The organism is Clostridium magnum DSM 2767, assembly GCF_001623875.1.
Lineage (GTDB): Bacteria > Bacillota > Clostridia > Clostridiales > Clostridiaceae > Clostridium_AM > Clostridium_AM magnum.
Window position 1 is genome coordinate 1,266,206 of sequence record NZ_LWAE01000001.1, and the last position, 230,686, is coordinate 1,496,891.

General features: G+C 31.6%; 251 protein-coding genes, 5 pseudogenes, 1 riboswitch and 1 other annotated feature (1 of these 258 only partly in view). Of the genes and pseudogenes, 229 read left to right on the forward strand and 27 right to left on the reverse strand.

The features are described from left to right. The 37 genes and pseudogenes from CLMAG_RS06045 to scpB all read left to right on the forward strand — a co-directional run. A protein-coding gene (locus tag CLMAG_RS06045) for a hypothetical protein (protein WP_082831812.1) crosses the window boundary here: on the forward strand, nt 1-166 show its 3' portion. The gene continues 188 nt to the left of window position 1, outside the view; only the last 166 of its 354 coding nucleotides appear in the window; its start codon lies beyond the left edge, outside the window; it ends in the stop codon at nt 164-166. Then, nucleotides 163-918 carry a hypothetical protein gene (locus tag CLMAG_RS06050; RefSeq protein WP_082831813.1) on the forward strand — a complete coding sequence of 252 codons (756 nt, stop codon included), beginning with the start codon at nt 163-165 and terminating at the stop codon, nt 916-918. Before CLMAG_RS06045 ends, CLMAG_RS06050 begins: the two co-directional genes overlap by 4 nt. A gap of 35 nt (nt 919-953) precedes the next feature. Further along, nucleotides 954-1,415 (forward strand): hypothetical protein, encoded by a 462-nt coding sequence (locus CLMAG_RS06055; protein WP_073393110.1) that lies wholly within the window; start codon nt 954-956, stop codon nt 1,413-1,415. 12 nt (nt 1,416-1,427) lie between these two features. Then, nucleotides 1,428-1,847: a hypothetical protein gene (locus tag CLMAG_RS06060; RefSeq protein ID WP_066619387.1), complete on the forward strand. Its 420-nt coding sequence runs from the start codon at nt 1,428-1,430 to the stop codon at nt 1,845-1,847. A gap of 202 nt (nt 1,848-2,049) precedes the next feature. Then, nucleotides 2,050-3,126 carry a M24 family metallopeptidase gene (locus CLMAG_RS06065; RefSeq protein ID WP_066619390.1) on the forward strand — a complete coding sequence of 359 codons (1,077 nt, stop codon included), beginning with the start codon at nt 2,050-2,052 and terminating at the stop codon, nt 3,124-3,126. A 65-nt stretch (nt 3,127-3,191) separates the two neighbouring features. Continuing rightward, nucleotides 3,192-3,749, forward strand: coding sequence for an elongation factor P (efp, locus tag CLMAG_RS06070; protein ID WP_066619392.1), 558 nt, complete (start codon nt 3,192-3,194; stop codon nt 3,747-3,749). Nucleotides 3,750-3,788: 39 nt separating this feature from the next. Then, nucleotides 3,789-4,187, forward strand: coding sequence for a CD1247 N-terminal domain-containing protein (locus tag CLMAG_RS06075; RefSeq protein WP_066619394.1), 399 nt, complete (start codon nt 3,789-3,791; stop codon nt 4,185-4,187). A gap of 352 nt (nt 4,188-4,539) precedes the next feature. Then, nucleotides 4,540-5,457 (forward strand): stage III sporulation protein AA, encoded by a 918-nt coding sequence (gene spoIIIAA, locus CLMAG_RS06080; protein WP_175562173.1) that lies wholly within the window; start codon nt 4,540-4,542, stop codon nt 5,455-5,457. Between the two features lies 1 nt (nt 5,458). Then, nucleotides 5,459-5,977: a stage III sporulation protein SpoIIIAB gene (gene spoIIIAB, locus CLMAG_RS06085; protein ID WP_066619399.1), complete on the forward strand. Its 519-nt coding sequence runs from the start codon at nt 5,459-5,461 to the stop codon at nt 5,975-5,977. 34 nt (nt 5,978-6,011) lie between these two features. After that, the gene (gene spoIIIAC / locus CLMAG_RS06090; protein ID WP_066619401.1) at nt 6,012-6,209 is read left to right on the forward strand and encodes a stage III sporulation protein AC; all 198 of its coding nucleotides are present in this window, start codon (nt 6,012-6,014) and stop codon (nt 6,207-6,209) included. A 9-nt stretch (nt 6,210-6,218) separates the two neighbouring features. Continuing rightward, nucleotides 6,219-6,602 (forward strand): stage III sporulation protein AD, encoded by a 384-nt coding sequence (gene spoIIIAD, locus CLMAG_RS06095; protein WP_066619405.1) that lies wholly within the window; start codon nt 6,219-6,221, stop codon nt 6,600-6,602. An 8-nt stretch (nt 6,603-6,610) separates the two neighbouring features. Beyond that, nucleotides 6,611-7,774, forward strand: coding sequence for a stage III sporulation protein AE (gene spoIIIAE, locus CLMAG_RS06100; RefSeq protein ID WP_066619409.1), 1,164 nt, complete (start codon nt 6,611-6,613; stop codon nt 7,772-7,774). A gap of 31 nt (nt 7,775-7,805) precedes the next feature. Next, nucleotides 7,806-8,393 (forward strand): stage III sporulation protein AF, encoded by a 588-nt coding sequence (spoIIIAF, locus tag CLMAG_RS06105; RefSeq protein ID WP_066619411.1) that lies wholly within the window; start codon nt 7,806-7,808, stop codon nt 8,391-8,393. 83 nt (nt 8,394-8,476) lie between these two features. Continuing rightward, nucleotides 8,477-9,124 carry a stage III sporulation protein AG gene (spoIIIAG, locus tag CLMAG_RS06110; RefSeq protein ID WP_066619413.1) on the forward strand — a complete coding sequence of 216 codons (648 nt, stop codon included), beginning with the start codon at nt 8,477-8,479 and terminating at the stop codon, nt 9,122-9,124. Nucleotides 9,125-9,183: 59 nt separating this feature from the next. Then, complete coding sequence (locus CLMAG_RS06115; RefSeq protein ID WP_066619415.1) at nt 9,184-9,693, forward strand: SpoIIIAH-like family protein; 510 nt, start codon at nt 9,184-9,186, stop codon at nt 9,691-9,693. A gap of 216 nt (nt 9,694-9,909) precedes the next feature. Further along, entirely contained in the window at nt 9,910-10,302 is a 393-nt protein-coding gene (locus tag CLMAG_RS06120) for an Asp23/Gls24 family envelope stress response protein (protein ID WP_066619417.1), read from the forward strand. Between the two features lie 152 nt (nt 10,303-10,454). Continuing rightward, complete coding sequence (gene nusB, locus CLMAG_RS06125) at nt 10,455-10,928, forward strand: transcription antitermination factor NusB (RefSeq protein WP_066619419.1); 474 nt, start codon at nt 10,455-10,457, stop codon at nt 10,926-10,928. 65 nt (nt 10,929-10,993) lie between these two features. Next, nucleotides 10,994-12,193 carry an exodeoxyribonuclease VII large subunit gene (gene xseA / locus CLMAG_RS06130; protein WP_066619421.1) on the forward strand — a complete coding sequence of 400 codons (1,200 nt, stop codon included), beginning with the start codon at nt 10,994-10,996 and terminating at the stop codon, nt 12,191-12,193. A gap of 57 nt (nt 12,194-12,250) precedes the next feature. After that, the gene (locus tag CLMAG_RS06135) at nt 12,251-12,469 is read left to right on the forward strand and encodes an exodeoxyribonuclease VII small subunit (RefSeq protein ID WP_066619424.1); all 219 of its coding nucleotides are present in this window, start codon (nt 12,251-12,253) and stop codon (nt 12,467-12,469) included. 63 nt (nt 12,470-12,532) lie between these two features. Then, a complete protein-coding gene (locus CLMAG_RS06140) occupies nt 12,533-13,420 on the forward strand; it encodes a polyprenyl synthetase family protein (RefSeq protein WP_066619426.1) in 888 nt (295 codons plus the stop codon). Nucleotides 13,421-13,609: 189 nt separating this feature from the next. Beyond that, a complete protein-coding gene (dxs, locus tag CLMAG_RS06145) occupies nt 13,610-15,472 on the forward strand; it encodes a 1-deoxy-D-xylulose-5-phosphate synthase (protein ID WP_066619428.1) in 1,863 nt (620 codons plus the stop codon). 2 nt (nt 15,473-15,474) lie between these two features. Further along, a complete protein-coding gene (locus CLMAG_RS06150) occupies nt 15,475-16,314 on the forward strand; it encodes a TlyA family RNA methyltransferase (RefSeq protein ID WP_423231059.1) in 840 nt (279 codons plus the stop codon). Continuing rightward, a pseudogene (locus tag CLMAG_RS31505) lies at nt 16,311-17,182 on the forward strand (NAD(+)/NADH kinase). The gene CLMAG_RS06150 and the pseudogene CLMAG_RS31505 overlap by 4 nt, the downstream one beginning before the upstream one ends. After that, nucleotides 17,160-17,609, forward strand: coding sequence for an arginine repressor (locus tag CLMAG_RS31510; RefSeq protein WP_066619432.1), 450 nt, complete (start codon nt 17,160-17,162; stop codon nt 17,607-17,609). The pseudogene CLMAG_RS31505 and the gene CLMAG_RS31510 overlap by 23 nt, the downstream one beginning before the upstream one ends. 17 nt (nt 17,610-17,626) lie before the next feature. Further along, nucleotides 17,627-19,320: pseudogene (gene recN / locus CLMAG_RS06165) on the forward strand (DNA repair protein RecN). A gap of 250 nt (nt 19,321-19,570) precedes the next feature. Then, nucleotides 19,571-20,788 carry a SpoIVB peptidase gene (gene spoIVB, locus CLMAG_RS06170; protein WP_066619434.1) on the forward strand — a complete coding sequence of 406 codons (1,218 nt, stop codon included), beginning with the start codon at nt 19,571-19,573 and terminating at the stop codon, nt 20,786-20,788. A 244-nt stretch (nt 20,789-21,032) separates the two neighbouring features. Further along, nucleotides 21,033-21,848: a sporulation transcription factor Spo0A gene (gene spo0A / locus CLMAG_RS06175; RefSeq protein WP_066619436.1), complete on the forward strand. Its 816-nt coding sequence runs from the start codon at nt 21,033-21,035 to the stop codon at nt 21,846-21,848. Between the two features lie 51 nt (nt 21,849-21,899). Further along, nucleotides 21,900-22,136, forward strand: coding sequence for a hypothetical protein (locus CLMAG_RS06180; RefSeq protein ID WP_242872937.1), 237 nt, complete (start codon nt 21,900-21,902; stop codon nt 22,134-22,136). Nucleotides 22,137-22,423: 287 nt separating this feature from the next. Next, complete coding sequence (locus tag CLMAG_RS06185; RefSeq protein WP_066619441.1) at nt 22,424-22,945, forward strand: NUDIX hydrolase; 522 nt, start codon at nt 22,424-22,426, stop codon at nt 22,943-22,945. Nucleotides 22,946-23,014: 69 nt separating this feature from the next. Then, nucleotides 23,015-23,665, forward strand: a complete 651-nt coding sequence (gene spoIIM / locus CLMAG_RS06190; protein ID WP_066619443.1) for a stage II sporulation protein M — start codon at nt 23,015-23,017, stop codon at nt 23,663-23,665. Then, nucleotides 23,662-23,883 (forward strand): endonuclease III, encoded by a 222-nt coding sequence (locus CLMAG_RS06195; protein WP_066619445.1) that lies wholly within the window; start codon nt 23,662-23,664, stop codon nt 23,881-23,883. The genes spoIIM and CLMAG_RS06195 overlap by 4 nt, the downstream gene beginning before the upstream one ends. Nucleotides 23,884-23,990: 107 nt before the next feature. Then, nucleotides 23,991-24,869, forward strand: coding sequence for a site-specific tyrosine recombinase XerD (gene xerD, locus CLMAG_RS06200; protein ID WP_066619448.1), 879 nt, complete (start codon nt 23,991-23,993; stop codon nt 24,867-24,869). A 32-nt stretch (nt 24,870-24,901) separates the two neighbouring features. After that, nucleotides 24,902-26,089: a phosphopentomutase gene (locus tag CLMAG_RS06205; RefSeq protein WP_066619451.1), complete on the forward strand. Its 1,188-nt coding sequence runs from the start codon at nt 24,902-24,904 to the stop codon at nt 26,087-26,089. Nucleotides 26,090-26,139: 50 nt separating this feature from the next. Next, nucleotides 26,140-27,444 (forward strand): pyrimidine-nucleoside phosphorylase, encoded by a 1,305-nt coding sequence (locus CLMAG_RS06210; protein ID WP_066619454.1) that lies wholly within the window; start codon nt 26,140-26,142, stop codon nt 27,442-27,444. A 157-nt stretch (nt 27,445-27,601) separates the two neighbouring features. Continuing rightward, nucleotides 27,602-28,804: a D-alanyl-D-alanine carboxypeptidase family protein gene (locus CLMAG_RS06215; RefSeq protein ID WP_066619456.1), complete on the forward strand. Its 1,203-nt coding sequence runs from the start codon at nt 27,602-27,604 to the stop codon at nt 28,802-28,804. Nucleotides 28,805-29,019: 215 nt separating this feature from the next. Continuing rightward, nucleotides 29,020-29,778: a segregation/condensation protein A gene (locus CLMAG_RS06220; protein WP_066619458.1), complete on the forward strand. Its 759-nt coding sequence runs from the start codon at nt 29,020-29,022 to the stop codon at nt 29,776-29,778. After that, a complete protein-coding gene (scpB, locus tag CLMAG_RS06225) occupies nt 29,768-30,355 on the forward strand; it encodes an SMC-Scp complex subunit ScpB (RefSeq protein WP_066619460.1) in 588 nt (195 codons plus the stop codon). The genes CLMAG_RS06220 and scpB overlap by 11 nt, the downstream gene beginning before the upstream one ends. Nucleotides 30,356-30,416: 61 nt before the next feature. On the opposite strand, the gene ytfJ is transcribed toward scpB, so the two are convergent. Together ytfJ and CLMAG_RS06235 are read right to left on the reverse strand one after the other, a co-directional pair. Continuing rightward, on the reverse strand, nt 30,417-30,899 hold the full coding sequence (gene ytfJ / locus CLMAG_RS06230) for a GerW family sporulation protein (RefSeq protein WP_066619461.1): 483 nt from the start codon (nt 30,897-30,899) through the stop codon (nt 30,417-30,419). 20 nt (nt 30,900-30,919) lie between these two features. After that, nucleotides 30,920-31,372: a DUF2953 domain-containing protein gene (locus CLMAG_RS06235; RefSeq protein WP_161486937.1), complete on the reverse strand. Its 453-nt coding sequence runs from the start codon at nt 31,370-31,372 to the stop codon at nt 30,920-30,922. Nucleotides 31,373-31,619: 247 nt separating this feature from the next. Between CLMAG_RS06235 and CLMAG_RS06240 the strand changes: the two genes are divergently transcribed. After that, nucleotides 31,620-32,756 (forward strand): D-alanyl-D-alanine carboxypeptidase family protein, encoded by a 1,137-nt coding sequence (locus CLMAG_RS06240; protein WP_066619465.1) that lies wholly within the window; start codon nt 31,620-31,622, stop codon nt 32,754-32,756. Between the two features lie 276 nt (nt 32,757-33,032). Here CLMAG_RS06240 and CLMAG_RS06245 read toward each other — a convergent pair whose 3' ends face one another. After that, complete coding sequence (locus CLMAG_RS06245; RefSeq protein WP_066619469.1) at nt 33,033-35,174, reverse strand: sodium-translocating pyrophosphatase; 2,142 nt, start codon at nt 35,172-35,174, stop codon at nt 33,033-33,035. 1,193 nt (nt 35,175-36,367) lie between these two features. On the opposite strand from CLMAG_RS06245, the gene CLMAG_RS06250 reads away from it, so the two are divergent. From CLMAG_RS06250 to CLMAG_RS06285, 8 genes are all read left to right on the forward strand, one after another. Next, nucleotides 36,368-36,781, forward strand: coding sequence for a SoxR reducing system RseC family protein (locus CLMAG_RS06250; protein WP_066619471.1), 414 nt, complete (start codon nt 36,368-36,370; stop codon nt 36,779-36,781). A gap of 23 nt (nt 36,782-36,804) precedes the next feature. Beyond that, the gene (rsxC, locus tag CLMAG_RS06255) at nt 36,805-38,124 is read left to right on the forward strand and encodes an electron transport complex subunit RsxC (protein ID WP_066619478.1); all 1,320 of its coding nucleotides are present in this window, start codon (nt 36,805-36,807) and stop codon (nt 38,122-38,124) included. Nucleotides 38,125-38,138: 14 nt separating this feature from the next. Next, a complete protein-coding gene (locus CLMAG_RS06260) occupies nt 38,139-39,146 on the forward strand; it encodes an RnfABCDGE type electron transport complex subunit D (RefSeq protein ID WP_066619480.1) in 1,008 nt (335 codons plus the stop codon). A 6-nt stretch (nt 39,147-39,152) separates the two neighbouring features. After that, a complete protein-coding gene (locus CLMAG_RS06265; RefSeq protein WP_066619484.1) occupies nt 39,153-39,716 on the forward strand; it encodes an RnfABCDGE type electron transport complex subunit G in 564 nt (187 codons plus the stop codon). Between the two features lies 1 nt (nt 39,717). Further along, entirely contained in the window at nt 39,718-40,341 is a 624-nt protein-coding gene (rsxE, locus tag CLMAG_RS06270; RefSeq protein ID WP_066619486.1) for an electron transport complex subunit RsxE, read from the forward strand. Then, nucleotides 40,341-40,922: an electron transport complex protein RnfA gene (locus tag CLMAG_RS06275; protein WP_066619488.1), complete on the forward strand. Its 582-nt coding sequence runs from the start codon at nt 40,341-40,343 to the stop codon at nt 40,920-40,922. Before rsxE ends, CLMAG_RS06275 begins: the two co-directional genes overlap by 1 nt. 15 nt (nt 40,923-40,937) lie before the next feature. Further along, nucleotides 40,938-41,798, forward strand: a complete 861-nt coding sequence (rnfB, locus tag CLMAG_RS06280) for an RnfABCDGE type electron transport complex subunit B (protein ID WP_066619490.1) — start codon at nt 40,938-40,940, stop codon at nt 41,796-41,798. A 390-nt stretch (nt 41,799-42,188) separates the two neighbouring features. Beyond that, nucleotides 42,189-42,530, forward strand: coding sequence for a zinc ribbon domain-containing protein YjdM (locus tag CLMAG_RS06285; RefSeq protein WP_066619493.1), 342 nt, complete (start codon nt 42,189-42,191; stop codon nt 42,528-42,530). Between the two features lie 193 nt (nt 42,531-42,723). Here CLMAG_RS06285 and CLMAG_RS06290 read toward each other — a convergent pair whose 3' ends face one another. The 3 genes from CLMAG_RS06290 to CLMAG_RS06300 form a co-directional block, all read right to left on the reverse strand. Further along, nucleotides 42,724-43,248: a Gx transporter family protein gene (locus CLMAG_RS06290; RefSeq protein WP_066619496.1), complete on the reverse strand. Its 525-nt coding sequence runs from the start codon at nt 43,246-43,248 to the stop codon at nt 42,724-42,726. 50 nt (nt 43,249-43,298) lie between these two features. Then, on the reverse strand, nt 43,299-43,682 hold the full coding sequence (locus CLMAG_RS06295) for a NusG domain II-containing protein (RefSeq protein WP_066619498.1): 384 nt from the start codon (nt 43,680-43,682) through the stop codon (nt 43,299-43,301). Between the two features lie 140 nt (nt 43,683-43,822). Next, nucleotides 43,823-44,611, reverse strand: coding sequence for a class I SAM-dependent methyltransferase (locus CLMAG_RS06300; protein WP_066619500.1), 789 nt, complete (start codon nt 44,609-44,611; stop codon nt 43,823-43,825). A gap of 117 nt (nt 44,612-44,728) precedes the next feature. Between CLMAG_RS06300 and cax the strand changes: the two genes are divergently transcribed. The 3 genes from cax to CLMAG_RS06315 all read left to right on the forward strand — a co-directional run bounded on the left by cax (nt 44,729) and on the right by CLMAG_RS06315 (nt 47,236). Further along, nucleotides 44,729-45,769 carry a calcium/proton exchanger gene (gene cax / locus CLMAG_RS06305; RefSeq protein WP_066619503.1) on the forward strand — a complete coding sequence of 347 codons (1,041 nt, stop codon included), beginning with the start codon at nt 44,729-44,731 and terminating at the stop codon, nt 45,767-45,769. 369 nt (nt 45,770-46,138) lie between these two features. Then, the gene (locus CLMAG_RS06310; RefSeq protein WP_066619506.1) at nt 46,139-46,342 is read left to right on the forward strand and encodes a cold-shock protein; all 204 of its coding nucleotides are present in this window, start codon (nt 46,139-46,141) and stop codon (nt 46,340-46,342) included. Nucleotides 46,343-46,594: 252 nt separating this feature from the next. After that, entirely contained in the window at nt 46,595-47,236 is a 642-nt protein-coding gene (locus tag CLMAG_RS06315) for a lactate utilization protein (protein ID WP_066619508.1), read from the forward strand. A 71-nt stretch (nt 47,237-47,307) separates the two neighbouring features. On the opposite strand, the gene CLMAG_RS06320 is transcribed toward CLMAG_RS06315, so the two are convergent. Further along, the gene (locus tag CLMAG_RS06320) at nt 47,308-47,970 is read right to left on the reverse strand and encodes a DUF4397 domain-containing protein (protein ID WP_242872938.1); all 663 of its coding nucleotides are present in this window, start codon (nt 47,968-47,970) and stop codon (nt 47,308-47,310) included. A 144-nt stretch (nt 47,971-48,114) separates the two neighbouring features. Beyond that, nucleotides 48,115-48,594 (reverse strand): DUF4883 family protein, encoded by a 480-nt coding sequence (locus CLMAG_RS06325; RefSeq protein ID WP_242872939.1) that lies wholly within the window; start codon nt 48,592-48,594, stop codon nt 48,115-48,117. 100 nt (nt 48,595-48,694) lie between these two features. On the opposite strand from CLMAG_RS06325, the gene CLMAG_RS34195 reads away from it, so the two are divergent. From CLMAG_RS34195 to CLMAG_RS06335, 3 genes are read left to right on the forward strand one after another with little or no spacing between them, the layout of a single operon-like run. Further along, the gene (locus CLMAG_RS34195) at nt 48,695-49,171 is read left to right on the forward strand and encodes an HAD family hydrolase (RefSeq protein ID WP_278329818.1); all 477 of its coding nucleotides are present in this window, start codon (nt 48,695-48,697) and stop codon (nt 49,169-49,171) included. Nucleotides 49,172-49,197: 26 nt separating this feature from the next. After that, entirely contained in the window at nt 49,198-49,527 is a 330-nt protein-coding gene (locus tag CLMAG_RS34200) for an HAD-IIB family hydrolase (protein WP_278329819.1), read from the forward strand. A 53-nt stretch (nt 49,528-49,580) separates the two neighbouring features. Beyond that, nucleotides 49,581-49,856 (forward strand): metal-sensitive transcriptional regulator, encoded by a 276-nt coding sequence (locus tag CLMAG_RS06335; protein ID WP_066619520.1) that lies wholly within the window; start codon nt 49,581-49,583, stop codon nt 49,854-49,856. 10 nt (nt 49,857-49,866) lie between these two features. Here CLMAG_RS06335 and CLMAG_RS06340 read toward each other — a convergent pair whose 3' ends face one another. Together CLMAG_RS06340 and CLMAG_RS06345 are read right to left on the reverse strand one after the other, a co-directional pair. Then, nucleotides 49,867-50,355, reverse strand: coding sequence for a threonine/serine exporter family protein (locus CLMAG_RS06340; protein ID WP_066619522.1), 489 nt, complete (start codon nt 50,353-50,355; stop codon nt 49,867-49,869). Nucleotides 50,356-50,358: 3 nt separating this feature from the next. Continuing rightward, nucleotides 50,359-51,123, reverse strand: coding sequence for a threonine/serine exporter family protein (locus CLMAG_RS06345; protein ID WP_066619524.1), 765 nt, complete (start codon nt 51,121-51,123; stop codon nt 50,359-50,361). A gap of 204 nt (nt 51,124-51,327) precedes the next feature. On the opposite strand from CLMAG_RS06345, the gene CLMAG_RS06350 reads away from it, so the two are divergent. From CLMAG_RS06350 to CLMAG_RS06400, 11 genes are all read left to right on the forward strand, one after another. After that, entirely contained in the window at nt 51,328-51,564 is a 237-nt protein-coding gene (locus CLMAG_RS06350; RefSeq protein ID WP_066619526.1) for a hypothetical protein, read from the forward strand. Between the two features lie 397 nt (nt 51,565-51,961). After that, complete coding sequence (locus CLMAG_RS06355; RefSeq protein ID WP_066619532.1) at nt 51,962-55,723, forward strand: phosphoribosylformylglycinamidine synthase; 3,762 nt, start codon at nt 51,962-51,964, stop codon at nt 55,721-55,723. Nucleotides 55,724-56,071: 348 nt separating this feature from the next. Beyond that, nucleotides 56,072-57,994 (forward strand): PrkA family serine protein kinase, encoded by a 1,923-nt coding sequence (locus tag CLMAG_RS06360; RefSeq protein ID WP_066619533.1) that lies wholly within the window; start codon nt 56,072-56,074, stop codon nt 57,992-57,994. A gap of 4 nt (nt 57,995-57,998) precedes the next feature. Continuing rightward, nucleotides 57,999-59,219: a sporulation protein YhbH gene (yhbH, locus tag CLMAG_RS06365; RefSeq protein ID WP_066619534.1), complete on the forward strand. Its 1,221-nt coding sequence runs from the start codon at nt 57,999-58,001 to the stop codon at nt 59,217-59,219. A gap of 16 nt (nt 59,220-59,235) precedes the next feature. After that, nucleotides 59,236-60,603: a SpoVR family protein gene (locus CLMAG_RS06370; protein ID WP_066619535.1), complete on the forward strand. Its 1,368-nt coding sequence runs from the start codon at nt 59,236-59,238 to the stop codon at nt 60,601-60,603. Nucleotides 60,604-60,825: 222 nt separating this feature from the next. After that, a complete protein-coding gene (locus tag CLMAG_RS06375) occupies nt 60,826-62,751 on the forward strand; it encodes a sigma-54-dependent Fis family transcriptional regulator (protein WP_139264150.1) in 1,926 nt (641 codons plus the stop codon). A 240-nt stretch (nt 62,752-62,991) separates the two neighbouring features. Further along, nucleotides 62,992-64,158 carry an iron-containing alcohol dehydrogenase gene (locus CLMAG_RS06380; RefSeq protein WP_066619536.1) on the forward strand — a complete coding sequence of 389 codons (1,167 nt, stop codon included), beginning with the start codon at nt 62,992-62,994 and terminating at the stop codon, nt 64,156-64,158. Nucleotides 64,159-64,359: 201 nt separating this feature from the next. Beyond that, the gene (locus tag CLMAG_RS06385; protein ID WP_066619538.1) at nt 64,360-65,241 is read left to right on the forward strand and encodes a sulfide/dihydroorotate dehydrogenase-like FAD/NAD-binding protein; all 882 of its coding nucleotides are present in this window, start codon (nt 64,360-64,362) and stop codon (nt 65,239-65,241) included. A gap of 8 nt (nt 65,242-65,249) precedes the next feature. Then, complete coding sequence (gene gltA, locus CLMAG_RS06390; protein ID WP_066620421.1) at nt 65,250-66,638, forward strand: NADPH-dependent glutamate synthase; 1,389 nt, start codon at nt 65,250-65,252, stop codon at nt 66,636-66,638. A 287-nt stretch (nt 66,639-66,925) separates the two neighbouring features. Next, entirely contained in the window at nt 66,926-67,615 is a 690-nt protein-coding gene (locus CLMAG_RS06395; protein WP_066619539.1) for a SanA/YdcF family protein, read from the forward strand. 16 nt (nt 67,616-67,631) lie between these two features. Then, entirely contained in the window at nt 67,632-68,750 is a 1,119-nt protein-coding gene (locus tag CLMAG_RS06400) for a glycoside hydrolase family 113 (protein WP_066620423.1), read from the forward strand. A gap of 102 nt (nt 68,751-68,852) precedes the next feature. Here the strand turns inward: CLMAG_RS06400 and CLMAG_RS06405 are convergent, their stop codons facing one another. The 3 genes from CLMAG_RS06405 to CLMAG_RS06415 all read right to left on the reverse strand — a co-directional run bounded on the left by CLMAG_RS06405 (nt 68,853) and on the right by CLMAG_RS06415 (nt 72,827). Then, on the reverse strand, nt 68,853-70,931 hold the full coding sequence (locus tag CLMAG_RS06405) for an EAL domain-containing protein (RefSeq protein WP_082831815.1): 2,079 nt from the start codon (nt 70,929-70,931) through the stop codon (nt 68,853-68,855). A 238-nt stretch (nt 70,932-71,169) separates the two neighbouring features. After that, entirely contained in the window at nt 71,170-72,387 is a 1,218-nt protein-coding gene (locus tag CLMAG_RS06410) for an alanyl-tRNA editing protein (RefSeq protein WP_082831816.1), read from the reverse strand. Between the two features lie 113 nt (nt 72,388-72,500). Continuing rightward, complete coding sequence (locus CLMAG_RS06415) at nt 72,501-72,827, reverse strand: hypothetical protein (protein ID WP_066619542.1); 327 nt, start codon at nt 72,825-72,827, stop codon at nt 72,501-72,503. 502 nt (nt 72,828-73,329) lie between these two features. Further along, nucleotides 73,330-73,507, forward strand: a riboswitch (Lysine riboswitch). Between the two features lie 130 nt (nt 73,508-73,637). Here CLMAG_RS06415 and CLMAG_RS06420 point away from each other — a divergent pair. After that, a pseudogene (locus tag CLMAG_RS06420) lies at nt 73,638-75,090 on the forward strand (amino acid permease). A gap of 137 nt (nt 75,091-75,227) precedes the next feature. On the opposite strand, the gene CLMAG_RS06425 reads toward CLMAG_RS06420, so the two are convergent. Then, nucleotides 75,228-75,686: a ferritin-like domain-containing protein gene (locus tag CLMAG_RS06425; protein ID WP_066619545.1), complete on the reverse strand. Its 459-nt coding sequence runs from the start codon at nt 75,684-75,686 to the stop codon at nt 75,228-75,230. A gap of 235 nt (nt 75,687-75,921) precedes the next feature. Between CLMAG_RS06425 and CLMAG_RS06430 the strand changes: the two genes are divergently transcribed. From CLMAG_RS06430 to hisE, 10 genes are all read left to right on the forward strand, one after another. After that, on the forward strand, nt 75,922-77,106 hold the full coding sequence (locus CLMAG_RS06430; RefSeq protein ID WP_066619547.1) for an ATP phosphoribosyltransferase regulatory subunit: 1,185 nt from the start codon (nt 75,922-75,924) through the stop codon (nt 77,104-77,106). Nucleotides 77,107-77,170: 64 nt separating this feature from the next. Further along, nucleotides 77,171-77,833: an ATP phosphoribosyltransferase gene (gene hisG, locus CLMAG_RS06435; RefSeq protein WP_066619549.1), complete on the forward strand. Its 663-nt coding sequence runs from the start codon at nt 77,171-77,173 to the stop codon at nt 77,831-77,833. 49 nt (nt 77,834-77,882) lie between these two features. Further along, complete coding sequence (gene hisD / locus CLMAG_RS06440) at nt 77,883-79,187, forward strand: histidinol dehydrogenase (protein ID WP_066619551.1); 1,305 nt, start codon at nt 77,883-77,885, stop codon at nt 79,185-79,187. An 18-nt stretch (nt 79,188-79,205) separates the two neighbouring features. Next, the gene (gene hisB / locus CLMAG_RS06445) at nt 79,206-79,799 is read left to right on the forward strand and encodes an imidazoleglycerol-phosphate dehydratase HisB (RefSeq protein WP_066619562.1); all 594 of its coding nucleotides are present in this window, start codon (nt 79,206-79,208) and stop codon (nt 79,797-79,799) included. A gap of 12 nt (nt 79,800-79,811) precedes the next feature. Beyond that, on the forward strand, nt 79,812-80,420 hold the full coding sequence (gene hisH, locus CLMAG_RS06450) for an imidazole glycerol phosphate synthase subunit HisH (RefSeq protein ID WP_066619565.1): 609 nt from the start codon (nt 79,812-79,814) through the stop codon (nt 80,418-80,420). A gap of 13 nt (nt 80,421-80,433) precedes the next feature. Then, a complete protein-coding gene (hisA, locus tag CLMAG_RS06455) occupies nt 80,434-81,147 on the forward strand; it encodes a 1-(5-phosphoribosyl)-5-[(5-phosphoribosylamino)methylideneamino]imidazole-4-carboxamide isomerase (RefSeq protein WP_066619568.1) in 714 nt (237 codons plus the stop codon). Nucleotides 81,148-81,172: 25 nt separating this feature from the next. Continuing rightward, nucleotides 81,173-82,231: a histidinol-phosphate transaminase gene (gene hisC / locus CLMAG_RS06460; protein ID WP_066619576.1), complete on the forward strand. Its 1,059-nt coding sequence runs from the start codon at nt 81,173-81,175 to the stop codon at nt 82,229-82,231. 62 nt (nt 82,232-82,293) lie between these two features. Beyond that, complete coding sequence (hisF, locus tag CLMAG_RS06465) at nt 82,294-83,055, forward strand: imidazole glycerol phosphate synthase subunit HisF (RefSeq protein WP_066619585.1); 762 nt, start codon at nt 82,294-82,296, stop codon at nt 83,053-83,055. A 43-nt stretch (nt 83,056-83,098) separates the two neighbouring features. Continuing rightward, nucleotides 83,099-83,452, forward strand: a complete 354-nt coding sequence (hisI, locus tag CLMAG_RS06470) for a phosphoribosyl-AMP cyclohydrolase (protein WP_066619598.1) — start codon at nt 83,099-83,101, stop codon at nt 83,450-83,452. A gap of 11 nt (nt 83,453-83,463) precedes the next feature. Then, the gene (hisE, locus tag CLMAG_RS06475) at nt 83,464-83,796 is read left to right on the forward strand and encodes a phosphoribosyl-ATP diphosphatase (protein WP_066619601.1); all 333 of its coding nucleotides are present in this window, start codon (nt 83,464-83,466) and stop codon (nt 83,794-83,796) included. 36 nt (nt 83,797-83,832) lie between these two features. Here hisE and CLMAG_RS06480 read toward each other — a convergent pair whose 3' ends face one another. Beyond that, complete coding sequence (locus tag CLMAG_RS06480; RefSeq protein ID WP_066619605.1) at nt 83,833-85,041, reverse strand: nucleotidyl transferase AbiEii/AbiGii toxin family protein; 1,209 nt, start codon at nt 85,039-85,041, stop codon at nt 83,833-83,835. Nucleotides 85,042-85,289: 248 nt separating this feature from the next. On the opposite strand from CLMAG_RS06480, the gene CLMAG_RS06485 reads away from it, so the two are divergent. The 27 genes and pseudogenes from CLMAG_RS06485 to CLMAG_RS06615 form a co-directional block, all read left to right on the forward strand. Next, complete coding sequence (locus CLMAG_RS06485) at nt 85,290-85,898, forward strand: hypothetical protein (protein ID WP_066619608.1); 609 nt, start codon at nt 85,290-85,292, stop codon at nt 85,896-85,898. 304 nt (nt 85,899-86,202) lie between these two features. Beyond that, a complete protein-coding gene (locus CLMAG_RS06490; protein ID WP_066619611.1) occupies nt 86,203-88,200 on the forward strand; it encodes a methyl-accepting chemotaxis protein in 1,998 nt (665 codons plus the stop codon). 106 nt (nt 88,201-88,306) lie between these two features. Next, nucleotides 88,307-89,077 carry a histidinol phosphate phosphatase gene (locus CLMAG_RS06495; RefSeq protein ID WP_066619614.1) on the forward strand — a complete coding sequence of 257 codons (771 nt, stop codon included), beginning with the start codon at nt 88,307-88,309 and terminating at the stop codon, nt 89,075-89,077. Nucleotides 89,078-89,492: 415 nt separating this feature from the next. Then, nucleotides 89,493-89,993: a flavin reductase family protein gene (locus CLMAG_RS06500; protein WP_066619616.1), complete on the forward strand. Its 501-nt coding sequence runs from the start codon at nt 89,493-89,495 to the stop codon at nt 89,991-89,993. A 126-nt stretch (nt 89,994-90,119) separates the two neighbouring features. Continuing rightward, a complete protein-coding gene (locus CLMAG_RS06505) occupies nt 90,120-90,911 on the forward strand; it encodes a hypothetical protein (protein WP_066619619.1) in 792 nt (263 codons plus the stop codon). 81 nt (nt 90,912-90,992) lie between these two features. Next, a complete protein-coding gene (locus CLMAG_RS06510) occupies nt 90,993-92,264 on the forward strand; it encodes a replication-associated recombination protein A (protein WP_066619621.1) in 1,272 nt (423 codons plus the stop codon). 13 nt (nt 92,265-92,277) lie between these two features. Further along, nucleotides 92,278-93,069 carry a hypothetical protein gene (locus tag CLMAG_RS06515; RefSeq protein ID WP_066619623.1) on the forward strand — a complete coding sequence of 264 codons (792 nt, stop codon included), beginning with the start codon at nt 92,278-92,280 and terminating at the stop codon, nt 93,067-93,069. A gap of 36 nt (nt 93,070-93,105) precedes the next feature. Continuing rightward, complete coding sequence (locus tag CLMAG_RS06520) at nt 93,106-94,257, forward strand: AAA family ATPase (RefSeq protein ID WP_066619625.1); 1,152 nt, start codon at nt 93,106-93,108, stop codon at nt 94,255-94,257. Nucleotides 94,258-94,272: 15 nt separating this feature from the next. Further along, the gene (locus CLMAG_RS06525) at nt 94,273-95,652 is read left to right on the forward strand and encodes a vWA domain-containing protein (RefSeq protein ID WP_066619627.1); all 1,380 of its coding nucleotides are present in this window, start codon (nt 94,273-94,275) and stop codon (nt 95,650-95,652) included. A 109-nt stretch (nt 95,653-95,761) separates the two neighbouring features. After that, the gene (locus CLMAG_RS06530; RefSeq protein WP_066619629.1) at nt 95,762-96,217 is read left to right on the forward strand and encodes an RrF2 family transcriptional regulator; all 456 of its coding nucleotides are present in this window, start codon (nt 95,762-95,764) and stop codon (nt 96,215-96,217) included. Next, nucleotides 96,210-97,412: a cysteine desulfurase NifS gene (gene nifS / locus CLMAG_RS06535; protein ID WP_066619632.1), complete on the forward strand. Its 1,203-nt coding sequence runs from the start codon at nt 96,210-96,212 to the stop codon at nt 97,410-97,412. The genes CLMAG_RS06530 and nifS overlap by 8 nt, the downstream gene beginning before the upstream one ends. A 2-nt stretch (nt 97,413-97,414) precedes the next feature. Further along, nucleotides 97,415-97,846 carry a Fe-S cluster assembly scaffold protein NifU gene (gene nifU, locus CLMAG_RS06540; RefSeq protein ID WP_066619636.1) on the forward strand — a complete coding sequence of 144 codons (432 nt, stop codon included), beginning with the start codon at nt 97,415-97,417 and terminating at the stop codon, nt 97,844-97,846. Nucleotides 97,847-97,957: 111 nt separating this feature from the next. Then, a complete protein-coding gene (locus CLMAG_RS06545) occupies nt 97,958-98,482 on the forward strand; it encodes a PRC-barrel domain-containing protein (protein WP_066619639.1) in 525 nt (174 codons plus the stop codon). Then, nucleotides 98,451-99,479 carry an AI-2E family transporter gene (locus CLMAG_RS06550; RefSeq protein ID WP_066619642.1) on the forward strand — a complete coding sequence of 343 codons (1,029 nt, stop codon included), beginning with the start codon at nt 98,451-98,453 and terminating at the stop codon, nt 99,477-99,479. Before CLMAG_RS06545 ends, CLMAG_RS06550 begins: the two co-directional genes overlap by 32 nt. 247 nt (nt 99,480-99,726) lie before the next feature. After that, nucleotides 99,727-99,904, forward strand: a binding site (T-box leader). 57 nt (nt 99,905-99,961) lie between these two features. Continuing rightward, nucleotides 99,962-102,601 (forward strand): alanine--tRNA ligase, encoded by a 2,640-nt coding sequence (alaS, locus tag CLMAG_RS06555; protein ID WP_066619645.1) that lies wholly within the window; start codon nt 99,962-99,964, stop codon nt 102,599-102,601. A gap of 62 nt (nt 102,602-102,663) precedes the next feature. Next, complete coding sequence (locus CLMAG_RS06560; RefSeq protein ID WP_066619647.1) at nt 102,664-102,915, forward strand: IreB family regulatory phosphoprotein; 252 nt, start codon at nt 102,664-102,666, stop codon at nt 102,913-102,915. Nucleotides 102,916-102,976: 61 nt separating this feature from the next. Further along, nucleotides 102,977-103,393, forward strand: coding sequence for a Holliday junction resolvase RuvX (gene ruvX / locus CLMAG_RS06565; protein WP_066619655.1), 417 nt, complete (start codon nt 102,977-102,979; stop codon nt 103,391-103,393). 275 nt (nt 103,394-103,668) lie between these two features. Further along, nucleotides 103,669-103,938 (forward strand): DUF1292 domain-containing protein, encoded by a 270-nt coding sequence (locus CLMAG_RS06570; protein WP_066619658.1) that lies wholly within the window; start codon nt 103,669-103,671, stop codon nt 103,936-103,938. A gap of 133 nt (nt 103,939-104,071) precedes the next feature. Further along, nucleotides 104,072-104,533: a Fur family transcriptional regulator gene (locus CLMAG_RS06575; protein ID WP_066619661.1), complete on the forward strand. Its 462-nt coding sequence runs from the start codon at nt 104,072-104,074 to the stop codon at nt 104,531-104,533. Nucleotides 104,534-104,571: 38 nt separating this feature from the next. Then, the gene (locus tag CLMAG_RS06580; RefSeq protein WP_066619664.1) at nt 104,572-106,239 is read left to right on the forward strand and encodes a ribonuclease J; all 1,668 of its coding nucleotides are present in this window, start codon (nt 104,572-104,574) and stop codon (nt 106,237-106,239) included. A gap of 105 nt (nt 106,240-106,344) precedes the next feature. Next, nucleotides 106,345-106,695: a YlbF/YmcA family competence regulator gene (locus CLMAG_RS06585; RefSeq protein WP_066619667.1), complete on the forward strand. Its 351-nt coding sequence runs from the start codon at nt 106,345-106,347 to the stop codon at nt 106,693-106,695. Between the two features lie 162 nt (nt 106,696-106,857). Further along, on the forward strand, nt 106,858-108,681 hold the full coding sequence (gene typA, locus CLMAG_RS06590) for a translational GTPase TypA (protein ID WP_066619670.1): 1,824 nt from the start codon (nt 106,858-106,860) through the stop codon (nt 108,679-108,681). A gap of 12 nt (nt 108,682-108,693) precedes the next feature. Continuing rightward, nucleotides 108,694-109,719 carry an endolytic transglycosylase MltG gene (mltG, locus tag CLMAG_RS06595; protein ID WP_066619672.1) on the forward strand — a complete coding sequence of 342 codons (1,026 nt, stop codon included), beginning with the start codon at nt 108,694-108,696 and terminating at the stop codon, nt 109,717-109,719. A 183-nt stretch (nt 109,720-109,902) separates the two neighbouring features. After that, a complete protein-coding gene (locus tag CLMAG_RS06600) occupies nt 109,903-110,550 on the forward strand; it encodes an O-methyltransferase (RefSeq protein WP_066619673.1) in 648 nt (215 codons plus the stop codon). 1 nt (nt 110,551) lies between these two features. Continuing rightward, on the forward strand, nt 110,552-111,784 hold the full coding sequence (locus tag CLMAG_RS06605; RefSeq protein ID WP_066619680.1) for a peptidase U32 family protein: 1,233 nt from the start codon (nt 110,552-110,554) through the stop codon (nt 111,782-111,784). A gap of 174 nt (nt 111,785-111,958) precedes the next feature. Beyond that, nucleotides 111,959-113,629: a peptidoglycan D,D-transpeptidase FtsI family protein gene (locus CLMAG_RS06610; RefSeq protein ID WP_066619682.1), complete on the forward strand. Its 1,671-nt coding sequence runs from the start codon at nt 111,959-111,961 to the stop codon at nt 113,627-113,629. 124 nt (nt 113,630-113,753) lie between these two features. After that, nucleotides 113,754-114,182: pseudogene (locus tag CLMAG_RS06615) on the forward strand (sigma-70 family RNA polymerase sigma factor); the annotation flags it as partial. A 19-nt stretch (nt 114,183-114,201) separates the two neighbouring features. On the opposite strand, the gene CLMAG_RS06620 reads toward CLMAG_RS06615, so the two are convergent. From CLMAG_RS06620 to CLMAG_RS06630, 3 genes are read right to left on the reverse strand one after another with little or no spacing between them, the layout of a single operon-like run. Next, nucleotides 114,202-115,713, reverse strand: a complete 1,512-nt coding sequence (locus tag CLMAG_RS06620) for a recombinase family protein (RefSeq protein ID WP_066619685.1) — start codon at nt 115,711-115,713, stop codon at nt 114,202-114,204. Nucleotides 115,714-115,759: 46 nt separating this feature from the next. Next, nucleotides 115,760-116,179, reverse strand: coding sequence for an ImmA/IrrE family metallo-endopeptidase (locus CLMAG_RS06625; RefSeq protein WP_066619687.1), 420 nt, complete (start codon nt 116,177-116,179; stop codon nt 115,760-115,762). A 55-nt stretch (nt 116,180-116,234) separates the two neighbouring features. Beyond that, entirely contained in the window at nt 116,235-116,672 is a 438-nt protein-coding gene (locus CLMAG_RS06630) for a helix-turn-helix domain-containing protein (RefSeq protein WP_066619689.1), read from the reverse strand. A 277-nt stretch (nt 116,673-116,949) separates the two neighbouring features. Between CLMAG_RS06630 and CLMAG_RS06635 the strand changes: the two genes are divergently transcribed. From CLMAG_RS06635 to CLMAG_RS06890, 55 genes are all read left to right on the forward strand, one after another. Next, a complete protein-coding gene (locus tag CLMAG_RS06635; RefSeq protein WP_066619690.1) occupies nt 116,950-117,141 on the forward strand; it encodes a helix-turn-helix domain-containing protein in 192 nt (63 codons plus the stop codon). Between the two features lie 492 nt (nt 117,142-117,633). Continuing rightward, nucleotides 117,634-117,786 carry a DUF6906 family protein gene (locus CLMAG_RS32285; protein ID WP_161486938.1) on the forward strand — a complete coding sequence of 51 codons (153 nt, stop codon included), beginning with the start codon at nt 117,634-117,636 and terminating at the stop codon, nt 117,784-117,786. 6 nt (nt 117,787-117,792) lie between these two features. Continuing rightward, complete coding sequence (locus CLMAG_RS06640) at nt 117,793-117,984, forward strand: hypothetical protein (protein WP_066619692.1); 192 nt, start codon at nt 117,793-117,795, stop codon at nt 117,982-117,984. Nucleotides 117,985-117,987: 3 nt separating this feature from the next. Continuing rightward, entirely contained in the window at nt 117,988-118,173 is a 186-nt protein-coding gene (locus tag CLMAG_RS06645) for a hypothetical protein (RefSeq protein WP_066619694.1), read from the forward strand. Between the two features lie 14 nt (nt 118,174-118,187). Next, the gene (locus CLMAG_RS06650) at nt 118,188-118,370 is read left to right on the forward strand and encodes a hypothetical protein (RefSeq protein WP_066619697.1); all 183 of its coding nucleotides are present in this window, start codon (nt 118,188-118,190) and stop codon (nt 118,368-118,370) included. Between the two features lie 260 nt (nt 118,371-118,630). Further along, nucleotides 118,631-119,131 carry a hypothetical protein gene (locus tag CLMAG_RS06655; RefSeq protein ID WP_066619702.1) on the forward strand — a complete coding sequence of 167 codons (501 nt, stop codon included), beginning with the start codon at nt 118,631-118,633 and terminating at the stop codon, nt 119,129-119,131. A 10-nt stretch (nt 119,132-119,141) separates the two neighbouring features. Continuing rightward, the gene (locus tag CLMAG_RS06660; RefSeq protein ID WP_139264326.1) at nt 119,142-119,393 is read left to right on the forward strand and encodes a hypothetical protein; all 252 of its coding nucleotides are present in this window, start codon (nt 119,142-119,144) and stop codon (nt 119,391-119,393) included. Continuing rightward, a complete protein-coding gene (locus CLMAG_RS06665; RefSeq protein ID WP_066619709.1) occupies nt 119,393-119,626 on the forward strand; it encodes a hypothetical protein in 234 nt (77 codons plus the stop codon). Before CLMAG_RS06660 ends, CLMAG_RS06665 begins: the two co-directional genes overlap by 1 nt. A gap of 14 nt (nt 119,627-119,640) precedes the next feature. After that, nucleotides 119,641-120,189, forward strand: a complete 549-nt coding sequence (locus tag CLMAG_RS06670) for a hypothetical protein (protein WP_066619712.1) — start codon at nt 119,641-119,643, stop codon at nt 120,187-120,189. Further along, a complete protein-coding gene (locus CLMAG_RS06675; protein WP_066619715.1) occupies nt 120,189-121,334 on the forward strand; it encodes a DUF2800 domain-containing protein in 1,146 nt (381 codons plus the stop codon). The genes CLMAG_RS06670 and CLMAG_RS06675 overlap by 1 nt, the downstream gene beginning before the upstream one ends. Before the next feature lie 15 nt (nt 121,335-121,349). Further along, the gene (locus CLMAG_RS32290; protein WP_161486939.1) at nt 121,350-121,520 is read left to right on the forward strand and encodes a hypothetical protein; all 171 of its coding nucleotides are present in this window, start codon (nt 121,350-121,352) and stop codon (nt 121,518-121,520) included. Nucleotides 121,521-121,557: 37 nt separating this feature from the next. Continuing rightward, on the forward strand, nt 121,558-122,118 hold the full coding sequence (locus CLMAG_RS06680) for a DUF2815 family protein (RefSeq protein ID WP_066619725.1): 561 nt from the start codon (nt 121,558-121,560) through the stop codon (nt 122,116-122,118). Between the two features lie 5 nt (nt 122,119-122,123). Next, entirely contained in the window at nt 122,124-124,085 is a 1,962-nt protein-coding gene (locus tag CLMAG_RS06685; RefSeq protein ID WP_066619727.1) for a DNA polymerase, read from the forward strand. A gap of 18 nt (nt 124,086-124,103) precedes the next feature. Continuing rightward, entirely contained in the window at nt 124,104-124,421 is a 318-nt protein-coding gene (locus CLMAG_RS06690) for a hypothetical protein (RefSeq protein WP_066619733.1), read from the forward strand. A 64-nt stretch (nt 124,422-124,485) separates the two neighbouring features. Beyond that, nucleotides 124,486-124,983 carry a hypothetical protein gene (locus CLMAG_RS06695; protein WP_066619743.1) on the forward strand — a complete coding sequence of 166 codons (498 nt, stop codon included), beginning with the start codon at nt 124,486-124,488 and terminating at the stop codon, nt 124,981-124,983. 57 nt (nt 124,984-125,040) lie between these two features. Further along, the gene (locus CLMAG_RS06700; protein WP_066619746.1) at nt 125,041-126,300 is read left to right on the forward strand and encodes a DNA cytosine methyltransferase; all 1,260 of its coding nucleotides are present in this window, start codon (nt 125,041-125,043) and stop codon (nt 126,298-126,300) included. 17 nt (nt 126,301-126,317) lie between these two features. Then, nucleotides 126,318-126,464 (forward strand): hypothetical protein, encoded by a 147-nt coding sequence (locus CLMAG_RS32940; RefSeq protein ID WP_169809793.1) that lies wholly within the window; start codon nt 126,318-126,320, stop codon nt 126,462-126,464. After that, the gene (locus CLMAG_RS06705; protein WP_066619749.1) at nt 126,464-126,760 is read left to right on the forward strand and encodes a hypothetical protein; all 297 of its coding nucleotides are present in this window, start codon (nt 126,464-126,466) and stop codon (nt 126,758-126,760) included. Before CLMAG_RS32940 ends, CLMAG_RS06705 begins: the two co-directional genes overlap by 1 nt. A gap of 78 nt (nt 126,761-126,838) precedes the next feature. Further along, a complete protein-coding gene (locus CLMAG_RS06710) occupies nt 126,839-127,066 on the forward strand; it encodes a hypothetical protein (RefSeq protein ID WP_066619755.1) in 228 nt (75 codons plus the stop codon). A gap of 49 nt (nt 127,067-127,115) precedes the next feature. Further along, entirely contained in the window at nt 127,116-127,313 is a 198-nt protein-coding gene (locus CLMAG_RS06715) for a hypothetical protein (protein ID WP_066619758.1), read from the forward strand. A gap of 21 nt (nt 127,314-127,334) precedes the next feature. Next, nucleotides 127,335-127,643, forward strand: coding sequence for a helix-turn-helix domain-containing protein (locus tag CLMAG_RS06720; RefSeq protein WP_242872961.1), 309 nt, complete (start codon nt 127,335-127,337; stop codon nt 127,641-127,643). 4 nt (nt 127,644-127,647) lie between these two features. Next, a complete protein-coding gene (locus CLMAG_RS06725; protein WP_066619763.1) occupies nt 127,648-127,953 on the forward strand; it encodes a MazG nucleotide pyrophosphohydrolase domain-containing protein in 306 nt (101 codons plus the stop codon). A gap of 26 nt (nt 127,954-127,979) precedes the next feature. Continuing rightward, nucleotides 127,980-129,137: a DUF4317 family protein gene (locus tag CLMAG_RS06730; RefSeq protein ID WP_066619765.1), complete on the forward strand. Its 1,158-nt coding sequence runs from the start codon at nt 127,980-127,982 to the stop codon at nt 129,135-129,137. A 123-nt stretch (nt 129,138-129,260) separates the two neighbouring features. Then, a complete protein-coding gene (xerA, locus tag CLMAG_RS06735) occupies nt 129,261-130,256 on the forward strand; it encodes a site-specific tyrosine recombinase/integron integrase (protein WP_066619767.1) in 996 nt (331 codons plus the stop codon). Nucleotides 130,257-130,297: 41 nt separating this feature from the next. After that, nucleotides 130,298-132,727, forward strand: coding sequence for a virulence-associated E family protein (locus CLMAG_RS06740; RefSeq protein WP_082831818.1), 2,430 nt, complete (start codon nt 130,298-130,300; stop codon nt 132,725-132,727). A gap of 272 nt (nt 132,728-132,999) precedes the next feature. After that, nucleotides 133,000-133,317, forward strand: coding sequence for a hypothetical protein (locus CLMAG_RS06745; RefSeq protein ID WP_066619770.1), 318 nt, complete (start codon nt 133,000-133,002; stop codon nt 133,315-133,317). Nucleotides 133,318-133,322: 5 nt separating this feature from the next. Further along, nucleotides 133,323-133,610, forward strand: coding sequence for a VRR-NUC domain-containing protein (locus CLMAG_RS06750; RefSeq protein ID WP_066619773.1), 288 nt, complete (start codon nt 133,323-133,325; stop codon nt 133,608-133,610). Further along, on the forward strand, nt 133,600-134,976 hold the full coding sequence (locus tag CLMAG_RS06755) for an SNF2-related protein (RefSeq protein WP_066619776.1): 1,377 nt from the start codon (nt 133,600-133,602) through the stop codon (nt 134,974-134,976). Before CLMAG_RS06750 ends, CLMAG_RS06755 begins: the two co-directional genes overlap by 11 nt. Nucleotides 134,977-135,001: 25 nt before the next feature. Continuing rightward, nucleotides 135,002-135,562 carry a hypothetical protein gene (locus CLMAG_RS06760; RefSeq protein WP_066619783.1) on the forward strand — a complete coding sequence of 187 codons (561 nt, stop codon included), beginning with the start codon at nt 135,002-135,004 and terminating at the stop codon, nt 135,560-135,562. Between the two features lie 145 nt (nt 135,563-135,707). Continuing rightward, a complete protein-coding gene (locus tag CLMAG_RS06765; RefSeq protein WP_066619785.1) occupies nt 135,708-135,899 on the forward strand; it encodes a hypothetical protein in 192 nt (63 codons plus the stop codon). Between the two features lie 7 nt (nt 135,900-135,906). Next, on the forward strand, nt 135,907-136,197 hold the full coding sequence (locus tag CLMAG_RS06770; protein WP_066619787.1) for an HNH endonuclease: 291 nt from the start codon (nt 135,907-135,909) through the stop codon (nt 136,195-136,197). A 129-nt stretch (nt 136,198-136,326) separates the two neighbouring features. After that, nucleotides 136,327-136,701, forward strand: a complete 375-nt coding sequence (locus tag CLMAG_RS06775; protein ID WP_066620454.1) for a hypothetical protein — start codon at nt 136,327-136,329, stop codon at nt 136,699-136,701. A gap of 11 nt (nt 136,702-136,712) precedes the next feature. After that, nucleotides 136,713-138,401 carry a terminase large subunit gene (locus CLMAG_RS06780; protein WP_242872940.1) on the forward strand — a complete coding sequence of 563 codons (1,689 nt, stop codon included), beginning with the start codon at nt 136,713-136,715 and terminating at the stop codon, nt 138,399-138,401. A gap of 15 nt (nt 138,402-138,416) precedes the next feature. Then, nucleotides 138,417-139,670 (forward strand): phage portal protein, encoded by a 1,254-nt coding sequence (locus tag CLMAG_RS06785; RefSeq protein ID WP_082831819.1) that lies wholly within the window; start codon nt 138,417-138,419, stop codon nt 139,668-139,670. Next, nucleotides 139,645-140,229: an HK97 family phage prohead protease gene (locus CLMAG_RS06790; protein ID WP_242872941.1), complete on the forward strand. Its 585-nt coding sequence runs from the start codon at nt 139,645-139,647 to the stop codon at nt 140,227-140,229. The genes CLMAG_RS06785 and CLMAG_RS06790 overlap by 26 nt, the downstream gene beginning before the upstream one ends. Before the next feature lie 59 nt (nt 140,230-140,288). Then, the gene (locus CLMAG_RS06795; protein ID WP_066619796.1) at nt 140,289-141,473 is read left to right on the forward strand and encodes a phage major capsid protein; all 1,185 of its coding nucleotides are present in this window, start codon (nt 140,289-140,291) and stop codon (nt 141,471-141,473) included. 50 nt (nt 141,474-141,523) lie between these two features. Next, nucleotides 141,524-141,811: a head-tail connector protein gene (locus CLMAG_RS06800; protein ID WP_066619799.1), complete on the forward strand. Its 288-nt coding sequence runs from the start codon at nt 141,524-141,526 to the stop codon at nt 141,809-141,811. Next, complete coding sequence (locus tag CLMAG_RS06805; protein WP_066619802.1) at nt 141,808-142,137, forward strand: phage head closure protein; 330 nt, start codon at nt 141,808-141,810, stop codon at nt 142,135-142,137. Before CLMAG_RS06800 ends, CLMAG_RS06805 begins: the two co-directional genes overlap by 4 nt. Beyond that, a complete protein-coding gene (locus CLMAG_RS06810) occupies nt 142,130-142,543 on the forward strand; it encodes an HK97 gp10 family phage protein (RefSeq protein ID WP_066619806.1) in 414 nt (137 codons plus the stop codon). Before CLMAG_RS06805 ends, CLMAG_RS06810 begins: the two co-directional genes overlap by 8 nt. Further along, nucleotides 142,544-142,981 (forward strand): phage tail terminator family protein, encoded by a 438-nt coding sequence (locus CLMAG_RS06815; protein WP_066619809.1) that lies wholly within the window; start codon nt 142,544-142,546, stop codon nt 142,979-142,981. A 13-nt stretch (nt 142,982-142,994) separates the two neighbouring features. Then, nucleotides 142,995-144,068 carry a phage tail sheath subtilisin-like domain-containing protein gene (locus CLMAG_RS06820; RefSeq protein WP_066619812.1) on the forward strand — a complete coding sequence of 358 codons (1,074 nt, stop codon included), beginning with the start codon at nt 142,995-142,997 and terminating at the stop codon, nt 144,066-144,068. 15 nt (nt 144,069-144,083) lie between these two features. Beyond that, nucleotides 144,084-144,515, forward strand: coding sequence for a phage tail tube protein (locus CLMAG_RS06825; RefSeq protein ID WP_066619814.1), 432 nt, complete (start codon nt 144,084-144,086; stop codon nt 144,513-144,515). Between the two features lie 16 nt (nt 144,516-144,531). Further along, a complete protein-coding gene (locus CLMAG_RS06830) occupies nt 144,532-144,936 on the forward strand; it encodes a phage tail assembly chaperone (RefSeq protein WP_066619816.1) in 405 nt (134 codons plus the stop codon). Between the two features lie 159 nt (nt 144,937-145,095). Then, nucleotides 145,096-147,867, forward strand: a complete 2,772-nt coding sequence (locus tag CLMAG_RS06835; RefSeq protein ID WP_066619819.1) for a phage tail tape measure protein — start codon at nt 145,096-145,098, stop codon at nt 147,865-147,867. Between the two features lie 10 nt (nt 147,868-147,877). Continuing rightward, nucleotides 147,878-148,114: a hypothetical protein gene (locus tag CLMAG_RS06840; RefSeq protein ID WP_066619822.1), complete on the forward strand. Its 237-nt coding sequence runs from the start codon at nt 147,878-147,880 to the stop codon at nt 148,112-148,114. 7 nt (nt 148,115-148,121) lie between these two features. Continuing rightward, the gene (locus tag CLMAG_RS06845) at nt 148,122-148,523 is read left to right on the forward strand and encodes a hypothetical protein (RefSeq protein WP_066619825.1); all 402 of its coding nucleotides are present in this window, start codon (nt 148,122-148,124) and stop codon (nt 148,521-148,523) included. Then, entirely contained in the window at nt 148,520-149,524 is a 1,005-nt protein-coding gene (locus CLMAG_RS06850) for an XkdQ/YqbQ family protein (RefSeq protein ID WP_066619828.1), read from the forward strand. The genes CLMAG_RS06845 and CLMAG_RS06850 overlap by 4 nt, the downstream gene beginning before the upstream one ends. Then, nucleotides 149,524-149,895: a DUF2577 domain-containing protein gene (locus CLMAG_RS06855; RefSeq protein ID WP_066619831.1), complete on the forward strand. Its 372-nt coding sequence runs from the start codon at nt 149,524-149,526 to the stop codon at nt 149,893-149,895. The genes CLMAG_RS06850 and CLMAG_RS06855 overlap by 1 nt, the downstream gene beginning before the upstream one ends. Beyond that, a complete protein-coding gene (locus CLMAG_RS06860; protein ID WP_066619833.1) occupies nt 149,892-150,329 on the forward strand; it encodes a DUF2634 domain-containing protein in 438 nt (145 codons plus the stop codon). The genes CLMAG_RS06855 and CLMAG_RS06860 overlap by 4 nt, the downstream gene beginning before the upstream one ends. Further along, nucleotides 150,316-151,365, forward strand: a complete 1,050-nt coding sequence (locus tag CLMAG_RS06865) for a baseplate J/gp47 family protein (protein ID WP_082831820.1) — start codon at nt 150,316-150,318, stop codon at nt 151,363-151,365. The genes CLMAG_RS06860 and CLMAG_RS06865 overlap by 14 nt, the downstream gene beginning before the upstream one ends. Nucleotides 151,366-151,377: 12 nt before the next feature. Further along, complete coding sequence (locus CLMAG_RS06870) at nt 151,378-151,989, forward strand: putative phage tail protein (RefSeq protein WP_066619834.1); 612 nt, start codon at nt 151,378-151,380, stop codon at nt 151,987-151,989. Nucleotides 151,990-151,993: 4 nt separating this feature from the next. Continuing rightward, the gene (locus CLMAG_RS06875) at nt 151,994-155,665 is read left to right on the forward strand and encodes a phage tail-collar fiber domain-containing protein (protein WP_066619836.1); all 3,672 of its coding nucleotides are present in this window, start codon (nt 151,994-151,996) and stop codon (nt 155,663-155,665) included. 114 nt (nt 155,666-155,779) lie between these two features. After that, a complete protein-coding gene (locus CLMAG_RS06880; RefSeq protein ID WP_066619838.1) occupies nt 155,780-156,028 on the forward strand; it encodes a hemolysin XhlA family protein in 249 nt (82 codons plus the stop codon). Between the two features lie 14 nt (nt 156,029-156,042). Further along, a complete protein-coding gene (locus CLMAG_RS33515) occupies nt 156,043-156,966 on the forward strand; it encodes a GH25 family lysozyme (RefSeq protein ID WP_242872942.1) in 924 nt (307 codons plus the stop codon). A gap of 11 nt (nt 156,967-156,977) precedes the next feature. Then, on the forward strand, nt 156,978-157,217 hold the full coding sequence (locus tag CLMAG_RS06890) for a hypothetical protein (RefSeq protein WP_066619843.1): 240 nt from the start codon (nt 156,978-156,980) through the stop codon (nt 157,215-157,217). A gap of 35 nt (nt 157,218-157,252) precedes the next feature. Here the strand turns inward: CLMAG_RS06890 and CLMAG_RS06895 are convergent, their stop codons facing one another. Both CLMAG_RS06895 and CLMAG_RS32300 read right to left on the reverse strand, forming a co-directional pair. Continuing rightward, nucleotides 157,253-157,711: a hypothetical protein gene (locus CLMAG_RS06895; RefSeq protein WP_066619845.1), complete on the reverse strand. Its 459-nt coding sequence runs from the start codon at nt 157,709-157,711 to the stop codon at nt 157,253-157,255. Between the two features lie 116 nt (nt 157,712-157,827). Continuing rightward, a complete protein-coding gene (locus CLMAG_RS32300) occupies nt 157,828-157,986 on the reverse strand; it encodes a hypothetical protein (protein WP_161486940.1) in 159 nt (52 codons plus the stop codon). A 171-nt stretch (nt 157,987-158,157) separates the two neighbouring features. Between CLMAG_RS32300 and CLMAG_RS06900 the strand changes: the two genes are divergently transcribed. The 6 genes from CLMAG_RS06900 (at nt 158,158) to CLMAG_RS06920 (ending at nt 160,179) form a co-directional block, all read left to right on the forward strand. Next, nucleotides 158,158-158,781, forward strand: coding sequence for an Rv1352/Rv1906c domain-containing protein (locus CLMAG_RS06900; protein ID WP_066619847.1), 624 nt, complete (start codon nt 158,158-158,160; stop codon nt 158,779-158,781). A 111-nt stretch (nt 158,782-158,892) separates the two neighbouring features. After that, nucleotides 158,893-159,096, forward strand: coding sequence for a helix-turn-helix transcriptional regulator (locus tag CLMAG_RS06905; RefSeq protein ID WP_423231060.1), 204 nt, complete (start codon nt 158,893-158,895; stop codon nt 159,094-159,096). A 138-nt stretch (nt 159,097-159,234) separates the two neighbouring features. Further along, complete coding sequence (locus CLMAG_RS06910; protein ID WP_066619850.1) at nt 159,235-159,453, forward strand: hypothetical protein; 219 nt, start codon at nt 159,235-159,237, stop codon at nt 159,451-159,453. Nucleotides 159,454-159,555: 102 nt separating this feature from the next. After that, a complete protein-coding gene (locus CLMAG_RS32305) occupies nt 159,556-159,729 on the forward strand; it encodes a hypothetical protein (protein ID WP_161486941.1) in 174 nt (57 codons plus the stop codon). Then, nucleotides 159,722-159,940: a hypothetical protein gene (locus CLMAG_RS06915; RefSeq protein ID WP_066619852.1), complete on the forward strand. Its 219-nt coding sequence runs from the start codon at nt 159,722-159,724 to the stop codon at nt 159,938-159,940. Before CLMAG_RS32305 ends, CLMAG_RS06915 begins: the two co-directional genes overlap by 8 nt. Next, nucleotides 159,940-160,179 (forward strand): hypothetical protein, encoded by a 240-nt coding sequence (locus CLMAG_RS06920; protein WP_066619855.1) that lies wholly within the window; start codon nt 159,940-159,942, stop codon nt 160,177-160,179. Before CLMAG_RS06915 ends, CLMAG_RS06920 begins: the two co-directional genes overlap by 1 nt. Nucleotides 160,180-160,186: 7 nt before the next feature. Here the strand turns inward: CLMAG_RS06920 and CLMAG_RS34205 are convergent, their stop codons facing one another. Continuing rightward, nucleotides 160,187-160,318, reverse strand: a complete 132-nt coding sequence (locus CLMAG_RS34205) for a hypothetical protein (protein WP_278329881.1) — start codon at nt 160,316-160,318, stop codon at nt 160,187-160,189. 184 nt (nt 160,319-160,502) lie between these two features. On the opposite strand from CLMAG_RS34205, the gene CLMAG_RS06925 reads away from it, so the two are divergent. The 4 genes from CLMAG_RS06925 (at nt 160,503) to CLMAG_RS32310 (ending at nt 163,939) form a co-directional block, all read left to right on the forward strand. Next, nucleotides 160,503-160,931 (forward strand): hypothetical protein, encoded by a 429-nt coding sequence (locus CLMAG_RS06925; protein ID WP_066619857.1) that lies wholly within the window; start codon nt 160,503-160,505, stop codon nt 160,929-160,931. 12 nt (nt 160,932-160,943) lie between these two features. Continuing rightward, nucleotides 160,944-161,324, forward strand: coding sequence for a hypothetical protein (locus CLMAG_RS06930; RefSeq protein ID WP_242872943.1), 381 nt, complete (start codon nt 160,944-160,946; stop codon nt 161,322-161,324). 61 nt (nt 161,325-161,385) lie between these two features. After that, nucleotides 161,386-163,773 carry a type IV secretory system conjugative DNA transfer family protein gene (locus CLMAG_RS06935; RefSeq protein WP_242872944.1) on the forward strand — a complete coding sequence of 796 codons (2,388 nt, stop codon included), beginning with the start codon at nt 161,386-161,388 and terminating at the stop codon, nt 163,771-163,773. A gap of 4 nt (nt 163,774-163,777) precedes the next feature. Further along, the gene (locus CLMAG_RS32310; RefSeq protein ID WP_161486942.1) at nt 163,778-163,939 is read left to right on the forward strand and encodes a hypothetical protein; all 162 of its coding nucleotides are present in this window, start codon (nt 163,778-163,780) and stop codon (nt 163,937-163,939) included. 41 nt (nt 163,940-163,980) lie between these two features. Here CLMAG_RS32310 and CLMAG_RS06940 read toward each other — a convergent pair whose 3' ends face one another. After that, complete coding sequence (locus CLMAG_RS06940; protein WP_066619860.1) at nt 163,981-164,193, reverse strand: helix-turn-helix domain-containing protein; 213 nt, start codon at nt 164,191-164,193, stop codon at nt 163,981-163,983. A 59-nt stretch (nt 164,194-164,252) separates the two neighbouring features. Then, on the reverse strand, nt 164,253-164,522 hold the full coding sequence (locus CLMAG_RS34875) for a helix-turn-helix transcriptional regulator (protein ID WP_066619863.1): 270 nt from the start codon (nt 164,520-164,522) through the stop codon (nt 164,253-164,255). A gap of 321 nt (nt 164,523-164,843) precedes the next feature. On the opposite strand from CLMAG_RS34875, the gene CLMAG_RS06950 reads away from it, so the two are divergent. The 3 genes and pseudogenes from CLMAG_RS06950 (at nt 164,844) to CLMAG_RS06960 (ending at nt 166,678) form a co-directional block, all read left to right on the forward strand. Further along, the gene (locus CLMAG_RS06950; protein WP_066619866.1) at nt 164,844-165,041 is read left to right on the forward strand and encodes a hypothetical protein; all 198 of its coding nucleotides are present in this window, start codon (nt 164,844-164,846) and stop codon (nt 165,039-165,041) included. 93 nt (nt 165,042-165,134) lie between these two features. Beyond that, a pseudogene (locus tag CLMAG_RS06955) lies at nt 165,135-165,416 on the forward strand (sigma-70 family RNA polymerase sigma factor); the annotation flags it as partial. Nucleotides 165,417-165,622: 206 nt separating this feature from the next. Further along, nucleotides 165,623-166,678, forward strand: a complete 1,056-nt coding sequence (locus tag CLMAG_RS06960; protein ID WP_066619868.1) for a type IV pilus twitching motility protein PilT — start codon at nt 165,623-165,625, stop codon at nt 166,676-166,678. A 62-nt stretch (nt 166,679-166,740) separates the two neighbouring features. On the opposite strand, the gene CLMAG_RS34210 is transcribed toward CLMAG_RS06960, so the two are convergent. Further along, nucleotides 166,741-166,875, reverse strand: a complete 135-nt coding sequence (locus CLMAG_RS34210; RefSeq protein ID WP_278329886.1) for a hypothetical protein — start codon at nt 166,873-166,875, stop codon at nt 166,741-166,743. 421 nt (nt 166,876-167,296) lie between these two features. Between CLMAG_RS34210 and CLMAG_RS06965 the strand changes: the two genes are divergently transcribed. The 39 genes from CLMAG_RS06965 (at nt 167,297) to CLMAG_RS32945 (ending at nt 206,451) form a co-directional block, all read left to right on the forward strand. Then, nucleotides 167,297-168,571: a glycosyltransferase family 2 protein gene (locus CLMAG_RS06965; RefSeq protein ID WP_066619869.1), complete on the forward strand. Its 1,275-nt coding sequence runs from the start codon at nt 167,297-167,299 to the stop codon at nt 168,569-168,571. A 175-nt stretch (nt 168,572-168,746) separates the two neighbouring features. Continuing rightward, nucleotides 168,747-170,021 (forward strand): cell division protein FtsA, encoded by a 1,275-nt coding sequence (ftsA, locus tag CLMAG_RS06970; RefSeq protein WP_066619870.1) that lies wholly within the window; start codon nt 168,747-168,749, stop codon nt 170,019-170,021. A gap of 15 nt (nt 170,022-170,036) precedes the next feature. Next, a complete protein-coding gene (ftsZ, locus tag CLMAG_RS06975) occupies nt 170,037-171,158 on the forward strand; it encodes a cell division protein FtsZ (protein WP_066619872.1) in 1,122 nt (373 codons plus the stop codon). Nucleotides 171,159-171,413: 255 nt separating this feature from the next. After that, nucleotides 171,414-172,211 (forward strand): sigma-E processing peptidase SpoIIGA, encoded by a 798-nt coding sequence (gene spoIIGA, locus CLMAG_RS06980; protein ID WP_066619876.1) that lies wholly within the window; start codon nt 171,414-171,416, stop codon nt 172,209-172,211. 28 nt (nt 172,212-172,239) lie between these two features. Next, the gene (gene sigE / locus CLMAG_RS06985) at nt 172,240-172,947 is read left to right on the forward strand and encodes an RNA polymerase sporulation sigma factor SigE (RefSeq protein ID WP_066619880.1); all 708 of its coding nucleotides are present in this window, start codon (nt 172,240-172,242) and stop codon (nt 172,945-172,947) included. Between the two features lie 76 nt (nt 172,948-173,023). Continuing rightward, nucleotides 173,024-173,797: an RNA polymerase sporulation sigma factor SigG gene (gene sigG / locus CLMAG_RS06990; RefSeq protein WP_066619882.1), complete on the forward strand. Its 774-nt coding sequence runs from the start codon at nt 173,024-173,026 to the stop codon at nt 173,795-173,797. Between the two features lie 207 nt (nt 173,798-174,004). Continuing rightward, nucleotides 174,005-174,268, forward strand: coding sequence for a YlmC/YmxH family sporulation protein (locus tag CLMAG_RS06995; RefSeq protein WP_066619885.1), 264 nt, complete (start codon nt 174,005-174,007; stop codon nt 174,266-174,268). A gap of 101 nt (nt 174,269-174,369) precedes the next feature. Then, nucleotides 174,370-174,825: a transcriptional regulator NrdR gene (gene nrdR, locus CLMAG_RS07000; protein WP_066619888.1), complete on the forward strand. Its 456-nt coding sequence runs from the start codon at nt 174,370-174,372 to the stop codon at nt 174,823-174,825. 312 nt (nt 174,826-175,137) lie between these two features. Then, nucleotides 175,138-175,848: a peptidoglycan editing factor PgeF gene (gene pgeF, locus CLMAG_RS07005; RefSeq protein ID WP_066619891.1), complete on the forward strand. Its 711-nt coding sequence runs from the start codon at nt 175,138-175,140 to the stop codon at nt 175,846-175,848. A gap of 84 nt (nt 175,849-175,932) precedes the next feature. Then, nucleotides 175,933-176,628: a response regulator transcription factor gene (locus CLMAG_RS07010; protein WP_066619894.1), complete on the forward strand. Its 696-nt coding sequence runs from the start codon at nt 175,933-175,935 to the stop codon at nt 176,626-176,628. A 12-nt stretch (nt 176,629-176,640) separates the two neighbouring features. Next, on the forward strand, nt 176,641-178,356 hold the full coding sequence (gene pnpS, locus CLMAG_RS07015; RefSeq protein WP_066620476.1) for a two-component system histidine kinase PnpS: 1,716 nt from the start codon (nt 176,641-176,643) through the stop codon (nt 178,354-178,356). A gap of 238 nt (nt 178,357-178,594) precedes the next feature. After that, nucleotides 178,595-179,488: a phosphate ABC transporter substrate-binding protein gene (locus CLMAG_RS07020; protein ID WP_066619896.1), complete on the forward strand. Its 894-nt coding sequence runs from the start codon at nt 178,595-178,597 to the stop codon at nt 179,486-179,488. A 247-nt stretch (nt 179,489-179,735) separates the two neighbouring features. Next, nucleotides 179,736-180,629, forward strand: coding sequence for a phosphate ABC transporter permease subunit PstC (pstC, locus tag CLMAG_RS07025; protein ID WP_066619898.1), 894 nt, complete (start codon nt 179,736-179,738; stop codon nt 180,627-180,629). Next, nucleotides 180,629-181,516 (forward strand): phosphate ABC transporter permease PstA, encoded by an 888-nt coding sequence (gene pstA / locus CLMAG_RS07030; protein WP_066619901.1) that lies wholly within the window; start codon nt 180,629-180,631, stop codon nt 181,514-181,516. Before pstC ends, pstA begins: the two co-directional genes overlap by 1 nt. 12 nt (nt 181,517-181,528) lie before the next feature. Further along, entirely contained in the window at nt 181,529-182,278 is a 750-nt protein-coding gene (pstB, locus tag CLMAG_RS07035; protein ID WP_066619903.1) for a phosphate ABC transporter ATP-binding protein PstB, read from the forward strand. Between the two features lie 226 nt (nt 182,279-182,504). Then, nucleotides 182,505-183,161, forward strand: a complete 657-nt coding sequence (gene phoU, locus CLMAG_RS07040) for a phosphate signaling complex protein PhoU (RefSeq protein ID WP_066619905.1) — start codon at nt 182,505-182,507, stop codon at nt 183,159-183,161. A 315-nt stretch (nt 183,162-183,476) separates the two neighbouring features. After that, the gene (locus tag CLMAG_RS07045; RefSeq protein ID WP_066619908.1) at nt 183,477-184,100 is read left to right on the forward strand and encodes a DUF47 domain-containing protein; all 624 of its coding nucleotides are present in this window, start codon (nt 183,477-183,479) and stop codon (nt 184,098-184,100) included. Then, nucleotides 184,093-185,088, forward strand: coding sequence for an inorganic phosphate transporter (locus tag CLMAG_RS07050; protein ID WP_066619911.1), 996 nt, complete (start codon nt 184,093-184,095; stop codon nt 185,086-185,088). The genes CLMAG_RS07045 and CLMAG_RS07050 overlap by 8 nt, the downstream gene beginning before the upstream one ends. A gap of 196 nt (nt 185,089-185,284) precedes the next feature. Then, entirely contained in the window at nt 185,285-186,619 is a 1,335-nt protein-coding gene (locus CLMAG_RS07055; protein WP_066619914.1) for a DUF512 domain-containing protein, read from the forward strand. 3 nt (nt 186,620-186,622) lie between these two features. After that, complete coding sequence (der, locus tag CLMAG_RS07060; RefSeq protein WP_066619916.1) at nt 186,623-187,939, forward strand: ribosome biogenesis GTPase Der; 1,317 nt, start codon at nt 186,623-186,625, stop codon at nt 187,937-187,939. Nucleotides 187,940-187,941: 2 nt separating this feature from the next. Beyond that, nucleotides 187,942-188,940, forward strand: a complete 999-nt coding sequence (locus tag CLMAG_RS07065; protein WP_066619918.1) for an NAD(P)H-dependent glycerol-3-phosphate dehydrogenase — start codon at nt 187,942-187,944, stop codon at nt 188,938-188,940. A 124-nt stretch (nt 188,941-189,064) separates the two neighbouring features. Further along, nucleotides 189,065-190,543, forward strand: coding sequence for a stage IV sporulation protein A (spoIVA, locus tag CLMAG_RS07070; RefSeq protein WP_066619921.1), 1,479 nt, complete (start codon nt 189,065-189,067; stop codon nt 190,541-190,543). A gap of 418 nt (nt 190,544-190,961) precedes the next feature. Then, nucleotides 190,962-191,840 (forward strand): YicC/YloC family endoribonuclease, encoded by an 879-nt coding sequence (locus CLMAG_RS07075; RefSeq protein WP_066619923.1) that lies wholly within the window; start codon nt 190,962-190,964, stop codon nt 191,838-191,840. 17 nt (nt 191,841-191,857) lie between these two features. Next, nucleotides 191,858-192,136: an extracellular matrix/biofilm regulator RemA gene (gene remA, locus CLMAG_RS07080; RefSeq protein WP_066619924.1), complete on the forward strand. Its 279-nt coding sequence runs from the start codon at nt 191,858-191,860 to the stop codon at nt 192,134-192,136. Further along, on the forward strand, nt 192,136-192,765 hold the full coding sequence (gmk, locus tag CLMAG_RS07085; RefSeq protein WP_066619927.1) for a guanylate kinase: 630 nt from the start codon (nt 192,136-192,138) through the stop codon (nt 192,763-192,765). The genes remA and gmk overlap by 1 nt, the downstream gene beginning before the upstream one ends. Next, nucleotides 192,746-192,964, forward strand: coding sequence for a DNA-directed RNA polymerase subunit omega (gene rpoZ, locus CLMAG_RS07090; RefSeq protein WP_066619933.1), 219 nt, complete (start codon nt 192,746-192,748; stop codon nt 192,962-192,964). The genes gmk and rpoZ overlap by 20 nt, the downstream gene beginning before the upstream one ends. Next, nucleotides 192,964-194,148, forward strand: a complete 1,185-nt coding sequence (gene coaBC, locus CLMAG_RS07095; RefSeq protein WP_066619935.1) for a bifunctional phosphopantothenoylcysteine decarboxylase/phosphopantothenate--cysteine ligase CoaBC — start codon at nt 192,964-192,966, stop codon at nt 194,146-194,148. The genes rpoZ and coaBC overlap by 1 nt, the downstream gene beginning before the upstream one ends. Nucleotides 194,149-194,356: 208 nt before the next feature. Continuing rightward, nucleotides 194,357-196,558, forward strand: a complete 2,202-nt coding sequence (gene priA, locus CLMAG_RS07100) for a primosomal protein N' (protein ID WP_066619937.1) — start codon at nt 194,357-194,359, stop codon at nt 196,556-196,558. Between the two features lie 44 nt (nt 196,559-196,602). Next, entirely contained in the window at nt 196,603-197,058 is a 456-nt protein-coding gene (def, locus tag CLMAG_RS07105; RefSeq protein ID WP_066619939.1) for a peptide deformylase, read from the forward strand. A 3-nt stretch (nt 197,059-197,061) separates the two neighbouring features. Next, entirely contained in the window at nt 197,062-197,994 is a 933-nt protein-coding gene (gene fmt / locus CLMAG_RS07110; protein WP_066619941.1) for a methionyl-tRNA formyltransferase, read from the forward strand. A gap of 44 nt (nt 197,995-198,038) precedes the next feature. Then, nucleotides 198,039-198,716, forward strand: a complete 678-nt coding sequence (locus tag CLMAG_RS07115; protein ID WP_066619943.1) for a zinc metallopeptidase — start codon at nt 198,039-198,041, stop codon at nt 198,714-198,716. A 29-nt stretch (nt 198,717-198,745) separates the two neighbouring features. Continuing rightward, complete coding sequence (gene rsmB, locus CLMAG_RS07120) at nt 198,746-200,077, forward strand: 16S rRNA (cytosine(967)-C(5))-methyltransferase RsmB (protein ID WP_066619944.1); 1,332 nt, start codon at nt 198,746-198,748, stop codon at nt 200,075-200,077. A 9-nt stretch (nt 200,078-200,086) separates the two neighbouring features. Next, the gene (gene rlmN, locus CLMAG_RS07125; RefSeq protein ID WP_066619947.1) at nt 200,087-201,136 is read left to right on the forward strand and encodes a dual-specificity RNA methyltransferase RlmN; all 1,050 of its coding nucleotides are present in this window, start codon (nt 200,087-200,089) and stop codon (nt 201,134-201,136) included. Between the two features lie 3 nt (nt 201,137-201,139). Further along, nucleotides 201,140-201,883 (forward strand): Stp1/IreP family PP2C-type Ser/Thr phosphatase, encoded by a 744-nt coding sequence (locus tag CLMAG_RS07130; protein WP_066619950.1) that lies wholly within the window; start codon nt 201,140-201,142, stop codon nt 201,881-201,883. Next, the gene (gene pknB / locus CLMAG_RS07135) at nt 201,858-203,768 is read left to right on the forward strand and encodes a Stk1 family PASTA domain-containing Ser/Thr kinase (RefSeq protein WP_066619953.1); all 1,911 of its coding nucleotides are present in this window, start codon (nt 201,858-201,860) and stop codon (nt 203,766-203,768) included. Before CLMAG_RS07130 ends, pknB begins: the two co-directional genes overlap by 26 nt. Before the next feature lie 214 nt (nt 203,769-203,982). Then, nucleotides 203,983-204,846, forward strand: a complete 864-nt coding sequence (gene rsgA / locus CLMAG_RS07140; RefSeq protein ID WP_066619956.1) for a ribosome small subunit-dependent GTPase A — start codon at nt 203,983-203,985, stop codon at nt 204,844-204,846. A 76-nt stretch (nt 204,847-204,922) separates the two neighbouring features. Then, the gene (gene rpe / locus CLMAG_RS07145; protein WP_066619959.1) at nt 204,923-205,573 is read left to right on the forward strand and encodes a ribulose-phosphate 3-epimerase; all 651 of its coding nucleotides are present in this window, start codon (nt 204,923-204,925) and stop codon (nt 205,571-205,573) included. Between the two features lies 1 nt (nt 205,574). Next, nucleotides 205,575-206,213, forward strand: a complete 639-nt coding sequence (locus CLMAG_RS07150) for a thiamine diphosphokinase (protein ID WP_066619962.1) — start codon at nt 205,575-205,577, stop codon at nt 206,211-206,213. Nucleotides 206,214-206,283: 70 nt separating this feature from the next. After that, nucleotides 206,284-206,451, forward strand: a complete 168-nt coding sequence (locus tag CLMAG_RS32945) for a hypothetical protein (RefSeq protein WP_175562194.1) — start codon at nt 206,284-206,286, stop codon at nt 206,449-206,451. Between the two features lie 199 nt (nt 206,452-206,650). Here CLMAG_RS32945 and rpmB read toward each other — a convergent pair whose 3' ends face one another. After that, a complete protein-coding gene (gene rpmB, locus CLMAG_RS07160) occupies nt 206,651-206,842 on the reverse strand; it encodes a 50S ribosomal protein L28 (RefSeq protein WP_066619969.1) in 192 nt (63 codons plus the stop codon). 203 nt (nt 206,843-207,045) lie between these two features. Between rpmB and CLMAG_RS07165 the strand changes: the two genes are divergently transcribed. The 6 genes from CLMAG_RS07165 to CLMAG_RS07190 all read left to right on the forward strand — a co-directional run bounded on the left by CLMAG_RS07165 (nt 207,046) and on the right by CLMAG_RS07190 (nt 213,045). After that, the gene (locus CLMAG_RS07165) at nt 207,046-207,396 is read left to right on the forward strand and encodes an Asp23/Gls24 family envelope stress response protein (protein WP_066619972.1); all 351 of its coding nucleotides are present in this window, start codon (nt 207,046-207,048) and stop codon (nt 207,394-207,396) included. A 17-nt stretch (nt 207,397-207,413) separates the two neighbouring features. Then, nucleotides 207,414-209,078: a DAK2 domain-containing protein gene (locus CLMAG_RS07170; protein ID WP_066619974.1), complete on the forward strand. Its 1,665-nt coding sequence runs from the start codon at nt 207,414-207,416 to the stop codon at nt 209,076-209,078. Nucleotides 209,079-209,222: 144 nt separating this feature from the next. Further along, nucleotides 209,223-211,265 carry an ATP-dependent DNA helicase RecG gene (gene recG / locus CLMAG_RS07175; RefSeq protein ID WP_066619977.1) on the forward strand — a complete coding sequence of 681 codons (2,043 nt, stop codon included), beginning with the start codon at nt 209,223-209,225 and terminating at the stop codon, nt 211,263-211,265. A gap of 197 nt (nt 211,266-211,462) precedes the next feature. Next, entirely contained in the window at nt 211,463-212,023 is a 561-nt protein-coding gene (rsmD, locus tag CLMAG_RS07180; RefSeq protein ID WP_066619979.1) for a 16S rRNA (guanine(966)-N(2))-methyltransferase RsmD, read from the forward strand. A gap of 3 nt (nt 212,024-212,026) precedes the next feature. Beyond that, on the forward strand, nt 212,027-212,509 hold the full coding sequence (gene coaD, locus CLMAG_RS07185; RefSeq protein ID WP_066619980.1) for a pantetheine-phosphate adenylyltransferase: 483 nt from the start codon (nt 212,027-212,029) through the stop codon (nt 212,507-212,509). 11 nt (nt 212,510-212,520) lie between these two features. Then, on the forward strand, nt 212,521-213,045 hold the full coding sequence (locus tag CLMAG_RS07190; protein ID WP_066619984.1) for an ATPase: 525 nt from the start codon (nt 212,521-212,523) through the stop codon (nt 213,043-213,045). Here CLMAG_RS07190 and ylbJ read toward each other — a convergent pair. Together ylbJ and CLMAG_RS07200 are read right to left on the reverse strand one after the other, a co-directional pair. Continuing rightward, nucleotides 213,028-214,194, reverse strand: coding sequence for a sporulation integral membrane protein YlbJ (ylbJ, locus tag CLMAG_RS07195; protein ID WP_066619987.1), 1,167 nt, complete (start codon nt 214,192-214,194; stop codon nt 213,028-213,030). The genes CLMAG_RS07190 and ylbJ overlap by 18 nt on opposite strands. A gap of 103 nt (nt 214,195-214,297) precedes the next feature. Further along, complete coding sequence (locus tag CLMAG_RS07200; RefSeq protein WP_066619996.1) at nt 214,298-215,536, reverse strand: nucleotidyltransferase; 1,239 nt, start codon at nt 215,534-215,536, stop codon at nt 214,298-214,300. A gap of 528 nt (nt 215,537-216,064) precedes the next feature. Here CLMAG_RS07200 and pta point away from each other — a divergent pair. From pta to CLMAG_RS07275, 15 genes are all read left to right on the forward strand, one after another. After that, entirely contained in the window at nt 216,065-217,069 is a 1,005-nt protein-coding gene (gene pta / locus CLMAG_RS07205; protein ID WP_066619999.1) for a phosphate acetyltransferase, read from the forward strand. 172 nt (nt 217,070-217,241) lie between these two features. Further along, the gene (locus CLMAG_RS07210; protein WP_066620002.1) at nt 217,242-218,441 is read left to right on the forward strand and encodes an acetate/propionate family kinase; all 1,200 of its coding nucleotides are present in this window, start codon (nt 217,242-217,244) and stop codon (nt 218,439-218,441) included. A gap of 70 nt (nt 218,442-218,511) precedes the next feature. Continuing rightward, nucleotides 218,512-219,015 (forward strand): YceD family protein, encoded by a 504-nt coding sequence (locus CLMAG_RS07215; protein ID WP_066620006.1) that lies wholly within the window; start codon nt 218,512-218,514, stop codon nt 219,013-219,015. A 14-nt stretch (nt 219,016-219,029) separates the two neighbouring features. Beyond that, nucleotides 219,030-219,212: a 50S ribosomal protein L32 gene (gene rpmF, locus CLMAG_RS07220; RefSeq protein ID WP_066620009.1), complete on the forward strand. Its 183-nt coding sequence runs from the start codon at nt 219,030-219,032 to the stop codon at nt 219,210-219,212. Between the two features lie 81 nt (nt 219,213-219,293). Further along, nucleotides 219,294-220,301 (forward strand): phosphate acyltransferase PlsX, encoded by a 1,008-nt coding sequence (plsX, locus tag CLMAG_RS07225; RefSeq protein ID WP_066620012.1) that lies wholly within the window; start codon nt 219,294-219,296, stop codon nt 220,299-220,301. A 242-nt stretch (nt 220,302-220,543) separates the two neighbouring features. Then, on the forward strand, nt 220,544-220,777 hold the full coding sequence (acpP, locus tag CLMAG_RS07230) for an acyl carrier protein (RefSeq protein WP_066620014.1): 234 nt from the start codon (nt 220,544-220,546) through the stop codon (nt 220,775-220,777). A 116-nt stretch (nt 220,778-220,893) separates the two neighbouring features. Beyond that, nucleotides 220,894-221,601, forward strand: a complete 708-nt coding sequence (rnc, locus tag CLMAG_RS07235) for a ribonuclease III (RefSeq protein WP_066620015.1) — start codon at nt 220,894-220,896, stop codon at nt 221,599-221,601. Next, nucleotides 221,594-222,682 carry an elongator complex protein 3 gene (locus CLMAG_RS07240; RefSeq protein ID WP_066620017.1) on the forward strand — a complete coding sequence of 363 codons (1,089 nt, stop codon included), beginning with the start codon at nt 221,594-221,596 and terminating at the stop codon, nt 222,680-222,682. The genes rnc and CLMAG_RS07240 overlap by 8 nt, the downstream gene beginning before the upstream one ends. A 46-nt stretch (nt 222,683-222,728) precedes the next feature. Further along, nucleotides 222,729-222,989 carry a stage V sporulation protein S gene (locus CLMAG_RS07245; protein ID WP_066620020.1) on the forward strand — a complete coding sequence of 87 codons (261 nt, stop codon included), beginning with the start codon at nt 222,729-222,731 and terminating at the stop codon, nt 222,987-222,989. A 369-nt stretch (nt 222,990-223,358) separates the two neighbouring features. Next, complete coding sequence (gene smc, locus CLMAG_RS07250) at nt 223,359-226,934, forward strand: chromosome segregation protein SMC (protein WP_066620022.1); 3,576 nt, start codon at nt 223,359-223,361, stop codon at nt 226,932-226,934. 71 nt (nt 226,935-227,005) lie between these two features. Further along, entirely contained in the window at nt 227,006-227,917 is a 912-nt protein-coding gene (gene ftsY, locus CLMAG_RS07255; RefSeq protein ID WP_066620024.1) for a signal recognition particle-docking protein FtsY, read from the forward strand. 355 nt (nt 227,918-228,272) lie between these two features. After that, nucleotides 228,273-228,614 (forward strand): putative DNA-binding protein, encoded by a 342-nt coding sequence (locus CLMAG_RS07260; protein ID WP_066620027.1) that lies wholly within the window; start codon nt 228,273-228,275, stop codon nt 228,612-228,614. Between the two features lie 10 nt (nt 228,615-228,624). Beyond that, on the forward strand, nt 228,625-229,986 hold the full coding sequence (gene ffh / locus CLMAG_RS07265; RefSeq protein WP_066620030.1) for a signal recognition particle protein: 1,362 nt from the start codon (nt 228,625-228,627) through the stop codon (nt 229,984-229,986). 72 nt (nt 229,987-230,058) lie between these two features. After that, nucleotides 230,059-230,316, forward strand: a complete 258-nt coding sequence (gene rpsP / locus CLMAG_RS07270; protein ID WP_066620039.1) for a 30S ribosomal protein S16 — start codon at nt 230,059-230,061, stop codon at nt 230,314-230,316. A gap of 18 nt (nt 230,317-230,334) precedes the next feature. Continuing rightward, a complete protein-coding gene (locus CLMAG_RS07275) occupies nt 230,335-230,562 on the forward strand; it encodes a KH domain-containing protein (RefSeq protein WP_066620042.1) in 228 nt (75 codons plus the stop codon). Nucleotides 230,563-230,686: the final 124 nt, after the last annotated feature.

A 230,686-nucleotide genomic window follows, 5' to 3' on the forward strand; every position in this document is an offset into this window, starting at 1 on the left:
TGATCAGTGCTGTATAAAATATGTTAAAGATAAAAATTATTTTTTAGTTCAATATTATATTAATAATAAATTTTATAAAGAAGAATTCTATCAATATAAAGTTAACGATAGTTCTATAATTTATGGATGTATAGATTATTCCTATACAAAAGGAGTGTTAAAGTGATAAAGAGAACTGGAATATTAGAAATTAGCGACCAGTGGTTATTATATAAAAGCTTACTCAAAAAAGGATTCATGGAAAAGATAAAGCATAACAAGTTAGATAATTCTGAGATTAGAGTAAAAGATATTAAAGATATTAAAGTAGATTTAAAAAATAAAAGCCTTTTCTTTATTGTTCATGGTGAAGAGATATATGTAAAATATATGATTTTGCCAAAAGTAAAAAAGAAAAATCTGTATTCTCTTATTAAAAATGAATTAGAATACAGATTTAAAAAAATTGATAATATAATGTTCAATTATGAAGTTTTTAAGGATAACGGAATGAATCTAGAAGTAATAGTGTTTTGTTTAAACTGGAGTAAAGTAGATTTACTTGAGGAATGTGTGAAAAATGGTGGAGAAATAAAGGGAATATATCCAGTACAATTTCATGTGTTGAATAATTACAGGAAAAGAATTAAAGAGAAAAATTACATTTTTATATTTTTTATGGAAAAGAATTTGTATTTTTTAGGTTGTCAAGATAGCAAAATAATCGGAAATAGTTTATGTAAAATCTATCGTAGAGAAAGATTTATAGAAGAGTTAGAAAAGTTCAAAATAAAGTGTTGTGCTATGAGTAATTTTGGAGACTTCTCCAGTATATTTTTTCTAGGTTTCCAGGATAAGGAGTTGATAGAAAGTTTGTCTAAAGAGTATAACTGTACGGACTTAGGAAATATTGATAAAAAGGATTTAGAGAGATTTTAATATTGTTTAAAGTAAAATTTTGGAGTGGATTTGTTATGGAAAGAATAAGCTTCTTGCCTCAGTGGTATTTAGAAAATAAAATAAATAAAAAACGAAAGATTATGAAACTTTGTATAGGAATGCTGATTATTATAGATTTAATTTTTTTAGATATTCTAATATTAAGATTAAATGAGGCTAAACTTTTAGATGATAATATTAAGAAAAAAATCTCGGCAGAAAAGAGCGTATATTTAAATAAAAAGAAAGAGAACTATGGAAGTGATAAAACTTTAAGTACTTTCTTTATTTTTATTAAGAGCATGCCAATAGATATTAATTTTAAGAATATCTCTGTTGAAAATAGGAATGTAAACATCGAAATCAATCCTGAAGTTTTTGATTATATAAGTTTTGTTAATGAACTAGAACATAAGAACGAATTTATTGTAAAAAGTTTAGAACCTGCTAATGAACAGGAAAATAAAAATTTCAAAGCTAATTTAGAGATGAAATAAAAGGATGTAAGTATGTATAATAATAAAAAGTATATTTTAACAATTTCTATCTGTATATTTGCTTTAGTATTTTTGATATTTAAAAATTATATAGTTTTAAAAACAATAAACGAAAGACAAAAGAAAATTATACAAGTGAAAGTAAATGAAGAAGATAACTATAAATCCATTAGGGAATTTGGCTATAGTGATATTATTAGTGTTTTTGAAAAGCAGCAAGGAATAAAAATAGTAAAATTTATTCAGCAAAAAGAGAGTGATATCGCTTCTGTAGAAGTTGAAATATTAGGGGATATATCAACAGTTGAAAAAGTACTAAAAAACATAGAAAGTAAAGATAATTTTCACAATGTACAAAATATTAAAATAGAAAGGTGTGAAGATAATAATATAATTGCGAGACTTAATGTGAATTTTATTAAGAATAAGTAATATAAATATTTGCAAATAATCACAAGTTTTGATAAAATAACATTGTTCATCTAGAATTGTAGCAATATAGTGTAGTTTTAGAGTTAAAGTATAATGATTTTCATTTAAATTTAGCTTTAAAAGAATAAAGAATAATTCTATGAAAAAGCGTGAAAAATAGCTTTGATACTATTGTTTGTATGAACAGTGGAGGGAATTGAGAATGTTTAAAAGAAGAATAACAAAATTAAGAGAGCTGATGAACAAAAGGGCAATAGATGGAGTACTTTTAGTTGGAGATGCCAATAGAAACTATTTAAGCGGATTTACTGGAGATGAGAGTTTTTCAGTGATAACCTCGGATAAAGCATTTTTCATTACAGATTCAAGATTTACAGAACAAGCTAAACAGCAGGTTAAAGATTATGAAGTAGTGGAATACAGCAAAAATGGTACCTTTGTAGATTTTTTATCAGATTTAGTAGATAAAAATGCCATAAAAAAACTTGGTTTTGAAGAAGATATACTTTCATTTAGAAATTATAGTTTATACAAAAATAAAATAAGCTGCGAATTAGTTCCTATGGAAGGAATGGTTGAGGAAATAAGAATAATAAAGGATGAAAGTGAATTAGTAGTTTTAAGAAAGGCTGCTGAAATTGCTGATAAAGCTTTTGATCATATTATTAAGTTTATAAAACCAGGAATGACAGAAAGAGAAATAGGGCTAGAACTTGAGTTTTTTATGAAAAAGTTAGGAGCTACAGCATTATCTTTTCCATCTATAGTTGCGTCTGGAGTTAGATCAAGTTTACCTCACGGTATAGCTACTGATAAGGTAGTAAATAGAGGAGAATTTTTAACTCTTGATTATGGATGTGTTTACGAAGGTTACTGTTCTGATATGACAAGAACTCTTGTTATAGGAGAACCCACTGGAAAAATGAGCGAGATTTATAATGTTGTACTAGAGGCACAGGAAAGAGCATTAAAAGCTTTCAAACCAGGTATACCGGCTAGTGAAGTTGATAAAGTTGCAAGAGATTTTATTACTGAAAAAGGGTATGGAAGCTATTTTGGGCACAGTCTTGGCCATGGGGTAGGAAGGCAAATCCATGAAGCACCAGTTGTTGGCTATAGAAATACTAAAGAACTACAAGCAGGCATGTTAGTTACAGATGAACCAGGAATTTATATACCGGATTTTGGTGGAGTAAGAATAGAAGATCTACTTTTAATAAAAGAAGATGGTATAGAAATTTTATCAAAATCCTTAAAGCAATTGATATGTATCAATTAAGAGTATATGATTACCTGTAAGGGTTATAATATAAATGAATAATAGATATTTGGAGGGATACATAAATGATATCAGCAGGAGAAATAAGAAAAGGAACTACTTTTGAAGATAATGGACAAGTGTATACTGTAATAGAGTTTCTTCATGTTAAACCAGGTAAAGGAGCTGCTTTCGTTAGAACAAAGCTTAGAAATGTTATAACAGGAGGAGTTACAGATACAACATTTAACCCAACAGCAAAACTTCAAGAGGCTGTTATAGAAAGAAAAGAAATGCAGTATTTATATTCAGATGGTGAATTATATTACTTCATGGATCAAGAAACTTTTGAACAAATTCCTTTAAATTACGAAAAAGTAGAAGGCGCTATAAAATTCTTAAAGGAAAATATGTTTGCTGTAATAAAATTCTTTAAGGGAGAGGCATTCTCAGTAGAAGCTCCAAACTTTGTAGAATTAATGATAACTCAAACAGATCCAGGCGTTAAAGGAAATACTGCAACAAACGTTTTAAAACCAGCTACACTTGAAACAGGAGCAGTTGTAGGAGTTCCAATATTCGTAAATGAAGGTGAAGTTATAAGAGTAGATACAAGAACTGGAGAATATATGGAAAGAGTTTAAGGAATACTAATGGCAAAATAAGTTTAAGGATGTGGTTTAATGAATTCTATTATCTCAAAAGTTTCCTATCTTAGTGGTTTAGTAGATGGATTAGAAATCAATAAAGATACTAAGGAAGGGAAGGTCTTAATAGAAGTTGTCAATGTACTTAAAGATATGGCACAGGAAATTTCCCACATATCCGATTCTCAAAAAGATATGGAAGAATATATTGATGCTATAGATGAAGATTTATCAGAATTACAAGGTGGCATATATGATGATGAGTATGAACCTTACGAAGATGTAGGAGATAACTTCATTCAGTTAAAGTGCCCTAATTGTAGCGATGATGTATATGTTGATAAGGATTTATTAGGACAGAGAGAAGAAATAACATGTCCAAATTGCCATAATAAAATGCCGCTTGAGAACTGTAATTGCGAATGCGGCAAATAATAGTTAAATCTGAAGTGAAACTTGAATTAGATGGGGTTCCAAACCACTCTAATTCTTAGTTGAACTAATCCAGGGCCGTAGCCGCTCTTTATTCTCTCTTTGATGAGAGGGAATAAAGAGCGGGTAGCCATCGGATAAATCAAAATACCATGCTAATGGATAAAACCATTAGCATGGTATTTTTTATTTGTTTTTATAATCAATGATCAAAGTAGAATGAAGAAAAAGTTGAAGCAGATGAAATAAGGTTTTCTATTTAATAATAAAAAAAATTTACCATAATTTCTATTTAGTTGGAATAATTTTTTAAAAATGAAAATAGAAATTAATATAAAGAAAGGAGATGAGAAAAATAGATACAAAAGAAATTTTAAATATTTTGCCACAGAATATTAAATCTGATCTTGAAAATGTAATAGATTCAAAAGAACTTCAAGAAATAAGAATAAGAGTAGATAAACCACTAATTTATCAGGTTGGTAATAAAGAACTTATAAATCAGTATATCCCTCGAGCAGAAGATATTAAAACTATTATTCAAAGAATGAGTAATTATTCTATCTATGCCTTCGAAGAAGAGATAAAGCAAGGATATATAACAATAAAAGGAGGGCATAGAGTAGGAATATGTGGGAGATGTATTATAGAGAAAAATGAAGTGAAAACAATAAAAAATATAGGATCAATTAATATTAGAATCTGTAGAGAGGTTTTATCTTGTTCTGATTCTATAATGAAATTTATTGTAAGCAATAATGAAGTAATAAACACAATAATAATTTCCCCTCCTAAGTGTGGAAAAACAACCTTAATTAGAGATATAACAAGGAATATTTCTGAGGGTATGGCTAGAGTGAATTTTAATGGTAAAAAAGTCTGTGTTATTGATGAAAGAAGCGAAATAGGAGCTTGCTATAACGGGGTGCCTCAACTTCAAGTTGGAATTAGGACGGATATTTTGGATGGGTGTCCTAAGAGTGAAGGAATAATGATGGCAATTAGAAGTATGTCTCCAGATGTTGTTTTGTGTGATGAAATAGGAACAAATAAGGACATGAATAGCATCTTGACAGCTTTAAACTCAGGAGTAAATTTAATTACCACAATACATGGATACGGCATAGAAGACCTATACAGTAGACCTGTTTTTAAGGAGATTATTGAAAATAAAGTTTTTAAGAGAGCTATTGTATTAAGCAGTAGAAAAGGTGCGGGGACTGTAGAATATATATATGATCTTACGAATAAATCCATTGTTTGGAGGGGATAAAATGCTGAAGATTTTAGGGTGCATTATGATTTTATGTGCCTCCACAGGAATGGGATTCACTTACGGAGAAAGGTTTAAAAAAAGAACTAAGCAACTAAATGAGATTCAAAGATGTATCCATCAGCTTCAAAATGAAATTGTATATACACATACTCCACTTCCTGAAGCAATTTTAGATGTTTCAAAAAAGAGTATTAATCCTATTAAAAACATACTTGAACAAGTATCCTCTCTTCTATTTTTTAATGAGGTGGACAATGTCTATCAAGCTTTTAAAAAGGTGATAGAAGAGCAAAAAGATAACTTAAATCTAAAAAAAGAAGATATAAACATAATATTTGATCTTTCTAAAACACTTGGAGAATCAGATATAGATGGTCAACAAAGAATGTTTTCTCTGACCTTGGAAAACTTAAAGAAACAGTTAAAGAGTTCCGAGGATTTGATGAAGCATAATGTTAAGATGTACAGATATCTTGGATTTTCATTAGGAGCGATGTTGGTTATAATCTTAGTTTAAAATACGTATAATGTTAAAAAAGGGGGGGCTTAGAATGTTGGATATAAGTTTAATATTTAAAATTGCAGGGGTAGGGATTATTGTAATACTTATAAACAAGGTTTTAGAAGCTAGTGGTAAGGCAGACTATGCTGTAGTAACAAATTTAGCAGGTATTTTAATAGTATTGATGATGGTAATAAATTTGGTAAATAAGTTATTTACAACAGTGAGAACAATGTTTCAACTTTAGGAGGAAGCTATGGAAATAATAAAAATAGTCGCTTTTGCCTTTATGGCACTATTTATTGTTTTAGTTTTTAAAGGTCGAAGAGATGATCTAGCAGTTTATATAAGTATAGCAGTAGGCATAGTTATATTTTTATTTATGATAACTAAAATTACAGTGGTACTACAATTTATCCAGCAGTTGGCTGCAAAGGCCAATATAGATTTTATTTATTTGACTACTGTTTTTAAAATACTTGCAATTGCTTATTTAGCTTCCTTTTGTAGTGAAATATGCAAAGATGCGGGACAAGGTTCTTTAGGAGCTAAGGTTGAATTTGCAGGTAAAATTCTTATATTAGGACTGGCTATTCCTATACTCATGGCTGTGTTGCAGTCAATTCTAAAGATTATGTAGGTGTTAATATGAAAAAGATTATATTTGTTTTGTTCATGATTCTTATAACATCTTTTAATGTACAAGCTAAGGAAAATAGTAATGTTACCAATATTATTGAAAATAAAGCAGCAAGTGAACAAATAGAGAGCTTTTATGATTATGTGTCAAACACTAAATCAAAATATGAACTGCTTAAGGATATAGATATCAAAACTTATGTTAAGGATTTTATGAAAACGGGAGATGGAAAAATATCAACTAAAAAGTTAATAAATGCTGTAGGCATATATGCAGTTAAAGAACTAGCAGCCTCAATAAAATTACTAGCACTTTTAGTTATAATTGCGCTTATATGCTCATTGCTTACTAATTTGCAGAAGGCATTTAGTAATGAAAGCTTGTCTAACATAGCGTACTTTGCTTGCTACTCTCTTTTAATAATAATAATGGCTAAAAGTTTTTATATCGGGGTAGATATAGCTAGATCTACTATAAAGGAAATGACTGATTTTATGACAGCTTTAGTACCTATTTTGATAATGCTTATAGCCAGTGTAGGTGGATTTGTAGAGGCAGCAGTTATGGATCCTATAGTTATAGGAGCTATAACTATAAGTGCCAAGATATTTATGGATGTAATAATTCCAATAATATGTATGGCTTTTGTACTTCAATTTGTAAATAATATGTCATCGGAATATAAAATAAATAAACTCACAAAACTTTTAAATCAGATAGCGCTGTGGATGCAGGGAATAATAATGACAGTGTTTATAGGTATTATTACTATAAGAGGAATTACTGCCAAGACAATTGATCAAGTCACTGCAAAAACTGCTAAATTTGCAGTAGATAACTTTGTACCAATAGTAGGAAAAAGCCTATCAGATGCTATATCAGCAGTGGCTGGGTATTCAATATTATTGAAAAATGCTTTGAGCAGCTTTGGACTTATAGCAATTATAGTCATAATGCTATTTCCTATAATTAAGCTTTTTATTATGTCATTTTTGTATAAGCTTACTGCAGCTTTAATAGAGCCTATAAGTGATGGACGACTAGTTAACTGTATAAATTCTGCAGGAGAATCAATTGTACTTGTGGCATCTTGCTTAATATGTGTTTCTGTTATGTTTTTCTTAATGATAGCTATTATTGCTTCTGCAGGAAAAGCAATGATAGGGGGATGATCTAAAAACAGATGAAGGAGGGTGATAAACATTGCTACAAGCACTTAGAGAATGGCTTATAACTATTTGCACAGCGATATTTTTTATCACAGCAGTAGAAATAGTACTTCCAGATAACAGTACGAAAAAATATGCTAAATTCGTATTAGGGTTAATTCTAATTACAGTTTTCATCAATCCAATAATAAAATTATTTGATAGAAATTTCGATATAAATACCTATACAACTGATGTGATTCAAAATTTTGATAAAGGGAAAACTGAAAATGAATTTAGGCAGTATCAGGAAAAAAATTTAAGTTCCACTCTAGAGGTATTTAAATTAAATCTACAAACTAGCTGCGAAAAAAAGTTAAAAGAAAAGTATCCAGATAGTAATTATAAAGTTGAAGCAGATGCATCTTACGATAGTGAAAATGACAAAATTGTCATAAAAGATATTAGAGTTGGAGTTAAAGAAGGAGGCATTGAAAAGATTAAAAAGATTCAAATTGGCGGCGATGCTAAATCCGTTAACAGTAGTGACAATATGGATAATGAGAAAAGCATGGAGATTAAAAAGTATTTAAGTAATGAACTAAATGTTTCTAAAGATGTAATTCAGATATATAAACTTTAGGAACTATATTGCGTAAACTTTGGTTTTACAATTTTAACATCACATGTGAAGTTAGAAAAAAAGATAAAAAGGAGAGAAAAATAATGGATTTTAAAAAGTGGTTAGAAAAGCTTAAAAAGAGTGATGAAGACAAAGATGCTTTAGGGAAAAAGGTTATGCCTAACTTGTTGATTCTACTTTTAGCTGGAGTCTTAATGGTTATGATGGTGAGTTCTTATAAGTCTACAAGCTTGCCGAGTGTTCAAGCTTTAAACTCTAATGGAGACAGTAATAAAGGAGACAGCAAAGCAGATGGAAATGCAGCTACAACTACATCTGCAGATAAAGTATCTCAAGATTATGAAACTGCAGTACAAGATAAATTAAAACAAACTTTAGAAAAAATTGATGGTGTCGGTAAAGTTGATGTTATGATAAGTTTTGAAAGTGGAGAAGAGCAGGTACCAGCTGTTAATATTAATGACTCTACTAGTACTACAGAGGAGAAGGATACTGAAGGAGGAACAAGAAATACTACACAGAAGAATAATGGCAGTACTGTAGTTATTACAAACGAAGGGGATAAATCTGAACCTCTTATAGTTAAAAAATATAAGCCAAGAGTTACAGGAGTTTGTGTTGTAGCAGAAGGTGCTGAAGAAAAGGTTACAGAGCTTAGAATATCAAAGGCAGTGGTAAACCTATTCAGTATTCCTGAAAATAAAGTTAATGTTTATCCTATGAAAAAGTAGTATATAAATTATTTCTTGAGCATATAATTTTTTTAGAAAGGTAGATAGGGGGAATAAAAATGAATAAAAAACAAGCTGTAATAATTGGGACTCTTTTAGTTCTTATCGTTTGTGCGGGGGTGCTTGCAACAAAGTTAAATAGTCCACTATATGTAAATGGGGTAGATAGTGGGAAGACAAACAGTGCAGTATCATTTAATAATAGTGACAAGAAAAATAATCAATCTCAATTCTTTGATGAAACTAAGTTAACTCGTGATCAGAAAAATGCCACCACATTACAAACCTTAAAGACTTTGATTGATGACAAAAATGTATCTAAAGAAAATAGGGACGAGGCCGCTAAACAGTATACTCAATTAGCCATGAACACTAACTATGAATCTAAAATAGAAACTACTTTAAAGGCAAAAGGTTATGAAGATGTAATTTGTTCCATAGAAGATAACAAGGCAAGAATAATAGTCAAAGGTAAAGACAAACTAACTGATAAGGATACAAGGGAAATTAAAAATGTAGTTTTGGGAATAGCAAAGATACAAGAAGTAGAAATTACAACTAAGCAGTAAATAAATTGAATAAGTTTTTGAACATATACATTAAGTCTTTCGTAGTTTAAGATAGAATATCTATTTTAAAATGTGAAAGACTTAATACTTCTTTACAAATAAATTGTTATATAAAACCTAAATGACACATTCTTTGTTTGTAAAAGAAAAATCTATTTGGTATAATGTACATAAGGTTACCTTATGAATGATGTCAAAAACCTAGGGGGTACAAGAATGGAAGAAAATATAAACAATGAAATTGACTTAGGTATTGTAAAAATATCTGACGAAGTTGTTGGCGTAATAGCAGGTCTAGCTACTACCGAGGTAAAAGGAATAGTTGGTATGAGTGCTAGTCTTGTAGGTGGCATAACTCAGATATTGGCAGGTAAGAAAAACCTATCAAAGGGTGTTAAAGTAAGTGTTGGAGAAAATAGTGCAGCTATTGATTTGTATGTAGTAGTAGAGTATGGCGTAAAAATACCAGATATAGCTGTGGAAGTTCAGGAAAATGTAAAGAAAGCAGTTGAGTCAATGACAGGACTTAATGTTTCTGCAGTAAACATACATGTGCAGAATGTCATGATTCCTAAAACTGAAGATGCTATTGAAGAGATGGAAGAGTAATTTGATCACCCTCTGTATTCAGAGGGTGTTTCCATGTGTAAAAAAATAACCTATATAGTGTACTTGAACTAGTACAATAGTTTAAGTATAATTATATCTAAAATGACAATAATTAATTGTAGAAGAATACTTAGCCAAATTAGGAGGAAAAAATGAATAGAAGAAAATCAAGAGAGTTAGTAATGAAATTATTATTTCAGATGACTATAAATAAGGAAGACTTTAAGGACGTTATAGCAAACTTAAAGGAAAATATAGAAGTAGATAATATTGAGATTATTAATGAAGAAACAGGGTTGCCTGCAAAAAAAGAACTAACTTCGGAAGATATTGATTTAAAAGATATAGATATGGAATATGTTATTAGGGTGCTTAAAGGTGTTCAGGAAAATAAAGATGCACTAGATGTAGAAATTGAAAAGTATCTTAAAAACTGGAAGTTGAATAGACTTTCAAAAATAGATATAACTATATTAAGAGTATGTACATATGAATTTTTATATGAAAATGAAATTCCAAACAATGTTTCTATAAATGAAGCAGTTGAGCTTGCTAAAAGATATTCTGCTGACAAATCAGCATCATTTATAAATGGAGTTCTTGGAAGTATGATAAAGGATAAATAGGTTTTTTAAGCTAACTGTGTTTTTCTTTAGGGAAAAATAATATATTAAGAGAAGGTAGAAATAGTATGTATATTAAAACCTTGACAGTGTCTGCATTAAACAACTACATAAAAAAGGTATTAGATAGTGACTTTATATTATCTAATTCTAATATAACAGGTGAACTTTCTAACTTTAAAATTCATAGCAGTGGACATATATATTTTTCTTTAAAGGATCAGCACAGTAAAATAAATTGTATTATGTTTAGAAGTGCGGCGAAAGAGTTAAAGTTTATGCCTGAAAATGGTATGAAAGTAGTAGTTAAGGGAAGAGTTTCTGTTTATGAGAAGGATGGAGCTTATCAGCTTTACTGTGATGAAATGAAGCCTGAAGGTATGGGTGAACTTTATATAGCCTTTGAAAAGCTAAAAAGTAAGCTTCAAAACCAAGGGCTATTTAATGAGGAACATAAAAGACCTATACCACTATACGCAAATAAAATTGGGGTTATAACATCACCAACAGGAGCGGCCATTAAGGACATTATAAATGTAACGAAAAGAAGAAATAGAAATGTTGAAATTATAATATATCCAGCATTAGTGCAGGGGATTAATGCTAGTAGAGATATAATAAAGGGAATAGAGACACTAAATGGAATAGATGATATAGATATTATAATACTAGCTAGAGGTGGAGGATCTATTGAAGAGCTTTGGTGTTTTAATGATGAATCCCTAGCCTTAGCTGTTTATAATTCAAAGAAACCTATAATAACTGGTGTAGGACATGAAATTGATTATACAATAGTGGATTTTGTAGGTGACAGAAGAGCTCCAACACCTTCTGCAGCAGCAGAAATTGCTGTGTTTAATTTAGAGGAATTTAAGAATAAAATTTTATCATATAAAAATACTATGAGCGTAATTGTAAATATGATTTTAATGGAGAAGAGAAGTAAATTAGATTTAATGAAGAAAAATTTAAGTGCCAACAGCCCTAGGGTACTTATAGTAAATGAATACAATAATATAGATAGATTAAGAGAAATAATTACTATAAAAATAAAAAGAAGAATAGAAAAAGATAAAGAAAGATTAGTTAAAGCTAATGCCTTACTTTCAGCTCATAACCCCTTAAATGTATTAAATAAAGGCTATGCTATAATTGAAGATGAGAATAGAAATATAATAAGCAAGGTAGCTGTTTTAAAAGAAGCAAGTAGTGTAAAGGTAACATTGAAAGATGGAAGTACGGAAATAAAGTTAATTAATGAAAACTAAGATGAGTTTTTAGTTTTTTTTCAATTCTTAGTATCTTAGCTTAAGAGGAGTGAGATTATGCCTAGAAAAAGTGAATCCTATGAAAATATGATGGAAAAGCTTGAAGAGATAGTAAATATTATGGATAATAGGGAACTTTCGCTGGAAGAAAGCATGAAGAAATATGAAGAGGGCATAAAACTGTGCAACAAATTATATAAGACCTTAAATGAAGCAGAAGGAAAAATAAAGTTGCTTACAGATGATGGAGAAAAGGATTTTCATGCTGAGCTTTAAATCATAATTGCTTTAAGTTACTTCTTTTTATTTTGGTATTAATTATGAATGGAGAAATGTGATATGAATAAGAAAAATGAAATCACAGTAGAGGGGTTAAGGACAGAAATTGATAATTGGCTTGACGAGTATTTTAAAAACAAAGGATCATATAATAAAAAAGTTTATGAAGCTATGTCCTATAGTTTAAATGCTGGTGGAAAAAGAATAAGGCCATTACTTTTTATACTTACTTATATGCTTTATAAAGAAGACTATAAGGAAGTTTTGCCAGTAGCAGCAGCATTAGAAATGATCCATACCTATTCTTTAATACATGATGATTTACCATGTATGGATAATGATGATTTAAGAAGAGGAAAACCTACAAATCATAAAGTATTTGGTGAGGCCATTGCAGTATTAGCAGGAGATGGACTTTTAAATGAAGCCATGAATATAATGTTTAAATATTGTATGGAGAAGGATAGAAGTGCAATTAAGGCCTGTAGAATGATTGCAGAAAGTTCAGGAGTAGAGGGAATGATAGGAGGGCAGACTGTTGATATATTAAGTGAAAATACTAAAATACCAATAGATCAGCTCTACTATATGCATAGTAAAAAAACAGGTGCATTAATAAAAGCTGCAATACTTGCAGGGGCAATATCCGCTCAAGCACCAGAAATAGAAATAAAAAATTTAGATTATTACGGACAAAAGCTTGGATTAGCTTTTCAAATAAAAGATGATATTTTAGACATAGTTGGAGATACAGAGGTACTGGGTAAAAAAGCAAAAAGTGATTTAGATAATAATAAGACTACTTTTATTACAACTTATGGACTAAATAAGTGTATAGAAATGTGTAACTCATTAATTGGGGAATGTCTAGAAGTTTTAGATACTTTAAAAGGTGATAATTCTAAATTAAAGGATATCACATTATTTCTACTAAACAGAGAAAAATAATATTATAATGAAAATATTATGACTTTATAAGCAAGTCTAAATGGAATAATAAAAAGAGTAATACTGAACAGTAAATTATTATTTTATCAATAGTAATTTGCTGAAGTATTTCTCTTTTATCTGATATGCTACTAAAGAAAGTCAATGTATTAGTAGCTTTTATTATATTTTTTAAAAGGATAGATGAGAATGTCTAATTTGTTGGATAATTATAAAAATATCAATGATATAAAGAATATGTCAATTAAAGAAAAAGAACAGTTAGCAAAAGAAATAAGATTGTTTTTAATAGATAAGGTTTCTAAAACAGGAGGACATCTTGCGTCTAATTTGGGAGTAGTAGAACTTACATTAAGCCTATTTGATGTGCTTGATTTAAATAAAGATAAGCTCATTTGGGATGTAGGACATCAAGCATATATTCATAAAATACTTACAGGAAGAAAAGATAAGTTTGAGACTCTTAGGCAATTTGGAGGTTTAAGCGGATTTCCAAAGAGATCTGAAAGTATATATGATTTCTTTGAAACCGGTCACAGCAGTACGTCCATATCAGCAGCCCTTGGTATGGCAAGAGCTAGAGATTTAAGAAATGAAAATTCAGAAGTAGTAGCTGTAATAGGTGATGGAGCTTTAACTGGAGGAATGGCATTAGAAGCATTAAATGATGTTGGTTATAGAAAAACTAAACTTATTATAATATTAAATGACAATCAGATGTCTATTGGAAGAAATGTAGGTGGGTTATCTACATATTTAAGTAAATTAAGAATAGATCCTAAATACAATAAATTTAAAGAGGAAATAGAAAGTACTATAAAAAGGATTCCTAATATAGGGAAAGGTATGGCAAAATATCTTGAAAGAATAAAGAATGGTATAAAACAAATGTTAGTACCAGGAATGTTTTTTGAGGATATGGGCATAAAGTACCTAGGACCTATTGATGGGCATAATATAAAAGAAGTAACAGAAGTACTAGATAGAGCAAAAAATATTAAAGGGCCAGTTATATTACATGTAATAACTAAAAAAGGAAAAGGGTATGAATTCGCAGAAAAAAATCCAGGGAAATTTCATGGAATAGGACCTTTCCATTGTGATAGTGGTGAATTGTGTGTCACTTCCTGTGATACTTATTCAAAAGCCTTTGGAGATGAGATTATAGAGCTTGCTGAAGAGAATAATAGTATAGTAGGCATAACAGCTGCTATGAGAGATGGAACAGGTTTTAATAAATTTGCTGAAAGGTTTCCTGATAGGTTTTTCGATGTTGGAATTGCAGAACAGCATGCTGTAACACTAGCCGCTGGTATGTCTAAAGAAGGGTTAAAACCTATTTTTGCAGTGTACTCTACTTTCCTTCAAAGGGCTTATGATCAAATTCTACATGATATTTGCATACAGAAGCTTCCTGTTATATTTGCCATAGATAGAGCTGGTATAGTTGGCGATGATGGAGAAACCCATCAGGGTGTCTTTGATTTATCATATTTAACCCATATGCCAAATATGACAGTTATGTCACCTAAGTGTATACCGGAACTTAAATATATGTTTAAGTGGGCAGTTAACCAAAATTGTCCTATAGCTATAAGATATCCAAGGGGTGGAGATAATGCTGGCCTACAATTAGAGCCTATAAAAAACTTCAAGCCTGGAAGTTGGGAAGTATTACATGGAGAAGGTAAAATAGCTCTAATTGCACAGGGGAAAATGGTTCAACATGCACTATTAGTAAAAGAAAAGTTAAAAAAGAGTGGAATCAATGTTAGAGTTATAAATGCCTGTTTTATAAAACCACTAGATAAAAAGTTGCTGGAAGATTTAGTTGAGGAAGAAGTTAATTTAGTAACTATAGAGGATAATGTACTACGTGGAGGTTTAGGTTCTTATATACTTGAGTACGTAAATTCTTTAGATAAGAAAGTAAAAATATTAAATCTTGGATTTAAAGATGAATTTATACCACATGGAAAAACCGATATTTTATATAAATTATATGGTTTAGATCCAGAGGGAATTATAAAAAGCATATTGAAAATAGTTTAAGTGTGAAGGAGTTTACTATGTCAGAAACAAAAGATAGGTTAGACATTCTATTAGTTAAAAAGGGTATTTTTACTTCTAGAGAGAGAGCTAGAGCAAGTATAATGGCAGGACAAATATTTATAGATGGTCAAAGATTTGATAAGTGTGGGGAAAAGGTTAAAGAAAGTTCCAATATTGAGTTTAAAGGTGAGGAATTACCATTTGTAAGTCGAGGAGGATTAAAGCTTCAGAAAGCTGTCAAAAATTTTAATATAGACTTGAAGGATAAAGTATGTTTTGACATAGGTGCCTCTACTGGAGGTTTTACAGATTGTATGCTTCAAAATGGAGCAAAAAAGGTTTTTTCTATAGATGTTGGATATGGCCAGTTTGCATGGAAGCTTAGAATTGATCCAAGAGTAGTGTGCATGGAAAGAACAAATGTAAGATATGTTACTCCAGAGGATATAGGTGAATATGGAGATTTTGCTAGCATAGATGTATCTTTCATATCTCTAAAAAAAGTAGTACCTACTGTTTTAAATCTACTCAATGAAAAAGGAAGAGTAATGGCTTTGATAAAACCACAATTTGAGGCAGGAAGAGAGAAAGTAGGGAAAAAGGGTGTAGTCAGAGAGAAATCAGTACATAAAGAGGTTATATGCGGAATTATAGATTTTTTAACAGAATCCAATGTTAAGATTATTGATCTGGATTATTCACCTATAAAAGGCCCGGAGGGTAATATGGAATATTTGGTTTATTTTACTAAGGAGAAAGATTTTGGTGAAAGTTTTAAACGAGAGGATATTGATAACAAGGTTAACTTAGCGCATCATGAGCTAAATGGGGAGGCACTATGAAAAACATAGGTATTAATGTGAATACGACAAAAGATCCAAATAAAAAAATGGTGGATATTGTAATTGAAACAATTAGAAAGAAAAATACTGATATTAATATTAGAGTTTATGAAGATTGTATGGGGTTAAACGAAATAGAGAGTTCTAAGCTAGATGTAATAATAGTATTAGGCGGCGATGGTACTATATTAAATACTTTAAGACATATGCACAAGCACAGTGTACCTATTCTAGGTATAAATATGGGACATTTAGGATTCTTGGCACAGGTAGATAATACCAATATCGATGTTGCAATTGAAAATCTTTTTGATGGAAAATACAGCATTGAAGAAAGAACAATGGTTGAATGTAGTTATCATGAGGGAGGAGAAACAAGAAATTACTGTGGCTTAAATGATGTAGTAATATATAAGGCACTTTCCTCAAGAATACAGAAGTATGAAGTGTTTATTAATGATAAGTTTTATAATACCTTTGATGCAGACGGCATTATGGTATGTACCTCAACTGGATCTACTGCTTATAATTTAGCTGCAGGAGGACCTATAATACATCCCGAACTTGATACATTGGCGTTAACACCAATGTATTCACAGTCTCCTGCATCAAGAACTATAGTATTAGACGGGAAAAGTAAGATAGCTGTAAAAGTTAGAAGAGATAATGAAATTGTTTTTCTATCAGCGGATGGTCAAGAATGGATAGAAACGGATAGTGCTAATGTGATAAATATTTTTAGATCAAAATACAAATGTAAATTGATAAAGTTCGCTGAAAATGACTATTTTACCACGTTAAGAAAAAAATTACGTATAGGGCAAAGGAATGTGAAGGTGAAGTATATGAAGGTAACAAGACATGCTAAAATACTTGAAATTATAAACTCTAAGGATATAGAAACACAGGAAGAACTTGCAGATGAACTTAGAAAAAGTGGCATGAATATTACACAAGCTACAGTTTCTAGGGATATAAAAGAACTAAAGCTTATAAAGGTTTTGTCAGAAAATGGTAAATATAAATATGCAACTATAATGCATACTGAAAACTTTCTATCAAACAAGCTTGTTAATATTTTTTCTCAAACTGTAATTGGTGTTGAAAATGTGGATAAGTTCGTAATTTTAAAAACCATATCTGGTTCAGCTTCAGCTGCAGCAGAAGCTATTGATTCGCTGAATTTTGATGGGATAGCAGGAACTATAGCAGGAGATAACACTATATTTGTATTAGCAAGAGATAATGAAAAAGCTCAAACTATAACTAGAAAAATGAAAAAAATGATTTCATAGTGGGAGGCTTTTAATATATGCTTCTTCAGTTAAATATAAAAAACTTTGCATTAATAGAGAACTTGACTATATCTTTTCATAAAGGTTTTAATGTACTTTCAGGTGAAACAGGAGCAGGTAAATCAATACTTATAGATGCTATAAACTTCGTGCTTGGAAGTAAATTTAATAAGGACTTGATAAGGACAGGAGAAGATAAAACTTTTGTAGAGGCTATTTTTACCGTTGAAAACCCTAAGACAATAGAAATTCTTAGAGAATTAGACGTAGAATTAGAAGATTTAATTATAATAAGTAGAGAAACCTTTCAAACTGGTAAAAGTATTGCAAAAGTTAATGGAAAATCAATATTATTATCCACTCTAAAATTGATAAGCAGCACTTTGCTAGACATTCATGGACAGCATGAAAATCAAAATTTACTTATGGCTGAAAATCATATTTTATATGTTGATTATTATGGCGAAGATAACATAAAAAAAATACTAAATAACTATAAAGAAAAGTATGATAAGTTAAATATAGTAAAAAATAAGATAGATGAATTATTGGGAAAAAATGGAGATAAAGAAAAACTTTCGGATTTTTTAAAATACCAGATTGATGAAATTAATACTGCTAATTTAAAAGAAAGTGAAGAAGAAGAATTAGAAGAAAAGTATAAAATGCTTTCTAATGCAGAAAAAATAAATAAAACCCTAACAGGGTGCTATATGAATCTGTATAGTGGAGATGAAGATACAGCCTCTATTTACGATAGTCTAGGTATTGTCATAAAAGAACTTGCATTAGTACAGAGTAATTTACCAAAGGTAAAGGAAATATGCAATTCTCTTCAAGAGGCCTATTATAATATAGAAGGAAATATAGAGCAAATAAGAAATATTAAAGATAATATTTATTATGATGAAAAAGAATTAGAGTTTATAAACAGCAGAATCTATCAAATAAATGGATTTAAAAAGAAATATGGTAAAACTATTAAGGAAATTATTCAGTATAAAGATAAAATTAAAGCTCAATATGAAGAATTAGTAAATAGTAGTGAAATAGTAGAAAAATTAAAAAAGAAAAAGGTAAACTAAAAGAAGAATTAAAAATTGAGGGTGAAAAATTACATATTGAGAGATGTAAAATAGCAGAAAAATTAGAGATAAAAATAAAAAATGAACTAGACTTTGTTGGACTTGAAAAAAGTTTATTTAAGATAAATGTAGACTTAGAAGATAAATTTACTCATAATGGTATGAATAAAGTACAATTTGTTATATCTACAAATCCTGGAGAACCACTAAAACCGTTGGAAAAGGTTGTATCAGGAGGAGAACTTTCAAGAATAATGTTAGCTTTAAAGACCGTATTTGTAGATAAAGATCAAATACCTACAGTTATATTCGATGAAATAGATACTGGAATTAGTGGTAGAATAGCTCAGGCTGTAGCTGAAAAAATGTATTCCATATCAAACAAGCATCAAGTATTTTGTGTTACTCATCTTCCGCAAATTGCTTGTATATCTGATGTACATTATTGGGTATCGAAGGAGATTAAGGACGAAAAAACCTACACTAGAGTTAGAGAAATGAATAGAGAAGAAAAAGAATATGAAATAGCTAGAATGATAGGTGGCTCTGAAGTTACAAGACTTACACTTGAACATGCAAAAGAGTTGATTAATATGGCCGATTCTAAAAAGGTAAATAAAGTATGAAATTAAAAAAGACTGTGATTTTCCAGTCTTTTGTTTTTTTGTGGTAAATTTTAAAAAATTATTTTTAAAATTGTAATTAATTTCTTAGAAATGATGCAAACTATGTGTATTACTAAAAGTTTATGATTAACATAAATTTAGTTTTTAAATCAAAGTATTAACTTTAATTGAAAGTATATATTAGCATAATAAAAGTTTTTGAAGGGCAACTTAAATATATGAAAATGCAATAAAGACAGGAGGTTAAAGCATGGGAAAAAGAATAAAAAGTATGATGTGCTGGATAATAATTCCTATCCTGTTGATTACATTAGTTGCCTATTATAAAGTGCAAAATATACCAACAACTATATTTATAAGAGAAGGTCAAAATATAAAATCAGATACCTTGGTTAAGGTTTGTGAGCAAAGACAAAATAAAAATCTAATAAATAAAGTTGAAAAGGATAGAAAAGCAAGTGTAAATGTATTAGGCGTTTTTCCTATAAAATCTGTGTCTATAAAATCAGTAAGTAATGATGTAGTTTTATATCCAGGAGGTCAACCAATTGGAGTAAAATTAAGTACAAAAGGAGTCTTGGTAGTAGCTTTATCGGATATAAAAACAGATGGTGGTAAAATAACTAGTCCTGCTGCTATAGCGGGTATACAAATAGGTGATAATATTATAAAAATAAATGGGTTAACAATGAAAAATTCAGAGCAAACCCAAAATGAAATTAATAACTGTGAAGGTAAGAATTTAAAGGTATTAATCGAGAGAAAAGGCGAACAAATAGAGACAGTAATAAAACCTGTAAAGAGTTCAGATGATAATAAATACAAAGTAGGGTTATGGATAAGGGATTCTACAGCTGGGGTTGGAACATTGACTTTTTATGATGAAAGAAGTGGTATTTTTGCAGCTTTAGGTCATCCTATTACAGATGTGGATACAGGTACTATTTTGAATATAAATTCAGGTGAAATAATATCGTCATCTATTATATCAGTTAAAAAGGGCTTAAGAGGAAGTCCAGGAGAATTAAAAGGTATATTTGTTAACGAAGAAGATACATTAGGTCAAATACAAAAAAATACGGAATGTGGTATATTTGGGAAAACTGAAACTAAATTGACTAATAAATCTAGTAAGCCTATGAAAGTGGCACTGAGAAATGAAATAAAAGAAGGACCTGCCAAAATTTTAACTACAATAGATGGAGAAGAGCCTAAGTTTTATGATATACAAATAGAAAAACTCTTGGCGCAAGATAATCCAGGGCCTAAAAGTATGGTTATAAGAGTAACTGATCAAAAACTTTTGGAAAAAACTGGAGGAATTGTTCAAGGGATGAGTGGTAGTCCTATAATACAGGATAACAAAATAGTCGGAGCAGTAACACATGTATTAATAAATAAGCCTGATGTAGGTTATGGAATATATATAGAGTGGATGTTAAAGGATGCAAACATTTTATCAAAATAGCTTATTAGTAAAGACTTATTATCATAAAATGGAAAAATGTCATAAAAAATTAAAATAAATACAAAAACTATGGTAAATTAAAGGTAAATCATTGTATAATATAAAGATAGCATAAAATATGCTATCTTTTAAATTTGAAAATATATCAAAAAAAATTTTCTCATAAGAAGGAATTAAACTTCTTTTGTCGAATTTATTATTTGTTAAGATATGGGAATTAATAAGATAAAGGGGAGTAATAAATATGGAAGAATCAAAAATAAGTGTAATTATTGCAGATGATAACAAAGAGTTTTGTAATATTCTAAATGATTACCTTTTAAATCAGAGAGATATCGTGGTTACAGGAATTGCAAAAGATGGAATAGAAGCTTTAAAGCTTATAGAAGAAAAGAAGCCGGATTTAGTAGTATTAGATATTATAATGCCGCATCTTGATGGTCTTGGAGTTTTAGAGAGATTAAATAGTATGAATATAAGTCCTATGCCAAGAATAATAGTTCTTTCTGCAGTTGGTCAGGATAAAATTACCCAAAGAGCTATTACACTGGGAGCAGATTACTATGTAGTGAAGCCTTTTGATATGGATGTGTTTACCAAAAGGATAAGACAAATGTTTAATAACACTATAAGCAGTGGAGATGAGACAAGGAAAACTGTAGCAATAATTGATACAACAGAAATAAAATTTACTAAGACTGAACCTACAAATTTAGAGCAAGAAATAACAAATATTATTCATGAAATAGGAGTTCCTGCACATATTAAAGGATATATGTATTTAAGAGAAGCAATAACTATGGTTGTTAATAATATGGAACTTTTATCTGCAGTTACAAAAGAATTATATCCTTCAATAGCTAAGCAATATAATACTACAGCAAGTAGAGTGGAAAGAGCGATAAGACATGCGATTGAAGTGGCTTGGTCAAGAGGCCAAGTTGAAACAATAAATAAGATATTTGGCTATACAATACATAATGATAAAGGTAAGCCAACAAACTCAGAATTTATTGCAATGGTAGCGGATAAGTTAAGACTCAAAAATAAAGTAAGTTAGTACATCGAATTGAAGTCTTCTTATTCGTTAAATATGAATAAGAAGACTTTTTTGAATACTAGAATAACGTTTAATGACATACTATTAAACAAGGAAGGTGATAACATGATAATAGATTTAGAAATAGAAGAAATCAAAAACATAGAAAACTTAATAATAAGTAGAATTAATGATCTTAGAGATAAACTTACAGATGATACTGATAAAGAAGAGGAGCTAAAAGAGATTATAAGAGATTATAAGAGAATTGTACAAAAAATAGATGAACAATTATCGATAAATAAATAATATATGTTAAACAATTTAATATAGCCCCCCTAGGTCTTATATACTAGGGGGATTTATAAATTATTATATAAATATCTATATTGTAAAATTGTTCGTATTTTATAATATAGATATTTTTCTATTTGTAATTAACGCAAAGAAAAATAGTTTAGAATTTTATGAAAAATACTAAGATGAAAAAGGTTCCTTTAATTGACAACTAAAGGTTGAAAGTATAAAATTATTATTAAATTAAAAAGTAGATTAATATTATCGCTTAAACCAATAATATCTGGAGGTATAACATAATGGATTTTACTGAAAAAACTGTAGAGACTAAAAATATATTTAAAGGAAAAATTATTGATGTAAATTTACATACTGTTGAATTACCTAATGGAAGAAGAGCAAGTAGAGAAGTTGTAAATCATCCTGGTGGGGTAGCTATATTAGCCTATAAGGATGAGAATACTGTTATATTAGTAGAACAGTTTAGAAAACCTATAGAAAAAATTCTTTTGGAATTACCAGCAGGTAAGCTTGAAAAAGGTGAAGATATAGAGCTATGCGGTATAAGAGAATTGGAAGAAGAAACAGGTTATAAAGCTAAAGAATTTAAATATTTAGGTAAGATTGTTTCAAGTCCAGGATTCTGTGATGAATATATATACATATATATGGCTAAGGGATTGTATAAAGGTCAAGATGGCTTAGGTGATGAAGATGAATTTATAAATATAAGAGAAATAAAAATAGATAAGATAAAAGAAATGATAAAAAACGGGGAAATAATAGATTCTAAAACCATAAGTGCTTTTATGATGATATAAGTCAGTCATATAACTCTTTTGTTAGTCATAAATATTTAAAAGGTGGGTAAACAAAAGGGGGATGAAATTATGTCAGAAAACAAAATATTAGCTCTTATGAATAAGCATGTAGAAAATAACTTTTGGCTTTACGTAGTAAGTCTTTTGTGTGTTTGTACCGGAATAGTAATGGGAATATACAGTGTTAGATACATGGGTGGTTTTGAAAAGAGTGATCTTTTAAGTTATCTTAAAAATTTCAGTACTACTATTAACTCTGGTGGTATAAATTATAAATCTATTCTTATTGAAACAATTAAAAGTAATATACCTATTCTATTAGTTGTATGGTTTCTTGGACTTACTATGATAGGAATTCCAGTTATATTAATAATAGATATAATAAAGGGATTTACTATAGGTTTTAGTATAAGTTTTATAATAAACGGCATGGGTATTAAAGGTATGTGGTTTTCACTTCTAGGTGTATTACCTCAAAATATTATATATATTCCCTGCATAATATTTGCATCTGTGCTTGCTATGGAATTTTCTTTGACAATACTTAGAGACAGGGCTAATAGACAATGGACATCAAATATATGGGTCAGGATTACTTCCTATTCTTTTTCATTTATGATAGTAGTGATCCTTATGTTTATTGGATTTTTCATGGAAGCTTATATTACTCCTAATATGATCAAATTTATAGTAGCAAGTATTGGATGTGGTATATTATGAGTATAGATAAAGAATTTGGTGATTTTATAATAGTACTATTAAAGTGTTTTTTGATTCTTATATTTTTTGGATTGTTATTACCAAAAGTTCTAGACTATATTTTATATTACTTTATAAGTAAACCTAATGTTTACGATAATAGTATACTTGTTAATAATATTGTTAATAAGAATTTAGATATTATTTATAAATATATAACTGTTTTTAATGATTTTTAAGACTATAATAATACTATAAAGTGAAGTTTATTATAAATGATAAAAAAATAAGCAATTGACTATTGGATTAGATCTGAATAAAATGCTTAAAAGGGTAGGAGAAAACTATGAGTAACCTTTTATTAAAGTATATTGAAGAGTTGGAAAAGAAGCACGTAAGTAAAAATACATTAGATGCGTATGTAAGAGATATTAGTAGGTTTAATAATTTTATAAAACAAAGAAAAGAGAAAATAACAGAAATTGAAATAGTTTCAGTTATGGCCTATGTTCAATATTTGCAAAAGGAAGGAAAGGCTGCATCATCTATTGTGAGAAATATAGTTTCCTTAAGAAATTTTTATAAATATCTTATGAAAAAAGGTATTATTAATGAAAATCCTGTTGTAGATTATGAAATACCTAAAATTAAACATAATATACCGAAGATTTTGACGATTGAAGAGGTAGACAAGTTGCTTTCTGCACCAAGTTTAAGCATAAATAAAGGTATAAGAGATAAAGCTATGCTTGAGGTTGTGTATGCCACAGGAATGAAAGTAACAGAACTTTTGAATTTAACAATATATGATATAAATTTAAAATTATCTTATATTAAGTGTAAGGGTTCAAAAAATCAGGAAAGGATAATACCTATAGGGTCTTTTGCGGTAAAATGTCTTGAAGAATATTTAAGAATAAGGCCAAAGATAAATATTTATAATTTGGATTTACTTTTCTTAAATTTAAAGGGTGTTCAAATGACTAGACAGGGATTTTGGAAAATAATTAAGTATTATGCAGACGAAGCCCATATAGATACAAATATCAATGCCTTTACACTTAGACATTCTTTTGCGGTACATCTTTTACAGAATGGAGCAGATATAAAATCAGTTCAAGAACTTTTAGGACATAAAGATATGTCTGCCACACAGATATACTCTAGCATTTCCAGAAAGAATAAAATTGCAGAGGTGTATAAGAAATCTCATCCCAGGGCATAAGAATCTTAGTAACATATGAAGGGAAGGTAAGTATGAAGAGAAGGATTATATTAATCGTACTTGATAGTGTAGGTATAGGGGAACTTCCAGATGCGAAGGATTATGGTGATGTGGGGAGTGATACTTTAGGAAATATATCAAGGGCTGTTGGTGGAATAAGGTTGCCTAATATGGAGAATATAGGTCTCGGTAATATAACAGGTATAAAAAATATTGTTGATGTCGAACAGCCAACAGGTGCCTTTGGAAAATGTGCAGAACTATCTATTGGTAAAGACACGGTAACAGGTCACTGGGAAATTGCAGGCTCAGTATTAAGAAAGCCTCTTAACACTTATCCAAATGGATTTCCAGAAGATATTATTAAAGAGTTTGAAAATAAAATAGGTAGAAAAATAATTGGTAATAAGGTAGCTTCCGGGACAGAGATAATAAAGGAATTAGGAGAAGAGCATATAAAAACTGGATATCCAATAGTATATACCTCTGCCGATAGTGTTTTTCAAATAGCTGCTCATGAAGAGATAATTCCGTTGGAAAAACTATATAAAATGTGTTCGATAGCAAGAGAAATGTTTATAGGGGAGAAGGCAATAGGTAGAATAATTGCTAGGCCTTTTATTGGCAAAGTTGGCGAATTTACAAGAACACCTAATAGAAAAGATTTTGCGCTAGATCCCTTTGATAAAACTATGTTGGATTATATGAAAGAAAAAGGTTTGGATGTTATTGCTGTAGGTAAAATTGAAGATATATATAATAAAAGAGGTATAACAGAGGCAGTTCATATAAAAAACAATATGGATGGTGTGGATAAAACCTTAGAATTCATGAAGAAAGATAACAGGGGTATTATTTTTACAAATTTGGTTGAATTTGACATGCTTTATGGTCATAGAAATGATGTTCAGGGGTATGCTCAAGCGTTGATGGATTTTGACAATAGAATGCCTGAGATCATATCTTTTATGAGGGATGAAGATATACTAATATTAACTGCAGATCATGGCTGTGATCCTACAACGGTTAGTACAGATCACTCTAGAGAATATATACCAGTACTTATATATGGTAAAAGAATAAAAAGCGGTATAAATATTGGCATAAGAAAAAGCTATTCAGATATTGGAAAAACTATTTTGCATTTACTAAATGTGGAGAATGATTTATACGGGGAGAGTTTTGCAAATAAAATATGGAATGGTATAGACTATCTTTAATATAGAAAGAGGGGTGAGTTTACTTTATATAATTTATAAAGTAGTTAGCTATGAGAATGTATGATTTAATTCTTAAAAAGAGAAACGGTGAAGAACTTAGTAGGGAAGAGATAGATTATTTTATCGAAAATTATACAAAGGGAACTATTCCGGATTACCAAGCATCAGCCTTCATAATGGCTGTATTTTTTCAAGGGATGAATAGAAGGGAGACTGCAGATTTAACCGTGGCTATGGTTAAATCTGGGGATGTCTTAGACCTTTCTAAGATTGAAGGTATAAAGGTAGATAAGCACAGTACTGGTGGTGTTGGAGATACAACTACATTAGTACTTGCTCCTATGGTTGCATCTTTAGGTATACCTGTAGCAAAAATGTCAGGAAGAGGACTGGGACATACAGGTGGTACTATTGATAAATTAGAATCATTTAAGGGTTTTTCGGTAGATATGCCTGAAGAAAAGTTTATAGATAATGTAAATAAAATAAAGATGGCCTTAGTTAGTCAAACTGGAGAGCTGGCACCTGCAGATAAAAAATTATATTCATTAAGGGATGTTACAGCAACAGTTGACAATGTGTCTTTAATAGCATCTAGTGTAATGAGTAAAAAGATAGCGGCTGGTGCTGATGCTATTGTTCTTGATGTTAAAGTAGGGGATGGAGCATTTATGAAGACTTCTGAAGCTGCTTTAGAGTTAGCGAATGAGATGGTTGGCATAGGTAAGAGTGTGGGAAGGAATACTGTAGCAGTAATATCAGATATGGATCAACCCTTAGGATTTGCTATAGGCAATGCCTTGGAAGTAGAGGAGGCTATAAATACTTTGAAAGGAACAGGGCCTAAAGATTTATTAGAGTTGTGTCTTGTATTAGGAAGCAATATGGTAGTTCTTGCAGAAAAGGCTAAAACTTTAGAGGAAGCTCGAGCTATGCTTGCTGAAGTTATAGAATCTGGTAAAGCACTAAATAAATTAAAAGAATTTGTTGCGGCACAAGGTGGAGATGCATCTTGTATTGATGATTCTGGAAAGCTTCCAAAAGCTAAATATGTTATACCGGTAGTAGTTGATAAAGACGGTTATGTAAGGAAAATCAATGCTCAGAGAATAGGGCTTATTGCTATGGAACTTGGGGCAGGCAGAGCTACAAAAGAAAGTGTTATAGATTTATCAGTAGGTATAGTCTTAAATAAAAAAAGAGGAGATGAGGTTAAAAAAGGTGACATTATAGCATATGTACATAGCAGCAGTGAAGAAAAAGGAAAAAAAGCATCAGAAGATATATTAAATAATTATGTTATAGAGTCAAAATATGAAAATAATATTCCGCTTATCTACAATATAGTCAGATAACAAATATATTGTTCAAGTTTAAAGGTTAAGAAAAAACACAACATTAATTCCGATGAATTAGTGTTGTGTTTTTCTTAGCATTAGGTGTATTAAATATTTCTGTGATAATATTATTAAATTCGGGAGAAAATACACTTAAAGGAAGGAGGAAAAAAACATGAAAAAGAGAAAAAGACTTTTAATAAGCTTGGTGTTAATCTTAATTTTTACTATAGGTATTTTTGTTAGACCAGTTAAAGCAAATCCAACTCAGGGAGCTAAGCAAGATACCAAAGCTGAGGAAAGTGGCTTAAATGTAGATGCCAGATCTGCTTTGCTTATGGAACCGATAAGTGGAAAAATAATTTATGAAAAGGGCTCTCATGAAAAATTACCGCCAGCCTCTGTTACGAAGATTATGACTATGCTTTTAACAATGGAAGCTGTAGATTCTGGTAAAATAAAAATGTCTGATAAGGTTACAATAAGTGAAAACTCAAAAAAAATGGGCGGAAGTTCTATGCTTCTAGATACAGGAGAAGTTAGAACAGTAGAAGAACTAATTAAAGGTATAGGTATTGCTTCTGGTAATGATGCAGCAGTAGCAATGGCAGAATATTTAGCAGGTAGTGAAGAGGCATTCGTAAAACTTATGAATGAAAGAGCTGAGCAGCTTGAAATGAAGGATACATCCTTTAAAAATTGCACTGGATTAAGTGCACCAGGTCATGTAACTACAGCTTACGACATATCCTTAATGTCTAGAGAGTTATTAAAACATCCTACAATATTAAAATACACCGGAACATATATGGAAACTATTTCTGAAGGAAGAAAGAGTCCAATAGGACTAGTAAATCATAATAAACTAGTTAGGTTTTTTAAGGGTTGCGATGGTTTAAAAACAGGATTTACAGATGAAGCAAAGTACTGTATATCAGCGACTGCTACAAGAGATGGAGTCAGAATGCTTACAGTAATAATGGGTTCGCCGAGCTTTAAGGTAAGAAATAAAGATGCTAGTATGCTCATGAATTATGGTTTTTCAAAGTATGATTCTAAAAAAGTCTTGACTAAAGGAATGGATGTTGAGAAAGTTCTATTAAATAGTAAGGGTGATAGATTCTTCATGGCTAAGGCTGAAGAAGACCTAAATGTAATTATGGAAGAAGGTAGAGATAGTAAAATAACTAAAAAATGTATTATAGATAAAGACAAAAAAGAATTTAAAGCACATGAAGTAGTTGGTTATTGTGAAGTATACGTAAATGGAGAACTAGCTGGAAAAGCTAAACTTTATAGTGATAGAGATATAAAGAAAGCAGGTATTTTAGGCAACCTGAAGGATAACCTTGGTAGAATCTTAGATAATGGTATTTAGGGTAAGTATAAATAAATTGAATAATGATGATATTAAAGAAATGGTTCATGAAGAAATATTCTTGCATGAACCATCTGTTTTTTCTGTAAAATAGTTGACTTAATTACTAATGCTGTGGATAATTAAGAGTTGTAAGGACTGAAGTGTAAACTTGAATTCAGATGGCACTATTTGTATAATGAAAAATATTTGTAGTTTAATTTAGGAGAGAATATATGTCTTTAAATATAAAAATAGAGAATTTTGAAGGACCTTTTGATCTACTCCTTCACTTAATTAAAAAAAATAAGATGGATATATCCGATATAAAGATATATGAGATTACCAATCAGTACCTAGAGTATATACATACTATGGAGGAGATGGACCTTGAAATAACTTCTGAATTTATAGTTATTGCAGCAACCTTAATTGAGATAAAGTCAAAACTACTTCTTCCAAAATCAAAAGATGATGAAAGTGCTGCGGATTTAGATGAAAAAGACTCGGAAAAAGAATTGATAGAGAAACTAATACAATACAAGAAGTTTAAGAATGCAGCATTATTTCTGAAGGAAAGAGAACAAGGCGCAGGAAGGATATTTAGTAAAAAGCCTGAAATAATAGAAGAAAAGAAGAAAAATGTAAACCCAAAGGATTTTCTTGAAGGGGTTAGTATACTGAAGTTGTACGAGCTTTATAGTAATTTAATAACAACATATAGAAATAAGATAAATAGTTCTAATGTTATAAATAAAGAAATTCCTATAGATAAATTTAAAATTGAAGATAAAATGGAGTATTTAAAAGAAAATATACAAATCGGTAAAAAAGTACTATTTTCAGATATTATAAATGAATGTACATCAAAAATAGAGGCGGTTGTAACCTTTCTTGCATTACTAGAGCTTATGAAATTGAGGTATATAATAGTAGTTCAGGAACAGAATTTTACAGAGATTTATGTGGAAAGGACAAATGGAGATGAAGAATGAGGATATAAACCAGATTGAGATAGAGGACGCTTCTCCAAGAAGTATTTATTTTTCGATAATAGAATCTTTATTATTTGTGTCTGGAGAACCATTAGAAATTAAGCAAATAGCATCCATATTAGAATGTAGTGTAGGTTTTACCAAGGATTTACTTAGTGAAATGATGAAACTATATAATGTGAAAAATAGAGGGATAAAAATAATAAACGTTAATAACAGCTATAGTCTTGTCACTAAATCTGAAAATAGTGATTATATTGAAAAGCTATTGGGTAATAATTCAAGACAGTCATTATCACAAGCAGCTTTAGAAACTTTGGCAATTGTTTCATATAAGCAGCCTATAACAAGAATTGATATAGACGAAATAAGAGGGGTAAAAAGCGATAGAGCTGTTTCAAATCTAGTAGAAAAAGGACTGATTAAAGAATGTGGAAGATTAGAAGTTCCAGGAAGACCTATATTATATGGTACTACTGATGAGTTCTTAAAGTATTTTGGCCTTGAGAATATTGAACAAATGCCTGTTCTTGATGAGATTGTTGGACTAATAGATTCAAAAGAAACTAATGATTAAATACAATATTTAAAAAAACTCAGAATGGAAACTTAAACCTTCCATTCTGAATTTTTAATAGTTATCTAGCATCTGTTGTCATAGTATGATCATTTTCTAAATTTTCAACAGGACAGCCTTCTTTGATATCATCTTTTTTTTGTTCACAATCCTTATCGGGTTTCTTGTCTTTACATGCTACCATTCCTTTAATATAATCCATTAACTGAGGAACAGAATCAACTATTTTATCATAAGTATTCTGATGGTCTAAGGATAAAAGTCTTATGGAATCCCCTTTAGTAACTAAGAATGCAACTGGTTTTACTGTTATTCCGGCACCTGAACCACCTCCAAAAGGATATTTGGATTCAATTTTTTCTCCAGTTCCATTATTGAACTCACTTCCACCGGAAATAAATCCGAATGAAACCTTAGATATTGGAATTATTAAAGAGCCATCCTTTGACTCAACAGCATCTCCAACTATGGTATTGACATCTATCATGTCTTTAAGATTTTCCATGGTACTTTTTAATAGATTTTCTATAGGATGATTATCCATTATGAAATTCCTCCTTGTAACTATGTATTAGCCAGATTTTCCTTGTTACTCTCTTTAAGGTGTCTATAAGTAATAAGGGACATATAAATAACTTTCGCCAAATTAATAAAAATTATACTATCAATTTCTAACTTTAGAATAAATTTGTTAAACTCCGGTTGTGCTTCAATATTATTTTCACTGATTTTAAAAAACAAACTTAGGAATTGGACTAACATTGGGTAAAATGAGGTAATTATTCCATGAAGTAAAGCGGTATAAGCTGCATTGTCAAGACCGTATATCAGATCCAATTTGAGTTTGAGTACAGGTTTGAATTTAAGCTTTTTTCTTAAAGTAGAGAAGGTTTTTATACTGTTACCAAAGTTATGTACTCGATCTGGTTTATCTTCAACTATATGTTTAGTTTTTCTTTTAATATGACGGAGTATATTATTTAAGTTTATATTATAAAGATAAAAATCTAACTTCATATCAATATATTTCACCTTAATTTTAATGGGTATTGGTATTATAAATAAAAGAATTAAAATACATAAAATCCAAATAAATAGCATTGTGAATCCTCCTGATTGCTCTCCATTACTATTTTAACCATATACCACATTAATATAACTTTAATGGAAAAAATTTAAAGACTAATTTAGTGGTTTTAAGAAAAAATATACTATAGGAATTATTAAGTTATTCAAATTAACGTTCAGAGGAGGATAATGAGCGATGAGAAAAAGAGTTAGAGACATATGTGCTTTTATTTTATTTATATTTTTAGTAGCTTTATGTGATCCATGTAAAACTAAAGCTTTAACAGTAAATAATAAAGTTTTAATTAAAACTATAAGTAATAGCTTGAATGTAGATGCAAGATCTGCAATCGCATTGGATAGTAAATCCCAGGTAGTATTATATGAAAAAAATGCATATGAATTAGTACCAATGGCAAGTACTACAAAGATTATGACAACATTGGTAGCATTAAAATATGGTGATTTAGAAAAACAAATAGAGATATCTTCAAAATCAGCAGGTATCCGGGGATCAACTGTTGGATATAAGAAGGAAGAAAAGATAAAATTAAAAGAGCTATTATTCGGATTGATGCTTAGATCAGGTAATGATGCAGCAATAGCTATTGCAGAAGGCATTAGTGGAAGTGTAGAAGAATTTGCAAAGCTTATGAATGAATATGCTAGCGAAATTGGTGTTATTAATACTCATTTTCAATCTCCTCATGGTCTTGATAGTGATGAGCACTATACTACAGCTTATGATTTAGCGGTTGTTACAGCAAAGGCACAAGAAAATAAGCTTTTTAATGAAATTGTAAGTGCTAAGGATATAGATGGGAAAGCTTATGGATTTACAAGAAGCTATCATAATATAAATAAAATACTATGGGAAGTTCCTGAGGCTGATGGTGTAAAAACAGGCTATACAGGTAAGGCAGGAAAGTGTTTGGTTAGCTCAGCTAAAGTACAAGGAAGTAATGTTATAGTAGTAGTTTTAAATTGTACCCCTAGATGGAAAGAAACTAAAAAAATTTATGATTATGTAGGTAAGAATTACGAATTTAAAAAAATGTTTTCAAAAGGTGATAATGCAGGAGAAGTAAGCTTAGATAAAGGTACTTTAACCTTGCAATGTGCAGAGGATATAATCATACCAACAAAACATGGAGTTGAATATACTGTTAAGGTTCTCAAACCAGAAAAGATAAATCATACTATTAATAAAGGAGATAAAGTAGGAACTTTATGTATATTGGCAGATGATCAGAAGATATATAGTAATTACTTAGAAGCAGCAAACACACTTAAAATAAAGAAGTTCCCTAAATTTTTTTTCTTTGGAAGGTAAATGACTTAGAAAGTTAACTTGAGCAAGGTATTCCTGTGGATATCTCTTCTGCACTGTTAACAATTTAAAGCTATCTCTAAGGCTCGCACCAAAGAAAATTAATAAAATTAAATAAACTCGCTGTCGCTCAGACAATATTTAATTTTATAAATTTTCTAAGGTGTTTCGCTAAGAGCTAGATTTAAATTGTTAAATGTGCTCTCAGAGATCCCAACAGAAATACCTAATATTAAGTTAGCTTTCTAAGTTTGATATCATGAACTTTTGTTAGATTTCCTAGCTAAATAGAGCAACTAAAACTAAAGTTAAGGTACTAATAAGTTTTATAAGAACATGTAGAGATGGTCCTGCAGTGTCTTTAAATGGATCTCCTACGGTGTCACCAACAACGGCGCCTTTGTGAGTTTCTGATTTTTTGCCACCTAAATTTCCTAATTCAATATATTTTTTAGCGTTGTCCCAAGCTCCACCACCATTATTTAAGAACAGAGCCATAACTACGCCGGTTATAGTACAGACTAGTAAGAAAGCAGCAGCGGCCTCTTTACCAAGAATTACACCTACTATTATTGGTGCACTGATAGGTATGATTCCAGGCAGTATCATTTCTTTTAGAGCACCTTTAGTAACTATGTCAACACAATTTGCATAATCCGGTTTAGATTTACCCTCTAAAATTCCAGGTAATTCTTTAAGTTGTCTTCTAACCTCTAAGATAACATATTGAGCAGCTTTTCCTACAGCTCGAATGGCAGTAGAAGTAAAAATAAATACTACCATAGCACCTAAAAAAGCGCCTATGAATACATCTGTTTTGCCAATATCTACAGCAAACCAAGAATCTAACGGTTTTCCTAAGATTTTTTTTACTTGCTCTAAATAAGCAAAGAATAATAGAAGAGTTGCAAGTGCTGCGGACCCTATAGCATAGCCTTTTGTTAAAGCTTTTGTGGTATTGCCGCAAGCATCTAGTTTATCAGTTATAAGTCTTATCTCCTCTGGTGCTCCAGACATTTCGACTATACCACCGGCATTATCTGTAATAGGACCAAAAGTATCCATGGCAAGAATATATGCACAAGTAGAGAGCATTCCTATAGTGGCTATGGCAATACCGTAAAGGCCACTGTTAGATACACCTACAAGTGCTAATTCGCCAAATTTATAGGATGCAAAAATAGCTATTGAAACACTTAGCACAGGAAGAACTGTGGATTCCATACCTACAGATATACCTGTAATTATATTGGTTGCTGCACCAGTTTGGGATGAATCTGCTATAGATTTTACAGGCCTATATTTATATGAAGTATAATAATCTGTTATTACAACAAATATATAGCTTAGAGCTATACCTATAAATGCACAGAAGTATAAATATAAATAGTTTATTTCACCACCGTTAGGAAGTTTTCCTGAAAACATGGACTTAGTAAGGAAAAATAAGAATATAAGATTTAATACTGTTGTTATTAAGTAACCTTTATATAATGCGGACATAGGATTATCTGTATTATCATCAGCTTTTACAAAAAATAAACCAATTATAGAAGATATAATTCCTAAAGCACCTGTAACAAGAGGAAATAAAATACCCTTCCAACCGAAAATAGGATAGAGTGCAACTCCCAGAATCATAGCAGCTATATTCTCAGCAGCTGTAGATTCAAATAGATCGGCACCTCTTCCGGCGCAATCACCTACATTGTCCCCAACTAAATCAGCTATAACAGCAGGATTTCTAGGGTCATCCTCTGGAATTCCTGCCTCAACTTTTCCCACTAGGTCAGCACCTACATCAGCAGCTTTAGTATAAATTCCCCCACCAAGTTGAGCAAAAAGGGCAACAAAAGATGCGCCAAAACCAAAACCGACTAACAGAGAAGGCGCTTCCTTTATCAAGGAATCACTGCCGGATAACCCGCCGTATATTAAAAATAATGTAGTTACACCTAAAAGTGAAAGTGATGTTACAGCAAGACCGGTTACAGCGCCACCTCTAAGAGCAATGGTTAAGGCAGAATTTAACCCTTTTTTGGCACCAGCAGCAGCTCTTATGTTAGAATTTACTGCCATATACATTCCTATATATCCAGATATACCTGAACATAGAGCGCCGGTAACAAAGGCAACCCCAATGTGCCATGCATATCGAATAGCTATATCGGAACCTTTAGATAAATTTCCGTAGAAATTTGATATGACTATTAATACTGCAGTTATTAGAGCTAAAGAAAAGATTGTTTTATACTGTCTTTTCATAAATGCCATAGCACCTTCACGAATGGCATTCGAGATGTTCTGCATTTGATCAGTGCCTTTGTCCTGAGAAAAGATAAATTTAATTAGAAAGACTATAAACAAAGAAGCAATAATAATAGAAGCAAAGATAATAAAAAGGTAAAGACTCAATTCCATCAACCCCTTTTAAATATGATAATAATTATAAAATTAATAAAAAAGAAAGTGATTTGTAAAAAGTACGTAGTATAAGCTATATGTTACTATAAGTAAAAATATGCCTAATTATTAGATATGAGTATCAAATTAGTATTAATTTAAATATAGACACATATGTTGTAAAATATATTAACAAATTATTATGATATAAGTATAAAAAAAATATAACAACAAGGTGTATAGTACTATAATAAGCATAATTTTATATGGCAACTGTTATGAAAAAATGCAAAAAAAAACTATAACACTTTTATAAAATCTGCATTAATATTATTTATTTGTACAATTTCACACTTTATTGGCACAAAAAATGAATTATAAAAAAATAAAAATTGCAAATTTGAATTTATTGTTAAAATTTACACATAATCCATTAAAGAAATTTTTAGTAATAATTATTTTACAAAATGTGATAAAAAAATAACAAGAGTATTGCTAGTTAATTTTTTATCTAACAATACTTTTGTTCAGTGAATTTTAAAGAAAAATAATGAAAAGAAATATATTAGGATACAAACAATCAGTATTCTGAAAATTATAAAGATTTATCATTCAAAAAAACTAAAAATTTCATATTTTCAAAGTATAGTATGAAATTTTAAAATATTTATGTTCATTATTTAGAAAATTCACAAAATTATATTGCTAGATTTTACAAGGATTTTCACCTTTATTATTTGCCGAAATATTAACTGAAATTAGCAATGTTCAAAAAAATAGAAACATATTTTTTTGGCAAACGTTTACTAAAACGTATTGTAATTAAATTTTTAACATGTATAATTAAAAATAAAGGTTATGTATTTTGAATCTCAACTTCGATTTATGTCTTTATTGTAAATCACAATGAAAGAATAAGCTGAAAAGTTTGCAAAAAAAAATATTGGTAAAATTAGTTTGTAAATATAATACATTTAACTTGTTTTCAAATAATATTAGTACAAATATTATTTGAAAATATTGATACAGATTGCATATTAAGAATAATACAGTAAAAAAATAAGGTAAAATATTCTATTTTATGACAATACTTATAAATTTGGATTTCTTTGTGTTATAATAACAGTAGATTAAGGAAAAAATTTACATTTATATTGAATTCAATTAATAAATAGTTTAAAAAATGAATAATTTTTAAAGAGGAGATAAGCATGAAAAAAGAAGTTCAAGGTGTTGTTATTGAGACAAATGGAAACATAGCTAAAGTTAAATCAAACAGACATGGTGATTGTAAAAATTGTGGAGCATGTCCTGGTGATAATGCCACTGTTTTAGAAGTTCAAAATCCAGTTGGAGCTAAACCTGGTCAGCGTGTAGTTTTTGAACTTAAAGAAGAAAATATGTTAAAAGCAGCATTTGTTGTTTATATATTACCTATTATTGCAATTTTCTTAGGGTCTATTTGTGGCACATGGGTAGCTGCTAAATTTGGACAATCAGAGAAAATGTTTCAAATAGGTGGTGCTATAATAGCTTTTATTTTATCAGTTTTATATGTAAAAGTTTTTGATAGAGCTACTAATAAAAACAATAAAGCAAAGCCTATCATAACGCGCATTCTATAATTAATAAGAGAGGTGTTGAAAAAATGTCAAAAAGTTTTCGTGGCGGAGTTCATCCAAACGATCGCAAAAGTTATACATCTAGTAAACCGATCGATATAGCCCCGTTGCCAAGTAAAGTTGTTATTCCTGTTAGACAGCATATTGGTGCACCTTGTTCACCGATAGTAAAAAAAGGTGATGAGGTAAAAAAAGGACAGGTAATTGCTAGCAGTGATGCATTTGTTTCATGTAATATTCATGCATCTATTTCAGGGAAAGTAGTAGATGTGGCTGAATATCCTCATGCTGGATTTGGAAAATGTTTAGCGATAGTAATTGAAAACGATGGAAAAGATGAATGGCTAGAAGGACTACCAATTCAACGTGATTGGCAGACATTAAATGCAGATGAATTACGCTCTATTATTCGTGATGCAGGTATAGTTGGAATGGGAGGAGCAACTTTCCCAGTTCATGTTAAACTCGCACCACCAAAGGATAAAAAAATAGATACCTTTATCCTAAATGCAGCTGAATGTGAACCTTACTTAACAGCTGACCATAGATCTATGCTTGAATACTCAGACAAAATTGTAACAGGCGTTAAAATAGTAATGAAACTTTTAGGTGTAGAGATAGGTTATGTAGGAATTGAAGAGAATAAGCCAGACGCAATAAGTGTTATGACAAAAGCTTTTTCAGGAACTAACGTTAAAGTTATTGGCCTACCAACTAAGTATCCACAGGGTGCTGAAAAAATGCTTATTAAAGTTTTAGCTGGTCGTGAAGTCCCATCTGGTGGATTACCTATGGAGGTTGGAGTAGTTGTTCAAAATGTAGGTACAGTTATGGCTATTAGTGATGCAGTAGTAAATGGTATTCCTTTAATACAAAGAGTAACTACTGTTAGTGGTGGAGCCGTTAAAGAACCTAAAAATCTTCTCGTGAGAGTTGGAACAACTTTTGAGGATGCTATTGAATATTGTGGCGGTATTGCAAAAACACCAGAGAAGATTATTTCTGGAGGCCCTATGATGGGATTTGCTCAATCTAACATAAATATTCCTATTATTAAAGGAAGTTCTGGAATATTAGTACTAAGTAAAGAAGATGTTAACTCAGGTAAAGAATCGGCTTGTATCCGTTGTGGTCGCTGTGTTGATGCATGTCCTATGGGACTTAACCCAAGTATGCTAAGTATTCTTGGTGAGCGTGGTTTATATCAGGAAGCTAAAGAAGATTTTAACTTACTAGATTGTGTAGAATGTGGAAGTTGTGTTTACGGATGTCCAGCTAAACGTAATATCGTTCAATATGTTAGGTACTGTAAAGCACAAAATGCAGCACAGGCTGCAAAAAAATAGGAGGTGGTTTGTAAATGGCTGAAACAAAATTTAATAATGACCTTTTGACAGTCTCCACATCACCGCATATTAGATGTGAAGAGTCTGTTTCAAAGATTATGTGGAATGTTAACATAGCATTAGCTCCAGCTGCTCTTTTTGCAGTATATTATTTTGGAATACCGGCGTTAACAACGATTATTGCCAGTGTTCTTGCGGCTATGGCAAGTGAATACTTTGTACAAAAAGTAAGAGGTAAGGATATAACTATTAATGATGGAAGTGCATTTTTAACAGGTTTACTATTAGCAATGTGTTTACCACCATCAGTTCCTATTTATTTGCCAATAGTTGGTTCATTTATAGCAATCGCTATTTCAAAGCATACTATGGGTGGACTTGGCCAAAATATTTTTAATCCAGCTCACGTTGGAAGAGCTGCTCTAATGGCTTCATGGCCAGTTGCTATGACTACTTGGTCACAGATAACTACTAGTGTGGATGTTGTGACTTCAGCAACACCGTTAAATATCGCAAAACAACAAGGTTATGGAAAGTTAATAGAGACATTTGGAAGTGCTCCAGATTTATATAAGGCATTATTTTTAGGAACTCGTAATGGATCTCTTGGAGAAACATCTACAATTTTACTTGTACTTGGTGGATGTTACTTAATTTACAAACGTTATATTAATTGGCAAGTGCCTGTGTTTATGATTGGTACAGTAGGAATTTTAACTTGGGCCTTTGGCGGACTTGTTGGACCAAATCCAACTGGATTGTTTACAGGTGATCCTATATTCCATATGATGGCTGGAGGATTAATAATAGGTGCATTCTTTATGGCTACAGATATGGTAACTATTCCAATTACACGTAAAGGTCAGATTATTTTTGCAATAGGTGCTGGAGCCATTACCGCATTAATAAGATTAAAAGGTGGTTATCCAGAAGGTGTTTGTTATTCAATTCTTTTAATGAACGCGCTTACACCTTTAATCGACCGTGTGTGCACTCCAGTTAAATTTGGGACAAGGAGGTAATTGGGAATGTCAGCAGAACATGTAGAGAAAAAATATAGTATTTTTCAAATAGCCATGAATTTGACAGCTGCCTGTTTCGTATCTGGTGCAATTATTGCAGGAACTTATTATGTAACAGCTCCAGTTGCAGCACAGAAGGCTATTGAGTTAAAAAATGATTCGATGAAGTCATTAGTAAAAGATGCAGAAGGATTTAAGCCTGTTGATGGCAAAAAAGATTGGTATGTAGCTGAGAAAGGTGGCCAACCAATTGCTTATGTAATACCATCAGAAAGCAAAGGTTATGGTGGAGCCATTAAAATGCTTGTGGCAGTTACAAAGGACGGAAAGGTTATTGACTATAGTATAACAGCTCATAACGAAACTCCAGGACTTGGAGACAATGCAGCTAAACCAAAGTTCAGAGATCAGTTTAATGGTAAAACAGCAGAAAAATTAGAAGTTACTAAAAATCCTTCAGAGACTGATAAAATTCAAGCAATGACTGGAGCTACAATTTCCTCAAGAGCGGTAACTAAAGGTGTTAAGGAAGCTGTAGAGCAGTATAATGAATTTGCAGGAGGTAAGTAGAATGAAAGAGTTATGGAATATATATAAGAAAGGAATAATTGCAGAGAACCCAATTTTCGTTCTCGCACTTAGTCTTTGCCCTGCATTAGCAGTTACCTCTAGTGCAATAAATGCTTTGACTATGGGACTATCAGTTATGTTTGTTATAACTATGAATAACTGTGTAGTATCAATAACTAGAAAAGTTGTAAATCCTAAGGTTCGTGTACCAGTTTACATTACCTCTATTGCAACTATCGTTACATTAGTACAATTGCTATTACAAGCATATGCTCCTCTTCTTTATAAAGCATTAGGTATTTATTTAGCACTAATAGTTGTTTTTGCTATAATTCTAGCCCGTGCAGAAGTATTTGCTGCAAAAAATCCTGTAGTACCATCTTTCTTTGATGGACTAGGAATGGGATCAGGCTTTGCAATTGCAATGGTATTAGTAGGGATAATACGTGAACTTTTAGGAGTTGGATCTATATTTGGAGTTCAAATATTAGGATCATGGTACAACCCTGCTTTAATAATGATTTTACCTCCAGGTGGTTTTATAACAATTGGCTTGATGGTTGCTGGTTGGAAAATGGTAGTAGATAATATGGCGAAGCGCCAAGCTGAGAGGGGTGAAGCTTAATGGAACAGTATTTTACTATTTTTATAAGTGCTGTTGTCGTAAATAACTTTGTTTTAACAAGATTCCTAGGATTGTGTATTTTCTTCGGAGTTTCCAAGAATCTAAATGCTTCTATTGGTATGGGTATGGCGGTTACATCAGTAATGACTTTAAGTTCAGCGCTGGCATGGTTAGTACATCATTTTGTGCTTGTAAGATTCCATTTAGAATTCTTAACTACAGCTGTTTTTGTACTTTTAATCGCAAGCTTTGTTCAGCTGTTAGAAATGATTATAAAAAAGCAAGCCCCAGCATTATATAATATGTGGGGAATTTACTTACTATTAATCGCTACAAACTGTGTTGTTTTGGGAGTTCCAGTTATAAATGCTGATTCAGGTTACTCATTTTCGTTGAGTGTTGTGCATGCCATTGGTTCAGGTTTGGGATTTGCATTAGCAATAGTTTTAATGGCAAGCTTAAGAGAAAAATTGAGATTAGCAGATGTACCTAAACCACTACAGGGATTAGGAATTGCATTTATCTTAGCGGGTATGCTAGCATTAGCTTTCCTTGGTTTTTCCGGCATGATTGCAGTGTAGAAAGGAGCTGAGAATATGAATATTCCAATTATGGTTTTAATTGTAATGACCCTTGTAGGTTTAGTATTTGGTTTGGTTTTGGCTTATGCTAATAAACAATTCGCTGTTGAAGTAAATCCACTTATTCATATTGTTGAAGATATATTACCAAAAGGACAATGTGGTGCCTGTGGATATGCAGGTTGTCAGGCTTATGCTGAAGCGGTAGTAATTAATCCAGATGTACCACCTAATCTTTGTATTCCAGGTAAAAAACCAATAGCTGATCAGGTTGCTACATTAACTGGTAAAGCTGCTCCAGAGATGGAACCAAGAATTGCACACGTAAGGTGTTCTGGTGGACATAGTAAAGCAGTTAAAGTTTATAATTATAAAGGCGTAGAGGACTGTCTTGCGGCAAGTTTATTACAAGGAGGACCAAAAGGATGTCAAAATGGATGTCTTGGTTTTGGAACTTGTGTTAAAAACTGTCCATTTGAAGCAATGACAATGAGTGAAGAAGGATTACCGATAATTGATGCTAAGAAGTGTACAGGATGCGGTAAATGTGAAACTGTATGTCCTAAACATGTTATGCAAATGGTACCAATTGGTGCGCCAGTAACTGTAAATTGTAATTCAAAGGATAAAGGTGCAGTGGCAAAGAAGCTTTGTTCTGTTTCCTGTATAGGTTGCGGAATTTGTGCTAAAAATTGTCCGCACGGTGCTGTGAAAGTTGATAATAATTTAGCATCAGTAGATTCACATATTTGTCTTGAAAAATGTACAGAGCCTACTTGTGTAGCTAAATGTCCAACTGGAGCTATAGTTCCAGCAATTGGGGTAGCATCTATAAGTGAAAGTAAAAAAGAGATTGCTGCAAATGCTTCTAAGTGAAGTAAAACTTGAATCAGATGGAGTTTCAAACTCCACCTGATTCTTAGTTGAACGAATCCAGGGGCGTAGCCGCTCTTTACTTCTTTGAGAAGAGGGAGTATTAGAGCGGCTAGCCATCGGATAAAAAAGCTGTAAACCCCTATTAAGATAATATATATGGATATGGTAAAAAAACCTCCTTGTTTGGAGGTTTTTTTCATACCATTATTTAACTAACGACTATTGGCATTAATAAAAAACTATGATAGTATATATGAGCATGTACGAAACACACTATTTGTCTTTTGTAAATTATATCTATATAATGGTCATTGTATAGAGCTGTAAAAAAGAAAATAAAATGATTGTTACATAGTAGAACTAAGAATAATGAATGGAGGAAATGAAATAATGGTTGATTTGCCAAATTGTCCAAAATGTAATTCAGAATATACTTATGAGGATAGAGGCTTTTATGTTTGTCCGGAATGTGCTCATGAATGGAAGTTAGAATCAGAAGCGGAAAGTAATGAAGATGAAAAAGTTATTAAGGATGCAAACGGAAATGTATTAAATGATGGTGATTCTGTAACGGTAATCAAAGACCTGAAAGTAAAAGGAAGTTCATCAGTTATAAAAATAGGGACAAAAGTAAAGAATATACGTTTAGTTGATGGAGATCATAATATTGATTGTAAAATTGAAGGATTCGGAGCCATGCAATTAAAATCTGAATTTGTTAAAAAGGTATAGATAATCAAGTTCCGAAATTAACTTAGCACTGGTATTTCTATGGATATCTATAGGATAATTCTTTTGCACAACTTATAGATTAAGCTAGGCATTAATCCTAGCTTTTTTACGTTAGCACGAATTTATAGTGTATCATGTTTCATATAATTTATAAATATATCTATAAATACCTTCATTAGATAAAGTTCTTGTATTAAGAATGCTTACTTGTGACTTCTTTGAGTATGGGCACTTTATCCAAGTGGGTAGTTAAAAACTTAGTACATAACCCTATAAAGTATCCGGTAAGTACCGCTGATATTAAAAGGATAGGTAGATATATGTATATTCTTAAGTCCTGCACTACAAAGGATGCTACCAAGAGTTGGCCAATATTATGAAATATAGCACCGCATATGCTTACTGTCCATAGGCTCATTGAATTTTTAAAATTTTTATAAAGAATAATCATAACTATATTACTTAAAAGTCCGCCGGCTATGCTGAACATAAATGCAGACATACTCCCCCCAAAGATGGAACCTAAAAGGGTTCTAAGAAGCATGATTAAAAGAGCATCTTTCCAGCCAAGTAATATTAGGGCTGCTAAAGATATAATATTGGCAAGGCCTAATTTTATGCCGGGAAATAAAACAGGTATTTGCGATTCAACAATATATATAACCAGTGCAATGCTCACTAAAAAACTCAAAAATACCATTCTCTTTGTTTTGTTCATTACTTCACCCCGTTGAAAATTTAAAATTATATTTTAGCTATAGATGGCTATTAGCTTGAAATTTGATCATATGATGAGTCTTTACCATTTATCTTAATCATAAGTTTATGGGGAAGACATACAGCTGTTTGGCCAGGTTCAGATAACCAACCGGTTTTAATACAAACTTTATCAGGACAATCAGCGTCTATAAAACGAATTCTCCCAGGCTCAACCTCTATAGTGTTGAAATCTTCATCTTTATATGGAATTCTAATTTGTGATTTTTCCGTTACTTCGTTTAAGTCAATAGTTTTAATGATTTCTCCATCTTGTTTTATTACTGCTATATGGTGAGAATCTTTACTGTATTGCTTATATACAAAGACTCCAATAGCACTAATTATGATTAACCCTATTATTATCATAGCGGCAATTTTATCTCCTTTTTTCATAAATATACTCCTTAAGTTTGCACTTCATAGTTTTGCTAGGCACCAAGTCTTGTAGTTGATTGAATTTGTTACAAGTGAGGTGCTCAAGCTGAATATCTACATATAATTATATCATTTTTAAAGCTCGATAGTATAATCTGTTATAACTTTTCAGATGAAATAATAAATAGTTTAGGAATACCTTTATCTTCAGGTTTTGGACTCTCAAGTTCATCAAATACTTTTATGTAAAATCCATTATTAGCAACAGCAGTTATTATTTCACCTATAGTCCATTTTCTTAGGTGAGCTTTCTGAAATCCCTTTTTTTCTTCCTCTGTTAGATACTCCATGCCTGGAACAAATTTCATATAAGCTACATCTGTTTCTTCAATTTCAGTACTAAAATAATCCCCTGTAACCTTATGTTTTTTGCCTTTTGTAGTAATAAGCTTTGTAGATATGGGATGGAAGTCTTCTATTAAGAAAGTCCCTCCTTTACGCAAAAGCTTAGCTGCCACTTCGAAAAAACGATTTAAGTCTGTAAAGTAATGAAGGATTCCAAGTTCACAGAAGACAATGTCATAGTCTCCTGTTATTTCCTCCTCAGGCATTTTTAATACATCAGATACTATATAATTAATTTTTACATTAGATTCTCTAGCCAAATCCAATGCATATCTTGAATTTTCAAAAGAAAAATCCACTACAGAGACAGTAGCTCCCATTAGTGCTAATGACACAGCCTTAGTACCATTTGAACCTAGAAGATTAGCTATTTTTTTATTGTTAACATCCTTCAAGTACTTACTCAATGTACCAAGTCTTGAAGATGGATCAGACATAACTTTCTTGGAAGCTTCCTTTGGATTACCAAAACGATAGACCCATGCTTCATAAGCCATTTGATTCCATGCGATTTCATTTGCTTTAGTATGTTCCTCTTGCATTTTAAGACCCTCCTGCGTTATTTATAATATAAAAAATACTTATTTTTTGCTAAATAAAATGATAAAATACTTTTGTAGTTATATGCAAATAATAGCATATATGAAAGGGGTAAATAAATGGGTTTTTTAAAATATTTTTTAATTTTTATACCTATAAGTATTGTAGCTGATTTAATGAAAGTTAGCCCTATGTGGCTTTTCTTATTGTCATCTTTAGCCATAATACCATTAGCAGGGGTTATGGGGGAAGCTACAGAAGAAATATCATTTTATTCAGGGCCTCGAATTGGAGGTTTTTTAAATGCTACCTTTGGAAATGCTACTGAACTTATAATATCATTTTTTGCATTAAAGGCAGGATTATTTGATGTTGTTAAAGCGTCTATAGCCGGTTCTGTTATAGGAAACATATTACTTGTACTTGGAGCTAGTATGCTTGTTGGGGGAATTAGATATAAAGTTCAAAAGTTTAATAAAAAGGTGGTAGAAGTCTCTGCTAGTATGCTTCTTTTTGCAGTTATTGGTCTAACTATACCTGCAATATTTACTCACACAATAAAAACTGAAGCACTTACAGCAAGGTATGAATGGCTGAGTATAGGAATAGCTATAGCTATGTTTATAATTTACTTGCTGGGATTGTATTTTTCTTTTTATACCCATAAAGATTTATATGGATCTGAACATCAGGAAAGTGGAGAGGCAAAATGGAGCTTAAAAAAATCAATAACTGTTCTAATATTAGCTACTATAGCGGTTGCACTAGAGAGTGAATTTTTAGTAAGCTCCGTTGAGCCCATGACCCACACACTAGGATTAAGTGAATTTTTTGTTGGTATAATTATTATTCCTATTATAGGTAATGCTGCAGAGCATAGTACAGCGGTTCTTATGGCAGCTAAAAATAAGATGGATGTTGCAGTAGAGATAGCGATAGGATCAAGCTTGCAGATAATCTTATTTGTAGCACCTATACTTATTTTTATAAGCTTATTATTTAAACCAATGAGTATAATATTTAATGAGTTTGAATTAGTTGCAATGATAGTTTCTGTTTTAATAGTAAATAGGGTAGCTAGTGATGGAGAATCTAACTGGCTTGAGGGAGTCCAATTAATAGCAGTTTATATTATAATAGCAATTTCATTCTTAATATAAATCAAATGTATTAATAATGAAATTTTGTAAATAATAAAGCTGTAGTATCATTTATTGGAGATTAATTTAATATGATTCCTATGACTATAAAGAGAAACTTGAGTTACAGGGAGTCTTTGGAAAGAGTTATCGGATGAAGTGTAAACTTGAATCAGATGGGGTTTCAAAAACCACCTGATTCTTAGTTGAACGAATCCAGGGACATAGCCGCTCGCAACGTACAATTTGAAGAAAAGCAGCGAACCAAAATCTCTGATTTTGTGTGAGTCGCTTTCACAGAGTGCGTATGGGAGTATTAGAGCGGATAGTCATCGGATAAATTAATCTTTTAAATAAATGGGGAAATAAATTATTTGGAGGTTTTTACTAATGTTAACAGGTGTAGTAAAATGGTTTAATGATGAAAAAGGATATGGATTTATATCTGGAGAAGATGGAACAGATGTGTTTGTTCATTATTCCGCCATTAAAGAAGAAGGAAAAAGAAAGAATTTAAATGAAGGAGAAAGCGTTAAGTACGATGTAGTTGATGGATCAAAAGGTTTACAAGCATCTAATGTTCAAAAATTATAGTTAAGGTTTGATAGCCTGGTAGAGCTAAAGGTGTATAATCTTATACTTATATTATAAATTTAGAAAATGAAACTTGAATCATATAAGAGTGTGATCAGGTATTCATATAATGAAGGTACTTATGGTTGAATATACTGTAAGTATCTTTATTTTTTTATCCTCAACATGTTAAAGAAATAAAAATAGAGTGCTGATATTATTACTATGTTATAATTATAAATAATTATATTATAAAAGGTAGGGGGAAATGAAATGGATAATAACATTAAGTGGGTTGAAGAACAAAAAATAAAAAGAACTATGGAAAACTTGGAGAAAAACAATATTGAAGCATATTTTGTAGAAGATAACAGTGAACTAATAGAGAAGATAAGTGAATTAGTAAAAGAAGGGGATACTGTATCAGTAGGAGGATCGATGACTCTCTTTGAAACAGGAGTTATTGAATTTTTGAGAAAAGGTGATTTTAATTATCTTGATAGATATGCAGAAGGGTTAAAGGGTGATGACCTTAAAGATATTTATAGAAAAACTTTTTCTGCAGATGCATATTTTGTAAGTAGCAATGCTGTAACTGAAAAAGGTGAATTATATAATGTAGATGGTAATGGTAATAGGGTAGCTGCAATGATTTATGGTCCTGACAATGTGATTGTAATTGTGGGCGTTAATAAAATCGTTAGAGATGTTCAGGAAGCTATTGCAAGAAATAGAGAATATGCAGCACCAGCTAATGCAAAGCGTCTAAATAGAGAAACACCTTGTGCAAAGATTGGATATTGCATGGACTGTAACAGTAAAGAAAGAATTTGTAATGATTATGTACTTATAAGAAGACAGGGACAAAAGGGAAGAATTAAAGTTATTATAGTTGGAAAAGAATTAGGTTATTAATTTAGATATCCACAGCCGAAAGTTGACTTATCCCTCCGAATAAGTCAACTTTCTATTTTGGGTATCTAAAATTAATACTGAGAAGGTCTATACAGCTGTAAATAGCTATTACCATCTAGGGGAATTAGAGCCTGTAAACCAGGAGTCTTTGAAGCATATCCAACAGCATAGATAGTATAGAATTTATTAGGTTGTACTCTAATATTAGGTACAGTTAAAACTACATTAGTAGTACCTGTAGGTCTTGCTTGAATAGTATATGTGCCACCAGCAACAGGAATGTATTGAGTAATTCCTTTATAACCAATGTTACTAAATAATTTGTTTCCGTTTGGTAAGGTAATATCCACATTTGGCGCATCAGGAGATAAATGAACAAATCTTACAGAAGCTTTACCAGGTGATATTGGTCTAAGTGGAGAATCTTCTACAGTTAGTAGACTAATATTCGAAGGTTCCCCTATAGCAGCGACAGTATAAATAGTACCTTCACGTATAAATAAGTTTTGGTCTATAATAGGGTTAACTGTAGTACCTGCAGGAAAAACTTTTATATTATATAGGCCACCACCTTCCAATGGAATATACTGAGAAAATTTTCTGTAGGAAATGTTTCTAAAGGTTGGATCGTTATTCACATATATATCTACAGCTGGTGCATTTGGACTGGCATGAAGGACTCTTACGTAGGATATAAGCTCTGGATTTCTATAAAATAAATTAGATCTTGACATATAAGGGCAAACAAACATCTGTATGTCACCTTTCATAATATTAATAACAATAATAATATATGCTGATAGCGGCGTAATGACACAATAATAATAAAAAACTACAGAATATAGCAGTGTATTTCCGCTGTATTCTGTAGTTTTCCTTTAATTGAATATATATTTAGCAAGACTGTACAGATTTTGAGAGGCAGGTATTCCTGTCATATCTATGTAATCCACTGGAAAACTTCCATCCCAAGGGTAGATAGATAGATATTTTTCATTATAGATATTAATTACAAACTTGTCTTTATCAAAAGTGAGAAATATCTTATAACTTGGTTTTTCAGCAAGGTCTGTAGGCTTGGATATAAAGTTATTTTTATTAAGAGATTTTAACATAGCTTTAATTGTTTCTGCATTTTCTTTGGATAATTCTTTTTCATTATAAAAATTTGTATTTAGGATTATACATTTGTAAGAGGATTCTAAGGTTAAATCTTTTGCTAATATATTTGTATAATAAAAGTTATTTGGTTTTGTTTTTTCAAATTTAATACTGCTGAAATTATAATTGCACCCCACAAATAAAATAGTTATAATTAATAAAGTGTTTAGAAAAAATAGGATTTTTTTCAATTGCATCACCCTAACATAGATTATTCTAAATTACAATATGTTTTAATTTACATTTTTATTACTAAGTGATGCAATTTAATATAAAACAAATTAGGAGGGTTTGAAATTGAAATACAAAGTTATAGCAGTAGACATGGATGGAACATTATTAGATGATGATAAGCATATATCAGATTATAATCTAACAATGATAAGCAAGGCGGTTGACTTAGGGATAAAGTTTGTAATAGCTTCGGGTAGAATACCAGCAGGTTTAAAGTTTTATGAAGCTACAGTTTCTAAAAATCAACCTATGATTTGTTGTAACGGAGCTATAATATTAGATGAAAATAAAAATAATATATATACAAATAGTATTGAAAAAAATAGTGCATTAAAAGTTATAGATGTTTTAAGAGAACAAAAAGATACCTATTATCATTTTTATAGCGAAGGAACAGTTTATGGTGAACAATTTGGATTTGCAATAGAATCAGTCTATAATTTTAACAGAAAATCTGATAGAGATTTAAGAATGGAAATAAGGTTAATAGGTGATGCAAAGGAATATATAAAAATATTGATAAAGATATCAATAAAATAGTAGTTCAAGATAAAGATTTACAATATTTGAATGAATTGAGAAAAAGATTAGATAGCATTCCAGGGGTTGAAACTACAAAATCCAATATTGATAACATTGAAATATGCGGAAAAAATGTAAATAAGGGAAATGGACTTAAGATATTAGCAGCTCATTATGATATTTCTTTGGATGAATGCATAGCTATAGGTAATGATGAAAATGACATAAGTATGATAAAATGTGCTGGATTAGGTGTTGCAGTTAAGAATTCTAGAGACTATATAAAGGAATTTGCAGACTATGTTACTGAAAGAGACAATAATAATGGAGCTATTGGAGAAGTCATTGAAAGATTTCTGTTAAACATCGGATAAATATATATTAATTAGATATAAGATGGTTCAAAAGAATTTAGGAGTGAGAACATATGGAAGAAAAGAAGGTTGTAACAAAAAAGGATATTCAAACTAGGCTTAGAAGGATAGAAGGCCAAATTAAAGGCATTGAAAAAATGGTTGAAAGCGAGGCTTGCTGTAAGGATATTTTGATTCAAGTTGCAGCAGTAAGGGCAGCAATGAATAAAGTGGGGGGGCTCGTTTTAGAAAACTATGCTAAAACTTGTTTGATTTGTGATGACAGCAATAGATCTGAAGAAGAAAAAATAGAGGAATTAGTATCCACTCTTACCATGTTTCTAAAGTAAAAATGAAGTTTCAGGTTAAATATTTGCCTGAAACTTCATTTGTTTTTAGTTCTTTATACTTTATATCCAACATTCTTTTAAAATGAAATAAAGTCTTTGATAGTGATGAAACTAAAAATACTCCTATAGCTATTGTTCCGGCAATAGCAAGAGTCTGAATTCCTAAATTTAGGGACATGGTAACATTTCCTTGTACAGATTGAGACATAGTATAATACATCCCGCTGCCAGGAACAAGGGGGATTACGGAGGATATTACGAAGGTAGTTACAGGAGCTTTAAGTATTCGTGCCATTGTTTCAGAATATATTGCAGCGAAAATAGAAGCAATAAAATAGCAGAGTATACTTGAAGTGTGTATATAATTACTACTAACAAGGTAAATAAACCATGTAAATCCGCCGCCTAAGGAAGCGAATACTAAATTTTTACCTCTTATATTTGCAAGAATACTAAAAGAGAAGGTAGCAATAAGGGTATATAGAGTATTAAGTAGCATATATTAAGCACCTCCTAAAAGAAACCATAATTTCATTGCAACTCCAGTGCCTAAGGCAATAGCAGCAGCTACCAAGAAAGCTTCAATAGAACGGGTAATACCAGAGAGTAATTCGCCGGCTATAGTATCCCTTATAGCATTAGTTATAGAGAGACCTGGAACTAAAAGCATAATTGAGCCTATTATAATCTTATCAGCATGACTACCTATATTTAAATGAACACTTAATAAAGCGATTAGTGCAGCTAAAGCACCACATGTAATATTTATAAAAAACTCATTTGTTTCCACAAAATTTAAAAATATAGAGAGAGTTTTAATCAAAGCTCCTATAAAGAAAGATACAACAAAATCTCTTAAATTGCCACCGAAAACCAAAGCAAAGAAACCAGTTGTTGCTGCTCCACATAGTATATTTATCCTAGTGCTATAAGCTTTTTCTGAATCAATTTTAGATAATTCATTTTCAATAAGTTCTAAGGTGAACCCCTTACACTTTATATTTCTAGAAATATCATTTACTTTTGAGATTTTTTCTAAATTTAAGCTTCTTCTTTTTATTCTCATTACAACAGATATTGTTTGGCCATACTCATTAGAAGCTGAAACTATTATTACAGTAGGAGTTGCGAAAGGCTGGGCATTATTTATATTGTAAGCACTGCATATTCTTACAATAGTTTCTTCAACTCTATAAATCTCCCCACCGCTTTCTAGTATTATTTTGCCAGCACAGGCTGCTATGTTCATTATTCTATTGATATCCATATTCTATTCTCCTCAATAATATGGTGAAATGTATTTATTAAGTTGTTACAAAGCCTATTATATCATATTAATCCAGTGTATTCACAGCATCTTTAAATGAGTATTTCCTTTCAGATGCCTAATATTTTAGAAATAATTAGCATATATATAATTATAAACTATTGTGATTAATAAAATTTGCTAAAGAGGATGGTGGAGTTTTAAATGATAAATAAAGGAAGTTGGATTGAATTAGAGGAATTGATGGATTGTTATGGAGATATGACCGTTAGAATTTATATTAGAGGAAATTGCCTGGATAATTGTGAAGTAGGAGAGGAAACAATGGTGAAAACAATTACGGGGCACATAGTACAGGGAACTGTTTCTAAAAATAGACCTCTCTATAATAAGCCATGCAAATTAGGCAAAGATGCAAAAGAGATACTAATAGTAAGGTGACTAAATAATTAATATAAGAAAAATTAAAAACAATATTAAATGTTAAAGATATGTGAAGTGGAAACTTGAATCAGATGGGGTTTCGTCTACGACCCGGGGCCTTGCCCGTTAAATGCCATTTAGGCATTTAACCCCCACCTGATTCTTAGTTGAACGAATCCAGGGACGTAGCTGCTCGCAACGTACTCTTTGAGAAGAGGGAGTATTAGAGCGGCTAGTCATCGGATAAAGTATTAACTTAAAAAGTCTTTAATATTTAATATTTTTTTTTGAAATATTTTTAATTTGTACTTTTAAAATAGGTATATTGTGATATAATAGTTACGAATGATAGTTACGAATGATGCTTGTACATTAGGCAAAAATGTTCGTGAAATTATGGAGAGGGGCAAAGAAAATGATAGTTAGAAGATTATTTATAGAAAAAAAAGAAGGCATTAATATGGAAACTCAAAATATCTTTTTAGATTTAAGAGATAATCTGGATATAAAGAATATTAAAGGTGTAAGAGTAATTAATAGATACGATATATTTGGAATAAGTGACGAAGAATATGAAAAGTCTAAGAACACTATTTTTTCAGAGAAAACAGTTGATAATGTTTATGAAGAAGAACTAAATATAGATGAGGATGATAATATTTTTGCTGTGGAATACCTTCCAGGTCAATACGATCAAAGGTCTGATTCTGCCTCTCAATGTATTCAAATATTAACACAAAATGAAAAGCCTGAAATCTTATCTGCAAAGATATATGTAATAAAAGGCAATATATCAAAAGAAGAATTTAGCAAAATAAAAGATTATTGTATAAATAAAGTAGATTCAAGGGAAGCTTCTTTGGAAAAGCCAAAAAGTGCGGATATGGAATTAGAAATACCAGATTCAGTTGAAATTTTAGATAATTTTATTAATATGAATAACGATGAACTTAAAGCCTTTTTAGAAAGCAGACAGCTTGCAATGACACTTGAAGATTTAAAGTTCTGTCAGCAGTATTTTAGAGATATTGAGAAAAGAAATCCAACTATTACAGAGATTAAGGTAATTGATACTTATTGGTCAGATCATTGTAGACATACTACTTTCATGACAGAGTTAACTAATATAGAAATAAAGGAAGGAAACTTATCTACTCCAATAAGAGAAGCATACGAACAATATTTAGAATCTAGAAAAAGCCTATATGTAGATGTAGAGAAGCCAGTAACTTTAATGGATATGGCAGTTATAGGCATGAAAGAACTTAGAAAAAATGGATTACTAGATGATCTAGATCAATCAGAAGAAATAAATGCCTGCAGTATAGTAGTAGATGCAGATATAGATGGCAAACTAGAAAAATGGCTAGTGATGTTTAAAAATGAAACTCACAATCATCCAACTGAGATTGAACCTTTTGGAGGGGCAGCAACTTGCCTTGGAGGAGCTATAAGAGATCCACTTTCAGGAAGATCATATGTATACCAAGCTATGAGAGTAACTGGAAGTGGTAATCCTAAAACTAGAATAGAGGATACGTTAAGTGGTAAACTTCCACAGAAGAAAATTACTACTTCAGCAGCACATGGATATAGTTCCTATGGAAATCAGATAGGACTTGCAACAGGTCAGGTTGCAGAAATATATGATGAAGGTTATGTAGCTAAGAGAATGGAAATTGGTGCAGTAATTGGTGCAGCTCCAATGAAAAATGTTATAAGAAAAGAGCCAACAGAAGGGGATGTAGTAATACTTGTTGGAGGAAGAACAGGAAGAGATGGTTGTGGTGGAGCTACTGGTTCCTCTAAAAAACACACAGAAAATTCAATATTAAGCTGTGGTTCAGAAGTACAAAAGGGAAATCCTGTAGTTGAAAGAAAAATACAAAGATTATTTAGAAAAGAAAAAGTAAGCAGTTTAATTAAGAGATGTAATGACTTTGGTGCAGGTGGGGTATCTGTAGCTATTGGTGAGCTTACAGATGGCTTAAATATAAATCTTGATTTAGTGCCTAAAAAATATGATGGTTTAGATGGTACTGAGCTTGCCATATCAGAATCTCAAGAAAGAATGGCTGTAGTAGTAGCTAAAAAAGATGAAGAAAAGTTTATGGAGTATGCAGCTGAAGAAAATCTTGAAGCTACAACTGTTGCAGTGGTAACAAGTGATAAGCGATTAAAGATGAACTGGAATGGAAAGGCAATTCTGGATTTAAGCAGAGACTTCTTAAATACAAATGGTGTAAGAGGAATTGCAGATGTAACAGTTGAAGTTCCAGAAGAAGATAAAAATTATTTTAAAGCTGAGACATATATAAAAGATATTAAAGAACAATGGATTAACATTTTAAGTGACTTAAATGTATGTAGTCAAAAAGGCCTTGTAGAAAGCTTTGATAGCACAATAGGATCAGGTACAGTAATTATGCCTTTCGGAGGTAAATATCAGTTAACACCAGCAGAAGGTATGGTGGCTAAGTTACCTGTTTTAAATGGAGAAACTAAAACAGGTACTATAATGACTTATGGCTACAACCCTAATATATCAAAATGGAGTCCATTCCATGGAGCAGTTTATGCAGTTGTAGAATCAGTGGCTAAAATTGTAGCTTGCGGTGGTGATGCAAGTAAAATAAGATTGACATTCCAAGAATATTTTGAAAAACTAGGGAAAGATCCTATAAGATGGGGAAAACCATTCGCTGCTTTACTAGGAGCATTACTTGCACAAAAGGAATTGGGAATTGCAGCTATTGGTGGAAAAGATAGTATGAGTGGAACTTTTAAAGATATGGATGTTCCTCCAACTTTAGTATCTTTTGCAGTCAATGTAGTAAATGTAGATAAAGTTATTTCACCAGAATTTAAAAAGGAAGACAGCAAAGTTGTAATTATTCCTATGACTAGGGATGAATATGATCTTCCAAACTTCGATGTGCTCAAAAAGAATTTAGCAGCAGTTACTTCTATGATTATTAATGGTGATATTTTAGCATCTAGCACTGTAAAAAGAGGCGGAATTTGTGAAGCTGTAAGTAAAATGAGCTTTGGAAATAAAATAGGAATGAAGTTTGCTGAAGTAGTATGCAATGAAGAATTATTTGCACCTCAATATGGTTCAATTATTATAGAAGTAAGTAATGATATAGATTTAGAAAAATCATTAAGTGGAGTTGAATACAAAGTATTAGGAACAACTCAAGGCAAGGCTTCAATAGATATAAATAACGTTGAAATAAATATTGATGATATGCTTAAAGCTTGGGAAAATACTCTAGAAAGCATATTCCCTACTAATGCTGAAGTAATAAATGATAAAATACAAAGTGTAGAGTTTAATAATAGTAAAATTGCTAAAGCGCCAGCTATTAAGGTAGCAAAACCTAAAGTATTTATACCAGTCTTCCCAGGAACAAATTGCGAATATGATTCGGAAAGAGCTTTTGCAAAAGCTGGGGCTGATGTAGAGACTATGATATTTAAGAACTTAACAGGAAAAGATATAGAGAAATCTATAGATGATATGGTTAAGGCAATAAATAATTCTCAAATAGTAATGCTTCCAGGAGGATTTAGTGCAGGAGATGAACCAGATGGTTCTGGTAAGTTCATAGCTACAATATTTAGAAATCCAAAAATAAAGGAAGCTGTAATGGAACTTTTGAAAAACAGAGATGGATTAATGCTTGGTATATGTAATGGCTTCCAGGCACTTATCAAGTTAGGCTTAGTTCCTTTTGGAGAAATAAGAGATATAGATGAGGAATGTCCAACTCTTACTTACAATAAAATAGCCCGTCACGTATCATCCGTGTCAAATACGAAAATTGTTTCAAATCTTTCACCTTGGCTTAGCAATGTTAATGTTGGTGATATACACAGTGTGCCTGTATCTCATGGTGAGGGAAGATTTGTTGCTAATGATGACGTGTTAAAGAATCTTATAAGTAAGGGTCAAGTAGCTACTCAATATGTAGACTTTGAAGGCAATCCAACTTATGATATAAGATTTAACCCTAATGGTTCTGTTTATGCTATTGAAGGTATAACAAGTCCAGATGGAAGAGTATTTGGTAAAATGGCACATTCTGAGAGAATTGGCGATAACGTGCTAAAGAATATATCTGGGAATAAGGATCAAAAAATATTTGAAGCTGGAGTACAGTATTTTAAATAGGCTTTGATAGTTGTCATGTTAAGTGAAACTTGAATTAGATGAGGTCTCAAGCCTTATCTGATTCTTAGTTGAACCAGCGGGTAGTCATCGGAAAAAATATAAAATTATGTATACTATAATTTTTATGGGTAATAATATAAATGTAACTTTTTTACTCATATTATATTACTTAGAACTAGTGATTTTAATTAAGCTAGTTCTTTGTTTTTTGTAATAAAATCCAATAAGAATTATATCTGTTCTAAAACCTGTAAAAAATTAATATAAATACTACAAAGATATATCCTTTAAGATATATTCTTTTATGTATTCTTTGCATAGTTATCACTTTTAAATGGAGGTTGAGGAATGGATTTTAAAGCATTAATAGAGCAGGATAGAGATAATAGAAAAAAGGATAATTTTGAGGGAACCTTTCTAGATTACCTTCAAATAGTAAAGGAAAATCCAGGGATAGCACAACTTGCGCATAAAAGAATGTACAATATATTAACTAAGCCAGGTATGGAAATTTTAAAACCTGAGGAAAACTTAAGAGTAAGAAAAATATATGGTAATGAGACTATTAAAAGCTATAACTTTTTCAAAAATGACTTTTTTGGAATTGAGAAAACGTTGATGAAATTAGTAAGTTATTTCTACTCAGCAGCTATGCTTGGTGAAGAATCAAGACAAGTACTCTATTTAGTAGGGCCTGTAGGTTCAGGAAAATCTTCAATAGTTGAGTCCCTTAAAAAAGCTATGGAAGCAGCTGAACCAGTATATGCATTAAAAGGTTGTCCTATGAGAGAGGAGCCACTTCATTTGGTTCCAAAGCATCTGAGAAAACAATTTGAAGAGACTCTAGGAGTAAAAATAGAAGGTGACTTATGTCCTGTATGTAGGCATAAATTAAAAGAAGAATTCAAAGGGCAATATGAAAAGTTTCCAGTAGTTAAAACAGGTTTCTCTATTAGATCAAGAAAAGGAATAGGAGTAGTTCCTCCTGTTGATCCTAATAATCAGGATACATCAGTTCTTGTAGGATCGGTGGACATATCTAAAATGGATTTATATCCAGAAGACGATCCTCGTATATTCTCATTAAATGGGGCTTTTGATGTGGGAAATAGAGGATTAGTTGAGTTTATAGAAGTATTTAAGAATGATGTAGAATATCTTCATACAATTATTACGGCAACTCAAGAAAAATCAATACCATCTCCAGGAAAAGGTTCGATGATATACTTTGATGGTGTTATTGTTGCACACTCTAATGAAGCAGAATGGAATAAGTTCAAATCAGATCATACCAATGAAGCAATACTGGACAGAATTGTTAAGGTTGAAGTTCCTTATTGTATGGAATTAAATGAAGAGATAAAGATATACGAAAAAATCTTAAAAAAGAGTAATTTTAAAGCTCACATAGCACCTCATACTATTGAAGCAGCAGCTATGTTTGCAGTACTCACTAGATTAATGCCATCTAATAAAGTAGATACTTTAACAAAGCTTAAGATATATAACGGAGAAGAAATAGTAGAAAAAGGAACCACTAAGAGAATAGATATCACAGAGCTTAGAGAAGAAGCTGGTCTTCGAGAAGGTATGGATGGTATATCCACAAGATTTATAATTAAGGCTATTGATAATGCTCTTTCTGATTCTGAATACAATTGTATTAACCCATTAAGTGTAATGGAAAGTCTAATAAAATCAATAAAAGATTTAGATACTGCTGATGATATAAGAAGAAAGTATCTTGCATTTATACAGGATACAGTTAGAAAAGAATACAATAAGATTCTTGAGAAAGAAATAACAAAGGCATTTATACAAAGCTTCAAAGAACAGGCAGATAGTCTATTCAACAATTATTTAGATCATGCTGAAGCATATGTAAATAAATCAAAAATTAAAGACAGATCAACAGGTGAACAACTTGAACCAGATGAAAAGTTTATGCGCTCTATTGAAGAACAAATTGGTATATCAGAAGGTTCAGCTAAAGGTTTTAGATCTGATGTAACTTCCTATATGTTCTACTTAATCAGAAAAGGTGGAAGTATAGATTACACATCCTATGAACCTTTAAAAGAAGCTATTGAAAAGAAGATAACTTCCTCAGTAAGAGAGATGTCTCGCATAGTTACTAAATCTAAGGTTAGGGATAAGGAACAGGATAAGAAGTATAGTTCAATGGTAGAAGAAATGAAGAGGAATGGATATTGTGATCATTGCTGTAATGTAATACTTAAATATGCAGCTAATAACCTATGGAAGGATTGATAGTATGGCTGTATTCAGAGAATTCAATCCGATTGGACATGATAGAGCCGCAGAAGATAAAAGGAGACATAGAGAATTAGTTGAAGATTCTATAAAGAAAAATTTGGTGGATATTTTATCAGAAGAAAGTATAATGGGACAGACAAAAAATAAGAAGATTAAAATTCCAATAAGAGGTTTAAAGGAATACCAATTTGTATATGGAAAAAATTCTCCTGGTGTAGGCAGTGGTGATGGAACTGAAAAAAGAGGAGATGTTATTGGAACAGAAAAAGACGGTAAAGGAAAAGGTAATAAGGGTGCAGGTAATGAAGAGGGAGAAGATATATACGAAACAGAAATAACTATTGATGATATCATGGAGTATGTATTTCAAGATTTGAATTTACCGAATCTAACAAAAAAGAGATTTTCAGAAATAATATCTGATGGTGCCAAAAAAAAATGTGGTTATCAAAAAGGTGGTATTCCTCCAAGGCTTGCCAAAAAAAGGACAGTGCAAGAAAAGCTTAAAAGAAAGCAGGGGATGAAAAGAGCTCTTAGAGAGGGAGTTAAAGATACTGGATTAAATGAAGAGATAATTAATCAATATACACTTGAAGATGACAATTTAGTAGGGAGATTTCCTTTTAAGGAAGATGATCTTAGATATTATAGAGTAAAACCTACAAAAAAAAGAGAATATAATGCAGTAGTTATGTGCATTATGGATACATCAGCATCTATGGATCAAAATAAAAAATATTTAGCAAGATCCTTCTTCTTTATGCTATATCAATTTGTTAAGATGAAATATTCTAATGTAGAAGTAGTATTTATAGCACATTCAACTTCTGCCAAGGTTGTTACGGAACAGGAATTTTTTCATAAGGTTGAATCTGGTGGGACATATATATCCAGTGGTTATGATAAAGCTCTAGAAATAATAAATGAAAAATTTAATCCAGCAATATGGAATATATATTCCTTCCACGTAAGTGACGGAGACAACTGGAGTGAAGATAATGATCGAGCGGTAAAATCAGCAAATAAGCTTTGTGATGTATCAAATTTATTTGGATATGCGGAAATAATGGCTTATGGATATACTAGTGCCATAAAGAAAAGATATGCTAATGAAGTTAAAAGAAATAATTTTGTATCTGTTGCAATGAAGAAAAAAGAAGACATGTGGGATGCACTCAGAGAAATGCTCACTGTCGACATAAAAAATGAACAGGGTTAGCTCGGGGGGTGAAGCTTTGGAGTATACTGTAAGCGATCTAGAGCAGTGGAACGATATTATAGAAGAGAAAGTTAAGGAAATAGGGCTGGATTACTATCCACAAGAATTTGAGATTATAAACTACAATGATATGCTTGCTTATGAAGTTTATGTTGGTATGCCATCTATGTATCCACATTGGAGTTTTGGTAAGGCGTATGAAAAACTTAGAACTTTGTATAACTATAACCTTACAGGATTACCTTATGAAATGGTAATAAATTCTGACCCATGTATAGCATATCTTATGAAAGATAATACTTTATTGTTACAAATATTGACTATAGCCCATGTATATGGACACAATGATTTTTTTAAAAACAATAGATTATTTAAGACTGCTACAGATGCAAAATATACCGTAGAAATGTTTAAGAATCATGGTGATATGATAAGATCATATATAAATGATCCTAGCATAGGCTACGAAGAAGTAGAAAAAATGTTAAATGCTGCCCACGCTCTAAAATTCCAAACCAATAGAGCTATTGGGGTAAAAGATTTAACGGATGAGGAAATAAGAAGAAGGAAAATGGAGGATTATAGAAACACTGATTGTTATGATAGCCCAATAATTCCTAAAGTAAAGCCTAAACCACCAGAAGTAGAAAAAATACCACAGGAACCAGTAGAAGATATATTGGGTTTTATAGCTAAATATGGGGATCTTGTGGAGTGGCAGAAGAATGTTTTAGAAATAGTTAGAGATGAGACAAAATATTTTATTCCTCAAATAGAAACTAAGATTATGAATGAAGGTTGGGCTAGTTATTGGCATTATAACATTTTGAAGAGATTAGATTTGCCACAAAAACTTCATTTGGAATTTATAAAGAGGCATAACGATGTTATTGTTCCACTACAAGGAAGTATCAACCCATATTTCTTAGGTTTTGAAATTTATAAGGACTTAGTTCAAAAGTATGGAGAGGAAAAAATATTTGAAGCAAGACTTCTTGAGAGAGATGAGTCTTTCCTAAGACGATTCCTTACTAAAGAGCTTTGTGTTAAATTAAACTTGTTCCAATATGTTAAGAAAGACAAAAATTATGTTATTGATGAAATATCTGATGATGAAGGTTGGAAGGAAATAAGAGATACTTTAAGTAGCAGTTGTGGTATGGGGTCTATCCCTAATATAAGAGTTGTAGATATGTCAATGCTCGATAAAACATTAACTTTAGAACATGTTTTTGACGGCAGAGAACTTCAGATACAGTACGCTGTTGAAACTATTAAGTATATTGTAGACTTATGGAGACATAAGGTAGTTCTATATACTAACTTGGAGGGAAAGATTAGTAAGATTGTCTGTGATGAGAATAAGAAAATAACCTATGAATAGAAACTTAAAATTAATAGTTTTTTATTACTATACAGAGAACATAAGGTGTATTATTAAGTTGAACTTAATAATACACCTTATATGTTTTTATGAGCCATTTGTTGTAGAAGTAGTAGGAACAAATAAGATAAAATAAGTATCGGTTGTTATATTAGGCCGTTTGCTGTAAAATTATATATAGGATAAAATAAGTAACAGTCTATTAAATATAGAGGTGATTTTGTGCTAAAAAATATACAAAATACAAAAAAGTATTGGTTTGACTTTGTAAAAAATAATATATTACATCAAGGGTTAGAGCCGATACTAAAAGAATCCTGGTTAAGAAGTAAAGAATATAATATACACTTTTATAAATCAGATATAAAAAGAGCCTCAAAAATAGAATTAAGTAAAAAACTTAAAGAAAATGAAGAACTTATAAATATAGCTCGTCCTATAATGGAGAATTTATACAACATAGTGACTGGTTCAGGATTTATAATAATACTTACTGATAGAGAAGGATGTATTATTGATATAGTAGGCAACAAAGAGATGATGAAAATAGAGGATTTAAACTTTGAACTAGGTACTTACTGGTCTGAAGACTCCATTGGGGCAAATGCAATAGGAACTGCCCTTTATCTAGATAAACCTATACAGATGATAGGTCCGGAGCATTATTATTTAAAAAACCATGGTCTTACTTGTTCTACCGCTACTATACATGACTCAAAAGGGCAGATTATAGGTTGTATAAATATGTCTGGCTATTATTCAAAGGCTCATTCACATACTACAGGAATAGTAGTTTCAGGAGCCTATTCTATAGAAAAACAATTCTCCTTACTAGAATCTAATAGACTTCTAAATGTGATTTTTGATTCTATGTCAGAGGGAATGCTTCTGCTTGATGATGAGTTAAATATTATAAGAACAAATAAGATGGCTTCTAAAATACTTGGTATTGGTGAAGAGGAAATATTAGATTCAAATATTAAGTCATTACTTAGAGATATAGAATTCATAAATAAGACGCTAAAGGTAGAAAAAACTTATCACAATTTAGATTGCAGTTTTTATGTGAGAAATAAAAGAGTTAAATGTAGTATAAATGCATTTCCCCTTATCATAAATGGAGGAATTCAGGGAAATGTAATAACCTTTAAAGATGAAGGATATATGCATAAAGTAGCTAACACTATTGCAGGTTTTTCTGCTTCTTATAAGTTTGAGAATATTGTAACTGAAAATGATAAAATGCGCAAATCTATTGAGTTTGCCAAAAAAGCAGCTCTTACTAGTTGTAATATCCTAATAGAAGGACCTAGTGGCACTGGTAAAGAATTATTTGCCCAGTCTATACATAATTACAGCCATAGAGGTAGTGGACCTTTTGTGGCAGTAAACTGTGCTTCGCTTCCTAAAGAGCTTATGGAAAGTGAGCTTTTTGGATATGAAAAAGGGGCATTTACAGGGGCAACTAAAGAGGGACATCCAGGCAAATTCGAGTTAGCTAATGGAGGCACTATATTCTTGGATGAAATTGGTGAACTTCCATTAGATATGCAGTCAAAGCTTTTAAGAGTTTTAGATAACAATAAAATAACTAGGCTTGGAGGTACTTATGAAAAAACATTAAATGTTAGGGTAGTAGCAGCTACAAATAGAAATTTGGTGGATGAAATAAAGAATAAAAACTTTAGGGAGGATTTATACTACAGATTGAATGTGATGAGTATAAAAACCATACCACTAAAGGAAAGAGTTGAAGATATAGAGACTTTAGCTAATTACTTCGTAAATAGACTAAATATTAAAAATCTTAATAAGTTTAAGGTGTTAAGTAAAAATTATATTGATATTATTAAGAATTATAGTTGGCCTGGGAATGTAAGAGAATTGAGAAATGCGGTAGAACGTTCTTATTATCTTTGTGAAGAGGATAACATTGGAGAAGAATATTTACTAGATTACTTAGTTAACAAAAAAACAATTGAGGTAGAGGACAATAAAAGGGTTTTAACTATAGAGGAACTTGAAAAGGAAAGTATAATAAGTGCTGTTAAACAAAATAAGGGTGATTTAATCAAGGCTGCACAAATGCTTAATATAAGTAGAGCTACTATATATAGAAAAATAAAAAAATATGGCATAAGTGTATAGTGTTTAGTGAAAAAGTTTGCAGTGGAAATATATGTATCTCAAATTGTGAAAAAGATAACTGGAAATCTCAAAGTGAGACGATGAAGCATCTCATTTTGAGATTTTATTTTTATGTAACATTGAAAATAAAGAGTTTTAACTTTGGCACATATATTGCTATATATAAATAATGAATAATAAAATGGTTGAAATTTATATAAAACAGTAATCAAATTAGGGATATTTTAGGAGGAACGAAAGATGTCAAGATTTACATTACCAAGAGATATTTATTTTGGAGAAAACACTTTAGAAGTATTAAAAGACTTGAAAGGTAAAAAAGCTATAGTTGTTGTTGGTGGAGGCTCAATGAAAAAATTTGGGTTTCTTGATAAAGTAGAAGCTTACTTAAAAGAAGCTGGAATGGAAGTTAAATTAATAGAAGGCGTTGAACCAGATCCATCTGTTGAAACTGTTATGGAAGGTGCAAGAGTTATGAGAGAATTTCAACCAGATTGGATAGTTTCAATAGGCGGGGGTTCACCAATTGATGCAGCTAAAGCAATGTGGATATTCTATGAGTACCCAGAGTTTACTTTCGAGGAAGCAGTGATTCCTTTCGGAATACCAGAGTTAAGACAAAAAGCTAGATTCGTAGCAATACCATCTACAAGTGGAACAGCTACAGAAGTTACAGCTTTTTCTGTAATAACTGACTATAAGGCTAAAATAAAATATCCTTTGGCTGACTTTAACTTAACACCAGATATAGCTATAATTGATCCAGAGCTTGCACAAACAATGCCAGCAAAATTAACAGCTCACACTGGAATGGATGCATTAACTCACGCAATAGAGGCTTATGTAGCAAGTGCAAGATCATATTTCTCAGATCCACTTGCAATGCAAGCTATAGTTATGACAAAAGAGCAATTAGTAAAGTCTTATGAAGGAGATAAGGATGCTAGAAATGAAATGCACATAGCTCAATGTTTAGCTGGAATGGCATTTTCAAATGCATTGTTAGGAATCACTCACAGTATGGCACATAAAACTGGTGCGGTGTTCCATATTCCACACGGATGTGCTAATGCAATATTCCTTCCATATGTAATTGATTTTAATAAAAAAGCCTGTGGAGATAGATATGCTGCTATAGCTAGAAATTTGGGTTTGGTTGGAAATAATGATGATGAACTAGTGGATTCATTAACAGCTATGATTCAAGATATGAACAAGAAGATGGAAATACCTCTAACACTAAAAGAATATGGTGTAACTGAGGAAGAATTTAAGGCAAATGTTGACTTTATATCAGAAAATGCAGTAAAAGACGCATGTACTGGATCAAACCCAAGATCAATATCTGTAGAAGAAATGAAAAAAGTATTTGAATGTTCGTTTACTGGAGAAAAAGTTAATTTCTAAGATTTAGACTCACAGACAATTCATGTTCTAATAGTTTTAGAGTATGCAGGTGAAGCATAACGCAAATAATACAAAATCTCAAAGGTAGAATTAAATATATGTCATTTTGAGATTTTGTTTTTTAATATAAATAAACAAACTATAAACATAAAAATTACTATTAAATCAATGTAAAAACTGTAATAACCTAGGAGGATTTATATGTATAAGATTGTTGAAAGAAGAGAGATAGCTCCAAATATTTATTTAATGGATATAGAAGCACCAAGAGTTGCTAAATCAGCAAAACCAGGTCAGTTCATTATAGTAAGGATAGATGAGAAGGGTGAAAGAGTTCCTCTTACCATTTGTGATTATGATATAGAAAAAGGAACTGTAACTATAGTATTCGCAACTATAGGAAGTTCAACTAATAAATTGGCTACTTACAAAGCAGGAGACTCTGTTGCAGACTTTGTAGGACCACTTGGACAACCTTCAGAATTTATTCATGAAGACTTAGAAGAGTTAAAGAAACAGAAGATAGTATTTGTTGCAGGGGGTGTTGGTGCAGCTCCAGTATACCCTCAAGTTAAATGGTTAAGACAAAATGGCGTAGATGTAGATGTTATTGTTGGAGGAAAGACAAAAGATTATTTACTTCTTATTGATGAAATGAAAGAATTGGGAGCTAATGTATATCCTTGTACAGATGATGGATCAGCCGGGTTCAAGGGGTTAGTAACAAATCAATTAAAAGAACTTATTGATGGTGGAAATAAGTATGATGTTGCTATAGCTATAGGCCCTATGATTATGATGAAATTTGTAGCCAAGCTTACAAAAGAATATAACTTAAAAACTATAGTAAGTCTAAATACATTGATGGTAGATGCAACCGGAATGTGTGGAGCATGTAGAGTTACTGTAGGAGACGAAACCAAATTCGCCTGTGTTGATGGTCCAGAATTTGATGGTCATTTAGTAGATTTCGATGAGGCAATGAGAAGACAAACCCTTTATAAGAGTGAGGAAGGTAGAAAACTTGTTGCTAAAGAAAAAGCGGAAGGTCATAAATGTAGTTGTATGGAGGGAAAAAACTAATGGAAACAATGGTAACAAATAGAATGATAAGAATAGCAATAAAGGAGCAAGAGCCAGAAGTAAGAGCAGCTAATTTTGAGGAAGTTTGCTTAGGATACACAGAGGAAGAGGCTATGATAGAAGCTTCAAGATGTCTTAACTGTAAAAATGCTAGATGTGTAGGAGATTGTCCTGTATCTATAAACATACCAGATTTTATTAGCAAAGTTAAAGATGGCGAGTTTGAAGAGGCTGCAAAGATTATAGCAAAGTCTAGTGCACTGCCAGCGGTTTGTGGAAGAGTATGTCCACAAGAAAACCAATGTGAAGGAAAATGTGTACTTGGAATAAAAGGAGATGCAGTAGCTATAGGTAAGCTTGAAAGATTTGTAGCTGATTGGTCAAGAGAAAATGATATAGACTTATCAGAAAGAAAGCCAAGCAATGGCAAAAAAGTAGCTGTTATAGGAAGTGGTCCTGCTGGCTTAACTTGTGCAGGAGACTTAGCTAAAGAAGGATATGATGTTACTATATTTGAAGCACTACATGAAGCAGGTGGGGTTTTAGTTTATGGTATACCAGAATTCAGACTTCCGAAGGATACAGTAGTTAAGCATGAAGTTGAAAATGTTAAAAAGCTTGGAGTTAAGATAGAAACTAACGTAATAGTAGGAAGAACTGTTAAGATAGACGAACTTATGGAAGAGGAAGGCTTTAATGCTGTATTTATAGGTTCCGGTGCTGGACTTCCTAAGTTTATGGGAATACCAGGAGAAAACTTAAATGGAGTATTTTCTGCAAATGAATTCCTAACAAGAAACAATTTAATGAAAGCTTTTAAAGAAGATTTCGATACACCAATTAAAGCAGGAAAGAAAGTTGCTGTAGTGGGTGGAGGAAATGTTGCTATGGATGCGGCAAGAACTGCACTGAGACTTGGAGCAGAAGTTCATATAGTTTACAGAAGATCAGAAGCAGAACTTCCTGCAAGAGTAGAAGAAGTACATCATGCAAAAGAAGAAGGTGTAATTCTTGATGTACTAACAAACCCAATAGAAATTATCGGAGACGAAAAGGGTTGGGTTACAGGAATGAAATGTGTGAGAATGGAACTAGGAGAACCGGATGCATCTGGCAGAAGAAAACCTGTTGTAGTAGAAGGTTCAGAATTTGTAATGGAAGTTGATACAGTAATAATGTCACTTGGAACTTCACCAAACCCATTAATTGCATCAACTACTAAAGGATTAGAAATAAACAATCGTAAATGTATAGTGGCACAGGAAGAAACGGGTCTTACTTCAAGAGAAGGAGTATATGCTGGAGGAGATGCTGTAACAGGGGCTGCTACAGTTATACTAGCTATGGGAGCTGGAAAGAAGGCTGCTGCAGCCATTAATGAATTTTTAAGAAAATAAAAATTCATTAATAATAATATTTGCCCCTAAATTTTTATATAATTTGATAAGGGATTTAGTATTGAAAATAAAATTAATTTTCAGTACTAAATCCTAATTTTATTTTAGGTAAGTTTTTGTGTAATATAGAAGTTTGACAATTAATATATTATTCTCCCATATTATGATATGGTATAATTGAAATATTGTACAAGCAATAATCGGATTATTTACTATTGCTTAGAAATTAATACGGTGTTTATTTAAGAAATATCATATGAAACTCAGATTATATAAATCCTTAGGAGGTGGTTAACATTAAAATAGTAATAAAGTCATTTAAATACATAATAAGTATTTTGTTTATCCTTATTTTTTTACTATTTATAATCAACCTAATAGTAACCCATGAGGCTAGCAAATACATTCTAGATAAAAATTCGTCTATTCCAAAGGTTGATGCAGTAATAATTCCTGGTGTATTTGTATATTCTTCTGGTAAGGTATCAGATATTTTAAAGGATAGACTTGATACAGCTTTAGAATTACTGAAAAATAATAAAGATCTTAAAATAATAGTAACGGGCGATCACGGTGATCCGAATTATGATGAAGTCAATGCTATGAGAAATTATTTAGAACAAAGAGGGATTCCAACTGCCAATATATTTATGGATCATGCAGGTTTTAGTACATATGAAAGTATTTATAGAGCAAAAGAAATATTTGATGTAAATAAGGCAGTTATTGTAACCCAAGATTATCACTTGAAAAGAGCCGTATATATAGGAAGAAAGAAAGGTATAGAGGCTTATGGAGTAACTGCTGATAAGCACGTATATGTAGAGATAAAAAAATATCAAGTAAGAGAAAGTTTTGCAATATGTAAAGACTTCTTTTTAGTAAATGTACTTAGAATAGAACCTAAGTTTTTGGGAGATAAAATACCTGTAATGAATAGCGACGGTAGGATAACTCATGATAAAAAGAATGAATAAATATGCGAGGGTAAAAATGAACAAGAAAAAAGTAATAACATTTTTTATATTAATAATTGTTATAATTCTCATAGCAGCAGGCTATATTATTAAAACTAACCCAGAAGCTAGAGGGATTATTAATAAAAAAATAAATGAATTTGAAGGAAAGACATTAAATGAAAAATTCCAAACAAAAATTAAATCGGGAAATCTGGCTACAGATTATAATATTGATCAGGTTTTAAGTGATGTAGATAAATTTCAGTTGAATACTTTAAATATACCTATAGTAATAAATATAGAGAACTTATCTTCAAGTAGTATGATTGTAGATAAATCTAGTGAAGATAAGGCAAAGAGCTTAATTAAAAAATTAAATGGAAAAAAGATAAATATAATATTAGAACCTTACCCATGGATAGATAATGGTAGTAAATACGAAACAGCCTGGAAACCTGATAACATAAATACTTTCTTTTGGAATTGGAAGACAAATGTGTTAAAAGTACTAATTGATGACATTGCAGTACCTTATCATGTAGATGCATTAAATATAGGGTCAAGTTTTGTAAATATGGAATATGCAGAAGGATATTGGTGCGATACCATAGAATATGTTAGATTATATTATAAGGGATTAATAACCTATAGAACAGGTTGGTGGTATACTGCTGAATGGAAACCAGAAACTACACAAGCCTATGAAAAAAAATTAAATAATAGAATGTTTTCAAAGTTGGATTTTATATCTATTGCAGCTTATTTTGAACTTACAGATAAAGATAACAATACAGTAGAAAACTTAGAAAGTTCTATACAAAGTACTCAAATATATGATAGAAAACAAAATATAAAAAAAGAAATTAAAAATTTTCATAATAAATGGGATAAGCCTATTTTCTTTGGAGAACTTGGATTTCCTAAAATCAATAAAGCTTCAGTTCATCCATGGGATCCATATCAAAATAATATTGTAAATAACGTTGAGCAGGCAAATTGTTTTGAGGCTTATCGAAGATCATTCGAAAATGAATCATGGTTTTTAGGGTTTTCAATATTTGCAATAGGTGAAAAGAGTTTGGATAAACGTTATTATCCAAGTGATGAGAGTACTTTAATTATTAAAAATTGGTATAACAAAGTAAATAAATGAAGTAAAATTTGAATTTAGACTGTAATATTAGATAGGGTAGTCATCTAGAGAAAAAGAAAAGCATCCCAGTTATAGCATAGTGACTGGGATGCTTGTTATAGCCTAATCTTTATGAAGTTTTTTGTAATAAAACATTTCGAAGTCTTCCTTAGACATAGGTTTTCCGAAAAAGTAACCCTGCATTTCGTCACATTTATTTAACTTAAAGAAGTTAACCTGTTCTTGATTCTCAACCCCTTCCGCAACCACTCCCAGTGCCATGCTTTTTCCTAAGGCTAAAACTGTTGATGCAATTATTGAATGATCCTTTACCCCATCAATTTTACTTACGAAAGATTTATCAATTTTTAATTTATTTACAGAAAAACTATTTAACTGACTTAAAGAAGAGTAGCCAGTACCGAAATCATCTATTGCAAACTTTATTCCCATTGCTTTTAGCTCATTAATCATCTTAATGGTATGCTCAACATTCTGCATAGCTATGCTTTCGGTAATTTCTAACTCTAAGTAGCGAGGATCTAGTCCAGTTTCTTCTAACACATTAGATACCATTGTTGTTAAATCTTGAAGTTGAAATTGAAGTGCTGAAAGATTAACAGCTACTGTCAAAGGTGGTAATCCAGCATTTTGAAAAGCCTTGGTTTGAGCACAGGCAGTACGGAGCACCCATTCGCCAATAGGAACAATTAGTCCAGTCTCTTCAGCTAAAGGAATAAATTTTGCGGGAGGAACTAGTCCCCAATTAGGATGTTGCCAGCGTATTAAGGCTTCCATTCCAATTATTTGCTCTGTTTCAGTGCTCACCTTTGGTTGATAATAAACTACAAATTCTTTATACTCTAAAGCCCTGCGTAAGCTATTTTCCATTGCCAATCGTTCAAGAGCCTTTTCATTTAATGCTGGTGTGTAAAGTTGAAAATTGTTTTTTCCTTTTTCTTTAGCACGATACATAGCTACATCAGCATTTGTAAGTAAGGTTTCAACGTCTTTCCCATCGTCAGGGTAAATGGTAACACCAATACTAACAGAGATATAAAGTTCGTGGGAGTCAATTATTATAGTCTCTCTGATGGTTTCGAGAATCTTAGTAGCTATGTTACCTATGTTTTCTTCATGAGCTATAGCAGGCAATAAAATTACGAACTCGTCACCGCCTATTCTAGCAACTGTATCTGTTTCATTTACACAACTTTTTAATCTTACAGCAATTTCTTTTAGTAATTTATCACCAATATCGTGACCTAGGGTATCATTAATAAGCTTAAATCTATCCAGATCAAGATACATAATCGCAAGGTTTTGATTAGTGTGTTTAGAGTGAGAAATTTCAAGCTCTATACGATCTTTCAATAAAAGTCTGTTAGGTAAATCTGTTAAAGAATCGTAGAAAGCCTGGTATCTTATAGTTTCCTCGTAGTGTCTTCTTTCTGTAATATCACGTAGTATGATAGTAAAGAAAAATCTATCATCTACATAAAACTTACTTATTGTAGCTTCAAGTGGTAAGTTTGAATTATTCTTTTTGCGGCCGAGAATTTCTAAGTTTTTTTCTGGAAATTTACTATTCACATCGAGGTTAGTGCAATCATTGTAACAAAGCTCTGGAATAAGCATGTTTATGCTGGCTCCAATTACTTCATTAGATGCATAACCGAAAATTTTTTCTGCTGAAGGATTAATATATCCGATTATGCCATTGACATCGATGGTGATAATTCCCTCTATTGCATGATTGATTATTGAACTTGCAAAGGCATCATTTTGGTCAAGTGTTATTTCTGTACGTCTTGCCTGTAATAAACGACTTAGACGTTTGCGTAGAACAGCCCAGTTTATAGGTTTGCCAATATAATCGGTAGCTCCAGCCTCAAAAGCCAAGTTTACAGACTCCTCGTCATCTAAAGAAGTAATCATAATTACCGGCGTATTCCTACCTTGCGGTAATTGTTGCAATTGAGCACATGCAGAGACACCATCTATTTCTGGCATCATAAAATCCATTAAAATTATGTCAGGCTTTCGTTCTTCGAATAAGGAGAGAACTTGCTTACCATTCTTGGCTTCAATAACTTCATATCCATCCTTTTCCAGGAACTCTCGTAATGTGAATCTCATAAATCTAGAATCGTCGGCTACAAGAATTAAAGATTTTCTTTTGTCAAACATTTTATCTATCATAATTTCTCTTTTCCTATAGTTCCCTTCTATTTTTTCAAGTATATAATTGTTTATTATATTACATTTTAATTATACGATTAGCTTTATTATTAGTACAACATTTTATAATAATTATTTACTAACTATGAACATGACTATGATTCTCTTTTAATAATAATATAGTACCTATAATCATTATCGGAAGGGATACAAAGAACATTATACTTGGAATATCTCTACAAATTATAAAATAGTTTAATTACTTAGAATCAGAAAAGATAGCTTCCTTAATTTTATTGTAAGCATATTCTATTGAAGAATCTAAATTATTGTTATTTTTCCCTCCACCTTGCGCAGCAAGTTCACTTCCTCCACCTTTTCCGTCAATTAGGGTTATTGCATCCTTTAAAAGAAGATTCATGTTGATAGTATTTACATCCTTTGAACGCATAAATATAAGTTGAGCTTTATCCTCAGTTTTTGCTCCAAATAAAACTACAACCTTTGAAAAGGAAACTAATTTTGAAGCCAAGAGAGAAACATATTTTAGATCAACCTTATCATATATAGATTTAAGAATCCGAATACCTTCTATATTTTCGCAGGAGTTTAGCATACTTTGAACTTCGTACTGGGCAACTTCTGCTTTTAGTGAAGCTTTTTCAGAAAGAGCTTTATTAAGTTCCCCTGAAAGTTTTTCAACTTCATTTAAAAGATTGTTAGTGTTACAGGATAAAAGATTAGACATTTTGTCTATCCATTGATGTTTAGTAAGGTAGTCACAAATCGCTCTTGAGCCGCATATAAACTCAATTCTTGTGCCAGAGTTAATTTTAGTTAGCTTAGTTACCTTAATTGCCTGTACCTCGATTGTTGAATTAGGGTGTAGTCCATCACAGGGACTTATATGCATATCGCCAATTTTAACTATTCTAATTTTTTCACCTGGTTTTAGAGAGACTTTTTTTAATGATAATTTTTTTAACTCAGATTTAGTTGGATATAGTATTTCTACTGCAATATTGTCAAAAATTATTTTGTTACACATTTCCTCACAATTTTTAATTTCAGAAACTCCAATAATTTTATCAACATCAATATATGAAGAACTATCTCCAATATGAAAAGCTATCGTACTTAAGTTGAATAATTGAAATAAAGAAGAAGAAATTATATGTTGGCCTAAGTGCTGCTGCATATAATCATATTTTCTTTTCCAATCTATAATGCATTTAACCTTATGTATTTTAGAAGGTTTTACTTCAATAACGTGGTATATTTTTTCGTTTTCTTCGTATACATGAGTTACAGGTGATCCGTTTATATAACCGACATCACATGGATGGAATTTACTTTGGGGATAAAAATAGGTTTTATCAAGTTCAATATGATAATTGTTATTCTTCTCAATTGTATTTATGATCTCTGCAGTAAAGTCTTTCTGATATGGATTTTCATAGTAAAGATTTTCCAACATTGAACAACTCCTTTGAATACTGTATTGTTGCCGCATATATATTTTAACACAAAAAAGAGAACCTCAATCTGTATTTTTCACTAAAATTTACAGATTGAGACTCTTTTTATAAATTATTTAATACCTTTAATTTTTCCTCTTAGTGCTCTTAAACGTCCATTTACGTAGTTAATAAGTTCAGATTTATTATTTTTTACTTCCGCAGGAGCATTAGAAACTATACTAATAATATCTAATTTATTTCCTTTTATCTGCTCAGCAACTTCATAAGCTAAACAAATATTTTTTACTTTCCAGTATGCATTGTTAAATTCGTCTACTTGTCTTTTATTATAATAGCCTTTTTCAATACCAAATTGGAATAAGTCCGCAGCTGCTTCTAGTTCTTCTAAATCTTCAGCTTCTAAAGTTTCGTTAATGAGAACTTGAAATGGTTTCATTTATAGTACCCCCTTTAATGAGATAATAATATTTTAAACTTATAATATGATTCATATACTGGATTATATTGGTTCATATACTAGATGAACCATATTTTATCCGATGACTACCCGCTCTAATACTTCTCTTCCTACCGTCAGAGAAGTAAAGAGCGGGTACGTCCCTGGATTCGTTCAACTAAGAATCAGGTGGGGGTTAAATGCCTAAATGGCATTTAACGGGCAAAGCCCCGGGGTCGTAGACAAACCACATCTGATTCAAGTTTCACTTCATATGTAAAGTATAGTTCATATATAAATCTTATACAATAAATCAGCTATAATAATAACATCTTTTATCAAAAATATAAATACATTATTTATTAAAAATATTTATATTTATATATTTTTTTCTCAAAATACATTATTTGCTACTTATTGTCAAGTACTTCTGTAAAAAAAATGAATGAAAAGTCTTTACTGAATACAAATTTTGATATATAATATTTAATTGTAAGTGAATAACTGAGGTAGAGGAGCAGAATTTAAGAGTAAGATTGTGGAGATAAGCACTATGAAGCAATTAGAAAGGAAATTCTGCCGAAGTATACAGTAGAGGCTTTAATGCTGTATTGCTGGTTTTGCATAGAATATGTGCAGGACTGTCACAACGGACTAGTTTGTGGAGAGCTATCATTCATTGTAGAAATAATGTGTTTATGTCTGTAAATACAGGTTTCAATGCTCTGAGTGTATGCTTAGGGCATTTTTTATATTTATCTTAGTTATGTCACTTATCGGAAAAGTAAAAACCGATAAGGAGGTAGAAAAATGGATAATAGAGCAGAAAAGAAGAGTGAAAATAATAATGAACTTAGAAGAAGCTTAACGGCAAGACATCTTAATATGATTGCAATGGGGGGGCCATTGGAACAGGTATATTCTTAGCTCTTGGAGCTACAATTAACCAAGCTGGCCCAGGGGAGCATTAGCTGCTTATGGTTGTATAGGTATTATGGTTTATTTTTTAATGACTAGTTTAGGTGAAATGGCAACATTTATGCCAGACTCAGGTTCTTTTGGAACATATGCATCAAAATTTGTTGATCCAGCCTTTGGATTTGCAATGGGGTGGAATTATTGGTACAATTGGGCAATTACTGTTGCAGCGGAAATGGTTGCAGGTGCCCTTCTTATGAAATATTGGTTTCCTGATGTGCCAGCGCTTCTTTGGAGTGTTTTATTCCTTATATTAATAGTTGTGCTTAATCTTTTATCAGCAAGAGCTTATGGTGAATCAGAATACTGGTTTGCAAGTATTAAAGTTATTACAGTTATTATATTTTTATTAGTAGGTGTTGCAACAATAGTAGGAATAATAGGTGGGCAGGCAGTAGGGTTTAAAAACTTTACAGTTGGAGAAGCACCATTTGTTGGAGGAGCTAAATCAATTTTCATGGTATTTTTAATTGCTGGTTTTTCGTTCCAAGGAACAGAACTTGTTGGTGTGGCAGCTGGAGAAAGTGAAGATCCAGAGAAGAATATACCAAAAGCTATTAATACAATATTCTGGAGAATATTGATATTCTATTTAGGAACAATATTTGTTGTAGGTGCATTAATTCCTTATATGGATGCTGGAGTTGATACAAGTCCTTTTACAATGGTATTCGAGAAAGCTGGTATAGCAGCAGCGGCTTCATTAATGAATGCAGTTATCCTAACTTCAGTATTATCAGCAGGAAACTCAGGAATGTATGCTTCAAGTAGAATGTTATATGCAATGGCTAAGGATGGTAAGGCACCAGCATGGCTTGCAAAAGTTAACTCAAGAGGAGTTCCTATAAATTCTTTAATAGCTACTACAATAGTAGCATCACTTTGTTTCTTAACAGGCCTTTATGCAGAGAAAACTGTTTATGTATGGCTTGTAGCAGCTTCAGGACTTGCAGGTTTTGTTACATGGATTGGTATAGCATTATGCCATTATCGTTTCCGTAAAGCTTATGTTGCTCAAGGACGTGACTTAGGAAAGTTAAAGTATGTAGCAAAGCTATTTCCGTTAGGACCAATTATAGCCCTAGTATTATGTACAGTTGTTACATTGGGCCAAGGACTTAGCTATTTTGAAGCAGATAAAATAGACTGGAGTGGAGTAATTTCTTCATATATTGGATTACCATTATTTATAGCATTATGGTGGGGATATAAAAGAAAACACAATACAAAAGTTGTTGACTTAATGGATGTTGATTTTTCTACTAATGAAAAAAATATATCTTAATAATAATTAACTACTTAAAATAGCCCTAGTAAGTTATCACTAAATTGTGCTAACTAGCTAGGGTTATACTGATTTCTAGCTATTAATAAAACTTTATTATGGTATCTTTGATAAGTTTTTTTTAAATATGAAAGTTGCTATTTTAACATACTGTATAGATACACAAATCTAGTTGCGTGTTCTTGCTCATCTGTAATAATTTCATAAAGCATATCTCTCATCTGCATTGTACGAAGCATAGAGAAAATTTTCCTATATAATTCAACAGCTTCAAGTTCACCATTTATGCTGCTTTCTACAGCAGGTAGTAGAGATTTATATTCCTCAACCTTTGGATCAGGAACGTCATATTTTTTTCCAGTAAGCATATAAACAATATTTTGAAACATTTTGTAATGTTTCATTTCATCCTTGTAAGCAAATTCAATTTGTTTACGAACTTTATCCTTGTCAGTCATTCCTATCATTTTTTTGTATTTTATTGTATCATGTTTTTCATCCTTCATTGCCTCAGTAATAAGATTTAATAAAGTTTGATCTTGACGATACATGCTCATGCAATAATCGCAGTCATTAATATTCCTATCGTTGAACAAGGTATGTTCCTCCTTAATATTAGTAATAATAAATAGGAAGGCTTGCTAAAAGCACTTCAATATATTCTATGTGATATACTAATATCTGAGCACTAAAGAATTGTTTTTGAATTTAATAGTATAAAAAATTTTTAAACTATTGAATTTTTTAAAATAAACTGTTATTATATCACTATAGTAATTTAAAACTTTATCATGATGAATTGGTAAAGTAAAAGATGGGGAAGTGAAGTAGATGATAAATTGGAGAAGATATATACCAGAGGGTACAAGGGACATTTTATTTCAAGAGTGCAGCGGAAAAATAGAACTAGAAAATATTTTAAGAAAAATTTATATAGATAGCGGGTTTTTAGAGGTAATATCGCCAACATTGGAATTTTATGATGTATTTAGTGGAGAAAATGCTACGTTACCTCAAGAAAAAATGTATAAGCTTTTTGATAGTCAAGGAAGAATATTAGTTTTAAGAGCGGATATGACAACACCTATAGCTAGAATAGCTGCTACTAAATTAAGAGATATAGCTCATCCGTTAAAGTTATGCTATACATCAAATGTATATAGATTAAATGAAAGTTTGAATGGTAAAAATAGTGAATTTACTCAATCAGGTATTGAGATAATTGGAGTTAAGAGCATTAAAGCAGATGCAGAAGTAATAATAACAGGTATAGCAGCACTACTTAAATGTGGCCTTAAAGATTTTAAAGTTGAATTAGGTCAGGCTGAATTTTTCAAAGCCATTATGGAAGAGATTGATTTAATGGATGACGAGAAGGAAAAGTTAAGAAGATTTATAGAAGATAAAAACTTTACTGCTCTTTCAGAACTTTTACAGGATAAAGAGGATAAGATAGATGAAAAGAATCTGTGTATTTTAAAAGAACTTCCAAAGCTGTTTGGAGATATAAAGGTACTGGATAAAGCTGCGGAGTTAACAGATAATGTTAAAGCACTTGAGGCACTAGAGAGCATAAGAAAAGTTTATAATATAATACAAAGTACAGGACTTTCTGAGTATTTATCTATAGATTTAGGTATGGTGCAGAATTTAAATTATTATACAGGAATAATTTTTAGAGGATATGCTCACGGGGTAGGTGGAAGCATACTAAGTGGAGGAAGATACGATAATCTTCTATCTCAGTTTGGAGAGGAGCAACCTGCTACAGGGCTTGCTATAGATGTAGATAGTATAATGGCAGCTCTTGAAAATTCTGAATCTAAGAGGGCAAAGAATAGGGAAAAAGTATTAATTTATTATAAAGAAGATAGTTTTAAAGAGGCCTACAGCAAAGCAGTAGAATTTAGAAAAAATAATATAGTTGCAGAACTTAGTCTCATGGATTCAGAAGAGGAAGCAATGGAATATGCGAAAAAGAAGGGAATAAATAGAGTTATTAAAATTAATGATTAGGTAATGTTTTTAGAAAAAGGTAGATTTTTTATATCAATAATTAAATGGAATGGGGAGCTTCAGTATGGAAAATAAAAAAACTGTTAGGATAGCTTTAACAAAAGGAAGAATTGAAGAGAGTGCTATAGATATATTTCAGGCAGCGGGAATAGATTGCAGTCAGCTTTTAAATAAAGGAAGGAAGCTTATATTCCGTAATGAAGATTGTAATATAGAATTTGTCCTTGTAAAAGCTGCAGATGTTTTAACTTATATAGAACATGGTGTTGTTGACATTGGTATAGTTGGAAAAGATACATTGATGGAGCAGAATAAAAAGTTTTATGAAGTTCTAGATTTAAGATTTGGTTGTTGTAAGTTCTCTGTAGCAGGACCTAAAAATTCAAATTTTTATCAAGGATATAACAAAAAGAAAATAGCTACAAAATACCCTAATGTAGCAAGAGATTATTTTAGAAAAACTGGACAGGATGTAGAAATTATAAAGATAGAAGGTTCTGTTGAGTTAGCGCCAATATTAGGCTTAGTTGATGCAATAGTTGATATAGTAGAAACAGGTAGTACTTTAAAAGAAAATGGGTTGACGGTTTATGAAGACATATGCAGTATAAGTGCAAGAATGATAGTAAATGTAGCTAGTATTAAAATGAAAAAGGACGAAATAGAAGAAATAATAGAAAAAGTTCAAAGGGAAGTTAAAAGAAGAGAAGAGATAACTGAGGACTAAGAATTAATTGTCTTTTAATTCCTAGATAGATCATATTGGAGGATGCATTATGGAAAAAGAAATTATAAGTATAGTATATGGTAATACAGAAGAAGGAAGTAGATATCTAAGTACATTGAGAGACAGAGAGGAAAGTGTTCAGCAGGAAGTAATCCTCAGGGTTGAAGAAATACTAAATAATATAAAAGAGCAGGGAAATAGAGCTTTAATAGAGTATACTAATAAATTTGATAGTGAAAATGTTAATGAAAATAATCTTTGTGTAAACAAAGAAGAAATAGAAGAGGCTTATAAGATTGTAGATAAGGAATTCCTAGAAGCCATCAAATTAGCGGCTGAAAACATTAGATTTTTCCATGAAAAACAAAAGAAAAATTCATGGATGGTAACAAAAGAAATGGGAGTAATACTAGGACAAAATATTCGTCCTTTAGAAAATGTAGGGATATATGTACCGGGAGGTACTGCATCCTATCCATCATCCGTATTAATGAATGCAATACCTGCTAAAGTGGCTGGAGTTACTAATGTAGTGATGGTTACACCTCCTTCAAAGGATGGAAGTATAAATCCTAATATACTTGTAGCAGCAGACATAGCAGGTGTAGATAAAATATATAAAGTAGGTGGAGCTCAAGCAGTAGGTGCCCTTGCCTTTGGTACAGAAACTATAGATAAGGTAGATAAGATAGTGGGACCGGGGAATATATATGTAGCAATGGCTAAAAAGAGTGTCTATGGATATGTAGATATAGATATGATAGCAGGACCAAGCGAGATTTTGATTATAGCTGATGAGGAAGCAAATCCAGAATATATAGCAGCAGATTTAATGTCTCAAGCAGAACATGATAGGTTAGCTTCATCAGTATTAGTTACTAATTCATTAAAACTGGCAGAAGAAGTTAAGTCAGAATTGACAAGACAAGTAGAAAGCTTAAGTCGTAAGGATATAATATTAGATTCTTTACAGAATTACGGTGTAATAATAATAGTAGATAGCATAAAAGAAGCAATAGATATGTCTAATAAAATAGCACCGGAACATTTAGAACTTTGTGTAAAAGAACCATTTTTAATACTAGGAGATATTAAAAATGCAGGTTCAATATTCTTAGGTGATTATGCACCAGAACCTCTTGGAGATTATATAGCAGGACCTAATCATGTGCTTCCAACTAGTGGAACAGCAAGATTCTTCTCACCACTTTCTGTAGATGATTTTGTGAAGAAATCAAGCTTTATACACTATTCAAAAGAGGCCCTTTTAGGAGTAGGGAAAAAGATAGTTAAGCTTGCAGAAACAGAAGGACTTACAGCTCACGCTAATTCCATAAGTGTAAGAATGAAATAGAAGTGGAGGAGTAAAGATATGAGCACTGATAGAATAGCTCAACTTGATAGAAAGACAAATGAAACTAACATTACTATAGAAGTCAATTTAGATGGAGACGGAATATACAATATAGATACTGGAATCGGTTTTTTTGATCATATGCTTACTCTTGCTGCAAAGCATGGGATAATGGATTTGAATGTAAAAGCTGAGGGAGATCTATATGTAGATGCCCATCACACTGTAGAGGATGTAGGAATAGCACTTGGAAAGTGTATTGAGAAGGCATTAGGGGATAAGAAGGGAATAACAAGATATGGCACATCATTTCTTCCTATGGACGAAACTTTAGCTTTGGTTTCTATGGATATAAGTGGTCGTCCTTATTTGGTTTTTGAAGCTGAATTTAACTCTCCGATGGTTGGAGAAATGGATACAGAGCTAGTAGAAGAATTTTTTAGAGCGGTAGCTTTTAATGCAGGAATAACTGTTCATGCAAAAGTGCTTTATGGTAAAAATGCTCATCATATGATAGAGGCGTTGTTTAAGGCTTTTGGAAGAGCGCTTAGGGAAGCAGTGACTAAGGATGAAAGAATAAAAGGTGTTATGTCAACAAAAGGAAGCCTGTAAGGAGGGATAATTTTGATTTCTATTATAGATTACGGTATGGGAAATTTAAGAAGTGTACAAAAAGCTTTAGAGAGTATTGGTGAAGAAGCAATAATAACTTCAGACAAAGAACAAATAGAGAAAAGTGATGGAGTAATTTTACCAGGAGTTGGAGCATTTCCAGATGCTATGGAAAATTTAAAAAGTAAAGGGCTAGATGAAACATTAAAACATGTAGTAGCTCAGAAAAAGCCTGTACTTGGAATATGCTTAGGAATGCAGTTATTATTTACTGAAGGTGAAGAAGTAAAACAATGTGAGGGATTAGGACTTATACAAGGAAAAATAAAAAAACTTTATGGAAATGTAAAAATTCCTCACATGGGGTGGAACAGTCTTAAAATTGATAAAAAGTGTGCATTACTTGAAGGCATAGATGAAGGCAGCTATGTGTATTTTGTACATTCTTTTTACGCAGAAATGGAAAATAAGGAAGATATTAGTGCAACAACTTTTTATGAAATTGATGTACCAGCAATAGTTAGTGATGGAAATTTATTTGGAGCACAGTTTCATCCAGAAAAAAGCGGAGATGTAGGAATACAGATGCTTAAGAATTTTGCAAAACTTACAAGGGGTTAAGGAGGATAAAATTATGATAATATTTCCGGCTATAGATTTAAAAGATGGAAAGTGTGTAAGACTTTATCAAGGAAAGATGTCATCTTCAGAGGTTGTTGGTGAAGATGCTGTGAAAACTGCTTTAGGTTTTAAAAACTCAGGGGCAGAATATCTGCATATGGTAGATTTAGATGGTGCTGTAAAGGGATCACTTCAAAATATAGATGTAGTGCTAAGCGTTATTAAGGAAGTCAACATACCTGTGGAGCTAGGTGGAGGTATAAGAGATTTAGAGACTATTGATACTCTTATAGAAAAAGGAATAAGCAGAGTTATACTTGGAACAGCAGCTTTAAATAATCCAGAAATGGTTAAAGAGGCTGTAAAAAAGCATGGTGAAAAGATTGCAGTGGGAATAGATGCTAAGGATGGATTAGTAGCTGTAGATGGATGGCTTAATGTGAGCAAGGTCAATTATATAGACTTTGCTAAGGAAATGGAAAAAATAGGAATAAAGACAATTATATTTACTGATATAAGTAAGGATGGTACACTTCAAGGTCCTAATTTAGAACAATTGTCTAAGATACAAAATAGTGTAAGCTGTAATATAATAGCTTCCGGTGGAATTAAAGATATTAACGATTTAAAAGCTATAAATGAAATGGGTATTTATGGAGCTATTACAGGTAAAGCAATATATTCAGGAAATATAGATTTAAAAGAAGCTATAGAGTTATGTAAATAATTATATTTAGAAGGTGTGATTAGTAATGAGTAAGTATTGGAGTGAAATCACCAAAAGTGTAGAACCTTATGTTTGTGGTGAACAGCCAAAAGATAAAAAGTATGTAAAACTAAATACAAATGAGAGTCCCTATGGCCCATCGCCAAAAGTGCTGGATGCAATAAAGAATGCAGCCAATGAGGACTTAAGATTATATCCAGATCCTAATTGTGATGAATTAAGTGAAACTATTGCTAAGTATTACAACTTGGATAAAAAGCAGGTTTTTATAGGTAACGGATCAGATGAAGTTTTAGCATTTGCATTCTTGACATTTTTTAATCAGGATGAAACTATAGTTTTTCCTGATATAAGCTATAGCTTTTATCCAGTGTATGGTAACTTATATAATATAGATTATAGACTGGCAAAGTTAAAGGATGATTTTTCAATTCCAGTTGATGAATTCTTAACTGAGAATGGAGGCGTAATTATTCCCAATCCTAATGCTCCAACAGGCAAGCAATTGGAGTTAGATTCTATAAAAAGCATTTTAGATAATAATCCTAATAAGGTGGTTATAATCGATGAAGCATACATAGATTTTGGAGGAACTTCAGCGGTAGGTCTTATAAGAGAGTATCCTAATCTTTTAGTGGTGCAGACACTATCTAAATCTCGTTCCTTAGCAGGAATTCGTGTAGGCTTTGCACTTGGTCAAGAGGAGCTTATAGATGGATTAAACAGAATAAAAAATTCCTTCAACTCCTATACAATAGATAGAGTTGCTGCTGTTGCTGCAGTAGAAGCAATAAAGGATGAAGAATATTTTAAAGAATGTACATCTAGAATAATAAAAACCAGAGGAAAAGTTACAGAAGAGTTAGGAGATCTGGGATTTAATGTTATACCTTCAAAGGCTAACTTTATTTTTGCCGGTCATCCTAAGTACCCTGCAGGAGAGCTTTTTGTTAAGTTAAGAGAAAAAGGGATATTGGTAAGATACTTTAATAAAGATAGAATAAATAATTATTTAAGAATAAGTATAGGATCTGAAGAAGAAATGGAGTTTTTTATAGAAAAAGTGAAAGAAATCATAAGCTAAATTAATAGTAATTAAAAGTTTTAAGTATCGTTAATTTGTTTATAGAGAAAGGGGTGTGGAGTTTGCTTACGAAAAGAATAATTCCCTGTCTAGATGTAAACATGGGCAGAGTTGTAAAAGGGGTAAACTTTGTTAATTTAAAAGATGTAGGCGACCCAGTAGAAATAGCTGAATTTTATAATGAAGAGGGAGCAGACGAATTAGTTTTTTTAGATATTACTGCAACTCATGAAGGAAGAAAAACTATGATAGAGGTTGTGGAAAGAACAGCGGAAAAAGTTTTTATACCTCTTACTGTAGGTGGAGGCATAAGTGATATAGAGGATTTTAAAAACATTTTAAGAGCAGGTGCAGATAAGGTTTCTATTAATTCATCAGCTATAAGAGATCCTGAACTTATAAAAAGAGCTTCTGATAGGTTTGGAAGTCAATGCGTAGTAGTAGCAATAGATGGCAAGATGAGGGAAGACAAATCCGGATGGAATGTTTTTATAAGCGGCGGAAGAATAGATACAGGACTAGATGCAATAGAGTGGGCAAAAAAAGCAGAAAGCTTAGGTGCAGGAGAAATACTTCTAACAAGTATGGATGCAGATGGTACAAAAGCTGGGTACGATATAAAACTTACAAAAGCTATAACAGAAGCAGTTAATATTCCAGTAATAGCTTCTGGTGGATGTGGAAACTTAGAACATTTTTATGAGGCATTTACGCAGTCTGGTGCAGATGCAGCACTAGCAGCCTCACTTTTTCATTATAGAGAACTAAGTATTGGTGAGGTTAAGGACTATCTTAAAGAAAAAGGTGTAGAGGTAAGGAAATAGAGTAGCTAGCGAATAAAATTTGTTACTAAAGAAGGTAATTAATATGGAAAACGAAAAATTGCAAAATATTATTATAGAAAATTTAAAAGAAGTAAAGTACAGTAACGGCTTAGTTCCAGCAATTGTACAAGATTTTGAAAATAATGAGGTATTGATGTTAGCCTACATGAATGAGGAGTCCTTAAGAAAAACTTTAGAAACAGGAACAACCTGGTTTTGGAGTAGATCAAGACAGGAATTCTGGAATAAGGGTGCAACCTCAGGCCACTATCAATATGTAAAAAGTATTACTATAGACTGTGATGGAGACACTTTGCTTGTGAAAGTAGAGCAGGTTGGAGCAGCTTGTCACACTGGAAGCAGGAGCTGTTTCTATAGGGAGATAGGCAGAAAATAGGAGGATTTATTATGGAAATAAAAAGCGTTGTAGAGCAGCTCTATGAGGTAATAAAGGAAAGAAGAGGTAATCCGGTAGAAGGCTCTTATACAAGTTATTTATTTGAAAAAGGTTTAGACAAAATACTAAAAAAAGTTGGAGAAGAAGCTACAGAAGTTATTATAGCGAGTAAGAATAATAACAAGATTGAGGAAGTTAGTGAGATTTGTGATTTGATATATCACTTAATAGTTTTAATGGCTAATCAGGGCATAGATATTGAAGACATAGCACAAGAATTAGATAAGAGAAGAGAAAAGACTTGTAACAAAAAGGCTGAAAGAAAGCCAATAGAGAATATATAATAAAGTTTTTATGTAAGTTAACCTTTTAAGGTTAACTTACTTGTTTTTTAAGAAACTAGGCTTCATGTTGCTCAAAATATGATCTAAATATAAGAGTCTTAATACATTACCTGTACCCTCGAGATTTAGTAAAGGATCTTTAGATATAACATTTTCTTTTAATTCCCTTTTAAACATACGCCTTTCTTTCTTAACTAAGGATAAATAATAATCGTATTTATCAATAACAGTATTTAAACCTTCTAAGCTTGAATAATTCTTATTATATAAATATATTTTAAGAGAAAATATCCAAATATAAAGATACAAGCACATTGCACTCCACATATCTGTATTCAATGAATCTCGAAATTCTTTCTGCAAATACACCTCTTTAAATTCTATAATTGAGAACGGAAGTTCTGAAGAACTTTGTAATAAGCTTACCGTAGCGGTATCATATAGAGTACATAGAATATCCTCTAAAAGTTCATCAATAGTTATAGGAGTACCATTTTTCATTTCTATTTCCATAGCTAGGCTTTCCGTTATCCTTTGTGATATTACTTTAAAACTCTCTAAGTCATTATAAGTATTTATTAGCCAATATAAGTCATAGATGTTTTTGTAAATTCCCTCCAGTTTATTCCTTTGAAGTCCTAAGGATTTAGAGGCAAGAGTAATAAGTTTATCACTAATAGTTGAATATTTATCAATAGCAATAGGAGTATAAGAAAGATTTAGTCCTAGGGTTTCCCCGTATAAAACTTCTGTTTTATGAATTTTTTTTAAATCCAAAAATAAAAAATCTATCTTAATTCCAGGATGGCGCAGCCATTTTTTCTTATTAAATTGAAAAGAAAGATCAAATATGAAAGTCATCATGGGGATAGTTCTACCATGAACTTTTACACTTCTGGGAATATACTCTATATAGCTGCAATGAATATTATTCTTATAAAAATCATCCTTAATAGAATACATAATTTTGTGTAGTTCCTTTGGAGATAAATCTGTAGCGCAATCTAAATCAGCAGTACATCTTTGATAATCAATAGGAAGATATAGTTGAGCAGAGGCTCCTCCTTTTAAAACACATCCATTGCCAGCTCTCTTTTGTATTTGGGAGTGTAATTCATAAACCCATATATGGGTTTCTAAGGATTCTTTATATGAAAGTCCTAGTATTTTTGATGCATTTTTTATATGACGGCTGGTAAAAGTTGAACTTGGATGGAAGAGTATAGAACGATGCTTTCTATTCAAAGCTATCACCTCAATATATTTTAAAATATTTAATTTACTTAATAAATATATCTATATTTATTAAAAATAAAAGGACATAATACTATCATTTGTAAAAATGAAATCAATAATACTGTTTTTAATTTGTTAAAATAAAAAGCCATAAATATGAAAATATGGTATAATTAAATTTGAAATATTATATTAAGTGCCTAAAGTTTGCCTAATCATTAAAAATAATAGCAGAATGTAGTAGGGAGGAATTAATTATGGGGAAGGATAGCAATAATAAAAACGATTTAATAGTAGAACTTGTAGAAAAAGGTGCACAGCCAATATTAAGTGCAAAAAGCCAGTGGTATGAAAGCATATTTAATATTCTCAGCAGAAAAAAAGAAAATACAGAAAACAATGAGGAATATTCTCTTGTATTAAAAGCAGAAATTGTTTATCTTAAAAGGTTATGGAATAAGGAATTAGATGTAATACATGAATGGGGACAAAATGCACAGGTTCCTGAAGTGGACGAGATTAATGCCATAATAGAAAAAATAGAAGAGGAAAGTAAAACAGAAGTAGTAAATGGGAAAGTTGTATTCAAGAATGGAAAAAACTTGGATAAAAATGATTTAGCCTTTATTGAAAGATATAATACTATTCCTGATTTAGACGAAAGAATTGTAGGGTTGCAAGAAGATTACATATATCTTAAAATCAGAGACTACATAACTTTGAATGTTTACCAGTTTATCTCACAAAATCAGGAATTAGTTATAGAATTATTTAAAGAAAACCCTAAAGAAACAACTCAAATAATTGGAGATTTAGCTTCTAACTATGCAGATATATGCATGTTTCCAGATATGGATGAAAACTAAAAAACATTAATTCAAGTTATAATCTCTTTTAAGTAGTTTAAAAATTGCTTAAAAGAGATTATTTTTATTCAGCTTATTATATTAATAATTTCATAGATGTATTATAATTTTTGCAAATAACAACAAAATAGTTCTTTAATTTGAAAAAAATAGAGGAATTTACTATTAAGTGTAGAACTTGAACTAGATGGGTTTTTATTTATCATATTAGCTTATATAATAAATAAACTTTAATAAATATGCAAAAAAATAATACCTAATTTAAAAATTAGAAATAAATATGCTAAGGAGGGCTCAAATTATTATGAAGGGAAAAATTAGATTACGAAGGCAGATTATATTTTTATTAGTTTTGATGGCTCTAATTCCGCAGTGTATTATAGCTATGTTTAGCTATTATTCGGTAAGAGAAAACTTAACCAACATTTTTAATGACTACATGTATTCGAATTTAGCAAAAGTTGATGAAACTATAAAGTATATAGATAAAAGTAGTAGAGAGGCTGTTGATATGCTATCTAAAGATCCTAATGCTAATAATGTAATAAAGGATAGTAATGCAGAAAATGGATTTTTACAGTTAGCTAATACATATTCTACAACTCATAAGCAAGTGAATTGTGCTTATCTAGGAGTAAGTGATGGAAGAATGCTTGTTCAGCCAAAGCAAGACCTACCAGAGGGATATGATCCAAGAAAGAGACCCTGGTATCCTCAGGCGGTAGAAAAAAATAGGGAGGTAGTACTTACTGACCCTTATGAGGATGCTTTTGATAAAGGTCATTATGTTATTAGCTATGTAAAATCTTTAAAAGACGATAATGGTCAAGTTGTTGGGGTGACAGGTATAGATGTTAATCTAAAACAAGTTGCTCAACAAGTAGCTGATATTAAAATAGGAGATGCAGGATATGCTGCAGTCCTTGATAAGTCTGGTAGAATAATATCTCATAAAGATTCTAATTTTATTGGTAAAACTGAAAAGGATGAGGCTTGGATAAAGGATATTACTAATTCCTCAGGAAAAACTTTAACTGAAAACATAAATGGAGCAGAATTTTACGTATTTGTTTTAAAAAATGCTGAAACAGGATGGAGTGTAGTAGGATTTATACCAAGTGCCGAGCTTAAAACAAAAATAAATCATGTTGTAAAAATAATTACGATTATTTCAATCATATTAGTTATTTTAGCAATAGTTATTGGAAACTTATTTTCAAAATCTCTTACCAAGCCTATAGAAAGTCTTGTAAATGTTATGGGCAAGCTTAGTAAAGGAGATTTTACTGAGAGGCTAAATGAAAATGTAAAAACAAGTTTTGAAATACACTCTATAGTAAAGTCTGTTAATATGATGATAGATGAAGTAGTTCATATGCTAAAAGATGCTATAGGAAGTTCAAAAGGAATAAAAGAATCTTCTGATTCTTTAGTCATGATATGTAAACAGTCTAGCGCTGCTGGAGAAGAAATAGCTACATCTATTCAATCTATATCTAATGGTGCCTTACAACAGGTAGAAAGTATAAAAGTTGGTTCTGAATTGTCAAATACTCTTGGTGAGAAGGTGAATAGATGTTTGAGTGATTCAGCAATAATGATTAATGCATCAAAAAAGGTTAGTAACTCAACCGAAAGAGGAATAGATAACATAGGTAAATTATTATCGAGCTTTAATAAAACTGCCAAGTCTGATAAAGAGGTACTAAAGGAAGTAACTGTATTAGCTGAGAGCTCTCAAAAAGTCAATGAAATAACAGACACAATAAAAAATATTACAGAGCAAACTAATTTGCTTGCACTTAATGCTAGTATAGAAGCAGCTCGAGCAGGAGAATATGGTAAGGGTTTCTCTGTAGTTGCAGATGAAGTTAGAAAATTAGCAGAGCAGTCTGGTGAATCTGCCCAACAAATTAATGATATAGTTACTCAAATCAGGAACAGTGTAACAGCGGTATTAGAAAAAATTAATTATTCACAAGCTATAAGCAGAGAAACAGAAATTAATGTAAAAGAAACTAGTGGGTCTCTTGAAGATATTCAGGAAGTTTTAAAGACACTAGAGGAGAGTATATTAAAGGTAAGTGATGAACTTGAAGGAATTAATAAAGACAAGGATATAATGGTTAACAAGTTTTACGAAGTAGAGGATATTGCTAAAGATACCGCTTCAGCAACAGAAGAAGCTAGCGCATCCTCAGAGGAACAAGCTGGGGGATTAAATGAAATTGTAAGAGCTACTGAAGAATTAAATAATTTATCTCAATCCCTAGATAGAGCTATAATGAATTTCAAGATTTAATTTATGTTGTTTATTTATACATAAGATTAAAGAGTACCTTTCTTTTTTTTATATAACAGTGTAAAATTTCTATATGGAATAGTTAACTTAGGGAGGCGCATAAAAGATGTTTGATACTCATGTTCATACTAAAGTTTCTACGGATTCAGAAATGGAGATAGAAGAAGCTATAAAATCTGCACAAAATAAAAATATTTCTTTAATAATAACAGAGCATATGGATTTAAAGTTTCCTGAAAAAGGTTTATTTTGTTTTGATGTAGATGATTACTTTAAGAAGTATTCTAAATATAGAGGAAACAATCTACTTCTTGGAGTTGAGATTGGCATAAAGGATGACTGCATAGAAGAAAGCAGAGAAGTAACAGAAAAAGGACTTTTTGACTATGTATTAGGGTCTGTGCATTTAGTTGATAATTTGGATGTATATTATGAAACATATTACAAAGAAAAAAGTAAGCAAGAAGCCTATGAAAAGTATTTAGCTACTATGCTAAGTGGTATACAAAAATATGATTTTATTGATAGTATGGGGCATATTGATTATATTTGCAGATATGCAAGGTATGATGATAGAGAACTATACTATAGAGATTTCTCAGATATGATAGATGAAATATTAAAAACTTTAATAGATAAAGATAAATGTATGGAACTTAACACTAGAAGACTTAGTGACGAGAATGCTGCGAAAAATATTATAAGTATTTATAAAAGATTTAAGGAACTAGGTGGTAAACATGTAACAGTAGGTTCTGATGCACATAATACTACAGCTATAGGTAGTAATTTTCATGTAGCTAGGGAAATAATAGATTTATGCGACTTAAAAGCGGTTTACTTCAAGGAGAGAAAAAAGGAATATGAAAAAATATAAAAGGGAAATACTATGGGAAATGGGGTTAACTTTTGCAATGAGAATCAATCCTTTTATCTATAAAACTCCTAAGTTACATTAAGGATACTATTCTACTTAAAAGTGCTTTATTGAATTTATCTAAATATGAAGTGAAACTTGAATCAGACGGAGTTTGTCTACGACCCCGGGGCTTTGCCCGTTAAATGCCATTTAGGCATTTAACCCCCACCTGATCCTTAGTTGAACGAATCCAGGGACGTAGCCGCTCTTTAATCCCACTTTGGAGAAGATGGGAGTATTAGAGCGGGTAGTCATCGGATAAAAATATACTTAATATATAGTTAAATGTTGACTGAAATTTAATAGATATCTCAAGGAGCAAAACAATTGATGATTGTTTTGTACTTATGAGAAATACAGGAGGGAACAGAAGATGGATTTTACACAAAATTTAGAGAAAGCTATGGGATATTTACATAATCAAGGAGCTTTTTTAACTACTAAGGTTGGGGATGAAACTAATACTATGACTATAAGTTGGGGAAGTATTGGGTTCATATGGAAAAAACCAATGATTACTGTGTTAGTTAGAAAGTCAAGACATACTCATGAACTTATAGAGAAGGCTGAAGAGTTTACTGTAAGTGTGCCTTTAGATGAGAATATGAAGAAGGCCTTGGGAGTTTGTGGATCAAAATCAGGAAGAAATGTGGATAAATTTAAAGAATGTGGGTTAGAATTACAGGAAGGAAAAAGTATTTCAACTCCTGTTATAAAGGGATGTGGAGTTCATTATGAATGTAAGGTTGTGTTTAAACAAGATATGGCTCCAAACCTTTTAGATGAAGAGATAGATAATAGTATGTATGATAGCAAAAATTATCATACTATCTACTATGGAGAAATAGTAAATTGCTACGAAGAAGAAAAATAGTATAATGATTATAGGATAGATAGTAAAATTCAAAACTATTTATCCTATATTTTTTTATAAGTATATGGCAAAGTATGTATGTCTTATAGGAATTCAATACTAATTTTTGTAAGGAGGAAGTTGATTATGGGAATTTTGAAGAAAGTAATAAAACTTGGTAAACTTGCAGTTAGTTCAACTAAAGAAAATGTCAAATCTAAGTATTTAGAGCAAAATATTAAAAATATAGATAAAAAGTTAGAAAAGTCTCAGGATGGGCAAGATGCACATTTGAAAATAAAAAAAGAAAATCTTGAAAATAAGTTATTAAAAGAGAAGAAGGAAGGAAATGAAAAAAGAGAACTTATAAAGCTAGAATTAAAGAAACAGGTTAAAGTTTCAAGAGAAAAAAGGAAGCAGGAGAATAAAAATTTAAATGTTGTAAAAAAGCTTCAAAAAGAATTTCAGGAAATGCCTATTGCTACAATAGCAAATGATTTAGCGGAGGGGATTTCTGATATTGAGAAAGTTAAAGAGCAAGTAAGAAAAAATCCAGAAGATATTTATTCTTGGCTTCAATTAGCAGAGACCTTGAGATTTTATAGAAAAACATTCTTAATTATTAATGGGATAAAAGCCCCTTTTGATTTAATAGGAAGTGTACTAGATGTAGGGACAGAGCTTATTGGAGGTTCTATAGAAGATACGCTGGATAAAGACAAATGGACCTATGATAGAGCTGTAATGCAAGCAAAAAAGCTTGGCGCCACGGAAGAGCAGATAGAAGAGTTTAATAAAAACTACAATAGAAATATTCTTGGGGCAACAGTAAAAGGGACAGGACATATGGTTTATAAACAAGGTGAAAAAATATTGAAAACAAGTGAAAGAATCTTAGATTTTACAGTAGATAAATTTATAGAAGATAAGAATAAATAACTGAGACATAGGTTATAGAATTTTTATTTACAATGATGTAAAATGTTATTTAATAATAATTATTACTAGAAGGAGGTTAGTATGAAACCTTTAGCAGATAAAATTAGACCTAATAAGCTTGAAGAAGTAGTTGGACAGCAGCATATATTAGGAGAAAATAAAATACTTAATAGAATTATAAAAAGTAAACAAATACCTAACATGATTTTTTATGGACCACCAGGTGTGGGAAAAACAACGGTAGCCAATATTATAGCAAGTACTACAAATAAACGGTTCTATAAGTTAAATGCTACCAATGCTAGTGTAAGTGATATAAAGAGCATTATAGATGATTTGGATAGTTTTTTAACTATAAATGGTGTACTTTTATATTTAGATGAAATACAAAACTTTAATAAAAAACAGCAGCAGTCTTTGCTGGAGTATACAGAGAATGGCAAGATAACTCTAATTGCAAGTACTACTGAAAATCCATATTTTTATGTATATAATGCCTTACTAAGCAGATCCTCTGTATTTGAATTTAAATATTTGAAAAAGGAAGATATAATTTTATCCTTACAAAGAGCTGTTGAAGTTGTTAGTGAGGAATTAAAAGATACAAGGATACTTTGTGATAAAAGCGCATTGGAATTTTTTGCTGAAAATAGTGGTGGTGATTTAAGAAAGTCTATAAATAATTTGCAGTTATCTCTTTATACTACACCTAGAAATAAAGAAGGAAATATACTGATAGACTTGGATATAGCTAAAGAATGTTCGGGCAAAAAAGCATTAAATTATGATAAACTAGGCGACCAACACTATGATGTGCTTAGTGCCTTTCAAAAATCTATAAGAGGAAGTGATCCGGATGCAGCTATTCACTACTTAGCGAGACTTGTTAAAGCAGGTGATTTGATATCTATATGTAGAAGGCTTATGGTTATAGCAGCAGAAGATATAGGTCTAGCTTATCCTAATGCAATAGCTATAGTTAAAGCTTGTGTTGATTCAGCCATGCAATTAGGTTTTCCGGAAGCTAGAATACCACTTGCGGAAGCAGTAATACTTTTAGCCACTGCCCCAAAATCCAATTCTGCTTGCGTTGCAATAGATGCAGCTTTAAGTGATTTGGATAACAAAGATGTAGGTGATATACCTAATGATTTGAAAGATGCACATTACGGTGGAGCATCAAAGTTAAGTAGAGGAGTGGGGTATAAGTATCCTCATAATTATAAAAATCATTATGTTAAACAACAATACTTACCAGACAATATAAGGAGTAGAGTTTACTATGAGCCTTGTGAAAATAAGATGGAAAATGCAGTTAAGGCATATATGACACAAATTAGAGAAGATAGATGAAGAGGTGAGATTGGTGAATGAGGAAGAAAAGAAAACTTTAAAGATGATTTCCATGAACCCTAATTACATTAAGACAATATCAAACCCTACAGAAGAAATGCAAATGGCAGCAATAGAGGCAAATGGAATGCTTTTAAATTATATAGAGAATCCTACTGAGAAGGTACAATGGGAAGCATTAAAGAGAAATAAATGGGCTATTGAATATATAGAAAATCCTTCTGAAGAAATGAAGCTATTTGCTATAGAGCAAGCATGGAATACATTAAAATTTATTAAAAATCCCAGTGATGTATTGATAAAGAGCGCTATAAAACAGAAGGGATGGGCAATTCAATTTTGTAAAAATCCGGCAGAAGATATGCAACTACAGGCGGTAATAAAGGATTGGGATTCGATAAAGTACATAGAGAATCCTTTGGAAAGGGTTCAATTGGCAGCAGTTAAGAATGAGTGGAGTGCTATAAAATACATTAAGAATCCATCCTTAGAGGCAGAAAAACAAGCTATATTTCAGAATGAAGAAGCAGTAATATATATTGATAATATTACAGAAGAAAGTTGGTGTGAATTTATTAGAGTTAATATTAAAGTGTTGAAGTATTTAGATGGAAAAGTTCAATTGGCTAAAATAGAGAGGATTTTAAAAGAAAAATTAAGTGATAAAAATACAGATAAGGATTATATTATAGATTTCATCGAGGATGATATTCTAGATATTGATAAGGTAAAATTTATTCATAAATATGGCAGTATGGAGGCTAAAGCTACTTTAGTTGATTATAAGTTAACAACTCTAAGGTAGACATATAGAATATTTATATAAAGGAAGGTGTAGAAAATGAACTTTATAGATTCAATGCTTACAGCAGATTTAGTTATTAATAGTGGTGCAGTTCCTTTACTTATTGGTGAGAGTGGAATAGGCAAAACTGCATTGGTTAAAGCTTTAGCAAGTAGGAATGGATATTACTATATTAATATTGATGGAAATATGCTTAAAGAGGGTGAAATTGGTGGACTTCCAATAGTTGAGGATTATACCATAAATATTGAGTATAAGGATGTTAATAGAAAGAAAACCGTTTATGCAGTGCATACAAAACTACAGGAAATTGATGATATTTTAATAAAGGATCCATCAATAGAAATATTATTATTTATTGATGAAATAAATAGATGTGAACACAGTGTTCAACAAGAACTTATGAATATTATTTTAAACAGGGAGATAAATGGGTATAGGCTCCATAAAAATGTTAAAGTGGTAGCAGCAATGAATCCATCTAATAAATATGATTCCTTTGAAGAAAGTGATTATCAGGTGGTGGACATGGATCCAGCACAAGAGGATCGATTTGTTTGGATTGAGATGGAATCAGATACAAAATCATGGCTAAGTTGGGGTTTTGAAAGAAACGTTATAAGTGGTGAGAGCAATATTCATGAACATATATTGGAGTTTATAGCAAGTTTTCCAGAATATTTGCATACTCCTCACTCCAAAGAAACTATAAAAGCCACTCCGAGAAGCTGGGAAAGAATATCAAATGCTTATAGGGTCTATTTAAATAGTATAAAAACAGTGCCATCAAGGATTTTTTACAATGTAGTAAAAGGTAATGTTGGAACTAGTATAGCACAAGATTTTTACAATTATTTGGAAAATAATAAAAATCCACTTATAAAACCGGAGGAAATATTCTCCGAGAACAAAATAAATGAAGAATTAAAGGAAAAAATCAAATCTGAAAGTCATTCAAGACTTTATTTATCAGCTAAAAATGCATTGACATATTTAAATAGTATAAAATATACAGAGAGAGACATTAAGTTGTTTTCTGAGTTTCTTCAGTTTTATCCAGTGGATTTAAAGATGGGAATAATGCAGGAGATAAAGTGGAACTATGAAGATGGTCTATATAAAGATTTTTTATCTGAGGAATCTTTTTTAGAAGGTTATTTTTCTATGTATGAGCAAGTACATGCTTAGAAAAGGAGATTAATTATGAAAGGGAACAGTAAATTTGAAGACTTGAGGATAAAACTATATAGTGAGATGATGCAGTGGCAAGATGATAACGATATGACAGAAGAATTTAAAAGTAAGTTTTTTAAGTTGATTGAGTTTTGTACTTTTTCAATGATGGAAAGTGAAGACAATTTTTTCGCGCTCTTTACTATACAAATGAAAAGGGAGATAAAGTTGAATCTACCAACAGCGGTTGCTAATACTGCTTCGCTAGCTCATTTTATAATATATTTCAATCCATATATATTTCTGGAATGTACATTAGAGGAAATGAAAGCTTTGGTAAAGCATGAAGTATATCATATTATGTATAATCATCTTAGGAGGGCAGAAAATATAAGAGGAAAATATAGTGATCTAGCCATAAGTAGGGCTATGGATATTTCTATAAATCAATATGTAAAGCATATGCCCCTTTGGTCTGATAATATTGAGAATATAAGTCTTACTTATAATATAGATTTGAAAAGAGACTTAACTATGGAGGAATATGCAAAAGTTATTCAAGAAGGTATAGATAAGCTAAAATCTTCAGAGAATTTATCAATGATTGAAGAGAAAATGAAAGAGGGTGATGGAGTTGTAAAAAGAACCCATGAGCCTGCTCATGCCCATGATATATGGTCAGAATCAGAAAACTCTTTAAATTTTGAGCAAATAAGCGATATTACTAAGAAGGCTATAAGTAATGCTATAAGAGGAAAAATACCAAATGAATTTAAAAATATTGTTAAAAATATGGATCGAAAATCTGAAATTTCGTGGCAAGAGTATTTAAAGAAAGTCATAGGAACTATTCCATATGGCTATAAAAAAACTATTACTAGGAAGAATAGAAGACAACCTAATAGACTAGATTTAAGAGGTAGATTATCAAAACGCATTGCTAAAATAATTGTAGCAATCGATATAAGTGGAAGTATAACAGATAAAGAAATAGATCAAATAATGACTGAGATTTTTAGTATTGTAAAAAATCATCATGAAGATATTACTATTCTAGAGTGTGATAATCAAGTTAGGAGAGTTTACAATGCAAAAAGCAAAAAAGATATTAAAGCTAAATTAGATAGAAAAGGAGGAACAGCCTTTTCACCAGTGTTCGAATATATTAATAGATATAAAATGCGAGATCATTTATTGATTTATTTTACAGATGGAATCGGAGAGGAAGAACTAAGATGCCTTCCAATAAACTACAAGACCTTATGGGTAATTACAGGAAAAGGTGAAGGACTTTCTCTTAAAAAACCTTATGGAGTTATCAAAAAATTATCAGATGTAACAGTGGAAGTGGCAGATAGAAGCTATGCCAAGGATGCTATGAAGGAGATTTTGATGGAGTGGGCAAAATAAAACTATTTTTGCAATTTTTTGTTAGAGTTATTGTTGACAATTTTACTCGGGTTTGTTATTATGATATTGAAAGTATAGTAAAACACTCAACATTAAAGGATGTGGTTAAGTGAAGCTATCAACTAAAGGTAGATATGGTGTCAAAGCTATGGTTGACTTGGCTATTCATTATGGTGAAGAACCGGCATCAATAAAGAGTATATCTGAAAGACAACATATATCAGAATACTATTTAGAGCAATTATTTTCTCCTCTTAGAAGGGCGAATATAATTAAAAGTATAAGAGGTGCTCAGGGAGGATATATACTTAGTAGAGAACCTAAGGATATAACTGTAGCTGATATAATGACAGTATTAGAAGGGCCAATAGAAATATCGGATTGTATAGAGCAGGATAAAGAGACGTCCTGTAATAATATAGATTGTTGTGCAACTAGACTTTTATGGTCTAGGATTAAAGAGAGTATTGATAGTGTTATGGGATCAACCACGTTACAAGATATGGTAGATGATTATAATGAAATGAAATATCAGAAATCGAAAGGGGATAATGTTAATGAATAAGAAAGTTTACATGGATTATTCGGCTACTACTTATACAAAACCAGAGGTGTTGGAGGAAATGCTTCCATACTTTACAGAGTATTTTGGTAATCCGTCTTCAATGTATTCAATGTCAGATGTTCCAAGAAAAGCAGTTACTAAAGCAAGAGAAAGAGTTGCTAAAGCTATAAATGCTGAAAGTAATGAAATATTCTTTACAGCAGGTGGTTCCGAAAGTGATAACTGGATACTAAAGGGTATTGCTTATGCAAATAAAAATAAAGGGAATCATATTATAACTACTAAAATAGAGCATCATGCTATAACGCATACTTGTAAGTTTTTAGAGAAGAGTGGATTTGAAGTAACATATCTTCCAGTAGATGAATTTGGTTTTATAAGTTTAGAAGAGTTGAAAAATGCTATAACTGATAAAACTATACTTGTATCAATAATGTTTGCCAATAATGAAATAGGTACTATTCAACCAATAGCTAAAATAGGAAGGATATGTAAAGAAAGAAATGTATATTTCCATACAGATGCAGTTCAAGCTATAGGGCACGTTAATATAGATGTAAAAGAAATGAACATAGATGCACTATCAATGGCTGGACATAAGTTTTATGGACCTAAAGGTGTAGGTGCAATGTATTTAAGAAAAGGTGTAAAAATTGAAAATTTAATTCACGGTGGCGGACAGGAAAAAGGTAAAAGAGCTTCAACTGAGAATGTACCAGGAATCATTGGTATTGGAAAGGCTATCGAATTAGCTGTAGAAGAATTAGAAACAGAGGCTAACAGATTAAAGTCTTTAAGAGATAGGCTTTTAAATGGACTTGTTGAACAAATTCCTTATGTTAAAGTGAATGGTCCTATAGGTGAAGGTAGAATGCCGGGAAATGTAAATGTAAGCTTCATAGGAGTAGAAGGAGAAACTCTACTATTAGATTTAAATGATGAAGGTATATTTGCTTCCACAGGAAGTGCCTGTGCTTCTGGTTCATTAGATCCATCTCATGTTCTTTTAGCAATAGGACTATCACACGGGGTAGCACATGGCTCATTAAGATTAAGTCTTGGATCAGGAACTACAGAAGAAGATGTGGATTATGCTTTAGAAGTAATTCCAAGAATAGTTAACAGAAGAAGAGAAATGTCACCATTCTGGGAAGACTTTATAAAAAGTGAAAATGCAAAAAAGGAAGGTAGATAGTTATGTATAGTGAAAAAGTTATGGATCATTTCAGAAATCCTAGAAATGTTGGAGAAATAGAAGATGCTAATGGAATTGGTGAGGTTGGAAACGCAAAGTGCGGTGATATAATGAAAATCTACCTTAAAGTTGAAGATAACATCATTAAGGATGCAAAATTTAAGACTTTTGGATGTGGTTCAGCAATAGCTTCCTCAAGTATGGCTACAGAACTAATAATAGGAAAAACTGTAGAAGAAGCTTGGGAGTTAAGCAATAAAGCAGTAGCAGAAGCACTTGACGGACTTCCACCTGTAAAGATGCATTGTTCAGTACTTGCTGAAGAAGCTATTCATAAGGCAATAAATGAATATAGAGTGTCAAAAGGATTAGAACCTTGGGAAATGAAAACCCATTCAGACGATATCCACGAACATGTACACGGAGACGAATAGTTGAAAAATATAACCTCACTAAGAGGTTATATTTTTTTGTTAATTGGCAAAAATACTATATATCAGATTTTTATCAGTTATATGTTATAACATGAACATGGTGGTGATAACGTGTATAGAAGTAAAGACTTTATTCTTATGGATGTAATAGATGTGAATGGTAAAAGGTTGGGTTATATTAATGATCTACTTATAGACTTTAACAAAAGAAAAGTCATAGGCTTTAATATATCTACATCAAGCTTTTTTAAGAAAGATTTAAATGTAATGAATGAGAATATAGTAAGTTATAATTCTGCTATGGTTATCACAGAAGCAGTCAAAGGAATGTTTTTGCAATTTAAAAATATAAAAGGTATGGATGCCAGAGATAAAAAAGGCACCATAGTAGGCATGGTAGAGGATATATTATTCGAAGAAGAGAACTTTTCTATAAAGGCACTAATAATATCTACAGGATTTATTACAAATTTTATATCAGGTAAAAAGATAGTACTAATTAATCAATTGGTACTTGGAGAAGAAAACCTTTTATATAATTGGCAAAATGAACACTTAAATTTCTCAAGTATTCCACACAAATTATTTATGGAAGAGGATTTAGATGAAAGAAATAAAAAGAAAAAAACTATATAAATACGTGATGTTTTTTGTAGTAATATTATTTGTGATTTTCTTATCTTTGAAAAGTTCTGTAGTTAGAGAAGTGCTATATTTATTGTTTATTTCATTTACAATAGCCTATACTCTAAAACCTATACAAAAAAGAATGGAGCAAAGTAGGTTAAGTAAAAGAACTGCAGCTCTAATATTAATATGTATATTAATATTAATAGTTTTGGCTGCCTTTGTTGTTTTGATACCTTCTATGCTTAAAGAAAGTTTAAATCTAAACAATACTTTGGAAAGTATTCAAAGATTTATAGATAAATTCTATTTAAAGTTAAAACCCATAAGCAATAATAAGACAATGTATATAATAATGGACAACATTTATGAAAAAATAAACAATTATTTAATAGGCGTATTTGCAAATGTATTTGATGCTTTGTTAAATGTGGGACAGAATATAGTAACTATTGCAGTTATACCTATTATATCTTATTATTTTTTATCAGATGGAGATTATATTGGAAATAAACTTTTGAATTTTTTACCCATAAAAAGTAGAAATATGATAAGAAAAATAAGTTGTGATATAGATAAAATATTAGGAAGATATATAGTAAGTCAGTTACTTCTATGTATGATTATAGGTATTGCAACATTTGTAATATTAATAGCGCTTAAGGTTAACTTTCCAGTAATTTTATCATTGCTAAATGCTTTTTTTAATATAGTACCATATTTTGGGCCGATTTTTGGGGCGGTACCAGCAATATTTATTGCACTGATAGACTCGCCACAAAAGGCTCTATGGACAGCAGTATGGCTATATGTGCTTCAACAAATAGAAGGGAATATATTATCACCTAAGATAACAGGAGATAGTATAAGTATGCACCCACTTATTGTAATACTACTTCTTATAATAGGAGGAGAAGCGGCAGGTTTTTTAGGCATGATACTAGCAGTTCCTATAGGGGTTATAGTTAAAGTAGTATATGAAGATCTAAACTATTATCTTTTCTAAATCTGTTGATGAAGTGAAAACTTGAATCAGATGGAGTTTCAAACTCCAACTGATTCTTAGTTGAACAAATGCAGGGACGTAGCCGCTCGTGACGTACAATTTGAAGAAGATGGGAGTATTAGGGCGGGTAGTCACTGGATATATTTAGTAAATATTTTACTAATATATCAGTTATTATTTACCCTTAACATATGATATATATTGACACAAACTATATTTTTATTTATAATTTGTATCATAATTAGATATAAAGGCAGTGATTGGGAGGAGTAAATGTATTTTTGCATTTAGAGAGGAAGTGGATGGTGAAAACTTCTTGAAAAATATAGTGAAGCAGCCCATGAGCCATAGTATTGAAAGATGCACAGTTTGCAGCGTAGCTGTGTAATTAGGGTGGTACCGCGGAATGAGCTTTCGTCCCTTGCTGGGATGGGAGTTTTTTTATTAAAAGAAATACTAGATTTACAAAGGAGAGATTTGCTATGGAAAAATTGGGATTAAACCAATTAAGAGAAATGTACCTAAGCTTTTTTGAAAGTAAAGGTCATCTAAGATTACCAAGTTTTTCACTTATACCGAAGGATGATAAGAGTTTATTATTAATAAATGCAGGTATGGCGCCTTTAAAACCTTATTTTACTGGTTTACAGGTTCCACCAAGCAAAAGGGTTACTACATCACAGAAGTGTATAAGAACTGGTGACATAGAGAATGTAGGTAAGACTTCAAGACACGGAACATTCTTTGAGATGCTTGGAAACTTTTCTTTTGGAGATTACTTTAAGGAAGAAATTATTCCTTGGGCATGGGAATTTTCAACAGAAGTGCTGAAGCTTCCAAAAGATAGATTATATGTAACTATTTATTTAGATGATGATGAATCTTTTGATATTTGGACTAAAAAAACAGATATAGACCCTTCTAGAATTTTTAGGTTGGGAAAAGAGGAAAATTTTTGGGAACTTGGAGTAGGACCTTGTGGGCCTTGTTCAGAACTTCATTTTGATAAAGGGGAAGGAAAACTAAATTCTGCAGAAGAGTTTGTTAAAGCTTCAGATGATGATAGAGTAATGGAATTCTGGAACCTTGTGTTTACTCAGTTTGATAAAGATGAACAAGGAAACTATAACAGGTTAGCACACCCTAATATAGATACAGGAATGGGACTTGAAAGAATTGCAAGTATTATGCAAGGCACAGATAATATTTTTGAAGTAGATACTATAAAATCTATTCTAGATGAAGTCAGTAGAGTAACTGGTGCTATATATGGTAAGGATGTCAAGGCGGATATATCCTTAAGACTAATAACTGATCATATTAGAAGTGTTACTTTCATGATAAGTGATGGGATTTTACCTTCAAATGAGGGAAGAGGATATGTGCTTAGAAGATTACTTAGAAGGGCTGCTAAACACGGAAAATCCTTAGGAATAAATAAACCATTTTTACATAACCTAACGGATATAGTAATAGATAATTCCTGTGGTAGTTATCCAGAGCTTAAAGAAAAGAAGGACTTTATTAAGAAAGTTATAAAACTAGAAGAGGAAAGATTTGATGAAACTATAGATAGTGGAATTCAAATTTTAAATGAATTTGTAGAAGATCTGAAAAATAATAATGCGCTTGTGTTATCTGGAGAAAAAGTATTTAAACTATATGATACCTATGGATTCCCGCTAGAGCTTACGCAGGAAATACTTGAAGAAAACGGTATGACTGTTGACATAGAAGGTTTTAATAAAGAAATGCAGAGTCAAAGGGAGAGAGCAAGAGCTGCTAGAGAAGAAACAAACTACATGGGTGCTGAAGATACCATACTTAATAAGATTCCTTTAGAAATAGAAACTATTTTTGAAGGATATGAGACTACGACAACCGTATCGAAAATTAAGACTTTAATTAGGGATGAAGAATTCGTTTCCTCACTTTTAGCAGGAGATACTGGTGTAATAATTACTGATAGAACTCCTTTTTATGCAGAAATGGGAGGTCAGGTTGGTGATAAGGGTATAGCATTCAATAGTTCTTCAAAAGCAGAGGTGCTAGATTGTAAAAAGAATGTAGCAGGAAAGACACTGCACTTTATAAAGGTTTTATCCGGGGTGATAAATCTAGAAGATGAAGTTACGCTAAGTGTTGATGTAGAAAGAAGAAACAATATTAGAAGAAACCATACAGCAACACATATATTAAATGAAGCTTTAAGAAAAGTACTAGGAGAGCATGTACATCAGTCGGGTTCATATGTAGATGACGAAAGATTAAGATTCGACTTTAATCATTTTGAAGCTGTAAACTCTGAGGAACTTAAACAAATCGAAAATTTAGTAAATGAAAATGTAATGAAGGTTGTAAGTGTAAATACTAAGGTAATGACTTTAGAAGAAGCTAGAGAAAGCGGAGCAATTGCTTTATTTGACAATAAGTATAAAGATGAAGTTAGAGTAGTTTCTGTTGGTGACTTTAGCAAAGAATTATGCGGAGGAACTCATGTAGGGAATACAGGTGAAATAGGCCTATTTAAAATTGTTTCAGAAGCAGGAGTAGCTGCAGGCGTAAGAAGAATGGAAGCTGTTAGTGGTCCAAGAGCGATTAGCTATGTAGAAGCTAAAAATGAACTGTTAAAGGAAATATCCGCAAAATTAAGATGCTCAGAAAAAGAGATACTTCACAAATTAGAACTACAAGCTGCAGAATTAAAAGAAAGAGAAAAGGAAATCTCTGAATTAAAATCAAAGCTAGCAGGTAGTGCAGAGGATGATATATTAAACAATGTTCAAGAAGTAAAGGGAGTAAAGTTATTTACTGGTATTTTAAAGGACGTTGATGGAAATGCACTAAGAGATTTAGCTGATAAAATTAGAAGCAAAGGCGGAGAATGTGCAGTTGTCTTAGGAAGTGAGGTTGAAGGAAAAGTTCAGCTTGTAGCTATGACAACTAAAGCATCAATTGAAAAAGGTGTTCACTGTGGGAAAATAATAAAAGAAGTTGCAGCAATCACTGGTGGTGGCGGTGGCGGAAGACCAGACATGGCTCAAGCTGGAGGAAAACTGCCTGAAAAATTAGAAGAAGCAATAGTAAGTTGTGCTGCTATCATGGAAAAACTAGTTAAATAGTATACTTTTTATTAAATATGTTCTATAATATACTTAATTAGAATTGTTAGCGGGGTGAGAACATGGGTAACGATAATACGATTCAGTTTGATATTTCTATGAGCAAGAAAGAGTTAACTAAAGAAATATTGACTGAAGTTTACGATTCGCTAATTGAAAAAGGATATAATCCGGTAAATCAATTAGTTGGGTATTTAATTTCAGGAGACCCGACATATATAACTAATTATAATGGAGCAAGAGCGTTAGTAAGAAAGCTTGAAAGAGATGAGATCTTAGAAGAGGTTTTAAAAGCATATTTAGGGATAAAATAAGAATGCCCTTAGGGGCATTTTTATTTTAAATTTTGAACATAATAAAATTAGGAGAAAATTAATGAGAATTCTTGGACTAGATATAGGAGATAGAACTATTGGTGTTGCAGTAAGTGATCCGCTTGGATTTACAGCACAGGGTATTACTACTATAAGAAGAAAAAGTAACGAAAAAGATTTAGAAGAATTAAAAAAAGTCTGTGATGAATATAAGGTAGAAACTATTGTTTCTGGTCTTCCTAAAAACATGAATGGAACCTTAGGACCACAAAGTGAAAAAGTGATAGCATTTTGTAAGTTAATAGAAGAAAATATTAAGTTGCCTATAAAAATGTGGGATGAAAGACTAACTACAGTAGCAGCTCATAGAGTAATGCTTGAAGGAGACTTATCCCGTTCAAAAAGAAAAAAGATAGTTGATAAAATGGCTGCTATGTATATATTACAAGGATATTTAGACAGTATAGGAACTAGATGAAGTGGAAACTTAAATCAGATGGGGTTTCAAACCCCAGCTGATTCTTAGTTGAATGAATCCAGGGACGTAGCTGATCTTTACTCCCTCTTTGAGAAGATGGAGTATTAGAGCGGGTAGTCATCGGATAAATTGAAAACTACAGATAAATAGTTTTAAGTTTTTAGCTTGAATAACATACTTATAGTCTATATTTAATTAGAATTAGGATATTAACTCCTCTATAATATTAGGAGTCTCATAATAAATATTAATTAAAATGAAAGAGGTGGAAATAAATGGAAAATGATGTAACTAGCATAATTTTAAATGATGAAGATGGAAATGAAGTAGAGTTTGATGTAATTACAAAGCTTGATATAGAAGATAAAGAGTATGTAATTGTTGTACCAAAAGACGATGAGGAAACAGATGAGGCTATAGTTCTTAGAATAGATAAAGACAAAGAAGGAAACGACTTATTAGTTACTGTAGAAGATGATGATGAGTTTGCAATTGTTTCAGAGGCATATGAAACCCTATTTGGTGAAGATGGTGAACTTAATTAATTTTCTATTGAAAAGCTATGTATATCATAGCTTTTATAATATTAGTTGATTTTCAATTGACAATATAAAAATTCCGTATTAAACTAAAGTTTGAAAATAATTTTAAAATTTTTGGTTGGAACGAGGTAGTCGAATGTCAAAGCTTTCGCCTGAAGAAATAGAAAAATTAAAAAGTAATTTAAAAGAAAAAGGTTATAAATTAACACCGCAAAGACGGGCTATAGTAGATGTGATAATAAGAAACGAAGGAAATCATCTTACTACAGAAGAGTTATATGACCTTGTAAAAAAAGAATGTCCAGAGATAGGTCTCGCAACGGTTTACAGAACAGTTCAGTTGTTGGAAGAAATTGGAGTGATATGTAAGTTGGACCTTAATGATGGATGTGGTAGATATGAACTAGTACATGAAGAAGAAAATCATCAACATCATCATCTTGTGTGCACAATTTGTGGAAGCGTAATTGAGGTGCAGGATGATCTTTTAGAGGTATTAGAACATGAAGTGGAAGAAAAGTATAAATTTAAAATAACTAATCATAGTGTTAAATTTTTTGGGATATGTGAACGCTGTGCCCAGAATTATAATAAATAAAGTTGATTAATAATAATGATGAAGGAGGGGAGATTTTTTTGCGCAAAGAAAAAGAAAAAATTAAAATTATTCCACTAGGTGGATTAAATGAAATCGGAAAAAATCTTACAGCAATAGAATTTAAAAATGACATAGTAGTAATAGACTGTGGACTAAAGTTCCCAGATGAAGAAATGCTAGGTATAGATATTGTAATACCTGATATCAGCTATCTTCTGAAAAATATAGAAAGAGTAAAAGGTATATTTTTGACTCACGGTCATGAAGATCATATTGGAGCACTGCCTTATGTATTAAAGCAGATGAACGTTCCTGTATATGGTACAAAGTTAACGTTAGGAATCGTTCAAACAAAGTTAAAAGAACATAATTTATTAAGTGTAGTAGACTTAAAATGTGTGAAGGCAAAGGATATTGTTAAGCTTGATAATGTATCTGTAGAGTTTATAAGAACTAGTCACAGTATAGCTGATTCTGTTGCAATTGCCATACATACACCAGTTGGAGTACTACTACATACTGGAGACTTTAAAATCGATTATACTCCTATTGATGGATGTGTAGCTGATTTAGCTAGATTTGCTGAATTAGGTAGAAAAGGCGTAGCTGTTATGCTAGCGGATAGTACTAATGTTGAAAGACCAGGGTACACTATGTCAGAAAGCGTTTTGGGAGATACATTTGAAGAAATCTTTACTAATGCAAAAGGAAGAATAATTGTAGCTACCTTTGCATCAAATATTCATAGAATACAGCAAATAATTGCAGCTGCTATGAAATATGATAGAAAAGTTGCAGTTTCCGGAAGAAGTATGGAAAATATAATGGAAGTGGCAATGGAATTAGGATATTTAGAGGTAGATAAAAACGTTTTAATTAATGTTGATAACATAAACAAATATCCTGAAGATAGAATAGTAATTATCACTACTGGAAGTCAAGGAGAAGCTATGTCAGCACTTTCGAGAATGGCAGCTTCAGAACATAAGAAAATAAGTATTCTTCCAGGCGATAGTGTAATAATTTCAGCTACACCTATACCAGGAAATGAAAAGTTAATTTCTAGAGTTATAAATCAGTTATTTAAAAAAGGTGCAGAAGTAATATATGAGGCATTAGCTGATGTACATGTTTCTGGTCATGCTTGTCAAGAAGAGTTAAAGCTTATGCACACCCTTGTGAAACCTAAATTTTTCATACCTGTCCATGGTGAATATAGACATCTAAAACAGCATGCTGAATTAGCCGTTAAGTTAGGTTTACCATCAAATAATGTTATAATTGCAGATAATGGTGAAGTAATAGAAGTAACGAGAGATTTAATTAGAAAGAACGGAACTGTTATTTCAGGTCAGGTTTTTGTAGATGGACTTGGAGTTGGAGATGTTGGTAATATAGTATTAAGAGACAGAAAACATCTTTCACAAGACGGAATACTTACAGTTGTAGTTACAATTGAGAAAGAAACAGGTAGTGTAATTGCAGGACCAGATATTATATCAAGGGGATTTGTATACGTAAGAGAATCTGAAGATTTAATGGATGAGGCTAGAGAACTAGTAAAAGGTGCATTAAGAGAATGTGAAGAAAAACGTATAACTGAATGGGCTAGCATAAAATCTAATATAAAAGAAGTGCTTAGAATGTTCTTGTATGAGAAAACAAAGAGAAAGCCGATGATATTGCCAATTATTATGGAAATATAGAAATAAATTGAGAATTGATAGTTGAGAACTGACAGTTAATTTTTAACTTTCAATTCTCGACTTTCAATTTTTAATTGATAATTTAGCATGTAAGGAGAATATATTATGAATATATATGATAAAGCTCATGAATTTGCAAAAGAGCTAAAAAATTGTCCTGAGGTTGTTCAGCTAAGAGAAGTTAGTAAAAAAGTTAAAGAAAATGAAATTAATGCAAAAATTTTAGATGATTTTAGAAAACTGCAATTTGAAGCATATTCCCAGCAAATGCAAACCGGTAACATATCCGATGAGATTAAGGCAAAGCTTAACAATATAGGTTCAACTATAGCAGCAAATCCATCGGTAGCCGAATATCTTCAGGCAGAACAAAAATTTAGTGTTATGTGGGATGATGTTTTGAAAATATTAAATGAGGCTATAGGAATAGATTTTTCATTTGGTGCAGCAAAATAATTCTACAAAAGTTGACTTTTTAAGACTAAGATACTAAAATAGATAAGTAAGCATGAATTTAGTTGGATACTTCATAGTATCCAATTTTTTTGAGAGAAAACAAAATAGAATAATTATGTTGATAATATATTTTCTATTTAACAAAAATTGGAGGAAAAATTAATGGAATTATTTACAAGAAACGATATAAGAAACGTAGCTATAATAGCGCACGTTGACCATGGTAAAACTACTCTAGTAGATGCACTACTTAAGCAAAGCCATGTTTTTAGAGAAAATGAAAAAGTTGAAGAAAGAGTTATGGATTCAAACGATCTTGAAAAAGAGAGAGGTATAACTATACTTTCTAAAAATACTGCGGTTATGCATAACGGAATAAAAATAAATATTGTAGATACACCAGGACATGCTGACTTTGGTGGAGAAGTTGAGCGTGTTCTTAAAATGGTAGATAGTGTTATCCTAGTTGTAGATGCTTATGAAGGACCAATGCCACAGACAAAATTCGTTTTAAAGAAAGCTCTAGAATTAAGCTTAAAGCCAATAGTTGTTATAAACAAAATAGATAGACCAGATGAAAGAGCAGCAGATGTTCTAGATGAAGTATTTGACTTGTTCGTAGAACTTGGGGCAAATGATGAGCAATTAGATTTTCCAGTAGCATATTGTTCTGCTAGAGCTGGTTTTGCTAAAAAAGAACTAGAAGACGAATCAACAAATATGGATCCTTTATTTGATACTATTATAAAAAATGTTCCAGCACCACAAGGGCACCTAGACATGCCACTACAAATGCTAGTTACTACTATAGATTACAACGAATATGTTGGTAAAATAGGAATAGGTAAAATTGAAAGAGGTAGCATTAAGAAAAATCAGGCTGTAGCATTAATTAGAAAAGATGGAAAAGTTGATAACGTAAAAGTTTCAAACCTTTATGTTTATAATGGACTTAAAAAAGAAGAAACTAATGAAGCACAACTTGGAGATATAGTAGCTGTTTCTGGTATTCCAGACATAAATATAGGAGAAACATTGTCAGACATAAATACTCCAGAAGCACTTCCTTTTGTAGAAATAGATGAACCTACATTAAGCATGAATTTTATGGTAAATGACTCACCTTTTGCTGGCCAAGATGGGGATTTTGTTACATCAAGACATCTTAGAGATAGATTATTGAAGGAATTAGAAACAAATGTATCTTTAAGAGTTGAAGAAACAGACTCTGCAGATTGCTTTAAAGTAAGTGGTAGAGGAGAACTTCATCTTTCAGTTTTAATTGAAACAATGAGAAGAGAAGGATATGAATTCCAGGTTTCTAAGCCTTCTGTTATATTCAAAGAAGAAAATGGAAAGAAACAAGAGCCTATAGAATACCTTACAATAGATGTACCAGAAGAATTTATGGGACCTGTTATGGAAAAATTAGGACCTAGAAAAGCTGAAATGGTAAATATGACATCAGCTGTTAATGGATATACAAGACTTGAGTTTAAAGTTCCAGCAAGAGGACTTATTGGATTTAGAAACGAATTTATGACTGATACTAAAGGTAATGGTATAATGAATCATGTTCTTCATGGCTATGAAGATTACAGAGGTGAAATTCCAGAAAGAACTAGAGGATCAATTGTAGTATTTGAAACAGGAACATCAATCACTTACGGGTTATTTAATGCACAGGAAAGAGGAACATTGTTTATACCAGCAGGAATCGAAGTTTATCAAGGAATGATAGCTGGAGAATCTTCAAGAGCAGAGGATATTGATGTTAATGTATGTAAGAAAAAACAGTTATCAAATACAAGATCTTCAGGAGCAGATGATGCTTTGAAATTAGTACCTGTAACTCAAATGACTCTAGAGCAAAGCCTTGAATTTATAGCATCAGATGAACTTGTAGAAGTAACACCTAAAAATATAAGAATGAGAAAGAAAATATTAAATCCAGATATGAGAAAAAGATCACAAAGAAAAAAATAAGGATGGACTGTAATGAAGGGTAAAATTCTGTTCAAAGTTTTTCTGATTTGCTTGGTTGCCATAGTTTTTCTGTTAGGTGGAGTTTTCTACTATAGAAATCAGGTAATAAGGCATCCTCTCAAGTCTATTGAAAAAAAAGTACAGTTTACTGTCAATAACGGTGAAAATCTTAGTGACGTTATAAATACTTTAAATTATAAAAAAATTATAAAAAGCGAGTATTTTATTACCCAATATATAAATAGAAATGACATTAGTCAATCTGTAAAACCAGGGATATATTCTTTTTCTAAGAATATATCCTTGGAAAAGTTCACAAGATACCTAAATAAAGGTATAAAAGATGATGAGACTGTTAAGGTAGTAATACCGGAAGGTTATGATATTGAGCATATTGCGGTAGCCTTAGACGATAAAGGAATAATATCTAAGTCTGATTTTATAAAAAGTTGCAAAGAATATAAGTTACCAGATTTCATTAAGAGTTATCCAAGCAGAAGATATGAATTAGAAGGATATCTTTTTCCGGATACCTATGAATTCTTCAAAGGGACTGAAGGAAAAGAAATTATAAATGTAATGGTGAAAAGATTTTCTCAAGTAATTGATAATATTCAAAGAGAAACTGGCAAGAATATTAATAAGGAAGATTTAGATAAAATTATAACTATGGCTTCAATTATCGAAAAAGAAGTGGATAGACAGGATGAAAGAGGAAAGGCTGCTTCTGTATTTTATAATAGGCTTAGTAAGGGGATTAAACTGCAATCCTGTGCTACGGTTTTATATGCTTTAGGTATACATAAAGACAAACTTTATTATAATGATTTAAAGGTAAATTCACCCTATAATACCTATATTGTAAAGGGATTACCCATAGGCCCTATATCCTGTCCTGGGCTAGAGTGTATCAAAGCAGCAATGAATCCAGAGGAAACTAATTACCTATTTTTTGTATCGAAAAATGATGGTACTCACTTTTTTTCGGATAACGAAAAACAATTTTTAGAAGTGAAGAAGGTTACACAGGGAGATTAAACATTAAGTTAAGAGTTAAGAATTAAGAGTAAAGAGTTTAAGAAAATTGTTTTTTTGTAAAAAACATAAAACAGTTTCTATATAAGATACGTTTATTATTTTTTCGATTTTAATCGAAAAAATTACGTTAACTCTTAACCCTTAACTCTTAACTCTTAATTATATTTAGTTTTGGAGGAAAAAATGAGCGGTATTACACATGATTATATGGAGCATTATATAAGAAGTTTAATAAAAGATCATAATGGAATATTAAAAGAACTTGAAGATTATGCACACAGCAACCATGTTCCAATAATACATAAGGAAGTAGCTAAGTTTTTAGAGCTAATGATAACTATAAAAAAGCCTTTGAAAATTCTAGAATTAGGTACTGCTATAGGTTATTCAGCAATTCTAATGAGTCTAAGTTCTAAAGAAAATAGTTTAATAACTACTATTGAGAGAGATAAGAAAATGATAGAACTTGCTCAAGGCAATATAGAAAAGCATGGCTTTAAGAATAAGATAAACATCATAGAAGGTGATTGTCTAGAGGTTTTAGAAAAACTAGATGACAAATATGACCTCATATTTATGGATGCTGGAAAAGGCCATTATAATCATTTTCTTAACCATTGTGTAAGATTATTAAGTAAAGATGGAATAATAATAGCAGATAATGTTTTATTTAGAGGTATGGTTGCCACAGATGAACTTGTAGAGAGAAGAAAGATAACTATAGTTAAAAGAATGAGAGAATATTTAGAGATGGTATCGGATAGTGAAAAATTTATAACTTCAATTATGCCTATGGGAGATGGAGTTGCAGTTACTACGAGGAGGGATTAGTATGAAAAAACCTGAATTACTAGCACCAGCAGGAAGTCTTGAAAAGTTAAAAACAGCTATAAATTTTGGAGCAGATGCAGTATATCTTGGTGGCAGTAAGCTTAACTTAAGGGCTTTTGCAGATAACTTTACAGATGAAGAATTAAAAGAAGGTCTAGAATATGCACACCAAAGAGGAAAAAAAGTTTTTGTTACAATAAATGTTTTTCCTCATAACGAAGACTTAGAGGGAATAGAGGAGTATTTAATAAATCTACATAGTATGGGTGTAGATGCTATAATTGTATCAGATCCAGGAATAATCATGACAGCGAGAGAAGTTGTACCAGAACTCGAGATTCACCTAAGTACGCAAGCGAATAATGTAAATTGGAAGTCAGCAATATTCTGGCATAAGCAGGGAGTTAAGAGAATAGTTCTTGCTAGAGAGTTATCTTTAAAGGAAGTAGAGGAATTAACAGAAAAGATTCCAGAATCCTGTGATATAGAAGCATTTGTACATGGATCTATGTGTATGGCTTATTCTGGGAGATGTGTTATCTCTAATTATATGACTGGCAGAGATTCAAATAGAGGACAATGTGCACAGCCATGCAGATATAAATACTATCTTGTAGAAGAAAAAAGACCAGGTGAATATTTTCCAGTGTTTGAAGATGATAAAGGAGCTTACATACTAAATTCAAAAGATTTGTGCATGATTGAACATATACCAGAGTTAATTCAATCAGGAATTTATTCTTTTAAAATAGAAGGTAGAATGAAAAGTTCTTATTATGTTGCGGCTATTGTTAAATCCTACAGGCAAGCAATAGATGCTTACTTTGAAGATCCCCAAGGATACAAGTTCCAAAAGAAATGGTTAGATAATCTCATGAAGGTAAGTCATAGAGAGTATTTTACAGGATTTTATTTTGATGACCCTAATAAGCAAAAATATGAAAATTCTTCATATATAAGAGATTACGATATAGTAGGCTTAGTAAGAGGATATGATAAAGCGACAGGAATTGCGACAATAGAACAGAAAAATAAAGTTTTTGAAGGCGATAAGGTAGAAGTTTTAAGAGCTGTAGGAGACAATTTTGAAATAACCTTAGATAATATGAAGAATAAACAGGGCGAGAAAATAGAATCAGCACCTTCTGCGCAGATGATATTTACAGTAAATGTTGAGACAGAGTTAAAAGAAGGCGATATGCTTATAAAAGATAAAGAAAGTAAAAATTCTTAAATCAAATGTAATGAATAATAATATTCATTAGTAAATAAGAAGTTTAACTTGAACCAAAGGAAAATATCAAATGAAGTCTTATAGTATTTGCTGTTTTTAAAAATGGAATAGTAAATAAGTGAATAAAATACCTCATTTTGGACAAAATTTTAGTTTGAGATGAGGTGTTTTTTTATGATAATAAAAGTAAGCAGAGCTTTAATAAGAAAAAGACAATATATTATTCTTATTCTTTTTGTAACGATGCTTGTAGCGCTATGTGGAAGAATGGTGCAATATCAATATATTGGATCCAGTAAACTTAGTGTAATGGCAGATTCACAGTATTCCTATAAGGAAGATATCACAGATACTAATTATTTATTATTCGATTCTAATGGGAAACAACTAATTAACTATAATAAAAAATACTATGCTGTAATCTCTCCTGATATATTTACAAGAAATAATTTGGATGCAGATTCAGATCAGACATTAACCTTGATTTATACATTAAGAAACTATAATGATAATTATGATTTATCTAAAAATGATGTATTAAGCAGCAGCAAAAAGCTCTACTACGAAATAGATGAGAGTACTTACAATAAATTGAAAAATATTAAAGATGTTAAAGGTTTTTATACCTATGAATATTCTGCAGCAGATAAAGATGGGGTTTGGAAGCTAGAAAATCTACTGATAAATCCGAGAAGAACAGATAATAGTGCTCTAAAATCTAACGATTCATTAGAAATGCAGATTTATAATAAAACAAAAGATAATAAAAAACCTCAAATTGTGTTCAACAGAGACGTTAACGGCAATATAATTGACGAAAAAACAGAACTCCCCCAAAATAATATGAATGTAAGACTAACTGTAGATAAAAATATTGAAGAAAAAATAAAAGAAATATTAAACAGTGAAAAAAATAAAGATTTTACTCAAATAGGGGTAGTATTAATGGAAGCAAGTACTGGTAAAATAAAGGCTATGGTTCAAAAGGATGATACCAAACCAAATGTTAATATAGGAGCAGCCACGAATAATGGTTTTTTTGCTGGTTCTATTTTCAAAATCATAGTAGAAGAAGCGGGATTAGATAGAAAAAGTATAAATGTAAATGACACGTTTACCTGTAGAGGTTTATATGAAAATGAAAAGCATGAAAAGCATGGTACTTTAACAATAGAGGAAGCCTTTAAGGTTTCGTGTAATGACATATTCTCCCAAGTTGGTAGTAAAGTTGGTTTTAATAATTTCTATGATAATGCTAAATCTCAAGGGTTAATGGAAAAGGTGTTGGGTTTTGATAGTGAAAAAAGTGGTAATTTCGAAGTAAAGGATGCAAAAAATAGTGATGGAACGTTAGGAATTGCATCCATTGGTCAGAGTATTAGGATAACACCGATAGAGTCTATAAGTATTGCTAATACAGTTGTGAATAATGGTATGTATGTAAAACCACATATTGTAGAAGCTTATGTGGATGATAGTAATAATGAAATAGAGATACTAAAAACAGAACAGTTGCCAGTAATAGAAAAGTCTACTGCTAGCATAATAAAAAAACAAATGATAAGTGTGGTAAAAGAAGGTACTGCCCAGGCGGCATATATGGATAATGTGGAGATAGGTGGCAAAACTGGAACCACTGAAAGAATTGAACTTTCAAAACAAACCGGAAAAGCGGAAGAGCATTCAGATGGATGGTTTGTAGGATTTTTTAAAGTTGATGGTAAATATTATTCAATGGTTGTTTTTATTCAGGATATAGATAAAGACAAAGATAGCGGAGGTAATACTTCTGCTCCTATATTTAAGGATGTAGTTAATGGAGTAGTACAATATTTGAAAAATTAAGTAAGTTGTTTTACGGGTAAAAACACTTAAGAAATAAGTATTAATCAAAATAATTATTTTTATATGCACGTTTTCTAAGGCTACCTCATAATATATTAATAAGCACTATTAGGAGGAGCAGCCCGTGTTTTTAACAAATTACTTATTGGATATTATAGGTAATATGGTGTTTTTGACAGCCTATGTTACTAACAGTAGTTCCTTTCCTCAGCCGTTAAATGACAAAGAAGAAGAATATTATTTAAAGAAACTTAAAGAAGGAGATATGCTGGCTAAAAGCATTTTAGTAGAGAGAAACTTAAGATTAGTTGCACACATTGTAAAAAAATATTCTTACCCAGGGAAGGAAGTAGACGATTTAATATCAATTGGAACAGTTGGACTTATTAAAGCTATAGATTCCTTCGATGTTTCAAAGGGAACAAGACTGGCAACATATGCGGCAAAATGCATAGAAAATGAAATACTTATGCTTATAAGGAATAATAAGAAAACCAAGAACGAGGTGTATTTACAAGATCCAATTGGTATTGATAAGGAAGGCAATGAATTGCGTTAGGCATGTTGTATGTCTAACGCAAAAGCTTAGGAAACACTTGAATTTCAAAGTCGTCATTCTTTTGATCTGCATCTTTATTGTATTCAACTTTAATTAAAATACTTTTCATGAGGTTGTTTTTCTTTTGTATATCTTCAGTCATTTTATATGCATCTATTATATTCTCAAATTTGACAACATCATTTTTATTTACAGATTTATTTTCAGTTTCTATGATTTTTTTCAAACTGCTTATTCCGGCCATAATTTTATTTATTCTTTCATCTAAATTTTGTGATCTATCAAGAAAAGTTGCCTCGTCATAGATTCTGCGTTCTAGCAAATCAAATAATCTTAGTTTTTGATCAGCTAAAGTTTGTAGTTCATTATTTAATGTATCCAATTGATTTTTATACACTTCTATATTAGAACTCTTAGGGTTATTCTTAATGCTTACTTTGTAATTTTTTAAATATTCTTCTAAGCCATCTAATATCGCTTTTTCTAGATAGTCAAATCTTACGCTCTTGTTTCCACATTTAGAATTACATAATATTCTACCTATACCTCGCAAGTTTCTTAGCATCATTTTAGATTTGCATTTAGAACATATTATCAGTCCGGCTAAAGGATTTGATGGACCATTCACTATTTGATAGGGTACATGATACTTATTACCTAATATTTCTTGAGCTCTTTGAAAAACATCATCACTAATTATAGCTTCATGTTTACCATCAACTACTATCCATTCTGATTTGTCCCTAGTTCTAGTATCCTTAACTTTATTTGGAGTTCGTGATTTTTTTATTTCTTTTTTCTTCCATGATACTTTACCAATATAGATTGGATTTTTGAGAATAGCTAAAACAGAACTAGAGCTAAAAGTATTGGAGAATTTAGTCTTATAACCTAAACTGTTTAAATAACTTGCGATATTACCAGCTCCACTTCCATCACAGTACATTTTGAAAATTAGTTTTACTACTTCACTTTCTGGTTCATTTATCTTTAATGTGCGACATTTATTTATCCAGTGTATATCGTATCCTAATGGAGCATTAGTGGCTATATAGTTACCATCCTCTACAGATCGTACTCTTCCACCTTGCATACGTCTATTTATCATTTTCAATTCTTTTCGGCTCATAAATGCTTCAAATTCACTATATTCCTCATCAAAATCGTTATCCAGGTCATATGTCTTTTGAGGAGTTATAATCTTTGTATGAGCATCTTTGAAAGTTTTTAGTATAATTCCTTGGTCTTGCATATCTCCACGGCCTAGACGCTGCATATCCATAACTAAAACACCATTATATTGTTTAGCTTCAACTTCTTTAAGTAGTTCTAACATCTTTGGTCTAAAGAATAAACTCTCACCTGATACTATCTCTTCTTTTATTTCTACTATATTAAGTTTTTTTTCTTTAGCAAACTTTAAAAGAGCTTTTTTATGCTTAGAAAGAGTTTCTCCCTCGCCTAAAGTTTTTTCAAGTTCCTCATCAGCACGTGATTTTCTGAGATATATACAAACTTTATCCAAAATAACACCTCTTTAATAAAAATATGACAAAATAGAAATATATCTGTCACATTTTTAAATGTATATTATAATCTAACAAATTTTTTAACATATAGTTATCCATTTCACGCATATCAATACATATACTATCTTGATTAAATAGTAACGCTACTGCAAATAAATTAGCTTCATATTCGTAATTACCATTATGGTTATCATTAAATTGATTAATTATTTTATCACTATGCATTAAAACATGACCAAGCTCGTGCGCGCAAAGAACCAGTTGTGACTCTACTGTAAAGTGTACATTTAGATTAATAACTGGTTTTTCGCCAACTTGTATAGTATAAGCTGGGTAAATATTCGGTTTTAATTTTGTAAAACTTATAGGAATATCAAGTTTTTCGCAAATTTCAAATGTATTTATAGTGTTAAATTTTTTTCTAATCCCCCGTGCTAGTTCAATAATTTCATTCTGTCTCATAAATTTCCCCCATAATTTATTTTCAATCTAGTATTACTTTTTGTTTAGTATAAAATTATTTTTTATATTTAGGCCCTAACATTCTTAATAGATTTAATATTTCATTAGCAAATTCTATTATTTCATTATCACTCATTTTATTACTATCAAATCCGCCATATCCCATTATAGCTGGTTGTTTAAGAATAAACTGCATGGCAGATTCAGCTGTTTTGAATTCTCTTATTTCGTATAAGGCAGCATCTTCTCTTACAAGATTATCTTCAATGCCATTGTCTTGTAGTGTATAAGTGGTTGTTTCACTTCTAATCAATTCATCAATTGTTACATTCAGTACATCTGCTAATTTTTTTAATGTAGTAATGGTTGGATTATCTTTTTCACCTCGTTCCATTGCACTTATATAGCTGGCATTAACACCACTTAACCTAGACAGTTCGTTTACTCCTAAGCCTTTCCGTTCCCTAATTCTTTTTATATTTTCGCCAAACATTAGCTATCTCTCCTTCTTAAATCATTCCAAACTATATTATATCCTACAAGAATATAATATATGCTAACAGAATATAAAGTCAATAGAAAACGGGAGAAAATGCGAGGTATATACTGGCAGAATATGATATTTTATCTTAATCGTGTTCTATGAGAATACAGTGATTTGTATGTTCCTACAGCACATGATATTATGTACTCATGGAACACGAAATGAATCGGTTTTTAACACATAAAGCGTGTTCTGGTAGAACATAGGGGGAGGTTAAGGATATACCATGCTTAAAGAAATACGTGAAAGTAAAAAACTAAGTATTTATAAATTGGCTGAGTTAACAGGGTTGACTCCAGGATATATTAATAATCTTGAGAATGGGTATAAGAATAACCCAACAAAAGAAACAATGGAAAAAATAGCTATAGCACTTGGACAAACTGTTCCAGATATATTTTTTCCAGATGAAGAATAGACATATATAGAGGTGGTAAGCATGGCAAAAGTAATCATAGTTGAGCCTAACATCTCAGAAGATGAAAATCAACAGAACTGGAAGAAAGTACAAGAGGTTTTAGAAAATATTGCGCAAGAGATAAACGAGGCTTCATAAGCCTTTTTATAAAAAATATTTTACCTAAAAACAGAAACACTTTCCTACTTTATTATATGATTCAGATTTTAGAATAGAACAAAAATGTAGTACAAGCTCTGGTTCAAAATCAAACTCCACTGGAGACTAAGGAGATGTATTGTAAGTACTACTTGAAAGCCTAGTAGTAACTAAAGGTAAATAAATTAGAAAGAAGGTGTAAGAAATGACAGTAAAAGAACTACTCGGACATATGAAAACTACCTACTTATTTACGCAACAGGGTTGGGACTTCTATGCATGTGGTAGTAGATTTTACAAAGTATTCAAAGATGTAGTTTTACCAGCAGAAAGATAATAAAAGGAGATGATGGTTTGAAACGTCCTAGAAGGTTAACAAGAGCTGAGAAAATACTACTTACAAAGGAAGGACACAATCCAAAGTACTTTTTAAGACTTATGAGAACTGCAGAATATTATGAGTTTATAGAAGTAAGCTCTGGTAAAATCTTAACTTTAAGGAGGTAAATAAGGATGGCAAATAAGGCTTTTGAAACAATAGTAGAAAGTTTTAATGCTCAGTTAGATGTTCTAAATAATAATGGCTATTCCATATATGATGCAGATAACCCGGACTACTTTATATTGAGAGCTAGGTACAATGGGGAAAATGACCAAATTGAATTTGAAACTGTGCTTGATCCTAACAGGAAAGAAGAGGTGTAAGTAATGTTAAAAAAGCTTTTGGAAAATAACATTGGACAATCAATCTCTAATACAGAATTTACAGCTGTAATGGATATGACATCTAAAGATATAAAGTTCAATAATATCAGGTTTGGAAAAAGAACTAAAGTAGAAGAAATGTTAAACATAGCAGTTAAATGCGTAGCAACATTAAAGAGGTGTTTATAGGAGGAAAGGTAGGGATGAAAAAGCAATTTGATGAAGCGAGAATAATTGGACTATATGAAAAGTATAAAACACTACAAAGAACTGCATTAAGTGCTGATTGTTCTCCAACTACAGTAAAAAAGATACTAGTTAAGAATGGTATTGAGCTAAACACTTATAAAGCTCCTAGATTGCATATTGGTTCATTGAAATACTAAAGAAAGTGTGGTGAGTATGTGATTTATTGCAAAGTAGGTAAATGCCCAATTGATTTAAAAAGTCAACTATGTTGTTTCTATTGCACTAAAGTAAAAAGTTGTCCTAATGCATGTAAGAAAAGAAACCCAAGTTGTAGTTTAGCTGATGAAGTATCTGAAATAAAAAAGAGTTCCCTAAGGAACCAAAAATAAAAATTCGCAATCTCAGTATAGCAAATACTGAAAAATTTATCAATTAAAAAGAAAGGATTGAATTATAAATGAAAGTTGCAATTACTTTAAATAAAATATCAAGGTTTAACATAGACCTTCCAGAAATAGATGCTACTAGATTATACAATCACTTGGTAAGGGCTGCATTAGGTTCTGAAACAGTTCAGGATAGTGAAGTTAAAAAGGTAGAAGATACAAAAGAGATTGTTATAGCTGAAGAACAAGAACCTAAGGAGTATGTTATGAAAAGGCTAGTAATGGTTAAATGCCCACATTGTAATGAGTTATTGATAACAGTTGTTGGTATCAAAGATGGGCAGATAGTATCGCATAAGTCTTTATCATGTAAAAAGTGTCATGGTGAAATACCTATAAGTGAACTAAAGTTAGCATTGTATGAGTGTCCAAATTGTGGTGTTAAGGCAGACTTTTTCATAATGGGTGATTTAGAAGAAGTTCATTGTAAAAAGTGTGCGAGTGTAATAGATCTTATCTGGAATGAAAAGAGAAAGAGATATATAAGTGCAAACTTATTAGAAAGAAAGTGAGGTTAAGCCATTGACTGGCAAAGTAGCATTAATTAAATTCAAAGGTTATCAAGAGTTCATGGAATACTCATATCTCACAGATATAGAAGACTTGAAAGAAGGTGATGTAGTTGTAGTGCCAACTAACAGTTTCTACTCCATAGGTGTTTTCTCAAGGTATTCAAATAATAAGCAGCATGTTAAAAATGCATCTAAATGGATAGTAGAAAAAGTAAATATTGAAGCCTTTGAAACTAAGATGTTCTTAGGAGGTTTTGAGTAATGAGTAAGCTAAAGAAAATAGCCTATCCAGTAGAAAATAATCAGTTTATATATGTACCTAAGAGAGCAATTGATCTTATATATAAGACTGCTATTATTACTAATCAATATACTGTTGGAGGTAAAGGAGGAAAGCTTGTAATTGAGTACCAATCAAAAAGTGGTGGTAGTCATGGAGTAATGGAAATCAACGATATGGGTCCAGATGAACCTAAAAATAAAAAGAAAAACTAGAGGAGGAAATAACAATGAAAATTACAGCAGAATTCAATTCAAATGAGGAGTTATTAAGCTTTATTAGTACATTTGGTACAAGAAGCTTTACTGGGGAACAAGCATCAGAACCAGTAGTAAAAGTACCTGTAGCAGATAAAGTAGAAACTAAGAAAGAAGTTAAAGAGGAAGAAACTAAAGTTGCCGAGTGTGATAAATATTATTATCACGGTGAATCTGATTCATATTGGATTTTACCAAAAGGCGAAGTAATCCCGACAGGTATAGATTTTCAATGCTCAAATGAGATTTCAAGAGAAGAATATGAAAAAGGAATAGAAAAACAAAAAGAACTACCAAAGGGAGAAACTAAGTCAGAAGAAAATCCACCAAAGGAAGATAAGAAAGAAGAAGATCCTAAGGTTACTAAGGAAATGGTTAGAGAAAGAATTGGTGCAATAATGAAGTCTGGTAAACAGAAAGAAGCTAAAGAGCTTGTAGCTAAGTATGGTGCTAGTAAATTACCTGACTTAAAGGAAGAACATTATGCAGCAATATATAAAGATGCGGAGGAGTTACTTTAATGGCACAACATGCAATATTAAGTGCAAGTTCTGCATCAAGGTGGATGTCATGTCCTCCTAGTGCAAGACTTGAACAGAACTATGAAAATAAGACGAGTGGATATGCAGCAGAAGGAACACTAGCCCATGAACTTGGAGAACTAGGACTAATGCATAATCTAGGTGAAATCAGTACAAGAAAGTATAACTCTGAAGTTAAAAAGGTAGAATCAAATGAACTATTCACTAAGGATATGCCTGATTATGTAGAGATATATGTTGATACTTGTATGGAAAAAGTATCAGAGGCTAAAGCGAAGACACCGGATGCTCTATTCAAGATTGAACAAAGATTGGATTTTAGTAGATGGGTTCCTGAGGGATTTGGAACAGGGGACTTTGTAATAATAGCTGATGGAACTATGGAGATATGTGACCTCAAGTATGGTAAAGGTGTTCCAGTAAGCGCAGTAGGTAATAAACAGATGAGATTATATGCTCTAGGAGCTATATCTGAATTTGAGTTCTTATATGATATTGAAAAAGTGAAAATGACTATTATACAACCTAGACTAGATTCAATATCAACAGATGAAATAAGTGTAGAGGAACTATTAAAGTGGGCAGATGAATTTGTAAAGCCTACCGCGGAGTTAGCCTTTAAAGGTGAAGGAGAATTTTGTGCAGGAGATCACTGCGGATTCTGTAGAGCTAAAGCAGTATGTAAAGCAAGAGCTGATAAGAACATGGAACTGGCTAAATATGATTTTCAAGAACCTGACATCCTAAGCAGCATTGATATAGCAGATATTTTAGGTAGAGCTGATGAACTAATCAAGTGGGCTAAAGATGTACAAGACTGGGCCTTAGCACAAGCTTTAAATGGTGAAGAGTTCCCAGGATGGAAAGTGGTTGAGGGAAGAAGCAATAGAAAATGGACTGATGAAAATAAAGTTGGTGAGATATTACTTGGACAAGGTTTCTTAGAAAATATTATATATACTAAAAAGCTTACAGGTATCTCTAACATGGAAACTGCTTTAGGTAAGAAAGAGGTTAACAGATTGCTAGGGGATTACATTGTCAAGCCTCAAGGTAAACCGGTATTAGTTGTTGAGTCAGATAAAAGAGAGGTGTTTAATTCTGCAAAAACAGACTTTGAATAGAATGGAGAAATGGTCATGTTAGAAAGAAATGAAAAAGGAAAGTTAAGTTTAAAATCTTTAGACTTAGAAATATTCATAGGTGATTTATTTGCAAAGTGCAGTACAGAAGAAGAGATTGACTGGTTGCAAGAGCAATTACAAAGTTGTGTTGAGTGTTCAGCAGAAGAAAGACTAGAGGAACTTTAAAAATAAAAAAATTTTAAATATAAAGGAGAAATGCAAAATGGCAAACATAATAGCAAAAAGAACAGGAACAAAGGTAACTACAGGAAAGGTTAGATTAAGCTATGCTCACTTATTTGAGCCTCATGCAATAGAAGGAAACGAACCAAAATACTCAGTGAGTGTAATAATTCCTAAAACAGATACAGAGACATTAAAGGCTATCAAAGCAGCTGTAGATGAAGCTAAAGAACAAGGTAAATCTAAATGGGGTGGTAAGGTACCTCCAACACTAAAAACTCCATTAAGAGATGGCGATGCAGAAAGACCAGATGATGAAGCTTATGCAAATTGTTACTTCTTGAATGCTTCAAGTAAGAATAAACCAGGAGTAGTTGATGCTAGTGTACAACCTATCCTAGATGCTACAGAAGTATATAGTGGCTGCTACGGTAGACTAACACTTAATTTTTATCCATTCTCAGCATCAGGAAATAAAGGGATTGCAGCAGGTCTTGGTAATGTCCAAAAGTTAGCAGATGGTGAACCACTTGGAGGATTTACAAGAGCTGAAAATGACTTTGATGCAGTAGAATCAGCAGAAGATGACTTCTTAGGTTAATACTTATGGATATTCTAAGTATAGATGTTGAAACATACTGTGACTTAGATATTAAAAATGTGGGTGCTTATAGATACTGTGAGCACCCATCATTTGAAATAATTCTATTTGCATATGCTTTCAACGATGAACCAGTTCAAATAGTAGACCTTGCCCAAGGCGAGGGATTGCCAGAGGAAGTTATAAATGCTCTTCATGATCCACAAATAATTAAAAGTGCTTTCAATGCTAACTTTGAAAGAAATGCACTAAAAAATGATATATTCTTTCCCGGTAATATGCCCCCGGAACAATGGCAATGTACTATGGTGAAGGCTTTAGTCATGGGATTACCTAGCTCACTTGATATGGTAGGTAAGGCAATGCGATTTGAAGAAGATAAGCAGAAAATGAAAGAAGGTAAGGCTTTAATTCAATACTTTTGTAAGCCTTGCAAACCTACTAAGGCCAATGGTGGAAGAACTAGAAATCTTCCAGAACATGCACCGGAAAAATGGGAATTGTTCAAGGAATATTGTAAACAAGACGTTGCAGTTGAAAGAGACATAAGAAACAAATTAAGTAAATATCAAATTACAGAAAAAGAACAAAGGCTATGGGAGCTGGACCAACACATAAATGATAGAGGTGTTGGTACTGACATAGCATTAATAGAAAAAGCCATTCAATGTGATGCAGAATATGCTAAAAAGCTTGAAACTGAAGCTATAAAAATAACAGGTCTAAATAACCCTAATAGTCCAACTCAATTAAAAAAATGGATTGGTGAAAGGGTTGGTCATGAAGTAACAAGCCTAACAAAAGATAGTATACCAGGGCTTATTGAAGAAGCTAAAGACGAAAATGTAAAAAGGATATTAGAACTAAGGCAGCTTATGGCTAAGACCTCTGTTAAAAAATATTTGGCTATGGAGAATGCAAGATGTGAGGACGGAAGAGTAAGAGGACTATTACAGTTCTATGGAGCTAATAGAACTGGCAGATGGGCCGGGAGGCTAGTCCAGGTTCAGAACCTTCCTCAGAACCATTTACCCGATTTAGATGATGCTAGGAATTGTATAAGAGAGGGCAGATTTGATGATGTGGAGTTCCTATATGATAGCATTCCAGATACTCTCTCACAGCTCATAAGAACTGCGTTTATACCAAGAGAAGGTAATAGGTTTCTAGTAGCTGACTTTAGTGCTATAGAGGCTAGAGTAATTGCTTGGTATGCAGGGGAAGATTGGAGACTAGAAGTTTTTAAAACTCATGGAAAAATATACGAAGCCTCAGCAAGTCAGATGTTTCATATTCCAATAGAGAGTATTAAAAAGGGTTCAGATCTTAGACAAAAAGGTAAGATAGCAGAACTTGCACTTGGATATGGTGGTAGTGTTGGAGCTATAACAAGTATGGATAAATCTAAGAGTATTCCAGAAGAAGAACTCCCGGAACTTGTTAAGCATTGGAGAGATGCTAATCCTCATATTACAAAATTCTGGTGGGATTGTGATAAGGCAGCCAAAAAAGCTATAAGAGAAAAAACTACGGTATGTATGCAATTTGGACTTAAGTTTATATATGATCCAGGGGTTTTATTTATACAACTACCCAGTGGTAGAAAACTAAGCTATTTAAGACCTAAGATAGAAGCACATCAAACATTCTCAGGAGATAAAATCACATATGAAGGTATGGAACAAACATCTAAACAGTGGACTAGAATAGATACTTACGGACCTAAACTTGTTGAGAATATAGTACAGGCTACTGCAAGAGATTGTTTAGGTGAAGCAATGTTCAATGTTACTAAGGCTGGATATGACATTGTAATGCATGTACATGATGAAATAATAATGGATGTTCCTAAGGAATTCGGAAACATAGAAGAAGTTAACGGGATTTTCGGAGAGCCAATAGACTGGGCACCTGGGCTTCCACTTAAGGCAGATGGATATGAGTGCAATTACTACATGAAGGATTAAGGGCTAGGAGGTTATAGAGTGAATTTAGAATTTAAAACTTACCAATTAAAAGAAGGAAGTAGAACTTATGAGAAGTTAGTAAAAAGAGCAAAATTGCACAATGAATTTATTATAGTTGGAGAGGACCATGGTTATTATAAAGCAATTCCTTCCTCTGATGATGGCTTAAAATTAATCAGTGCTTTAATGATTGATGAACAAGCAATGTTTATACCTAAAGATGATTTAGAGTTAAAGAAAGATGATCTACCAGGAGTTGAAGTACAAGAACTTAATATACCTAAGGAGTATTTAACCATAGATATTATAGAGGATATTCAAAGATTAAATTCATAATTATTATTATTTTATAATAATAATTCGTAATCTGAAAATATGGCGAAGAGTTGGAGGAATAATAATGAAGGAAAATAGAGAAGAGTATCAATCAAAAATTACTAAGGAAATAACACAAAAACTAAACCTTGACATGACTAAAGAATATTCAATTGACGAGGTAAATGAGTTACTTGACAAGCATAATATGAGAGGAGGTATATTACAATTTATACCTACAAAGCCTCATACTGCTCAGAGAATAATAGATACCTTAGTCTGTATGGATATGAGCATTACTGACGCAGTTCACAAGAACTTAGGAATTTATGAAGATAAATCAAAATGTGATTATTGTGAAAATTATTTTTCAGAAGAAGAAACTAAAATGTTTCAACTCACAAATGTAAAAGACAGTCCTATTCTATGTGAAGAATGTAGGCGAAAAAACAAATATAAAATACAATTTATTGATTTTAAATTACGTATTTCAAAAGAAGAAAGAGAGCAATTTGTTTGTGAAGAATTAGAATACGGAATTGATTACTCCGATTATATTGAAAGATTGAATATGAAAAAGTAGTTTCGCATTTCAGATATTAAATCAGTGAGAAATTTTACCAGAGAGTGAGGTGATAAGGTGAGTCAATTGAGTATTTTTGATGAAGTTATAGTGGATAATTTTGCTGGTGGTGGAGGAGCCAGTACAGGTATGGAACTTGCGACAGGGTATTCAGTTTATATAGCTATTAATCATGATCCGGAAGCTATTAAAATGCATAAAACCAATCATCCAACAACCAAGCATTATTGTGAATCGGTTTGGGATGTAGATATAAGAAAAGCAGTACAAGGGCGTCCGGTGGGATTAGCTTGGTTTTCTCCAGATTGTAAGCATTTTAGTAAGGCCAAAGGGGGAAAACCTGTTGAAAAGAAGGTAAGAGGACTTGCATGGGTAGCGATTAAGTGGGCAGGAACTGTAAGGCCAAGAGTAATTATTCTTGAGAATGTAGAAGAGTTCCAAACCTGGGGTCCTATAGATAATGGAAAACCTATAGAAAAAGAAAAAGGTAGAACATTTAAAAGTTTCATAAATGCATTTAAACACTTAGGCTATAAAGTTAAATATAAAGAGTTGGTAGCTGCGGACTATGGAGCACCAACTACTAGAAAAAGATTTTTCTTAATAGCTAGATGTGATGGAAAACCAATTAAGTGGCCAGAGCCGACACATGGAGAAGGTAAATTGCCATATGTTCCGGCAAGCAGCATAATTGATTGGAGTATACCAGTACCTAGTATTTTCAATAGGAAAAAGCCATTAGTAGAAAATACATTAATAAGAATTGCAAGGGGCATTCAAAAATATGTAATTGAAGATGAACCTTATGTAATTAATGACACAGCATACTTCCTAAGTCATTATTATACGCACCAGGGGAATGAAACTAGATGCAGTAGTTTAAGAGAACCTATAGCAACAATACCTACACAGAATAGATTTGGATTAGTATCGGTTAAATTCCAAGATATAAAATTACCTGTGAAAGATAGTGTATATGCATTCCTAACAAAATATTATGGGTGCGATACAGGACAAAGTCTTAATGGACCAATTCACACTATAACAACTAAAGACAGGTTTGGGTTAGTGGTAGTTAGAGGTAAAGATTATAAGATAGCTGATATAGGTTTAAGGATGCTTACAGCTAGGGAGTTATTTAATGGTATGGGTTTTCCTAAGAGTTATATTATAGACCATGATTACACTGGCAAGAAGTATCCAACTACACAACAGAAAGCACGATGTGGTAATGCTGTAGTACCTACATTAGCAAAAGTTTTAGTAGAAGCTAATCTACCAGAGCTATGTAAAGAACAAATTAGAGAAGTAATTTAAGTATTGGAGGGATAAAAATGAGTTGTAAATGTGCAACATTTGATGAAGATACAGGAAGATATGAATGCAGCGTAAGTGGTAGTGGTTGCATGTATATGGTTCCTAATAGCAAAAGATGTGCTGAAGATTTTGGTGAGGGACCTGATGTGGAGGATGAAGAATAATGGCTGTAGACGGAATAGAAGTAGTCCAATATCAAATAGAGTATCCAACTCTAAATTTAAAAGAGCAAAAGGAAAATGAAAAAGCTTTTGATTATGGAATGTTGTATTGCTATACAAAGGAATGTGAAAAAGGATTCAAGGTAAAGAAGGTTGGTAAAATCACAAGAAAAGGAACTAAGTTCACTTATGAAGTAATAAAGGATAAGGTTGATTTTGAACAATATAAAGTTTTGCTAAATAAAATGATTGATGATTTTAATGCTAAGCATGGGGCAAAGCTAAAAGCAACCTGTTAATAACTTAAACATTAAATTATCTATATATAGATAAAACGGTAACTAAGCAAAGTAGTTGATTAAACGAAGGAGAGGTTTATGAAGAATATTGAATTTCAAAAAGGTGAAGGAACTTTAAAAGTGCAAGAATGTAAAGATGGCATAAAAATTAGTTATGTTTGCATAGATGATTATGCTGCAAAAGAATTGTCTACAGATGATTTGATGAAAATATTGGGATATGAAATAAAAGTAAAAATATGCGAAATAACTGGTGCAAAATGTAGTGAATGTATTCCAGTATGTAGTAGTTGGGAGATTAAATAGTATAAAAATTATGAGTAACTAAGGTATAAAAATAGGAGGTATAAAAGGGATGAATACAAATACTTTGAAATACTTAGAGAGTAGTGAGAATGAGAGAGTGAGAACAGTAGCAATACTAGCACAAAATGCAAATGTGGGTTTTAAAGAAGCAGAAGTGATGCTAGATGCTATGTTTGATGAATGTAAGCATCCAACCGGAGTACAAAGACAGTATGAACTAGCTATAAAAGCTGAATTTAATTGTTAGAGTAGGTGATGTAATTTGAAAATGCACTTTGCTGCAAATAAAGAAAATTTTTATGCATTTGCTTTAAGTATAGCTGCAGGGTTTAGTTCGGATAAAGCTCTTTCAAAAATGGGACTTTTAAAAACAAGGAGTGAAAGTCAAAAAGCCAGTCACCCAAGTAAAATTAGTCCCAATGAAAGAGAAAAAGTAAAAAGGCTGTATTGGGAAGAGGACATGACAGTTACTGAGATAGCGAAAATTTATGAATGTTCTGCAACAACCGTATTAAAATATCTAAATGAAAATAGTATCGAGGTAAAATCACGTGGAAGAAAAAGAATAGAGGTATAGCAACATGAAACTAATGGTATTAGATAAAAATAAGAAGCTTGGATGTGACAACAGCAAGTGGAGCTTTAAAGATGTGTTTAAAAAGCTTAAAGAAGAAGTTAACGAACTTGGTGAAGCAATAGAAGAAGGGGACAAGGATCATATAGCAGAGGAAGTTTTAGATGTAGTTCAAGTATGTATTGCAATATTATTTAAGTTGTTTATGAATGGAATAAATATTGAGGATGCTGTTCATAAACATAATAAAAAGTTAACAGATAGGTTTTGGAAACCAAAAGCTGTCATAAAGATTACAGTAAATAGAAAGTAAAAAATAGAGGTACAGGAGGATAAAAAATGAAAAAAAGAGATCTAGTCAATTTAAGAAAAGAGTTTAAATTAAGTAGCTATCTCATGCCTATAAAAGAAACATATAGTGTATATCTAAAGAAAGATAACGGGGAAATCATAACAAGAGAACTCAATTATTTTGAAATGATGGATACAGAAAAAAGAGAGCTCTATCTATCAAATTTTAAAAAGATTTTAACTGGAGCTATTGATACTAAAATTTTCGAATTAGACTTTAAGAACTCTCAGGAGGATAACTCAACAAACACTCAACATCTATTGCATGAGGCCATATCCTCAGGAAACAGTATAGTAGAGTATGCTGATAAGATAGTGGACAAAATATCTAATCATTTTACGTATGATACAGATATAGTAATAAATTTTGTAAGAGCAGAATATTACAAAGCAGCTAAAAAAGGAAGCAAAGAGTCGGAAGAATCTCCAGATGATTATGTTCAAGCTATTGAATTTATACTATGCAGCATAAACAAAGTTGATATTCCTAAGAAAGCCTTAAAGTTTGATTATAAAGAAATGGCTTTTAAAACTAATTCAGCCTTAGATACTGTAATAAATTTAAATTCACCATTAGATGGATTTATGTTTCCAAGTATTAATAGTGAATATATTGATGTCAATAAAGTAATATATTATTCTTCAAAATCTCAACAAATGAATCTTACCTTTGTAGAAAATGTGTTAGGGTGTGAGCTTAAGAATAGTGCATTACAAGAAAAGGAAAGCTTTAATATAATATTAAATATTGTTATTGGGGATAGAATTAAACCCGAAACTATGCAAGAAATATATGAGAGCATATATGAAAAACTTGAGTATCAAGAAGATGATGAAGAGCCAGTTATCAACATAAAAAGTTTAGAAGATATTTTAAACTACTGTGGTATAGAAAATACAGAAGCAGTCAAAGGTGCATTTAATGACGTTTGTGGTGGGGATTATGATTTTAAAATAAAAAATATAATTCCTGACTTTTACAGCAAGTCTATAAAGATTGAAAATGAGTATGCAACAGTAGAAATTACACCTGATAGACTTAACTTAATAAAACAAATAGTAACAGAAGAAGGCAAAAGATGTCTACTAATTGAACTAAATGAGGATGTTGAAGTAAATGGGTTTAAGCTAAAGAATGAAGCTTAATATAAAAAGTTAAATAAATAGAGAGCTGCGCAGTCTGGACAACTTATCAGCTCTCTAAATCTCACTTGAGACACTTGTATTATAACATAGTTGTCTCAGTGTAGCAATATAAGGAGGAAACATATGTATAGTGCAAGTAGTAAAGATGAAGTTGTAATTAAAATAATAGGGAAGTTATCGTTAGAGTTCCCGAACATGGATCAAATTAAGGCAAGAGGCATAGTGGAAGAAGTATTGTACAAATATGATATTGCGCCAACTGAGACAGCTTTAGTGGCAAGTGATGTAGAAGAAAAACTGCAAATATACTTAGCAACAAAGAGACTTGATGGATTAAGTGAGAAGACATTAAAAAACTATAATTATCAGTTATTGATATTTGCAACCCGTCTTAGAAAGCCATTAGCAAGTATCACCACCATGGATTTAAGAATGTACTTAGCTAATAGATGTGAGAAGTTAAAACCAAGCAGTGTAAATGGTCAAATCACAATCCTAAAGTCATTTTTCTCTTGGCTTTTTCAAGAAGAATATATACCTAAAAATCCAATGTTAAAGATTAAGAATACAAAGGAACCTAAGAGATTAAGAGATGCACTTAATGGTGAAGAAACTGAGATATTAAGACAAGCTTGCAAAACAAAGCGCGAAAAGGCATTACTGGAATTCCTGGTAAGCTCGGGAGCCAGACTCTCAGAATTAGTGAATATTGATATAAGTGCCATTGATTGGCACGAAAAATCTCTCCGTGTAATAGGCAAGGGAAATAAGGAAAGAAAAATATACTTCAATGTAAAAACAAAAATTCTTCTACAAAATTATTTAAAAGAACGAAAAGGTGATAATCCTGCTTTATTTACTGCTAGTAAATATCCTTTTGCAAGAATGGGTGGACGATCTATACAAAGAGAATTAAAAAAGATAGCAACTAGAGCAGGATTCGAAAAATCAATTTTCCCTCACTTAATGCGGCACACATTTGCAACCCATAGTATTAATGCAGGTATGGACATAACAGTATTACAACACATCATGGGTCACGAGACACCTCAAACCACTTTGATTTATGCTGCTCTTAATGATGAAAATATTAAACATGCGTATAAGCGAATCTCTTAGAAAGATGATTAAAAGTGAAATGACTTAAAGGAGGTGGTAATTTGGAATATAAAACAGAAGACAAATCAATTATAAAAATAAAGCATGATGGATCTGTAACACTTGCGACTGGAAAAAGTAAAAAAGAAACCCACTGGAAAAACAAAAATATGCTGTATTCAGCTTTAGTTGAAAAGCTTAGTAAAACTACAAGAACACCAGAGACGTATGCTGAATATAAAAAGCTTCCTAAGACTGATAAAGATAGAATCAAAGATGTTGGTGGATTTGTTGGAGGTTCATTAAAGAATGGTCGTAGAAAGGCTGAGAATGTAGCTAATAGAACTTTACTTACATTGGACTTAGACTATGTTGAAGGTGATATATGGTCCAGTGTAGAACTCCTGTGGGATTTTGCATGTGTCATGTATTCAACTCATACGCATGCACCAGATAACCAAAGATTAAGAATAGTTATTCCACTATCAAGACCTGTGCTTCCAGATGAATATCAAGCTATAGCTAGAATGGTTGCAGATGATTTAGGAATAGACCAATTTGATGATACAACCTATGAACCGTCAAGACTTATGTATTGGCCAAGTACTTCAAGTGATGGTGAATATATATTCAAAGTCCAAGATTTAAAATGGCTGGATCCTGATGAAGTGTTAGCAAGATATACATTTGGATGGCAAGATGTAAGTTATTGGCCAGAAAGCAGCAGAGCTAGGGCAAAGTTAAATAGTGCTATTAAGAAGCAAGAAGACCCACTAGAAAAGAAAGGTATTATAGGGGCTTTCTGTAGGACCTATAGTATTAGTGAAGCGATAGCAGAGTTCCTAAGTGATGCTTATACTGCTGGTGCTGATGATACAAGATACACATATACAGAAGGAAGTACCACCGGTGGAGTTGTAGTCTATGAAGATAAATTCAGTTTCTCTCATCATGGTACGGACCCAACTTCAGGAATATTGTGTAATGCCTTTGACTTAGTAAGAATCCATAAGTTTGGTTCTTTAGATGATGAAGCTAAAGAAGATACTCCAGCGAATAGATTACCTTCATTTGGTAGGATGTCAGAGTTTGCAAGTGCTGATAAAAAGGTGATGCAGACTTTAGGTAAAGAACGTATGGAGAAAGCCCAAGAGGATTTTGGAATAGTTGAAGCTGAAGAAGAATTAGAAACTGAATGGGTAAAGGAACTAACTTACACAGACCAAGGAAAAATAAGAAGTACTATAAGTAACTTCTTGCTAATAATAGAAAATGAACCCTTGCTCAAAGGTAGAATAGCTTACAATGAATTCTCTAATAGAGCTGTAGTGCTGGGGAAACTTCCTTGGAGAAGTAAAGACAATAAATCAGATTGGAATGATACTGATGATAGTGGACTTAGAGAATTCATTGAAAAATACTATGGAATAAGTTCAACTGCAAAATGTGCAGATGCATTAGTTCTATCATTTGAAAAACACGCATTCCATCCAATTAAAGAGTACCTAAACGACCTTCTGTGGGATGGGGTTGAGAGAATAAACACCTTATTTATAGACTACTTAGGAGCCGAGAATAATTCATATGTAAGAACAGTATCAAGAAAAATATTAGTTGCTGCAGTAGCAAGAGTGTTTGTTCCAGGGATTAAATTCGATAACATGCCGGTGCTCTCAGGACCTCAAGGGTTAGGTAAGAGTACTATTATTAAAAAACTAGGAAAGGGTTGGTACTCTGATAGTTTAACAACTGTGAGTGGTAAAGAAGCCTATGAACAATTACAAGGTGTATGGATGCTAGAAATGGGTGAAATGATGGCCACTAAGAAAGCAGATATTGAAGCAACCAAACACTTTCTATCCAAGACAGAAGATATATACAGAGTGGCTTATGGTAGAAGGACAAGTAGATTCCCTAGACAATGTGTGTTTATAGGTACAACTAATGACAGAGAGTTCCTAAGAGATAAAACGGGTAATAGAAGGTTTTGGCCAGTGGATGTTGGGGTAATAGAGAGAAAAAAGAGTGTATTTAAAGACTTAACAGATTATGAAATTGATCAAATATGGGCTGAGGCTTTAGAGCTCTGGAAGAATGATGAACCATTGTACTTAAATAAAGAGGAAGAAAAAGAAGCACAAAAGCAGCAGGATTCTCATAGTGAGGAAAGCGCAAAAGCCGGATTAATTCAAGAATACTTGAATAGACCTATCACAGATAACTGGTACAGTCTAAGTATTGCTGAAAGAAGAAACTATATACATGGCTCTGATTTTGGAGACATATCAGAGGGCAATATAAGAAGAGACAAAACATGTGTAATGGAAATATGGGTGGAACTTTTTAATGGTGATCCTAAGCAACTTTCACCTATGACTGCAAGAGAAATAAATGATATTTTAGGTAGTTTTAGTGAATGGGAAAAGAGTAAAAGTTCAATGAGATTTGGTAAAACATATGGTACTCAAAGAGGTTTTATTCGTAAAATATAATGTCAACAAAGTTGTAATTACATTTATTGTAAGTGTCAACAATGTCAACAGAAAAAGTACTCTTGTTGACACGTGTGTTGACATTCTAAAGCAAGTAATGACAATGGTTAAGAGATTATTGTCAACAATGTCAACAAAAAATATTATATAAGTAGTATTTATATTATTAGGCGTATATACGTAAACGCCTATACGCCTAATACACGTATATAGGTCTATATAGAAAATTTGTTGACATTGTTGACACTTAAAAGAAAGAGGGTAATTTGAAAATGGCAAATAGAAAACAATTTTCAGATTTAGATAATATTAAAAAATTAGGAATACTACTAAAGGTTTCAGATACAGCTTTACAAGAAAGTTTAGTCTTACTATCTAATTCATTAAATAAAACTGATGCTTTAGTAAAAAGAATTAATAATGTGTCTGAAAAAGTATCAGCACTAAGATCAGATATAGATGATGCTTTAGTGAAAATCATAGACATAGATTTATATAGGTCACTTTCAGATAATGATTTAAATAAACTGATGTATCCAGATTTAAATGATGAAGAATGTATAAGAACTTTACAGGAAATGAAAAGGTGATATAAGTGTATGAAGCCAGAATTGAAAAAAGACTAAAAAAGGAAGTAGAGAAGATAGGTGGTAAAGCATTAAAGTTTGTTAGTCCAGGGGTGTCAGGAGTGCCAGATAGGATTGTTCTTTTACCACATGGAAAGATTATTTTTATAGAACTTAAAGCAACAGGAGAAAAACCAAGAGCAATACAAGATTATAGAGCAAAAGAGTTAAGAGCTTTAGGGTTTAGAGTTGAGTGCATAGATTCGATTGAAAAAATTATGGATTTTATAAGTGAGGTGAGAGGTAATGCAATTTAAACCACATGAATACCAGCAATATGCCATAACTCACATTATAAATAATCCAGCAGCAGGTCTTTTTCTAGATATGGGATTAGGAAAAACAGTAACAACACTTACAGCAATAGATGATTTATTATTCCTTGGAGAAGTAAATAAGCCTTTAGTTATAGCACCACTTAGAGTTGCGGAAGATACATGGACTACTGAGGTAGCTAAATGGGATCACCTTAATCACCTAAGAGTGTCAAAGGTTTTAGGAACTCCAAAGCAAAGAATAAATGCAATGGCTAAAAGAGCAGATATTTATGTTACAAATAGAGAAAATGTAGAATGGTTGGTTAAAAATTATTTTAATAATTGGCCTTTTGATATGGTGGTTATAGATGAGCTATCAAGTTTTAAATCATCTAAAGCAATAAGATTTAGGTCATTGAAGAAAGTAAGACCATATTTTAAAAGAATAGTAGGCCTTACAGGGACACCAGCACCTAATAGTTTAATAGATTTGTGGCCACAGGTTTATTTACTTGATGGTGGACAAAGATTAGGTAAGACTATTACAAGTTATAGAGAGCAATATTTTAAGCCAGGAGATAGAAACCAGTATGTAGTTTATAACTGGAAACTTAAAGAAGGTGCAGAAGATGCAATTCATAAAAAAATAGGTGATATATGTATCTCTATGATGGCAAAGGATTATTTAAATATTCCAGAAAGAATTGATAACACAATAGATATTAATCTATCTGAAAGTGCAATTAAAAAATATAAGCAATTAGAAAAGGATCTAGTCTTGGAGCTTGGAGAAAATGACATAACAGCATCTAATGCAGCAGTACTTACAAACAAGTTACTGCAAATGTCAAATGGAGCTATCTATTCAGAAAACAAATCAGTTATTGAAATCCATGAAGAAAAACTTAAGGCATTATTAGATATCATAGAAGCAGCCAATGGTAAACCAGTGTTAATATTCTATAGCTTTCAACATGACTTTGACAGAATAGTTGATTTTCTAAAGTCTAAGAAATTAAAAGCTGTAGGTTTAGAGGACTCCAAGGATATAGCAGAATGGAACAAAGGTAATATACCAATACTTTTAGTTCATCCAGCTTCAGCAGGACACGGTTTAAATCTCCAGTATGGTGGAAATATCATAGTCTGGTTTGGACTTACATGGAGTTTGGAATTATATCAACAGGCCAACGCAAGACTTCATAGACAAGGACAGAAAGATAATGTTGTTATTAATCACCTAGTTACAAAAGGAACAGTTGATGAAGATGTTATGAGAGCTTTAGGAAATAAAGAGGTAAATCAAAATATGTTACTGGAAGCTGTTAAGGCGAGAATTAAAGAGTATAAAGATGTTACTGAATAATTTTTGAATCATAGGAGGAATAAGTATGAAAAACAATAAGACTAATAAAGTTAATGTAGATGAATTAATAAATAAGGCAGCCAAAGAAGCAGCAAAAGAAACGCTTCAGGAACTAAAAAATAGCAATTATATAAAAAATAACTTAAGTTATTTCAGAAAAGTAGAATTGATTTTGTTAAATTATAAAATGTTAAAAGATGCTGTGAATCAAAAGGATGAGGATATAGAATATATAGAAAAGCATGGTCTACCACAAAAGTCAGGATCTATTGTTATATATCAGACTGGCGGTGGTAATATGAGTTCTCAAGAAAGATATATACAATTAATCGAAAAATATAAGCTAGAAAAATTAGAAACTGAAAGAGAGATTAGAAGAATAGATAATGCTTTAGATAAGGTGAAAAAGGACAAGTATTATAAGATAATAGAATTTAAATATTTAAATTCAGAAGATCACGTAACAGATGACCAGATAGCAGAGGAACTATCTGTAGATCAATCTACGATAACAAGGAATAGAAAAAGATTAATAAATAGTTTAAAGACTATATTGTTTCCAGAAAGCATAAAGGAATTTGCATAATACGTGCATAATTAGTGCCATTGATATGTTTTATATTATATAGTAAGATTGTATTATGCGATTATTGGACATAGTTAACAATAATATTATAAATAAGCACTTGGAGAAATCCGAGTGCTTATTTTATTTTAAGAGGTGAAGTAATATGAATAAAGAGATTTGTGACTATTATGAGCCAAAGAAGAGAAGTGATAAGATGTGCAAGCATTTTACAGGTAACATAAATGATAAAAGAGCTGTAGCTAGATGTAGACACTACTGCAGTATTATAGATTGTAAGAATGCTATGGGACATGATAGCTATAGAAGACATAAAGGAGCTATTAAAAGTAGGTGACTAAATAGTGGCTAAAGAGTTTGCAAAGAAGTTCTATAAAAGTAAAACATGGAAGAGCTGCAGAGATAGTTATTTCATACACAGATATGGTCTATGCGAGAGATGTAGTAAGCCTGGTAAGATAGTTCATCATAAAGAGAAGCTAACACCAGCTAATATAAACAATCCTAAGGTATCACTTAACTGGGATAAGTTAGAATTATTATGTCAAGACTGCCACAACAAAGAACACATGAGTAATGGAGTTACACAATATGGTTTGATGTTTGACAGTGAAGGTAATTTAATAAAGCAATAATCAAATTGCCCCCCAGGGTACTTAATTAGAACGTATCGGCGGAGACCGTGAGTCCCCCATTCAAAAAACACAAAAGCTCTTCTATAAGGGGGTGTGGTATCCAAGGGCAAAGAAAGGCAGGTGAATTTAATGAACGATACTGAAACAAAAAAAGAACTGTCAAAAGAAACAAGAATTAGTGTAGAAATAAAAAAACTTAATAAAATGTTTACTAAAGTGGATGCTAAAACTAAAAAAGCAGTTCATTCGCTCATTGAGAATGCCGCCTTCATGTCAGTTACATTGGAGGACTTACAAGAAACTATTAATGGTGAAAATGGTCTGGTGTCTAAGTATCAAAATGGCGAAAATCAATGGGGGACTAAGAAATCTCCAGAAGTTGAAATATACAATACAATGATAAAAAATCATATGGCAGTTATGAAGCAGTTAACGGATCTATTACCTAAACAAAATAATAAGTCAGAGGATGACGGATTTGATGAATTCGTGAACAACAAATGAGAAGTCAAAGATTGAGAAAAATTGTATATGAAGAAACTTATAATCCTATAGTAGAGTACTGGAACTGGATACAAAGTAATAAGGGAAAAGTAAGTCTAAAAGTATATAAGGTATATAAAGAGCTTATAAGAATAATATTAGATCCTAAGTCAGAGTGGGAGTTCAATCCTAAAAAATCAAATCATGCTATAGAGTTTATTGAAAATTATTGTAAACATTCTAAAGGTAAAATGGGAGGTAAGCCTTTTATACTTGAGCTATGGCAAAAAGCTTTAGTTGCTGCGACTTTTGGTATGGTCCATAAAATAGATGGTACTAGAAAGTACCAAGAAGTAATGCTTGTGGTTGCTAGAAAGAATGGTAAATCAACTCTGGCAGCCGCAATAGGTTTATATTTGCAGATAGCAGATGGCGAACCCGGTGCTGAGGTGTATGCATGTGCAACTAAAAAAGATCAAGCTAAAATAATATGGTTAGAAGCTAAAAGAATGGTTAAAAAGTCACCTGTATTGCTTAAGAGAATAAAACCTCTTGTAAGTGATATGGTAAGCGAATTTAACGATTCTTTTTTTAAACCTCTTGGAAGAGATTCTGACTCATTAGATGGTTTAAATGTTCACGGAGCTTTACTTGATGAAATACATGCATGGAGTGACCAGAACTTATATGATGTTATAGTTGATGGTACAACAGCTAGAGAGGAACCTTTAGTATTTGTAACAACTACAGCTGGAACAGTAAGAGAATGTGTGTATGACTTAAAGTATGATGAGGCCGAAAGGCTCATAAATGGCTTTGAGGATTCTGAAGGTTATAAAAATGAAAGATTTTTACCTATAATTTATGAACTAGATGAGAGAAAAGAATGGACTGAGCCTGAGTGTTGGCAAAAAGCCAATCCAGGACTAGGAACTATCAAAAAGCTTGACCAGTTAGAAAACAAAGTAAATAAGGCAAAGTCAAATTCTAAATTGGTTAAGAACCTTTTGTGTAAAGACTTTAATATTAGAGAGACTAATGCAGATGCATGGCTAAGTTTTGAAGATGTGAACAACACTGAAATCTTTGACATGGAAGAGTTGAGAAATACCTATGCAATAGGTGGCTGCGACTTATCTGCAACAACTGACTTAACATGCGCAACTTTATTAATCATGAAACCAGGAAGTAATAAAAAGTATATACTGCAACAGTACTTCCTTCCTGAGGAACTTATAGAAAAGCGTGCTAATGAAGATAAGATACCATATGACATTTGGAGAGAAAGAGAACTACTTACAGCTTGTGAAGGTTTTAGAGTTGATTTTTCAGATGTTACAGCGTGGTATGTAAAAATGATGGAGGAATATGACATAACTCCATTATGGATTTACTATGATAGGGCATTAGCAGGTTATTGGGTTGATGAAATGAAAGGTAAAGGCTTCAATATGGTCAAGTGCGCTCAAGGAGCTTTAACGTTTAGTCAGCCGATGAGAATGATGGAAGCAGATTTGAAATCTAAAATCATTAATTACAACAATAATCCTGTTTTAAAATGGTGTTTAACAAACACTACAGTTAAATATGATGATAATGACAATATAAGACCTATTAAAGGCAAAAATCAAAGAGCACGTATTGATGGCATGGTAAGTCTCCTTGATGCTTATGTAGGACTTGGAGAACACTCAGAGGATTATCAAGCATTAGTCGGATAGAAAGGTGGTGAGGCATTGGTAAAAGAGCGAAGAAGCTTATTTTCTATGATATTCGGGAATAATAAACCAAGACAACCTACAGGGCAAGCAACTCAGCTTAAAATGATGAATGGCTATATGCCTATATTTAGTCAATTTGGAAATGAAGCATATGCTAGTGATGTAGTAAGAGCAGCAGTAGATGCTATAGCAAGGAATGCTGCTAAACTTCAGCCAAAACACATGAGACGTAATTTTAAAGATGGAACTGTTTCATTAGTTGATGATAACTTGCAGTACTTGTTGAGTGTCCAACCTAATCCGTTTATGAATGCATATATGTTTCGTTATAAAGTTATAACTCAGTTATATATGCAAAATAATGCTTTTATATACATTAGGTTAGATTCCAAAGGTAATATAAAAGGATTTTATCCTATAAATGCTTCAAATACTGAGTTTCTTGAATATAATGGAGAAATATTTGCGAGGTTTACATTTATGGGTGGAGACTATATCACGGTACCATATGTTCAATTAATTCATCTAAGAAGGTTCTTTTACAAAGATGATATTTTTGGTGAAACAAATGATTATGCTTTATATCCTACATTGGAATTAATCCATACTACTGACCAAGGTATTGTTAATGCTATAAAAACTTCAGCCTTTATAAGAGGTATATTAAAGTTTACCCAGATACTTAAAAGACAAGATAAAAAAGATAGAACAAAAGATTTTATGGATGATTATATGAACATTAATAATAATGGCGGGGTAGCTTCTGTAGATGGTTCTATGGATTATATAGATTTAAAGGCTGATCCTAAAATAGTAAATATGCCACAGATGGATTTTATAGAACAAAAGGTTTATAAGTATTTTGGTATAAGTAAAGAAATTGTTACTTCTAACTACACAGAGCAGCAATGGAATGCATTTTATGAAAGTATACTAGAACCTATAGGAATTCAGATGGGGCAAGAGTTTACATCCAAATCATTTACTGGTAAAGAACAGGGTTTTGGTAATGAAATTATGTTTGAGGCAAACAGGCTACAGTATGCAAGTAATGCTACAAAGGTTGCAGTAGGGACATTTTTAACTAATATAGGTGCTGCAAGTCTTGACCAGATACTGGATATGTTTAATATGCCTACTATTGGTGGAGAAGAAGGCTCAAGAAGGGTACAAACTCTTAATATGGTGAATGCTAAATTAGCAGATCAGTATCAAACGGGAAATGAAGGAGGTGACAAAGGAGATGGAACGCAGACAACTGGTAACTGAAAAGATAGAAGTTAGAGCGATTGGTGATGATGCAAAGAAAACCATAGGAGGATATGCTGTCAAATATAATTCACCAACATTAATAAGAGACCGTTGGGGAGATGAGTGGCTTGAAGAAATCGCCCCTGGGTCTTTTGATAAATCATTACAAAATCGAACCCAAAAAGCATTATGGAATCATGATGTTTCAAAGCCTCTCGGAAGTGTATCAGCTGGCACACTAAGGTTTAATTCTGATACAAGTGGACTTAATTATGATGTTGATGTACCTAATAATTCATGGGGCAACGATGCATATGAAAGTGTACAGCGCGGTGATGTAGATGGTTCATCATTCGGCTTTAAATGTTTGAATGATATGTGGTCCAAGGTTCAATATGAAGGTAAAGAAATATATAAAAGAAGCATAGTAGAAGCTGAAATATTTGAAGTAAGTCCATGTACATTTCCAGCTTATGATAGTTCAGAAATAAGTTGTAGAAGTTTAGAGACTTTTAAGGAAGATATTAGAAAAAATGAAGAACTAAGAAAAAAGTTAATATTAAGAACTTATTTATAAAAGAAGTTAAAAGGCTTCTTTTTTTATTCTATAATTTTTGAAAGGTGAGGTAAAAATATATGTGGAAAAAGAGATTACAAGAAATAAGATCTAGAAAAATAGAGATAAGAGGACAACTTGAAGGTAATAGCAAAGACGTTAAACTTGATGAACTTGAGTCAGAATTAAGAAACCTTGATACTGAGCAAAGTGATATCGAAAGAAGAATGGATATAGCAAAGAAGATAAATGAAGGAGAAATAGAAGGAAGGCATATTATTACACCAGGTGAGGAAGAAAAAAGAGAAAAAAGAGACTTTGCTTTAATGCCGCAGGAAGAACTCTTAAAATCTCCTGAGTATCGTTCAGCTTATCTAAAAAGATTGCAGGGTAAAATCCTTGATGAAAGTGAACAAAGAGCATTAACAACAGGAGCGGCAAGTGCAGGTGGGGCAGTGCCAACTACTACTTTAAATATGATTATAGATAAGTTAAGACAGACATCTGCATTGTTTGATAAAATCAATGTTTCATATATGCCTGGAAACCTATCACTTGTAATTGCAAATGCTAAAAACGCGGCTTCATGGAAAACTGAGGGGGCAGATGGGGCTTCTTCAGATGACACTGTAGAAACTTTAAATCTTGGCGGATATGAATTGATTAAGTTAGTTGAAATATCCGCAGCTGCTGATGCAATGACCATAGATGCTTTTGAAAATTATATAGCTGGTGAGATTGGAAGACAATTATCAATAGCTATTGAGAATGCTATAGTAAATGGTAGTGGTTCAGGACAACCTACTGGAATACTTGGGGGTATTACATGGGATGCAAGTAATTCAACTACTTGGGCTGTTGGTGGTTCAATAGGTTATGATAACTTGATGGATGCGTTAGCCTTATTACCTACTATGTATCATAATAATGGTGTTTTTGTAATGAATAGAAAAATGCTATTTGGTGGAGTGAGAAAAATAAAAGATGATATGAAACAACCTATATTTGCTTATAATCCTCAGGATAAAGCAGCAATGACTATATTGGGTTATCCAATAATTCTTGATGACTATGTTCCAGACGATACTGTTCTTTTAGGAGATATGAGTTACTATTACATGAACTTTAGTAAAACACCAGAGATATCTTCAGATAGATCAGCAGGATTTAAGAGTGGTAAGATAGTTTACAGAGGACTTGCGGTAGCAGATGGTAAGCCAGCACTTGATGAAGCATTTGTTAAGATTTCAGAAGCTACGGCTTAATGTAGAAGGGTGAAATTCCCTTCTTTTCATTAACATGAAGGAGGACTTATATGTTACTTAATAAGATTAAGTTATCTCTGAGAGTAGATGATACTGACTTAGATGAAGATATACAGGACGCAATAGATGCAGCAGTCGCAGATTTACAACTGAGTGGAATAATTAAAAGCAAAATAGTTGATACAGATCCACTAATAGTAAGAGCAATCAAAACATTTTGTAAGGCCGAGTTTAGTAGTGATGATAAAGAAGCGAATAGGTATAGAGAATGTTATGATATGTTAAAAACTCATCTGTCTTTGTCAACAGATTATAATACGGAAGTGGTTACACCATGAAAATAAGTTCACTAAATAAACGAATAACTTTACAAAAGTTGGTGGAAGTTGAGAATGAAGCAAATGAAAATGTGCTAGTATCACAAGATTTTAAAACAATTTGGGCTAGTATAGCACCTGTAAAGGGTAGGGAATACTTAGAGGCTAAAAAAATACAAGCAGAGTTGACTTATAAAATTACTATAAGGTACGCAAAAGATATAACACCTGATATGCAAATAAGATATGGCGAAAGGATATTTAATATTAAAGATATAATAGATCCTTTTGAAAAACACGAACTATTAGAAATCATGTGCATAGAGAAGGTGGTTAAAAATGGATGACAACCTTGAAATAAAGTTTGAGGGGCTTGAAGAGATACAGAATAAACTTGATGAGGTAAGAAAAAACTTTCCTTACAAAGAAGAAGAAATCTTACAGAAACTAGGCAAAGACCTTAGGAAAAGTGCTAGAGATAAAACAACGCTTGGTAAAGGTAAAAAGCACATGAAAAACCAGTATAAATTAAGCAAGATTAACTATGAAAAAGATTCTATGAATATAACTATGACAAATACAAGCCCACATTTTCATCTTGTAGAAAAGGGACATAGACAAGTAACTAAAAGTGGCAAAGAAGTTGGTTTTGTACCAGGGAAACATATGGTGGAGATAAGTATGAAAGAGATGGAACAGACACTACCACAAGTATTGGGAAGGTGGCTAGATGATGTTTTGGGTGATGGATAAATGATTACTCTAGTAGATATTAAAAAATCTATAAATGATGTTCTTAAAGGAACTGGATATAAAGTGTATGGAAACGAGGTTAAAGAGGGATTTACAAGGCCTTGTTTTTTTGCGCAGCTAATACCAATATCAAGTGACATTTTAAAAAAAGATACAAGTGAAAACTTCTTAATGGCGGAGATAATTTATTTTTCAAAGGATAAGACAGATTTAGAAAATCTTAAAATGTATGATGTTTTAAAAAAGAGTTTTATTCCAACTCTACAAGTTAACAATAGAAAATTTTTAGTAAGAAACTTTAGATCAGACACGATTGATGATACTGAAAATGATACTGATAATATATATTCAATTCGATTTGATTTAAATTTTTATGATGAAATTATAGATAACACACCAGAGGCTGAATTAATGCAAAATTTAAGTTTAAAGTTATAGGAGGTAAATATTTATGGGATTACCTAATATTGAAATAATATTTAAATCATTAGCAACAAGTGCTGTTGCACGTGGTGAACGTGGAATAGTTGCAATGATAATTAAAGACACGATACCAGCACCTTTAACTAATCCAATAGTAATGACAAGCAACACTGACATACCTAGTGGATTAAGTACTGAAAACAAGGCAGAAATACAAAGAGTTTTTATAGGATATGTAAACCCACCTATAAAGGTTATCGCTTATGTAATAGCTACAGATGCAGTAGATTATACTGCAGCACAAACATATTTAGAAACTGTTAAATGGGACTATGTATGTGTTCCTAGTATAGTGGCAGGAGAAGTTACTGCTTTTGCTAGTTGGATTAAGTCTTGTAGAGATACAAAAGGCTTAAAGGTTAAGGCGGTATTACCAAATTGTACTGCTGACCATGAAGGAATAATTAATCTTGCTACAGATGATATAAAAGTAGGAAGTGAAACCTATACTGCAGCACAATATTGTTCACGAATCGCTGGAATAATAGCAGGAACTCCACTATATATGGCAGCTACGTATGCCCCACTACCTGAGGTCACTGATGTACCACATCACACAAAAGCTGAGTTTGATGCACTTATAGATGCAGGTAAATTAGTCTTGATGAATGATGGTGAGAAAATTAAAATAGCAAGAGCAGTAAACTCACTTGTTACTACCACAGCAGACAAAGGAGCTGATTTTAAGAAAATTAAAATTGTAGACATTATAGATCTTATATATAGTGATATACGAAAAACTTATGATGATAATTATGTCGGTAAAGTTCCAAATGATTATGACCATAAATGTCTTTTAATTACTGCTATAAATGCCTATTTAGAGGGATTAGAATTGCAGCAGTTGCTGGATAGAGGTAAAAATGCCGTAGGAATTGATATGGAATCACAGAAATTATACTTAAAAGGCCAAGGAACAGATGTTGATACTATGAAAGACCAGGAGATAAAAGAAGCTAATACAGGATCATCTGTACTCTTAGCTGGAACAACAAGGCCTTTAGATGCAATGGAAGACTTAGTATTAAATCTTTATATGTAGGAGGTATGATTATATATGGATAGTTATAAAGCAAGTCAGGTTATAAGCGGAACTTGGGGAGAAATGTGGTTGAGTGGTGAAAAAATGGCTGAATGTACATCACTTCAAGCTAAAGTTTCATTAAAGAAAACAGCAGTTTCCATGTGTGGAACATTAGTTGATGGGCAAAAAATAACAGGTATAGATTGCAAAGGTACATTAAAGCTCAACAAGGTAACTTCTATGATGATAAGTCTTTTAAGTTCTGATATAAGAGCTGGTAAGCAATCTGAGTTTACAATTATGTCAAAGCTAGCTGATCCAGATGCACTTGGCACTGAGAGAATAACTCTCAAAGGAGTTACTTTTGATGAGCTTACACTAATTGACTGGGATGCTAAAAAGAATGGCGAAGAAAGTATACCTTTCACATTCCAGGATTGGGAACCATTAGATTTAATAGATTAATTAGGAGGTACATGTTATGAATATAGTTGAAAAGTTATTAAAAATAGATGCAGGAAAAATAGAGATGCCTAAAAAGGATATAAAATTACAGTTGAAGAAGTTGGGACAAGAAGTAGAGTTTCCTTGTAAGGCTATTGACCCAGAAAGATATGCTGAAATACAAGAGGGAGCCATTGAACTAAAAAAAGGTGATATAAAGAAAATTAATATGTATGAAATGAAGGCAATGACAATTATTGCTGGATGTCCTGAAGTTTTCAAGAATGAAGAAGTTATGAAGCATTTTAATGCGCCTACACCTAAAGAATTAATTAGAAAATTGCTTCTTTCAGGTGAAATGGATGATTTATATAATGCTATAAATGAATTAAGTGGATACAAGAAAGATGATGATGAGGATGAAGAAAAAATAAAAAACTAATAAAAGAAGATGGGAATGTACAGACAGCCTATCTTCTTTTTCGTCATAAAGGTATAATGCCAAGTGATTATTATAATAGAAAATCTGGGGAGAAAAAAGTCATTAGGGCTTTTATCCATTATGAAATAGAAGAACGAATTAAAGAACGAGAACAAGGGGGTGGTTAACATAGCACATGTAATAGATGCAATAATAACATTAAGAGATCAATTTAGTGCAACACTAAAGAATGTTAATGCTAATATAACTGATTTTCAGAAAAAGGCCAATTATATGGGTAGAGATATAAGTAAAGTAGGAAGAAGTTTAGAAAGTACTGGTGCTGGGTTAACAGCAGCATTAACAATGCCCCTTGTTGGAGTTGGAGCAGCCGCAGTAAAAGCAGGCATGGATTTTGAAGCCCAAATGTCTAGTATTAAAGCAGTAAGTGGTTCTACTGGTGTAGAAATGAAGCAACTTTCTGATTTAGCTTTAAAGGCAGGAGCCGATACAGCCTTCAGTGCCAAAGATGCGGCTAGAGGTATTGAGGAATTAATTAAGGCCGGTGTAAGTGTAAAAGATATTTTAAATGGTGGACTGATGGGTGCTCTGAATTTAGCAACTGCAGGAGAACTAGAATTAGGAGAAGCAGCTGAGATTGCGAGCACAGCACTGAATGCTTTTAAAGCAGATAATTTAACTGTAAGTAGTGCAGCAAATATTTTAGCAGGAGCAGCTAATGCATCTGCTACAGATGTTAGGGAATTAAAATTTGGGCTATCCTCTGTAGCTGCTGTAGCTAGTTCTGTTGGTATGAGTTTTAATGACACATCTACAGCACTTGCAGTATTTGCTCAGAATGGATTAAAAGGTAGTGATGCTGGTACTAGCTTAAAAACCATGTTAATGAATTTGCAGCCGAGTACTGATAAACAAGTAGCGTTATTTAAACAGTTAAATCTTGTTACTGAAAATGGATCAAGTAAGTTTTTTACGGCACAAGGGCACTTAAAGTCGTTAAGTGAGATATCTGAAATACTCAATAATAGTATGAAAGGTTTAACAGATGCTCAAAGGCTTCAAGCTATGGAAACTCTGTTTGGCAGCGATGCTATAAGGGCTGCGAATATACTTTACAAAGAAAACTCAAAAGGTGTTACTGATATGAAAGCAGCTATGAGCAAAGTTACAGCTGAACAGGTTGCAGCTGAGAAATTAAATAATTTTAAAGGCTCTCTCGAACAATTAAAAGGTTCCCTTGAAACTGCTGGTATAACATTGGCACAAACATTTTTACCTCATTTAAAAGAAATGGTAGATAACCTTACAATACTAACAAATAGATTCAGTCAGTTAAATCCAAGGACTCAGGAAGTTATAATAAAGTTTGCTATGTTTGCAGCTACGGCTGGTCCTGCCATTTGGATAATAGGATCGTTAACTAGTAGCATAGGACATACTACTACAAGTATTGCTAGGTTAACAAAGGATATTCAAAAAGCTGGTGGAATAATGGCTTGGCTTAAAACACCAGGGAATCTAGTAGTAATTGCACTAACAGCTATAATAGCCATTGCTATATTATTATATATTCACTGGGATAAAATAAGTAAAATTGCACAAGAACTAAGAGATAAATTTGTTGAATTAAAAGATAAAGCCATAAGTAAAGTAAAAGAAGAATTTCAAAACTTAGTTAACAAAGTCAAGGAAATTAAAGATAAACTAATAGAGTTTAAAGACGGAGCTGTTAAAAAGACGATTGAGAAATTTGATGACTTTAAGAAAACTTTAAAAGATAATCAAACTGAAATAAAAGTAACTGCGAGTATATTAGGAACTATCTTTGGACCAGCTTTATTGATTACAGGAACAAAAGCTGCAATAGCTGGTGGACAAATAGCAGCACATTTTATAGCTAGCGTAGTTAAGACAGGAGCTGCTGCAGTTGCTAATGGAGCTAAAGTGACAGCAAGTTTTGTTGCAAGCATGGTTAAAACCGGAACAAGTGCAGTTGTCAACGGTGCTAAAGTAACAGCTAGTTTTATAGCTAGTATGGTTAAAGCAGGAGCTGAAGCAGTTATAGCTGGAGCTAAAATAACAGCCGGATTTATCGCAAGTTTGATTAAAACAGCAGCACAAGCAACAAAGACTGCATTAGTAATAACAGGTCAATTAATAGTTGCTGTTGCGAAATATGCTTTAGAAGGTTGGAAAGTAGTAGTATCAGTAGGAGCACAAACTATAGCTATATCTGCAAATGCAATAGCATTAGGTGCCCAAAAGATAGCTTTATTTGCAAGTGCTGCAGCAACAAAAGCAGCAACAGCTGCACAATGGTTGTTTAATGCTGCATTAAGTGCGAATCCTATAGTGCTAGTTATTGCGGGTGTAATAGCATTGGGGATAGTCATTTATGAATTAGTTAAACACTGGGATCAAGTTAAGGAAGCAGTATCACAGGCATGGGAAAAGTTTAGAAATAATCCAATCGGACAATTTATAATTAATACTAATCCATTATTAAAGATACTAGATGAAATATATATACATTGGAATAGTATAACATCAGCGATACAAAATGCATGGAATTGGCTGACAACATGGAATGGTACTAAAGCACAAGATAAAGCAGTCACATTCACCCAAACAAGGATAGATGATACTAGAACAATTAGTGAGAAAGCATCAGAGCGTACAGGTAAAAACGCATTAGGTACAAGTTATTGGAGAGGTGGAGAAACTTGGGTAGGAGAAAATGGCCCTGAAAAAGTTTGGATACCTTCAGGTAGCAAAGTTATAGATCATAGAAATTCAATGAATTCTAATGGCAAAAGTATAACCATAGCTAAATTAGCAAATCAAATTATAATTCGTGAGGATGCAGATATAGATAAATTAGCTACTGCATTAGCTAAAAAATTAATACTAGCTGAAGCAAATATAATTTAGGAGGGGTTATATGAGAAAATTAAAGGAAAAAGACCTATATTGTATAGCAAAACATATTCAAGAGTTTGTTAAAACCAATTGGTGTAAAGATAAAGATTCAAAACAAGCATGTTATGATTGTAATTTTAATCAGGATTGTACAAAAAACGGGTTTACGGATCTTGATAGTTTCGATAAGTTAGAAAAGATTACAGGGGTTAAAATAAGTTTTTCACTCTTGAAAAATAAAAATTCTTTAGAGGAGTGATACTTATATGGAATTTTGGTTAAAACAAGGTAGTTATTCTCTAAGACTCCCAATACCTCCTGCTGATTATGAAATTACATGGGCGAATAATAATAGTTCCTTTTTAGTAGAAGGTATTGGAGAGGTTTCATTTCTAGGTAAACCCAAACTTGCTGAAATAGCACCAATAGAGAGTTTTTTCCCTAATCAAAACTATGGTTTTTGCCAATATACAGGTTTTCCATCCCCTAAAGAATGTGTGGAACTTATTGAATTAATGATAAGTAGCGGTAAACCTATAAGATATGTAATTACAGGCACTCCAGTAAACATCCTTTGTTCAATTGAGAGTTTCAAGATTAAGGAGCAGGACGGAACAGGGGATATTTATTTTTCACTGCAATTAAAGGAATACAGGGTGATAACATGATTAAGTTATATAGTTTATATCAAAGCCCAAGTAAAGGACCAATTCAAACAGATATAACTAATTTTTGCAAGACTATAGTATGGTCAGGGGATAAAGAGCAAGTAGCAAGAAAACTTGATGTTACAATGTCATATAGCATATGGGATAAAAATCAACCTAATGTGCAGATAGCTCCTGGAACTTTAATTTGGATGCAGGAGGATGGAAAAGAACTTTTTAGAGGCCATGTATTTGACAGGGAGATAGGCTCGCAAAGTCAAGAACTTAAATTTGTGGCTTTCGACTGCATGATTTATTTAACGAAGTCTAAAGGATCCTACAACTTTACGAATATAACTCCAGAAGACATTGTGAGAACAATTTGTGGAGATGCAGGAATATTTTGCGGTGATATTGGGACTTCAGGATATAAAATAAATCTATTAGCAAAGCAGAAATCTTTCTATGAGATAATAATGATGGCTTATACGAAAGTATGGCACTTTAATGGTGGCAAATATAACTTTATGCCTTATATGAATAAAGATGTATTAGGAATAATGAATATGGGTGTTGCGGTAGATAACTTTGTTATAAGTCCAAGTATAAACTTAGGCAATACTAATTATTCAGATACAATTAGTAATATGGTTAACAAGGTAAATATTTATAATGATAAAGGTGAGTACTTAGGCACTGCATGGCAGAGAGAGTGGATAAAAGCTTATGGGGTATTACAGGATGTATATGAGGCCTCAGAGGATGATAAATCACCTCTAACAACTGCAAATAGCATGTTGCATGGAGTGGATGAAACTATAATTGTAAATTTATTAGGCAACACTAAATGTATTACTGGCTGGGGGGTAACAGTGAATATACCATATATATACAGTTTAGCTAATACTGTTATGTGTATAGATGCTGATACTCATACGTGGGAAGTTGCAACAGGATTATATACTATGGATTTAACTTTAAATTTTAAAACTAAAATGAAGCTAGTGGAGGTGGATAAATAATGAATATTGGTGATCCTTATGTTAGCATACTGCAAAGAATGCAAAACCAAGGGAAAAAATATAATCCACCACCTATTGAAATAGGAACGGTAACATCTTCTGATCCACTAACAATTAAAGTAGGAGATCAGCCCCTTACAAAAGATAATATTTTGGTGGCTGATTTTTTATTGTCCAATTATAAAAGAAAAATTTCAATTCCTTCAACGAGTGCTACAGGAACAGCAGAAGACAAAAGTATTTCAAATATTGCTATTCCAGATGCAGAATTAAGCTTCACAGATGGGCTGAAAAAAGATGATATGGTGGCTTGTTTAGCTACATCAAACGAACAGACTTACATTTTATTATGTAGGGTGGTGAAACTATGAGTATTTTCCCTAGTTCAATTGCTAACGTAGATACAATAATAGATAAAGCCGTAACAGCAACAGCAACTATCCCAAGAGAGTATGCATGGGACTTTGAGAATAATGAATTTAGATTGGTTAACGGAAAGTTTGTAATAGTTGAAGGCCCCGAAGCACTTAAGATATGGATGTGGAAAGCTTTGAAAACTGTAAAAATGACTTATAGTGTTTATTCTGATAGCTATGGGCATGACTTAGATACTTTAGTAGGACAAGGTTTTAGTAGTGGTATGGTTGAGAGTGAGGCTAGGAGATTAGTCCTGGAGTGTATAAGTGCAAACTCACATATAACAGGTATAAAAAACTTTAGTGCTAATAGTAATGGCGATACATTGACAGTTGGTTTTACAGCTCTTACAGACCAAGGGGAGGTGACATATAGTGGCCGCATATAGTGAAAGTGAAGAAATCATAAGAGATAGGATATTAAGTAATATGTCTGACACTGTAGATAAAACAGAGGGTTACATCGCCTATGATTCAGCTGCAGCATTTGGAAAAGAATTAAGTTCCAATCGAGCTATATTAGATGAAATATTAGCCTACGCTTTCCCACAAACAAGCAGTGGAACATATCTAGATTATAATGCAGAGAGTAGAGGGGTGACTAGAAACTTAGGTGTAAAGTCTAAAGGTCAGGTAGTATTTACAGGTGTTAACAATACAGTTATTCAACAGGGGACTATAGTACAAACAAATGGGGGTCTACAGTATACAATAGATTCAAATGTTGTAATAACAAATGGTTCTGCTACAGCAAATATAACTGCTACAGCTATTGGAACAAGTTACAATATCCCAACCAATACTATAATTCAAATACCCATTGCAATTAATGGGGTAACCAGTGTAACAAACAGTGTACCAACAACAGGCGGAACAGATGATGAAACAGATTTACAACTGATAGCAAGACTATTACAAAAAGTTCAGAACCCTCCTTCCAGTGGAAATAAAACTGACTATGAAAGATGGGCAAAAGAGGTAAGTGGGGTTTTATATGTTAAGGTTATTCCTCTTGCAAATGGTCCGGGTACAATCAAACTGGTAGTTGCAGGAGAAAATGGAGCTATCTTGGATAGCACTATAATTAAAAACGTACAAGATCATTTAAAAGAAGTAGCTCCTATATTGGCAAATGTAACGGTAGTAACAGTAAGTCAAGTTCAAATTAATACTATAATAACTGGGTTAACAATTAAAATTGGTTACAATTTAGACGATGTAAAATTAAATGTAGAAACATCTATAAGGGATTATTTAAGTGAGCTTAATCCAGGTGACACAGTAAACTACAATAACATTAGAGCAATTGTAACGTTGACTGAGGGGGTAAGTGACTTTACAGAACTGACACTTAATACAGGAACATCCAATATTACAACAACAGATGAACAAAAAGCAGTTTTAAGTACAATAACATATAGTTAGGAGGTGGTTTAATTGGATTTAAAATCTTATTTACCACCATTTTTGTTTGATTCAAATATATTTACAGATTTATTTATTCAGTATCAAGCGGAAACAGATAATTTAGAAAGCGACACGCAGGACCTTCTGAATCAACTTTTTCCTAATACTGCAACTTGGGGGCTTGTGTTATGGGAGCAGTTGGTAGGTATAACAACAAACACTTCAATTAATATTGAAGTCAGAAGAGTTAATGTATTAAATAAACTTTCTCAGATATACACTATGACTGCTTCAAATATGACAGATATATTAAAAAAGTTTACAGATGGTCTAGTAAGTTTAATTCAAAATTATTCAATGTACACTTTTGATATTGATTTTAATGTTAAAAGTAAGGCTGTTAGCTTATTGGATTTACTCCAAACTATTGAAACTATCAAGCCAGCTCATTTAGATTATTCTCTTTCAATAAATCTCAATCCAACAGCTAAAGGCGTCTATAATGCAGTATGTCATGTAAGTGGCGAATCAATTAGTTTATATCCTTATATTGCAACTAATATTGACGTTACACCTAGTGTCGAACTAGGTATGTATTTTCATAACATAGAAACTTCGACATTATATCCAAAGGAGGAATAAATGTATGGCAGAAAACTTTTATACAATCTTAACTAATACAGGTAAAGCACAAATAGCAAATGCAAGCGCACTAGGAATAAAGGTTAATTTTACTACATTAAAACTAGGGGATGGTAATGGTGCATATTACAATCCTACAGAAACTCAAACTACTCTTGTGCATGAAGTGTGGAGTGGGAACATAGGTAATATAACAGTAGACTCAACCAATGCTAATTGGTTGGTGTTAGAAACAGTTATACCAGCTGATGTAGGCGGCTTTATGATACGTGAGGCAGGTGTATTTGATGACAAGGGAAATCTTTTAGCTGTAGGTAAGTATCCTGAGACATATAAACCAATTGTGAGCCAGGGAAGTGCTAAAGATCTTAGAATAAGAATTATAATTGAGGTTACAAACACGGCTGCAGTAACTTTAAAAGTTGACCCAGCAGTTATTCTTGCAACTAAGAAAGAAGTAGGAGATTTAGTTAATCTTGCCACAACAAGTAAAGGAAACTTAGTAGCAGCTGTAAATGAAAACACATTAAATGCAAAGTCTTTTAAAAGCATAGATTTAAAATATATAGCAAGGTTTTTTACTAACTCTCCTGCAGTAGTGACTGATGCTAATGATCCTGTTTATGCTGCTTCAGGATTGACAAATGTTCCTATAGGTGGGGTTTTTAATAATATTAATCCTACTACTAAAAAACTAAGTGATACCATTGATCTTCCTGCTACTTGTTGGGCAATTGTATCATTATGCAAGGTCTATGGTTTAGATGCTAACACAGAGATAAAGTCTATTATAGAAAAATGTGCTGATTTTATAGCGAATAACTTACAAGATGGTAGTTTTTATGGTGCCAACTTTAAGTATATACCTAATGGCTTTACTCATTCCAATGGAACATGGGCAGGAACAGGTTGGGGATACCATGTCAGAGTACAATATCAAGCTATATGGGCATTGTTAGAAGCATATAAAATATCACCTAAGTTAATATATAAAACTGCTATTGAAGAATTATTAGATCAGGCTGCAGTGTGGCAACAAAATATATCTACAAGAATAACCAATGGTGAAATAGCGGGATATATGAACGGGGCTGTTTATAACACTATATCAAATACAGAGGGTAGTTTTGCTCCAGAATGGACAAGTTTTTCAAATACAAGCATTGATGTTATTTATAAAGCTATAACGAATTACGTAACTTTATTTGGAAATGCTCAAAGATCTGATATAGAAGGCATTAGCTACTATCCTCAAAGTATATTAAATAATCACAAAAATTGGTTTATAGATTGTTATAATAATCATGGTATGAGAAGAACTACAGGACACAATATGTTATACAGCTTCTATAAATATGATGCTGAGACTGGACCTTTTGTAAATGGTGTAGCTAATCCAACAGCAATGAACTGGGATTGGATAGAAGGTGGTTGGAGTACAGAAACATGGTTTACTGGTGATTTGCAATTATGGGCAATAAAAGGTATGGCATATTGCGGATTTACAGATCAAGTTAAGTCATTGCTAGATAGATTTTATCAATTAAGAGTTACTACAAATGATGAAAGAATATTATTTTATGATAGATATACAAAAGATGGTGGGCATTTAGCTGATGACCAAAGTATCTCTACTGTTTTTACAGCTTTATACATGAACTGTAGAGAACTTATAAATGACACATCGTATTCCCAAGCTTGTTTTGATACAGTATATTTAAAGCAGATTAAGAGCATAGATGTATTAATTGATGGTGGATATAATTGGGATGCAACTGATGAAGAATCCCTACTTGAAACAAAGTCCTTAGGTGAAATAGTATATGCTCCAATAGAGAAATATGCCTCTAGTTCAAGCATACAAGATATATTGCAGGATAACATTAATATGTTCCATGAAACTGTAAAAAATACAGGAAATTTAGCTCTGTTAAATACAGTAAATAAGGAAAATTTAGTTGCTGCTATCAATGAAAATACGTCGTCTTTGGCTGAAAAGGCGGCTCAAAAAGATATTGATAATGCGATTTTAGTAAAAAAAGAAGTTTATGTGGCTCGTCACAAATATATACGACAAAAATTTTTAATGAAACAACCATCGATTAAGGCTTACATTACAGGCGATAGCATTGGAGCAGGTAATGGTTCAAGTGAATACGGAAAAACATGGTTTTATCGTTTAAGTCAAAAGGTAAGAGATGTTGTAGCATTGGGTCAACCAATGACTGGATTCAATCCTCTATGCGTGGCGGTAGGAAGTCAAGATATACGAAGTGTTATTCCAAACGTTGGGATGATTACTGGTAAAGATTTAACATCAAAATCATTAAACACTACACCATTTACTTATGATTATTGGTTTATTTGTACAGGAAGAAATGATGCAAATAATAATCATGTCGATATTAAGTTATTTGAAAACCTATATCGACTAGCTGTAAGAATGGGAATACGTAATGGAATAGATGTCTTTTGCATGACGGAACAACCAATGATTGATATGGTTACAGGTGAAATAATGGAGACAGAAAAAGATTACTACAACTTGTATGCTGATGTAATTAGAAGAGTTGCAGTAGAAGAAGGGGCAAGTTTAATAGATGTAAATAAACATTGGTATGACTTAAAAGAACAGGGAATTGATTTAAAACTATACACAGCAGATGGAACGCACCCAAATGATACAGGTAATGAGAAAATGGCAAACTTATGTCGTGATTGTCTATTAGCAACTCCAACTGTAACTAATGAAAATATATATAAAGATGGAAAAGTTGTTAAAACTTTGTTTGAACCTAATCTTGCTTATAATGTAGCTACTGTAACAGGTATCGGAAATTCGAGAAAAACTTATTTAGGTCTTGATGAAGCGATTGTGTTAAACGATGGAGAAAGTGCTCAATTTTATGTTGGCGATATTGCAGTTGATTATGTTTTTGTTGCTGGATTAATGAAAGCTTCGACAGGTACAATTACGGTTCAAACTCCTACTGGATATAATGCACTTACGAGCGTTGCTTTTGGTGATGATTTAGGGACAAACGCACAAAAAACATTACTTTATAAATCAAATGAAGTAAATATGGCAACGCGTGATATTAAAATAACTGCTATTGGTGGAACTGCTTATATCACTTGTATTTCAGTAGTTGGAAATCAAAAAATATCCGAACATACAGAAGTGAATGGGGTATTTACTGGAACATGGACTAGAACAGAAGTTGCTCCTAGCATGTGGACTTATAAGACAAATGTAGCTGATGATACGATAGAAATTGATTGGATAGGCGAAGAAATTAACATAGAATTTTGTTTACATCCCAATGGTGGTGATAGTGAAATTACAACAGATGGATTATATACAAGTACTACAAATATGTATGCAACCTATAATGGCTATTTCTTTAAAAATCCACATCGTAATCAAAAATTAATGAATACACAACATAAAACTGTTATTAAAGCCAAAACCGATAGTGGTGGACGAACAGGCGTTTATGTAAAGGGGGTACGTGTTTTTTCATCATATAACAAAAATGGCTATATTATCCCATTAAAAGATAGAATAAAGGGATTTATTACACAACCTTATACAGCAGTTAAAAACGGAACAGTAGTTGATAACGTGATAACAAGTGCTACTGATGTACTTGCAGAGATTGTTTCTTTGGATTAATTGTCGCTTTTGAAAAATATTATAAATATATCGTAAAAATTGAATATAGTGATTTTTAAGAGTTTGGATAGTCAAGTCCAGGCTCTTTTTTAACACATAAAATGGAGGTGCTTTATGGCATATGATGAAAAACTATGTAATGAAAAACACAAAACCATAGATGAAAAACTAGAAGATCATGAAATTAGACTTAATAATCATTCGGAACGTTTAAAAGTGCTTGAGCAAGACAGCAGAGAACATAAAACAGATATAAAAAATTTGATTAAAAAAATGGATGATTTTATATCCACAATAAAATGGGGACTTGGCATATTTGTTACAGTCTCTATTTTTGTTATGGGAATATTATTAAAAAAATAAAGGGGATGGTTTTAATGAAAGGTATAGACGTTTCAAATAATCAAGGAGCTATTGACTTTCAACAGGTAAAGAATGCAGAAGTAGAAATAGTTTATATAAAAGCTAGTGAGGGGTTAAGCTTTATTGACCCTTACTTAAAAGTTAACTATGAAACTGCGAAGTTAGCAGGGCTAAAAGTAGGATTCTACCACTTTTTAAGACATAATGATCCTGTAGCTGAGGCACAACATTTTTTACAAGCTGTAGAAGGCCTAAATGCAGATTGTTTATATATCTGTGATATAGAAGGTGATAACTGGAGCATATCTGAAGCAAGTAATGCAGTAAGACAGTTTGCAGATTACTTATTAGGACAAGGTAAGAAAGTTGGAATATACACAGGAGATTATTTTTATAGAGACAATTTAAGCAGCTCTGTTAAAGACTTACCTTTATGGGTTGCAAATTATGGTGCAAGTAAGCCAATGACATCTAATTATGCTGGACATCAATATTCAGAATGCGGAAGTATACCTGGTATACATACCAACGTTGATTTAAATAACTTTAGTGAAGCAATACTAGTAAACAACTATAATAATATACTACTTGAAAATGTAAAGGACCCGAATAGAATACAGCTTATTAAAGCCCTACAATGGGACCTTAACTGTGACTATAATGCCAAGCTTAAGCATGTAGACGGAAATAAGTGGCAGGAGACACTAGATGCTCTGAATGGTATTAAAAGTATTATAGTAAAAGGACATAAATCTAAGGTTGTGTTATGGATGCAGCAAAGACTTGTCAAGTGGGGATATTTAAAGAAAGGCTCTTATATAGATATGGTTTATGATGAACCTACGTTCCAGGCAATAACCAATCTGCAAAAGAACTGGGGAAGGCCTACTAGTGGAATTTTGACATTAGAAACATGGAATATATTCTTAAATAACTAGGAGGAATTATTATGTTAAAAGAGTTCTTACAAATTAAAAAAATCATAGCATTATTGCTTACTATAGTGTTTTGCTACTTGGCCATTGTAAATAAAGTTACCTCAGAGCAGTACCTAACAGTATTTTCTTTGGTAATAGCATTCTACTTCGGCCAGTCTACTGCAAGACAGGCAGTTAAGGAAACTACAGCTACTAATCCAGAAGTGCCAAAGGTCATTGATCCAGTAAACATAACAAATGATATGAAGTAATTTTAACCCTAGGTGTAAAAGCCTAGGGTGTTTTTTTATTCTAACTCAGGATACGTAAGTATTTTATGGAATCCGTCTTTTTGCCATGATCTACTATACTCATCTCTGTATATCTTTGGATACTTATCTTCTCCAGCTCCTTGTAAGCATACCTCGTCACTCTTGCGATAAGCTTCAAATTTCTCCCACAAGCTATTATCTTTTTTATATACAACATAGCTGTACATAATACGAAAACCAACACAACTGATAATAGGAAAGTCTTTTGGTTTATAATGAATACAAAAGTATAAAGTTGAATTATATTCTTCAGTATCTAAGATATTAGTACAAAACTCATAGTGTAAAATCGGATCATAAACCTCTCCTCCATACTCATTCATTAAATAATCCTTTATCTTTTTAAAATATAAGTGGTTACTTATATAGTGTTTTTGTTCATCAGTCCAGATTTTCAAACCTTCTATTTTTTTAGCTAGATTCTCATCAAACATTTTTAATTACTCCTTTCATATTCCACTGGAGTATGCTATTATATTTTTTAGCAACTCCTTATTTGTATTGTTGTGTTAAGAGGAAGTTTATTCACTTGCCGGTGGGGAACTTCCTCTTATTTTGCCTTTTTCTTTTCAGCTTCAATTATTGTTCGTCTTTTCATTTCCTTATACCATGCGGCTCTGTCACTGTAGTTTAGTATTTTTAAAGCTTCATCAAGTTTTTTTAATTCCTCTTCTGTATCTCTTACTTGAAATCTAGGATTAACTGCCATGCTATTTTCTCCTTTCGTTATCTCTAATATAATTGTACTCCGTATGGAGTACAAAGTCAATGTAATTTTGAATTATTTTAAAATATATTCTATATTTACTATTTGCTTACAAAATGTATATAAATTTGATATAATAAATATAAAATTTATATACATAGGGGGATTAAGTTAATGAATAAAATAATAACTGGATTATTAGCAATTATAATACTAGGAGCTACTAGTTTGGCTACAGGTTGTGGCAATGAAAAATCAGCAAATAGTAGCACTACTGCAAGTAGTAATACAGCAGATACTAAAACAAAAGAGACTGCGCCAGCACCTAAAGATGATTCAATAAAAGAAGGAATGTATAAAGTGGGTACGGACATACAACCTGGAGAATATGTGGTAACTAGTGATACCTCAGGTTATGTAGAAGTAACGAAAGATAGCACCGGATCATTGGATAGTATTGTTATGAATGAAAATATACAAGGAAGGGTATATGTAACTATTGCAAGTGGGCAATATTTTACAACTAAAAATGCGAAAACATACCCTGCTGATAAGGCTCCTAAGGTAACTCCAACAGATAATAAATTGTCTAGTGGACAATACAAAGTTGGTGTCGATATTCAACCAGGAGAATATAAAGTTAGATCTTCTAACGGAGGGTATGTTGAGGTATCAAAAAGTAGCAAACATGGAATGGGTGATATAGTCTCAAATGATAATTTCACGGGGGACAAATATATAACAATAGCAGCTGGCCAATATATAACAATAAGAAATGGTGATATATTATTGAAATAAGTAAAAAAAATTCAAGGGATGCCTATGCATCTCTTAAATTGATTTTAAAGGAACTTGATACCATTTATCGGATATGTACACAAACTAATAATGGGAGGGGATATACATGGGGTGAAAAATAGACTATTAGAGATTAGGTTAAAAATAGGATACAAGAAACAGAAGGATTTTGCGGAATTTTTAGATATAGCTACAAACCAATATAGCAGATATGAAAATAATTCAGTGCAACCTTCAGTAGAGCAATTATGTAAAATATCTAAAAAACTTAAGTGTACTATGGAAGATTTAATTATTTATGAAGAATCCAATTAATAGGGTTCTTTATTTTTTAAAATAAAAGTACATAATAGTTATTTTTTTATAGTGGACATGCATTAAAATTAAACTTTAATCATAGTATAGAGTATAAAGCAATTAAAATTAAAGTTTAATCTTAAGGAGATGAGAGAAATGGCAGTAGTTAAGGCAGTATCGTTTCAGGAGGATGTACTTAAATACGGACTAGATGTTTCAAAAGAATTGTTTGGAAGTAACTTCTCTATATTCATCACATTTTTAATCTGCAGTTATAGAAAAAATCAGCCTGAGTTTGACCTAAAAAAAGATGCAGAGCTAGGGGAAGAATTACAGGAGATGCTAAAAGGGATAAAAAAGAACTTTAAGTATTAATATTAAATCTTAATAAATCACTTCTTTATACAATCATAGTGTCTTCTGGCACTACAACGATAGGATAGGCGTAAATCGTAAATTAAGCATGGAGGTATTCTTATGAATCTCTATCAACCAATTTTACTTAAGAAGACTAAAAGCTCAACGTGGGAAAAAGGATGGAAAAGGACAAATGCAAGTGGGGAAACCTTTTTAGAAGAAGATAGGAAAAGAAAAGTAGAACAGGTCTTTAAGTATAAAGTAAATTGGTTTCGGGAGGTATGTAATGAATAATTTAGTAAGCGGAATGATATTGGTAGAAAAGACTTATGGAGATTTACATTGGCTAATAGCTACATCTGAAGGTTGGAAGGCAATAGATACAGGTGCTTGTTGTATTGAATTTGATTCTAATAATTATGAGAAGGCCTATATACCTAAATATTATGGGGACCCGTGGACACCATTGGAGGGTACAGAAATAATATTTCAGGAGGTTGAGTAATGAAAAATATAAACAGAATTAATACTGTTATATTTAAAAGAATTGACGAAGCTGACTGGGAACTTGGTATTACCCTTGAATTTACAAACGGAGACTCTACACTGGTAGATAGCGAAGGAAATAAGGTAAAAGAAATATGGGATTGTAAAGATTATAGTGGATTAGATATAAGAACTAGTGTATTTGAAGAGTTTGATAAGTTTAATTATAAAAAAATAAAGCCTGCCACAAAAGGGTAGACTAAGCCTAAGTCACTGCTGAATATACATCAAATTCTGAGTTGCTATCACACCTCTGAATCTGCTGCACATTAACAGTGTATGCTACAACTTTTTTAAAAATTCCTGTAATTTTGTCAAATCTAGTGTGATTAGGCATTGTTAACAAATTATTTACAATTTATCTTGCAAATATATCCTGCGCTAATTGTAATGCAACGTAGGTAGCTGAACAGAAAAATAAAAATCCCATACTATCAATTCCTTTCATTAGTTTAGCTACTTTTATTATTAACAGTTCTATTTATTTTAATCACTAAATCTAATATAAGAGGAGGAAAGTTATGTTTAGTATTATTCCGGAAAAAACTTATTCATTTAGTGAGGGGTTGAAAATCTTAGGCATGAGTAGAAAGGAAAGAGCTATGAATGCACTCTCAAAGGTTCTTAATGATGATGGAGTTCAGTTAAAAGAAGATAGTAAGTTATACAATACTTTAGTAGTAACTCTAGGTATAATGCTATATGCGGAAAAGGTTATGGCTAAACCAACTACAGGGATGCCAAGTTTAGATGATCCGTGCTGGAAAATTGTCGGTGTATTTCAAAGTGTTATATTTTACGCAGCAATGTTTTATACCTTTAAAGCCCTACTTGAATTAATTATAAAAGGAGAAGGATCTTGGAAAAAAGTTGGTACAGGATTTCTAGTATGTGCAGCAGACTACTTAATTCCGTGGTTTTTTGAAATTATAAGAGGTGCTTTTATATAAGGAGGTATAGGTATGTTTATTATGACTTTAGCTCAATTTTTAGCAGAAGCAACTCCTCAAGAGGAACCCGAATTTAAATTCATGTTTGATCTTGATAGTTTAAGGATAGTTGAGGGAACTAAGGATTTAATACAAAGAGTAGATACACTAAATGATAATATAAAACACTTCTTTGAAGTAACGGGAAAATTATATTACTATCTAACCAACCCTAAAGTATTAGTATGGTGGCTATGGGGTGGAGTAGTTAAGCATAGTTTTTGGATATGTTTATTTATATGTTTATTTTCAACTATAGCTTTTATTATTGGGTGGAAAAAAGGTAAAAAAGTTGCTGCTAGTAGTATTTTTATTTATCTGGTCATTCAGATGTTTAGTACGGCTTTAAAATAATTTTACATAGGATTATAGAGTGATAAACCTCCACTATTATTAATTTTCGGAGGGGATATTATTGAATATAAAAAAAATCTTTCAAAAGGAAAAAACTTATTCATTTAGCGAGTTCTTTCAGATAGTCAAACCTAAATATTCAGTTCTACAAATAACTCCTGACACTTCAAATAGGAATTATGATACAGAGCTTGTAGCAAAGACTATAGCTAATATGTATCGATTACCTTATCAACGAATTACCAAAGAGATGAAAAACAAAGGATTTAAAGTGACATATAAGCTTCCAGAGAAGGCGAGTTTCATAATAGATATAACAAAAGACGATTGTAAGTTTTATATGTTAGTTCCAAAACAATATTCTAAGCTATTTATCGAAAAATGTTCAGAGGTGTGGAAAAGAGCAACAATTCAAGAAGTAGGAGAGATACAAATACCTCAGGATTCTGAAAAATATCAACTTAGATATGCTAAAGAAGATGCCTTATCTCTAAAGGTAAATAAAAAAGTCAATGATCCTCTTAATAATATTCTTAATGTTATGGGCATCATGGAGAAGGATGATAGGATTAACATAATTTATAATCTGGCACCTATAAATCAATCAAGGTGGGTAGGTGTTTATAAAGAAACCATGAAAAAAATAAATGCAGGATTACCTATTGAGAAGGAAAAATTTAACCCTGTAGTTGCTCTTAAATATATAGGTATAGGTATAATTAAAACTATTGATTTTGCTTTCGATATTCTAAACGACATTGTGTGCGACGGGAAGCCTATCAAAAATAGTGAAGTAGCTGTTACCCTAGTTGATAAAACTAGTAACCTATCTAAAATAACCCATAAAAAGGAAGGTGCTACAGTTGTAGATGCACAGTTAGTTGTGTTAAGCAAGAGTGAAGATAAGATAAGGCAAGAAAATAACGCATATGCAGTTTTAGAAGCCTATAAGACAATAGGAGAAGATAACTCTCTTGTATACAAAAAGTTAAATAACAAGGCAAATATAAATTTAAATGAGTATAAATTAAAAGGAGTTGAAACTAATAGAATGAGTACATTGGAGTGTAATAACCTAGTCCAAATACCAGGAAGAGACTTATTAGAGAGATTTAAAGTTAATACTAAGGTAAATGTACTAGAAAACCCTATTCCAGAGGAACTACAACAAGGCTATGTATATCTTGGAAAGGCCACTTATAAAGGAAAAGAATATCCTGCATATATGAGAAACGAATATAATTTTGGTAATCTAGCACTACTATTACTTAGTCCTCAAGGAGGAGGTAAATCTACTTTAATAGCCAATATGTGTAAGAATGCTAATGACAATAAAGAATGTGTAATAATAATGGATTATATTAAAAACTGTGAACTTGCTGACACTGTTAAGATGGCTGTAAGAAAAGAAGATGTAATTGAGTTGGATTTATCCAAGAAGGAATGTTTTCAAGGCCTAGGATTCAATGAAGTAAGATCAGCAGGTATGGAAGAGTTTGAAATGTTTAAAATGGCTAACATGAAGGCTGAGCAAACCATGGCTTTTGTAGATTCTATTAATACAGATGGATACCCTCTTACATCTAAAATGAGAAGAGTGTTATCAGCTGCTGCTAATATAGTATATTTACGTGACGGAGCTTCCATAGGTGATGTTATTAAATGTCTCCAAGACTATAAAAAAAGACATGAGTATATTGACTATGTTAAAAATAATTTAAGTGAAGATGGTTTAAATTACTATAATGATATGGTGCTAGCTCTGGAGGAGCTTGACGATGTAGAAGTCGAAACAGACAGAAAAACAAAAGAAGTTTTAAGAAGAGAAATTGTAGGAACTAAAGAAAGTAAGATAGATGGTATTTTAGATAGAATAAATCTTATCCAGGAGAATATTTATTTAAAATATATGTTCAATATGAGTTGCGACAATAATATAGACTTTGTTGAAGCTATGGAACAGGGAAAAGTAATATTAATTAAGATGCCAGAAGATGCCTTTAATAATACTATGGTAAAAAATGTACTGGTAACATTCTTTACAAGTAAAATAGTTCTTGCGACTAAACTTAGAGGTGCATTACATGAGAAACCAAAGCGTTGCAATGTTTACTATGATGAGATATACCAATCACCAACAGCAGAACACATTATATGTGCAGTATTAAGTCAGCTTAGAAAGTTTGGAACTAAGATAGTTATATCAGCCCATTACATGAATCAGTTATTACCTCAATTAAAGTATGAGATTAAGGCCAGTGGAGCTTCATATATGTTATTACAGGGTGCTGATAAAAAGAATTTTGAAGAACTAAAGGATGAATTAAGCCCATATGAGTTAGAGGATCTTCTTAACCTTAAGCAATTCCACAGCTTAAACCTAATGCGATATGAAAAAGGATATGCTAAGTTTATAACAGCTCTTCCAAAACCACTTAGTAAGAGGTAATGATATGGGATTACTGATTAAATACATTATAATGTCTGCTATGTTAGGGTTTACAGGCAATAAATTATTTAATAAAAAGAATAAAAGTAATTTGAACTCTATAAAGTGGGCGTGTATAATTGGAAGTTTATTAACTATAATTCATTTGATTTTAATTAGTATATAGATTATAAATAACAGAAGCTCTGGGTTATGCCAGAGCTTCTGTTATCTTCTTTTATTTGGGATATGTTCTATTAAATCAGCAACATCACAATTAAGGACCTCGCATATTTTATCCAAGTGTTCTAGATTAATCCTTTCTATAAGCTCATTATATATTTCCGAAATAGTATTTGGTCTTATATTCGTAATTCGGGCAAGTTCAGCTTGAGACATTCGTTTTTCTCCTAGTATTTTTGAAAGATGTATCTTAATCATACCCAATCCCCCTATTAGCAGATATAGGGAAATTGTAACGCAATTAGGTATTTACGTGTCTATTTTGATATATTATAACGTAATTGGTTATGACATAGATAAAAAAAATTCTCGCAGCAATCTTCCAGAGTACAGTTTACACAGGGATTAATTAATTTATATGTGCATACATTAAGAACTTTCGAGATTCTTTTTAGAATAGGCATAGATGGGAAAACAATGTTCCTTTCTATTTTATTTATGTAAATTCTAGATACGCCAACTTTTTCAGCTAACTCAGATTGAGACAGATTTAATGCAAGTCTAAATTGCTTAAAGTTAGTTTGCATGATTACCTCCAAATTTTATTAGATTATTAAAAAAATTATATAACAAAATACGACAGCGTACAACAGAAAAGGAATAAAAAATATTTAATTTATTTTTAAATGTAAACTACCTGTTTACATTTATCCAAACAATGGAATATTAAAATCAGATTTTGTAAAACGAAAAATATGAAATAATTTGGGGACAAGGGTATAATTTTGTTACAGAGATTTGTGCTCTAAATATACCAAAAACACACCTTTAGCATAAAATGTTAACTTGTCAATAGAACACGTGTTTGGTATAATGTTCATAATATGCAAGATGAGGGAGAATTACACATGAATAAATTTAAAGCTCATAAACTTAAATATAAAAATATAAAAATATGTTTAGTATATTGCAGTTACAAAAATTTTGAGTGGTATGCTATAAAAAATAATGGTATTATTATTTTATGTTTGAATAATGCCTATAGTAGAAAAGTAAAAAGTAAATTGCTTCATGCTGTAATAAAAAGAACTAGGCTTAATACCTAGTTCTATAATTTACATATTTTCTGATGGAGTTTCTACCTATTTATATCCTAAAAAAATAGATAAAAGATTTGCTACATACAACATGTATGGTATAATGAAATATCACTGATGGATGTGTTGAGTAGTGATGAGGACTCTATAATTGAAATTGTTGAAAGTAAAATACAAGTAAAAAAACTGTATTCAAAAATAAATACTTGTCTATCAGAACGAGAAAAGAATGTAGTTGAAATGCGGTATGGACTTTTAGAGGGAAAACCGAAGACTCAGAGAGAAATAGCTAAGATTCTTGGCATATCCAGATCCTATGTATCGAGAATAGAGAAAAGAGCACTAAAAAAATTAAATAAAGAATTAGGTTTGGGAAGAAGATAATGAAAGTTGAGAATTAAAAATGGGAATTAATTAAATTTTTATTGTTAATTCTCATTTTCGTTTTATAAAAAATTAAAATTAAATTATATATAATAATTAAAAGGAATTTGATAAAATTTGTAGAATAATAAATGTACAATAGTAAAAAGATTTATAATAATGTCTAATATATTATAATGTGTTATTTTCGTGAAAGGGGAACTTAAATGATACCACTAAAAAACTTATTGGAAACTACAATGACAGAAAATGCATCAGATTTACATTTGACTGTAGGAGTACCACCTGTTATAAGGGTTAATGGAGAATTAAGACAAATAGGTAGTGAAAAACTACAACCTATAGATACAGAAAATTATGCTAAGGAAATACTTGATGAGGCATATGAGAGCTATGCAAAAACTGGTGAGTCAGATACCTCTTTTTCAGTAGCGGGTATTGGAAGGTTTAGGGTTAACACGTTCAAACAAAGAGGAAGTGACGCTATAGCAATAAGAGTTGTTGGACTAAAGGTACCTACACTAGGAGAACTTCAATTTCCTAATGTTGTAAAAGAGATTATAACTAATAAGCGAGGATTAGTGTTAGTTACAGGACCAACTGGTTCAGGTAAAAGTACGACTCTAGCAGCTATGATAAATGAAATAAATGCAACAAGAGCTTCTCATATAATTACCCTCGAAGACCCAATTGAATATTTACATAAACATAATAAATCAATAATAAATCAGAGAGAAATAGGAAAAGATACTTTGAGTTATGCCAATGCTTTAAGATCAATCCTTAGAGAAGATCCAGATGTTATCCTTGTTGGAGAAATGAGAGATTTAGAAACTATATCAGTAGCGTTAACAGCAGCTGAAACTGGACATCTAGTATTTTCTACATTACATACAATAGGTGCAGCCAAAACAATAGATAGAATTATAGATGTATTTCCACCATATCAGCAACAACAGGTAAAAATACAGTTGGCGGCAGTACTTAAAGGTATTATATCTCAACAACTTCTGCCAAAATATGATGGAAAAGGAAGAGTTGCAGCTATGGAAACAATGATAGCAACTACTGCGATTCAGAATATGATTAGAGAAGGAAAAACCCATCAAGTTGAGTCTTCTATACAAACTGGAGCGAAATATGGAATGAAGACAATGGATATGTCTTTATCAGAACTTTATAAAAAAGGATTAATATCTTATGAGACAGCTTTAAGCTATGCTATTGATAGGGATATGCTAAGTAAAATAATTTCATTATAGAGATAAAGATTACAAATAAAAATAAGGACCTTGGATTGGTCCTTATTTTTATTTACTATTATTTAGAATACAAAATAATCTAGTGCCTTCAAACAGAATTGATCCTTTGAAGACGGCTTCTTTTCATCTTCCTTAGTTTTCTCTATTTTACTCTCAGATATATCAATATTATTAATTTTTTCGATAGTTGTATTCATAATAAATCCCCCTTAAATTAAAAAACTTTACTTTAAAATTTTTTAGGAGGATCTATCCAAAGGATTCGTCTTTTTTATGAAGCCTTCTTAAATCGATATAAAAGATCAGTTCGTAGCGCCTCATAAGGCTCTACCCCCTTTTCTAAGTACTGTACTATAACAGTTAAACTTGTTTTTTATAATTATATAATACCATAGGTTTCAATTAATAACAAACTGATTGTATAGGTTAAAAATATGCTAAAATTCAAAAAACTTATAAATAGTAATAATTAATTCAATCTACGTATATTTTCCTATGTATAGCTTGAAGTTAAGCAGTTTTCCAAATATCTATAAAATATTTTCTATAATTATTGCAAATTGTATAGTAATTAATTTTTATTTATGCTAAAATAACTGTGAATTAGGGGGATTGGGAGTGAGCATTTTTAAGGAAATAATTCATGATACCTCTCGTATTTTGACTTATGTCGTTTCTATTATAACCATATATTCTTTATGTATATCTTTTTTCGGTATATGGAGAAAAAAAGAAGAGGTAGAAGTAGAGCCAAAAAAGAGTTTTGCATTAATTATTGCAGCACATAATGAAGAAATAGTTATTGAAGGAATTATTGAAAGTTTAAAAAGACTTGATTATCCTAAACATCTTTATGATATTTTCGTTATTGCAGATAATTGTACGGACAAAACTGCTTTAAAAGCTAGAGCCAAGGGTGCTATAGTATATGAGAGAAGGAATAGGGAAAAAAGAGGAAAAGGTTATGCTTTAGAATGGATGTTTGAGAAAATTTTCAGTATGAATAAAAAATATGATGCTGTTGCCATTTTTGATGCAGATAACCTTGCTCATAAAAACTTTCTGAAAGAAATGAATAGAAAGCTTTGTGATGGATATAAGGTTGTTCAGGGATATTTAGATAGTAAAAATCCTGAAGATACATGGATTACAGGCAGTTATTCAATAGCTTTTTGGACTTGTAACAGAATGTTTCAATTATCTAGAAGTAATTTAGGGTTATCAAGCCAGTTAGGTGGGACAGGATTTTGTATTGATACAGAAATACTTGAACAGTTAGGATGGGGCGCGACCTGTTTAACAGAGGATTTAGAATTTACTTGTAAGCTTGTATTACATGGATACAGAGTAGGTTGGGCTCATGATGCCATAATATATGATGAGAAACCTCTTACTCTTGCGCAGTCTTGGAGACAGCGGAAAAGGTGGATGCAGGGATTTGCTGATGTTGCAAGTAGGTATTTTTTCAAGCTGTTTAAAAGATCCATATCAAAGTGCAGTTTTATAGCCTTAGACTGTGCATTATATAGTATTCAGCCTATAGTTGCAATTTTAATAGGTATCTCAGCAATAACAGGGTTAGTTCAGTATTTTATTAAAGCATCAGATTTGATAACTAATTTTAATACAATTATATATTCCTTTGATTTTAAATTGTCTACAATCACAGCTGTAATATTTGCTGTAGTACAGTTTATATATACACCTTTTATATTAGTTTTAGAAAAGAAGCTTAATTTAAAAATATTCTGGTACTACATAATATATCCTATTTATGCGCTTACATGGTTTCCTATTTCAGTCCAAGGAATTGTGGACAAAAATAAAAAGGAATGGAGCCATACTGTTCATACCAGAAGTGTTAAAATTAATGATCTAGAAAAAGCCAACTAAATAGTAATAGGGAAGACTATGAGTCTTTCCTTTTGTTATATGTAGTAAATAAAAGGACGAAATTGTTTAACTATATTTGAGAATTTATTAAAATATGATAAAATATAAGAGGAAATATAGAATCTATGTTGAATATATACTTTGATGGTTCTCTTACAGGGGGGGAAAATGCTTAATGAGTGAATATATAATTGGAATAGACGTTGGATCATCGAAGATATGTGCTGCTGCTGGAAAGTTGGACAAGTACGGTAGATTACAAATAATGGGAATTACGTCGGCAAATTGTAATGGTGTGAAAAAGAGTATAGTTGTTGATATAGATAGTACTTCTGAATCTATTAAGCAATGCATTGATGGGCTTGAACGCATGATTGATATTAAAATTACAGAAGCATATATCTCTCTACCAGGAGGAATAAGTGAACTGGTTTGGAATAAAGGTGTTGTAGCTGTAGCATCAGAAGATAGAGAAATTAAAGCGAACGATGTGAAAAGAGTAATAAAAGCATCTAAAATTATTACAATTCCGTCCGATAAAGAAATCATAGGTGTAATACCTCAGCAGTATGTAATAGATGGATATGATAAAATAAAAGACCCTATTGGTATGAGTGGTTTAAGGCTTGAAGTAGATGCTCAAATTATACTATCTCAAAGTACTGTAGTAAATAACCTTTTTAAGAGTGTAGATAAAGCTGGAATTAAGGTTGCTGGAGTAGTATTCCAACCTATTGCTATATCAGAAGTTGCGCTTAAGAGAGAAGAAATTGAACGTGGGGTTGTACTGCTAGATGTAGGTGCAGAATCTATAAATATTTACATGTTTGAGGGTGGAAATTTAGCTGGTATTAGTACAATAGCTCTAGGGGGAAATACTATAACTAATGATATAGCAGTTTGTCTAAAGCTACCTTTTTCAGAGGCTGAAAAATTAAAAATTAAATATGGTAGTGTTGGCGTAGATTCAAATAACAATGATTTTAAAATAGAAGTAAACGCTGATTATAATGAAAAAATAAGTGTAGGTTGCAATACCCTTAAGCAGGTAATAGAAGCTAGAGTAGAGGAATTATTGTACATCATAAGTGGTGAATTAAAAGCTAGTGAACACTATGAAAAAATTTCAGGTGTAGTGATTGTTGGCGGTGGACTAGCTTTAATTAAAGGAATTGAAGATTTTAGTAGAGAAGTATTACAGAAACCTGTTAGAGTCGGAACACCTGAATATATCGGAGCAGCAAGTCCTTTGTATTCAGCTGCCGTTGGAGCAGTTAAAGATGCCTCGGACTCAATGAAAGACAGAAACTTTATTGCTAAGAAGGAAAAGGAAACCGAAAAAGTTCAAAGAGAGTGGACTAGAGAAAAAAACAAAAAAGAAAAAGAAGAAGAAAAAAATAATGGGGGATTTATAACAAAAATAAAAGAGTTTTTCACAGATTTTTTCTAATAGGAGGTAAGTATTGTGCTAGATTTTGATGTTGATGTTCAACAATTTGCCAATATAAAAGTTATTGGTTGTGGCGGCGGTGGAAATAATGCCGTAAATAGAATGATAAGAGAAGGACTAAAGAATGTTGAATTTATATCTGTAAATACAGATAAACAAGCGTTAATGCTTTCACAGGCATCGCAAAAAATTCAGATAGGTGATAAACTTACTAAAGGACTTGGTGCTGGTGCTAATCCTGAGATTGGGAATAAAGCAGCGGAAGAAAGTAAAGAAGAAATATCTCAAGCTATAAAAGGTGCAGATATGGTATTCATTACTGCTGGTATGGGAGGCGGAACCGGTACCGGAGCAGCGCCTGTAATTGCAGAAATAGCAAAATCCATGGGTATTTTAACTGTAGGGGTAGTAACAAAGCCTTTTCCATTTGAAGGAAGAAAAAGAATGCTTCATGCAGAAATGGGAATAAAAAATTTAAAGGAAAGAGTTGATACTCTAGTTACAATTCCAAATGAAAGGTTACTTTCAATAGTAGATAAAAAGACTACACTAATGGAATCCTTTAAATATGCAGACGATGTTTTAAGACAAGGTGTACAAGGTATATCTGACTTAATTACAATACCTGGTCTTGTAAACCTTGACTTCGCAGATGTTAGAACTATTATGATAGATAAAGGACTTGCACATATGGGTGTAGGTAGAGGTACAGGGGATAATAGAGCTCAAGAAGCAGCTAAACAAGCTATATCAAGTCCACTTTTAGAAACATCTATAGTGGGAGCGACTGGTGTACTTTTAAATATAACAGGGGGACCAGATTTAGGGCTTTTAGAAATAAATGAGGCAGCTGAAATAGTTCAAGATGCTGCAGACCCTGATGCAAACATTATATTCGGTGCAGTGATAGATGAAAATATAAAAGATGAAATAAGAATTACTGTAATTGCTACAGGATTTGAAACAGAAAAAGTTCAGGCTAAACCACCAGAACCTGTTGCGAAGATTACTCAAAATCAACAACCAGCTGTAAGTTTTACTAGCAATAGGGACGAGGCAGCAGCTACGGTAGAATATCAAACTTATGATGAAACTAATCTTGAAATACCTGCATTTCTAAGAAGACAGAGAAAATAAAAAAATTTTCACAAAAAATCCATGTATAACATAATTGTTATGCATGGATTTTTTGTTGTCTAATTGAAGGTTCACTTTATGAATTTAATTTTCCTATCTTGCTAAAGTTTAATTTTACAAATCTAAATATGGTGACACATTATAGCAAATAAAAATAGTAATTTTTATTAAAAAATGACAAAATTTTAAAATGGATAGGTATATAATAAGAGTAATGAGATGGAAAATAATTCAAGATGGAGGTGAACCTTTTACTTGGTTATATATCTAGATGTTCTGATTTTTGAAAATTTAGTAGTTAACCTGTTTCTTTTATATATAACGGCTAGGACACTTAGAGTTAAAGTGGAATTGAGGTATATTCTTTTAGCGGCAACTATTGGAAGTTTGTATGTCATAACTTTAGTTTATCCCCAGTTAAAAAATTTTTCATCTGTTTCATTCAAAATTATTGTAGCAGCAATTTTAGTATTAATTAGTTTTAGAAAAAGAAAAATTATATTTAATATAAAGGCATTAGTAATATTTATATTATATTCTATGATGCTAGCAGGTGCATGTATATTTATACAATACAGTCAGAATTATGATATTAACAATTTTGCTATTATAAATTTTTCTTATAAGAAGCTTATGCTTTCAGTAATGACAATATATATGATTATTGATAGAGTAGTGATTTTTATTAAAGAGAGAAAAGACCTAAGTAATCTTATATATAGTATTGATATCGTATTAAAAAATTCTGAAAAAAGTATTAATGCATTTCTTGATACAGGTAATGAATTAAGAGAGCCAGCAACTAATTTGCCTGTAGTAATAGTAGAAAAGTCTGTTTTTCAGGATGTGGATTTAAAGTGCTATGACAAATTTTATATTCCATATAGAGTTGTAAGCGGAAAGGGTGGAAACCTCCAAGGATTTAAACCTGAATATATAAAAATACACCAGGGAAATGAGACTACAACTAGAGAAGTTATTGTTGCCTTTGCAGGAGAAAGATTAAGTGATTTTAATGACTATGAAGCTCTTTTATCTAGAGGAGTTATTTGAGGAATGATGCATTAATTGGAGGGAGATTATGATAAAATTAAAAGTATTGTTGAATAGAATATTGTCAAAGTTCAAGTTGTTTATTAGGAGTGTTTACTACATTGGTGGGAGCGATGTTCTTCCACCACCGCTGAGTAAAAAAGAAGAAGATGATTTAGTCGCTAAGCTTGTTACTGGAGATGAAGGTGTAAGATCTACACTGATAGAAAGAAATCTTAGATTGGTGGTTTATATAGCGAGAAAGTTTGAAAATACAGGCGTAAATGTAGAAGATCTGGTATCAGTAGGTACAATTGGATTAATCAAAGCGGTTAACACTTTTGATCCAGAGAAAAAAATAAAGTTAGCTACATATGCATCTAGATGTATAGAGAATGAAATACTTATGTATTTGAGAAGAAATAGTAAGGTAAAGGCAGAAATTTCATTTTATGAACCATTAAATATTGATTGGGATGGAAATGAATTGCTATTATCTGATATTTTAGGAACAGAAAACGATGTAGTATACAATTTGATAGAGGATGAAGTAGATAAGCAACTTTTGATGGTAGCTATGAAAAAATTAAGTGATAGGGAAAAGGAAATAGTTAATTTAAGATTTGGGTTAAATGGAAAGGGAGAAAAAACGCAAAAAGAAGTAGCTGATATGCTTGGTATATCTCAATCCTATATTTCACGGTTGGAAAAAAGAATAATTAAAAGATTAAAGAAAGAAATAAATAAAATGTTATAAGGTTGTCTTTAGTATAAAAATCGGCTTCTTAGGAAATAATTTAAATGCTATATATTCTGAAGGGGCTGATGGCTTTATGATAATTAATAAAGTTGAAATTTGTGGTGTAAATACGGCAAAGTTACCTATTTTAAAGGAAAAAGAGATGAGACATTTATTAATGACAATGAGAGATGGAGATGATGAATCTAGAGAAAAATTTATAAAAGGTAACTTAAGGCTTGTATTGAGTGTTATTCAGAGATTCAATAATAGAGGTGAAAATGTTGATGATTTATTTCAAGTTGGATGTATAGGTCTAATAAAGGCAATTGACAATTTCGATTTGAGTCAAAATGTTAAATTTTCTACCTATGCCGTTCCGATGATTATAGGTGAGATAAGGAGATACTTAAGAGATAACAACTCAATCAGAGTAAGTAGATCCCTGAGAGATATTGCCTATAGAGCGCTGCAAGTTAGAGATAAACTGATAGGAGAAAATAATAAGGAGCCTACTATATCACAAATCGCAAAAGAATTAAAAGTACCACGAGAGGAAGTTGTATTTGCTTTAGATGCTATTCAGGATCCTGTTTCATTATTTGAGCCAATTTATCATGATGGTGGAGATGCAATTTATGTTATGGATCAAATAAGTGATAGTAAAAACATGGATGATAGCTGGCTTGAAAATATAGCCATAAAGGAAGCAATGAAAAAACTAAATGACAGGGAAAAACTTATTCTTAATTTGAGATTTTTTGATGGTAGAACTCAAATGGAAGTAGCAGACGAAATAGGAATATCACAGGCACAAGTTTCGAGATTAGAAAAAACAGCTTTAAGACATATGAGAAAATACGTTTAGATTAGTTTATTATTGTACTTATAGGTGGTTTTTAGATTAAGAGCTGAGAATATGTATTTGGCATTAAAAGCCGATATATATTCTCAGTTTTTATTTTGTAGTAATTAATAAATAAGCTTTATCATATTATTTATTAAGACTATAAAATTATATGGTTGGAGGAATATCAACTTTTAGGGTGTGAAATTTAAGAGGAGGAAATAAAAAATGGATGATGAAAAGGCTTTATATTCTATAGGAAATTTAAAATCTATGGAGATTATAGATATAAATACTGGAACAAAATTGGGTTTTATCAAAGATTTAAAGATAGATTGTGATGAATATAGAATCATATCTATCATTCTACCATCACAAAAAATGTCATGGTTTGGTAAAACAGAAGATATAGAACTTCCATGGGAAAATGTTAAAAAAGTAGGGGTTGATGTATTACTTGTAGATGGTGGGCAATTAATGTTAAAGGAATAGTAAATTGTAGTAGAATTTTATATCAAAAAGTGTATAATATTTATATACATGGTTTAGATTGAATGCAAAACCATATTAAAAGTAGAAGGACGTGAAGAAAAGTGAAGTGCCCTTATTGCTCATATGCAGAAAGTAAGGTGGTAGATTCAAGATCTACGGAAGATGATATGTCTATTAGAAGAAGAAGAGAGTGTTTAAAATGCAATAAAAGGTATACTACATATGAAAAGGTTGAAAATGTACCTATATTGGTAATAAAAAAGAATATGAATAGAGAATATTTTGATAGAACCAAAATAATAAATGGATTAATAAAGGCTTGTCAAAAAAGACCTGTGTCAAGGCAGCAAATTGAAAATGTTGCAGATGACATAGAGAAGAAAATTAATAATCAAATGCTTACAGAAGTCGATTCTGAGTATATTGGCGAGTTAATAATGGAGAATCTTAGGCTTCTAGATGAAGTGTCTTACGTGAGATTTGCATCTGTATATAGACAGTTTAAGGATATAAATACCTTTATGGAAGAAATTAAAAATTTACTGGGAAATAAATGAATGCATATACAACTTTAAGAGAATAAAGTTAGTGTATATCTTATAGTGTAATTTAAGGTATGCACTAGCTTTATCTATTTTTTATATAAAATTAGTGTTTTAATATTGCTGTTAGAAAAATTTTCTTAAATGCAAATTGTACATTTAACATATTCTTAACAAAAATTTCATTAGACATAATATACTAGTGTTATAATTTTAAAATAGCAATAGTTATCTCGTAAGATATATATAATATAGAAATCAATAAAGAATAGTGATAAAATTTACTAAATAAAGTTATCAAGGAGTAATTAACTATGGAGGTTAAGTATGGAAATAGTTTTAATTAAGGGCTATGAATTTATAAAACTGGATTTAGGGAGAGCTAATGCTGTATTTTCAACTGGAAAGAATGGATTGGATTTTAATAAAAATGCCGATGAAGGAAGAAAGAATATAGAAAATATAAAAAAGTGGTTTGGTGTTAATGAAGTAGGCTTCTTAAACCAAACCCATAGTGACAATGTTTATATCTATAATGGGAAAGTTGAAGATGGTGATGCACTGATTACAAATAAAGAATCTGCAGCTGTTGGAGTATTTACAGCTGATTGTGTACCTATCCTGCTTTATGATAAAGCTAGTAAAGTTGTAGCGGCAATTCATAGTGGATGGCGCGGAACATTTTCCTGTATCGTATCAAAAACAATTGAAGAGATGAAAAAAAAGTATGGTACTAGAAGTGAAAACTTGGTGGTATGTATTGGTCCGCATATACACCAGTGCTGTTATGAAGTTAGTGAGGAATTAATAGAAAAGTTTAAAAACTCTGAAGTATACAAAGACGTAGATATAGCTAAAGGAAGAATGTTAAGTATGGTAGAGTGCATAACTCATCAATTAGATACTAAAGGAGTAAGAAAAGAAAATATTAATCATATAAATCTTTGTACTTTATGTAGTAATGAGATAGAACTACATTCATATAGAAAAAATACTAATGCATACAAAAGGCTATTTTCATTTATTTTTATCAAATAAGCATTAAAAAAGAACTAGCTAGTCAAATATATTTATATACTGACTAGTTAGTTCGAAAATAATACATTTTAGAGAGGTAAAGCTATGGCGGAAGAAAAAATTTTAATAGTTGATGATGAAGAACACATAAGGGAATTAATTAAGTTTAATTTGGACACAAATGGATATAGAACCATTTGTGCAGATAATGGATTAGAGGCATTAAGAATGGTTAAAAGTGAAAATCCACAATTAATCCTTCTTGATGTTATGCTTCCGAATATGGATGGATATGATGTTTGTAAGGAAATTAGAAGGGATAACTCTATTTCTTCAACACCTATAATCATGATAACTGCAAAGGGTGAGGAGTTTGATAAAGTATTAGGATTAGAATTAGGTGCGGATGACTATATGACTAAACCTTTTTCAATTAGGGAACTGATTGCTAGAGTAAAGGCTATACTCCGAAGAACCAATATAAAACCAATAGATAATTCTTATAGCTTTGGAACTGTAAATATTGATTTTGAGAAGCATGAGGTAACTAAAGAAGGGGCAAAAGTAGAACTTACTTTAAAAGAGTTTGAATTACTTGAAATTTTGATAAAAAATAAGGGTAGAGTAATGACAAGAGATTTTTTACTTGATGAAATATGGGGATATGAATATATTGGAGAAACAAGAACTGTAGATGTTCATATAAGGCATCTCAGACAAAAAGTAGAAGATGATGATAAAAACCCGAAGTATATAGAAACTATTAGGGGAATTGGGTACAGATTTAGTTCAGGAGAATAATTGGTGATTAAGATGAAAAAAAAATTAATGTTTTCGATGTTGAGCACACTTCTCTTTAGTTTGACTATAATGACTATATTATTTGTAGTAATAGAAAATCAAGAATATCTAGAAAATATGAAGCGGACTTTAAAAGTAAATAACGAGCTTATAATAAATGTATTGAAAAATGAAAAATTAGAAGATAGAAGAATTTTTTTTAAGAATAATTTTACCAATGAAATGATAAGAGAAACCTATATTGATAAAAATGGAATTGTTTTAAGCGATTCTATTGCAGACTCTAAAACTATGGATAATCACAATTCAAGAAAAGAAGTAATAGATGCAAGGCAGTATGGAGAGGGATTTAGTATAAGGTATAGTATTACAACGGGATATAGTACTTTATATTTTGCAACAGTGTTTGAAGATGGATTTGTTGTAAGAAGTGCTATTACAATGCAGACTATTAAAGGAATTGAAAGTAATTATTTTAAATATTATATGCTTATAATGTTTTTTTCCGTATCAATTTCTATAATTTTTGCTTCCAAAATGTCACAGTCTATTGTTAAGCCTATTAAGGATCTTGAATTTACAACGGATAAAATTGCGGAAGGTGAATTCAATAGAAGAGTTAGGATAGTATCTAATGATGAAATAGGTCACTTAAGTATGACCTTTAACAATATGGCAGGCATAATCCAAAATATTTTGAGAGATTCATTAGATAAGCAAAATAAGTTAGAAGCCATACTAAAGAGTATGGACAGTGGAGTAATTGCGGTAGATAAGGGACATAGAGTTATAATGATAAATCCTTATGCAAAAAAGATTTTTGGTATAAATAAAGACATTATAGGTCAAAATCTAATGAATAATATAAGAGATTTCGAATTTGACGATATTTTTGATAGTACAAAAGAAGATTCTAGAGAAATGAAAATATTATGGCCTAAGGAAAGAGTTTTAAGAATAAGAACGGCAGATATTATAAATGAGGGGGAGAAGATTGGTACTGTAGCAGTTGTACAGGACATAACCGACGTTAGGAAGCTTGAAAATATTAGATCCCAGTTTGTAGCTAATGTATCCCATGAATTAAAGACTCCACTAACTTCTATAAAAGGATTTGCAGAAACGTTAAAATATGTAGATGATCCTATAAATAGAAAAAAATTTTTAAGTATAATAGAGGATGAGGCAAATAGGTTAACAAGATTAATTAATGATATTTTAACTCTTTCTCATATAGAAAATAATATTGAAGGAAAAAAATATGAGTTTAAGGTTAGTGATATTGTAAAGGATGTCTATAATTTAATGAAACATACAGCAGAAAAGAAAAATATTGAAATAATAATTGGGGAAGAAAGCAGTTCTATTTTGAATGGAGATAGTGATAGGTTCAAGCAAATGCTTATTAATCTAGTGGATAATGCAATAAAGTATTCAGATAATAATGGCAAGATAGTTATAAGAACGAAATGTGAAAATGAAGATTTCTTTATATCTGTAGAAGATAATGGTGTAGGTATACCTAAAGAACACTTAGGAAGACTTTTTGAAAGGTTTTATAGGGTAGATAAAGCAAGATCCCGGGCACAAGGGGGAACTGGTTTAGGATTGGCTATAGTAAAATATATAGTTGTTGGTTTTAATGGTACAATTCAAGTTGAAAGTGAAGTGGGAAAAGGTAGTAAATTTACTGTTAAAATACCTATAGAAAAAGATAAGGAAGACTAAAATTATAGTTGTGTTAAATCTATGTTAAATAAAATAGTTGTAATAATTAAATGAAAATTAGGGAAAATATCCTTAGATGCTTATATCTATGGGTATTTTTTTGTTCATATAAAAGATTCATACGTTGCAAAAATGTTAAGTTAAATTAACATCTCTATAATAGGGGGTTAACTTTAAGGGAATATTATATAAGAGTAAGATAACTGTTAACATTAAAACTTTGAGGAGGGTTTACTTAATGAAAAGAAAGAGCTTAAGAGCTATGATGGCTGCACTGGCAATAACAGTTGTAGCAGGAGCATTTGTAGGATGTGGAGGAAACAAAGACGCAGGAAATACTACTCAGGGAACTAAAGAAATAACAGGTTCAATAACACTTGCAGGTTCAACTGCGCTTCAACCATTAGCAGAGCAGGCGGGAAAAAAATTTACTGAAAAAAATCCTAAAGCTACAATCAATGTTCAAGGCGGAGGAAGCGGCACAGGATTAAAATTAGTTTCAGATGGAACTGCAGATATAGGTAATTCAGATATATTAGCTGAAACAAAGCTAGATAAAGAAAAGGCAAAAGAATTAGTTGATTATAAAGTATGTGCAATAGGCTTTGCAGTAGTAGTTAACAAGGATGTTAAAGTTGATAACTTAACAAAAGATCAAATACAAAAGATATTTGCAGGTGAAATTACTAACTGGAAAGAGGTTGGAGGAGATGACTCTCCAATAAATGTAATAAATAGAACAAAGTCTTCCGGTACAAGAACAACATTTAAGGATACTATAATGGGTGGAAAAGATGAAAAGGAAGGTTTAGGAACTACACAGGATTCAAATGGTGCTGTTGAAAAGTCAATAGTATCTACAAAAGGATCAATAAGTTACTTAGCTTTATCTGCATTAACTAGTGAGGAAGCTAAGCAAAATGTTAGAATGTTAAAAATTGAAGGAGTAGAGCCTACTAAGGATAATATAATTACAGGAAAATATCCTTTCTGGTCATATGAACATATGTACACTAAAGGTGAAGCTAAAGACCTAGCTAAGACATTTATTGATTACATGATGAGTTCTGAAAATGCACCTCTTGTTGAGAAAATGGGATATATTCCGGCAAGTGATATGAAAACTAAATAGAAAAGTTTAGGCTGGCTGCTAAGCAGCCAGCTATTTAGATGATAAAAATGTTACATGATTATAAGTTTAACCCATTAGTTATCAGTCGTAATACTTACCGAAAATTACTCGGATAGGAATTGGTGTTGCGACTGATAACTAATGGATTTAAAACTAATTATTAATAGTTTGAAAAATATGTAGTTTAAGTTATTAAAAGACTTATATGACCTTAGGTCAATAAAAAAATAATATTGAGGTATATGATATGGAAAAAAGAACAACATGGCAGAAATTGAAAAGTGAATATATAGGTAGAGGTTTTGCTGTATTTTGTGGCTTATTAATTGTAGTTCTAACCTTTACTATTATAGGGTTTGTAGCTTTAAAAGGCTTAAATACCTTTGTAAAACATGGGTATTCATTAGGTGAGTTTCTATTCACATCACAATGGAGTCCTGACAGTGATAAGCCTAAACTTGGAGCGTTAATATTTATTGCAGGCTCTACCTTTGTTTCTATAGGAGCTGTTATAATAAGTGCACCTATAAGCATTGCCTTAGCAATTTTCATGAATTATATTTCACCAAGAATAGGAGAGAAAATTTTACAACCGGCATTGGAACTATTTGTTGGAATACCATCTGTTGTTTATGGTTGGATCGGTTTTAGTGTACTGTTACCTTTTATTAAAAAGGGTTTTGGAGGTATAGGGTTTAGTTTAATTGCAGGAATTTTAGTATTAAGTATTATGATTTTGCCTACAATAGCTAGTCTAGCATCTGACGCAGTTAAAACTGTACCTAAAAGCTATTTAGAGGCTTCTTATGGCTTAGGGGCAACAAGGTGGCAAACAATAAGTAAAGTTATAATACCAGCGGCAAAGAATGGCATATTAACGGGTATAGTATTGGGACTTGCAAGAGCCTTTGGAGAAGCTTTAGCGGTTCAAATGGTTATTGGAAATTCTATAAAATTTGCTAAAAATCTATTAAGTCCTACAGCTACTTTAACAAGTATTCTCACTATGGATATGGGAAATACAGTGACAGGAACGGCTTGGAATGATGCTTTATGGTCTTTAGCATTTTTATTATTAATTATATCCTTTGTATTCATTCTAGCTATAAGGCTTATTGGAAAAAGAGGTGAGATCAAATAATGAACGCTAAATTGAAAGATAGAATTTGGACTGGAATTTTATATTCTGTATCAGCATTTGTAGTAATTCTTCTTGTTGCTTTAATAGGATATATACTAGTTAAGGGTGGAGACTGTTTAAGACCTTCTTTCCTATTTGGAAATCCAAAAGCAGGAGAAGCGGGAGGGGGGATTGGTCCTCAACTTTTTAATTCCTTTTATATGCTAATTGTTTCCCTTTTAATATCAGTACCTTTTGGTGTAGGGGCAGGTATATACTTATCTGAATATGCTAAAGAGGGACCTATTCTGAATATTATAAGATTGAGTATTGAAACTATGGCTTCATTGCCTTCTATAGTAGTGGGATTATTTGGGCTTTTGGTATTTGTTAATATGACCCATTGGGGATTTACCTTGCTTTCTGGTGCATTGGCTATATCAGTGTTAAATTTACCAGCACTTACAAGAGTAAGTGAGAATGCTGTTAGGGCAGCTGCTAAACCTGTTAAAGAAGCAAGTTTAGGACTAGGAGCGACACAATGGCAAACCATAAGAAAGGTAATACTTCCTTCAGCGATACCACAGATTTTAACAGGAGTAATACTTGCAGCGGGAAGAATATTTGGTGAGGCAGCAGCGCTGCTTTATACAGCAGGAATGAGTGCGCCTATATTACATTTTGACAATATTAGTTTAATAGATAAATCCTCTCCTTTTAGTTTAATGAGACCTGCTGAAACATTGTCAGTTTATATATGGAAGTTAAATTCAGAAGGAATGGTACCAGATGCATCTTTGATAGCTAATAGAGCTTCAGCTGTGCTTGTAATAATGGTATTGTTATTTAATCTTTCAGCGAGAATATTAGGAAGAAGAATATATGAATCTTATACAGGTAAAAAATAAGGAGGAAGTTAAATGGGCATAATACAAACCAGGGATCTTGACTTATATTACGGGGATACCCAGGCTTTAAAAAAGATAAACTTAGATGTAGAAAAAAATGCGGTTACAGCACTAATAGGACCATCTGGATGCGGTAAGTCTACATTTTTGAGAACTTTAAATAGAATGAATGATTTGATTGAATCTGTTAAAATAGAAGGTGAAGTGCTTTTTGAAGGTGCTAATATATATAAGGATTATGATGAAATAGAGCTTAGAAAAAGAGTAGGTATGGTTTTTCAAAAACCTAACCCCTTTCCTATGTCTATATATGATAATATAGCTTATGGTCCTAGAATACATGGAATAAGAGACAAAAGTAAGTTGGATGAGTTAGTAGAAAAGAGTTTAAAGGGTGCTGCCCTTTGGGATGAAGCAAAAGACAGACTTGGCAAAAGTGCATTAGGAATGTCTGGAGGCCAACAGCAAAGACTGTGTATAGCTAGAACTCTTGCTGTAGAGCCTGAAGTATTGCTTATGGATGAACCGACTTCTGCATTAGATCCTATATCAACACTAAAGGTAGAGGAACTTATGGATGAACTTAAAAAGAACTATACTATAATTATAGTTACTCACAATATGCAACAGGCAGGAAGAATATCTGACCATACAGCTTTTTTCCTAAGTGGAGAAATAGTAGAGAGTGGAAAAACAGAAGATATCTTCTATAATCCAAGGGATAAGAGAACAGAAGATTATATAACAGGAAGGTTTGGATAAATAAAAATATATATCCTCATGAGGTGAAATTAAAAGTTATATGGTATTTAAGCTCCTTATAATTATTAATTTCGTGAATTTAGGAACTTAGTGCCACTTATGCTTCTGCTTATAAAAGCTTTAGTATTAGTGGCAGTTAGTTATAGAATAAAGTATTTCAAAAGTAATCAAAGATGTGAGATAATAGGAAAAACAGTAATTATTAAATTAGAATGAGGTGAAAATTATGACAAGAACTGGCTTTGACTATGCATTAGATGAGCTTAATAATGATTTGCTAAGAATGGGAAGTATAGTAGAAAAACAAATTCATCAATGCATAGAAGCGTTGGTTAAACAGGATGAAAAACTAGCAGAACAAATAATAGAGAATGATGATTTAGTTGATAAACTTGAAAGGGAAATAGAAAATAAATGCATAAAATTAATAGCAAAAGAACAGCCTTTAGCTATAGACTTAAGAACTATAATTTCTACTACTAAGCTGGTTACAGATCTTGAAAGAATCGCAGATTATGCAGTTGATATAGCAAAAATAACTATAAGACTTAAGAATGAAACATATATTAAGGAATTGATTGATATTCCTAAGATGGGCGATGTAGTAAAAGAGATGATAAGAAAAGCATTAGATGCCCACGTGGCTGGAGATGTAGAAGGTGCTTATGCAGCTTGTAAGATGGATGATGAAGTAGACGCTCTATATAGAAACATCTTTTCAGAGCTAGTTGGGTTAATGCAAAAGGGACAGAATAATTTTAATCAAATAACTCAGCTTTTATTTGTTTCTAAACATCTAGAAAGAGTAGGAGATCATATTACTAATGTATGTGAATGGACCATATATTTAGTAACAGGAGAACAAAAAGATCTAAATGACTAAATTTATCAAATCGGTATAAAAAATACCGATTTTTTATTTTTTTTGCTGGAATTTTTGTTTAAAAGTATAATAATATATTTAAATTGTATTAAAAAAAATAGATATATTTAATTTTGATTAATATAATTAAATATATCTATTTTTTAGAAAAATAGGAAAAAGTCTATATATGTAATAAAATACTATAATAAAATATATAAATTCAAACGTTTACTAAGTAATGATAGGTTAATTTTATGTTTTATTTCTGTTAATTTTATGTTATACTTTATAAGGTCGCAAATCTATACTTTCAAAAATATCAGGAGGGATGAAATGTTTAGTTTAACCCCAAAAGAAGACAAATTTTTCAATCTATTTGTTGAAACTGCTAACATTGCCTATGAGGCTTCAAAATTGTTAGTAGAATTTTTAAAAGATCTAGACAATTCAGAAGAGAATCTTAAGAAGCTTAAAGAGGTGGAACACGAAGGAGATAGAAAGCAACATGAAATACTTAAGCAATTAAATAACACATTTATAACACCATTTGACAGAGAAGATATTTATCTTATAGCAAAAGATACAGATGATATTATTGATTTAATAGAATCTACTGCAAGTAGATTTGTTATGCTTAATGTAAATAATTCTACAGAAGAAGCAGAAATCCTAAGCAGAATGATTGTGGAATGTTGTCAGGAAATAATTATCCTAATGGAAGAATTGAAAAATATGAAGACAAGCAAGGAATTATCAAAGAAAATTATAGAGATTAATAGAATAGAAGAAGAAGGAGACAAAGTCTCCAGAAAAGCCATTATGGATATATTTAGAGGAAACATGGAAGTTATCGAAGTTATAAAGTGGAGAGAGATATATCAATATCTTGAAGATACTTTGGATGCCTGTGAAGATTTAGCTAATGTTATCGAAGGAGTAGTAATGAAAAATGCCTAGTAGTATGATAATTATAATTACTATAGTTATTGTTGCTTTAGTGTTTGATTTTATAAATGGATTCCATGATAGTGCTAATGCTATAGCCTGTTCTGTATCTACAAGAGTTTTAACCTTAAAGCAGGCAGTAATTATGTCAGCGCTATTGAATTTTGTTGGAGCATTTATGAATGTTAAAGTTGCTAAAACTATAGGAAGTGGTATTGTAGATCCGAATAGTATCGTTCTAGAGGTTATTATAGCAGCTTTGGTTGGTGCAATTGTGTGGAATATAATAACTTGGTATTTTGGAATTCCAAGCAGTTCTTCCCATGCCCTTATAGGAGGTCTAGTGGGTTCTGCTATTATGTATAAAAAATCTTTTATAATAGTTCACTGGGCAAGCCTTTTTTCAAAAGTTATAATATGGTTAGTACTATCACCTGTAATTGGATTTTTCATAGGCTTGGTACTTATGAATGTTATAAATATGACATTAAGAAATACGAGACCTGCAACAGTTAGTAAAATATTTTCAAAGGCTCAAATTGGTTCGGCCATGCTTATAGCTTTAAACCATGGAGGCAATGATGCGCAAAAATCAATGGGTATAATAACTATGGCACTTGTAAGTGCTGGTTTTTTACCACAGTTTGCTGTTCCAACCTGGGTTAAGGTATCTTGTGCATTAGCTATGGCTCTAGGAACAAGTTTAGGTGGTAAGAAAATTATTAAAACTATGGGTTCTAGAATGGCAAAAATTGCGCCGGTTAACGGTTTTACAGCGGAGATAGGTGCTTCAGCAGTAATTTTTAGTGCAACAATGTTAAATGCTCCCGTAAGTACAACTCATATAATCACAGGTTCTATAATGGGTGTTGGTGCCTCTAAAAGACTTTCAGCTGTAAGATGGGCTGTTGCAAAAGAAATTGTAACTGCATGGTTGCTTACTATACCAGCATCTGCAGCAATTGCAGCGGGAACTTTAGTTCTTATAAATTTAATATAAATATACATAAAAACTTAGATAAAAACTCTTCTCACTTTTATAGAAGGGTTTTTTATTATGCATTGACTAAATAAACAGATTGGGGTAATATTACTAAATGAAGAATTATAGGGATATACACTAGAAACACTTGGATTATTATTGGTACACAGACACCTAAGAAATATTAGAGAAACCATAATTAGGAGTTGGATATATGAAAAATGAAATAGCAGTAGTAAAGGCTGGAAGTATCGCTGAAGAAATGGAGATAGAGGTAGGAGATATTTTAGTAAGTATTAATGGTGAAGCAGTTAAAGATATTATTGACTATAAATTTTTGATCTCTGATGAATATGTTGAAATTGAAATACAAAAGCCAGACGGTGAAATATGGGAGCTAGAGATTGAAAAAGAGTATGATGAGGATTTAGGAGTAGAATTTAAGGATGCAATTTTAGACACGCCTAGAAGTTGTCATAATAAATGTGTCTTTTGTTTTATAGATCAGTTACCAAAGGGTATGAGAGAAACCTTATATTTTAAAGATGATGATTCTAGATTAGCTTTTCTTCAAGGAAATTTTGTAACTTTGACTAATATGAGTGAAGAAGACATAGAAAGAATAATAAAATATAGAATAAGCCCTATAAATGTATCTGTACACACTACTAACCCGGAGCTTAGAATTAAGATGACTAATAATAGATTTGCAGGGAATGTATATAGTAGACTTAAAAGGATGGCTGATGCAGGAATAAGCATTAACTGCCAAATAGTTCTATGTCCTGGATTAAATGATGGGGATGAATTAGAAAGGACTATAGAAGATCTGTATAAATTATACCCACAAATAGAGAATTTAGCAGTAGTTCCTGTAGGTGTTACTAAGTTTAGGGAAGGCTTATTTAAACTTGATTTATATAATAAAATTACAGCGGCAGAACAATTAGATAGAGTTGCAAAGATGCAGAGAAAGTATATAAAGGAGCTAGGTGTACCTTTTGTTAGAATGTCTGATGAATTTTATGTTACTGCTGAAAGGGAGCTTCCGGCAACTGAATTTTATGATAATTTTAAGCAGTTAGAAGATGGTGTTGGAATGATAAGAATTTTTAGGAACCATATTAGAGATTCATTAGTCCATCTCCAAAAAGATATAAAAGGATCTTTTACAATTGTAACAGGAGCATCAGCTTATAATGAAGTGTTAAAAGCTGCAGAAAGTATAATGGCAGCTAATCCTAAAATAGATATAAGTGTAAAAAAAATAATAAATTATTTCTTTGGTGAAACTATAACAGTAGCGGGCCTAATTACTGCAAAGGATATAATTGAACAATTAAGATGTGAAATTATAGGAAAGTGTGTTATAATACCAGATTGTATGCTAAGAAAAGGTTATGAATTAGCATACAATAAGGAAAAAGTTTTTCTAGATGATATTACAGTAGAAGGATTAGAAAAAACTTTAAATAGAAAAATTCTAGTATGTGATTATACTGGAGAAGATTTGATAAAGATAATAAATGAACATTGTGAGGAGGAATAAATAATGGGAAAACCGATAGTGGCAATAGTTGGAAGACCAAACGTAGGAAAATCTACATTATTTAATAAGTTAGCAGGAAAGAGAATATCAATAGTAGAAGATACACCTGGAGTTACAAGAGATAGAGTATATGCAGAAGCAGAGTGGTTAAAATATACCTTTACTATGATTGATACAGGTGGTATTGAACCGGAAAGTGAAGATATTATAGTTGCTCAAATGCGTAGGCAGGCGCAAATAGCTATAGAAACTGCAGATGTAATAGTATTTATAGTAGATGGTAAGGAAGGTTTGACTGGGGCAGATAGAGAAGTTGCTCAAATGCTTAGAAAAAGCAAAAAACCAGTTGTGTTAGTTGTTAATAAAATTGACAGCTTAAAAGATGAAGATAATGCTTATGAATTCTACAACTTAGGTATAGGTGATCCTATAGCTATATCCGCTTCTCAGGCCCTTGGACTTGGAGATATGTTAGATAAAGTGGTATCCTATTTTGATGAGGCTATGCTGGAAGATGAAGATGATGAATATATAAAAATCGCTTTTGTGGGAAAACCAAATGTAGGAAAGTCCTCTTTAATAAACAAATTATTAGGTGAAGAAAGAGTTATAGTAAGCGATATACCGGGAACTACAAGAGATGCAATAGATAGTTATTTAGAGACTGAAGAAGGCAAATTCCTACTAATAGATACTGCAGGACTTAGAAGAAAAAGTAAAGTTAAAGAAGAGATAGAAAGATACAGTGTTATAAGAACTTATACTGCTATAGAAAGAGCAGATGTGTGCATACTAATGTTAGATGCAACTCAAGGTATAACAGACCAGGATGAGAAGATAATAGGATATGCACATGAGCTTAATAAAGCTATAATGGTTATAGTTAATAAATGGGATTTAATAGAAAAAGATAATAAAACTATGAATGAATTTACAACTATGATTGGAAGAAGTTTATCATTTATGTCATATGCACCGTACCTATTTATATCTGCTAAGACTGGTCAAAGATTACCGAAGGTACTACAAACTGTAAAGGAATGTTATAACAACTATAACAAGAGAATAAAAACAGGGGTATTAAATGATGTAATTAGTAGGGCCCTTATGATGAAAGAACCTCCTATTATAGGAACTAAGAGATTAAAAATATACTATTGTACTCAGATAGGCGTAAAAGCACCTACATTCGTATTCTTTGTAAATGACCCATCTGCATTACATTTTTCATATCAGCGATACCTTGAAAATCAATTAAGAGAGAATTTTGATTTTAAAGGCACTGGAATAAAGATGGAGTTTAGAGAAAGGAAGGAATAGTTATGTGTTCAAAAATTGCCTTTTTAGGTGGCGGCAGCTTTGGAACAGCATTATCCATAATGCTTGCCAAAAAAGGAGTTTTGGCTAAAATTTGGGATAGAAATAAGGATGTAGTAGATGATATCAATATAAAAAAAGAAAACATAAGGTATCTACACGGCGCAGTTATACCTGTTGGAGTTGAGGCTTTTACTGATATTAAAGAAGTGGTTCAGGATAGTGAGTATATAGTCTTAGCTGTTCCTTCACATGTAGTGCGAAATTTATGTAAGGATATTAGAGAAATTGTAAGTGAAAATCAGATAATAATTAGCATTGCTAAGGGCATTGAGGCAGGGAGTGGAAAAAGGTTATCCCAGGTGATTAGTGAAGAACTACCTAACAACTCAGTAGTCATACTCTCCGGACCAAGTCATGCGGAAGAAGTAGCTCAGGATATTCCAACTACCGTAGTTGTTGCTTCGGAAAAGATGGAGTATGCAAAAAAGGTTCAAGATTTGTTTATGACTAATAAATTTAGAGTTTATACTAATGAAGATATTATAGGTGTTGAAATTGGTGGGGCAGTTAAAAATATAATTGCTTTAGCAGCAGGAGTATCTGATGGAATAGGATATGGAGACAATACTAAAGCGGCATTGATGACTAGAGGAATGAGTGAAATTGTAAGAATAGGTACTAAACTTGGAGGGAAAAAAGAGACTTTTGCAGGGCTTACTGGAATAGGCGATCTAATTGTTACTTGTACAAGTATGCATAGTAGAAATAGAAGAGCGGGAATATTAATCGGTAAAGGTTCTACAGCAGAGGAAGCAACAAGAGAAATTGGAATGGTAGTGGAAGGGATAAAAGCGTGTAAGGCTTTTTACGAACTTAAAGAAAAGTTAGGAATATCTATGCCCATTACGGATGTTTTGTATAAAGTTATATTTGAAGGTAAAGAGCCTAAATATGGCGTATATGAGCTTATGACTAGAGATAAAAAGGGTGAAGAATATTAAATAGATGAAAAGTGAGGATCAAGAAATATTTTTTATCCTCACTTTTTTATATTATTTAGTAATAAATTTATCTTCGGCTAAATATATATATACTGTTAACATTTAGATTATTGGGGGTAATATTTTGGAGAACTTTGATATATACAAAGATATAGCCGAGAGAACGCAGGGAGATATTTACGTAGGGGTAGTTGGTCCCGTAAGAACTGGTAAGTCTACTTTTATAAAAAGATTTATGGAGCTTATGGTTATACCTAATATTGAGAATTCCTATAAAAAGCAAAGGGCAAAAGATGAACTACCTCAAAGTTCCTCAGGGAAATCCATTCATACTACAGAACCTAAGTTTGTTCCTAATGAGGCTATAGAAATAAGCTTGAATGAAAATACTAAATTTAAAGTTCGGTTAGTAGACTGCGTTGGCTATATAGTTAAAAATTCTCAAGGTTATATGGAAGGTGACAAGGCAAAGATGGTTACCACTCCTTGGTATGACTATGAAATTCCATTCGAAGAAGCAGCAGAGATTGGAACTAAAAAGGTTATAAATGAACATTCAACAATAGGACTCTTAGTAACTACTGACGGCTCAATTACAGATATAAGCAGAGAGGACTATGTTGAGGCTGAGGAAAGGGTAGTAAATGAACTAAAGGCCATAAATAAACCTTTTATAATTGTGTTAAACTCGCAACAGCCTAATAGTGAGGATGCTATACTGCTAAAGAATGAACTAGAGGAAAAATATGATGTTCCTGTCCAAGGAATGGATGTACTTAATATGAAAGAAGAAGACATAACAGATGTTTTTCAGAGAATACTTAAAGAATTCCCAATAAAAGAAATAAATATAGACATGCCAGAGTGGATAGAAAAATTAGAGCCGTCTCATTGGCTAAAATTAGACTTTTTTGAGTTGGTAAAAAACATGTGTAAAAGTGTATATAAGGTTAGAGATATAGGTAAGTCTGTAAAAGGTTTTGAAGAAGTGGATTTCATGGGAGATTCTAATATCACTGAAATTAACATGGGAGAAGGTACTGCAAGGATTAATTTAAAGCCTAAACATGATTTGTTTTATAAAATATTAGGTGAAGTTTGTGGTACTGAACTAGGTGGAGAAAGTGATTTGTTGAACATAGTTAAGGAGATGCATAAAGCAAAGGTTGAGTATGACAAAGTAGCAGATGCGTTAAGAGATGTGAGAGAAACAGGATATGGATTAGTAGCGCCTCAACTTTCAGAGATGAAATTAGAAGAACCTCAAATTGTTAGACAGGGAAATAGAACTGGTGTTAAATTAAAGGCGAGCGCTCCTTCACTGCACTTTATAAGAGCAGATATTGAGACAGAGGTTTCTCCTATAATGGGAACTGAAAGAGAAAGTGAAGAAATGGTTAAATCGTTATTTGAACAGTTTGAAAGTGATCCATCTAAGATATGGCAGAGTAATATGTTTGGAAAGTCTTTAGAGATACTTGTGAAGGAAGGTCTTCAAAATAAGTTGTACAAGATGCCTGAAGATGTACAAATAAAAATACAAAAAACTCTACAGAAGATTATAAATGAAGGTAACGGTGGATTAATTTGCATCATATTGTAACTTTATGGTAATTCTTTATGTTGAAAATGTTAAAATTACAATACTTATATTATAAAGCCTGTGAATGTAATGTTCACAGGCTTTATAATATAGATAAAAGAAAGTAGAAACAAATTTGATAAAAATCATGAAAAATACTAGATATTAGATTATAATAGAATAATAAAGGGAAATTTGAATAAGATGAGGTATTAGAGGGGGCTGTACCCTTCATATTAGATACTCTAAAATTAAAAGTATATTTGCAATATTTCAGTAAATGGGTTCATTATGGTGATTTTATGTTATAATCTTTTTACTAAACAGTTTTAATTAAGTACTACATATTTAGTAATTGTAAATTTATCTTGAAATTATTATTAATATTTATGTATAATTAGTATGAATTGACAAGGCAACACGGAAGGATGAAATAGTAATGATAAGAAGTATGACTGGTTTTGGAAGGGGAAATATAGATCAGGATGGAAGAAGTTTCACAGTAGAAATAAAAAGTGTTAACCATAGATACTGTGACTTAAACATGAAAATGCCTAAAAGTTTGTTGTCTCTTGAAGATAGGATAAGAAAAGTTATTCAAGAAAAGGTAACTAGGGGCAAAGTAGATGTTTTCATTACCCAAAATAACTATGAAAAGCAGGGTGCTAAAGTAGTACTAGATGAAAAGCTTGCAGATAGCTACGTTGAATGTCTTAATGAAATAAAGGAAAGATATGATATAAAGGAAAATATATCATTAGCTCTTATTTCTAAATTTCCAGATGTAGTAAATCTTAAGCAAGAAGAGGAAGATGTTGAAAATTTGTGGGAAATTCTTTCTTTACCTTTAAGAGATGCTGTGAACTTGCTTGTTGATATGAGGGAAAGAGAAGGATTAAAGCTTGAAAAAAATATACTATTAAAATGTGACTATATTAAAAGTTTATTGGATAAAATAGAAGAAAAGTCACCTTTAGTAGTAGAGGAATATAAGGAAAAGCTTAATGAAAGATTAAAAGAGCTGTTAGGAGAAGGTCAAGTTGATGAAAATAGAATTGCAGTAGAGGTAGCTCTATTTGCAGATAAGTCAGCAATAGATGAAGAAATAGTTAGGCTTAACAGTCACTTAGTCCAATTAAAGGAAACCTTTAATCTAAATGAAGCTGTGGGAAGAAAGCTTGACTTTATTATTCAAGAAATGAATAGAGAAATTAATACTATTGGTTCAAAAGCAAATAATTTAGAAGTAACAAATAATGTTTTAAACATAAAGAATGAAATAGAAAAAATTAGAGAACAAATACAAAACATTGAATAATGTCTAGGAGGAAGCATATGAGTATAAAGTTAATAAACATAGGTTTTGGTAATATTGTTTCAGCAAATAGATTAGTAGCTATAGTTAGTCCTGAATCTGCACCAATAAAGAGAATAATCCAAGAAGCTAGAGATAGAGGAATGCTTATAGATGCTACATATGGAAGAAGAACAAGAGCTGTTATTATTACTGATAGCGATCATGTAATACTTTCAGCAGTTCAACCAGAGACAGTAGCACATAGATTGTCTTCAAAAGAAGCAGCAGAGGAAGAAGAAGTCGAGGTAGATGAATAATGGATCAAAAGGGTCTTTTAGTAGTTATATCAGGACCTTCTGGTGCAGGAAAGGGAACTATTTGCAAAGCTCTATTACAAGAAAATGATTTTTGGCTTTCTGTTTCTGCAACTACAAGGCAGCCGAGAAACGGAGAAGTAGATGGAGTCAATTACTATTTTTTGACTAAGGAAGATTTTGAGGAAAAAATATCAAAGAATGATTTTTTAGAGTATGCAGAAGTTTATGGCAACTACTATGGAACCCCAAAATCTAAAGCTTTAGAAGCTATAAATAATGGGAATGATGTCATATTAGAAATAGATATTCAAGGAGCATTAAAGGTAAAAGAAACATATCCTGAAGGAGTATTTATTTTTATACTTCCACCTTCAATGGAAGAACTTAAACAAAGAATAATTAACAGAGGCAGTGAAACACCTGAATCATTAATGACAAGATTTAAATCAGCATATAAAGAGATAAACTATGTGTCTAAATATAATTATGCGGTTGTAAATGATACTGTTGAAGAAGCGGTAAAAAAGATACAAGGTATAATGGTAGCTGAAAGATGCAGAGTTGATAGAGTAAAAGAAAAAATATTAGATTCAAAGGAGGGCATTATTCATGAGCAACTCTATGATTAATCCATCGATAGTAGATTTATTAAAGAAAGTGGAAAATAGATTTACACTAGTAACTATGACTGCTAAAAGAGCAAGACAATTAATAGAAGGTGAGGAGCCTCTTGTAAAAATAACTTCAAATAAACCTGTTACAATATCAATAAACGAAATAAGTCAGGAGACTATTACTTACGAAACTGTTAGAGAAGGTATTAAGTAATGACAAATGCTAAAAAGACTGTAGTTGTAGGAGTCACAGGGGGCATTGCGGTTTATAAGGCATTGGATGTAATAAGCAAACTAAAGAAGAAAGACTTTGAAGTACATGTTATAATGACAGAATCAGCAACAAGGTTTGTAACTCCCTTAAGTTTTCAAAGTTTAAGCCAAAATATTGTAAATTCAGATATGTTTTCTGAACCTAAGGCATGGGAAATACAACATATTTCACTAGCTAAAAGAGCAGACTTGATAGCTGTAATTCCTGCTACTGCGAATATTATAGGCAAGGTTGCTAATGGTATAGCGGATGACTTGTTATCCACTACTATTATGGCTACAAAGGCTCCAGTAGTTTTTGCTCCGGCTATGAATACAAATATGTATAATAACCCTATTGTTAGGGATAACATTAATAAACTCCAAAACTTGGGATATAAATTCATAAATCCCGCCTCTGGAAGACTGGCTTGTGGTGACGAAGGAGAAGGGAAACTTGCTGATACAGAACTTATTTCTGAATACATACAAAGTATGATGTACGATAAGAAAGATTTGCAAGGCAAAAAAGTTCTTGTAACAGCAGGACCAACTATAGCTCAAATAGATCCAGTAAGATATATAACTAATAGATCATCTGGAAAAATGGGATATGCTATAGCTGAAGAAGCAAGGGACAGAGGTGCAGAAGTAACTCTTATATGTGGAGCTACTAGCCTAGCTGCGCCATTTGGAATAGAAGTAGTTAGTAGCAGAACTAATGAAGAAATGTTGAAAGAAGTTCTAGATAGATTCAATGAGCAAGATATAGTAATTAAAGCTGCTGCTGTAGCAGATTATAAACCTAAGCAGTATTCAGATAGGAAAATAAAAAAAGCTGAAGAAGAATTAAATTTAACTTTTATTAAAGATAATGATATACTAAAAAAATTAGGAACTTTAAAAAATAATCAAATTCTTGTAGGATTTGCAGCTGAAAGCAACGACTTACTAGAAAATGCTCAAAAGAAACTACATAATAAAAATCTAGATTATATTGTGGCTAATGACATTACAGCTGTTGATACAGGTTTTGCTTCTGATAATAATAAAGTAACCATAATTTGCAGAGATGGAAAAACTATTCATTTAGATAAGATGTCAAAAAGACAGGTAGCTAGTAGGCTATTTGATTTAATGAAGTAAAACTTGAATCAGGTGGGGCTTGAAACCCCACCTGATTCTTAGTTGAATGAATCCAGGGACATAGCCGCTCTTTGCTTCTATCTTGAAGGAGATGAAAGCAGAGAGCGGGTAGTCATGGGATAAATGTTTAAGAAAGAGGGGCTGAAACTTACGTATACTGTAAGATTATGCCTCTCTTATTTAGTATTAATCTTAAAAGGGTGATCGAGTGTTTAAATACGTAGGTATTATAGTTAATAATAGTTCTATACAAGTAGATAAAATTTTTACTTATAAGATTGCTGAAAATCTAGTTAATATAATAGATATTGGCTTTAGAGTAAAGGTACCTTTTGGTATGGGAAATAAAAAAATAGACGGTTTTGTAGTGGAACTTTATGAAGAATATGAGGGTAATGGAAGAATAAAAGAAATAGAGGAAATATGTGATAAATTTCCTCTATTCACAAAAAAAGATTTGATTATAATAAAAGAAATGAGAGAAAAGTATTTATGTACTTACCTTGATTGTATAAAGGTTTTTATTCCAGCTGGTGTTTTTAAAGGAATGAAAAATAAGAGAGAGACATTGATATATACTGGTAAAGTACTGGAAGGTAAATATTACAAAGAGCCCTATAAGAATATTTATGAAATAGTAAAATCTAACGAAGGTATCTATACTAAGACTGCTCTTAGTAATGAATACAATCTATCCTTATCTTCGATAAATACGATGCTAAAATATGGATTTCTTTCTGCTCAAGATCAGATTATTAATCGTTATAATGTAAGACAATATGACCAATATCTGAAAAAAAACCTGAATGATGAACAAAATACAGCTGTAAAAAGAATATTGTATTCAGGTAAAAAAACATTTTTAATTCATGGTGTCACAGGAAGTGGGAAAACGGAAATATATATGCACTTAGTAAGTGAGATGATAAAGCAAGATAAGGAATCTATTATACTTGTACCTGAGATTGCACTTACACCTCAAATGGTTGAAAGATTTAAAGGGAGATTTGGCAAAGATATAAGCGTATTCCATAGTAAATTATCAGATGGAGAAAGATATGATGAGTGGCTTCGTGTAAAAATGGGGAAGGTAAAAGTAGCTATTGGGGCAAGGTCTGCAATTTTTTTACCTTTTAAAAATTTAGGGTTAATAGTTATAGATGAGGAACATGAAGGAAGTTATAAGTCAGATAGTAATCCTAAATACAATGCAAGGGAAATTGGAGAATTAAAATGTAGAATAGAGAATTGCAAATTGGTATTAGGATCAGCCACCCCTTCTATAGAAACTTATTATAAATGCAACAAGGGCGAAATTGATCTAATAAGTATAAGGAATAGAGCAGATGGTGCTATTTTGCCAGAAGTACAAATTGTAGATATGAGAGAGGAACTTCTAAATAATAATAAATCTATCTTCAGTAAAAGCTTATATGAAGCAATCGAAGATAGATTAAGTAGGAAGGAGCAGATAATACTTTTTTTAAATAGAAGAGGATTTTCTACTTTTGTTTCCTGTAGGAAGTGTGGATATGTATTTAAATGTAGCAATTGTGATATCTCACTTACCTATCATAGCAATGGAGGTAAGTTGATGTGTCATTATTGCGGCAGCAGTCAATCAGTACCGGACACATGTCCTAAATGTGCCAGCAAGTATGTTAAATATTTTGGAGTAGGAACTGAAAAGGTAGAACAAGAAATTAAAAAATACTTCCCGTCTGCAAATACCTTGAGAATGGATTTTGATACAACTAGGGGTAAGAATTCCTATGAAGAAATATATAACACCTTCAAAAGTGGGAAGGCAGACGTATTAATAGGAACACAGATGGTAGCAAAAGGGCTTGATTTTAAGAATGTTACCCTGGTTGGAGTAATTGCTGCCGATTTATCTCTAAATCTTCCGGATTTTCGATCGGCAGAAAGAACCTTCCAACTTATAACTCAGGTTTCAGGAAGAGCTGGAAGGGGAGAAAAAAAAGGAGAGGTTATAGTTCAGACCTACAGCTCTGAAAACTATAGTATAAGATATGCTGCAGCAAACGATTATGAAAGCTTTTATAAAGAAGAAATAGAATTAAGGGATAACATGGAGTATCCACCTTTTTCAGATATAATACTTATTAATATGAGTAGCAAAAATGAAAATCTATTAATAAAAAATATACAAAATGTTGGCATATTCTTAAGAAATGAATTAGAAAAAAATGATAAAATTAAAATGCTAGGACCATGCCCTTGTGAAATTTCTAAAATTAAAGAATTATATAGATGGCAAATTATATTAAAGGGCAAAATAGATAGACAATTTGGTGGAAATATAAGAAAAATAGTTTATGATTTATTAAAAGATGTTTATAATGATATAAGAGTAAGTATTGATATAAATCCGAATAGTTTATTATGATAATATATTTCAATAAGTTCGGATAAATTTTGGAGGTAGAAATAATGGCGTTAAGAACTATAAGAAAACATGAAGATGAATTACTTAGAAAAAAAAGTAAGAAGGTAGATGTAATAAATGAAAGAATAATAACTTTATTAAATGATATGGAAGAAACTATGTATGATGCAGATGGAGTAGGGCTTGCGGCACCGCAGGTAGGAATACTTAAAAGAGTTGTAGTTATAGATATAGGAGAGGGGATATTAAGACTTATTAATCCAGAAATTATATCTACTGAAGGAAGTTATGTAGATGTGGAAGGATGCTTAAGTATTCCAGGAGAACAGGGGCAGGTGGAAAGACCTTATAAAGTAAAAGTAAAAGCTTTAAATGAAAAAGGTGAGGAAATTATAGTGGAAGGAGAAGAGCTGCTTGCTAGAGCATTATGTCATGAGATTGATCATCTAGAAGGTGTATTGTTTGTTGATAAGGTTATAGATAACAAGGGGGGTAAATAAAATATGGATATAGTATTCATGGGTACTCCAGATTTTGCAGTACCTTCTCTAAAGGGGCTTATTAATGAATTTGGAGTAAAAGCAGTATTTACGCAGCCAGATAAACCTAAGGGTAGAGGCAAAAAACTATCAATCTCTCCTATAAAAGAGGTAGCGATAGAGAATAATATACCTGTATTCCAACCTGATAAGCTAAAAAGTGATGTTGAAATGTTGAAAAAATTAAAAGATATGAAACCAGATTTTATTATAGTAGTAGCTTATGGACAAATACTTACAAGGGAAGTATTAGATATACCTAAGTATGGTTGTATAAATCTGCATGCATCTATATTACCAAAATACAGAGGAGCTGCTCCGATAAATTGGGCAATACTTAATGGCGAAAAAGAGAGTGGAAATACCACAATGTTTATGGATATAGGTTTAGATACAGGAGATATGCTTTTAAAAAGTCATGTAGATATTACTGAGGATATGACTGCAGGGCAGCTTCATGATATTTTGATGGAAGATGGTAGTGAACTTTTAATAAGAACTATTAAGGGGTTATTGGATGGGACTATTGCAAGAGAAAAGCAAAGTGAAACTCCTACGGAATATGCTAAAATGCTTAATAAAGATATAGCTAAAATAAACTGGAATGACAGCAGTATCAATGTAAAGAATCATGTAAGAGGGTTAAACCCTTGGCCTATAGCATATACTCAATATAATGGTCAAAGCATGAAGATTTATGAAGCTAAAGTGCTACATGATAACTCTAGCAAAGAACCAGGATATATATTAGATGTAACAAAAGAAGGGATAAAAGTTGCTTGTGAAAAAGGGTGTTTATTACTTCAAATAATACAATTCCCAGGTGGTAAGCCTATGTATGTTAGTGAATACATTAAAGGCCATGATTTAGAAAAGGGTATTATATTAGGAAAATAATTTTTCAGTTTTATAAGATCTTATAAGTTGATGGAGGTGCGGTTATGTTTTTTGATAGTAGCTTTATCATATTAATTCCAGCAATGATAGTAGCAGCTTGGGCCCAATTTAAGGTTTCTTCTACCTTTAACAAATATTCTAAATATGGTAGCCGTAATGGTTATACAGGAGCTCAGGTGGCAAGAATGCTTCTAGATAGTAATGGTTTGTATGATGTACCTGTTGAGGTTGTACCAGGAAGACTGACAGACCACTATGATCCTTCTAAAAGAGTGATGAGACTTTCACAAGAGGTCTACTACGGTAATTCTGTAGCTTCTATTGGGGTTGCTGCCCATGAAACAGGTCATGCAATTCAGCATAAAGAACGTTACACAGCTTTAATAGTTAGAAATTCTATTGTTCCAGCAGTTAACTTTGGATCTAATGCTTCATGGATACTTTTCTTATTAGGTATGGTTTTTGGAATGAAGGGGCTTATTGGTATAGGAATATTACTTTTTACAGTAGTGGTTGCTTTTCAAGTTATAACCCTTCCAGTGGAATTTAATGCATCTAATAGGGCTTTAAAAGTGCTTGAAAATAAAGGCGTACTTTATGGAGATGAATTAAAAGGAGCAAAATCCGTTTTAAGTGCAGCAGCAATGACTTATGTTGCAGCGGCATTAACATCTATATCTGAGTTAATAAGATTAATTTTGATAAGCAGAAGTGACGACTAATACAAAAAAATAAAAGTAGAGGTAATATGATGAATAGTGCAAGAAAAACAGCGGTGAAGATACTGAAGGAAGTATTTGATAAGAGTGCATACTCCAATATAGTATTAGGCAGAGAATTAAATAATTCCCAGTTAAACGATAAAGATAAAGCTCTAGTAACTGAAATTGTATATGGAACTTTAAAATATAGATATACTATTGATAATATTTTGAGCTATTATATAAAGAGCGGACTTGAAAAATTAGAGACATATATCTTAAATATTCTTAGAATATCTGTGTATCAAATTGCATATTTAGATAAAATTCCAGAGTTTGCAGTAGTAAATGAAGCTGTAGAATTAGCTAAAAATAAATCTCCAAAGGGTGCAAAGCTTGTTAACGGGGTTTTAAGAAGCTATTTGAGAACTAAAGGTTCAGTAGACTACTATAACAAAAATAATAAATTAGAGGAATTAAGTTTTAAGTATTCTTTTCCTATGTGGATGGTTAAACTATTTGTAGAGAGTTATGGTAATGAGCAAGCTGAAAAAATTCTTGATGGTTTAAACTTAGTTCCTTCTGTAACTGTTAGAGTCAATAATCTAAAAACAGATTATGAAGAAGCTTGGCAAAGGTTAGAAGAAAGTGGATACGATATAGAAGAAGGAAAGATTTGTCCAGAAGCTATTCAAATAAAAAAAGGGAAAAATATAGAGGATAATCCTTTATTTAAAGATGGATTGATTACTGTTCAGGATGAAAGTGCAATGATGATAGCTCCTTCTATGGATTTAGAAGAAAATATGGTTATTCTAGATTTATGCAGTGCTCCAGGTGGAAAGGCCTGTCATGCTGCAGAAATAATGAATAATACAGGAAGGGTATTAGCCTTTGATATTCATGAGAGCAAATTACCATTAATTAAAGAAAATGCTGAAAGACTAGGAATAAATAATATTCGATGTGGGGTTTTGGATGCAGCAATTTATTCTCAAGCTTATAACGATAAAGCAGACAGAGTGCTTATAGATGTACCATGTTCAGGGTTAGGTATAATAAGAAAAAAACCTGAAATTAAATGGACTAAAGATAAGCAGTCTATAAAAAATTTGGTTAAAGTTCAGAGAGAGATTATGCTGAATGCTGCTAAGTATGTAAAAAAGGGTGGAAAACTTATTTACTCTACTTGTACTTTAAGTAAAGAAGAAAATGAAGAAAATATAAAGTGGTTTATTAAAAAGTGCCCAGAGTTTACAATAGAGCCACTTTATTATGGAAAAATAGATAATATCATTTATCATAAAGAAGGATATATAACTATTCTGCCTGATAAAAATATGGATGGATTCTTCGTTGCTAAAATGATAAAACATAGGTAGGTGTAATATATGTACAATATCTTAGACTTGAGTCTTGATAAATTGAAGCAGTGGATGAAAGAGAATAAAGAAAGTGAATTTAGAGCAAAACAAGTATTTGACTGGATATATAAGAAGAATACATGGGATTTTGATAATATGAACAATATATCTAAAGTTACTAAGGAAAAACTAAAAAAAAGTTTTTATATAGAAATACCAGAAGTTGTTCATGTATATAAATCTAGTGTTGACGATACTTTTAAATTTCTTTATAGATATAGAGATGGTAATATTATTGAAACTGTAGTCATGAAATATAAGCATGGCAATTCTATATGTGTTTCAACACAGATAGGCTGTAGAATGGGCTGTAAGTTTTGTGCTTCAACTAAAGAAGGAATGGTGAGAAATTTAACTAATGGAGAAATATTAGCTCAGATACTAAAGGCTCAGGAAGAAATCGGAGCGAGAATATCCAATATAGTTCTAATGGGAAGTGGAGAGCCATTGGATAACTATGATAACGTCATGGAATTCTTAAATATAGTGAATAGTGAATATAGCCTTAATATAGGACAGAGACATATAACTCTTTCTACTTGTGGAATAGTACCTAAAATTAAGGAGCTGGCAGATCGAAATATGCAGATAACATTAGCAATATCCCTTCACGCTCCAAATGATGACTTGAGAAAAAATATGATGCCTATAGCCAATAAATACACCATAGATGAGATTATGGAGGCTTGCAAATATTATATATATAAGACTAAAAGAAGAGTAACCTTCGAATATGCTCTAGTAAAGGAATCTAATGACAGTAAAGAGTGTGCAATAGAATTGGTAAATTTGTTAAAGGGTACGTTGTGTCATGTTAATTTAATACCAGTAAATGAAGTGAAGGAAAACAATTTTAAAAAGTCTTCTATGGATAATATAAAAAGGTTTTATAATATACTAATGGAAAGTAACATAGAAACCACTATAAGAAGAGAAATGGGTTCAGATATAGATGCTGCTTGTGGGCAATTAAGAAGAAGTTATTTAAAATCAAATAATGAAGTAAAAGGGGTGTAAATAATGGTGGGGATTTTATCAGATATAGGTAACGTTAGGAAAATTAATGAAGATTTTGTAGGATTTTATGAAAGTGATGATATCAGCATTTACATCATTGCTGATGGAATGGGTGGTCATAATGCAGGAGAAGTAGCTAGTAAACTGGCAGTAGAGAACACTATTTCCTACATAAAGTCCTTGGATAGTATTGATGATATGGAAAGTGCTTTGATTGAAGGTATAAAGATTGCTAATGAAAAAATTTTTCAGTTAGCAAAGATGAATGAAGAATTAGTTGGAATGGGGACAACTATAACTGCTTCTTTGGTAAGGGATAATAGGATGATAGTGGCTAATGTAGGAGACAGCGGTTGTTATATTATGAAGTACAATGGTATAACTAAAGTTACCAAGGACCATTCCCTTGTACAACAATTAATTGACGAAGGCAGTATTACAGAAGAAGAGGCAGCAAGTCACCCTAATAAAAACATAATAACGAGAGCGTTAGGTACAAATATATCTGTAGAAATAGATACATTTGAAATTGATTTATGTGACATCAAAAAAGTTATTTTATGTACAGATGGATTATCTAATTTAGTAAGTACCAGCGAAATGTATGATATAATACTAAATAATAATAACGAGGATGCCTGCAAAATGTTAGTAGATTTAAGTAAGCTAAAAGGTGGAAGAGATAACATATCAGTTATTGTATTTGGAGGAGAGTGTGAAGATGATTGGAACTATGCTAGGAAATAGATATGAGTTATTAGAAAGAATAGGGGAAGGTGGTATGGCTTTAGTTTATAAAGCTAAATGTCACCTATTGGATCGATATGTTGCTGTAAAGGTGCTAAAAGAACAATTTTCTAGTGATAAGGAATTTGTTGAAAAATTCAAAAGAGAAGCAACAGCAGCAGCTAGTCTTTCAGATAACAATATAGTAAATATTTATGATGTAGGAACTCAGGGGGACATCAATTATATAGTAATGGAATATGTTAAAGGTAAAACTTTAAAAGAAATAATAAAACAAGAAAGAAGATTAGAAACAAGCAGGGTAGCTAATATAGCAATTCAAATTGGTAAAGCCCTTGAGTGTGCACATAGAAATAATATTATACACAGAGATATAAAACCCCATAATATTTTAGTTACAGATGAAGGCTTGGTTAAAGTAACGGATTTTGGTATAGCTAAGGCATCTAATTCAGTAACTATAACTAATTCTAGCAAAATTATGGGATCAGCTCACTACTTTTCTCCAGAGCAGGCTAAAGGAAGTTTTGTTGATTGTAGAACAGATATATATTCTTTAGGAATAGTAATTTATGAAATGGTTACAGGAAGAGTACCTTATGATGCTGAAAGTCCTGTATCAGTTGCATTGAAACATATACAGGAACCTGTTTTGCCACCTAAAGAATTAAATGGAAGTATTCCAGAAAGTCTAAATAAGCTAATATTAAAAGCAGTGGAAAAAGAACCTATTAAAAGATATCAAAATGTAAAAGATATGTTGGTAGATTTAAAGAAAATTGAGAATAAGCAGGAGTTTAATGTATCCACTAATAGTTTTGATAATGATATGACTAGAGTTATGGATCCTATAGTTATAAATGATAAATATGATTATGAAGAAGATGACGGAAGACCGAAAAGTCCCCGAGGAATAGATTCTAGAAAAAGAAAAACTATAATGGGAGTGGCTATAGCAATACTTGTGATAGTAATAGGTGCTGTATCAGGATATTTTGCTTACAGTAAAATATCAGCAGTTTCGGCAAAGGAAACAACAGTACCCAGCATAGTAGGGATGAAACAAGAGGATGCGAAAAAAGCAGTAGAAGACAAGAAGTTAAAGTTTGTATTGATAGGAAAAGAAAAAAGTGATAAGCCAGAAGGAACTGTGCTTAGAACATATCCATCTGAAGGAACAAAGGTAAAAGTTAATTCAGATGTTAGAGTAAGTATAAGTGGTGGACAGGATAGTTTAGAAGTTCCTAATTTAGTAGGTGTTGACTTGGAGTCTGCCAAAGATATTATAGCAAATAGCGGATTAAAATTAGGTAGCGTATCTAAAAGTTACAGTAATACTATGGCTGAAGGCTTAATAATAAGTCAAAGTCCTGAGCAAGATTCTAAGGCATCAACTGATACGAAGGTAAGTTTAGTAGTAAGTAGAGGACCAGAAGTTAAATACACAACTGTACCAGACGTAAGTGGTAAAAATATTGATGAAGCTGCATCTGCAATAGTTAATGCTGGACTTAAAGTGTCAAAAACAATAGTAAATACTTCAGATAAGTCTCAGGATGGAAAAGTAGCGAGCCAAAGTTTAGAACCATCGCAGCAAGTAAAAGAAGGGACTACAGTTAATTTAAGTTACTATAAATATAAAGAAGCAGAGAAAAAGGATGAAACACCTAAAAATGAGGGGCCTAGCGATCAACAGCAACAAGGAGATAACAATACTGATAAAACAAATGATGGAAAACAACAAGAGAATGGAAGTGGGCAGAATAGTGGAGGCAGTACTAACGGTAGTACTACAGAAGGATCAGGACAGCAGCAAACAGGGGGAAGTAGTAATACAACAACCCAGAAGCCAACTGAAAGTGAAAGCACTAATAAAAGCCAATAAATATAGCTATCCTTTAAGTAAAAAGATAACTTTATATATTGTATAAAAATTTTATTTTGAAGTAAATTAGATATGAGATAACTCTCGCTTGTAAAAGTGAGAGTTTTGTCAAATGTTTAAGAATATCATAAAATCTAAAACTAATTTAATTCAAGTTTCAATTCATGTATAATGGAATTTGATAGATAATATTTAATTATAGATAGGAGGAAATATGCAAGGAACTATAATAAAAGGTATAGCTGGATTTTATTATATTAAAACCGATGAAGATATAATTGAATGCAAGGCAAGGGGAAAGTTTAGACATAACGAACTTACTCCTATGGTGGGAGATATAGTAGAAATTACAGTTAAAAATGGAAAGGGAGTCATAGATAAAATTCATAAAAGGACCAATCAGCTAATAAGACCCGCGGTTTCAAATGTTACTCAGGCTTTAGTAGTTTTTGCGGTGAAAAATCCTGAAATAAACGAGGATTTGCTTAATAAGTTTTTAATAAACTGTGAATTTAATAATCTTAAAGTAGTTGTATGTTTTAATAAGCTAGATTTGACATCAAATGACGAGGCAAATGAAATAGTAGATATGATAAAAAGTACAGGATATGAAGTCTTATTTATTAAAGCTAAAGAAGGTTATGGAATAGAGCAAATTAAAGAAAAGTTAAAAAACAATGTTACTGTTCTTTGTGGTCCGTCTGGAGTAGGAAAATCTACTATTTTAAATAAAATAGCGGGACGAGAACTTATGGAAACAGGTGAGATAAGTGAAAAACTTAGAAGAGGTAAACATACAACAAGACACAGCGAACTCATAGATGTAGGTGAAGGTTTTGTAGTGGATACACCAGGATTTTCATCTATGGATATTGATTTTATATCAAAGGATGACCTGGAAGACTGCTTTCCAGAATTTAAAACGTACATAGGAAACTGTAAGTTTACAGGATGTCTTCATTACAAAGAGCCCAATTGTGCTATAAAAAATGCAGTAGAAGATTCTGAGATAAATGCTAAACGTTATAAGTTTTATGTGAAGACTTTAGAAGAAATTATGAATAGAAAACAATGGTAAACACTTAAGGAATACAAGGGACATAAAGATTAATAATCTTTATGCGCATATAAGGAATACAAGGGGGAAGAAAATTATGATTAAAATAGCACCTTCAATATTATCAGCAGACTTTTCTAAACTTGGAGAAGATATTAAGGACTTAGAGAGATATGGAGCAGATTTGGTACATATAGATATAATGGATGGAATGTTTGTACCTAACATATCTTTTGGAATACCAATTATTAAAAGTATAAGAAACTTAACAAAGCTTCCTTTTGATGTACATTTAATGATAGAGGAACCAGCAAGATATATAGAGGATTTTGTAAAGGCTGGAGCAGATATTATAACTATACATTATGAAGCAGATAGACATATAGATAGAACTATAAATTATATTAAAAGTTTTGGAGTAAAAGCTGGTATAGCTTTAAATCCCGCTACTCCTGTGGAAAACATAAAACATTTAATGCCTAATTTAGATATGGTACTTATAATGACTGTAAATCCAGGATTTGGTGGTCAAAAATACATACAATATTGCTCAGAAAAGATTAAAGAGGTAAAAGAGTTAAGTAATAAATTTAATAAAGATCTTATGATTCAAGTTGATGGTGGTATAGGAAAAGATAATATTAAAGCAGTAGTAGATTGCGGAGCAAATGTAATTGTTGCGGGATCAGCGGCATTTAAGGATGGTATGATAGAACAAAACATACAGGATTTAAGAGGCGAGTTCTAAAATGAAAATACTAATAGTATCAGGGGGATCTCCCCCCTCTTATGAATTGATTAAAGAAGAACTAAAGGATAGTTCCTTTTTAATTTGTGCAGATAGTGGTGGGGAGTGTTTATATAAGTACAATATAATACCGAATTTTCTAATGGGGGATTTTGATTCTATAAGCCTAGAGGCCTTAGAATTCTTTAGAGCACATGAAAAGTGCACTATAGATACATATCCAAAGGATAAAGATTTTACAGATACTGAGCTTGTTCTAAATAAGGCTGCTCAACTTGGTGCAAGTGAAATCGTATTTTTAGGATGTACTGGAACAAGAATGGATCACTTTATGGGAAATATGGGGATGCTTTTAAAATGTTTGAAATTAAATATAAAGGCATATATAAAGGATAATAACAATATTATTGAAATAACAGATAAACCTATAAGAATAAAAAAAGAGAAGGGAACGACTTTTTCTCTTCAAGCATATTGTGATAAAGTTAAAGATTTAAACATAAGAGGGGCCAAATTTGAACTTGAGAACTATGACTTAACTTTAGGAGACCCTCGTACAGTATCAAATGAATTTCTAAACAATGATGTAGACATTGATTTTAAAAGTGGAATCTTGCTTATATTCTATAGTAAAGATTAATATGATTTATTGTAACAGTATAGGGATATGTTGCATATAATATTATAAAGCACTTTTGGGGGATAATAATGTGACGAAAAGATGTAGTAAAAGAAAATATAGAAGATTGGGATTAATTTGTGGATCTATTGGTATAGGACTAGTAATAACAGTTGTTATCCCTATCTGGGGATGGATAATAGCTGTAGGAGGTGCATTGATTTACTGTGGTTGGTACTTAATAGGACACAATAAATAAAGGAGGTACTTTTATGAAAATCTTTGCTTTCAAGCTACCTAGTTTTTTATCTTCTTTTATAAAACTTTTCAGAAGAAAAAGTAACATATAATAATCAGGTTAGGCGTAGAAATACAATCTGATTCAAATTTCACTTCATTTATAAGATAAGAAAAAAATGCAATTGCCTTGTAACAATTGCATTTTTATTTCTCAATTTCTATATAGCACGTTGAACCTTACCGGAACGTAGGCATCTTGTACAAACATGTATAGTCTTTGGTGTTCCTTCAACTATAGCTTTAACTTTTCTTATGTTTGGAGCCCAAGTTCTTTTGGACTGACGATGTGAATGGCTGTATTGAACGCCGAATACAACGCCTTTATTGCATATTTCGCACTTTCTTGACATTAAAAACACCTCCTTAAAAAATTGTGAAGATAAAATCCTCTCAATTCAAACATTTATAATTTTACCACACAATACATAATCCGCGCAAGTATATAATAAAAATTAAATAGTAAAAATAACATTAGAGATAATATATTTCCTTGAATAAATGGGTTATTTAATATAAAATATGTTATATGGTGCTATAGTTAGGAGGGTTTTGTATGATAGGTAATATTGCCAACGAAAATGGTTATATTAATTACTCAGAGGATGTAGTTGCCAATATTGTAGGAATTTCAACTATGGAATGCTACGGTGTTGTAGGGATGGCTTCCAAAAATGCTAAGGATGGACTTTGGGAGTTAATAAAAGGTGAAAGTCTAAGCAAAGGTGTAAGAGTTCGTTCTAAAGATAATGAGTTATTTATAGAGTTATATATAATGGTTCAATATGGAACAAAAATATCCGTTATTGCAAATAACATAATTCAAAAGATAAGATACAATGTAGAAAATTATACAGGAATTAAGGTTTCAAGCATCACAGTAAATGTTCAAGGTGTTAGAGTCTAGGGAGGTAATTCAAAAAAATGAAATACTTAAATATAGATGGGCAGAGCTTTTACAATATGATTGTAAACGCGAGTAACAAGCTGGAGGAACAAAAAGAATATGTAAATGCATTAAATGTTTTTCCAGTTCCTGATGGTGATACTGGAACTAATATGTCTATGACATTTAGAACTGCTGTATCAGAACTACAGAATATTAATGATATGTCCTTATCAGAGGTTTCAAGAAAATTAGCTAAAGGGGCTCTTATGGGAGCAAGAGGTAACTCAGGAGTAATACTTTCACAGATATTTAGAGGTATAGCGAAAGGGTTAGAAGGAAAGAATGAAGCCAATGCTTTAGAATTTGCTAACAGTTTAATGGAAGGTTCAAAATCTGCATATAAAGCGGTAATGAGACCAACAGAAGGAACTATTCTTACAATTGTTAGAGCAGCAGGGGAAAGTGCTATAAAATCAAATCAAAGTGATGTAACCGAACTATTGGGGGAGGTTTGTGAATATAGTAAGCTAATTCTAGATAAAACACCTGAAATGCTTCCTGTACTTAAAAAAGCAAAAGTTGTTGATGCAGGTGGTATGGGACTTCTTATAATACTACAAGGTATGTATGAGGCGTTACAGCAGGGTATGGAATTAGTAGAGGTTAAAGAAATTAAAGAAACTTCAATGGAATCTGCTGCTAAAAACTTAGGTGAGCAGAATATAAAATTTGGTTACTGCACTGAATTTTTTATTCGATCCAATAATAGTGATATAAATAAATTTAAGAATAATATAGAAACTATGGGTGATTCCATGGTAGTGGTAAGTGATGACGATATTATAAAAGTTCATATACATACAAATGATCCAGGTTGGGTTCTTTCTCAGGCTATTAAATTAGGAGAACTTTCAAAAATAAAGATAGACAATATGAGAGAACAACATAGACATGTGTTAAGTATTGAGGACAATTCATATTCAGGAGAGAAGGCAGCTGCAAGTGAAAATGAGGAGACTCCTTCTAAAACTGAAGTAGAACTAAAAAAATATGCCTTTATATCTGTAGCTATGGGAGAAGGAATTAAAAATATATTTGAAGATTTAGGTGTGGATTTTATAATAGAAGGCGGACAGACGATGAATCCTAGTACTCAAGATATACTTGAGTGTATAAATAACATAAATGCAGAAAATATCCTTATACTACCTAATAATAAGAATATAATCATGGCAGCTAATCAAGCTGCTGAATTATCAGATAAAAGTGTTAAGGTAGTAGCTACAAAAACAATTCCGCAGGGAATCACAGCAGTAACTGTGTTTAATCCGGATGGGGATTTGGATGCTAATATAAAAGCTATGGAAGAAGCTATAAATTCAGTTACTTCTGGTTCAGTTACTTATGCTGTAAGAGATACTGAAATGGATGGCAAAATTATTAAAGAGGGAAATATCCTAGGACTAGTAGAAGGGAAAATACAAGAAGTTGGAGAAAATATGTTTGTTGTATGCCAAGATATAATAGAACATATGGTTAATGAAGAAAGTGAACTGATTACTATATTATATGGAAAAGATTGTGAAGAAGAAAGAGTAAAAGAGTTTGTAGCTAATCTTGAAGATAAGTATTCAAATTTAGATATTCAGAGTTATAATGGACAGCAGCCTCTATATTATTTTATAGTTTCTGTTGAATAAAAAAAGCCTAAAAGGCTTTTTTTATTTACATGAGTAGAGCTAAATTTACTATTAAATACTTGCAGGTAAATACCTATAATAAGTCTAGTTAAGTAGTGTATCTATAATTCTCGATACTAAATTGTAAAAAAATGAGGTGATTTAGTGAATGTGTATAGCAGTATAAGCAGTATAAAGGGTGTAGGTCCGAAGACTGCAGAGGCTTTAGAGAAATGTTGCATTTTCAATATATTAGATTTGCTTTTATACTTTCCAAGAGATTATGAAATGATCTCCGCTTCTGATGCCTTACCTAGTAGAAATAACTTTGGTAAAGTTATAATTAATTGTAAGGTTGTAAAGATAGAGAAAGATATAAAAACTAAAACAGGAAAAGTTTTGTCAACTATTATTTTTGATGATGGTAATAATGAATTTAAGGGTAAATGGTTTAATCAACCTTATATAAAAAATTATTTTAAAATAAATAAAGAATATACTATAATGGGGAAATTGCAGGACTTTAGAGGAGAAGTTTGCCTTACAAATCCTGCGTTAGTTAAAAATAATGAAAAAGTTATAACTGAAGAAAAAATAATACCTAAGTATCCACTTAAGTCAGGAGTTACAAATAACTTAATTATAAAATTAATTAACCAGGTTCTGCAGGAAGTAACTATAGATGAAAATCTTCCTGATTTAATTATAGATAGGTATAAGTTAGCTAGCCTAGATAAGGCCATAAGAGTTATACATAAGCCGGAAAGCACTGAGGATCTGCACGAAGCTACAAAAAGGCTAAAATTTCAGGAACTATTTACATATTCATTAAAAATATTAATGCTTAAGGATTATTTTAATAAGAATAAGAATGGAATAGCATTTAAGGCTGCAGAAGAATTGAAATTATTAAAAGAAAGATTACCTTATAACTTAACTAATGCGCAAAGTAGGGTAATAAGAGAGATTTTGATAGATGAGAAAAAAGAATGTCCGATGAATAGATTAGTTCAAGGGGATGTAGGTAGTGGCAAGACAATTGTAGCACTTATAGCTATATTTAATGTAATTAAAAATGGATATCAAGGAGTTTTAATGGCACCTACAGAAATATTAGCTACACAACATTATATTGAAGCAGAAAAACTATTAATGGGTTTTGGTATTAATATCAAATTGCTCTGTGGCAGCACTACACAAAAAAACAAGGAAAAAATAAAAAAAGCTTTAAAAGATGGAGAGATAAATTTAATAATAGGTACCCATGCCCTAATAGAAGAGGATGTGGAATTTGAAAATTTAGGTATAGTAGTTACAGATGAGCAGCATAGGTTTGGTGTAATGCAGCGAAGTAAATTGACTAATAAAGGGAAAAACGTAGATACTCTTGTCATGACTGCTACGCCTATACCAAGAACCTTGAGTTTATACCTCTACGGAGATTTGGATGTATCTATTATTGATGAGCTTCCACCAGGAAGACAGAAAATAGAAACCTATTACATAAATAAATCAGGAAAAGATAGAGCTTATAATTTTGCGTTAGAGGAACTTAAAAAAGGAAGACAAGTGTATGTGGTTTGTCCTTTGGTAGAGGAAAGTGAAGAGTTAAATCTGAGTTCTGTGGAAAAACTATATGAAGAACTGAAACATAAATATTTTGAAGATGTATCTGTTGAAATATTACATGGAAAAATGACACCGAAAAATAAAGACGAAATTATGAACAGATTTAAAAGAGGAGAAACTAAGGTTATCATATCTACAACTGTTATAGAAGTAGGAATAAATGTACCTAATGCTACTCTTATGATAATAGAAAATTCGGAACGATTTGGATTGGCACAGCTTCATCAGTTAAGGGGAAGGGTTGGAAGAGGAAAGCATAAATCTTATTGTATATTAATTGCAGAAATTAAAAATGATATTATTAGAAGAAGAATGGAGATAATGAAAAGTAGTAATGATGGATTTTTTATTGCAGAACAGGATTTGAAAATTAGAGGTGCTGGTGAAATCTTCGGATTTAGACAATCAGGAGAAACTAGTCTAATACTGTCAGATGTAGTTCAAGATATTGAATTATTCAAGGCAGCTAATATGGAAGCAAAAAGGCTTATAGAAAGCAATGATGAAAAAGATATAAAAATCAAAAATGAGATTTTAAAAAAGATAGAACAAAGTACAAGATTTATTTGCTTTAATTAATATTTAGATAAAAAAAGCTTAATTAGTTTTGATGGGGATGTCTTTTGTAATAAACAAAATAATTTTGTATATTCAAGATATATATGTTAAAATATTATAGAAAATGACGATAATGAGAAATAATATGTAAATGTTTGATTTGTAGAGGTTTAGTAATAGCCTTTATAAATTAATAAAGGATACTAGGAGGAAAAATTATGAGAATCATCGCAGGTCTTGCAAGGGGTAGAAAGATTATGTCACCAGTTGGTGCAGGTACTACGAGACCTACTTTAGATAGAGTTAAAGAAGCTATGTTTAATATAATACAAAATAGGGTATACGGAGCAACAGTTCTAGATGTTTTTGCTGGCACTGGAAGTTTAGGTTTAGAGGCCGCAAGTAGAGGTGCTAAGGAGTGTTACTTAGTTGATAGAAGTAATGAAACATATCCTTTCCTAGCTAAAAATATAGAAAATTTAAAGTTTCAGGAAATATGTAAAAGCTTTAACATGGACTCTTATAAAGCTCTTGAAGAGTTTAGTAAGAAAAATATAGTTTTTGATTTAATATTTATTGACCCACCATATATGAAGAATATGATTCCACTAGCTATAGAGATTATAGAAAAAGAGGGATTATTAGATATTAACGGCCTTATAGTAACTAAAATTGATTCACAAGAAGAAATATATCAAGGAACAGATAAAATAATTCTTAAGGACTCTAGAAGGTATGGTAATACTACAGTTTGTTTCTATAGATATAAGGAGGACTAAAATATGATAAGGGCAGTATATCCAGGAAGTTTTGACCCAGTAACTAATGGGCATTTGGATATTATAGAAAGATCCGCTAAAGTGTTTGATGAATTAATAGTAGCGGTTCTAGTAAATCCTGATAAAAAAGGTCTTTTTAACATTGAGGAAAGGGTAGAATTAATTCAGAGAGTAATAAATCATATTCCTAATGTAAAAGTTCAATATTTTAGTGGATTATTAATTGATTTTATGAAACAACAGGATGCAAAAGTTATAATTAAGGGACTTAGGGCTGTTTCAGACTTTGAATATGAGTTTCAAATGTCACTTATGAATAAAAAGTTGGATCCAGATATAGAAACTACATTTATGATGGCTACTTCTAAAAACTCTTTTTTAAGTTCATCTTCTGTAAAACAAGTAGCTACCTTTGGTGGATGTATTAAAGATCTAGTACCAGATGAAATAATACCAGATATTATGAAAAAGGTTAATAACCTTTAGGGGGAGATGCTATGGATGTTATTAAACTGCTAGAGTATCTTAGGGAGATTGTAGAAACATCGGCTAAGGTTCCTATGACTGGAAAAGTTGTATTAGATAAAAAGGAAACCTTAGAAATAATAGAAAAGGTAATTGCATATCTGCCGGATGAATTAAAGAAAGCTCAATGGATAGTTGAAGAAAAGGAAAGAATTCTGAGTGATGCTATTCAGGAATCTGAAAACTTAAAGAAGGAAAATTTAATTCTTTTAAAAAGACAAGTTGAAAATCATGATATTACAAAAGAGGCGAACCATAGAGCGGAAGAAATAATAGCTTTAGCACAAAGAAATGCAAAGTCTATTAGACTTGGAGCTAGAGATTATGCTAATGAAATTCTAAATCAGTTAGATAGTGAAATAGCTGATAAAAGTAATCAAATGTTTATCAGCCTTAAGAATGAATTACAGGAACTTCTAACTGATTTAGAATCAAAGATTGATTTGAAGACCGATTTAATAAGAGAAAATATCAAAGAGCTAAGAGAGATGAAGTAGATTTTTTATTTTGAAAAATAGCCAAGGAAAGACTAATATAAGAACAGTTGCGATAAAAATGTTCTCTATATTAGCATTTATACTGTAATTATACGTAAAAGTCTGTTTTGAAAAATTAAAAGTACATATATTATATAGTAAGAGACTTATGATAGAACATGTTAATCCTTGAAACACTTTTCCTAATATATATTTTTTCATTGATATATCAAATTTATAAGTAAAAGAGTAGACTTGACAAATTATGGATAAACCACTAAAGGTGAAAAGAAAACTTACAATAGCTATCTTAGTAAACAATGATGCACTGGAGGATGAAACTAAGTTGCAGCCGTTAGTCATTTCTATTATACCAAGGAATGAGCCTTCAACTATATCTTTAGATAAATGAAGTATATTTGATATTTTATGCATTAGTGTACTAAATAAGTAGTTATTCTTAAGTATGCTGTTTATAACTGAAAAAGCAGTTACGAATCCTCCTATGGATAAACAAGTTTTGATAGAGTTTTCAACACTGCTCTTAAGGACGTTTCCAATATTCATATTTGAATAAATATGAATTTTTTCGGGAGCGTTTTTTTTGTAAGTCATTTTGCCTGGCATTATAAAGCCCATAGCTATACAAGAGAGCAGGTTTGACAATAGGAGTATATAACCTATTAAGGGGCTCTTTAGCATTGATATACCTACAGAACCTAAGATAAATAACGGACTTGCATTAGATGCTATATTAAGGAGTCTTTCACAAGTCTTAAGGTCTATTATATTTCCCTCATATAAATCGCAGGCATATTTTGCACCTAATGGATAACCACATAACACACTTATGATTAAAACAAAACTACAGCTTTTGGGAAGTTTTAGAGGTTTGCATAGAGCAGTTCCAAGTATTTTAGAATATATGTAAATTCCATCATAGGAAAGTATAATATTAGATACTATTAAAAAAGAAAATAAAGAAGGAAATACTTTGTAGAAAAAAAGTAGCGCACCTGAAATAGCTCCATCAATGCAGATTTTTGGTGCTGCTATAATCTGTAATATAAGTAATGAACATATTATTGTTACAAGTATGTTTTTGTTTTTTAATAGATAAACTAACAACAGAATTATTACTAATATTAATATATAGAATATAATTTCCAAATTCCAATCACCCACTTTTTCATAAACTTACTAAAATTATATTTAGAAAAGAGAGTAATTATTCTATTTTAGGAATATGAAATAAAATATACTGGTATGACCACTAGTTATTAAGTTCGGACCTCTTAATTGGACTTATAACATAATCGGAGTTAGGGCTAATACTTCCATTAATCAAACTGTATGTTTTTGTTCCAAGTAAATCTAAGGTAAGAAGTTCATCTAAATCTTTAGGCAATTTATTATATATCGGTATTGACGATTGTTGTTTTGCTGCTTTTAATATTTTTAGACCCATGTCGTTAAAACCTAAAATCCTAGCATAAGGACAAGATTTATGTCTTAAAGTAGTGGTGTCAAAGGTTTCGAAGCCTAAAAAGAATTGACATAAAATTCTGCTTATGCGGGTGTAAGTATATCTTTTGGTTTTAACGGAACTTACTAATTCATCATAGCTTTTGGCAGCTTCTAAAAATCTATATATTCTGTTATGAATACCTTCTGATACATCGGGAAGATTTTCTATTGAGTCCTTAAATAGTATGGATTTATATTTAATATAAGGTAATAAGAGGTCTTCAAAGGTGAAATTGTAATTATTATTTTTAAGATTAGATAAAATGTTGTAAACATTCTGTGGTAAATGACTTTCAATACCTTTCAAATTGTTATTTTCTTTAATAAATTTCCTAATTGAAGTAGCGCTAGAAAACCTATCGTCTAAAGAGAGGCTGTTATAGTTTCCGCCTTCCCTCTGAATAGAAAATGGATTTATGGAACTATTAAGTTTTATTAAACTTTTGCAGTATTCAATTCCTAAAATATTATTAGAAGAAGATAATATTTCCTCAATATTATGAGTTGACAATTTTTTGTCATCAAAAACATTAAGAAATTGAATTAAGGATTTGCTCCTAGCATTAGGATAAGATAGTCCTTTATCTAAATTTTCTTTTAAAATCTTTTTAAATTCTAAAGGTTCCTCTACTAATATTTTTCCTATAAAAGACAATATTTCAGCGTTCCCACATTCGCTGCCAAAACATAAATTGTTTACTATGCCTAGACTATTTAAGAGGCTAACTGCTCCAAAAGCGAAAAATTCAGCTGAAGATAAGCTATAGATTAAAGGAAGCTCTATAACTAAATCGACTCCATTCATTAATGCCATCTTAGTTCTATTCCATTTATCAACTATAGTTGGAATACCTCTCTGAGCAAAGTTTCCACTCATTACAGCTACAATGGCATCACAGTTAGTTTTTTCTCGTGTTTTACTTATGTGATATAAATGACCATTGTGAAAGGGGTTATATTCAACTACAATACCTGTAATATTCATCAATATTTCGTTCCTCCTAAGATTTTCAATATAAGGCATCTAGTTGTTTTTTAGATGCCTAAGTAGATTATATTTACTTTTGTCTAAATGAGCAAGTTTTATCCTGTAATTTAATATACTAATGGGATTTAAGTTTAATCTATTAAAAACTATTTTTAAAATGATTTTTTCATCATAAATAAATTTTAACAACAAGAATTGGTAAAGAAATTTTAATAATAATAACTTGCAAAATTTGCACTATTATTGCAAAATAAATGCGTTTTGTAAATGTATTCAGACTGTTCGGAAATTCTATACTTTTCCAAGTATATTAAATTCGATTCATAATTTGCAAAGAAGGTATAATTCAGTATTGAATGCCAATATACAAAATTGCAAAAATTACACAAATGTTCCGGAATAAAAAAATTTTTCAAGAAAAAAACTAAAATATACAAATTATTATTGAAAAACATATAATAAAAGGATTATATTATAAGTGTATGCAATTTTAGTTTAATTTTAATTTCGAAGGGAGAAACGAAAATGGAATTAATGAGACAAATCTGGGAAAAGGCAAAAGCAGACAAAAGAAGAATTGTTTTGCCTGAGGGAGAAGAGGAAAGAAATCTTCAAGCAGCTGGAAAAATATTAAAAAATGAACTTGCAAATGTAATTTTAGTTGGTAGCGAAAAAGTAATAAGAGAAAAAGCTACAAGTCTTGGTGTGAATTTAGAGGGTGCTGAAATAGTGGACCCAGAAACTTCAGACAAAACAGCTAGCTATGCAAATGAATTCTACGAGCTAAGAAAGAAAAAAGGAATGACTTTAGAAAAGGCTGACAAAGTTGTTAGAGACCCATTATACTATGCAACAATGATGGTTAAACTTGGTGATGCAGATGGAATGGTTTCAGGAGCAATACATACTACTGGAGATTTATTAAGACCAGGACTTCAAATAATCAAAACTGCACCTGGAATGTCAGTAGTTTCAAGTACATTTGTAATGAATGTTCCAAACAGCCAATATGGTGAAAGTGGACTACTTCTTTTTGCAGACTGTGCTGTTAATCCATGTCCAACAGCAGAAGAATTAGCTTCAATCGCAATAAGTACAGCAGAAACTGCAAAGGCTCTTTGTGGAATAGAACCAAAAGTTGCAATGCTATCATTCTCAACTATGGGAAGTGCGCAGCATGAATTAGTTGATAAGGTAAGAAAAGCAACTGAACTTGCAAAATCTATGAGACCAGACCTAGAAATAGATGGTGAGTTACAATTAGATGCTGCTATAGTTAAAAAAGTTGGTGATTTAAAAGCTCCAAACAGCACTGTTGCTGGTAAGGCAAATGTTTTAGTATTCCCAGATATTCAAGCTGGAAATATAGGATATAAACTAGTTCAAAGATTTGCAAATGCTGAAGCTATAGGACCAATTTGTCAAGGTTTTGCTAAGCCAATTAATGACTTGTCAAGAGGTTGTAGTGATGATGATATAGTAAATGTTGTTGCTGTAACTGCAGTTCAAGCTCAAGCTCAAGCAAAATAATTAAGTGAAACTAGATAGATAGAAGTGATTTTTAATTAAATAAATTTAGAAATATTGCACCACTTAACATTGGCTTATAAGGGTGGATGCTGAGTGGTGGTTAACCAGCGAATAATAATGTAATTAATAAATTAAAGAAGCTTATGTTTAATTTGAGAGGAGAATATCAGGAATGAAAGTATTAGTAATAAACTGTGGAAGTTCATCATTAAAATATCAGTTGATGAACATGGAAAACGAGAATGTATTAGCAAAAGGTCTTGTAGAAAGAATAGGAATTGACGGTTCAGTATTAACTCATAAGGTTAATGGTGAAAAAGTTGTTATAGAACAACCAATGAAAGATCATAAAGTAGCTATAGGATTAGTACTTGATGCTCTTGTTGATAAAAAACATGGAGTAATAGGCGACATGTCAGAAATATCAGCAGTAGGACATAGAGTTGTTCATGGTGGAGAAAAATATGCTAGCTCAGTTTTAATTGATGGAAAGGTTATGGAAGCTTTAGAAGAATGTGTAAAGTTAGCTCCGTTACATAACCCACCAAACATAATAGGAATAAATGCTTGTAAAGAATTAATGCCAAGCACACCAATGGTTGCAGTATTTGATACAGCATTCCATCAAACTTTACCAGAAGAAGCATACATGTATGCACTACCATATGAATTATACACTAAATACGGTGTAAGAAAGTATGGATTCCACGGTACTTCACATAGATTTGTTTCAATGACAGCAGCAGAAATGATGGGTAAAAAACCAGAAGATATAAAAATGATAACTTGCCATTTAGGAAATGGAGCAAGTTTAGCAGCAATAAAAGGTGGAAAGTCAGTTGATACTACAATGGGATTCACTCCTCTTGCAGGTGTAGTTATGGGAACTAGATGCGGAGACATAGATCCTGCTATAGTACCTTTCTTAGTAAAAGAAGCTGGTATGAGCATTGAAGAAGCTGATGCTTTAATGAACAAAAAATCCGGTGTTCTTGGATTATCTGAACTAAGCAGTGATTTTAGAGACATTGAAAATGCTGCTAAAGAAGGAAATAAGAAAGCTCAACTTGCTCTAGATGTATTTGACTATAGAGTAAGAACTGCTATAGGTACTTATGTAGCAGCTCTAAATGGAGTAGATGCTATAATATTTACAGCTGGACTTGGTGAAAATTCAGCATCAAACAGAGCTGCGATCTGTGAAGGTTTAACTTACCTAGGAATCAAAATTGACCCAGAAAAGAATGGTCAAAGAGGAGAAGCTTTAGAAATAAGCACTCCAGATTCAAAGGTAAAAGTATTTGTTATACCAACAGATGAAGAACTTATGATAGCAAGAGACACTAAAGAAATAGTTGAAAGTGCAAAATAATAAATAAAACTTGACTTTTAATGCTCATCTCTATATAATAAATTGTGGCTAATATATAGAGGTGAGCATTATGAAATTAGATGTATCAGAGTTATTAAAAAGAGAAAGAGCCGTTAAGGAACTACATCTTGAAGTTAATGAGGAAAGTTTTTATGATGGAAGTGAAACTGTTCAATTATTAGAACCAATTAAATTGGATGGTACCATAACTAAATCAGGAGATATTTTAACTTTGAATTGTGCTATACATGCGGTGCTGGAGCTTACATGTTCTAGATGCCTTCAAAAGTTTGGTTACTCTGTTGACATGACTATTGAGGAAGAGTTTACTAATAATGAAAAAGCCAATAAAGATGAGGATATCATCTTTATAGATAGTGATACTATAGATATCACAGAAGTAATAGAAAATAACATTATACTTACACTGCCAATTAAAAGACTTTGCAAGGAAGATTGTAAGGGATTGTGTCAGCGATGCGGCACCAATTTTAATCTTTCCACATGTCAATGTGAGAACGATGATATTGATCCTAGATTGGCAAAACTTAAAGACATGTTTTCGATTGATTAAGGAGGTGTTTTACTGTGGGAAATCCAGCGAGAAGATTTTCAAAAGGAAGAAGAGATTCAAGAAGAGCACAAACTTTTAAATTAAGTTTACCAGGAATAGTTGAATGTCCTCAGTGTCATGAAATGAAGCTTGCTCATAGAGTATGCAAGAGTTGTGGATATTATAAGAGCAAAGAAGTTGTTTCAACTGAAAAATAAGAGAAAGAAAGTCATTCGACTTTCTTTTTTTTAAACTATAAATTAACAATTTTTACATTATATGAAAAGGGATGTGGGAATATGATAGTTGCAGTTGACGGCATGGGTGGAGATTTTGCACCTAGTGCAGTAGTTGATGGATGTGTTCAGGCTGTAAAAGAAATAGGTGCAAACATTGTCATTACTGGACCAGAAGAACTCATCAAAAAGGAGTTAGATAAGTACCAATATCCTAAAGATAAAATAAGTATTTTACATGCTGAAGAAGTAATAAATACAAATGAATCTCCAGTTATGGCAATAAGAAAGAAAAAAGATTCCAGCTTGGTTAAAGCTCTACAATTAGTAAAGGACAATAAAGCGGATGCAGTCATTTCAGCAGGAAGCACAGGGGCTTTTATGGCTGGTGCAACGCTTATTGTGGGAAGAATCAAGGGAATTGATAGGATAGCATTATCACCTATAATGCCAGGTAAAAATGGAGCCTTTATGGTATCAGATGCTGGAGCAAATGTAGATTGTAAACCTGAATATTTAATACAATTTGCATTAATGGGTAAAATATATTTTGAAAATATATTGAAAATAGAAAATCCCAAAGTAGGTTTGGTTAATATAGGTGCCGAGGCAGAAAAGGGTAATGAGCTTACAAAAACTGCTTATAAGCTCTTAGAGGATACAGATTTTAATTTTATAGGTAATGTGGAACCTAGGGATATATCTAATGGTGATGTAGATATTTTAATTTGCGATGGATTTGTTGGAAACACTGTGCTAAAAATGTATGAAGGCGTTGCGCTAAATGTGTTTAAGATGATAAAAGAAGAGATACTAAAATCATTCACTGCTAAAATAGGTGCGGTTTTTTTAAGCCCGGTATTTAAAAGTTTAAAGAAAAAGCTTGATTACTCCGAGTACGGTGGATCTCCATTTTTAGGCTCTAAAGGAATATGTATTAAAGCTCATGGAAGTTCCGATAGTAAGGCTTTTAAAAATGCTATAAAACAGGCTGTAAATTGTTACGATAACAAGATCATTGACAAAATAAAAAGTGAATTGGAAAATATGACTGTTAGCAAGCAAGATTAAATATTTGACTTAAACACTAGTAGGAAAGTTTTTAACTGTGCCTTAATTTTGCTAAGATATGCCTAAGTATAATTTAAATTTTAAGTAAGGAATTTTATGATAACCATAGAATTAAAGGCATAAGAAGTCACTGTGTTAATATTTAGATAATTAAGTATAATAAATTTTAATTGTATTTGTATTGACGGTACAATAGTTATGTAATATTATTTATGTGTAGAAAGCTTTTAGGAGGTGAGACAATGATTTTCGAAAAAGTTAAAGATATAATCGCTGAGCAGCTTGGTGTTGATTTAGAAGAGATAAACATGGAATCATCATTTGTTGATGATCTAGGTGCTGATTCACTTGATATAGTTGAATTAATAATGGCTTTGGAAACAGAGTTTGATTTAGAAATACCAGACGAAGATGCTGAGAAGATAAGTTCAGTTTCAGATGTGGTTAATTACATAAAAAATCACACTGAAGAGTAGTAGCTTAAAAGTCCCGTTATATGCGGGACTTTAAAATTTATAAAGCGGTAGTTTATTCTTGAATTTGCTTAAGTTAAAAGCAAACTGAAGAATAAACTTCAGAAGGAGTCAAACTGATGATAGTTAAGCAAGGTATCATTTTGGAAGAATTAGAAGAGAAGTTAAAAGTGTGTTTTAAGGACAAGGAATTATTAAAAGTGGCATTAACACATAGTTCTTATGCAAATGGAAAGAAAAATATAAAATTCAATGAGAGATTAGAGTTTTTAGGAGATTCAGTTTTACAGCTTTCTATTTCTGAATACTTATTTTCAAAGTATACAAATAAATCAGAAGGGGAGCTTACTAAGCGAAGGGCACTGATTGTTTGTGAGAATTCTCTTCATGAAATTGCTAAGAGATGGGGAATCGGAAGATATATAAAGATGAGTAAGGGAGAAGAACTCACAGGGGGAAGAGAAAGAGTTTCAATATTAGCTGACTGTGTAGAAGCTATAATTGCAGCTGTTTATATTGACAGTGGATTTCAAGTGGCTAAGGAATTTGTTATAGACAATTTTAAAGATACTATCGAAAAAGCTATAAAGAATAAAATAATATTGGATTATAAGACCAAACTTCAAGAGGTAATGCAGAAAAATGGAGATATATCTATAGAGTATGTTTTGACTAAACATGAAGGGCCGCCTCATAGAAGAAAATTTTATACTCAGGTATCTGTAGATGATAAGGTTTTAGGAAAAGGTATAGGTTATAGCAAAAAGGAATCAGAACAGAATGCAGCACAAGAAGCACTAAAAAAAATGGAGGAAGAGAATGAGTAACCGTCACTATATAATACCTATATTTGTATCACATGAAGGATGTCCCCATAACTGTGTTTTTTGTAATCAAAATACTATTACAGGAACTGAGGAAAAGGTAGATGCAGAATTTGTGAAGAATACTATAGAACAATACTTAAAAACTATAAGAAGAGAAAACTCTATAGTTGAAATATCTTTCTTCGGAGGTACTTTTACAGCAATAGGTATAAATAGACAAAAGGAACTTCTAGCCATAGCCAAAGAGTATAAGGATAATGGGAGTATAGACCTCATTCATTTATCTACTAGGCCGGACTACATAGATGAGCAGATATTGAATAATTTAAAAAGCTATTCTGTAGATGTTATAGAATTAGGTGTTCAATCTTTAGATAAAGAAGTGCTTTTAAAATCTGGTAGAGGTCATTCGGAAGAGGATGTATCCAGAGCTTCTAGTCTAATAAAAGAGTATGGTTTTATATTAGGACATCAAATTATGCTTGGGTTGCCAGGTGATACCTTTGAAAAAGATATACAAACAACAGAAAAATCTATACTTATGAAACCGGATATATATAGAATTTATCCTTCGTTAGTTATAAAAAATACTCCTATGGAAAGAATGTATAACTTAGGAACATATAGACCTTATGAATTATATGAAGCAGTACAAATAACAAAAACAATTTACTCTATGCTAATCGCTAATAATATAAAAGTTATAAGAGTAGGGCTTCAGCCTACAGAAGAAATAAATATTGGAAAAGAGCTGATTGCAGGACCGTTTCATCCTGCCTTTAGAGAATTAGTGGAATCAATGCTTTATAATGAGTTAATTTTAAGTGAAATTCCCCAAAACTATAAAAAGAAAATCATAATTAAAATAAATGGAAAAGATTTATCAAAGCTATATGCTCACAAAAAGAAATTTTTTAATGACATGATAACCCAATTAAAGACATTAAACGTGCAAGTTATTCAAGATAACCATGTTGGTAGAGAAACTTTAGTTTTAATAACAGAAGAAACTGAGAAAAATTTGTCAATTTATGAATACATTATAAAAAAGTATAAAGAAGGAAATTTAACTATTTTATAGAATTATTACCTATGAATATAACAATATTTGTAGGGAGGAATTTTACATGGAAGTATTAAAAGTATCAGCTCAATCACAGCCAAAATCAGTTGCAGGAGCTTTAGCTGCAGCCTTGAGAGATAATATTTCTGCAGAAGTTCAAGCGGTTGGAGCGGGAGCAGTTAATCAGGCGGTAAAGGCAATTGCTATTACTAGAGGTTTTGTAGCACCTAATGGTATTGACCTAGTAGTTGTGCCAGCTTTTTCGGAGATAACTATTGAAGGAGAAGAAAGAACAGCTATAAAATTTATAGTTGAACCAAGATAGTTCGGCTAGCAAAGAAATTCTTGTCATTAATAAAAGATGGTATTTATCGTAAAATTTTAATTATTAAATTTATAAAGTGATATAAATTAAATTTTACCTTAATCAAGAATGATTTTGAAAATGGCGGCAAATGGATAGAAAACCCTGTTAAAAACAGGGTTTTTATTTTATAATTGATATTTTAATAAATTTAATATAAACTATATAGGTGCTATATGATTTAAATTTCACTTCATACATGAAGGGGGTTATTTTTATGAAAAGGAATACTAGAGAAAAACTGAGAAAAGCTATAGTTTTTCTTGTAGTTCTGATGTTTATAGCTAGCTTGCTTCCAATGATATTTGGGAGATAAGGAGAGTAGTTTTTATGTTTCTAAAATCAATTGAAATAAGAGGATTTAAATCCTTTGCAGATAAAACAGAATTAGTATTTAAAAATGGAGTTACAGCTGTAGTAGGGCCTAATGGAAGTGGTAAAAGTAATATATCAGATGCAGTGAGATGGGTGCTTGGTGAACAAAGTGTAAAAAGCCTAAGAGGCGGTAAAATGGAAGATGTTATTTTTGCAGGTACTCAGTTTAGGAAACCTGTAGGTCTTTGCCAAGTTTCGATGACTCTGGACAATGAAGATAAAAAATTACCATTAGAATATAGTGATATTACTATTTCTAGAAGACTATATCGTTCAGGAGAAAGTGAGTATTATATAAATAATACTCACTGTAGATTGAAGGATATACAAGAACTTTTTATGGATACAGGTATAGGTAAAGAAGGTTATTCTATCATAGGTCAGGGTAAAATTGAAGCTGTACTTAGTGGTAGGCCAGAAGAAAGAAGAAGTCTTTTAGAAGAGGCAGCAGGCATAGTTAAGTTTAAATGGAGAAAAGAAGAGGCTCAGAAAAAATTAGAAAATACGGAGACAAACTTAATAAGAATAGACGATATTTTAGGTACTTATGAGGAACGTATAGAACCTCTACGTATTGAAAACGAAAAGGCTAAGAGATTTATAAAACTTTCCGAAGAACTAAAGAATAAAGAGATTAATATAATTGTTCATTCTATAGAAAACGTGCATAATAAGATTGCTGAAATTGAAAGTGCCATTAAAGGTATGAATGTTAATAATGATGAGTTAAATAGTAATCTTATTGATTTGAAAGCTGGCATTGTGAAATGGAATGAAGAAATTGAAAATATAAATGAACAAAATTCTAATTATCGAAAAGAATACTATGATAATAAATCAAAGAAGCAAAAAAGCGAAGCAGAGATTGTTTTGCTAGGAGAAAGGCTAGAAAATTTACATGGCTTTATACAAAAAAATCTACATGAACTTAGAGAAATTGAAGATAAAATTAGCAATCTAACAACAAGTGAAATAAAACAGGTTAATGAGCTTAACAATTCAAAGGTTAAGCAGGCAGAGCTTAATGCAGAAATAAAAAAATATGAAAATACTATATCATCTATGGATGCATCTATTTCAGATAAAACAGATCTAATAAAGAAGTTAAAAGACGATCAAATAGAATATTTAAGTGATATATCAAATCTAAAAAACAATATTCTTATGTTGAACAATGGTGTTCAGGCACTTAAAGAAAAAACAGATAGTATTAAAAGTTCTTGTGAAAGTTATTTGCATTCTATCAAAATAAATACTAGTACAAAGGATATGCTTTTATCCCAAGTAGAAGAAATAAAAAATAAAATAATTGAATTTGAAGGTAATATTAAAACTAATAAACAACAAATCTTTAGATTAAATTCGACTTTAGGTTTAAAGGATAAAGAACTTAGAGAGTTAACAAATCTTAATAGTAAATTAGAAGCTAACCATAATATGCTTGTTAATTTAGATAAGCAGTATGAAGGTTATAATAGATCAGTAAAGATTCTAATGGGAGACGTAACTAAAGGTAAGGTATCCATTGATAAAAATAATTGTTTTGTTTTAGGCGAAATAATTAATGTAGAAAAAAGATTCGAAACTGCAATAGAAATAGCTCTTGGGGGGGCTATATCGGATATAATAACGAAGGATGAGCAAATAGCTAAAATACTGATAAAGTATTTAAAGGATAATAATATTGGAAGAGCTACTTTTTTACCATTAACTATAGTTAAGGGGAAAAAAATTTTTGGAGAAGCTGATGTCAAAAAGGTCAGTGGATATATTGGTATTGCAAGTGAATTGATAGAGTATAACAATGCTTTTACTAATGCGATTGAATATATACTTGGAAGAACAATAATTTGTAATGATATGGATAGTGCTCTTGAAATAGCAAAGATAAGTAAGTATAGTTTTAAAATAGTTACTCTTTCTGGCGAAGTTGTTAATCCTGGAGGATCACTTACAGGGGGAAGTTTACACCATAAGGCTAGTAATATTATTGGAAGAAAAAGAGAGATAGAAGATATAAAAGTTAAAATAAAAAGCAGTGAAGAAAAAATAATGGCTTTAAATATTGCATTGCAAAACTACAGAACTGACATAAAAATTCTAGATGAGGAAAGCTTAAACCTAAAGGATCAAATATATTCTCAAAATATTGAAATTACTAAAATAAAAGGTAAGATAAATGCTATTGATGATGAAAATGAAAAGTTAAAAGAGACATTAAAGATATCTAATAGAGAAATAGAATTAATAAATGAAAAATTTGAGGATACTGTAAATGAATTGACAATCAAAGAAGCTCATTTAAAAGACCTTATCATAAGACAGAAAGAAAATGATAGCTTAATTAAAAAGATTGAAGAAGAACTAAAGGATAAAACTAACAAAATTAAAAGTGATAGAGATAAACTTACAGAATTTAAAATAGAGAAAGCACAAGTAGATGAAAGTGTTTTGAATAATAGCAATTTATTGAGAAAGTTACAGTTAGATATAAAAGAGCTTAAATTAAAACAGGCCAGCATGGAAGATGAAAATAAAAAATCTATGGAAAACATAGATAAATTTAAACTTCAAATAGAACATAGTAAAAAAGAAATTAAAAACATAGAAAATTACATATTAAACATGGAAGAAAAGATTAAAGATCAGGATGTAGAAATAATAAAGATAAAGGAAAAAATAAAAATACATAGTGATAAAGTGGAGAATCTGAATCTATTAATTAATAAAAAAGAGGATGAACTACATAAAATTCAGCTTTCTTTAGCAAGGTTTACAACTGAGAAAGAATCTTTATACTCTAAACTTAATGATGAGTTAGAAATTACTTATGCGGAAGCCTTAAAATATAAATTTGAAATAGAAAATTTTGATGCTTATAAAAAGGAAATTGGAAACTTAAAGAATGATATATCTTCTTTAGGGGTAGTAAATTTAGGTGCAATTGATGAATTTAAGGATTTGACTGAAAAAGTAAACTTTATGACTGTTCAAAGAGAAGACTTGATAAATGCTAAAGAAGAACTAATGGGTTTAATAAATGAAATGACGGATAAAATGAAAATAGTGTTTAATGAAAACTTTAATAAGTTAAGGCATAATTTTAATGAAACCTTTAACGAACTATTTAAAGGTGGAAGTGCAGATTTAATTTTATCTGATGGGGATGAGCTTACAGGGAATATAGATATAACAGTACAGCCTCCCGGAAAGAAACTTCAAAATATAAATTTAATGTCCGGTGGAGAGAAGGGACTTTCTGCTATTGCTCTACTTTTTGCTATACTGAAAATGAAACCAACACCTTTTTGTATACTAGATGAAATAGAGGCAGCTCTAGATGATGCCAATGTATCTAGATATGCTGAATTCTTAAAGAAGTTTTCTGAGAATAGCCAGTTTATTGTTATAACCCATAGGAAAGGAACCATGGAAGCCTGTGATGCATTATATGGTGTTACAATGGAAGAAAAAGGAATATCAAAGATAGTTTCAGTGGATTTAAGTAGAGAGGCATCAGATGCATCATAAATTGGAAATTTCAATTAGAGAAGATAGTTGTTGGATAAACAAAGTGAAAAAATATATTAGGAGGCATGCAAATGTTTGGCGGATTTTTTAATAAACTAAAAGAAGGACTTACCAAAACTAAGGATAATTTTACTGAAAAAATAACTGATATGCTAAGCGGGGCTATGACTATAGATGATGATTTATATGAAGAGTTAGAAGAGATACTAATCACTGCGGATATTGGTGTGGAGACAACACTTGACATTATTGATAGGCTAAAAATAAAGATAAGAGAGAAAAAAATAAAAGACCCTTCTTTAGTTACTGGTTGTTTAAAAGAGGTTATTGTAGAAATGTTAGGAACAGAAGGTGGAAGTATTAAGCCTGAAAGAACACCTGAGGTTATTTTAGTTATTGGGGTAAATGGTGTTGGAAAGACCACATCCATAGGAAAAATATCCTCTAAACTAAAAGGTGATGGATATAAGGTGTTAATGGCAGCAGCAGATACCTTTAGAGCTGCGGCTATTGATCAACTTGAAGTGTGGAGTAATAGATCTGGTGTAGATATTATAAGGCATCAGGAAGGTTCAGATCCTGCGGCAGTAGTTTTTGATGCAGTGCAGGCAGCTAAAGCAAGAAAAGTAGATGTACTAATATGTGATACTGCAGGTAGATTACATAATAAGAAAAATTTAATGGATGAGTTAGGGAAAATAAATAGAGTAATAGATAGAGAGTATGGTGACGCTCATAGAGAAACATTGTTAGTGCTTGATGCTACTACAGGTCAAAATGCTGTACAACAAGCTAAACAGTTTATGGAAGTTTGTCCTATAGATGGCATAGTTTTAACAAAATTAGATGGTACTGCAAAAGGTGGAATTGTTATTTCTATAAAGCATACACTTAATATACCTGTAAAATTAATAGGAGTTGGAGAAGGGATAGATGACCTTCAAGAATTCAATCCTAGAGATTTTGCAGATGCACTTTTTTAAAGAATGATATTATGAAGTGAAAACTTGAACCAGATGGAGTTTCAAACTCCACCTGATTCTTAGTTGAACGAATCCAGGGACGTAACCGCTCTTTACTCACACTTTGAAGAAGATGGGAGTATTAGAGCAGGTAGTCATCGGATAAAAGTAAAAGATATTATTTAGCTTTAAATAAAATTTGATAAATCATTGTTAATTAAAAAAATAAAAGTGTTAAGTAAAAATACTTGACAGCAGTAGAAATCTTTGATATCATAGACTTCGTTGAGTTAAGAATGTATTATTTAATGCATGATTGGCACTTGAAAAAAATTAAGGAAGTGAAAATGCAGTATTGAATATTGCAGAGTATCTCATGGAAGAAAGAATACAACTTTCAGTACTCGTAGACATATATGGTGAGCTTTTAACAGAAAAGCAAAGAGATATTATGAACCTTTATTATAATGATGATTTATCATTAGCTGAAATATCAGAGCTTACTAGTACTAGCAGGCAGGCAGTACATGATATAATAAAGAGATGTCACAAACTTCTAGTACAATATGAAGAAAAGCTTCATTTAATGGAAACAAAGTTAAAGATGGAAAAGGTTAAGAATTCCATTTTGAATAGCATAGATTTGTTAAATGTTAGTGATGATAAAAGCTTAAAGATATTATTAGAAATGAAAAAATACATAATTGATAATGTTTAGGAGGAATAGCATGGCTTTTGAAGGGTTAGCTTCTAAGCTTCAGGATACTTTAAAAAAACTTAGAGGCAAAGGTAAGCTTTCTGAAAAAGATATAAAAGATGCTATGCGAGAAGTAAAACTTGCACTTTTGGAAGCAGACGTTAATTATAAGGTGGTAAAAGATTTTATAAAAGTCGTTAGTGAAAAGTGCCTTGGTGAAGAAGTTCTCCAGAGTTTAACTCCAGCACAGCAGGTTATAAAAATAGTAAATGATGAACTTACTAGTTTAATGGGCAGCACTGAAAGTGAAATTAAATATTCATCGACTGGATTGACAGTTATAATGCTAGTAGGACTGCAAGGAGCAGGAAAAACTACTATGGCAGGAAAACTTGCACTCCAACTTAGAAAGAGGAATAAGAAACCTTTACTTGCAGCCTGTGATATATATAGACCTGCAGCAATAAAACAGCTTCAAGTTGTTGGAAATCAGATAAATGTACCTGTATTTTCTATGGGAGATAAGGTGTCACCTGTAGATATATCCAAGGGTGCTATAGAATATGCAAAAAACAATAATCTAAATGTTGTTATAGTAGATACAGCAGGTAGACTTCATATAGATGAAGAGCTTATGAATGAGCTTAAAGATGTTAAGGAAAGTACTAAGCCAGATGAAATATTATTGGTTGTTGATGCGATGACAGGACAGGATGCAGTAAATGTTGCTAATAGTTTTAATGAGCAGCTAGACATAAATGGAGTAATACTTACAAAGCTAGATGGTGACACAAGAGGTGGAGCCGCACTTTCTATAAAGTCCATGACAGGTAAGCCTATAAAGTTTGCAGGTATTGGTGAAAAAATGAGCGATTTTGAAGTATTCCATCCAGATAGAATGGCTTCAAGAATTTTAGGTATGGGGGATGTACTCTCACTTATCGAAAAAGCTCAGCAATCCATAGATGAAGAAGAAGCTAAAAAAATAGGAAGTCGTATGATGAGTCAAGAATTTAACCTTGAAGACTTTTTAGCTTCAATGCAACAAATGAAAAAGCTAGGACCTCTTAATAAACTAATTGAAATGATACCAGGAGTAAATACAAAAGAACTCCAAGGTGTAGATTTAAGTTCTAGTGAAAAAGAATTGACAAAGATAGAAGCAATGATTAATTCTATGACTATAAAAGAAAGAAGGAACCCTTCACTAATAAGCGCTTCGCCTTCAAGAAAGAAGAGAATTGCACAAGGTTCAGGTGCTACAGTGCAGCAAGTCAACAAGCTTCTGAAGGATTTTGAAAACATGAAGAAGATGATGAAGCAAATGAAGGGAATGGAAAAGGGCTTCAAAAAAGGAGCTAAAAAAGGATTATTTGGTAAGTTGCCTTTTTAAAGGTTTATATAAACTTAATCAGTAAATAGTTTAGTGCAGTATGCGTTTTACTACTAGAAGGAGGTGATACTAATGGCAGTAAAAATTAGATTAAGAAGAATGGGTGCTCACAAAGCTCCATTTTACAGAATAGTTGTAGCAGATTCAAGATCTCCAAGAGATGGTAGGTTTGTAGAAGAAATAGGTTATTACAATCCTTTAACTGAGCCAGCTACTGTTAAATTTGATGAAGAAAAAGCTGTTCAATGGATAAAGAATGGTGCTCAACCTACAGACGTTGTTAAGAGACTTTTTGCAAAATCAGGATTAAATGAAAAGCTTGGCAAGTAGTCACTGGGGGTGTATTAAATGAAAGAATTAGTTGAAGTTATAGCTAAATCACTAGTTGATAACCCAGATATGGTTCAAGTTAATGAGATTGCAGGTGAGCAATCAATAATTCTTGAACTAAAAGTTGCACCAGATGATATGGGAAAAGTAATAGGAAAACAGGGAAGAATAGCTAAGGCTATTAGAACTGTTGTAAAGGCAGCAGCTATAAAAGAAAATAAAAGAGTTGTTGTTGAAATAATATAAGAGTTAGGTGCACCTAACTCTTTTATTTTTTTATCCGATGACTACCCGCTCTAATACTCCCATACGCACTCTGTGAAAGGGACTCACACAAAATCAGAGATTTTTGTTCGCTGCTTTTCTTCAA

Coding starts and splice junctions, on each gene's coding strand:
- CLMAG_RS06320 (WP_242872938.1), bottom strand. CDS start 47,970: ATGTCAAGATCTAATTTATTTTATAGAAATCCAGAGCTTATATCCTAC.
- spoIIIAD (WP_066619405.1), top strand. CDS start 6,219: ATGGAAATAATAAAAATAGTCGCTTTTGCCTTTATGGCACTATTTATT.
- pknB (WP_066619953.1), top strand. CDS start 201,858: ATGATTGGAACTATGCTAGGAAATAGATATGAGTTATTAGAAAGAATA.
- hisG (WP_066619549.1), top strand. CDS start 77,171: ATGGAAAATAAAAAAACTGTTAGGATAGCTTTAACAAAAGGAAGAATT.
- spoIIM (WP_066619443.1), top strand. CDS start 23,015: ATGTCAGAAAACAAAATATTAGCTCTTATGAATAAGCATGTAGAAAAT.
- CLMAG_RS07020 (WP_066619896.1), top strand. CDS start 178,595: ATGAAAAGAAAGAGCTTAAGAGCTATGATGGCTGCACTGGCAATAACA.
- CLMAG_RS06800 (WP_066619799.1), top strand. CDS start 141,524: ATGTTACTTAATAAGATTAAGTTATCTCTGAGAGTAGATGATACTGAC.
- CLMAG_RS06715 (WP_066619758.1), top strand. CDS start 127,116: ATGAATACAAATACTTTGAAATACTTAGAGAGTAGTGAGAATGAGAGA.
- hisB (WP_066619562.1), top strand. CDS start 79,206: ATGAGCACTGATAGAATAGCTCAACTTGATAGAAAGACAAATGAAACT.
- CLMAG_RS06520 (WP_066619625.1), top strand. CDS start 93,106: ATGAACTTTATAGATTCAATGCTTACAGCAGATTTAGTTATTAATAGT.
- scpB (WP_066619460.1), top strand. CDS start 29,768: ATGAAGAATGAGGATATAAACCAGATTGAGATAGAGGACGCTTCTCCA.
- CLMAG_RS06570 (WP_066619658.1), top strand. CDS start 103,669: ATGGAAAATGATGTAACTAGCATAATTTTAAATGATGAAGATGGAAAT.
- CLMAG_RS06345 (WP_066619524.1), bottom strand. CDS start 51,123: ATGGATATCAATAGAATAATGAACATAGCAGCCTGTGCTGGCAAAATA.
- spoIIIAB (WP_066619399.1), top strand. CDS start 5,459: ATGCTGAAGATTTTAGGGTGCATTATGATTTTATGTGCCTCCACAGGA.
- CLMAG_RS06380 (WP_066619536.1), top strand. CDS start 62,992: ATGTCAAGATTTACATTACCAAGAGATATTTATTTTGGAGAAAACACT.
- hisA (WP_066619568.1), top strand. CDS start 80,434: ATGATAATATTTCCGGCTATAGATTTAAAAGATGGAAAGTGTGTAAGA.
- rsgA (WP_066619956.1), top strand. CDS start 203,983: ATGCAAGGAACTATAATAAAAGGTATAGCTGGATTTTATTATATTAAA.
- CLMAG_RS06755 (WP_066619776.1), top strand. CDS start 133,600: ATGCAATTTAAACCACATGAATACCAGCAATATGCCATAACTCACATT.
- rsmD (WP_066619979.1), top strand. CDS start 211,463: ATGAGAATCATCGCAGGTCTTGCAAGGGGTAGAAAGATTATGTCACCA.
- hisD (WP_066619551.1), top strand. CDS start 77,883: ATGGAAAAAGAAATTATAAGTATAGTATATGGTAATACAGAAGAAGGA.
- CLMAG_RS06235 (WP_161486937.1), bottom strand. CDS start 31,372: ATGAAGTTAGATTTTTATCTTTATAATATAAACTTAAATAATATACTC.
- CLMAG_RS07170 (WP_066619974.1), top strand. CDS start 207,414: ATGAAATACTTAAATATAGATGGGCAGAGCTTTTACAATATGATTGTA.
- spoIVB (WP_066619434.1), top strand. CDS start 19,571: ATGGGAAAAAGAATAAAAAGTATGATGTGCTGGATAATAATTCCTATC.
- CLMAG_RS06815 (WP_066619809.1), top strand. CDS start 142,544: ATGATTACTCTAGTAGATATTAAAAAATCTATAAATGATGTTCTTAAA.
- pstC (WP_066619898.1), top strand. CDS start 179,736: ATGGAAAAAAGAACAACATGGCAGAAATTGAAAAGTGAATATATAGGT.
- sigG (WP_066619882.1), top strand. CDS start 173,024: ATGATAATTAATAAAGTTGAAATTTGTGGTGTAAATACGGCAAAGTTA.
- CLMAG_RS06895 (WP_066619845.1), bottom strand. CDS start 157,711: ATGTTTGATGAGAATCTAGCTAAAAAAATAGAAGGTTTGAAAATCTGG.
- CLMAG_RS32300 (WP_161486940.1), bottom strand. CDS start 157,986: ATGGCAGTTAATCCTAGATTTCAAGTAAGAGATACAGAAGAGGAATTA.
- CLMAG_RS06705 (WP_066619749.1), top strand. CDS start 126,464: ATGGCTGTAGACGGAATAGAAGTAGTCCAATATCAAATAGAGTATCCA.
- CLMAG_RS32305 (WP_161486941.1), top strand. CDS start 159,556: ATGAATCTCTATCAACCAATTTTACTTAAGAAGACTAAAAGCTCAACG.
- CLMAG_RS06745 (WP_066619770.1), top strand. CDS start 133,000: ATGGCAAATAGAAAACAATTTTCAGATTTAGATAATATTAAAAAATTA.
- CLMAG_RS06665 (WP_066619709.1), top strand. CDS start 119,393: ATGAGTAAGCTAAAGAAAATAGCCTATCCAGTAGAAAATAATCAGTTT.
- CLMAG_RS06900 (WP_066619847.1), top strand. CDS start 158,158: ATGAATAAAATAATAACTGGATTATTAGCAATTATAATACTAGGAGCT.
- def (WP_066619939.1), top strand. CDS start 196,603: ATGGCGTTAAGAACTATAAGAAAACATGAAGATGAATTACTTAGAAAA.
- hisI (WP_066619598.1), top strand. CDS start 83,099: ATGGAAAACGAAAAATTGCAAAATATTATTATAGAAAATTTAAAAGAA.
- CLMAG_RS06930 (WP_242872943.1), top strand. CDS start 160,944: ATGTTTATTATGACTTTAGCTCAATTTTTAGCAGAAGCAACTCCTCAA.
- CLMAG_RS06275 (WP_066619488.1), top strand. CDS start 40,341: ATGGAACAGTATTTTACTATTTTTATAAGTGCTGTTGTCGTAAATAAC.
- CLMAG_RS06140 (WP_066619426.1), top strand. CDS start 12,533: ATGAATAAGAAAAATGAAATCACAGTAGAGGGGTTAAGGACAGAAATT.
- CLMAG_RS06820 (WP_066619812.1), top strand. CDS start 142,995: ATGGGATTACCTAATATTGAAATAATATTTAAATCATTAGCAACAAGT.
- CLMAG_RS06415 (WP_066619542.1), bottom strand. CDS start 72,827: ATGAAACCATTTCAAGTTCTCATTAACGAAACTTTAGAAGCTGAAGAT.
- CLMAG_RS07210 (WP_066620002.1), top strand. CDS start 217,242: ATGAAAGTATTAGTAATAAACTGTGGAAGTTCATCATTAAAATATCAG.
- CLMAG_RS06410 (WP_082831816.1), bottom strand. CDS start 72,387: ATGTTGGAAAATCTTTACTATGAAAATCCATATCAGAAAGACTTTACT.
- CLMAG_RS06810 (WP_066619806.1), top strand. CDS start 142,130: ATGGATGACAACCTTGAAATAAAGTTTGAGGGGCTTGAAGAGATACAG.
- CLMAG_RS34875 (WP_066619863.1), bottom strand. CDS start 164,522: ATGCAAACTAACTTTAAGCAATTTAGACTTGCATTAAATCTGTCTCAA.
- CLMAG_RS07150 (WP_066619962.1), top strand. CDS start 205,575: ATGAAAATACTAATAGTATCAGGGGGATCTCCCCCCTCTTATGAATTG.
- gltA (WP_066620421.1), top strand. CDS start 65,250: ATGGTAACAAATAGAATGATAAGAATAGCAATAAAGGAGCAAGAGCCA.
- CLMAG_RS06335 (WP_066619520.1), top strand. CDS start 49,581: ATGGAAGAAAAGAAGGTTGTAACAAAAAAGGATATTCAAACTAGGCTT.
- sigE (WP_066619880.1), top strand. CDS start 172,240: ATGATAAAATTAAAAGTATTGTTGAATAGAATATTGTCAAAGTTCAAG.
- dxs (WP_066619428.1), top strand. CDS start 13,610: ATGTCTAATTTGTTGGATAATTATAAAAATATCAATGATATAAAGAAT.
- rpmB (WP_066619969.1), bottom strand. CDS start 206,842: ATGTCAAGAAAGTGCGAAATATGCAATAAAGGCGTTGTATTCGGCGTT.
- CLMAG_RS06915 (WP_066619852.1), top strand. CDS start 159,722: ATGAATAATTTAGTAAGCGGAATGATATTGGTAGAAAAGACTTATGGA.
- CLMAG_RS06195 (WP_066619445.1), top strand. CDS start 23,662: ATGAGTATAGATAAAGAATTTGGTGATTTTATAATAGTACTATTAAAG.
- CLMAG_RS06355 (WP_066619532.1), top strand. CDS start 51,962: ATGATAGTTAGAAGATTATTTATAGAAAAAAAAGAAGGCATTAATATG.
- rpsP (WP_066620039.1), top strand. CDS start 230,059: ATGGCAGTAAAAATTAGATTAAGAAGAATGGGTGCTCACAAAGCTCCA.
- CLMAG_RS32290 (WP_161486939.1), top strand. CDS start 121,350: ATGTTAGAAAGAAATGAAAAAGGAAAGTTAAGTTTAAAATCTTTAGAC.
- smc (WP_066620022.1), top strand. CDS start 223,359: ATGTTTCTAAAATCAATTGAAATAAGAGGATTTAAATCCTTTGCAGAT.
- CLMAG_RS07245 (WP_066620020.1), top strand. CDS start 222,729: ATGGAAGTATTAAAAGTATCAGCTCAATCACAGCCAAAATCAGTTGCA.
- CLMAG_RS06340 (WP_066619522.1), bottom strand. CDS start 50,355: ATGCTACTTAATACTCTATATACCCTTATTGCTACCTTCTCTTTTAGT.
- CLMAG_RS33515 (WP_242872942.1), top strand. CDS start 156,043: ATGAAAGGTATAGACGTTTCAAATAATCAAGGAGCTATTGACTTTCAA.
- CLMAG_RS06630 (WP_066619689.1), bottom strand. CDS start 116,672: ATGTTTGGCGAAAATATAAAAAGAATTAGGGAACGGAAAGGCTTAGGA.
- hisC (WP_066619576.1), top strand. CDS start 81,173: ATGAGTAAGTATTGGAGTGAAATCACCAAAAGTGTAGAACCTTATGTT.
- CLMAG_RS06795 (WP_066619796.1), top strand. CDS start 140,289: ATGTGGAAAAAGAGATTACAAGAAATAAGATCTAGAAAAATAGAGATA.
- spo0A (WP_066619436.1), top strand. CDS start 21,033: ATGGAAGAATCAAAAATAAGTGTAATTATTGCAGATGATAACAAAGAG.
- CLMAG_RS06625 (WP_066619687.1), bottom strand. CDS start 116,179: ATGAGACAGAATGAAATTATTGAACTAGCACGGGGGATTAGAAAAAAA.
- typA (WP_066619670.1), top strand. CDS start 106,858: ATGGAATTATTTACAAGAAACGATATAAGAAACGTAGCTATAATAGCG.
- der (WP_066619916.1), top strand. CDS start 186,623: ATGGGAAAACCGATAGTGGCAATAGTTGGAAGACCAAACGTAGGAAAA.
- pnpS (WP_066620476.1), top strand. CDS start 176,641: ATGAAAAAAAAATTAATGTTTTCGATGTTGAGCACACTTCTCTTTAGT.
- pta (WP_066619999.1), top strand. CDS start 216,065: ATGGAATTAATGAGACAAATCTGGGAAAAGGCAAAAGCAGACAAAAGA.
- rsmB (WP_066619944.1), top strand. CDS start 198,746: ATGAATAGTGCAAGAAAAACAGCGGTGAAGATACTGAAGGAAGTATTT.
- CLMAG_RS06585 (WP_066619667.1), top strand. CDS start 106,345: ATGAATATATATGATAAAGCTCATGAATTTGCAAAAGAGCTAAAAAAT.
- CLMAG_RS06840 (WP_066619822.1), top strand. CDS start 147,878: ATGAGAAAATTAAAGGAAAAAGACCTATATTGTATAGCAAAACATATT.
- CLMAG_RS07275 (WP_066620042.1), top strand. CDS start 230,335: ATGAAAGAATTAGTTGAAGTTATAGCTAAATCACTAGTTGATAACCCA.
- CLMAG_RS06220 (WP_066619458.1), top strand. CDS start 29,020: ATGTCTTTAAATATAAAAATAGAGAATTTTGAAGGACCTTTTGATCTA.
- CLMAG_RS06725 (WP_066619763.1), top strand. CDS start 127,648: ATGAAACTAATGGTATTAGATAAAAATAAGAAGCTTGGATGTGACAAC.
- CLMAG_RS06250 (WP_066619471.1), top strand. CDS start 36,368: ATGAAAAAAGAAGTTCAAGGTGTTGTTATTGAGACAAATGGAAACATA.
- CLMAG_RS34210 (WP_278329886.1), bottom strand. CDS start 166,875: ATGAATACAACTATCGAAAAAATTAATAATATTGATATATCTGAGAGT.
- CLMAG_RS06645 (WP_066619694.1), top strand. CDS start 117,988: ATGTTAAAAAAGCTTTTGGAAAATAACATTGGACAATCAATCTCTAAT.
- CLMAG_RS06575 (WP_066619661.1), top strand. CDS start 104,072: ATGTCAAAGCTTTCGCCTGAAGAAATAGAAAAATTAAAAAGTAATTTA.
- ffh (WP_066620030.1), top strand. CDS start 228,625: ATGGCTTTTGAAGGGTTAGCTTCTAAGCTTCAGGATACTTTAAAAAAA.
- pstB (WP_066619903.1), top strand. CDS start 181,529: ATGGGCATAATACAAACCAGGGATCTTGACTTATATTACGGGGATACC.
- CLMAG_RS06315 (WP_066619508.1), top strand. CDS start 46,595: ATGGATAATAACATTAAGTGGGTTGAAGAACAAAAAATAAAAAGAACT.
- CLMAG_RS06185 (WP_066619441.1), top strand. CDS start 22,424: ATGGATTTTACTGAAAAAACTGTAGAGACTAAAAATATATTTAAAGGA.
- CLMAG_RS06065 (WP_066619390.1), top strand. CDS start 2,050: ATGTTTAAAAGAAGAATAACAAAATTAAGAGAGCTGATGAACAAAAGG.
- CLMAG_RS32940 (WP_169809793.1), top strand. CDS start 126,318: ATGAGTTGTAAATGTGCAACATTTGATGAAGATACAGGAAGATATGAA.
- CLMAG_RS06400 (WP_066620423.1), top strand. CDS start 67,632: ATGAACAAGAAAAAAGTAATAACATTTTTTATATTAATAATTGTTATA.
- mltG (WP_066619672.1), top strand. CDS start 108,694: ATGAAGGGTAAAATTCTGTTCAAAGTTTTTCTGATTTGCTTGGTTGCC.
- CLMAG_RS06720 (WP_242872961.1), top strand. CDS start 127,335: ATGCACTTTGCTGCAAATAAAGAAAATTTTTATGCATTTGCTTTAAGT.
- remA (WP_066619924.1), top strand. CDS start 191,858: ATGAGTATAAAGTTAATAAACATAGGTTTTGGTAATATTGTTTCAGCA.
- CLMAG_RS06995 (WP_066619885.1), top strand. CDS start 174,005: ATGGATGATGAAAAGGCTTTATATTCTATAGGAAATTTAAAATCTATG.
- CLMAG_RS06940 (WP_066619860.1), bottom strand. CDS start 164,193: ATGATTAAGATACATCTTTCAAAAATACTAGGAGAAAAACGAATGTCT.
- CLMAG_RS06650 (WP_066619697.1), top strand. CDS start 118,188: ATGAAAAAGCAATTTGATGAAGCGAGAATAATTGGACTATATGAAAAG.
- alaS (WP_066619645.1), top strand. CDS start 99,962: ATGGAAAAATTGGGATTAAACCAATTAAGAGAAATGTACCTAAGCTTT.
- CLMAG_RS07075 (WP_066619923.1), top strand. CDS start 190,962: ATGATAAGAAGTATGACTGGTTTTGGAAGGGGAAATATAGATCAGGAT.
- ruvX (WP_066619655.1), top strand. CDS start 102,977: ATGAGAATTCTTGGACTAGATATAGGAGATAGAACTATTGGTGTTGCA.
- rnc (WP_066620015.1), top strand. CDS start 220,894: ATGATAGTTAAGCAAGGTATCATTTTGGAAGAATTAGAAGAGAAGTTA.
- CLMAG_RS07010 (WP_066619894.1), top strand. CDS start 175,933: ATGGCGGAAGAAAAAATTTTAATAGTTGATGATGAAGAACACATAAGG.
- rlmN (WP_066619947.1), top strand. CDS start 200,087: ATGTACAATATCTTAGACTTGAGTCTTGATAAATTGAAGCAGTGGATG.
- rnfB (WP_066619490.1), top strand. CDS start 40,938: ATGAATATTCCAATTATGGTTTTAATTGTAATGACCCTTGTAGGTTTA.
- gmk (WP_066619927.1), top strand. CDS start 192,136: ATGGATCAAAAGGGTCTTTTAGTAGTTATATCAGGACCTTCTGGTGCA.
- pgeF (WP_066619891.1), top strand. CDS start 175,138: ATGGAAATAGTTTTAATTAAGGGCTATGAATTTATAAAACTGGATTTA.
- CLMAG_RS06550 (WP_066619642.1), top strand. CDS start 98,451: ATGAAAGAAATAAAAAGAAAAAAACTATATAAATACGTGATGTTTTTT.
- CLMAG_RS06695 (WP_066619743.1), top strand. CDS start 124,486: ATGAAGGAAAATAGAGAAGAGTATCAATCAAAAATTACTAAGGAAATA.
- CLMAG_RS06385 (WP_066619538.1), top strand. CDS start 64,360: ATGTATAAGATTGTTGAAAGAAGAGAGATAGCTCCAAATATTTATTTA.
- CLMAG_RS06485 (WP_066619608.1), top strand. CDS start 85,290: ATGGGGAAGGATAGCAATAATAAAAACGATTTAATAGTAGAACTTGTA.
- CLMAG_RS07260 (WP_066620027.1), top strand. CDS start 228,273: ATGGAAGAAAGAATACAACTTTCAGTACTCGTAGACATATATGGTGAG.
- efp (WP_066619392.1), top strand. CDS start 3,192: ATGATATCAGCAGGAGAAATAAGAAAAGGAACTACTTTTGAAGATAAT.
- spoIIIAC (WP_066619401.1), top strand. CDS start 6,012: ATGTTGGATATAAGTTTAATATTTAAAATTGCAGGGGTAGGGATTATT.
- CLMAG_RS06560 (WP_066619647.1), top strand. CDS start 102,664: ATGGGTAACGATAATACGATTCAGTTTGATATTTCTATGAGCAAGAAA.
- CLMAG_RS06805 (WP_066619802.1), top strand. CDS start 141,808: ATGAAAATAAGTTCACTAAATAAACGAATAACTTTACAAAAGTTGGTG.
- pstA (WP_066619901.1), top strand. CDS start 180,629: ATGAACGCTAAATTGAAAGATAGAATTTGGACTGGAATTTTATATTCT.
- CLMAG_RS06500 (WP_066619616.1), top strand. CDS start 89,493: ATGGATTTTACACAAAATTTAGAGAAAGCTATGGGATATTTACATAAT.
- CLMAG_RS06325 (WP_242872939.1), bottom strand. CDS start 48,594: ATGCAATTGAAAAAAATCCTATTTTTTCTAAACACTTTATTAATTATA.
- ftsY (WP_066620024.1), top strand. CDS start 227,006: ATGTTTGGCGGATTTTTTAATAAACTAAAAGAAGGACTTACCAAAACT.
- xerA (WP_066619767.1), top strand. CDS start 129,261: ATGTATAGTGCAAGTAGTAAAGATGAAGTTGTAATTAAAATAATAGGG.
- CLMAG_RS06600 (WP_066619673.1), top strand. CDS start 109,903: ATGAGCGGTATTACACATGATTATATGGAGCATTATATAAGAAGTTTA.
- CLMAG_RS06215 (WP_066619456.1), top strand. CDS start 27,602: ATGAAAAAGAGAAAAAGACTTTTAATAAGCTTGGTGTTAATCTTAATT.
- plsX (WP_066620012.1), top strand. CDS start 219,294: ATGATAGTTGCAGTTGACGGCATGGGTGGAGATTTTGCACCTAGTGCA.
- nifS (WP_066619632.1), top strand. CDS start 96,210: ATGAATAAGAAAGTTTACATGGATTATTCGGCTACTACTTATACAAAA.
- CLMAG_RS06765 (WP_066619785.1), top strand. CDS start 135,708: ATGAATAAAGAGATTTGTGACTATTATGAGCCAAAGAAGAGAAGTGAT.
- CLMAG_RS06635 (WP_066619690.1), top strand. CDS start 116,950: ATGCTTAAAGAAATACGTGAAAGTAAAAAACTAAGTATTTATAAATTG.
- CLMAG_RS07215 (WP_066620006.1), top strand. CDS start 218,512: ATGAAATTAGATGTATCAGAGTTATTAAAAAGAGAAAGAGCCGTTAAG.
- nifU (WP_066619636.1), top strand. CDS start 97,415: ATGTATAGTGAAAAAGTTATGGATCATTTCAGAAATCCTAGAAATGTT.
- CLMAG_RS06290 (WP_066619496.1), bottom strand. CDS start 43,248: ATGAACAAAACAAAGAGAATGGTATTTTTGAGTTTTTTAGTGAGCATT.
- fmt (WP_066619941.1), top strand. CDS start 197,062: ATGGATATAGTATTCATGGGTACTCCAGATTTTGCAGTACCTTCTCTA.
- CLMAG_RS06685 (WP_066619727.1), top strand. CDS start 122,124: ATGGATATTCTAAGTATAGATGTTGAAACATACTGTGACTTAGATATT.
- CLMAG_RS06075 (WP_066619394.1), top strand. CDS start 3,789: ATGAATTCTATTATCTCAAAAGTTTCCTATCTTAGTGGTTTAGTAGAT.
- CLMAG_RS06875 (WP_066619836.1), top strand. CDS start 151,994: ATGGCAGAAAACTTTTATACAATCTTAACTAATACAGGTAAAGCACAA.
- hisE (WP_066619601.1), top strand. CDS start 83,464: ATGGAAATAAAAAGCGTTGTAGAGCAGCTCTATGAGGTAATAAAGGAA.
- CLMAG_RS07130 (WP_066619950.1), top strand. CDS start 201,140: ATGGTGGGGATTTTATCAGATATAGGTAACGTTAGGAAAATTAATGAA.
- CLMAG_RS06405 (WP_082831815.1), bottom strand. CDS start 70,931: ATGATAGATAAAATGTTTGACAAAAGAAAATCTTTAATTCTTGTAGCC.
- CLMAG_RS06505 (WP_066619619.1), top strand. CDS start 90,120: ATGGGAATTTTGAAGAAAGTAATAAAACTTGGTAAACTTGCAGTTAGT.
- CLMAG_RS06265 (WP_066619484.1), top strand. CDS start 39,153: ATGTCAGCAGAACATGTAGAGAAAAAATATAGTATTTTTCAAATAGCC.
- CLMAG_RS06490 (WP_066619611.1), top strand. CDS start 86,203: ATGAAGGGAAAAATTAGATTACGAAGGCAGATTATATTTTTATTAGTT.
- CLMAG_RS07050 (WP_066619911.1), top strand. CDS start 184,093: ATGCCTAGTAGTATGATAATTATAATTACTATAGTTATTGTTGCTTTA.
- CLMAG_RS06295 (WP_066619498.1), bottom strand. CDS start 43,682: ATGAAAAAAGGAGATAAAATTGCCGCTATGATAATAATAGGGTTAATC.
- CLMAG_RS06925 (WP_066619857.1), top strand. CDS start 160,503: ATGTTTAGTATTATTCCGGAAAAAACTTATTCATTTAGTGAGGGGTTG.
- xerD (WP_066619448.1), top strand. CDS start 23,991: ATGAGTAACCTTTTATTAAAGTATATTGAAGAGTTGGAAAAGAAGCAC.
- CLMAG_RS06205 (WP_066619451.1), top strand. CDS start 24,902: ATGAAGAGAAGGATTATATTAATCGTACTTGATAGTGTAGGTATAGGG.
- CLMAG_RS06670 (WP_066619712.1), top strand. CDS start 119,641: ATGAAAATTACAGCAGAATTCAATTCAAATGAGGAGTTATTAAGCTTT.
- nusB (WP_066619419.1), top strand. CDS start 10,455: ATGAATAGAAGAAAATCAAGAGAGTTAGTAATGAAATTATTATTTCAG.
- CLMAG_RS06710 (WP_066619755.1), top strand. CDS start 126,839: ATGAAGAATATTGAATTTCAAAAAGGTGAAGGAACTTTAAAAGTGCAA.
- CLMAG_RS06310 (WP_066619506.1), top strand. CDS start 46,139: ATGTTAACAGGTGTAGTAAAATGGTTTAATGATGAAAAAGGATATGGA.
- CLMAG_RS07045 (WP_066619908.1), top strand. CDS start 183,477: ATGTTTAGTTTAACCCCAAAAGAAGACAAATTTTTCAATCTATTTGTT.
- CLMAG_RS06680 (WP_066619725.1), top strand. CDS start 121,558: ATGGCAAACATAATAGCAAAAAGAACAGGAACAAAGGTAACTACAGGA.
- CLMAG_RS06610 (WP_066619682.1), top strand. CDS start 111,959: ATGATAATAAAAGTAAGCAGAGCTTTAATAAGAAAAAGACAATATATT.
- CLMAG_RS06950 (WP_066619866.1), top strand. CDS start 164,844: ATGAATAAATTTAAAGCTCATAAACTTAAATATAAAAATATAAAAATA.
- CLMAG_RS07165 (WP_066619972.1), top strand. CDS start 207,046: ATGATAGGTAATATTGCCAACGAAAATGGTTATATTAATTACTCAGAG.
- CLMAG_RS06260 (WP_066619480.1), top strand. CDS start 38,139: ATGGCTGAAACAAAATTTAATAATGACCTTTTGACAGTCTCCACATCA.
- CLMAG_RS07115 (WP_066619943.1), top strand. CDS start 198,039: ATGTTTTTTGATAGTAGCTTTATCATATTAATTCCAGCAATGATAGTA.
- spoIIIAE (WP_066619409.1), top strand. CDS start 6,611: ATGAAAAAGATTATATTTGTTTTGTTCATGATTCTTATAACATCTTTT.
- CLMAG_RS06210 (WP_066619454.1), top strand. CDS start 26,140: ATGAGAATGTATGATTTAATTCTTAAAAAGAGAAACGGTGAAGAACTT.
- CLMAG_RS06055 (WP_073393110.1), top strand. CDS start 954: ATGGAAAGAATAAGCTTCTTGCCTCAGTGGTATTTAGAAAATAAAATA.
- CLMAG_RS07190 (WP_066619984.1), top strand. CDS start 212,521: ATGGATGTTATTAAACTGCTAGAGTATCTTAGGGAGATTGTAGAAACA.
- CLMAG_RS06675 (WP_066619715.1), top strand. CDS start 120,189: ATGGCACAACATGCAATATTAAGTGCAAGTTCTGCATCAAGGTGGATG.
- CLMAG_RS06135 (WP_066619424.1), top strand. CDS start 12,251: ATGCCTAGAAAAAGTGAATCCTATGAAAATATGATGGAAAAGCTTGAA.
- yhbH (WP_066619534.1), top strand. CDS start 57,999: ATGGCTGTATTCAGAGAATTCAATCCGATTGGACATGATAGAGCCGCA.
- phoU (WP_066619905.1), top strand. CDS start 182,505: ATGACAAGAACTGGCTTTGACTATGCATTAGATGAGCTTAATAATGAT.
- rpe (WP_066619959.1), top strand. CDS start 204,923: ATGATTAAAATAGCACCTTCAATATTATCAGCAGACTTTTCTAAACTT.
- coaBC (WP_066619935.1), top strand. CDS start 192,964: ATGACAAATGCTAAAAAGACTGTAGTTGTAGGAGTCACAGGGGGCATT.
- rsxE (WP_066619486.1), top strand. CDS start 39,718: ATGAAAGAGTTATGGAATATATATAAGAAAGGAATAATTGCAGAGAAC.
- spoIIIAG (WP_066619413.1), top strand. CDS start 8,477: ATGGATTTTAAAAAGTGGTTAGAAAAGCTTAAAAAGAGTGATGAAGAC.
- CLMAG_RS06845 (WP_066619825.1), top strand. CDS start 148,122: ATGGAATTTTGGTTAAAACAAGGTAGTTATTCTCTAAGACTCCCAATA.
- CLMAG_RS06760 (WP_066619783.1), top strand. CDS start 135,002: ATGAAAAACAATAAGACTAATAAAGTTAATGTAGATGAATTAATAAAT.
- CLMAG_RS06510 (WP_066619621.1), top strand. CDS start 90,993: ATGAAACCTTTAGCAGATAAAATTAGACCTAATAAGCTTGAAGAAGTA.
- CLMAG_RS06655 (WP_066619702.1), top strand. CDS start 118,631: ATGAAAGTTGCAATTACTTTAAATAAAATATCAAGGTTTAACATAGAC.
- CLMAG_RS06730 (WP_066619765.1), top strand. CDS start 127,980: ATGAAAAAAAGAGATCTAGTCAATTTAAGAAAAGAGTTTAAATTAAGT.
- rpoZ (WP_066619933.1), top strand. CDS start 192,746: ATGAGCAACTCTATGATTAATCCATCGATAGTAGATTTATTAAAGAAA.
- CLMAG_RS07055 (WP_066619914.1), top strand. CDS start 185,285: ATGAAAAATGAAATAGCAGTAGTAAAGGCTGGAAGTATCGCTGAAGAA.
- CLMAG_RS06245 (WP_066619469.1), bottom strand. CDS start 35,174: ATGGAATTGAGTCTTTACCTTTTTATTATCTTTGCTTCTATTATTATT.
- CLMAG_RS06790 (WP_242872941.1), top strand. CDS start 139,645: ATGGAACGCAGACAACTGGTAACTGAAAAGATAGAAGTTAGAGCGATT.
- CLMAG_RS06890 (WP_066619843.1), top strand. CDS start 156,978: ATGTTAAAAGAGTTCTTACAAATTAAAAAAATCATAGCATTATTGCTT.
- CLMAG_RS06525 (WP_066619627.1), top strand. CDS start 94,273: ATGAAAGGGAACAGTAAATTTGAAGACTTGAGGATAAAACTATATAGT.
- CLMAG_RS06830 (WP_066619816.1), top strand. CDS start 144,532: ATGAATATAGTTGAAAAGTTATTAAAAATAGATGCAGGAAAAATAGAG.
- xseA (WP_066619421.1), top strand. CDS start 10,994: ATGTATATTAAAACCTTGACAGTGTCTGCATTAAACAACTACATAAAA.
- CLMAG_RS06910 (WP_066619850.1), top strand. CDS start 159,235: ATGGCAGTAGTTAAGGCAGTATCGTTTCAGGAGGATGTACTTAAATAC.
- CLMAG_RS34205 (WP_278329881.1), bottom strand. CDS start 160,318: ATGCCTAATCACACTAGATTTGACAAAATTACAGGAATTTTTAAAAAA.
- CLMAG_RS32310 (WP_161486942.1), top strand. CDS start 163,778: ATGGGATTACTGATTAAATACATTATAATGTCTGCTATGTTAGGGTTT.
- coaD (WP_066619980.1), top strand. CDS start 212,027: ATGATAAGGGCAGTATATCCAGGAAGTTTTGACCCAGTAACTAATGGG.
- acpP (WP_066620014.1), top strand. CDS start 220,544: ATGATTTTCGAAAAAGTTAAAGATATAATCGCTGAGCAGCTTGGTGTT.
- CLMAG_RS06300 (WP_066619500.1), bottom strand. CDS start 44,611: ATGCAAGAGGAACATACTAAAGCAAATGAAATCGCATGGAATCAAATG.
- ytfJ (WP_066619461.1), bottom strand. CDS start 30,899: ATGGATAATCATCCTATAGAAAATCTATTAAAAAGTACCATGGAAAAT.
- CLMAG_RS06350 (WP_066619526.1), top strand. CDS start 51,328: ATGATAAATAAAGGAAGTTGGATTGAATTAGAGGAATTGATGGATTGT.
- CLMAG_RS06605 (WP_066619680.1), top strand. CDS start 110,552: ATGAAAAAACCTGAATTACTAGCACCAGCAGGAAGTCTTGAAAAGTTA.
- CLMAG_RS31510 (WP_066619432.1), top strand. CDS start 17,160: ATGAAGGTAACAAGACATGCTAAAATACTTGAAATTATAAACTCTAAG.
- CLMAG_RS07200 (WP_066619996.1), bottom strand. CDS start 215,536: ATGAATATTACAGGTATTGTAGTTGAATATAACCCCTTTCACAATGGT.
- CLMAG_RS06240 (WP_066619465.1), top strand. CDS start 31,620: ATGAGAAAAAGAGTTAGAGACATATGTGCTTTTATTTTATTTATATTT.
- CLMAG_RS06430 (WP_066619547.1), top strand. CDS start 75,922: ATGATAAATTGGAGAAGATATATACCAGAGGGTACAAGGGACATTTTA.
- CLMAG_RS07065 (WP_066619918.1), top strand. CDS start 187,942: ATGTGTTCAAAAATTGCCTTTTTAGGTGGCGGCAGCTTTGGAACAGCA.
- CLMAG_RS06285 (WP_066619493.1), top strand. CDS start 42,189: ATGGTTGATTTGCCAAATTGTCCAAAATGTAATTCAGAATATACTTAT.
- CLMAG_RS06060 (WP_066619387.1), top strand. CDS start 1,428: ATGTATAATAATAAAAAGTATATTTTAACAATTTCTATCTGTATATTT.
- CLMAG_RS06825 (WP_066619814.1), top strand. CDS start 144,084: ATGGATAGTTATAAAGCAAGTCAGGTTATAAGCGGAACTTGGGGAGAA.
- rsxC (WP_066619478.1), top strand. CDS start 36,805: ATGTCAAAAAGTTTTCGTGGCGGAGTTCATCCAAACGATCGCAAAAGT.
- CLMAG_RS06880 (WP_066619838.1), top strand. CDS start 155,780: ATGGCATATGATGAAAAACTATGTAATGAAAAACACAAAACCATAGAT.
- CLMAG_RS06640 (WP_066619692.1), top strand. CDS start 117,793: ATGGCAAATAAGGCTTTTGAAACAATAGTAGAAAGTTTTAATGCTCAG.
- CLMAG_RS06360 (WP_066619533.1), top strand. CDS start 56,072: ATGGATTTTAAAGCATTAATAGAGCAGGATAGAGATAATAGAAAAAAG.
- CLMAG_RS06850 (WP_066619828.1), top strand. CDS start 148,520: ATGATTAAGTTATATAGTTTATATCAAAGCCCAAGTAAAGGACCAATT.
- CLMAG_RS06960 (WP_066619868.1), top strand. CDS start 165,623: ATGATACCACTAAAAAACTTATTGGAAACTACAATGACAGAAAATGCA.
- ftsA (WP_066619870.1), top strand. CDS start 168,747: ATGAGTGAATATATAATTGGAATAGACGTTGGATCATCGAAGATATGT.
- CLMAG_RS06115 (WP_066619415.1), top strand. CDS start 9,184: ATGAATAAAAAACAAGCTGTAATAATTGGGACTCTTTTAGTTCTTATC.
- CLMAG_RS06775 (WP_066620454.1), top strand. CDS start 136,327: ATGAACGATACTGAAACAAAAAAAGAACTGTCAAAAGAAACAAGAATT.
- cax (WP_066619503.1), top strand. CDS start 44,729: ATGGGTTTTTTAAAATATTTTTTAATTTTTATACCTATAAGTATTGTA.
- CLMAG_RS06855 (WP_066619831.1), top strand. CDS start 149,524: ATGAATATTGGTGATCCTTATGTTAGCATACTGCAAAGAATGCAAAAC.
- CLMAG_RS06495 (WP_066619614.1), top strand. CDS start 88,307: ATGTTTGATACTCATGTTCATACTAAAGTTTCTACGGATTCAGAAATG.
- CLMAG_RS06860 (WP_066619833.1), top strand. CDS start 149,892: ATGAGTATTTTCCCTAGTTCAATTGCTAACGTAGATACAATAATAGAT.
- CLMAG_RS06920 (WP_066619855.1), top strand. CDS start 159,940: ATGAAAAATATAAACAGAATTAATACTGTTATATTTAAAAGAATTGAC.
- CLMAG_RS07240 (WP_066620017.1), top strand. CDS start 221,594: ATGAGTAACCGTCACTATATAATACCTATATTTGTATCACATGAAGGA.
- CLMAG_RS06120 (WP_066619417.1), top strand. CDS start 9,910: ATGGAAGAAAATATAAACAATGAAATTGACTTAGGTATTGTAAAAATA.